The organism is Kitasatospora sp. NPDC098663 (genome assembly GCF_044760075.1).
Taxonomy (GTDB): Bacteria; Actinomycetota; Actinomycetes; order Streptomycetales; family Streptomycetaceae; genus Kitasatospora.
The window spans coordinates 114307-343603 of sequence record NZ_JBIWAP010000002.1; the positions used below are offsets into that span (position 1 = coordinate 114307).

At 72.5% G+C, this 229297-nt stretch carries 195 protein-coding genes, 6 tRNA genes, 2 pseudogenes and 1 riboswitch (2 of these 204 running past the window's edge); of the genes and pseudogenes, 118 read left to right on the top strand and 85 right to left on the bottom strand.

What is annotated here, in order from left to right; translation table 11 throughout:
• Together ACIQVZ_RS02590 and ACIQVZ_RS02595 are read right to left on the bottom strand one after the other, a co-directional pair.
• A protein-coding gene (locus tag ACIQVZ_RS02590; protein ID WP_402446554.1) for a DUF418 domain-containing protein crosses the window boundary here: on the bottom strand, positions 1 to 1008 show its 5' portion. Its footprint begins 255 nt before the window's first position; 1008 of the gene's 1263 nt are visible here — the first part of the coding sequence; the start codon lies at positions 1006 to 1008; the stop codon falls past the left edge of the window.
• A gap of 398 nt (positions 1009 to 1406) precedes the next feature.
• Positions 1407 to 1480: transfer RNA gene (locus ACIQVZ_RS02595), tRNA-Gly, on the bottom strand.
• A 274-nt stretch (positions 1481 to 1754) separates the two neighbouring features.
• On the opposite strand from ACIQVZ_RS02595, the gene ACIQVZ_RS02600 reads away from it, so the two are divergent.
• Together ACIQVZ_RS02600 and dcd are read left to right on the top strand one after the other, a co-directional pair.
• Entirely contained in the window at positions 1755 to 1976 is a 222-nt protein-coding gene (locus tag ACIQVZ_RS02600; RefSeq protein ID WP_079135746.1) for a hypothetical protein, read from the top strand.
• Positions 1977 to 2048: 72 nt separating this feature from the next.
• On the top strand, positions 2049 to 2624 hold the full coding sequence (gene dcd, locus ACIQVZ_RS02605) for a dCTP deaminase (RefSeq protein ID WP_063348548.1): 576 nt from the start codon (positions 2049 to 2051) through the stop codon (positions 2622 to 2624).
• A gap of 85 nt (positions 2625 to 2709) precedes the next feature.
• Here dcd and ACIQVZ_RS02610 read toward each other — a convergent pair whose 3' ends face one another.
• The 4 genes and pseudogenes from ACIQVZ_RS02610 to ACIQVZ_RS02625 form a co-directional block, all read right to left on the bottom strand.
• Positions 2710 to 3600 carry a metal-dependent hydrolase gene (locus ACIQVZ_RS02610; protein WP_402446558.1) on the bottom strand — a complete coding sequence of 297 codons (891 nt, stop codon included), beginning with the start codon at positions 3598 to 3600 and terminating at the stop codon, positions 2710 to 2712.
• 126 nt (positions 3601 to 3726) lie between these two features.
• Positions 3727 to 4764 carry a Yip1 family protein gene (locus tag ACIQVZ_RS02615; RefSeq protein WP_402446561.1) on the bottom strand — a complete coding sequence of 346 codons (1038 nt, stop codon included), beginning with the start codon at positions 4762 to 4764 and terminating at the stop codon, positions 3727 to 3729.
• A 255-nt stretch (positions 4765 to 5019) separates the two neighbouring features.
• Positions 5020 to 6093, bottom strand: a pseudogene (locus ACIQVZ_RS02620) (sugar phosphate nucleotidyltransferase); the annotation flags it as partial.
• Between the two features lie 317 nt (positions 6094 to 6410).
• The gene (locus ACIQVZ_RS02625; protein ID WP_402446564.1) at positions 6411 to 8633 is read right to left on the bottom strand and encodes a (Fe-S)-binding protein; all 2223 of its coding nucleotides are present in this window, start codon (positions 8631 to 8633) and stop codon (positions 6411 to 6413) included.
• A 350-nt stretch (positions 8634 to 8983) separates the two neighbouring features.
• Here ACIQVZ_RS02625 and dnaK point away from each other — a divergent pair, with 350 nt between their 5' ends.
• The 5 genes from dnaK to ACIQVZ_RS02650 all read left to right on the top strand — a co-directional run bounded on the left by dnaK (position 8984) and on the right by ACIQVZ_RS02650 (position 14585).
• Complete coding sequence (dnaK, locus tag ACIQVZ_RS02630) at positions 8984 to 10816, top strand: molecular chaperone DnaK (protein WP_350876573.1); 1833 nt, start codon at positions 8984 to 8986, stop codon at positions 10814 to 10816.
• Positions 10813 to 11448, top strand: coding sequence for a nucleotide exchange factor GrpE (grpE, locus tag ACIQVZ_RS02635; protein WP_350876575.1), 636 nt, complete (start codon positions 10813 to 10815; stop codon positions 11446 to 11448). The genes dnaK and grpE overlap by 4 nt, the downstream gene beginning before the upstream one ends.
• 238 nt (positions 11449 to 11686) lie before the next feature.
• Complete coding sequence (dnaJ, locus tag ACIQVZ_RS02640) at positions 11687 to 12844, top strand: molecular chaperone DnaJ (protein ID WP_402446566.1); 1158 nt, start codon at positions 11687 to 11689, stop codon at positions 12842 to 12844.
• Between the two features lie 7 nt (positions 12845 to 12851).
• Positions 12852 to 13376 carry a heat shock protein transcriptional repressor HspR gene (locus ACIQVZ_RS02645; RefSeq protein ID WP_350876580.1) on the top strand — a complete coding sequence of 175 codons (525 nt, stop codon included), beginning with the start codon at positions 12852 to 12854 and terminating at the stop codon, positions 13374 to 13376.
• 201 nt (positions 13377 to 13577) lie between these two features.
• The gene (locus ACIQVZ_RS02650) at positions 13578 to 14585 is read left to right on the top strand and encodes a hypothetical protein (protein ID WP_350876582.1); all 1008 of its coding nucleotides are present in this window, start codon (positions 13578 to 13580) and stop codon (positions 14583 to 14585) included.
• Between the two features lie 82 nt (positions 14586 to 14667).
• Here the strand turns inward: ACIQVZ_RS02650 and ACIQVZ_RS02655 are convergent, their stop codons facing one another.
• Entirely contained in the window at positions 14668 to 14841 is a 174-nt protein-coding gene (locus tag ACIQVZ_RS02655; protein ID WP_350876584.1) for a hypothetical protein, read from the bottom strand.
• 476 nt (positions 14842 to 15317) lie between these two features.
• On the opposite strand from ACIQVZ_RS02655, the gene ACIQVZ_RS02660 reads away from it, so the two are divergent.
• Positions 15318 to 15833, top strand: coding sequence for a hypothetical protein (locus ACIQVZ_RS02660; RefSeq protein WP_350876586.1), 516 nt, complete (start codon positions 15318 to 15320; stop codon positions 15831 to 15833).
• 7 nt (positions 15834 to 15840) lie between these two features.
• On the opposite strand, the gene ACIQVZ_RS02665 is transcribed toward ACIQVZ_RS02660, so the two are convergent.
• The 3 genes from ACIQVZ_RS02665 to ACIQVZ_RS02675 form a co-directional block, all read right to left on the bottom strand.
• A complete protein-coding gene (locus ACIQVZ_RS02665; RefSeq protein ID WP_350876588.1) occupies positions 15841 to 16830 on the bottom strand; it encodes a LuxR C-terminal-related transcriptional regulator in 990 nt (329 codons plus the stop codon).
• A complete protein-coding gene (locus ACIQVZ_RS02670; RefSeq protein ID WP_350876590.1) occupies positions 16820 to 17809 on the bottom strand; it encodes a LuxR C-terminal-related transcriptional regulator in 990 nt (329 codons plus the stop codon). Before ACIQVZ_RS02670 ends, ACIQVZ_RS02665 begins: the two co-directional genes overlap by 11 nt.
• 580 nt (positions 17810 to 18389) lie before the next feature.
• On the bottom strand, positions 18390 to 19511 hold the full coding sequence (locus tag ACIQVZ_RS02675) for a TDT family transporter (RefSeq protein ID WP_402446571.1): 1122 nt from the start codon (positions 19509 to 19511) through the stop codon (positions 18390 to 18392).
• Between the two features lie 70 nt (positions 19512 to 19581).
• On the opposite strand from ACIQVZ_RS02675, the gene ACIQVZ_RS02680 reads away from it, so the two are divergent.
• From ACIQVZ_RS02680 to ACIQVZ_RS02695, 4 genes are all read left to right on the top strand, one after another.
• Positions 19582 to 20541: a LysR family transcriptional regulator gene (locus tag ACIQVZ_RS02680; RefSeq protein ID WP_402446573.1), complete on the top strand. Its 960-nt coding sequence runs from the start codon at positions 19582 to 19584 to the stop codon at positions 20539 to 20541.
• Positions 20542 to 20621: 80 nt separating this feature from the next.
• Positions 20622 to 23228 carry an ATP-dependent chaperone ClpB gene (gene clpB, locus ACIQVZ_RS02685; protein WP_350876597.1) on the top strand — a complete coding sequence of 869 codons (2607 nt, stop codon included), beginning with the start codon at positions 20622 to 20624 and terminating at the stop codon, positions 23226 to 23228.
• 313 nt (positions 23229 to 23541) lie between these two features.
• Complete coding sequence (locus ACIQVZ_RS02690) at positions 23542 to 24099, top strand: YbjN domain-containing protein (RefSeq protein ID WP_350876599.1); 558 nt, start codon at positions 23542 to 23544, stop codon at positions 24097 to 24099.
• Positions 24100 to 24218: 119 nt separating this feature from the next.
• Positions 24219 to 25379, top strand: a complete 1161-nt coding sequence (locus tag ACIQVZ_RS02695) for a pyridoxal phosphate-dependent aminotransferase (RefSeq protein ID WP_402446576.1) — start codon at positions 24219 to 24221, stop codon at positions 25377 to 25379.
• On the opposite strand, the gene ACIQVZ_RS02700 is transcribed toward ACIQVZ_RS02695, so the two are convergent.
• Positions 25359 to 25973, bottom strand: coding sequence for a TetR/AcrR family transcriptional regulator (locus tag ACIQVZ_RS02700; RefSeq protein WP_402446578.1), 615 nt, complete (start codon positions 25971 to 25973; stop codon positions 25359 to 25361). The genes ACIQVZ_RS02695 and ACIQVZ_RS02700 overlap by 21 nt on opposite strands.
• A gap of 92 nt (positions 25974 to 26065) precedes the next feature.
• Here ACIQVZ_RS02700 and ACIQVZ_RS02705 point away from each other — a divergent pair, with 92 nt between their 5' ends.
• From ACIQVZ_RS02705 to pyrE, 5 genes are all read left to right on the top strand, one after another.
• Positions 26066 to 27481 carry an amidase gene (locus ACIQVZ_RS02705; RefSeq protein WP_402446581.1) on the top strand — a complete coding sequence of 472 codons (1416 nt, stop codon included), beginning with the start codon at positions 26066 to 26068 and terminating at the stop codon, positions 27479 to 27481.
• A gap of 492 nt (positions 27482 to 27973) precedes the next feature.
• Positions 27974 to 28504 (top strand): DUF2617 family protein, encoded by a 531-nt coding sequence (locus tag ACIQVZ_RS02710; protein ID WP_402446583.1) that lies wholly within the window; start codon positions 27974 to 27976, stop codon positions 28502 to 28504.
• A 154-nt stretch (positions 28505 to 28658) separates the two neighbouring features.
• A complete protein-coding gene (locus ACIQVZ_RS02715; RefSeq protein ID WP_402446585.1) occupies positions 28659 to 30296 on the top strand; it encodes a polyamine aminopropyltransferase in 1638 nt (545 codons plus the stop codon).
• Between the two features lie 92 nt (positions 30297 to 30388).
• Positions 30389 to 31360, top strand: a complete 972-nt coding sequence (locus ACIQVZ_RS02720) for an SRPBCC family protein (RefSeq protein ID WP_402446588.1) — start codon at positions 30389 to 30391, stop codon at positions 31358 to 31360.
• Between the two features lie 30 nt (positions 31361 to 31390).
• Positions 31391 to 31927 (top strand): orotate phosphoribosyltransferase, encoded by a 537-nt coding sequence (pyrE, locus tag ACIQVZ_RS02725; protein WP_280673778.1) that lies wholly within the window; start codon positions 31391 to 31393, stop codon positions 31925 to 31927.
• A 100-nt stretch (positions 31928 to 32027) separates the two neighbouring features.
• Here pyrE and ACIQVZ_RS02730 read toward each other — a convergent pair whose 3' ends face one another.
• A complete protein-coding gene (locus ACIQVZ_RS02730; protein ID WP_350876612.1) occupies positions 32028 to 32750 on the bottom strand; it encodes a VTT domain-containing protein in 723 nt (240 codons plus the stop codon).
• 342 nt (positions 32751 to 33092) lie between these two features.
• Between ACIQVZ_RS02730 and fbaA the strand changes: the two genes are divergently transcribed.
• The gene (gene fbaA, locus ACIQVZ_RS02735) at positions 33093 to 34115 is read left to right on the top strand and encodes a class II fructose-bisphosphate aldolase (protein WP_063348525.1); all 1023 of its coding nucleotides are present in this window, start codon (positions 33093 to 33095) and stop codon (positions 34113 to 34115) included.
• Positions 34116 to 34228: 113 nt separating this feature from the next.
• Here fbaA and ACIQVZ_RS02740 read toward each other — a convergent pair whose 3' ends face one another.
• A complete protein-coding gene (locus tag ACIQVZ_RS02740) occupies positions 34229 to 34648 on the bottom strand; it encodes a DUF3151 domain-containing protein (protein ID WP_350876615.1) in 420 nt (139 codons plus the stop codon).
• Between the two features lie 122 nt (positions 34649 to 34770).
• Here ACIQVZ_RS02740 and ACIQVZ_RS02745 point away from each other — a divergent pair, with 122 nt between their 5' ends.
• Complete coding sequence (locus ACIQVZ_RS02745) at positions 34771 to 35649, top strand: DUF3152 domain-containing protein (RefSeq protein WP_402446591.1); 879 nt, start codon at positions 34771 to 34773, stop codon at positions 35647 to 35649.
• A 17-nt stretch (positions 35650 to 35666) separates the two neighbouring features.
• Here ACIQVZ_RS02745 and ACIQVZ_RS02750 read toward each other — a convergent pair whose 3' ends face one another.
• The 4 genes from ACIQVZ_RS02750 to purS form a co-directional block, all read right to left on the bottom strand.
• Positions 35667 to 36494, bottom strand: a complete 828-nt coding sequence (locus ACIQVZ_RS02750) for a sterol carrier family protein (protein ID WP_402446594.1) — start codon at positions 36492 to 36494, stop codon at positions 35667 to 35669.
• A gap of 65 nt (positions 36495 to 36559) precedes the next feature.
• Positions 36560 to 38815, bottom strand: a complete 2256-nt coding sequence (gene purL, locus ACIQVZ_RS02755; protein ID WP_402446597.1) for a phosphoribosylformylglycinamidine synthase subunit PurL — start codon at positions 38813 to 38815, stop codon at positions 36560 to 36562.
• Complete coding sequence (purQ, locus tag ACIQVZ_RS02760; RefSeq protein WP_350876623.1) at positions 38815 to 39516, bottom strand: phosphoribosylformylglycinamidine synthase subunit PurQ; 702 nt, start codon at positions 39514 to 39516, stop codon at positions 38815 to 38817. Before purQ ends, purL begins: the two co-directional genes overlap by 1 nt.
• On the bottom strand, positions 39513 to 39767 hold the full coding sequence (gene purS / locus ACIQVZ_RS02765) for a phosphoribosylformylglycinamidine synthase subunit PurS (protein WP_045692676.1): 255 nt from the start codon (positions 39765 to 39767) through the stop codon (positions 39513 to 39515). Before purS ends, purQ begins: the two co-directional genes overlap by 4 nt.
• 467 nt (positions 39768 to 40234) lie before the next feature.
• Between purS and ACIQVZ_RS02770 the strand changes: the two genes are divergently transcribed.
• The 7 genes from ACIQVZ_RS02770 (at position 40235) to ACIQVZ_RS02800 (ending at position 44863) form a co-directional block, all read left to right on the top strand.
• A complete protein-coding gene (locus ACIQVZ_RS02770; RefSeq protein WP_063348519.1) occupies positions 40235 to 40552 on the top strand; it encodes an Lsr2 family protein in 318 nt (105 codons plus the stop codon).
• Positions 40553 to 40689: 137 nt separating this feature from the next.
• Positions 40690 to 40762: transfer RNA gene (locus ACIQVZ_RS02775), tRNA-Gly, on the top strand.
• A 39-nt stretch (positions 40763 to 40801) separates the two neighbouring features.
• A tRNA-Gly gene (locus ACIQVZ_RS02780) sits at positions 40802 to 40877 on the top strand.
• A gap of 157 nt (positions 40878 to 41034) precedes the next feature.
• Positions 41035 to 42048, top strand: a complete 1014-nt coding sequence (locus ACIQVZ_RS02785) for an ABC transporter ATP-binding protein (protein WP_350876625.1) — start codon at positions 41035 to 41037, stop codon at positions 42046 to 42048.
• A complete protein-coding gene (locus ACIQVZ_RS02790) occupies positions 42045 to 42878 on the top strand; it encodes an ABC transporter permease (RefSeq protein WP_350876627.1) in 834 nt (277 codons plus the stop codon). Before ACIQVZ_RS02785 ends, ACIQVZ_RS02790 begins: the two co-directional genes overlap by 4 nt.
• 103 nt (positions 42879 to 42981) lie before the next feature.
• On the top strand, positions 42982 to 44214 hold the full coding sequence (locus ACIQVZ_RS02795) for a sensor histidine kinase (protein ID WP_402446602.1): 1233 nt from the start codon (positions 42982 to 42984) through the stop codon (positions 44212 to 44214).
• A 28-nt stretch (positions 44215 to 44242) separates the two neighbouring features.
• On the top strand, positions 44243 to 44863 hold the full coding sequence (locus ACIQVZ_RS02800; protein WP_350876631.1) for a response regulator transcription factor: 621 nt from the start codon (positions 44243 to 44245) through the stop codon (positions 44861 to 44863).
• 55 nt (positions 44864 to 44918) lie between these two features.
• On the opposite strand, the gene ACIQVZ_RS02805 is transcribed toward ACIQVZ_RS02800, so the two are convergent.
• From ACIQVZ_RS02805 to purD, 4 genes are all read right to left on the bottom strand, one after another.
• Positions 44919 to 45818, bottom strand: a complete 900-nt coding sequence (locus ACIQVZ_RS02805) for a phosphoribosylaminoimidazolesuccinocarboxamide synthase (protein ID WP_350876633.1) — start codon at positions 45816 to 45818, stop codon at positions 44919 to 44921.
• 73 nt (positions 45819 to 45891) lie between these two features.
• Positions 45892 to 47505 (bottom strand): N,N-dimethylformamidase beta subunit family domain-containing protein, encoded by a 1614-nt coding sequence (locus tag ACIQVZ_RS02810; RefSeq protein WP_402446605.1) that lies wholly within the window; start codon positions 47503 to 47505, stop codon positions 45892 to 45894.
• Positions 47506 to 47740: 235 nt separating this feature from the next.
• Positions 47741 to 49324 carry a hypothetical protein gene (locus ACIQVZ_RS02815; protein WP_402446608.1) on the bottom strand — a complete coding sequence of 528 codons (1584 nt, stop codon included), beginning with the start codon at positions 49322 to 49324 and terminating at the stop codon, positions 47741 to 47743.
• Positions 49325 to 49856: 532 nt separating this feature from the next.
• Positions 49857 to 51104, bottom strand: coding sequence for a phosphoribosylamine--glycine ligase (gene purD / locus ACIQVZ_RS02820; protein WP_402446610.1), 1248 nt, complete (start codon positions 51102 to 51104; stop codon positions 49857 to 49859).
• A 367-nt stretch (positions 51105 to 51471) separates the two neighbouring features.
• Here purD and ACIQVZ_RS02825 point away from each other — a divergent pair, with 367 nt between their 5' ends.
• Positions 51472 to 52257 (top strand): SLATT domain-containing protein, encoded by a 786-nt coding sequence (locus ACIQVZ_RS02825; RefSeq protein WP_350876641.1) that lies wholly within the window; start codon positions 51472 to 51474, stop codon positions 52255 to 52257.
• 77 nt (positions 52258 to 52334) lie between these two features.
• Here ACIQVZ_RS02825 and ACIQVZ_RS02830 read toward each other — a convergent pair whose 3' ends face one another.
• From ACIQVZ_RS02830 to ACIQVZ_RS02840, 3 genes are all read right to left on the bottom strand, one after another.
• Entirely contained in the window at positions 52335 to 52982 is a 648-nt protein-coding gene (locus tag ACIQVZ_RS02830; protein ID WP_350876643.1) for a hypothetical protein, read from the bottom strand.
• A 115-nt stretch (positions 52983 to 53097) separates the two neighbouring features.
• On the bottom strand, positions 53098 to 54207 hold the full coding sequence (locus tag ACIQVZ_RS02835) for a GntR family transcriptional regulator (protein ID WP_402446614.1): 1110 nt from the start codon (positions 54205 to 54207) through the stop codon (positions 53098 to 53100).
• A gap of 185 nt (positions 54208 to 54392) precedes the next feature.
• Positions 54393 to 55190, bottom strand: coding sequence for a carbon-nitrogen family hydrolase (locus ACIQVZ_RS02840; protein ID WP_402446616.1), 798 nt, complete (start codon positions 55188 to 55190; stop codon positions 54393 to 54395).
• Positions 55191 to 55363: 173 nt separating this feature from the next.
• Here ACIQVZ_RS02840 and ACIQVZ_RS02845 point away from each other — a divergent pair, with 173 nt between their 5' ends.
• From ACIQVZ_RS02845 to ACIQVZ_RS02855, 3 genes are all read left to right on the top strand, one after another.
• Complete coding sequence (locus ACIQVZ_RS02845) at positions 55364 to 56185, top strand: maleylpyruvate isomerase family mycothiol-dependent enzyme (protein ID WP_350876647.1); 822 nt, start codon at positions 55364 to 55366, stop codon at positions 56183 to 56185.
• Between the two features lie 2 nt (positions 56186 to 56187).
• Positions 56188 to 56655, top strand: coding sequence for a Bro-N domain-containing protein (locus tag ACIQVZ_RS02850; RefSeq protein WP_402446881.1), 468 nt, complete (start codon positions 56188 to 56190; stop codon positions 56653 to 56655).
• A gap of 583 nt (positions 56656 to 57238) precedes the next feature.
• The gene (locus tag ACIQVZ_RS02855) at positions 57239 to 57379 is read left to right on the top strand and encodes a hypothetical protein (RefSeq protein ID WP_402446619.1); all 141 of its coding nucleotides are present in this window, start codon (positions 57239 to 57241) and stop codon (positions 57377 to 57379) included.
• Between the two features lie 63 nt (positions 57380 to 57442).
• On the opposite strand, the gene ACIQVZ_RS02860 is transcribed toward ACIQVZ_RS02855, so the two are convergent.
• From ACIQVZ_RS02860 to pdhA (ACIQVZ_RS02885), 6 genes are all read right to left on the bottom strand, one after another.
• A complete protein-coding gene (locus tag ACIQVZ_RS02860) occupies positions 57443 to 58804 on the bottom strand; it encodes a nitrate/nitrite transporter (protein ID WP_402446620.1) in 1362 nt (453 codons plus the stop codon).
• A 155-nt stretch (positions 58805 to 58959) separates the two neighbouring features.
• Complete coding sequence (locus ACIQVZ_RS02865) at positions 58960 to 60138, bottom strand: M64 family metallopeptidase (RefSeq protein WP_402446623.1); 1179 nt, start codon at positions 60136 to 60138, stop codon at positions 58960 to 58962.
• Positions 60139 to 60368: 230 nt separating this feature from the next.
• Positions 60369 to 61592, bottom strand: coding sequence for a benzoate/H(+) symporter BenE family transporter (locus tag ACIQVZ_RS02870; RefSeq protein ID WP_402446626.1), 1224 nt, complete (start codon positions 61590 to 61592; stop codon positions 60369 to 60371).
• 361 nt (positions 61593 to 61953) lie between these two features.
• Positions 61954 to 63420 (bottom strand): dihydrolipoamide acetyltransferase family protein, encoded by a 1467-nt coding sequence (locus tag ACIQVZ_RS02875; RefSeq protein WP_402446628.1) that lies wholly within the window; start codon positions 63418 to 63420, stop codon positions 61954 to 61956.
• A gap of 15 nt (positions 63421 to 63435) precedes the next feature.
• Positions 63436 to 64410: an alpha-ketoacid dehydrogenase subunit beta gene (locus tag ACIQVZ_RS02880; RefSeq protein ID WP_063348502.1), complete on the bottom strand. Its 975-nt coding sequence runs from the start codon at positions 64408 to 64410 to the stop codon at positions 63436 to 63438.
• Positions 64410 to 65564, bottom strand: a complete 1155-nt coding sequence (gene pdhA, locus ACIQVZ_RS02885; RefSeq protein ID WP_402446631.1) for a pyruvate dehydrogenase (acetyl-transferring) E1 component subunit alpha — start codon at positions 65562 to 65564, stop codon at positions 64410 to 64412. Before pdhA (ACIQVZ_RS02885) ends, ACIQVZ_RS02880 begins: the two co-directional genes overlap by 1 nt.
• Positions 65565 to 65990: 426 nt before the next feature.
• Between pdhA (ACIQVZ_RS02885) and ACIQVZ_RS02890 the strand changes: the two genes are divergently transcribed.
• Both ACIQVZ_RS02890 and ACIQVZ_RS02895 read left to right on the top strand, forming a co-directional pair.
• A complete protein-coding gene (locus ACIQVZ_RS02890; RefSeq protein ID WP_402446633.1) occupies positions 65991 to 66650 on the top strand; it encodes a response regulator in 660 nt (219 codons plus the stop codon).
• A 67-nt stretch (positions 66651 to 66717) separates the two neighbouring features.
• Positions 66718 to 67818: a phosphotransferase gene (locus ACIQVZ_RS02895; RefSeq protein WP_402446636.1), complete on the top strand. Its 1101-nt coding sequence runs from the start codon at positions 66718 to 66720 to the stop codon at positions 67816 to 67818.
• Between the two features lie 20 nt (positions 67819 to 67838).
• Here the strand turns inward: ACIQVZ_RS02895 and ACIQVZ_RS02900 are convergent, their stop codons facing one another.
• The 11 genes and pseudogenes from ACIQVZ_RS02900 to ACIQVZ_RS02950 all read right to left on the bottom strand — a co-directional run bounded on the left by ACIQVZ_RS02900 (position 67839) and on the right by ACIQVZ_RS02950 (position 79467).
• The gene (locus ACIQVZ_RS02900; RefSeq protein ID WP_402446639.1) at positions 67839 to 69563 is read right to left on the bottom strand and encodes a protein kinase; all 1725 of its coding nucleotides are present in this window, start codon (positions 69561 to 69563) and stop codon (positions 67839 to 67841) included.
• Between the two features lie 183 nt (positions 69564 to 69746).
• Entirely contained in the window at positions 69747 to 71210 is a 1464-nt protein-coding gene (locus ACIQVZ_RS02905; RefSeq protein WP_402446642.1) for a protein kinase, read from the bottom strand.
• 259 nt (positions 71211 to 71469) lie between these two features.
• Positions 71470 to 72081: a bacterial proteasome activator family protein gene (locus ACIQVZ_RS02910; RefSeq protein WP_350876669.1), complete on the bottom strand. Its 612-nt coding sequence runs from the start codon at positions 72079 to 72081 to the stop codon at positions 71470 to 71472.
• A 197-nt stretch (positions 72082 to 72278) separates the two neighbouring features.
• Positions 72279 to 72950, bottom strand: a complete 672-nt coding sequence (locus tag ACIQVZ_RS02915) for a hypothetical protein (protein ID WP_402446645.1) — start codon at positions 72948 to 72950, stop codon at positions 72279 to 72281.
• 134 nt (positions 72951 to 73084) lie between these two features.
• A complete protein-coding gene (locus tag ACIQVZ_RS02920) occupies positions 73085 to 74062 on the bottom strand; it encodes an NAD(P)H-quinone oxidoreductase (protein WP_350876673.1) in 978 nt (325 codons plus the stop codon).
• 47 nt (positions 74063 to 74109) lie between these two features.
• The gene (locus tag ACIQVZ_RS02925; RefSeq protein WP_350876675.1) at positions 74110 to 75156 is read right to left on the bottom strand and encodes a potassium channel family protein; all 1047 of its coding nucleotides are present in this window, start codon (positions 75154 to 75156) and stop codon (positions 74110 to 74112) included.
• 49 nt (positions 75157 to 75205) lie between these two features.
• Positions 75206 to 76471 (bottom strand): molybdopterin molybdotransferase MoeA, encoded by a 1266-nt coding sequence (locus ACIQVZ_RS02930; protein WP_402446649.1) that lies wholly within the window; start codon positions 76469 to 76471, stop codon positions 75206 to 75208.
• A pseudogene (locus ACIQVZ_RS02935) lies at positions 76468 to 76749 on the bottom strand (DUF6457 domain-containing protein); the annotation flags it as partial. The gene ACIQVZ_RS02930 and the pseudogene ACIQVZ_RS02935, both read right to left, overlap by 4 nt.
• A 94-nt stretch (positions 76750 to 76843) precedes the next feature.
• Complete coding sequence (locus ACIQVZ_RS02940; RefSeq protein ID WP_402446651.1) at positions 76844 to 77425, bottom strand: molybdenum cofactor guanylyltransferase; 582 nt, start codon at positions 77423 to 77425, stop codon at positions 76844 to 76846.
• Between the two features lie 16 nt (positions 77426 to 77441).
• On the bottom strand, positions 77442 to 78470 hold the full coding sequence (locus tag ACIQVZ_RS02945; protein ID WP_402446654.1) for an MBL fold metallo-hydrolase: 1029 nt from the start codon (positions 78468 to 78470) through the stop codon (positions 77442 to 77444).
• Between the two features lie 232 nt (positions 78471 to 78702).
• Entirely contained in the window at positions 78703 to 79467 is a 765-nt protein-coding gene (locus tag ACIQVZ_RS02950) for a polyprenol monophosphomannose synthase (RefSeq protein ID WP_350876681.1), read from the bottom strand.
• A 329-nt stretch (positions 79468 to 79796) separates the two neighbouring features.
• On the opposite strand from ACIQVZ_RS02950, the gene manA reads away from it, so the two are divergent.
• Positions 79797 to 80987, top strand: coding sequence for a mannose-6-phosphate isomerase, class I (gene manA, locus ACIQVZ_RS02955; RefSeq protein ID WP_402446656.1), 1191 nt, complete (start codon positions 79797 to 79799; stop codon positions 80985 to 80987).
• Between the two features lie 73 nt (positions 80988 to 81060).
• Here manA and ACIQVZ_RS02960 read toward each other — a convergent pair whose 3' ends face one another.
• Both ACIQVZ_RS02960 and dnaB read right to left on the bottom strand, forming a co-directional pair.
• Positions 81061 to 82539 (bottom strand): acyltransferase family protein, encoded by a 1479-nt coding sequence (locus tag ACIQVZ_RS02960; RefSeq protein ID WP_402446659.1) that lies wholly within the window; start codon positions 82537 to 82539, stop codon positions 81061 to 81063.
• A 96-nt stretch (positions 82540 to 82635) separates the two neighbouring features.
• A complete protein-coding gene (dnaB, locus tag ACIQVZ_RS02965; protein WP_402446662.1) occupies positions 82636 to 84261 on the bottom strand; it encodes a replicative DNA helicase in 1626 nt (541 codons plus the stop codon).
• 452 nt (positions 84262 to 84713) lie between these two features.
• Between dnaB and ACIQVZ_RS02970 the strand changes: the two genes are divergently transcribed.
• A complete protein-coding gene (locus ACIQVZ_RS02970; protein ID WP_402446664.1) occupies positions 84714 to 86054 on the top strand; it encodes an MATE family efflux transporter in 1341 nt (446 codons plus the stop codon).
• An 83-nt stretch (positions 86055 to 86137) separates the two neighbouring features.
• Here the strand turns inward: ACIQVZ_RS02970 and rplI are convergent, their stop codons facing one another.
• From rplI to rpsF, 4 genes are all read right to left on the bottom strand, one after another.
• Positions 86138 to 86584: a 50S ribosomal protein L9 gene (gene rplI, locus ACIQVZ_RS02975; protein ID WP_063348488.1), complete on the bottom strand. Its 447-nt coding sequence runs from the start codon at positions 86582 to 86584 to the stop codon at positions 86138 to 86140.
• A 17-nt stretch (positions 86585 to 86601) separates the two neighbouring features.
• The gene (gene rpsR / locus ACIQVZ_RS02980; RefSeq protein WP_030304537.1) at positions 86602 to 86838 is read right to left on the bottom strand and encodes a 30S ribosomal protein S18; all 237 of its coding nucleotides are present in this window, start codon (positions 86836 to 86838) and stop codon (positions 86602 to 86604) included.
• A gap of 80 nt (positions 86839 to 86918) precedes the next feature.
• Positions 86919 to 87536, bottom strand: a complete 618-nt coding sequence (locus tag ACIQVZ_RS02985) for a single-stranded DNA-binding protein (RefSeq protein WP_350876693.1) — start codon at positions 87534 to 87536, stop codon at positions 86919 to 86921.
• 96 nt (positions 87537 to 87632) lie between these two features.
• Positions 87633 to 87923 carry a 30S ribosomal protein S6 gene (rpsF, locus tag ACIQVZ_RS02990; RefSeq protein ID WP_063348486.1) on the bottom strand — a complete coding sequence of 97 codons (291 nt, stop codon included), beginning with the start codon at positions 87921 to 87923 and terminating at the stop codon, positions 87633 to 87635.
• Positions 87924 to 88238: 315 nt separating this feature from the next.
• Between rpsF and ACIQVZ_RS02995 the strand changes: the two genes are divergently transcribed.
• From ACIQVZ_RS02995 to ACIQVZ_RS03005, 3 genes are all read left to right on the top strand, one after another.
• Positions 88239 to 88538 carry a hypothetical protein gene (locus tag ACIQVZ_RS02995; RefSeq protein ID WP_063348485.1) on the top strand — a complete coding sequence of 100 codons (300 nt, stop codon included), beginning with the start codon at positions 88239 to 88241 and terminating at the stop codon, positions 88536 to 88538.
• A gap of 178 nt (positions 88539 to 88716) precedes the next feature.
• On the top strand, positions 88717 to 89835 hold the full coding sequence (locus ACIQVZ_RS03000; RefSeq protein WP_063348484.1) for a peptidoglycan bridge formation glycyltransferase FemA/FemB family protein: 1119 nt from the start codon (positions 88717 to 88719) through the stop codon (positions 89833 to 89835).
• A gap of 13 nt (positions 89836 to 89848) precedes the next feature.
• Complete coding sequence (locus ACIQVZ_RS03005; RefSeq protein ID WP_350876696.1) at positions 89849 to 90883, top strand: alanine racemase; 1035 nt, start codon at positions 89849 to 89851, stop codon at positions 90881 to 90883.
• A gap of 24 nt (positions 90884 to 90907) precedes the next feature.
• Here the strand turns inward: ACIQVZ_RS03005 and ACIQVZ_RS03010 are convergent, their stop codons facing one another.
• Together ACIQVZ_RS03010 and ACIQVZ_RS03015 are read right to left on the bottom strand one after the other, a co-directional pair.
• Positions 90908 to 92485, bottom strand: a complete 1578-nt coding sequence (locus ACIQVZ_RS03010; protein WP_350876698.1) for a glycosyltransferase 87 family protein — start codon at positions 92483 to 92485, stop codon at positions 90908 to 90910.
• Positions 92486 to 92647: 162 nt separating this feature from the next.
• A complete protein-coding gene (locus ACIQVZ_RS03015) occupies positions 92648 to 95308 on the bottom strand; it encodes a transglycosylase domain-containing protein (protein WP_402446670.1) in 2661 nt (886 codons plus the stop codon).
• A gap of 354 nt (positions 95309 to 95662) precedes the next feature.
• Here ACIQVZ_RS03015 and ACIQVZ_RS03020 point away from each other — a divergent pair, with 354 nt between their 5' ends.
• The 5 genes from ACIQVZ_RS03020 (at position 95663) to ACIQVZ_RS03040 (ending at position 100857) form a co-directional block, all read left to right on the top strand.
• Positions 95663 to 96364, top strand: a complete 702-nt coding sequence (locus ACIQVZ_RS03020; protein ID WP_350876702.1) for a PadR family transcriptional regulator — start codon at positions 95663 to 95665, stop codon at positions 96362 to 96364.
• Between the two features lie 126 nt (positions 96365 to 96490).
• Positions 96491 to 97573, top strand: a complete 1083-nt coding sequence (locus ACIQVZ_RS03025) for an inositol-3-phosphate synthase (RefSeq protein ID WP_350876704.1) — start codon at positions 96491 to 96493, stop codon at positions 97571 to 97573.
• Between the two features lie 140 nt (positions 97574 to 97713).
• Positions 97714 to 99051, top strand: coding sequence for an MFS transporter (locus ACIQVZ_RS03030; RefSeq protein ID WP_350876706.1), 1338 nt, complete (start codon positions 97714 to 97716; stop codon positions 99049 to 99051).
• A 96-nt stretch (positions 99052 to 99147) separates the two neighbouring features.
• The gene (locus ACIQVZ_RS03035) at positions 99148 to 99753 is read left to right on the top strand and encodes a hypothetical protein (protein WP_402446675.1); all 606 of its coding nucleotides are present in this window, start codon (positions 99148 to 99150) and stop codon (positions 99751 to 99753) included.
• Positions 99754 to 99786: 33 nt separating this feature from the next.
• Positions 99787 to 100857, top strand: a complete 1071-nt coding sequence (locus ACIQVZ_RS03040; RefSeq protein WP_402446677.1) for a hypothetical protein — start codon at positions 99787 to 99789, stop codon at positions 100855 to 100857.
• Between the two features lie 58 nt (positions 100858 to 100915).
• Here the strand turns inward: ACIQVZ_RS03040 and ACIQVZ_RS03045 are convergent, their stop codons facing one another.
• The gene (locus tag ACIQVZ_RS03045) at positions 100916 to 102316 is read right to left on the bottom strand and encodes a CCA tRNA nucleotidyltransferase (protein WP_402446883.1); all 1401 of its coding nucleotides are present in this window, start codon (positions 102314 to 102316) and stop codon (positions 100916 to 100918) included.
• Positions 102317 to 102671: 355 nt separating this feature from the next.
• Here ACIQVZ_RS03045 and ACIQVZ_RS03050 point away from each other — a divergent pair, with 355 nt between their 5' ends.
• From ACIQVZ_RS03050 to trxA, 7 genes are all read left to right on the top strand, one after another.
• The gene (locus ACIQVZ_RS03050; protein WP_402446679.1) at positions 102672 to 105239 is read left to right on the top strand and encodes a DUF6049 family protein; all 2568 of its coding nucleotides are present in this window, start codon (positions 102672 to 102674) and stop codon (positions 105237 to 105239) included.
• A gap of 57 nt (positions 105240 to 105296) precedes the next feature.
• On the top strand, positions 105297 to 107786 hold the full coding sequence (gene murJ, locus ACIQVZ_RS03055; protein ID WP_402446680.1) for a murein biosynthesis integral membrane protein MurJ: 2490 nt from the start codon (positions 105297 to 105299) through the stop codon (positions 107784 to 107786).
• 307 nt (positions 107787 to 108093) lie between these two features.
• The gene (locus ACIQVZ_RS03060; protein WP_402446682.1) at positions 108094 to 110070 is read left to right on the top strand and encodes a hypothetical protein; all 1977 of its coding nucleotides are present in this window, start codon (positions 108094 to 108096) and stop codon (positions 110068 to 110070) included.
• A gap of 48 nt (positions 110071 to 110118) precedes the next feature.
• Positions 110119 to 110847: an RNA polymerase sigma factor SigM gene (gene sigM, locus ACIQVZ_RS03065; RefSeq protein ID WP_402446685.1), complete on the top strand. Its 729-nt coding sequence runs from the start codon at positions 110119 to 110121 to the stop codon at positions 110845 to 110847.
• The gene (locus ACIQVZ_RS03070) at positions 110844 to 111818 is read left to right on the top strand and encodes a hypothetical protein (protein ID WP_402446688.1); all 975 of its coding nucleotides are present in this window, start codon (positions 110844 to 110846) and stop codon (positions 111816 to 111818) included. The genes sigM and ACIQVZ_RS03070 overlap by 4 nt, the downstream gene beginning before the upstream one ends.
• A gap of 202 nt (positions 111819 to 112020) precedes the next feature.
• Positions 112021 to 112989 (top strand): thioredoxin-disulfide reductase, encoded by a 969-nt coding sequence (gene trxB, locus ACIQVZ_RS03075; protein WP_402446691.1) that lies wholly within the window; start codon positions 112021 to 112023, stop codon positions 112987 to 112989.
• Between the two features lie 142 nt (positions 112990 to 113131).
• Positions 113132 to 113458, top strand: a complete 327-nt coding sequence (gene trxA, locus ACIQVZ_RS03080) for a thioredoxin (protein WP_350876725.1) — start codon at positions 113132 to 113134, stop codon at positions 113456 to 113458.
• Positions 113459 to 113533: 75 nt separating this feature from the next.
• On the opposite strand, the gene ACIQVZ_RS03085 is transcribed toward trxA, so the two are convergent.
• The 9 genes from ACIQVZ_RS03085 to rpmH form a co-directional block, all read right to left on the bottom strand.
• Positions 113534 to 114151: a GNAT family N-acetyltransferase gene (locus ACIQVZ_RS03085; RefSeq protein WP_350876727.1), complete on the bottom strand. Its 618-nt coding sequence runs from the start codon at positions 114149 to 114151 to the stop codon at positions 113534 to 113536.
• Between the two features lie 126 nt (positions 114152 to 114277).
• The gene (locus ACIQVZ_RS03090; RefSeq protein WP_350876729.1) at positions 114278 to 115330 is read right to left on the bottom strand and encodes a ParB/RepB/Spo0J family partition protein; all 1053 of its coding nucleotides are present in this window, start codon (positions 115328 to 115330) and stop codon (positions 114278 to 114280) included.
• A 14-nt stretch (positions 115331 to 115344) separates the two neighbouring features.
• Positions 115345 to 116295: a ParA family protein gene (locus ACIQVZ_RS03095; protein WP_350876943.1), complete on the bottom strand. Its 951-nt coding sequence runs from the start codon at positions 116293 to 116295 to the stop codon at positions 115345 to 115347.
• A 283-nt stretch (positions 116296 to 116578) separates the two neighbouring features.
• On the bottom strand, positions 116579 to 117418 hold the full coding sequence (gene rsmG, locus ACIQVZ_RS03100; RefSeq protein WP_350876731.1) for a 16S rRNA (guanine(527)-N(7))-methyltransferase RsmG: 840 nt from the start codon (positions 117416 to 117418) through the stop codon (positions 116579 to 116581).
• A gap of 178 nt (positions 117419 to 117596) precedes the next feature.
• Positions 117597 to 118127 carry a R3H domain-containing nucleic acid-binding protein gene (locus ACIQVZ_RS03105; protein ID WP_063348467.1) on the bottom strand — a complete coding sequence of 177 codons (531 nt, stop codon included), beginning with the start codon at positions 118125 to 118127 and terminating at the stop codon, positions 117597 to 117599.
• 82 nt (positions 118128 to 118209) lie between these two features.
• The gene (yidC, locus tag ACIQVZ_RS03110) at positions 118210 to 119373 is read right to left on the bottom strand and encodes a membrane protein insertase YidC (protein WP_350876733.1); all 1164 of its coding nucleotides are present in this window, start codon (positions 119371 to 119373) and stop codon (positions 118210 to 118212) included.
• Entirely contained in the window at positions 119370 to 119741 is a 372-nt protein-coding gene (gene yidD / locus ACIQVZ_RS03115) for a membrane protein insertion efficiency factor YidD (RefSeq protein ID WP_063348465.1), read from the bottom strand. Before yidD ends, yidC begins: the two co-directional genes overlap by 4 nt.
• A complete protein-coding gene (gene rnpA / locus ACIQVZ_RS03120; RefSeq protein ID WP_350876735.1) occupies positions 119738 to 120166 on the bottom strand; it encodes a ribonuclease P protein component in 429 nt (142 codons plus the stop codon). The genes yidD and rnpA overlap by 4 nt, the downstream gene beginning before the upstream one ends.
• 20 nt (positions 120167 to 120186) lie before the next feature.
• On the bottom strand, positions 120187 to 120324 hold the full coding sequence (gene rpmH / locus ACIQVZ_RS03125; protein ID WP_030392420.1) for a 50S ribosomal protein L34: 138 nt from the start codon (positions 120322 to 120324) through the stop codon (positions 120187 to 120189).
• Positions 120325 to 120794: 470 nt separating this feature from the next.
• Between rpmH and dnaA the strand changes: the two genes are divergently transcribed.
• From dnaA to ACIQVZ_RS03190, 13 genes are all read left to right on the top strand, one after another.
• Entirely contained in the window at positions 120795 to 122708 is a 1914-nt protein-coding gene (dnaA, locus tag ACIQVZ_RS03130; RefSeq protein WP_402446697.1) for a chromosomal replication initiator protein DnaA, read from the top strand.
• Between the two features lie 962 nt (positions 122709 to 123670).
• The gene (gene dnaN, locus ACIQVZ_RS03135) at positions 123671 to 124801 is read left to right on the top strand and encodes a DNA polymerase III subunit beta (protein ID WP_350876739.1); all 1131 of its coding nucleotides are present in this window, start codon (positions 123671 to 123673) and stop codon (positions 124799 to 124801) included.
• 182 nt (positions 124802 to 124983) lie between these two features.
• Positions 124984 to 125859: a phosphogluconate dehydrogenase (NAD(+)-dependent, decarboxylating) gene (gene gnd, locus ACIQVZ_RS03140; protein ID WP_350876741.1), complete on the top strand. Its 876-nt coding sequence runs from the start codon at positions 124984 to 124986 to the stop codon at positions 125857 to 125859.
• 37 nt (positions 125860 to 125896) lie between these two features.
• On the top strand, positions 125897 to 127030 hold the full coding sequence (gene recF, locus ACIQVZ_RS03145) for a DNA replication/repair protein RecF (protein ID WP_402446700.1): 1134 nt from the start codon (positions 125897 to 125899) through the stop codon (positions 127028 to 127030).
• 106 nt (positions 127031 to 127136) lie between these two features.
• Positions 127137 to 127676 (top strand): DciA family protein, encoded by a 540-nt coding sequence (locus tag ACIQVZ_RS03150; protein ID WP_350876745.1) that lies wholly within the window; start codon positions 127137 to 127139, stop codon positions 127674 to 127676.
• Positions 127677 to 127944: 268 nt separating this feature from the next.
• Complete coding sequence (gene gyrB / locus ACIQVZ_RS03155) at positions 127945 to 129960, top strand: DNA topoisomerase (ATP-hydrolyzing) subunit B (protein ID WP_350876747.1); 2016 nt, start codon at positions 127945 to 127947, stop codon at positions 129958 to 129960.
• Positions 129961 to 130018: 58 nt separating this feature from the next.
• Positions 130019 to 132631, top strand: coding sequence for a DNA gyrase subunit A (gene gyrA, locus ACIQVZ_RS03160; protein WP_350876749.1), 2613 nt, complete (start codon positions 130019 to 130021; stop codon positions 132629 to 132631).
• 150 nt (positions 132632 to 132781) lie between these two features.
• The gene (locus ACIQVZ_RS03165) at positions 132782 to 133522 is read left to right on the top strand and encodes a DUF3566 domain-containing protein (protein WP_350876751.1); all 741 of its coding nucleotides are present in this window, start codon (positions 132782 to 132784) and stop codon (positions 133520 to 133522) included.
• Between the two features lie 260 nt (positions 133523 to 133782).
• A complete protein-coding gene (locus tag ACIQVZ_RS03170; RefSeq protein WP_402446705.1) occupies positions 133783 to 135177 on the top strand; it encodes a class I SAM-dependent methyltransferase in 1395 nt (464 codons plus the stop codon).
• A 16-nt stretch (positions 135178 to 135193) separates the two neighbouring features.
• Positions 135194 to 135270: transfer RNA gene (locus ACIQVZ_RS03175), tRNA-Ile, on the top strand.
• Positions 135271 to 135390: 120 nt separating this feature from the next.
• Positions 135391 to 135756, top strand: a complete 366-nt coding sequence (locus tag ACIQVZ_RS03180; RefSeq protein ID WP_350876754.1) for a DUF6191 domain-containing protein — start codon at positions 135391 to 135393, stop codon at positions 135754 to 135756.
• Between the two features lie 246 nt (positions 135757 to 136002).
• Positions 136003 to 136131 carry a DLW-39 family protein gene (locus ACIQVZ_RS03185; RefSeq protein ID WP_014137031.1) on the top strand — a complete coding sequence of 43 codons (129 nt, stop codon included), beginning with the start codon at positions 136003 to 136005 and terminating at the stop codon, positions 136129 to 136131.
• A 210-nt stretch (positions 136132 to 136341) separates the two neighbouring features.
• A tRNA-Ala gene (locus ACIQVZ_RS03190) sits at positions 136342 to 136414 on the top strand.
• 116 nt (positions 136415 to 136530) lie between these two features.
• Here ACIQVZ_RS03190 and ACIQVZ_RS03195 read toward each other — a convergent pair.
• Positions 136531 to 137334: a DUF5324 family protein gene (locus tag ACIQVZ_RS03195; protein ID WP_350876756.1), complete on the bottom strand. Its 804-nt coding sequence runs from the start codon at positions 137332 to 137334 to the stop codon at positions 136531 to 136533.
• A gap of 193 nt (positions 137335 to 137527) precedes the next feature.
• On the opposite strand from ACIQVZ_RS03195, the gene ACIQVZ_RS03200 reads away from it, so the two are divergent.
• Entirely contained in the window at positions 137528 to 138373 is an 846-nt protein-coding gene (locus ACIQVZ_RS03200) for a rhomboid family intramembrane serine protease (protein ID WP_350876758.1), read from the top strand.
• A 334-nt stretch (positions 138374 to 138707) separates the two neighbouring features.
• Here ACIQVZ_RS03200 and crgA read toward each other — a convergent pair whose 3' ends face one another.
• On the bottom strand, positions 138708 to 138956 hold the full coding sequence (crgA, locus tag ACIQVZ_RS03205) for a cell division protein CrgA (protein ID WP_350876761.1): 249 nt from the start codon (positions 138954 to 138956) through the stop codon (positions 138708 to 138710).
• A gap of 175 nt (positions 138957 to 139131) precedes the next feature.
• Here crgA and ACIQVZ_RS03210 point away from each other — a divergent pair, with 175 nt between their 5' ends.
• The 5 genes from ACIQVZ_RS03210 (at position 139132) to ACIQVZ_RS03230 (ending at position 142842) form a co-directional block, all read left to right on the top strand.
• Entirely contained in the window at positions 139132 to 139890 is a 759-nt protein-coding gene (locus ACIQVZ_RS03210; protein ID WP_063351254.1) for a DUF881 domain-containing protein, read from the top strand.
• A 69-nt stretch (positions 139891 to 139959) separates the two neighbouring features.
• The gene (locus ACIQVZ_RS03215; RefSeq protein ID WP_350876763.1) at positions 139960 to 140139 is read left to right on the top strand and encodes a hypothetical protein; all 180 of its coding nucleotides are present in this window, start codon (positions 139960 to 139962) and stop codon (positions 140137 to 140139) included.
• A 63-nt stretch (positions 140140 to 140202) separates the two neighbouring features.
• Complete coding sequence (locus ACIQVZ_RS03220) at positions 140203 to 140874, top strand: aminodeoxychorismate/anthranilate synthase component II (protein ID WP_063348449.1); 672 nt, start codon at positions 140203 to 140205, stop codon at positions 140872 to 140874.
• Positions 140875 to 140879: 5 nt separating this feature from the next.
• Positions 140880 to 142001, top strand: coding sequence for a class E sortase (locus ACIQVZ_RS03225; protein WP_402446710.1), 1122 nt, complete (start codon positions 140880 to 140882; stop codon positions 141999 to 142001).
• A gap of 37 nt (positions 142002 to 142038) precedes the next feature.
• Positions 142039 to 142842, top strand: coding sequence for a class E sortase (locus tag ACIQVZ_RS03230; protein WP_402446713.1), 804 nt, complete (start codon positions 142039 to 142041; stop codon positions 142840 to 142842).
• A gap of 166 nt (positions 142843 to 143008) precedes the next feature.
• Here the strand turns inward: ACIQVZ_RS03230 and pknB are convergent, their stop codons facing one another.
• The 6 genes from pknB to ACIQVZ_RS03260 all read right to left on the bottom strand — a co-directional run bounded on the left by pknB (position 143009) and on the right by ACIQVZ_RS03260 (position 151527).
• Positions 143009 to 145147, bottom strand: a complete 2139-nt coding sequence (pknB, locus tag ACIQVZ_RS03235) for a Stk1 family PASTA domain-containing Ser/Thr kinase (protein ID WP_350876770.1) — start codon at positions 145145 to 145147, stop codon at positions 143009 to 143011.
• A gap of 260 nt (positions 145148 to 145407) precedes the next feature.
• Entirely contained in the window at positions 145408 to 146865 is a 1458-nt protein-coding gene (locus ACIQVZ_RS03240; RefSeq protein ID WP_402446717.1) for a peptidoglycan D,D-transpeptidase FtsI family protein, read from the bottom strand.
• The gene (locus ACIQVZ_RS03245; RefSeq protein WP_402446887.1) at positions 146862 to 148238 is read right to left on the bottom strand and encodes an FtsW/RodA/SpoVE family cell cycle protein; all 1377 of its coding nucleotides are present in this window, start codon (positions 148236 to 148238) and stop codon (positions 146862 to 146864) included. Before ACIQVZ_RS03245 ends, ACIQVZ_RS03240 begins: the two co-directional genes overlap by 4 nt.
• A gap of 160 nt (positions 148239 to 148398) precedes the next feature.
• Positions 148399 to 150024 (bottom strand): PP2C family protein-serine/threonine phosphatase, encoded by a 1626-nt coding sequence (locus ACIQVZ_RS03250; protein ID WP_402446719.1) that lies wholly within the window; start codon positions 150022 to 150024, stop codon positions 148399 to 148401.
• A gap of 53 nt (positions 150025 to 150077) precedes the next feature.
• Positions 150078 to 150620 (bottom strand): FHA domain-containing protein, encoded by a 543-nt coding sequence (locus ACIQVZ_RS03255; RefSeq protein WP_350876776.1) that lies wholly within the window; start codon positions 150618 to 150620, stop codon positions 150078 to 150080.
• Positions 150621 to 150666: 46 nt separating this feature from the next.
• Complete coding sequence (locus ACIQVZ_RS03260) at positions 150667 to 151527, bottom strand: DUF3662 and FHA domain-containing protein (RefSeq protein ID WP_350876778.1); 861 nt, start codon at positions 151525 to 151527, stop codon at positions 150667 to 150669.
• Positions 151528 to 151945: 418 nt separating this feature from the next.
• On the opposite strand from ACIQVZ_RS03260, the gene ACIQVZ_RS03265 reads away from it, so the two are divergent.
• Positions 151946 to 152029 (top strand) — tRNA-Leu (locus ACIQVZ_RS03265).
• 50 nt (positions 152030 to 152079) lie between these two features.
• On the opposite strand, the gene ACIQVZ_RS03270 is transcribed toward ACIQVZ_RS03265, so the two are convergent.
• Together ACIQVZ_RS03270 and ACIQVZ_RS03275 are read right to left on the bottom strand one after the other, a co-directional pair.
• A complete protein-coding gene (locus tag ACIQVZ_RS03270; protein ID WP_350876780.1) occupies positions 152080 to 153228 on the bottom strand; it encodes a histidine kinase in 1149 nt (382 codons plus the stop codon).
• Positions 153225 to 153896: a response regulator transcription factor gene (locus tag ACIQVZ_RS03275; protein ID WP_063351251.1), complete on the bottom strand. Its 672-nt coding sequence runs from the start codon at positions 153894 to 153896 to the stop codon at positions 153225 to 153227. The genes ACIQVZ_RS03270 and ACIQVZ_RS03275 overlap by 4 nt, the downstream gene beginning before the upstream one ends.
• A 321-nt stretch (positions 153897 to 154217) precedes the next feature.
• Here ACIQVZ_RS03275 and ACIQVZ_RS03280 point away from each other — a divergent pair, with 321 nt between their 5' ends.
• Together ACIQVZ_RS03280 and ACIQVZ_RS03285 are read left to right on the top strand one after the other, a co-directional pair.
• On the top strand, positions 154218 to 156047 hold the full coding sequence (locus tag ACIQVZ_RS03280; protein WP_402446723.1) for a phosphatidylglycerol lysyltransferase domain-containing protein: 1830 nt from the start codon (positions 154218 to 154220) through the stop codon (positions 156045 to 156047).
• 172 nt (positions 156048 to 156219) lie between these two features.
• Positions 156220 to 157017, top strand: coding sequence for a hypothetical protein (locus tag ACIQVZ_RS03285; protein ID WP_350876782.1), 798 nt, complete (start codon positions 156220 to 156222; stop codon positions 157015 to 157017).
• Between the two features lie 37 nt (positions 157018 to 157054).
• Here the strand turns inward: ACIQVZ_RS03285 and ACIQVZ_RS03290 are convergent, their stop codons facing one another.
• Positions 157055 to 159892, bottom strand: a complete 2838-nt coding sequence (locus tag ACIQVZ_RS03290; protein WP_402446726.1) for a SpoIIE family protein phosphatase — start codon at positions 159890 to 159892, stop codon at positions 157055 to 157057.
• Between the two features lie 356 nt (positions 159893 to 160248).
• Between ACIQVZ_RS03290 and ACIQVZ_RS03295 the strand changes: the two genes are divergently transcribed.
• The 4 genes from ACIQVZ_RS03295 to ACIQVZ_RS03310 all read left to right on the top strand — a co-directional run bounded on the left by ACIQVZ_RS03295 (position 160249) and on the right by ACIQVZ_RS03310 (position 165630).
• Positions 160249 to 161436: a rhodanese-like domain-containing protein gene (locus tag ACIQVZ_RS03295; protein WP_402446729.1), complete on the top strand. Its 1188-nt coding sequence runs from the start codon at positions 160249 to 160251 to the stop codon at positions 161434 to 161436.
• Positions 161437 to 161568: 132 nt separating this feature from the next.
• On the top strand, positions 161569 to 162228 hold the full coding sequence (locus tag ACIQVZ_RS03300; RefSeq protein ID WP_350876788.1) for a DUF5819 family protein: 660 nt from the start codon (positions 161569 to 161571) through the stop codon (positions 162226 to 162228).
• Positions 162225 to 163499, top strand: a complete 1275-nt coding sequence (locus tag ACIQVZ_RS03305) for an HTTM domain-containing protein (RefSeq protein ID WP_402446733.1) — start codon at positions 162225 to 162227, stop codon at positions 163497 to 163499. The genes ACIQVZ_RS03300 and ACIQVZ_RS03305 overlap by 4 nt, the downstream gene beginning before the upstream one ends.
• 10 nt (positions 163500 to 163509) lie before the next feature.
• Positions 163510 to 165630, top strand: coding sequence for an FUSC family protein (locus ACIQVZ_RS03310; protein ID WP_350876791.1), 2121 nt, complete (start codon positions 163510 to 163512; stop codon positions 165628 to 165630).
• Between the two features lie 73 nt (positions 165631 to 165703).
• Here ACIQVZ_RS03310 and ACIQVZ_RS03315 read toward each other — a convergent pair whose 3' ends face one another.
• Positions 165704 to 166372, bottom strand: coding sequence for a hypothetical protein (locus ACIQVZ_RS03315; protein ID WP_063348437.1), 669 nt, complete (start codon positions 166370 to 166372; stop codon positions 165704 to 165706).
• A 99-nt stretch (positions 166373 to 166471) separates the two neighbouring features.
• Here ACIQVZ_RS03315 and ACIQVZ_RS03320 point away from each other — a divergent pair, with 99 nt between their 5' ends.
• Positions 166472 to 167179 carry a helix-turn-helix domain-containing protein gene (locus tag ACIQVZ_RS03320; RefSeq protein ID WP_350876793.1) on the top strand — a complete coding sequence of 236 codons (708 nt, stop codon included), beginning with the start codon at positions 166472 to 166474 and terminating at the stop codon, positions 167177 to 167179.
• Positions 167180 to 167193: 14 nt separating this feature from the next.
• Complete coding sequence (locus ACIQVZ_RS03325) at positions 167194 to 167949, top strand: RNA methyltransferase (protein ID WP_350876952.1); 756 nt, start codon at positions 167194 to 167196, stop codon at positions 167947 to 167949.
• Between the two features lie 43 nt (positions 167950 to 167992).
• On the opposite strand, the gene ACIQVZ_RS03330 is transcribed toward ACIQVZ_RS03325, so the two are convergent.
• From ACIQVZ_RS03330 to ACIQVZ_RS03355, 6 genes are all read right to left on the bottom strand, one after another.
• The gene (locus ACIQVZ_RS03330) at positions 167993 to 169333 is read right to left on the bottom strand and encodes a peptidoglycan-binding protein (protein WP_402446736.1); all 1341 of its coding nucleotides are present in this window, start codon (positions 169331 to 169333) and stop codon (positions 167993 to 167995) included.
• A 313-nt stretch (positions 169334 to 169646) separates the two neighbouring features.
• Entirely contained in the window at positions 169647 to 170660 is a 1014-nt protein-coding gene (locus tag ACIQVZ_RS03335; protein ID WP_402446739.1) for an XRE family transcriptional regulator, read from the bottom strand.
• A gap of 323 nt (positions 170661 to 170983) precedes the next feature.
• Positions 170984 to 173134 (bottom strand): protease pro-enzyme activation domain-containing protein, encoded by a 2151-nt coding sequence (locus tag ACIQVZ_RS03340; RefSeq protein WP_402446742.1) that lies wholly within the window; start codon positions 173132 to 173134, stop codon positions 170984 to 170986.
• A 407-nt stretch (positions 173135 to 173541) separates the two neighbouring features.
• Entirely contained in the window at positions 173542 to 175029 is a 1488-nt protein-coding gene (locus tag ACIQVZ_RS03345) for an FAD-dependent monooxygenase (protein WP_402446745.1), read from the bottom strand.
• A gap of 145 nt (positions 175030 to 175174) precedes the next feature.
• Positions 175175 to 176875 carry a phenylacetic acid degradation protein PaaN gene (gene paaN / locus ACIQVZ_RS03350; RefSeq protein ID WP_402446747.1) on the bottom strand — a complete coding sequence of 567 codons (1701 nt, stop codon included), beginning with the start codon at positions 176873 to 176875 and terminating at the stop codon, positions 175175 to 175177.
• Between the two features lie 221 nt (positions 176876 to 177096).
• Entirely contained in the window at positions 177097 to 178365 is a 1269-nt protein-coding gene (locus ACIQVZ_RS03355) for a hypothetical protein (RefSeq protein WP_350876805.1), read from the bottom strand.
• A gap of 148 nt (positions 178366 to 178513) precedes the next feature.
• Between ACIQVZ_RS03355 and ACIQVZ_RS03360 the strand changes: the two genes are divergently transcribed.
• Positions 178514 to 179098: a TetR/AcrR family transcriptional regulator gene (locus ACIQVZ_RS03360; RefSeq protein ID WP_063348430.1), complete on the top strand. Its 585-nt coding sequence runs from the start codon at positions 178514 to 178516 to the stop codon at positions 179096 to 179098.
• 49 nt (positions 179099 to 179147) lie between these two features.
• Here ACIQVZ_RS03360 and ACIQVZ_RS03365 read toward each other — a convergent pair whose 3' ends face one another.
• Positions 179148 to 179609 (bottom strand): Lrp/AsnC family transcriptional regulator, encoded by a 462-nt coding sequence (locus tag ACIQVZ_RS03365; RefSeq protein WP_350876808.1) that lies wholly within the window; start codon positions 179607 to 179609, stop codon positions 179148 to 179150.
• Positions 179610 to 179758: 149 nt separating this feature from the next.
• Here ACIQVZ_RS03365 and pdhA (ACIQVZ_RS03370) point away from each other — a divergent pair, with 149 nt between their 5' ends.
• The 4 genes from pdhA (ACIQVZ_RS03370) to ACIQVZ_RS03385 all read left to right on the top strand — a co-directional run bounded on the left by pdhA (ACIQVZ_RS03370) (position 179759) and on the right by ACIQVZ_RS03385 (position 185100).
• On the top strand, positions 179759 to 180898 hold the full coding sequence (gene pdhA, locus ACIQVZ_RS03370) for a pyruvate dehydrogenase (acetyl-transferring) E1 component subunit alpha (protein ID WP_402446750.1): 1140 nt from the start codon (positions 179759 to 179761) through the stop codon (positions 180896 to 180898).
• Complete coding sequence (locus ACIQVZ_RS03375) at positions 180898 to 181902, top strand: alpha-ketoacid dehydrogenase subunit beta (protein ID WP_350876812.1); 1005 nt, start codon at positions 180898 to 180900, stop codon at positions 181900 to 181902. Before pdhA (ACIQVZ_RS03370) ends, ACIQVZ_RS03375 begins: the two co-directional genes overlap by 1 nt.
• On the top strand, positions 181902 to 183272 hold the full coding sequence (locus ACIQVZ_RS03380) for a dihydrolipoamide acetyltransferase family protein (RefSeq protein ID WP_402446891.1): 1371 nt from the start codon (positions 181902 to 181904) through the stop codon (positions 183270 to 183272). The genes ACIQVZ_RS03375 and ACIQVZ_RS03380 overlap by 1 nt, the downstream gene beginning before the upstream one ends.
• 223 nt (positions 183273 to 183495) lie before the next feature.
• Positions 183496 to 185100, top strand: a complete 1605-nt coding sequence (locus ACIQVZ_RS03385; protein WP_402446752.1) for a globin domain-containing protein — start codon at positions 183496 to 183498, stop codon at positions 185098 to 185100.
• 26 nt (positions 185101 to 185126) lie between these two features.
• Here ACIQVZ_RS03385 and ACIQVZ_RS03390 read toward each other — a convergent pair whose 3' ends face one another.
• The gene (locus ACIQVZ_RS03390) at positions 185127 to 185669 is read right to left on the bottom strand and encodes an NUDIX domain-containing protein (protein ID WP_063348425.1); all 543 of its coding nucleotides are present in this window, start codon (positions 185667 to 185669) and stop codon (positions 185127 to 185129) included.
• Positions 185670 to 185996: 327 nt separating this feature from the next.
• Here ACIQVZ_RS03390 and ACIQVZ_RS03395 point away from each other — a divergent pair, with 327 nt between their 5' ends.
• Positions 185997 to 186860: a helix-turn-helix domain-containing protein gene (locus ACIQVZ_RS03395; protein ID WP_350876820.1), complete on the top strand. Its 864-nt coding sequence runs from the start codon at positions 185997 to 185999 to the stop codon at positions 186858 to 186860.
• Between the two features lie 240 nt (positions 186861 to 187100).
• Entirely contained in the window at positions 187101 to 187526 is a 426-nt protein-coding gene (locus tag ACIQVZ_RS03400; RefSeq protein WP_350876822.1) for an SsgA family sporulation/cell division regulator, read from the top strand.
• A gap of 136 nt (positions 187527 to 187662) precedes the next feature.
• On the opposite strand, the gene ACIQVZ_RS03405 is transcribed toward ACIQVZ_RS03400, so the two are convergent.
• Complete coding sequence (locus tag ACIQVZ_RS03405; RefSeq protein WP_063351244.1) at positions 187663 to 188043, bottom strand: phage holin family protein; 381 nt, start codon at positions 188041 to 188043, stop codon at positions 187663 to 187665.
• A gap of 153 nt (positions 188044 to 188196) precedes the next feature.
• Between ACIQVZ_RS03405 and ACIQVZ_RS03410 the strand changes: the two genes are divergently transcribed.
• From ACIQVZ_RS03410 to ACIQVZ_RS03485, 16 genes are all read left to right on the top strand, one after another.
• Positions 188197 to 188514: a cupin domain-containing protein gene (locus tag ACIQVZ_RS03410; protein ID WP_350876824.1), complete on the top strand. Its 318-nt coding sequence runs from the start codon at positions 188197 to 188199 to the stop codon at positions 188512 to 188514.
• A gap of 98 nt (positions 188515 to 188612) precedes the next feature.
• Positions 188613 to 189281 (top strand): thiaminase II, encoded by a 669-nt coding sequence (gene tenA, locus ACIQVZ_RS03415; RefSeq protein WP_063348422.1) that lies wholly within the window; start codon positions 188613 to 188615, stop codon positions 189279 to 189281.
• A gap of 216 nt (positions 189282 to 189497) precedes the next feature.
• Positions 189498 to 189698, top strand: a complete 201-nt coding sequence (locus tag ACIQVZ_RS03420) for a DUF5326 family protein (protein WP_350876827.1) — start codon at positions 189498 to 189500, stop codon at positions 189696 to 189698.
• 139 nt (positions 189699 to 189837) lie between these two features.
• Positions 189838 to 189972: riboswitch (TPP riboswitch) on the top strand.
• Positions 189968 to 191839: a phosphomethylpyrimidine synthase ThiC gene (thiC, locus tag ACIQVZ_RS03425; protein WP_402446760.1), complete on the top strand. Its 1872-nt coding sequence runs from the start codon at positions 189968 to 189970 to the stop codon at positions 191837 to 191839. Its footprint overlaps the riboswitch before it by 5 nt.
• 304 nt (positions 191840 to 192143) lie before the next feature.
• Positions 192144 to 192662 (top strand): ferredoxin, encoded by a 519-nt coding sequence (locus ACIQVZ_RS03430; RefSeq protein WP_402446763.1) that lies wholly within the window; start codon positions 192144 to 192146, stop codon positions 192660 to 192662.
• 45 nt (positions 192663 to 192707) lie between these two features.
• Positions 192708 to 192854 carry a hypothetical protein gene (locus tag ACIQVZ_RS03435; RefSeq protein WP_402446766.1) on the top strand — a complete coding sequence of 49 codons (147 nt, stop codon included), beginning with the start codon at positions 192708 to 192710 and terminating at the stop codon, positions 192852 to 192854.
• A 289-nt stretch (positions 192855 to 193143) separates the two neighbouring features.
• On the top strand, positions 193144 to 193368 hold the full coding sequence (locus ACIQVZ_RS03440) for a helix-turn-helix transcriptional regulator (RefSeq protein WP_402446769.1): 225 nt from the start codon (positions 193144 to 193146) through the stop codon (positions 193366 to 193368).
• A 210-nt stretch (positions 193369 to 193578) separates the two neighbouring features.
• Positions 193579 to 193944: a hypothetical protein gene (locus tag ACIQVZ_RS03445; RefSeq protein WP_402446772.1), complete on the top strand. Its 366-nt coding sequence runs from the start codon at positions 193579 to 193581 to the stop codon at positions 193942 to 193944.
• A 97-nt stretch (positions 193945 to 194041) separates the two neighbouring features.
• Positions 194042 to 194794 (top strand): ATP-binding cassette domain-containing protein, encoded by a 753-nt coding sequence (locus tag ACIQVZ_RS03450; RefSeq protein ID WP_402446775.1) that lies wholly within the window; start codon positions 194042 to 194044, stop codon positions 194792 to 194794.
• On the top strand, positions 194794 to 196059 hold the full coding sequence (locus ACIQVZ_RS03455; RefSeq protein WP_402446778.1) for an ABC transporter permease: 1266 nt from the start codon (positions 194794 to 194796) through the stop codon (positions 196057 to 196059). The genes ACIQVZ_RS03450 and ACIQVZ_RS03455 overlap by 1 nt, the downstream gene beginning before the upstream one ends.
• Complete coding sequence (locus ACIQVZ_RS03460; RefSeq protein ID WP_402446780.1) at positions 196052 to 196702, top strand: hypothetical protein; 651 nt, start codon at positions 196052 to 196054, stop codon at positions 196700 to 196702. The genes ACIQVZ_RS03455 and ACIQVZ_RS03460 overlap by 8 nt, the downstream gene beginning before the upstream one ends.
• Before the next feature lie 29 nt (positions 196703 to 196731).
• The gene (locus tag ACIQVZ_RS03465) at positions 196732 to 197028 is read left to right on the top strand and encodes a hypothetical protein (RefSeq protein ID WP_402446782.1); all 297 of its coding nucleotides are present in this window, start codon (positions 196732 to 196734) and stop codon (positions 197026 to 197028) included.
• Between the two features lie 43 nt (positions 197029 to 197071).
• Positions 197072 to 197299: an AbrB/MazE/SpoVT family DNA-binding domain-containing protein gene (locus ACIQVZ_RS03470; protein WP_402446785.1), complete on the top strand. Its 228-nt coding sequence runs from the start codon at positions 197072 to 197074 to the stop codon at positions 197297 to 197299.
• Positions 197289 to 197735 (top strand): type II toxin-antitoxin system VapC family toxin, encoded by a 447-nt coding sequence (locus ACIQVZ_RS03475; RefSeq protein WP_402446787.1) that lies wholly within the window; start codon positions 197289 to 197291, stop codon positions 197733 to 197735. Before ACIQVZ_RS03470 ends, ACIQVZ_RS03475 begins: the two co-directional genes overlap by 11 nt.
• Before the next feature lie 132 nt (positions 197736 to 197867).
• Positions 197868 to 198098, top strand: a complete 231-nt coding sequence (locus ACIQVZ_RS03480; protein WP_402446789.1) for a FitA-like ribbon-helix-helix domain-containing protein — start codon at positions 197868 to 197870, stop codon at positions 198096 to 198098.
• Positions 198095 to 198502, top strand: a complete 408-nt coding sequence (locus ACIQVZ_RS03485; RefSeq protein ID WP_402446792.1) for a type II toxin-antitoxin system VapC family toxin — start codon at positions 198095 to 198097, stop codon at positions 198500 to 198502. Before ACIQVZ_RS03480 ends, ACIQVZ_RS03485 begins: the two co-directional genes overlap by 4 nt.
• A 207-nt stretch (positions 198503 to 198709) precedes the next feature.
• Here ACIQVZ_RS03485 and ACIQVZ_RS03490 read toward each other — a convergent pair whose 3' ends face one another.
• The 3 genes from ACIQVZ_RS03490 to ACIQVZ_RS03500 all read right to left on the bottom strand — a co-directional run bounded on the left by ACIQVZ_RS03490 (position 198710) and on the right by ACIQVZ_RS03500 (position 202321).
• On the bottom strand, positions 198710 to 199543 hold the full coding sequence (locus tag ACIQVZ_RS03490) for a hypothetical protein (RefSeq protein WP_350876847.1): 834 nt from the start codon (positions 199541 to 199543) through the stop codon (positions 198710 to 198712).
• A 240-nt stretch (positions 199544 to 199783) separates the two neighbouring features.
• Positions 199784 to 201049 carry a metallophosphoesterase gene (locus ACIQVZ_RS03495; protein WP_402446795.1) on the bottom strand — a complete coding sequence of 422 codons (1266 nt, stop codon included), beginning with the start codon at positions 201047 to 201049 and terminating at the stop codon, positions 199784 to 199786.
• A gap of 114 nt (positions 201050 to 201163) precedes the next feature.
• A complete protein-coding gene (locus ACIQVZ_RS03500; RefSeq protein ID WP_350876851.1) occupies positions 201164 to 202321 on the bottom strand; it encodes a LacI family DNA-binding transcriptional regulator in 1158 nt (385 codons plus the stop codon).
• Between the two features lie 372 nt (positions 202322 to 202693).
• On the opposite strand from ACIQVZ_RS03500, the gene hisC reads away from it, so the two are divergent.
• The 5 genes from hisC (at position 202694) to ACIQVZ_RS03525 (ending at position 208151) form a co-directional block, all read left to right on the top strand.
• The gene (gene hisC / locus ACIQVZ_RS03505) at positions 202694 to 203770 is read left to right on the top strand and encodes a histidinol-phosphate transaminase (protein ID WP_371517822.1); all 1077 of its coding nucleotides are present in this window, start codon (positions 202694 to 202696) and stop codon (positions 203768 to 203770) included.
• A gap of 281 nt (positions 203771 to 204051) precedes the next feature.
• A complete protein-coding gene (locus ACIQVZ_RS03510) occupies positions 204052 to 205461 on the top strand; it encodes a biotin/lipoyl-binding protein (RefSeq protein WP_350876855.1) in 1410 nt (469 codons plus the stop codon).
• 2 nt (positions 205462 to 205463) lie between these two features.
• Positions 205464 to 206267: an ABC transporter ATP-binding protein gene (locus ACIQVZ_RS03515; protein ID WP_350876857.1), complete on the top strand. Its 804-nt coding sequence runs from the start codon at positions 205464 to 205466 to the stop codon at positions 206265 to 206267.
• Positions 206264 to 207475: an ABC transporter permease gene (locus ACIQVZ_RS03520; RefSeq protein ID WP_350876859.1), complete on the top strand. Its 1212-nt coding sequence runs from the start codon at positions 206264 to 206266 to the stop codon at positions 207473 to 207475. The genes ACIQVZ_RS03515 and ACIQVZ_RS03520 overlap by 4 nt, the downstream gene beginning before the upstream one ends.
• A 7-nt stretch (positions 207476 to 207482) precedes the next feature.
• Positions 207483 to 208151: a DUF5666 domain-containing protein gene (locus tag ACIQVZ_RS03525; protein WP_402446801.1), complete on the top strand. Its 669-nt coding sequence runs from the start codon at positions 207483 to 207485 to the stop codon at positions 208149 to 208151.
• Between the two features lie 184 nt (positions 208152 to 208335).
• Here ACIQVZ_RS03525 and ACIQVZ_RS03530 read toward each other — a convergent pair whose 3' ends face one another.
• The gene (locus ACIQVZ_RS03530) at positions 208336 to 210537 is read right to left on the bottom strand and encodes a transglycosylase domain-containing protein (protein ID WP_402446803.1); all 2202 of its coding nucleotides are present in this window, start codon (positions 210535 to 210537) and stop codon (positions 208336 to 208338) included.
• A 459-nt stretch (positions 210538 to 210996) separates the two neighbouring features.
• The gene (locus tag ACIQVZ_RS03535; RefSeq protein WP_402446806.1) at positions 210997 to 211920 is read right to left on the bottom strand and encodes an RNA polymerase sigma-70 factor; all 924 of its coding nucleotides are present in this window, start codon (positions 211918 to 211920) and stop codon (positions 210997 to 210999) included.
• 142 nt (positions 211921 to 212062) lie between these two features.
• On the opposite strand from ACIQVZ_RS03535, the gene ACIQVZ_RS03540 reads away from it, so the two are divergent.
• From ACIQVZ_RS03540 to ACIQVZ_RS03600, 13 genes are all read left to right on the top strand, one after another.
• On the top strand, positions 212063 to 212536 hold the full coding sequence (locus ACIQVZ_RS03540; protein ID WP_402446809.1) for a carboxymuconolactone decarboxylase family protein: 474 nt from the start codon (positions 212063 to 212065) through the stop codon (positions 212534 to 212536).
• A gap of 235 nt (positions 212537 to 212771) precedes the next feature.
• Positions 212772 to 213560, top strand: coding sequence for a response regulator transcription factor (locus ACIQVZ_RS03545; RefSeq protein WP_402446811.1), 789 nt, complete (start codon positions 212772 to 212774; stop codon positions 213558 to 213560).
• Positions 213561 to 213572: 12 nt separating this feature from the next.
• Positions 213573 to 215156 carry a HAMP domain-containing sensor histidine kinase gene (locus tag ACIQVZ_RS03550; protein ID WP_350876884.1) on the top strand — a complete coding sequence of 528 codons (1584 nt, stop codon included), beginning with the start codon at positions 213573 to 213575 and terminating at the stop codon, positions 215154 to 215156.
• 174 nt (positions 215157 to 215330) lie between these two features.
• Positions 215331 to 216299: an LAETG motif-containing sortase-dependent surface protein gene (locus ACIQVZ_RS03555; protein WP_402446814.1), complete on the top strand. Its 969-nt coding sequence runs from the start codon at positions 215331 to 215333 to the stop codon at positions 216297 to 216299.
• 360 nt (positions 216300 to 216659) lie between these two features.
• A complete protein-coding gene (locus ACIQVZ_RS03560) occupies positions 216660 to 217607 on the top strand; it encodes an LAETG motif-containing sortase-dependent surface protein (RefSeq protein ID WP_402446817.1) in 948 nt (315 codons plus the stop codon).
• 238 nt (positions 217608 to 217845) lie between these two features.
• Positions 217846 to 218457, top strand: coding sequence for a Uma2 family endonuclease (locus tag ACIQVZ_RS03565; protein WP_402446820.1), 612 nt, complete (start codon positions 217846 to 217848; stop codon positions 218455 to 218457).
• A gap of 16 nt (positions 218458 to 218473) precedes the next feature.
• Positions 218474 to 219838 carry an oxygenase MpaB family protein gene (locus ACIQVZ_RS03570; protein ID WP_402446823.1) on the top strand — a complete coding sequence of 455 codons (1365 nt, stop codon included), beginning with the start codon at positions 218474 to 218476 and terminating at the stop codon, positions 219836 to 219838.
• Between the two features lie 449 nt (positions 219839 to 220287).
• Positions 220288 to 221832 carry a cytochrome ubiquinol oxidase subunit I gene (locus ACIQVZ_RS03575; RefSeq protein ID WP_350876892.1) on the top strand — a complete coding sequence of 515 codons (1545 nt, stop codon included), beginning with the start codon at positions 220288 to 220290 and terminating at the stop codon, positions 221830 to 221832.
• A gap of 19 nt (positions 221833 to 221851) precedes the next feature.
• Positions 221852 to 222877: a cytochrome d ubiquinol oxidase subunit II gene (cydB, locus tag ACIQVZ_RS03580; protein WP_402446826.1), complete on the top strand. Its 1026-nt coding sequence runs from the start codon at positions 221852 to 221854 to the stop codon at positions 222875 to 222877.
• Positions 222878 to 222881: 4 nt separating this feature from the next.
• Positions 222882 to 226397: a thiol reductant ABC exporter subunit CydD gene (gene cydD / locus ACIQVZ_RS03585; RefSeq protein WP_402446828.1), complete on the top strand. Its 3516-nt coding sequence runs from the start codon at positions 222882 to 222884 to the stop codon at positions 226395 to 226397.
• Positions 226398 to 226536: 139 nt separating this feature from the next.
• Entirely contained in the window at positions 226537 to 228345 is a 1809-nt protein-coding gene (locus ACIQVZ_RS03590; protein ID WP_402446831.1) for a GAF domain-containing protein, read from the top strand.
• A 159-nt stretch (positions 228346 to 228504) separates the two neighbouring features.
• Complete coding sequence (locus tag ACIQVZ_RS03595; RefSeq protein WP_402446834.1) at positions 228505 to 229041, top strand: hypothetical protein; 537 nt, start codon at positions 228505 to 228507, stop codon at positions 229039 to 229041.
• Positions 229031 to 229297, top strand: the 5' portion of a protein-coding gene (locus ACIQVZ_RS03600; RefSeq protein WP_350876902.1) for a hypothetical protein. Its footprint extends 138 nt past the window's final position; 267 of the gene's 405 nt are visible here — the first part of the coding sequence; its start codon is at positions 229031 to 229033; its stop codon lies beyond the right edge, outside the window. Before ACIQVZ_RS03595 ends, ACIQVZ_RS03600 begins: the two co-directional genes overlap by 11 nt.

Genomic DNA, 229297 nt, shown 5'->3' on the forward strand with positions numbered 1-229297 from the left:
CCGCTGCCAGGCACGCTTCTCCGTCAGCAGGAGCAGCCCGCCCAGCAGCGCCAGCGACACTCCCACCATCCAGACGACCTGCAGCACGCTGTACTCCGCGATGCCCGGGCCCGGCTTGGACATCGCCCACAGCTCCGCCCACGGCACCTTCGGCATCGGCGGCAGCTCCGGCGGCACCGGCGGCAGCTCCGGCAGCGAGCCGTCCGCTGGGAGCGGCGGCATCGGCGGCATCGGCGGAGGCGCCATCAGGGCCTCCTGGAAGCGGTCGATCGCCGCGCCCAGGCCCAGCGGGCCGAGCAGCAGCCACGACGCCAGCCAGCCGCCGACCGTGATCCCGGCGCCGGTGACGGCCATGCGTACCCGCACCGCGCGCTCGCGCAGGTCGAGGCGGCCGATCGCCAGACCGGCCAGCAACAGCGGCAGCGCGTAGCAGGTGTCCGTGTTGAACACGTACGACTGGAACACCGCGAGCCAGTCGCCCGGGTGCACCAGCACCGCCAGGCCCTGCGGCAGCTCCGGCGCGCCCGGACCCACCGGCGGCAGGAAGCCCCAGTCCTGGCCCCGGTTCGCCCGCGCGATCTGGAACACCGGCGCCGCCACCGCGAACACCCCTGCCGCCACGAACAGCAGGCGCGCCCGCACCCTCGTCCACGGCAGCAGGAACAGCAGCCAGCCGGTGTAGGCGGTGATGATGTTGGGCTTCCCGGACACCTGCTCAAGGCCCAGGCCCAGCAGCAACAACACCCCGGCCCGCACGGCGATCCGGCCGTGGGCCCGCCGCAACGCCGTCCCGGCGAACGGCCGCGCGCCGCCGGTCATCAGCGCCACCGAGACGCCCGCCAGCAGGAAGAAGACGCTGCGTGCACGGGTGTCCAGGAAGCCGTTCATCCACTCCAGAACACCGGGCCAGTCGTGCCCCCGAGGCGTCGGCTCCAGCCACCCCGTCGGCACAAAGTGCATCCACACCATCCCGAACACCGCCAGCGCCCGCAGCACGTCGACCGCCACCAGGCGCCCCGCCGACGCCGCCCCCGCGCGGTCCCGCCTTCTACGGACGGCCCTCGGCAACCGCCCCGTCAACGGCTCGGTGATCACGGCAACTCCTTCGAACGACAGCAAGGAGCCGCCACGCTAGGAAGCCGATATCAGCCCGCCCCTCCCGGAACATGAGCATTTCGTCACGGATCTCCGGGCCCGGAGCCCACGCGCTCAACCGGTTCTCCGGGGATGCCCACCGGATGCCTGGCCTGCGGACTCCCCCGGAGGTGCCCGGCCCGACCGGCAGACGGCGTTCACAAACCACGGCGGACGTCACGACGTCGGCCTTCTGGCCCGGCTGGCACGGCGGGGTCGGATTGGTCCAGACAATGCGAAAGGCCCAGGTCGTTGACCTGGGCCTTTACTGCTGGAGCGGGCGACGAGAATCGAACTCGCGCTATAAGCTTGGGAAGCTCATGTTCTACCATTAAACTACGCCCGCCTGATGAGCCGTCAGAGACCGCTCAATCCAGTGTCACTGTACCCCATTCGCGACTGTGGTTGCACGGCCCGCCCCGGGAGTGGCCGGGCGGGCGGGGGTGCGTGGGGGGCGTACTGTGTGGGCCGCGTACGAGTGCTCCGGCGGGTGGGTTCGGGGCGGCGAGCCACGGTGTGGAATGTCCGGAGCATCCCCTAATGTGACGCTGTCCCGGGGCGAGGTCCCGCGGGCGCGATGAGTACGGGTGAGTACTGGGTTAGGGATGGGAAGGGGATCGATGGAGCAGCGCGCCGTCGTTCGTTGTGCCGAGGGGCACCTGTTCAGCACCACCACGTTCCCGATGCAGAACCTCGGCCCGGGCCGGCTCGGGCCCGGGCGGCTGATCCGCTGTCCGCAGTGCGGGCGGCTGAGGAGTTCGGTGCTGGCCGACGTGCGGGAGCTGTCGGCGCCGCAGTTGGACCGGGCGCTGCGGCTGGAGGCCGCGGAGTTCCTGGCCTGACGGTCGACGCGAGGACGGAACGGGCCCCGGGCGGATTCGTCCGGGGCCCTGTCGTGCACGTAACCTCGAAGCGTGCTGCTCTCTGACAAGGACATCCGGACCGAAATCGACCTGGGCCGGGTCGTCGTCGACCCGTTCGACCCGGCGATGATCCAGCCGTCGAGCATCGACGTGCGCCTCGACCGCTTCTTCCGTGTGTTCGAGAACCACCGCTACCCGCACATCGACCCCTCCGAGGAGCAGCCGGACCTGACCCGGCTGGTGGAGCCCGAGGGCGACGACGCGTTCATCCTGCACCCGGGCGAGTTCGTGCTGGCCTCGACGTACGAGGTCATCTCGCTGCCCGACGACGTGGCGTCCCGGTTGGAGGGCAAGTCGAGCCTGGGCCGGCTGGGCCTGCTGACGCACTCGACGGCCGGCTTCATCGACCCCGGTTTCAACGGTCACGTGACGCTGGAGCTGTCGAACGTCGCGACGCTGCCGATCAAGCTGTACCCGGGGATGAAGATCGGGCAGCTGTGCCTGTTCCGGCTCTCCTCGCCGTCGGAGCACCCGTACGGCTCGGAGCGGTACGGCTCGCGCTACCAGGGCCAGCGCGGCCCGACGCCGTCCCGCTCGTTCATGAACTTCCACCGCACCGACGTCTGATCCGGGCGGAGCGCACGCAGTACGGGCGGCCGCCCCTCGCCGATGACGGACGAGGGGCGGCCGCCCGTCGCGTTTCCCCGGGGGCTCAGGCCCGCTTGGGGCGGGTGACGGCGACCAGTTCGGTGCCGTCCTCGGAGAGCCGCAGTTCGGTGCGGAGCTCGGCGAGCTCGCCGAGGTGGTGCAGGTGGGTGCCGCCGCAGAAGATCTGCGCGCCGCCCTCGGGCAGCTCGCAGTGCCACTGGCGGCGGGCGGTGAGCTCGGGGCCGGGGACCTCGATGCGGACCGGGGCGTCGGCGGCGACCCAGGCGGCGAGCCGGGCGTTGACGGCCTCGGTGAGGGCGGGCAGGGCGTCGGCGAGGGCGGGGAGCTCGTCGGTGGCGTCCGCCGTGAAGCCCTTCTTCTTCAGCGACTTGCCGAGCCGGTAGGTGTCGGTGCTGGCCTCGGTGTCCATCACCGAGGTGGCCATCGCGAGGCTGTCGAAGTCGGGGTGGCCGAGGGCGTCGGAGCGGCCCGGGTCCTTGCGCCAGCGCGGCGCGAGGGCCTCGTTGAGGGCGAGGGCGAGCAGGTGGCAGCCGCTGTGCGAGGCGCTGAGGGCGGCCCGGCGGTCGGCGTCGACGGTGAGGACGGCGGTGCGCCCGACGAGGTCGCCGGGGTCGGTGTCGACGACGTGCAGGACCAGCCAGGACCACTCCTCGTCGCCGCGCCGGACCGGGATGTCGGCGCCGGCCAGCGGCGTTCCGCCGTCCGGGCCGACGGCCCCGGTGAGGCAGTCGACGACGGCCAGCTCGGTGCCGTCGACGGTGAGGGTGCCGAGGTCGGCCGGCTGGTCGGGCCAGGTGTGGTCGAGCGGGTGGAACGGGGTGGCCCCGGTCACGACGGCGTGCCGGCCGTCCCCCAGCGGGTGCACCGCGATCACCGTCGACTCACCGGTCACCGCCCCGGTCGGGAAGCTGACGTGCGTGGTGGGGAGGGTCATTCCTGGCTCCGGTGACGTGTGACGTGGAACGGGTGAGGGAGTGGCGGAGTAAGGGGGTGAGGGGGTGAAGAGGGTGGACGGGCCCCTGGCTGACCGGGATCCGTCCACCATTGTGCCCTCCGGCCGTCAGCCCAGGGTCGGCAGCTTGATCAGCACCAGCAGCGCGAGCAGTTGCACCGCCGAGGCGGCGGCCGCCTTGCCCCAGGGCAGGTCGTGCACCCGCCGGACCATGCTGGTCAGCAGGTGCGCGCAGAACGCCCAGGTGGCCCAGCCGGCGACCTGGACGACCGCGCTGCCCGAGGGCAGCACCAGGTCGAGCAGCAGCCGGGGCGCGTCCGTCAGCCAGCCGATCAGCGCGGCCAGGCCGACCGTCGACTTCCACGGTCCGTCCCCGCCGAGCTGGCGGGCCAGCGCGTAGGTGACGCCGCCGAAGACCGCCCCGGCCACGGCGAAGCCGATCGCGGCGGCGGCGATGCCGGTCAGCGCGACGGTGAAGGTCGAGTCGACGATGTCGTCGTGGGTCAGGCCGATGCCGAGCACCGCGAGCGCGCCGTACAGCATCGAGACGGTGAGGGCGGGCAGCCAGACCTGGTGGTCGCGGGCGCGGTCGAAGGTCGCGGTGGGGGCGCGGAAGATGCCGATGAGCAGTTCGCGCCAGTGCGGGCGGGGCCCGGCGACGTGCGGGGCGGACTGGCCGCCGGCCCGGTAGACGGTGACGTTGTCCTGGCCGTACGGCGGCTGCTGCTGCGGCCCGTAGCCGTCCTGGCCGTAGCCGTCGCCCTGCGGGTGTCCGCCCTGGTCGTAGCCCTGGTCGTAGCCCTCGGCGCCGTACCCCGCCTGCGGGTACCCGGGGTGCCCGGGGTACTGGCCCTGGTCGTAGTACCCCTGGTGGGGCGGCTCCTGCGCGTACGGGTCGCCGGTCGGGAAGGCCCGGGTGCCGCCGGGCCGGTCGGCGGCGTACGGGTCGTAGCCGCCCTGCGGGCCCGGGGCGCCGGGGCCTCCGGGCCTGCCGTCGGGGCCGTCGGCCACACCCCGGTGCGAGGTCGTGAAGTACTCCGGCCCGTCCGTCTGCCCGTGCCCCCCGGGCCCCGCCGGCGGCGGAGGGGGCGCCCACCCGCCGTGGGGGTCGGCGCCCTGCCCGCTGTCGTATCGATTACCAGCCACGCTCTGACGGTACCCGTCCGGCCCAATCCGCGTGGGGCCTGGACGGAGCCGGGGCCGGTTTGCAGCGAGCCTGAGACGAACGCGGCCGAAATCCCGCCGCCGACGGCGCCACCGCCGGCCCGACGACTGCCGTAGGCCCGACGGCAGTGCCCCGGCGGCAGCGCCCGGCCCGGCGTCCTGCTACCGCTGCGCGCTGACCGAGGGCCCGTGCACCGCGGCGGCCGCAGCGGTGCCGGCCGGGCAGCCGCCCGGGCCGGCCGAGGTGCGGACCGCGCCGACCGGCAGCAGGGTGCCGCAGGCGATCCGGATGCCGTTCGGCAGCTCGTTGTCGGACTCGACGATCGCGCCGTCGCCGATCACCGCGCCGTCCAGCGCCGAGCGGGCGCCGACGGTGGCGAAGGCGCCCACGATGGAGTCCTTGACCAGGGTTTCCGGGCCGACCACCGCGCCCGGGAGGATCACGCTGCCCTCGACGATCGCGCCGGCCTCGACCACCGCGTTCGCGGAGACCACGGTGCCGCCGCTGAGCACCGCGCCGGGGTGGACGGTGGCGCCGGGCAGCAGCAGGGCGTCGCCGGTCGGGCCGGGGACGGCCGGGGAGTCGACCTTGCCGAGCACCAGGTCGGCCGAGCCGCGGACGAACGCGGCCGGGGTGCCGAGGTCGAGCCAGTACGAGGTGTCGACGACGCCGCGCAGCAGCGCGCCGGTGGCCAGCAGCTCGGGGAAGGTCTCGCGTTCGACGGACACCTCGCGGCCGGCCGGGATGCGGTCGATGACGGACCGGGTGAAGACGTAGCAGCCGGCGTTGATCTGGTCGGTGACGATCTGCTCGGGCGTCTCCGGCTTCTCCAGGAACTCCAGCACCCGCCCGTTCGCGTCGGTCGGGACGAGGCCGAAGGCGCGCGGGTCCTCGACCCGGGTGAGGTGCAGGGTGACGTCGGCCCCGGCGGCCACGTGGCCGTCGCGCAGGGCGGCGATGTCGACGCCGGAGAGGATGTCGCCGTTGAAGACCAGCACGGGCTCGTCGGGGCCGCAGGTCAGCCCGGACGCCGCGTTGCGGATCGCGCCGCCGGTGCCCAGCGGCTCGCGTTCGGTCAGGTAGACCAGCTCGATGCCGTACGGGGTGCCGTCCTGGAAGTGGTCCTCGAAGACCTCGGCCAGGTACGAGGTGGCCAGCACGACGCGGGTGACGCCGGCGGCGGCCGCGCGGGCCAGCTGGTGTGCGATGAAGGGGACGCCCGCCACCGGCAGCATGGGCTTGGGGGTGTGGGTGGTCAGCGGACGCAGTCGCGTGCCCTTACCACCGACCAGCATGATCGCCTCGGTCATGGTCTGCGCTGTTCCCCTTGTGCTCTGCGGCCCGGCCCGGCGGGCCGATACCTCCGTCGGTGGTCTGGACCCGTCCGGCCGTCCGGAACGGGTCGACCGGCGCGAGGCCGGTCTGGCGCCTACTGTATTTCCTTCCGACGGGCACGCACTCAGGCGGCCGTGCGATTGGCACCACTCCCCTACGGGTCCCACCCCGGATCCGCCCCGGTTTCCGGCCCGGTCCCGGCCCGCCACGGCCCCAACTGCCCGGCCCGGCGGGCGCTCTCGCGGCGACCACCGGGCCGGGTAGTTGTAGCAGAACTGTCGAACAGAGGACGCTACGCGTCCACCGTCGCAGGCTCCTCGGCGGCGGCCGGCGGGGTCGCCTTCACCGAGTCGAGCAGCAGCTGGGCGACGTCGACCACCTTCAGGTGCTCCTTGGCGGCGCCCTCGTTCTTCTTGCCGTTGACCGAGTCGGAGAGCATCACCAGGCAGAACGGGCAGGCGGTGGAGACGATGTCCGGGTTGAGGGACAGCGCCTCGTCCACGCGCTCGGTGTTGATCCGCTTGCCGATGCGCTCCTCCATCCACATCCGGGCACCGCCGGCGCCGCAGCAGAAGCCGCGCTCCTTGTGCCGGTGCATCTCCTGCTGGCGCAGACCGGGGACCTTGTCCATGATCTCGCGCGGCGGGCTGTAGACCTTGTTGTGGCGGCCCAGGTAGCAGGGGTCGTGGTAGGTGATCAGGCCCTCGACCGGGTTGACCGGGACGAGCTTGCCCTCGTCGATCAGGTGCTGCAGCAGCTGGGTGTGGTGGATGACCTCGAAGTGGCCGCCCAGCTGCGGGTACTCGTTGGCGATGGTGTTGAAGCAGTGCGGGCAGGTGGCGACGATCCGCTTGACCGGCGCGTCCTCCAGGGCCGCGTTCAGCGTCTCGACGTTCTGCGCGCCGAGCATCTGGAAGAGGAACTCGTTGCCCAGCCGGCGGGCGGAGTCACCGGTGCAGGACTCCTCCTTGCCGAGGATGGCGAACTTCACGCCCGCGGTGTGCAGCAGCTCGGCGAAGGCCTTGGTGGTCTTCTTGGCGCGGTCCTCCAGGGCACCGGCGCAGCCGACCCAGTAGAGGTACTCGACCTCGGCGGGGTCGATGTCCTCGCCGATCACCGGCACCTCGATGCCGGTCTCCTTCTTGAGCTCCTTGACCCAGTCCAGGCGGGCCTTGGTGGCCATGCCCCACGGGTTGCCCTTGTTCTCCAGGTTCTTGAGCATCGTCCCGGCCTCGGTCGGGAACGAGGACTCGATCATCACCTGGTAGCGGCGCATGTCGACGATGTGGTCGATGTGCTCGATGTCCACCGGGCACTGCTCGACGCAGGCGCCGCAGGTGGTGCAGGACCACAGGACGTCCGGGTCGATGACGCCGTTCTCTTCCGCGGTGCCGACCAGCGGGCGCTCGGCCTCGGCCAGGGCGGCCGCCGGGACGTCCTTGAGCTGCTCGGCGGTGGCCTTCTCCTCGCCCTCCATGTCCTTGCCGCCACCGGCCAGCAGGTAGGGCGCCTTGCCGAAGGCGTGCTCGCGCAGGCTCATGATCAGCAGCTTCGGCGAGAGCGGCTTGCCGGTGTTCCAGGCCGGGCACTGCGACTGGCAGCGGCCGCACTCGGTGCAGGTGGAGAAGTCGAGGATGCCCTTCCAGGAGAAGTGCTCGACCTGGGAGACCCCGAACACGGCGTCGTCGGCCGGGTCCTCGAAGTCGATCGGCTGACCGCCGCTGGTCATCGGGCGCAGGGCGCCGAGCGCGGTGCCGCCGTCCTCCTCGCGCTTGAAGTAGATGTTGAAGAAGCCGAGGAAGCGGTGCCAGGCCACGCCCATCGAGGGGTTGATGCCGATGGTGGTCGCCCACGCGAACGAGATGCAGATCTTCAGCATCGCGAAGAGGTAGATCAGGTTCTCCAGCGTGCCGTGCGACAGGCCGCTGAGGGCGGAGACCAGCGGGTACGAGACCAGGTGCTCGGGCCCGTACGAGTCGACGCCGTTGAGGGCGCCCTCCAGGGCGCGCAGCATCAGGATGCAGAGGCCGATGCCGAGGATCGTGTACTCGACGTAGAAGGCCTGCCAGGCGATCGAGCCGGCGAAGCGGGACTTGCGGCCGGACCGGGACGGCAGGCTGAGCAGCCGGATCACGATCAGCGTCGCGATGCCCAGCGTGGTGAGGGTGCCGACGAGCTCGACGAAGAGCTGCCAGAGCATCCAGTGGCCGATGATCGGCAGCGCGAACTCGGCGTCGAAGAGCTGGCCGAAGGCGTTGACGATGGTCAGCACCAGGCTGAAGAAGCCGACCGCGACGAACCAGTGGGCGATGCCCACGATCCCCCAGCGGTTCATCCGGGTGTGGCCGACGAACTCGACCGCGACGGTCTTCACCCGCTGGGCGGGCTGACCGAAGCGGGTGGGGTCCGGCTGGCCGGTCCGTACCACTTTGTAGATGTACAGCGCCGCACGGGCGGCGAGCGCGGTGCCGATCACGAACGTGACCAGCGAGATGACGATCGCTGCTAGCTGCATCGGCTCTCCGTCTCCTGCGGCTTGCTGTTGAGCGGTCTTTGAACGGTCCTGCGTGGAAGGGATTGTACTCGCCGGTAACTTTCCGGGCCGACGGCCCGGACATTACCGCCCGCCACCAGCCCTCCAGAAGGTTCCCAAGCTATGGCGGCAGTCACGTGGCGCCACACGCGCCACGGCCAGGGCCACGCCACGGCCGCGGCCAGGACCGGGGCTACGGGAAGTCACCGCGGCCGCGGGAAGGGGACCGCTCAGCAAAGTTGAGCGGCTACGACTCATCCCTGTTGACGACACCCACCCGGTCATGCATCCTTGAGCCTGTAAAGCTCAACTCTTCCGTGGAGGTATTTACGATGGCACGCGCGGTCGGCATCGACCTCGGTACGACGAACTCGGTCGTCAGCGTTCTGGAGGGTGGCGAGCCCACCGTCATCACGAACGCCGAGGGCGCGCGGACCACGCCGTCCGTCGTCGCTTTCGCGAAGAACGGCGAGGTCCTGGTCGGCGAGGTGGCCAAGCGACAGGCGGTCACCAACGTCGACCGCACCATTCGCTCGGTCAAGCGCCACATGGGCACCGGGTGGAAGATCAACCTGGACGGCAAGGACTTCAACCCGCAGCAGATCAGCGCCTTCGTGCTGCAGAAGCTGAAGCGGGACGCCGAGGCCTACCTGGGTGAGACCGTCACCGACGCCGTCATCACCGTCCCGGCGTACTTCTCCGACTCCGAGCGCCAGGCCACCAAGGAGGCCGGTGAGATCGCGGGCCTCAACGTCCTGCGCATCGTCAACGAGCCGACCGCGGCCGCCCTGGCCTACGGCCTCGACAAGGACGACCAGACCATTCTGGTCTTCGACCTCGGCGGCGGCACCTTCGACGTCTCCCTGCTGGAGATCGGCGACGGGGTCGTCGAGGTGAAGGCCACCAACGGTGACAACCACCTCGGTGGTGACGACTGGGACCAGAAGGTCGTCGACCACCTGGTCAAGGTCTTCCAGGCCGGCCACGGCGTCGACCTGTCCAAGGACAAGATGGCCCTGCAGCGTCTGCGCGAGGCCGCCGAGAAGGCCAAGATCGAGCTGTCCTCGTCCTCCGAGACCTCGATCAACCTGCCCTACATCACGGCCTCCGCCGAGGGCCCGCTGCACCTGGACGAGAAGCTCACCCGCGCCCAGTTCCAGCAGCTCACCTCCGACCTGCTGGAGCGCTGCAAGGTCCCGTTCCACAACGTGATCAAGGACGCCGGCATCTCGCTCTCCGAGATCGACCACGTCGTCCTGGTCGGCGGCTCGACCCGCATGCCCGCCGTCGCCGAGCTCGTCCGCGAGCTGACCGGCGGCAAGGACGCCAACAAGGGCGTCAACCCGGACGAGGTCGTCGCCATCGGCGCCGCGCTCCAGGCCGGTGTCCTCAAGGGCGAGGTCAAGGACGTCCTGCTGCTCGACGTCACCCCGCTGTCCCTCGGCATCGAGACCAAGGGCGGCATCATGACCAAGCTGATCGAGCGCAACACCACGATCCCGACCAAGCGCTCCGAGATCTTCACCACGGCCGAGGACAACCAGCCGTCCGTGCAGATCCAGGTCTACCAGGGCGAGCGCGAGATCGCGGCGTACAACAAGAAGCTGGGCATGTTCGAGCTGACCGGCCTGCCGCCGGCGCCGCGCGGCCTGCCGCAGATCGAGGTCACCTTCGACATCGACGCCAACGGCATCATGCACGTCGGCGCGAAGGACCTCGGCACCGGCAAGGAGCAGAAGATGACCGTCACCGGCGGCTCCGCGCTGCCGAAGGACGACATCGAGCGCATGATGCGCGAGGCCGAGCAGTACGCGGAGGAGGACCACAAGCGCCGCGAGTCCGTCGAGACCCGCAACTCCGCCGAGCAGCTCGTCTACTCGACCGAGAAGTTCATCGCGGACAACACCGACAAGCTCCCCGCCGACGTCAAGGCCGAGGTCGAGACCGCCATCGGCGAGCTCAAGGAGGCCCTGAAGGGCGAGGACATCGCGAAGATCCGCGAAGCCTCGGAGAAGGTCTCCACCACCGCGCAGAAGCTCGGCCAGGCGCTGTACGCCAACGCCGACGCCGCCGCCCCGGCCGGCGAGTCCACCCAGGCCAAGGACGACGACGTCGTCGACGCCGAGATCGTGGACGACGAGAAGCCCAAGGGCGGTGCGGCATGACGGACAAGCCGCAGGGCGGCAAGCCCGGCGACGACTCCGCCGCCGACGAGGCTGTGATCAAGGCCGCCGAGGAGGCCGCCGCAGCCGGCGCCGCCGACTCCGGCTCCGGTGCCGGCTCCGACGAACTCGCCGCTGCCAAGCGGGAGTCGGCCGAGCGCACCGCCGACCTGCAGCGCCTGCAGGCCGAGTACCAGAACTACCGCAAGCGGGTCGAGCGCGACCGGCTGACGGTCCGCGAGATCGCGGTCTCCAACATCCTGGAGTCCCTGATCCCGGTGCTCGACGACATCGGCCGTGCCCGCGAGCACGGCGAGGTCACCGGCGGCTTCAAGTCCGTCGCCGAGTCCCTGGAGACGGTCGTCGCCAAGCTGGGCCTCCAGCAGTTCGGCAAGGAGGGCGAGCCCTTCGACCCGACCATGCACGAGGCGCTGATGCACAGCTACTCCTCGGACGTCACCGAGGACACCTGCGTGCAGATCCTCCAGCCGGGCTACCGCATCGGCGAGCGGATCATCCGCCCCGCCATGGTCGCCGTCGCGGAGCCCCAGCCGGGCACCCAGACCACGGCCGCGCCCGACGGCGAGGCGAAGTCCGGGGACGCGGACAAGTCCGACGGTGGTTCGGACAGCTGACAACCTGTGACAGCTGACAACCAGTGCGCTGCGGAGTCGTACGCCGGCCAGTACGGCGGCCGGCTCCGCAGCGCGCTGTCAACAGCGCCCGGTGAAGCGGCTGTTGACAGCGCAGCGAGGATGGACATCGGGAGGTGGCGGCAGCTATGAGCAAGCGCAGCGAGCGAATCGTCGAGAAGCGAATCGTTGAAGGGCGCGTGTTGCGCGGAGCGGCTGCCGAGCGGAGCGAGGTGGACGCATGAGTGGCAAGGACTACGTGGAGAAGGACTACTACAAGGTCCTCGGCGTGCCCAAGGACGCCACCGCCGCCGAGATCAAGAAGACCTACCGCAAGCTCGCGCGCGAATTCCACCCGGACGCCAACAAGGGCGACGCCAAGGCCGAAGAACGCTTCAAGGACATCTCCGAGGCCTACGACGTCCTGTCCGACGAGAAGCGCCGCAAGGAGTACGACGAGGCCCGCAGCCTCTTCGCCAACGGCGGCTTCCGGGCCGGCGGCCCCGGCCAGGGCAACGGCAGCTACAACTTCGACTTCGGCGACCTCTTCAGCGGCAGCCAGAACACCGGCAGCGGCGGGCTCGGCGACGTCTTCGGCGGGCTCTTCAACCGCGGCGGCGGCCGGCAGGCCCAGCCCCGGCGCGGCGCCGACGTCGAGACCGAGGTGACCCTCGCCTTCGACGAGGCCGTCGACGGTGCGACCGTCCCGCTGCGGATGACCAGCCAGGCCACCTGCCGCACCTGCAACGGCACCGGCGCCAAGTCCGGCACCACCCCGCGGGTCTGCCCGACCTGCGTCGGCGCCGGCACCGTCAGCCGCGGCCAGGGCGCGTTCGCGCTCTCCGAGCCGTGCAAGGACTGCCGCGGGCGCGGCATGATCGTCGACGACCCGTGCGTCGACTGCCACGGCAGCGGCCGGGCCAGCTCCGCCCACACCATGCAGGTCCGCATCCCGGCCGGCGTCCAGGACGCCCAGCGCATCCGGCTCAAGGGCAAGGGCGCCCAGGGCGAACGCGGCGGCCAGCCCGGCGACCTCTACGTCACCGTGCACGTCGGCCAGCACCCCGTCTTCGGGCGCAAGGGGGACAACCTCACCGTCACCGTCCCCGTCACCTTCCCCGAAGCCACCCTCGGCGCCACCATCGAGGTGCCCACGCTGAACGGGCCGGCCGTGAAGCTGAAGCTGCCCCCCGGCAGCGCCAACGGCCTCACCATGCGCGCCCGCGGCAAGGGCGCCACCCGCAAGGACGGCACCCGCGGCGACCTCCTCGTCACCATCGAGGTCGTGGTGCCTCGGCACGTCGCCGGGGACGCGCTGAACGCCCTGGAGCAGTACCGCGAGGCCACCGCCTCCGACGACCCACGAGCCGCCCTGTTCCGGGCGGCGAAGGGAGCGTGACGACCAGATGATCCCCGACAGCCCCATCGGCCCCGGCATCGGTGAAGGCCTGCCCGGCATCGGCTCCGGCCTGCCGGGCGACGGCCGCCGCACCCGGCGGCCCACCGCCCCGCCGCAGTACGTCCTCACCGAGGACACCCCGGTGTACGTCATCTCCGTCGCCGCCGAACTGTCCGGCCTGCACCCGCAGACCCTGCGCCAGTACGACCGCCTCGGTCTGGTCAGCCCCGACCGCACCGCCGGCCGGGGCCGTCGCTACTCCGCGCGCGACATCCAGCAGCTGCGCGAGGTCCAGCGGCTCTCCCAGGACGAGGGCATCAACCTGGCCGGCATCAAGCGGATCATCGAGCTGGAGAACCAGGTCAGCGCGCTCCAGTCCCGCATCGGCGAACTGGTCGACTCCCTCGAAGGCGCCACCAGCGCCCTCCAGCAGCGCGAGGCCGCCGTCCACGCCTCCTACCGCCGCGACCTCGTCCCCTACCAGCCCCCCACCCAGTCCAGCGCCCTGGTCGTCTGGCGCCCCAAACGCTGAGACTTGGCTGAACACCTCCGGCCGCCGGCTCCCCTCCACCCGGGGGGTGCCGGCGGCTCGGTCTTGGTGAGAGGGTGCTGTCAGCAGACACACATCGAGGCTGCACGTCGACTCCGAACCGCGTGAAAGGCGCCTATGATCCCAGCCGGGACCGACCTGTCCAGCCCTCGTCCGGATCTGTACAACACCAAGGAGCCGCAAATGCCAGAGACGGCCGAGCCAGGGCTCACGTCAGGCGGGCTCGGTGTTCTCTCGGCCGATGCCCGGAATCTCTATCTCCACGTGGTCGGCAATCATGGCCGACTTACGCGCCAAGAGCGTGTAAAGGCCGAGACCAAGCATCTGCAAGAACTCCTCGATATCGGCCTGTTGGTGCCCGACACGGACGAGGACGATGTGCTCATCGCGGTCGACCCCCAGCAGCTTTCCGTCGGCCTCATCGCGTCGTGGCAACGCAAGGCGCTCGACCTCTTGTCCCGGGCCGAGGAACTGCCCACCGACTTGAAGGAGTTGGCAGAGGCCTTCAACACCCCGATGCAGTCCGGTGGAAGTATCGAGTACGTCCGGGGAAAGGCCCTCATCAACCAGCGGCTCAGCCAACTGGCGAACAGTTGCACCGAGGAGTTCCTCGCCGCACAGCCCGGGGGCCCCCGCCCGCCGGAAGCCCTCGCCGGAAGCCGTGACCGTGACCTCGCGCTGCTCCAACGGGGTGCGTTGGCCCGGACGATCTATCACCCGAGCACCCGCTACCACCCGGCCACCCGGGACTACGTCCTGGCGATCACCGAAGCGGGCGGACACGTCAGAACTCTTGACGAGCCGTACGCCAGACTCATCATCGTCGACCGGCGGACCGCGATCATCCCGGTCGCGGACGATCTGAATGTCGCGGCGTTCATACACGACCGCGCCATTATCAGCTTCCTCGTCTCCGAGATCTTCGAGCGGCACTGGAGCCACGCGCTGGAATTCGACGGCGCCCGCATCGTCCCGCAGCAGGTGATATCAAGCCTGCGACAGACGATCATCGACCTTTTGCTCAAAGGCACCAGCCACCGCGTGATAGCCCGCAGCCTCGGGATCAGCGAGCGTACTCTCGCACGCCACATAGCGGACATGAGAGAGGACTACCAGGTGGATTCGCTCTTTCAGCTGGGCTACGTCCTCGCTCGCGCCGCTCAGCACCGGGATCCGGACGTCCCCGCCTAGGTCGTCGAACCGGCCGGCCTGACCCCGCGTCGCGACGCGGGATCCCGGCCAGGCCCACCCCGAGAACCCAACTGGCCCCGTCTCAGGTCCAGTTGCTGTCGCTCTCCAGCGTCATGACGCCGGTCTTCGCCTGCTGGGTCACCGAGGCCCCTCGATCCGCCGAGCCGCCCCCAGAGGCCTGGAGCTGAGCGCCACCGGCCAGTACGGCGATAACCACAGCGACCGTGGCCGCCGCGATGCGAACGTGTCGGATCATGCGAGGCACGCGATCACACCTTCCAAATAGTCGCAGTGTCGAGACAAATTGAGGACGTGTCCTCCAACCGCCCACATAATGCCGCAGTATCGACGTAGACGCCACAGTCCCCCTTCGGGGGGAGTGCGTCATCTCCATGCCAGGCATGGAGATGCCACCGTGCGGGAGTGGACTCGGTCCCCGGCAACGATGGACGATCAGTTCGCTCCCGATGGTCCCGGCAAGCTCACCACACTTGCCGATGTACCTTCAATCCAGTCCTTTACCTACTCATGCCGAGTGCCCGCCGAGCGGCTCTCGACATGACCTGCCTGCTTACCCACCGGGCCCGGTGAACCCGGTCAGCCACTCCCCCGGAGTCGACAATGAGTGAGCCCTACCTGCGAGAGCACGCTGGACAGGCCCCCGAGGGCCGGCGTGCACGTGTGTTTCTGGCCGCGCCGCTGATGCGGTTGACCGGGCCGGCGGACAGTGTGGTGACGCTCGCCAGCCGGACGCGGCTGACGACCCTCCGCACCACCCTGCTCCGCAGCGGTGCCGCCGTGTACAGCGCGCACCACAGTGACGCCTGGACCGTCGCCGGGCAGGCGCCGGAGCCCCGGGTGCCGTCCGACTTCCGGGCCCTGCAGTCCGCGGACCTCGTGTTCGCCTACGTCGGGGCGCCGCTGTCGGCCGGCGTGAGCCTGGAGCTGGGGTGGGCGTCGGCGCTGCGGAAGCCGATCGTCCTCCTCGTCGACGAGGCCATCACGCACAACCCGCTGATCGCCACCATCGAGCAGGTCGCCCCCGTCCTGCCGCTGGTCTTCGACGACACCTGGTCGCAGGAGGCCCTCAACCACACCGTGGAGACCGCGCTCGACTGGGCCGGCATGGCGCTGTCCCTGCGCGAGGGCTTCTGGACCGCCCCCGGTGAGCAGTTCAACGTCCCCCGGCAGCAGCCCCCCGTCGTCGGCCGGGCCGGCTACTGGCCGACCAGCGCCGCCACCGGCTGAACAGCGCTCACCCACCGGACTCCCCGCCCCTCGTCCGGGCTCCCCGCATCTGCCAGCCCAGTTGGAACAGCGTCTCCGCGTCGTACAGCTCACGCAGCCGGGCGATGTGACCGGCGATCGTCCGCTCGCTCAGCCCCAGACGGCTGGCGATCGCCCGCTGCGTGAGCCCCTGCGCGAGCAGGCGGCCGACCTGCTCGTGGATGGTGGGCTCCGCCCCGCCGACGGCGAGCACGGCCCAGTTCACGCCCTCGGCCTGCCGCCAGTGCAGTTCGAAGTCCCGCACCAGGAAGTCGACCACGGCCGGATCCTCGACGAAGGCGGCGCTGCTGTGGTCCGAGGCGGCAGGGATCACGGCGACGGCCCGACCGAAGATCATCAGCCGGGTGAACGGGACCGGCAGGACCCTGATCGCGGCGCCGAGCTCGGTCGACCTGGCAGCGAAGGCCACCGTCACCGGATCGAGCCGGGCTGACACCTCGTAGATCGTCCGCAGCGTGCCGCCTCGTGCGAGGTGGCGTCGGCTCTGCTCCAGCCCGTCGTCCAAGTGCTCCGAAGGACGAGCACCCCCGGGCTGCATGGTGAGGGCCTCACTCGGGTGGTCGTACTGCACCTGGGCGATCCGGTGGCGGATCTGCAGCATTCCGGCGACGTACTCCACCCCGGGCGAACGCTCGGGGTGGCAGCGCGGCACCGCGTCGTAGGCCTGGGTCAGGTCGTCCAGCATCCTCGGCAGGAGTGCCGCCCGAGTGATCAGCCGGGCTCCCTCCTCCCGGAGTTCGGTGCCGATCCGCTCACTGACCGCGCGTGGGTTCATCGCCGAGTAGACGCCGTCCACGGCCCGCAGGACGAGCAGTCCCAGGTCGGTGAGCTGCTTCAACGCCGCCTCGTCCTCGGGTCGGGTCTCATCCACCCGGATCCGGCCGCCCTCGCCCAGGATCGCCCGGTAGAGATCACGGGCGGCGTCGTCGGGGAGGTCGAGTACGGGTTCAGCGGTCATCGCGGGCGCCTCTCATCAGCCAGCCGAGTTGGAAGAGGGTCTGGGCGCCGTGGCGGTCGCGGAGGCGGGAGATGTGGGCGGCGACGGTGCGTTCGCTGAGGCCGAGGCGGGTGGCGACGGCGCGCTGGGTGAGGCCTCGGGCGAGGAGCCGGCCGACCCGGTCGGGGACGGTGCGGGTGGGGCCGAGGGCGGCGGCGGTTTCGGCGGTTTCGGCGCGGGCCCAGTCGCGCTCGAAGGCGCCGACCAGGAAGGTGATGGCGGCCGGGTCGGTGATGAAGGCGGCGGTGCTGTTGTCGTCGTTGGCGGAGATCACGGCGACGGTGCGGTCGAAGACGAGCAGCCGCTGGAACGGTTCGTCGAGGACCCGGATGAGGGAGCCGTGCCGGGTGACCTCGTCGACGTAGGCGAGGGCGGGCGGGTCGGCGAGGGCGACGGGCTGGTAGATGGTGCGCAGGGAGCAGCCGCGCCGGAGCAGGTGGACGTCCTGGAGGAGGGCGACTTTCAGGGTGCCGGCGGGGCGGTGGCCGGGTTGGGCGGCGAGGACTTCGGACCGGCAGTCGGAGGCGAGCTGGGAGATCCGCTGGCGGATGTGGACGTGGCCCTCGACGTGGACGGCGCCGCCGGCCCGGCCGGAGGGCCTGGGCATCGCGTCGTAGGCGCGGGTGAGGCCGTCGAGGGCGCCCGGAAGGTTCTCCGCGCGGACCAGCAACCTGGTCGCCTCGCTGCGGAGTTCGGCGCCCAGGCGGTCGGTGACGGAGCGCGGGCTGACGGCGTTGTAGCAGTGGTCCATCGGGTTGGCGATGAGCAGGCCGAGGTCGACGAGCTGCTGGAGCGCGGCCTGGTCGGTGTCCTGGGCGTCGGTGAACGGGATGCGGCCGCTCCGGGCGAGGATCGCCAGGTACAGCTGCCGGGCGGCCTCGTCGGGCTCCTCGCCCGGTGGCTGTCCGTGCTGCGGCGCGACCGCCGGTTCCGCCGTCACGTCGCACACTCCCTGCCGGATGCTTCTCCCTCGCCGCCGCGCCCGCGCCGCCGGGCGCGGGGCCCGGCGGTCACGGTACCGGGCTCGACGGCGGCCTCCGGGGCCCGGGTGCCGTCGCACTCCGGGGTGTCCTGGGGCCGCCGCCGCCACGCCCGTACCTCGGGCGCTTCCGTCGAGGCGGAGCAGCAGCGCCTCGACGGCTCCGGTTCCGGGGGCCATCACCACACATGGCGCCCCGACCGGCGCTCTTCCCCCCCGTTCCACGCGTGCGGGACGTTGCACCCGTGGTCAGTTCCGAAGAGCAAGTCGCCACCATCGGGCTGCGGTGCCCGGACGGCCTGGCGTGACTCCACCCTCACAGCGTGACGGCCGGTGAACAAGTGTCGCCCGAGTGCAGGTTCGCGCAATTGCAGCTATCTGCACGACGGGTGCGGCGGGAGGGGTCGAGCGGCGGGCCGGGTTCCGGTAAAGGCCGAGGCCAGCGCGGTGACCGGGTGGTGACCGCCCGTACGGTCGGTCGGCCGTGCGCGGTCGGACCGCGGGTGCGGATTCCTGCAACGGCGGCGTGCCCCTGCAGGAGTCAGGCACGCCCCAGCAGGCGCCCCCGGGCGAGCCCGGCGGCGGTCCCGCCGGCGGCGAGCACCCAGGCCGTGGCCAGCAGCAGGTAGAGCCCGGTGGCGATCGCGGTGAAGCCGCCGAACCCGGTGTGTCGGGCGAGCGCGGAGGCGCCGGTGACGCAGGTGCCGATCGGGAAGGTGTACGCCCACCAGGTCATCGCGAACGGCATGCCGGCCCGACGGGCGCGCAGGTTGGCGGTGAGCGCGACGGCCAACCAGAGCATCGCGACGCCGAGCACCGCGACGCCGTACAGCTCGGCGAGGGGGAGCATGGCGGGGGCCAACGCGGGCAGCACCGGGCGGGCGGCGTCGGCCAGTTGGTGGACGGCGGTGACGGACTGGCCGAGCGGGCCGAGCACCAGGAACAGCGAAGGGGTGAGCACCAGGCTGGGCAGCTTGCTGTGGAACAGCCCGGTGAAGACCACCGGCAGCAGCACCAGGGTGGCCAGCAGGCCGATCCCGAAGAGCGCCCAGCAGGCGTACAGCATGGCCTGCTGCGGCAGCCCGGCCGGCAGGTGCGGGATGAGGGCCGGGCCGGTGGCGGAGGCGACCAGCGGGGCGACCACCGGGAGCAGCCAGGTCGGGTTGGCCTCCAGGGCGGAGACCGGGTGCCGGGTGATCATCAGGTACGGGATGCCGCCGGCGACGGCCAGCGCGTACAGGGTGCCGACGCCCCACAGCACGGCGTCGACGGCGACGGCGGGGCCGGTGCCGATCACCTGGGAGCCGAGCAGCAGGGTGCCGAGGCCGACCGAGAGCAGGGCCATCGGCGGGCAGCCGTAGAAGACGGCGGTGGCCGGGTTGTCCAGCAGCTGGGTGCGGGCGGCCTCTCGGTGCCGGGTGAGGTGGACCAGCCGGGCCGCGCCCAGCACCAGCAGGGCGGCGAGTCCGAGCGCCCACATCACCTCGCCGAAGCCGATCAGCCCGGGCGGCCGCAGCGGCAGGACGGCCGCGCCGTTGCCCAGGATCGCGGTGCCCATGACGGCGGCGTACCAGTTGGGGCCGAGTTGGGCGAGGTCGAGCCAGGCGCGCAGCGAGGAGCGGGAGGGGCGGGTGAGCGGGCGGGCATCGGCCAAGGTGGACATGGTTCCACGGTGCCGCCCCGGGCCGGGCTCCGGTAGCGCCGCGGGCTCTATGAGGACATAGCCTGGACCTATGGCCCTCTCCCCCCGTGTCCCCGAGCTCGGTGCCCTGGAACTGCTGCTCGCGGTGGCCCGGCTGGGCAGCGTCGGGCGGGCCGCGGCCGAACTGGGCGTGAGCCAGCCGACCGCCAGCGCGCGGATCAAGGGCATGGAGCGGCAGATCGGCGTCCCTCTGCTGGAGCGCTCGCCCCGGGGCAGCCGGCCGACCGAGGCGGGTCGGTTGGTGGTCGAGTGGGCCGGGCACGTCGTGGAGGCGGCGCAGGCGCTGGACGCCGGGATCGACGCGCTGCGCGAGCGGCGGGACGCCAAGCTGCGGGTGGTGGCCAGCCTGACCGTCGCCGAGTACCTGATGCCGGGATGGCTGCTGGCCCTGGCCGAGGCCAGTCCGGGCACGGCGGTGACGCTGCGGACGGCGAACTCGGCGGAGGTCGCCGGGCACGTGCTGGCCGGGGACGCCGACCTCGGCTTCGTCGAGGGCCCGTCCACCCCGCCCGGACTGGCCGGCGCGGTGGTGGCGGCGGACCGGCTGGTGGTCGTGGTGGCGCCCGGCCACCCGTGGGCGCGCCGCCGGGCACCGCTGACCGGGCCGGAGCTGGCCGCCACCCCGCTGGTGCTGCGCGAGTCGGGCTCGGGCACCCGGGAGGTGCTGGAGATGGCGCTGGCGCCGTACGGGGGCGCGGTGCGGCCCCGGCTGGAGCTGGCCTCGTCCACCGCGCTGAAGGCCGCGGCGATGACCGGGGCCGGGCCGGTCTGCCTGAGCGAGCTGGCGGTGATGGAGGAGCTGGCCGTGCGGCGGCTGGTGGCCGTGCCGCTGGCCGAGGGGCTGGACCTGCGGCGGCCGCTGCGCGCGGTGTGGCCGGCCGGGCAGCGGCCGAGCGGGCCGGCCCGGGAGCTGCTGGGGCTGACCCGCAGGATGCCCCGCGCGCAGCGGGTGGAACGCATGGAACGCGCGGAACGGGCGGAACGGGCGTGAAAACTTGAGCGGAATAGACTCAACTTAGTGCATGCTGTACGTAGCAGCATTGAAGGACGACGAGGGAGGACCCCCCAGCAGTGGACGCCAGCAAGTTCACCACCAAGACGCAGGACGCCCTGTCCGCCGCGATCCGGCAGGCGGGCGCGGCCGGGAACCCGGACGTCAAGCCGGTGCACATCCTGATCGCCCTGCTGGAGCAGCCCGAGGGCATCGCCCGGCCGCTGCTGGAGGCCGTCGGCGCGGACGTCACCCGGATCGACGCCGAGGCCCGCCGCCAGCTGACCGCCCTGCCCAGCGCGATGGGCTCGACGGTCGCCGCGCCGCAGCTCGCCCGGGACACCCTCGCGGTGCTCACCGAGGCCGGAAAGCGCGCCGACGACCTGGACGACCAGTACGTCTCCACCGAGCACCTGATGGTCGGCCTGGCCGCCGAGGGCGGGCCGGTCGCCGAACTGCTGGCGCAGCAGGGCGCGACGGCGAAGGCCCTGCTCGCCGCGTTCAAGGACGTGCGCGGCAGCGGCCGGGTGACGTCTCCGGATCCGGAGGGCACCTACAAGGCGCTGGAGAAGTACGGCACCGACCTGACCCAGGCCGCCCGGGACGGCAAGCTCGACCCGGTGATCGGCCGGGACCAGGAGATCCGCCGGGTCGTCCAGGTGCTCTCCCGCCGGACCAAGAACAACCCGGTGCTGATCGGCGAGCCGGGCGTCGGCAAGACCGCGGTGGTCGAGGGCCTGGCCCAGCGCATCGTCGCCGGCGACGTGCCGGAGTCCCTGCGCGGCAAGCGGCTGGTCTCGCTGGACCTCAGCGCGATGGTCGCGGGCGCCAAGTACCGCGGCGAGTTCGAGGAGCGGCTGAAGGCCGTCCTGAACGACATCAAGCAGAGCAACGGCCAGGTCGTCACCTTCATCGACGAGCTGCACACCATGGTCGGCGCGGGTGCCGGCGGCGACTCGGCGATGGACGCCGGCAACATGCTCAAGCCGATGCTGGCCCGCGGCGAGCTGCGGATGGTCGGCGCCACCACGCTGGACGAGTACCGCGAGCGGATCGAGAAGGACCCGGCCCTGGAGCGCCGCTTCCAGCAGGTGCTGGTCGGCGAGCCCAGCGTGGAGGACTCGATCGCCATCCTGCGCGGCCTCAAGGGCCGCTACGAGGCGCACCACAAGGTGCAGATCGCGGACGCCGCGCTGGTCGCCGCGGCCACCCTGTCCAACCGCTACATCACCTCCCGCTTCCTGCCCGACAAGGCGATCGACCTGGTCGACGAGGCGGCCTCCCGGCTGCGGATGGAGATCGACTCCTCTCCGGTCGAGATCGACGAACTCCAGCGCTCCGTCGACCGGTTGAGGATGGAGGAGCTGGCCCTGGAGAAGGAGTCGGACGCCGCCTCGATCGACCGGCTGGCCCGGCTTCGGCGCGATCTCGCCGACAAGAACGAGCAGTTGAGCGCGCTGACGGCGCGCTGGGAGCAGGAGAAGAAGAGCCTCAACCGGGTCGGCGAACTCAAGGAGCGGCTGGACGACCTGCACGGCGCGCTCGAACGCGCCCAGCGCGACGGGGACTTCGAGCGGGCGTCGAAGCTGATGTACGCGGAGATCCCGGCCGCCGAGACGGAGCTCACCGAAGCCCAGGAGCGGGCGGCCGACCAGGACGCCTCCGCCTCGATGGTGAAGGAGGAGGTCGGCCCGGACGACGTGGCCGACGTGGTCGCCTCCTGGACGGGCATCCCGGCCGGCCGCCTGCTGGAGGGCGAGAGCGCCAAACTCCTGCGCATGGAGGAGGAGTTGGGCCAGCGCCTGATCGGCCAGGCGGAGGCCGTGCGGGCGGTCTCGGACGCGGTGCGCCGCACCCGTTCCGGCATCGCCGACCCGGACCGCCCGACCGGCTCGTTCCTCTTCCTCGGCCCGACCGGCGTCGGCAAGACCGAACTCGCCAAGGCCCTGGCCGACTTCCTCTTCGACGACGAGCGGGCCATGGTCCGGATCGACATGAGCGAGTACGGCGAGAAGCACTCCGTCTCCCGCCTGGTCGGCGCCCCGCCCGGGTACATCGGCTACGAGGAGGGCGGCCAGCTCACCGAGGCGGTCCGCCGCCGCCCGTACAGCGTGGTGCTGCTGGACGAGGTGGAGAAGGCCCACCCGGAGGTCTTCGACGTCCTGCTCCAGGTGCTGGACGACGGCCGGCTCACCGACGGCCAGGGCCGCACGGTGGACTTCCGCAACGCGATCCTGATCCTCACCTCCAACCTGGGCTCCCAGTTCCTGGTCGACCCGGCCATCCCGGAGGACCGGAAGAAGGCCCTGGTGCTGGACTCCGTCCGGGCCGCGTTCAAGCCCGAGTTCCTCAACCGGCTGGACGACATCGTGGTCTTCGACCCGCTGGGCACCGCCGAGCTGAGCCGGATCGTCGACCTCCAGGTGGCCCGCCTCGGCGACCGGCTGCGCGAGCGGCGGCTCACCCTGGACGTCTCCGAGGCCGCCCGCGACTGGCTGGCCCTCACCGGCTACGACCCGGCGTACGGCGCCCGCCCGCTGCGCCGGCTGGTCCAGTCCGCGATCGGCGACCAGTTGGCCCGGGCCATCCTGTCCGGCCAGGTGCACGACGGGGACACCGTCCTGGTCGAGCGGGACGAGGAGGGCGACCGCCTCACCGTCCGCAGCCGCGGACTGTTGGAGAAGTAGCACCACCAGCCCTGGGCCGCCCGCACGACAGCGCGGGCGGCCCAGGCAACTCCCCTTCTGCGCCGCATAGTTGACGGCCTACTCGGCTACGGCCGCACCCCACCGGACCGCGCCGGAGCCCCGGCGGCGACAGCCCTCCAACCGGACACGCTCCGTCACCATCCCCGCTCGCGGCGGGCGTCGGAGCGCCCCGGACGAAGATCGACGCGTGGCCGGGTGCCCCTGTGAGGCAGGCCCCGGATGAGGCAGGATGGGAAGTGGAAAGGGCGGCCTCTCATTGCCGGCCACCACGTGCACTGAGGAAGAGGACCCCATGAGCATCGACCCGTCGTCCATCCCGTCGTTCGGCGCGCCCCAGGGCGGCGGCCAGCCCGGCGACCAGGGGCGGCCGGCCGGCCCGCCGCCGATCATCGTCCCGGACCAGGGCCTGGTGACCCAGCTGCTGGACCAGATGCAGCTCAAGCACGTCGTGGACGAGGAGGGCGACCTCACCGCTCCCTGGGAGGGCTTCCGCGTCTACTACATGTTCCGCGGCGAGCAGAAGGAGCTCTTCGCGGTGCGCGCCTTCTACGACCGCGCGTACCCGCTGGAGAAGAAGGGCGAGATCCTCGACCTGATCGACGAGTGGAACCGCGAGACCCTCTGGCCCAAGGTCTACACCCACACCCACGAGGACGGCGTGGTCCGCCTGATCGGCGAGGCCCAGATGATCGTCGGCACCGGCGTCAACCTGGACTACTTCGTCACCACCACCGCCAACTGGACCCAGGCCGCCGTCGGCTTCGAGCAGTGGATCGTCGAGCGCCTCGGCCTGCAGAACGAGATCGAGGGCGAGGACGGCGAGACCCCCGAGGACACCAACGAGGCGTGACCCTGCCCGCCCCGCGAGCGCACGGCCCGACCACTTGGCCCCAGGTGGTCGGGCCGTCCTTGTCCCCGGCCCCCGGCTGACCCAGGATGGGGCCGACGACGACGCGTGAGGAGCCACCGATGGGCAACAGGCCGCTGCTGAACCGCCGACTGGCCGGTATGGGGACGACGATCTTCGCCGAGATGTCCGCCCTGGCCACGGCCACCGGCTCGATCAACCTCGGCCAGGGCTTCCCCGACACCGACGGCCCGGCTTCGGTGGCCCGGGCCGCTGCCGACGCCGTGCTGAACGGGCGCGGCAACCAGTACCCGCCCGGCCCCGGCATCCCCGAGCTGCGGCAGGCCGTCGCCGAGCACCAGCGGCGCTTCCACGGCCTCGACTACGACCCGGACACCGAGGTGCTGGTCACCGCCGGCGCCACCGAGGCCATCGCCGCCACCCTGCTCGCCCTGCTGGAACCCGGTGACGAGGTGATCGCCCTCGAACCCTTCTACGACTCCTACGCCGCCTGCATCGCGATGGCCGGCGCCACCCGCCGCCCGCTCACCCTGCGCGCCCCGGACTTCCGCCCCGACCTGGACGAATTGCGCGCCCTGATCACCCCGCGCACCCGCCTGCTGCTGATCAACACCCCGCACAACCCGACCGGCACCGTGCTCACCGCCGACGAGCTGGCCGCCATCGCCGCCATCGCCGTCGAGCACGACCTGCTGGTCGTCACCGACGAGGTCTACGAACACCTCGTCTTCGGCGCCACCCACCACCCGATCGCCGCCCTGCCCGGCATGCGCGAGCGCACCGTCTCCATCTCCTCGGCCGGCAAGACCTTCTCCTTCACCGGCTGGAAGGTCGGCTGGGTCACCGCGAACCCGGCCCTGGTCACGGCCGTCCGCACGGCCAAGCAGTACCTCACCTACGTCAGCGCCGGCCCCTTCCAGTACGCCGTCGCCGAGGCGCTGCGGCTGCCCGACAGCTACTTCGACGGCTTCCGCGCCGACCTGCTCCGCAAGCGCGACCTGCTGGTCGACGGGCTCACCGCGGCCGGCTTCCGGGTGTTCACCCCCGAGGGCACGTACTTCATCACCACCGACATCACCCCGCTCGGCGAGAAGGACGGCATCGAGTTCTGCCGCGCCCTGCCGGAGCGCTGCGGCGTCGTCGCCATCCCGAACGCCGTCTTCTACGACAACACCGAGGCCGGCCGCAGCCTGGTCCGCTTCACCTTCTGCAAGCAGGACTCAGTGCTGGAGGAAGCGGTGTCACGGCTCCAGCTCCTCTGAGCCGTCGACCGGCCGCCGCCCGAGGCCGGACAGGTGGGCGTCCAGGATCGCCCGGGCCTCGGGTGCGGTGAGGCGGCCGACGAGGACGTGCGTGGTGAGCCCGTCGGCAAGGGCCAGCAGCGTCTTCGCCTCCCGGGCGGCGTCCGGCCCGGCCGCCGGCGACGCCTCGGCGATCAGCCGGGCGAACAGGCCCTCCAGGGCGGCGTAGTCGGCGTTCAGCGGGCCCGCCAGCCGCTCGTCGACGGCGGCCTGCGCGACGAAGGCCAGCCAGACCCGCGCCTGGGAGCGCTGTCCGTCGCCGAGCAGCGCCACCTCGGCGGCCGCGTGTGCCAGGAGGGCGGCGGGCGAGGGCGCCGGGTCGTCGGCGGGGTGCGCCCGGACCCGGGCGGTGATCCGCTCGCCGACGTAGCCGAGGGCGAAGCGGAGCATCTCGTCCTTGGTGCGGAAGCAGCGCTGGACGGCGCCGGTCGACACCTGCGCGCGGTCGGCCACGTCGCGCAGGGTCACTCCTTCCAGGCCGCGTTCGTCGGCGAGCCGGCAGACGGCCTCGGCGATCCGCCGGCGCCGGCCCTCGTGGTCCACCTGTCTGGGCACGGGCTCCCCCTCCGGTTTATTCGATGCACACGTATCGGTTCCCAGGCTACGGTACCGATACGAGCGCATCGGAACGAGGAGGGGAGTACGTCATGCGGGACGCCCTGTGGCGACTGACGGCCACCGCGCAGGCGGCGGCGGTACGCGGCAAAAAGGTCTCGGCCGTCGAACTGCTCGACACCCACCTGGAGCGGATCGGCGCGGTGAACCCGCAGGTCAACGCCGTCACCCAGGTCCTGGCGGAGCCCGCCCGGGCACAGGCCCGGGAACTCGACCGGCGCCTGGCCGCGGGCGAGGACCCCGGCCCGCTGGCGGGCGTGCCGTTCACCGTGAAGGAGACCACCGCCATCGAGGGCGTGGCCACCACCTTCGGGGTGCCGCGCTTCCGCGACCTGGTGGCGCGGGCCGACGCTCCCCCGGTCGCCCGGCTGCGCGCGGCCGGGGCCGTACCGATCGGGCACAGCAACATGCCCACCATGATCCTGGCCGGGATGCACACCCGCAGCGAGCTCTACGGCGACACCGCCAACCCGTGGGACCGCAGCCGCACCCCGGGCGGGAGCAGCGGCGGCGACGGCGCGGCCGTCGCGACCGGCCTGGCCGCGCTCGGGCTCGGCAACGACTCCGGCGCGTCCATCCGCGTCCCGGCCTCGTTCTGCGGGGTCGCCGGGCTGAACCCGTCCAGCGGCAGGTTCCCCGCCGACCACCGCGCGTTCGGGCCGCAGGACCCGGGGCCGGCCTCCCAGTGGCTGGTCTCCGACGGCCCGCTCGCCCGGAGCGTCGCCGACCTCCGGCTGGCCTACGAGGTGCTGGCCGGCCCCGATCCGCGTGACCCGCGCGCCCTGCCCGTGCCGCGCTACGGCGAGCCGCTGCCCGGGCCGGTGAAGGTCGCGGTGGTGGCCGATCCGGGCGGCCACGACGTCCACCCGACCGTCCGGGCCGCGATCGGGCGCGCGGCGGCCGCGCTGCGGGACGCCGGGTACGACGTGCGCGAGGTGGCGGACGTCCCGCGGCTCGACGAGTCCCTGGAGGTGTGCGACCGGATCACCATGACCGAGTTCGCACCCAAGTGGCCCGCCGTACGCTCCCTGCTCGGCCCGGGCGGCGACCGCTACATCGAGCTGACGATGGCCCGGACCCCGCCCGCGACGGCCGCCGAGCTCATGGAACTGATGGGGAGCTGGCTGGGCATCCGCCGCTCCTGGGCCGAGTTCCTGGACGAGTACCCGCTGCTGCTCGGACCGGTGTTCACCGAACCGCCGGTCGAACCGGGCATCGAGTCCCGGGACGCGCAGGGGTGGGAGCTGGTCCGCACGGCGATGCGGCTGTGCAAGGTGACCAGCTTCGCGGGGCTGCCCGCGGTGGCGGTGCCCACCGGCCTGGCCGACGGACTGCCGACCGGGGTGCAGCTCGTCGGGCGGGCGTTCCGGGAGGACCTCTGCCTGGAGGCGGCCCAGGCGGTCGAGGACCGGCTCGGGGTGCTCGCGCCGATCGACCCCCGGCCGTGACGGGGAGCAATGATGGCCCGGCGGGTGGGCCCAGTTCTTCTCAACTCACCTGACAGTCATGGTTGGTTGACGTCTGGTTGACGATTGAATGATGTCTGTGAGGCAATTCCTTCGGCCTCGGCGGAACGCTCCGACCGCCCTGCCCGCCCGGTGCGTGCAGGGCGGCGGTGCACGAGGCGTGCACCCGGCGCACTACCAGCGTGCACGGCGCACGACCCGGTCCCAGGGGCGCGCGCTGTGCACAGTCGCACACCGGGTCGATCAGAGCCGGGGAGCAGGTGTGCTCGAAACGGTGAATGCTTGACAAAGTTGGGTAAATCACCGGCGGACCCGGCGTATTCATGCTTCTCTGCTGCTGAATCTCCAGCCGGAATCCCTCCTTCCACGGTCGGCCGCGCCCAGGGCCGGACAGCCACGAACAGCCTCGCCATCGCCTAGGCCTACTCGGTGCTGCCCGGCGGGCGCGCACGGAGCTGAAACGCGGAGCCGAGCATGCTCACCACACTGCAGACCTCCTACACGGACACCCGCGCCGGTGACCTGGCCTGGTGCCTGGGCGGCGACCCGCTGCCCGCTCTCGCGGTCCGCGACCTGAGACTCGACGGAGGCGGCCAGCCCGCCGCGTCCGGCACCCTCCAGCTGCGGCTGCTCGGCGCTTCGCACCAGGTGGTGATCGCCGCCGGCCCCGGCGAGTGCCTGGAGACCGTCGCCTGCCTGCCCGGCCGCCGCACCCCGCTGCCGGCCCGGGTGGCCAAGCAGGTCGGCGGCTGGGAGTACGAGTTCGCGGCCCGGATCGAGGCGCTGCCCCCGCACGACTTCGCGGCCCGCGCGCAGGAACTGCTGGCCCTGGTCGAGGGCCACCCGCGCGGCCTGGCCGGAGTGTTCCCGGGCGACCCGAGCGCCTTCACCGCGCTGGTCACCCAGGGCGGCGCCGACCGGCTGCTCTGGCGGACCTGGCACGCCTACCCGCAGGAGGGCCGGCTGGTCTGCACCCGCTCCTCGCTGGTGGTGTCCGGGGCATGACCGCCCGGGGTACGACCGCCAGCCGTCCGAGCAGGGTCGCCGATCCCGCCATGGCCTATGAATCGCACGCAGGAACGATTCGTCAATCCGGCGCCCAGCACTGTCCGTCGAATGGGCGCAGCTATCCGTCCCGAACGTCCCCTAGCGTTTGTTCGTGATCAACCATCCGGCCGGTCCACCCGCCCGCTCGCGAGTGGACCTCGACGACGGCGCCCCACCCCGGCCCGGGCGGAGCCTCGCCCCCCTGCCCGCCCGCCGTCGGTCCCGGCTGCGCTCCCACCCCCGGCTGGCCCGCCTCACCGTCCTGCTGGCCGCGTTCGTCTGTGCGGCCTGCGGACTCGTCTACGAACTCGAACTCGTGGCGCTAGGCGACTACCTGCTCGGGGACTCGGTCACCCAGACCTCCGTCGTGCTCTCCGTCATGGTGTTCGCGATGGGCCTCGGCTCGCTCCTCGCCAAACGCCTCACCCGGCGGCCCGCCACCGCCTTCGCCCTGGTCGAATGCGCCCTCGCGCTCACCGGCGGCCTCTCCGTCCTCGCGCTCTACTCCTGCTGGGCCTGGATCGGCCGCTACCAGGCCGCCATGGTCGGCCTCACCTGCCTCATCGGCATCCTCATCGGCGCCGAGATCCCGCTCCTGATGACCCTCATCCAGCGGATCCGGCGCGAGGACGCCGGCCGCGCCGCCGCCGACCTCTTCGCCGCCGACTACGTGGGCGCGCTGATCGGCGGCCTCGCCTTCCCCTTCCTCATCCTCCCCGGCCTCGGGCCCGGCGACGGCGCCCTCGTCACCGGCGCCGTCAACGCCGTCGCCGGAGCCGCCGTCGTGCTCTGGCTCTTCCGCGAGGAACCCGCTCCCCGGATACGGCTCCTGCTCTGGGGCGGCTGCGCGCTCGTCCTCGCCCTGCTCGCCGCGGCCGCCGCCGGCTCCGGTGCCGTCGAACGCGCCGCCCGACACGCCCTCTACGGCGCCCAGGTCCGCTTCGCCGCCCGCAGCCGCTCCCAGGAGATCGTGCTCACCGGCCCCACCGAAGGCCCGCTCCGGCTCTACCTGAACGGCCGCCTCACGGTCTGCGGACCGGACGAGTACCGCGGCAACGAGGCCCTGGTCCACCCGGCGATGGCCGCCGGCCCGGACGCCCGCGTCCTGCTCCTCGGCGGCGGCGACGGCCTCGCCCTGCGCGAGGTGCTCCGGCACCGCGGCGTCCGCTCCGTCCGGCTCGTCGAGGCCGACCCCGCGCTCCCCCGGCTCGCCCGCACCGACCCGGGGCTCGCCGCCCTCACCGACCACTCCCTAGACGACCCCCGCGTCCACGCCACCGCCGCCGACCCGATGGCCTGGCTGCGCGGCGCCGCCGCGGCCGGCGGACCGTACGACGTGGTGCTCGCCGACCTGCCCGCGCCCTCCGACGGCGGACCGGTCACCTTCCACTCCCAGGAGTTCTACGGCCTCGCCACCCGGCTGCTCTCCCCCGGCGGCCGCGTCGCCGTCCGGGCCGGCGGCGACCCGGACGGCCTCTGGCCGATCGAGTCCGGCCTGCGGACGGCGGGGCTGCAGACCGTCCCGTACGCCGTCCAGGGCAGCGCCACCGCGAGCTGCCGCCCGGACCCGCCGGGCGTCGCCCAGACCTTCCTCCTGGCGGCCGCCGCCCGGCCCCCGCTCACCCTCGCCCCCGACGCCCCACCGCCCCGCGCCCTCACCCCCGACGCCCTCCGCGGCTCCGCCACCCGCCTCGCCGCCCTCCGCCCCGCCCACCCCCCGGCCGCCCTCACCCTGCTCGGCCCCCGCTGAGCCGGGAGCGCGGGGCCGGACACCGGTGGTCCGGGGAAGTCGGGTGGCGGTGGGTGGGGACCGGGCGGGGTTCGGTCGGTAGGCTCCCTGACATGGAGCATGAGGTTGTCGTCCCGATGCCCGCCGAGTTGGTGCGGCAGGCCTTGCAGGATCCGGCTCTGCTGGCCCGTAGCGTGCCGGGGCTGAGCACCGAACCGGCCGCGGTCGGCGGTGGGCCGGCGGAGGAGATCGGCGGCCGGCTGAAGCTGCGGATCGGCGGCTCCACCATCACGTACAAGGGCGTGCTGTCCCTGATCGAGGGGCGCGAGGGCGTGCTGACCGTGTTCGCCGAGGGCCAGGAGGCCCGCGGCAGCGGCGAGGCGACCGCCACCGTCCGGGTCAGCGTCGCGGACGGCGCCGAGGACGGTACCGCCGTGGTCCGCTTCACCGGCGACCTGAGCGCCACCGGCCGGCTCACCGAGTTCGACGGGGAGACCCTCGACGCCGCCGGCCGCCGTCTGCTGGACCGGTTCGCCACCGCGCTCGCCTCCCCGGACGCCGAGCCGGAGAGCGAGGGCGACGGTGAGGGTGAGGGCGACGGCGAGAGCGACACGGAGACCGACGCCGACGTGGTGTTCATCGAGGAGCACCAGGACCAGCCCGGCGACGACCTCGACGACGACCTGTCCGACCTGATCGCCTTCTCCGACGCCGACGCCGAGCGCTTCGGCCTGCCCACCGGCGGCGGCGACGAGGACGGGCCCGAGGAGGGCGTCGCCGAGGAGCTCCCCGCCGAGCCGCTCTTCGAGTACGAGGAGGAGCCGGCGGGCGGCGGCCCGGTGCGCCGCAGCATCGTCGGCCGCTCGGCCGAGGAGGTGGACCACGCGCCGCCGCGCGGACGGTACGCCCCGGCACTGCCGGCCCGTAGCGCCCGGGCCCGGGCGGCGTCCCGCTGGGGCGGCGAGGCCGGCGGGATCGTGGTGCCGGGTTCCGGCGGCCGCAGCGCGGTGCCGTGGATGATCGGCGGCGGGGTCGCGCTGCTGGGTGGCGCCGTGGTGCTGGTCAGGGCCTTGCGTCGCCGCTGACCGACGGGAGAGGGCCTAGACTGGACGCTCATGAGCAACGACCGCGACGCCCTGCTGGCACAGATCAAGGACAAGGCCGTCGTACACGGCAAGGTCACCCTTTCCTCCGGCAAGGAGGCCGACTACTACGTCGACCTGCGTCGGATCACGCTGGACGGCCAGGCCGCCCCGCTGGTCGGCCGGGTGATGCTGGACGCGACCTCCCACCTGGAGTACGACGCCGTCGGCGGTCTGACCCTGGGCGCCGACCCGGTGGCCGCCGCGATGCTGCACGCCGCCGCCGCGCGCGGGCGTGAGCTGGACGCCTTCGTGGTCCGCAAGGCGGGCAAGGCGCACGGCCTGCAGCGCCGGATCGAGGGCCCGGAGGTCAAGGGCCGCCGGGTGCTGGCGGTCGAGGACACCTCCACCACCGGCGGCTCGGTGCTGACCGCCGTCGAGGCGCTGCGCGAGGCGGGTGCCGAGGTGGTCGGCGTCGCGGTGATCGTGGAGCGCGGCGGCGCGGCCGCGGTCGAGGCGCAGGGCCTGCCGTACGTGACCGCCTACACCCTGGACGACCTGGGCCTCTGAGCCCGGCCGGACCTGACAGCAGAAGGGGCCGGGTCCTGTTTCACGTGAAACGTGAAACAGGACCCGGCCCCTTCGCGTGTCGTGCGCGAAGCCCCGGTGCTCAGCCGCGCCGGTGGCGGCCGCCGCCGCTCTGCACGGCGTCGGCCTCGGCGCTCTCCACGGCGCCACCGGCCTTGCGCTTCTTGCGCTCGCGCAGGACCTCGATCAGGATCGGCGAGACCGAGAGCAGGACGATCAGCAGCACCGCCGGGATCAGGTACTTGTCGATCACCGGGGCGAGCGCGTCGCCGAAGAAGTAGCCGATCAGCAGCATGGACTCGGTCCAGAGCACGCCGCCGATGACGTTCCACAGGAAGAACGTCCGGGCGGGCATCTCCAGGGTGCCCGCGACCGGGTTGAGGAAGGTCCGGACGATCGGCATGAAGCGGGCCAGCACCACGGCCTTGCCGGGCCCGAACTTGTTGAAGTACTCCTCCGCCTTCACCACGTACTCGCGGCGGAAGATCTTCGACTCGGGCTTGTCGAACATCTTCGGCCCGACCTTGACCCCGATCAGGTGCCCGAGCTGGGCCCCCGCGACCGCGGCCACCGGGGCGCCGACGAGCAGGACGGCGATCGGCAGCTTGGCGCCGTCGCCGAGCACCGACGAGGCGGCGTTCGACGCCGCGACGCCGGCGATGATCAGCAGTGAGTCACCCGGGAAGAAGAAGCCGACCAGCAGGCCGGTCTCCGCGAAGATGATCGCGATCAGCCCGATGGCGCCGAGGGACGAGATCAGGGATTTGGCGTCGAGGATGTTGACGGCCAGCTGGTTGTAGTCCACGGGCGCAGGATAGCGGGCCGTTCTGTACGGGGGCTTCGCCCAGCCGGTGTATCCGGTGTCCGCCGAAGGTCGCAGGAGCGGGCCGTCCGCGTCGGCGGCGGCGACGGTCCGACTGGCGGGCTCCTGCTGACCTGCGGGCACGAGTCTGGGAGGATGGCACGGGCGTCCGGTCCGCAGCGGCACACCACCCTCATTGCCGTACCGCGGAGGTCGCTCGAACCTTGGTGCCGGAGAGCCACACCGCAGCGCCGCGCGTCGGCGGCCGGCACGGAGTCGTACCGAAGGCGTACACAGCGTCGGACAGCACCGTCCGTACGCCGCAACCCGACAGGAGCGGATCGCATGCCCATCGCAACTCCCGAGGTCTACAACGAGATGCTGGACCGGGCCAAGGCGGGCAAGTTCGCCTACCCGGCCATCAACGTCACCTCGTCGCAGACCCTGCACGCCGCACTGCGTGGTTTCGCCGAGGCCGAGAGCGACGGCATCATCCAGATCTCGACCGGTGGCGCGGAGTTCCTGGGCGGCCAGCACAACAAGGACATGGTGACCGGCGCCGTGGCGCTGGCCGAGTTCGCGCACATCGTCGCCGCCAAGTACGACATCACCGTCGCGCTGCACACCGACCACTGCCCGAAGGACAAGCTGGACGGCTACGTCCGCCCGCTGCTGGCGGTCTCCGCCGAGCGCGTGGCCAAGGGCCAGAACCCGCTGTTCCAGTCGCACATGTGGGACGGCTCGGCCGAGACCCTCGCCGACAACCTGGCGATCGCCCAGGAGCTGCTGGCCCAGGCCGCCGCCGCCAAGATCATCCTCGAGGTCGAGATCACCCCGACCGGCGGCGAGGAGGACGGCGTCACCCACGAGATCAACGACGAGCTGTACACCACCGTCAACGACGCCGTGCGCACCGCCGAGGCGCTGGGCCTGGGCGAGAAGGGCCGCTACCTGCTGGCCGCCTCGTTCGGCAACGTGCACGGCGTCTACAAGCCGGGCAACGTCGTGCTGAAGCCGGAGCTGCTGCGCGAGCTGCAGGACGCGATCGGCAAGCAGTACGGCAAGACCGACCCGTTCGACTTCGTCTTCCACGGCGGTTCCGGCTCGACCGCGGCGGAGATCGCCACCGCGCTGGAGAACGGCGTCGTGAAGATGAACCTGGACACCGACACCCAGTACGCCTTCACCCGCCCGGTCGTGGACCACATGTTCCGCAACTACGACGGTGTGCTGAAGGTCGACGGCGAGGTCGGCAAGAAGAACACCTACGACCCGCGCACCTGGGGCAAGCTCGCCGAGGCGGGCATGGCCGCCCGCGTGCTGGAGGCCGCGCAGCAGCTGCGCTCGGCCGGCAACCGCCTGAAGTGAGCCCGGCGGCCGGGCCGAGCCCGGCCGCGGTGTGAACGCGGGTGCGCCCCCCGGTGGACTTCACCGGGGGGCGCACCTGTGGGTGGGTCTGCTGCCTCAGCAGCCGTGCGGGTCTACTGCTTCAGCTCCGCGTACGCCTCCGCGCTGCTGTCCTTCAGGAACTGCCAGCAGCGGGCCTCCTCCTCGGTCTCCTTGATCGCGCCGGCCGCCCGTGCGAGCCCGGCCAGGCAGCGCAGGAAGCCGCGGTTGCCGCGGTGCTCCCACGGCACGGGGCCGTGGCCCTTCCAGCCGTTGCGGCGCAGCGCGTCCAGGCCGCGGTGGTAGCCGGTGCGGGCGTAGGCGTAGGACTCGACGTAGCGGCCGGCCGCGTAGGCGTCGTCGGCGAGCATCGCCCAGGCGAGGCAGAAGGTCGGGAAGTCGGCGGCCACCTGGGTGGGTGAGGCCGATTCCTCCGCCAGCATGCGGTAGGGCTGCTCGTCCTCCGGGAGAAGGGTCGGGTCGGGGCCGTCGAGAAGATTCCGGTGAATCGCCATGCAGGCAGTCTGCCATCCGGGGCGCCAGGGTCAACCGCCGTCCCGGGATCGGCGGCGGCCGCCGGGCGCCTGCATACCCGGTATGTGGACATTCACCCGTTCGCCATGCCAGGGTGTCGATCATGCCCGCAGCCAGATCCGCCGCCAGGAGCGGCAGTGCCCGCGGCCGCCGGCGCCGCCGGCCGCCGCGCCGGCTCGGGCCCGGCATGCTCGCGGCGCTGGTGACGGCGGTGGCGGTGCTGGGCGGTACGGCGGTCGTGCTGGCCCGCTCCTCCGGCGCGCCCGACGGCGGGCCGACCGCCCAGGCGCGGATCGCCCCGCCGACCGATCAGGCCCCCTCGTCCGTCGGCCCGACGCCGACCCCGACGCCGACCGACACCCCGAGCGAACCCCCCGCTCCGTCCTCGACGCCCACGCCCACCACGCCCGACCCCGGCCCGGCCAAGGGCGCGGGCACCTTCAGCATCGCCGCCGCCACCGCCCAGCCGGTCGGACGCGGCACCGTGCGCCGCTACCGGGTGGAGGTCGAGGACGGCATAGGCATCGACGCCGGCGCCGCCGCCACCCAGATCCACGGCTTCCTCGGCGACAAGCGCGGCTGGACCAACGACCGCAGGAACGGCTTCCAGCTGGTCGCCGGCGGCGGGTACGACTTCACCGTGAAGATCGCCTCACCGGCCACCGTGGACCGGATCTGCGGCGCCTCCGGCCTGGACACCCACGGCGAGGTGAACTGCAACGTCGGCAACCAGGTGCTCGTCAACTCCAAGCGCTGGAACACCGGTTCACCGCAGTTCAGCGGCCCGCTCGACGAGTACCGGGCACTGATCATCAACCACGAGGTCGGCCACCGGATAGGCCACGGGCACGAGACCTGCCCCGGCCCGGGCAAGCCGGCGCCCGCGATGATGCAGCAGATCTACGGGCTCAAGGGCTGCGAGCCGAACGCCTGGCCGTACGCGGAGAACGGCACCTACCTCGGCGGGCCGTCGGTGCCGTAGGGCCCCCCGAAGCACGGCTACCCGAGCACCGGCAGGTACTCCCGCAGGTCGCTGCGCTCGCCGGAGGCGGAGACCGCCGCCGCGTCCACCGCGGCCGCCCAGTCGGCCCGGCCGGTGGCCAGCCGGATCCAGGTCAGCGGGTCGGTCTCGACCACGTTCGGCGGGGTGCCCCGGGTGTGCCGGGGGCCCTCGACGGCCTGCACGACGGCGTACGGCGGGATCCGCAGCTCGACCGCGCCGCCCGGCGCGCGGTCGGCGAAGGCGTCGGCCAGCAGCCGGGTGACGGCGGCGACGGCCTGGCGGTCGTGCGGGAAGCCGTCGAGACCGAGCGCGACGGCCAGGTCGTCGGCGTGCACGACGGTCTCCACCAGCCTGGTCACCAACATGTCGGCGAGCGTCATCGAGCCCAGCCGGATCTCGAACCGCCGTGCCGGGTCGGCGGCTTCGGGCCGGTCCAGCAGACCGGTCAGCGCGTCCGCCGCCCGGGTGAAGGCCCGCGCCACCGAGGCCGCGTCCCCGCCGAAGTCGCCCGCGGCCCTCGCCCGGGCCTGCTCGTCGAGCAGCGGCGCGACCGTGCCGACCGCGGCCACCCACCCCGACAGGCCCAACGGCGCCCGCCCCTCCAGCGGATCGTCGAGGTGCTCGGGGACGAAGTCGAGCTGGACGGCGAGGTGCGCGATCAGCTCGCGGACCGTCCACTCCCCCAGCCTGGTCGGCCGGGCCAACCACTGCTCGGCGTCCGGGCGTTCACAGAGCTGCCGGACGGCGTCGCGCAGCGCGCCGGTCTGCGCCGCGAGCGCGGCGCGCACCTTCTGCGGCTGGTAGGTACGGGGCTTGGGGGGCATGGCCCCCAACATACGCCGAGGGGCGGACGGCCCCGTCGGACCGTCCGCCCCTCGAACCGCGCGGGTCAGGCGAGCAGAGCCTCGATGACGCCGGTGTGGGCGTCCTTCAGCTCGGCCAGCGAGACGGTGAACTGGCCCTGGACGTCCAGGGATTCGCCGTCCACGACACCGATGCGGGTGGCCGGCAGGCCGCGCGCGGTGCACATGTCGTTGAACCGGAGCTCCTCGCTGCGCGGCACCGCCACGACAGCGCGGCCGGCCGACTCGGAGAACAGGAACACGAACGGGTCCGCGCCCTCGGGCACGATGATCCGCGCGCCCTGGCCGCCCTTGAGGCAGCTCTCCACGAGCGCCTGGCCGAGGCCGCCGTCGGAGAGGTCGTGCGCGGCGTCGATCATGCCGTCGCGCGAGGCGGCGATCAGGATGTCGCCGAGCAGCCGCTCGCGCTCCAGGTCGACCTTGGGCGGCAGACCGCCGAGGTGGTCGTGGACCACCTGCGACCAGGCCGAGCCGCCGAGCTCGTCCGCGGTGTCGCCGAGCAGGTAGAGCAGCTGCCCCTCCTCGGCGAAGGCGACCGGGGTGCGCCGGGTGACGTCGTCGATGACGCCGAGCACCGCGACCACCGGGGTCGGGTGGATGGCGACCTCGCCGGTCTGGTTGTACAGCGAGACGTTGCCGCCGGTGACCGGGGTGCCGAGCACCAGGCAGGCGTCGGCCAGACCGCGGGTGGCCTCGGCGAACTGCCACATCACGTCCGGGTCCTCGGGGGAGCCGAAGTTGAGGCAGTCGGAGATCGCGAGCGGCTTGGCGCCGCCGGCCGCGACGTTGCGGTAGGCCTCGGCGAGGGCCAGCTGGGCGCCGGTGTACGGGTCCAGCTTGGTGTAGCGGCCGTTGCCGTCGGTGGCGACCGAGACGCCGAGGTTGGTCTCCTCGTCGATCCGGATCATGCCCGAGTCCTCGCCGACCGAGAGCACGGTGTTGCCGAGCACGTAGCGGTCGTACTGGTCGGTGATCCAGGACTTGGAGGCCTGGTTCGGGGAGCCGGCGACCTTCAGCAGGTCGGCCTTGAGGCCCTCGCCGGTGGTCGGGCGGGCCAGCCGCTCGCCGGTGGGGGCGTCGGCCTGCAGCGCGTCCTGCCAGCTCGGGCGGGCGTACGGGCGCTGGTAGGTCGGGCCCTCGTGGGCGACGGTGCGCGGCGGCACGTCGACGACGAGTTCGCCGTGCCAGAAGATCTCCAGGCGCTCGCCGTCGGTCACCTCACCGATGACGGTGGCGATGACGTCCCACTTCTCGCAGATCTCCAGGAAGCGGTCGACCTTGCCGGGCTCGACGATGGCGCACATGCGCTCCTGCGACTCGCTCATGAGGATCTCCTCGGGCGAGAGCGTGTTGTCGCGCAGCGGCACGGTGTCCAGCTCGACCCGCATGCCGCCGGAGCCGGCGCTGGCCAGCTCCGAGGTCGCGCAGGACAGGCCCGCGCCGCCCAGGTCCTGGATGCCCTTGACGAGCTTCTCCCGGAAGATCTCCAGGGTGCACTCGATCAGGAGCTTCTCCTGGAACGGGTCGCCGACCTGGACCGCCGGACGCTTGGTCGGCTTGGTGTCGTCGAAGGTCTCGGAGGCGAGCACGGAGACGCCGCCGATGCCGTCGCCGCCGGTGCGGGCTCCGTACAGGATGACCTTGTTGCCGGCGCCGGAGGCCTGCGCGAGGTGGATGTCCTCGTGCTTCATGACGCCCACGCACAGCGCGTTGACCAGCGGGTTGCCCTGGTAGCAGGAGTCGAAGACGACCTCGCCGCCGATGTTCGGCAGGCCCAGGCAGTTGCCGTAGCCGCCGATGCCCGCGACGATCCCGGGCAGCACGCGCCGGGTGTCCGGGTGGTCGGCCGCGCCGAACCGCAGCGGGTCCATCACGGCGACCGGGCGGGCGCCCATCGCCAGGATGTCGCGCACGATGCCGCCGATGCCGGTGGCCGCGCCCTGGTAGGGCTCGATGTACGACGGGTGGTTGTGCGACTCGACCTTGAAGGTCACGGCGTAGCCCTGGCCGACGTCGACCACACCGGCGTTCTCGCCGATGCCGACGAGCATCGCGTCCGAGTCGGGCTTCTTGTCGCCGAACTGCTTCAGGTGGACCTTGCTGCTCTTGTACGAACAGTGCTCCGACCACATGACCGAGTACATCGCGAGTTCGGCGCCGGTCGGGCGGCGGCCGAGAATCTCGCGGATGCGCGCGTACTCGTCCTCCTTGAGCCCGAGTTCGGCCCAGGGCTGGGCGACGTCCGGGGTCTGCTCGGCGTTCTTGACGGTGTCGAGGCTCATCAGGCGTTCACCAGCTGCTTCAGGACGGAAGTGAAGAAGCCCAGGCCCTCGACGGTCGGACCGGTGAGCGGCTCCACGGCGTGCTCCGGGTGCGGCATCAGGCCGACGACATTGCCGGCGGCGTTGGTGATGCCGGCGATGTCGCGGTACGAACCGTTCGGGTTACCGTATCCGTCAGCGGCATCGCCGCGGGCCACGTAACGGGCCACCACCCGGCCCTCCGCCTCCAGTTGGTCCAGGACGCGCTCCTCGGCGACGAACCGGCCCTCGCCGTTCTTCAGCGGAACGACGATTTCCTGGCCCGCCGAGTAATCCCGGGTCCAGGCGGTACCGGTGTTCTCGATGCGCAGCTTCTGGTCGCGGCAGACGAAGTGCAGCGAGTCGTTGCGGGTGAGCGCACCGGGCAGCAGGTGCGATTCGCAGAGCACCTGGAAGCCGTTGCAGATACCGAGGACCGGCATTCCCAGCTTCGCCTGCTCGATGACGGTGTCCATCACGGGCGAGAAGCGGGAGATCGCGCCGCAGCGCAGATAGTCGCCGTAACTGAATCCGCCCGGCAGGACGACGGCGTCGACCTGGTGGAGATCCTTGTCACGGTGCCAGAGCGCGACCGGCTCGGCGCCGGCCAGGCGGACCGCGCGCTGGGCGTCACGGTCGTCGAGGGAGCCGGGGAAAGTGACGACGCCAACGCGGGTGGTCACTTCGCCGCCTCCTCGACGCGGACGGTGAAGTCCTCGATCACGGTGTTGGCGAGAAAGGTCTCGGCGGCTTCGCGGATACGGGCGAGCGCGGCGTCGTCGACCGGGCCCTCCACTTCCAGCTCGAAACGCTTGCCCTGGCGGACGTCGGCGATCCCGGTGAATCCGAGACGGGGCAGTGCACGCTGCACCGCCTGGCCCTGGGGGTCGAGGATCTCCGGCTTGAGCATGACGTCGACTACGACGCGTGCCACTGGCACTCCCGGTGGTGTCTTCGGTGAGGCGGGGGAACTCCAGACTACCGGGGGTTTCGGGCGGGATTGCTGGCCGGGGCAGGCGACGCGCGTAGACCCGAGACCCTTACGCGGCAAGGGATCCAAGCCCGTGAACCCCCGGCCGGGCCGCGCGGTTTCCACGGATTCGGCCCCCGGAACGAGAACACCCGAAGAACACCCGAATACGGCACTCCGGGACAGATCGACCCGTCCCGCACTCCGGTATCCGGCACTCCGGCGAAGACACGTGAATATCCGGAAAAGAATGCCGGACTCTTCGATTTCGACCCCCTTCGGGTGCAGAATAGGTCCACCTGTCGCGGCAAGTGCTGCGTATCCGGCGGGCCACCAGGCCTGCCCGTATGCGCTTGCGCGAGTGGTGCACATCAGGCCCCCGGACGCACCCCGCGAACCGGCGGCCGAATTGCCCGAGAGGATTGACACCCATGGCTCAGCGTGTAGTTGTCACGCTCTCCGACGACCTGGACGGCGGCGCCGCGGCGGAAACCGTCCACTTCGGCGTCGACGGGAAGTCGTACGAGATCGACCTGTCCGTGGACAACGCGGAAAAGCTGCGGGAGGCCCTCGCTCCGTTCGTCGCGGCCGGCCGCCGCCAGAGCCGCACCGGAAAGTCCTTCCGCCGCACCGCGCTCACCCCGGACCCGGCCGCGGTGCGCGCCTGGGCCCTGTCGCGCGGCATGGAGCTGCCGGCCCGCGGACGCATCCCCAAGCACGTGTACGAGCAGTTCGCCGAGGCGAACTGACCGCCCCGGGCACCCCGGTCGCCCCGCCCGCCCGGACCGAAAGGGTGGGGCGACCACCCCGGACGATGCTGTAGAGTAATCCTCGTCGCCGCAACGGAGAGATCCGAAGAGGCGGCGGGTGCCCCACCAGGCACCATGCGGACGTGGCTCAGTTGGTAGAGCATCACCTTGCCAAGGTGAGGGTCGCGAGTTCGAATCTCGTCGTCCGCTCGCAGTGTGCGAGCACAGCACAACTTCATAGTCAGACCTGCGGACGTGGCTCAGTTGGTAGAGCATCACCTTGCCAAGGTGAGGGTCGCGAGTTCGAATCTCGTCGTCCGCTCCAGAACGAAAGGCCCCCTCGATCGAGGGGGCCTTTCGGCATTCCCGCTCCACGCCGATCCCGGCCCATGACATTTGTCATCGCCGACCCGTGGATCTCCACCGCCGGTTCATGACGGCGCGCACTGCCCGCCCGGCCGGGGAGGCGGAAGGCTTGAGCCATGGAAACGAGCCAGCCCCTGCGCCCCGGCGACAGCGTGATCGAGGTCACCGACCTGCACCGCCACTACGGCAGCGGCACCACCGGGTACCACGCCGTCCGCGGCATCGACCTGACCGTCGGCCGCGGTGAGCTGTTCGCCCTGCTCGGCACCAACGGGGCGGGCAAGACCTCCGCCATGGAGCTCATCGAGGGCCTGGCCGCCCCCACCGGCGGCACCGTCCGGGTGCTCGGTCACGACCCCCACCGGGAGCGCGCCGCCGTCCGCCCGCGGATCGGCATCATGCTCCAGGAGGGCGGCTTCCCCGGCGACCTCACCATCGCCGAGACCGGCCGCAGCTGGGCCGGCATGACCAGCAACGCCCGCCCGGTCGACGAGGCCCTGGAACTGGTCGGCCTCGGCCACCGCCGCGACGTCCGGGTCAAGCAGCTGTCCGGCGGCGAGCGGCGCCGGCTCGACCTCGCGATGGCCCTGCTCGGCCGCCCCGAGGTGCTCTTCCTGGACGAGCCCAGCACCGGCCTCGACCCCGAGGCGCGCGCCGCCGTCTGGCGGCTGGTCCGCGAACTGCGCTCCCAGGGCACCACCGTGCTGCTCACCACGCACTACCTGGAGGAGGCCGAGGAGCTCGCCGACCGGCTGGCCATCATGCACGGCGGCCGGGTCGTCACCACCGGCACCGTCGCCGAGGTGATCGCCGGACGGCCCTCCCGGATCAGCTTCGAACTCCCCGAGTTCACCGGGACGGCGCTGCCGGTCCTCGCCGGGGCCGAGATCGCCGTCGACGGCCGCAAGGTCACCGTGCAGACCGGCGGCCTCCAGCACACCCTCTTCGAACTGCTCGGCTGGGCCCAGCAGCACGGGATCACGCTCGGCTCCCTGGACGCCCGCAGCGCCTCGTTGGAGGAGGCCTTCCTCGCCATCGCCTCCGAGGCCGCCCACCAGGCCCCGCCCCAGTCGCCCGCCGCCCCCACCGCCCGCACCGCCCGCCGCCGCCTGATCGGATCCGCCCGATGACCACCGCCACCGCCGCCAAGACCGCCGCCGGCCCGCAGAGCACCACCGCCCGCCGGCTGCTCTCCCTCGGCCGCGCCGAGGCCACCCTGCTGCTGCGCAACCGGGCCGCCCTGTTCACCGCGCTGCTGCTGCCGCTGCTGCTGATCGCCGGCCGGCGCAACATGCTCAAGCAGCAGGCCGAGTCCCACCCCGGACTGGACGTCGACACGCTGCTGATCACCGGGACCATCGGCGGCGTCCTCGCCTTCGTCGTCTACTACAACCTGACCGCCGCGTACGTCGCCCGCCGCAACGAGCTGGTGCTCAAGCGGCTGCGCACCGGCGAGGCCCGGGACATCGAGATCCTGGCCGGTACGGCGGTGCCCTCGGTGAGCCTCGCCCTGATGATGTGCGCCGTGGTCGGCATCGGCGCCGCCGCCCTCCTCAAGCTCAGCACGCCGGTGAACCCGCTGCTGCTGGCCGTCGGGCTGGTCCTGAGCATCGCCGTCTTCATCGCACTGGCCGCCATCTCCAGCGCCTTCACCAAGACCGTCGAGACCGCCGGCATCACCACCCTCCCGGTGCTGCTGGTCTCCCAGTTCGGCTCCGGCCTGCTCATCCCGCTGGAGATCATGCCCCCCGGGCTGGCCGACTTCTGCCGCCTGCTGCCCACCACCCCGGCCTTCCAGCTGATCCGGATCGGCTGGACCGGCAGCGACGGCTCGGCCGCCGCCACCGGCTTCGCCGGTACCTGGTCCACCGCCGCCCCGCACCTGGTGACCGGCACCGTCTGGCTCGGCCTGGCGGTCTGGGGCGCGGTGCGCTACTTCCGCTGGGAGTCGCGCCGCTGACGCCCCGGCGGGCACCCTCTCTGGAAGTGCGAAGGTCAGACCCCCGTTCCGCCTCTGATATGAAGGTAGCGACACGATCTTGATCGAAACGGGGAGCGATTCGATGGCCGTCCAGGGGCCGGTCCGCAGATGGAAGGGCTTCGGCAAGCCCCAACGCGCCGAGCTGTACTTCCGCTGGTCGCTCTACATGGTGGCCTGGTGCATCGTCCCGGTGAACCTGGTGTTCAGCGCCTCCTCCGTCACGAACATCGACCGGTCGGTCGACGCCGTCCGGGTCACCCTGGTCGTCTCGCTCGCCTCCACCCTGCTCTGCCTCCGGGCGTTCCGCACCTCGCTCGACCACTACCTGCACCGCCCCACCGAGCACCTGCGCTGGCTGATCGTCAACAGCGCGCTCTCGGTCGCCGGTTCCTGGGCCGTCCTGCTGCTGGGCCCGTCCGCAGCCGAAGCCGGGCGGCCCGGAGGGACGCCGTTCACCGCGTCGGTCGCCATCGCCATGCTGTGCGCCGCCATCGGCCCGATCGGCGTGGGCCTGCCCCTGCGCCAGGTCCTCGCCGCCGGACTCGGCCTGATCCTGCTGATCGCCCCGGCGATGCTGCTGGCCGGGATGAGCCCCGCCACCACGGCCGGGCTGGCGGTCGGGGCGGCGATCAGCCTGACCTTCCTCGTCGGCACCTGCCGCAGTTTCGCCTGGGTGACCGCGATCATCTGGGAACTGGAGACCGCCCGCGAGGCCCAGTCCCGGCTGGCCGTCGCCGAGGAGCGGCTGCGGTTCTCCCGCGACCTGCACGACGTGATGGGCCGCAACCTCACCACCATCGCGCTCAAGAGCGAACTCGCCGTCCAGTTCGCCCGCCGCGGGCGCCCGGAGGCCGCCGACCAGATGGCCGAGGTCCAGCGGATCGCCCAGGAGTCGCAGCGCGAGGTCCGGGACGTCATCCGCGGCTACCGCACCGCCGACCTGCACGCCGAGGCGATCGGAGCCCGCGCGGTGCTCCGCAGCGCCGACGTCACCTGCGAGATCGACCTCGGCGAGAACGCCGACCGACTGCCGCCGGCGATCCAGTCAGTGCTCGGCTGGGTGATCCGCGAGGCCACCACCAACGTGCTGCGGCACAGCGAGGCCGCCCACTGCCTGATCCGGCTGAACCTCCAGGACGGCCGCGCCGTCCTGGAGCTGGAGAATGACGGGGTGCCCGCCGTCCCGCTCCCCTCGCTGGGCGGCGGCACCGGACTGCGCGGCCTGCGCGAACGGCTGGCCGCCCACGACGGCGAGCTGACCATCCCCGAGGCCGCCCAGGGCACCTTCCGGATGCTCGCCGCCGTCCCGCTCTGACCCGCACCCACCGACGGAGGACCGCCCGATGACCGACCCCGCACCCGTGCGCGTCCTGCTCGCCGACGACGAGCACCTGATCCGGGGCGCGCTGGCCGCGCTGCTCTCCCTGGAGGAGGACATCACCGTGGTCGCCGAGGCCGGCTCCGGCCCGGAGGCGCTGGCGATGGCGCAGGCCCACCGCCCGGACGTCGCGGTGCTGGACCTCCAGATGCCCGGCAAGGACGGCATCGAGGTGGCCACCGAACTGCGCCGGCTGCTGCCGGACTGCCGCTGCATGATCGTCACCGGCCACGGCCGCCCCGGCTACCTCAAGCGCGCGCTGGAGGTCGGGGTGCGCGGCTTCCTGCCGAAGACCGTCTCGGCGGCCGACCTGGCCGGCATCATCCGGACCGTCCGGGCCGGCGGCCGGTACGTGGACCCGGAGCTGGCCGCGGACGCGATCAGCGCGGGCGAGACCCCGCTCACCCCGCGCGAGACGGACGTCCTGGAGCTGGCCGCCGACGGCACCTCGATCACCGAGATCGCCGAACGGGCGGCGCTGTCCCCCGGCACCGTCCGCAACTACCTGTCCTCGGCGGCCGGGAAGCTGGGCGCCGAGAACAGGCACGCGGCGGTGCGGATCGCCCGCGAGCACGGCTGGATCTAGGTCCGGATCCAGACCCGGATCCAGACCCGGCCTCGGGCTCGCGGGCGGCCGGGCGTCAGGCCCAGGCGGTACCGGTCAGCCGCTCGTACACCTCGATGTACTTGGCGCGGGTCCGCTCGACCAGCTCGGCGGGCAGCTCCGGCGGCGGCTGCTCGCTGTAGCGGTCCCAGCCGGAGGCCGGGGAGACCAGCCAGTCGCGGATCAGCTGCTTGTCGAAGGACGGCTGCGAGCGGCCGGGCTGCCACTCGTCGGCCGGCCAGTACCGGGAGGAGTCCGGGGTGAGCACCTCGTCGCCGATCAGCAGCTCGCCGTCCAGCAGGCCGAACTCGAACTTGGTGTCGGCCAGGATGATGCCGCGGTCGCGGGCGATGTCCCGGGCCCGGCCGTAGACGTCCAGGGTGGTGCGGCGCAGCTGGGCGGCCAGGTCGGCGCCGATCCGGCGGGCGGTCTCCTCGTAGGAGACGTTCTCGTCGTGCTCGCCGACCTCGGCCTTGAGCGCCGGGGTGTAGATCGGGGCGGGCAGCTCGGAGCTGTTCTCCAGGCCCTCCGGCAGGGCGATGCCGCAGACCGTGCGGTTCTCCTGGTACTCGGCCAGGCCGGAGCCGGCCAGGTAGCCGCGGGCGACCGCCTCGACCGGGACCATGTCCAGGCTGCGGCAGATCAGCGTGCGGCCCTTCCAGTCGGCGGGGGCGCCGGACGGGACCTCGGTGGAGATCACGTGGTTGGGGACGATGTCGGCGATCCGCTCGAACCACCACAGGGACAGCTGGGTGAGGACGCGCCCCTTGTCGGGGATCTCGTTCGGCAGCACCCAGTCGTGGGCGGACATCCGGTCGCTGGCGACCATGACCAGCTCGCCCGACTCGGTCCGGTAGAGGTCGCGCACCTTGCCGGTGTGCAGGTGGACGAGGCCGGGCACCTGGACCGGCTCGGGCTTGGTGACAAATCCGCTCAAGGTGTCTCAGTCCTCAGGGGTCGTTCGCGGGCGTGGGGCGCGCGAAAGGGGAGGTCACTGCCCCCGCAGTCTTTCACGAACCCCCGAGGCCCCGTTTCTGGCCGGGGGCGGCCCCGCTCCGGCCCAGGGAGGCACCGCCGAAGGAGGCCTCGTTCTTGCCGAGGCGGTCGAGCAGGTTGGCGGTGGCCCGCTGGATCCGCTCGTCGGTGAGGCCGGGGCGGCCCAGCGCGGGCGACCAGGCGAAGGTGCCGGCCGCGAACACGTACGCGCCGCTGGGCGCCCGGTACAGCGAGGTCTCCTGGTAGCGGGTGCGGCCGGCGAGGTCCTGGTACGGCGAGTGCGCGAGCAGCACCCGCTCGGTGTGCTCGGGCAGCGCCACCTTGGGGTAGTAGCGGTCGGCCTCGCCGGCGACCAGGCCGGGCAGTTCGTCGCCCTCCTGCAAGCCGGTGCCGTCCCAGAGCCAGTGCGCGGTGTGCCGGGCGATCAGCGGGACGGGCGCGGCGACCCGGCCCGAGTACTGCAGGCCGAGCACCTGCTGCTCGGGCTCGCCGGCGTCCCGCCACAGCGCGCTGGCCGAACCGGACACCCCGGCGGCCGGGCTGCCCGGCTGGACCTTCTGCCGCTTGCGGCAGTTGAGCAGCCGGTTGGGTTCGCCGGAGGCGGCGGCGGTCAGCTCGACCCGCCAGTACATGGTGTTGGCGGACAGGAACACCAGCGAGGTGCCGTCGTCCCTGGCCTGCTCGACGGCCCGGCGCATCGGCTCGGACCAGTACTCGTCGTGGCCCGGGAAGATCAGCGCCCGGTGCCGCCCCGGGTCGACCAGGCCCGCGTGCAGGTCGGTGGCGGTGGCGTAGGAGAGGTCGTAGCCGTAGCGCTCGGCCCAGCGGATGAAGTCGTACGCGTGGCCGACGTGCAGCGGCAGCCCGGCGGTGGCGTGCGGGCGGTCGAAGGAGACCGTGACGGCCGCCTCCGGCTCGCCGACCAGGCCGCCCCGGCCGTCCCAGGCGTGGTAGAGGCTGGCGCCGCTGCGGCCGTCCTCGGGGAACAGGTTGTAGGCCTGCCAGGTCACGTCCGGGACCACCAGGAGCAGTTCGGCGGCGTGCTCCCGGTCCTCGAAGTCCCGGACGGTGAACGGGATGTGGCTGCGGTGCAGCATGTCCGCGGTGGTCAGCACGGCGACGTACGCGCCGGGCTTCCAGTGCACCGGGATCTGCAGCCGCCAGGAGTGCCACCAGTGGTGGCAGGAGACCGTCCGCTCGACCACCAGCGGGGCGGGCTGGGCCAGCCCGGCGATCAACGGGCTGGACGTCATGTGGCGGGCGCCGTCGCCGCCGTAGTGGCCGATCCGCCAGACGTCCACGGTGAACTCGCGGGGCGGGTTGACCGTGACCCGGAAGTCCACCGAACCGCCGGGGCGGATCACCCCGGCCGAGGCGAAGCCCTTGATCTGCTGGTCCACGTCGTTGGCGCTCTGCGGGGTGCCGACCGGCGGCTTGGGCCGGGCGCCGACCGCCAGCGGCCGCTGGCCGGGCGCGTCCACCGAGACGTACCAGGGGACGGCGCCCTCGGCGCCGGCCAGGTACTGGTCCGGGCTGCGTAGCCAGGGCAGCGGGCCCTGGCCGAAGGGGTCGGAGACGCTGTAAGCGTGCGTTCCGGACTCCCAGCGGCGGTTGAGTTCCGTGCCCACGCGCCCCTCCCAGGTGCACTTCCGCCCGGTTGGCACGTGCCCCCCGGATGTGCGTGCGGTCTAATACACCACAGAGTGCTGGCGCTCCGTCACCCTGCGGTCGCAATTGGTGCCGGGAATCTCACGCCCTCCCCCGGCCGGGCCTCCGGCCTGCGGAGACGGCCGCCCGCCGGTCGGTTTGGGGGCGCGTGCCGGAGCGCCGAGCGCCGCCCGTCCGGCTCACGACCTGTCCGACTCACAACCGGACGGGTTTCTCCAGACGGACGTCGGCGGCGTCCAGCCAGGCCCGCAGCGGGCCGTCCTGGCCCTGCTCGACGGCCTGGGCGACCGGCCCGGCCAGGTCGGTGCGGCGGATCCCGCCCAGCAGCAGCACCGGACCGTCCAACCAGTCCAGCCCGGGCGCGCCGCCCGCGGTGTCGACGGCGGCGCAGCAGACCATCGCGGTGACGTGGTCGACCAGCAGGTCGCGGCCGCTGCGGGCGGTTTCGAGCAGCGGGGCCGGGGCGGTGGTGCGGGCCAGCTGGGCGGCCAGCGCGGCGGCCAACTGCTCCCCCTCACCCTCGGCGAGCCGGACCAGCAGCCGGGTGAGCGTCGGGGAGCCGGGGCGGGCCTGCGGGGCGAGCCGGTCCAGGGCGGTCTGCAGGGCGGCGGCGCGGGCCCGCCAGCCGGCGTCCACCACGTCGGCCGGGTAGTCGGTCCACTCCAGCTCGTGCCAGGCTCCGGCGGCCGGGCTGCCGAAGAACAGCTCGGCGGCGAGCCGGGAGACCGCCCGGTCGACGGTGCCGGGCTCCTCCAGCAGGTCGCAGGCGGGGCGGTCGCCGAGCCGGGTGCCGTAGCCGTCGGCCAGGCGGTCGCGCCGGGACAGCTCGGTGAGGGCGGAGACGACGCCGGCGTTGAGGTGGGCGGGGTGGCGGCCGAGCCGCCAGGCGGGCAGCGCGACCCGGGTGAGCAGCCGGTCCCAGCCCGCGTAGGCCAGGCCGACCTGCTCCTGGGCGGCGATCCGCAGGCCGTAGTCGACCGTCCTGGCCTGCTCGGAGGCCCAGCTCGCCACGGCACGCTCCAGCTCGGCGGCGTGTCCCCGGCAGGCGCCGAGCAGCCGGCGGGTGATCCCGCGGGTGATCCGCTCGGCGAGCGCGGCCGGACCGCGGCGGGGCGGCCGGGGCGGGACCGCCAGGGTGCCGCCGCCGAGGCCGGGGGCCGCGCCCTGGCCGGAGTCCAGGCTGGCGTCCAGGCTGCGCAGGAAGCGGCGGGCGGCGGCGATCTCCGGGTCGGCGGAGGCGGCGGTGCCGGCCACCACGGGGGCGAGCAGGGCGCGCAGTTCGCCGGCCCGCATCCACCACAGGAACGGTGAGCCGATCACCAGGACCGGGCCGGGCGGCTCGGGGTGCGTCCGGAACGGGCGGGCCCGCCGCACCGGCGGCACGTCCTCCAGCCAGCTGTCGCAGTCCGGGGTGAGGGCCACGGTGGAGGGCGCGGGCACGTCCAGCCGGTCGGCGAGTTCGTCGATCAGCCGGTACAGCTCGGGCGCCTCGGCGCGTTTCAGCGGGACGGCCGGGGTCCGGGGCGGGACGGCCCGGTGGTAGGCGCGGGCGGTCAGCCCGGCCACCAGGAGGGTCAGCGCGGCCACCGCGCAGACCGCCCAGCGGGCGGCGTCCCACCCGGCGGCGTCGGAGGAGCCGGGTGCACCGATCCGCCCGGTGAACCGGCCCGCGAGCAGGACCACCGCGACGGCGGCGGGCATGGCGGCGGCGGCCAGGGCGAGACCACGGACCCGCAGGACCGCCTGGGCGTGAGCGCGCGCGGTGTCGACTGCGGCCATACGGTGCGGCACCCCCTTCGGAGCCCTCGGGCACCCGGCGACGGGCCCTGAGCCGACTCGAAACGATCAGTTCCGACCGGGAAGCGGAGGCGTCCGATCCCCGGTAGTGCATGCTGTGTGGCGCTTCTGCCATGTTCGACGCACCGGCCCGGGTGGGTGTTCCGGATCGCCCCGGTTTCCACTCGTCCCGGTGACACCGCCCGGATTCCGGACGGTCACGACCGGTCCGGTGCGAAGCACCCGGGCACCCGCCCGGCCGGACGCCGTCCAGCATCCCCCCGTGGGAACACCGCTACCCGGCGGCGACCCCGGCGCACGGCCACGTCGCACTGCGATCCAGCGCACCATAAGGCCGGGCGCCCGGCTACGTCAGCCGGATGCGGGTGCTGTCACCCGATGGGCTGGAATCCGGCCGCCGAACGGTGCGCCGGCCCCCGGAGTCACTCCCGCCCCGGAAACGCCGCAGGGCGCTGCGTCCATGGGGGGAAATCCCACGGTGCGCGGCGCCCTGCGGGCGGAGGCGGGGCAGGCCCTACTCGGTGGCCGCCTTCAGGGCGATGTCGGTGCGGTGCTGGCCGCCCTTGAGGGCGATCCGGTCCACGGCGGCGTACGCCCGGTCGCGCGCCTCCACCAGGTCGGCGCCGGTCGCGGTGACCGACAGGACGCGGCCGCCGGCGCTCAGCACCCGGCCTTCCTCGTCGGCCCTGGTACCGGCGTGCAGGACGAACGCGGTGCCGTCGGCCTCGGCCTCGGCCAGGCCCTCGATCGGGTCACCGGTGCGCGGCGCGGCCGGGTAGCCCTCGGAGGCGACGACCACGGTGACGGCCGCGCCCTCGTCCCAGCGCAGCGGCTCCAGCTGGTCCAGGGTGCCGGTGGCGGCGGCCAGCAGGACGGCGGCCAGCGGGGTGCGCAGCCGGGCCAGCACGACCTGGGTCTCCGGGTCGCCGAAGCGGGCGTTGAACTCGATCACCCGGGTACCGCGCGAGGTGAGCGCGAGGCCCGCGTACAGCAGGCCGGAGAACTCGGTGCCCCGGCGGCGCAGCTCGTCGACGGTCGGCTGCAGGACGCTCTGCTGGACCTCCTCGACCAGCCCGGCGGGCGCCCACGGCAGCGGCGAGTAGGCGCCCATGCCACCGGTGTTGGGGCCCTCGTCGCCGTCCAGCGCGCGCTTGAAGTCCTGCGCGGGCTGGAGCGGGACGACGGTGGTGCCGTCGGTGATCGCGAACAGCGACACCTCGGGGCCGTCCAGGTACTCCTCGATGACCACGCGCTCGCAGGAGGCGGCGTGCGCCAGCGCGGCCGCGCGGTCGGAGGTGACCACCACGCCCTTGCCGGCGGCCAGGCCGTCGTCCTTGACCACGTACGGCGCGCCGAAGGCGTCCAGCGCCTCGGCGGCCTCGGCCGGGGTGGTGCAGACGTAGGAGCGGGCGGTGGGCACGCCGGCCCCGGCCATCACGTCCTTCGCGAAAGCCTTGGAGCCTTCCAGTCGGGCGGCTTCGGCGGACGGGCCGAACACCGGGATGCCGGCCGCGCGCACGGCGTCGGAGACGCCCGCGACCAGCGGGGCCTCCGGGCCGACGACGACCAGGGCGGCACCGAGCCGCACGGCCAGGTCGGCGACCTGCGCGCCGTTCAGCTGGTCGACCGGGTGGACCGTCGCCACCTGCGCGATCCCGGCGTTGCCCGGGGCACAGTGCAGCTCGGAGACAGCGGGATCTTGGGACAGAGAGCGGCACAGGGCATGTTCGCGGGCGCCGCCGCCGATGACGAGGACCTTCACGCTTGGCAAGGGTAGTCGGTGGCCAGTTCCGGCCGCTCTCCGGTCCCGTCCGATCCTCCAGTCGAGGAGGTCCGTACGCCGAGGATGTCGGAGAAACCTCCAACTCGGACCGGCTCGGTGCGCACCGGGTGCCCGAGTCAGGACGGCGGGTCACCGGACCCTCCCTCGGACGGGTGAAATCTCGCCGACCCCCGCATCCCTTCCACCTCGGGTTCCGGTGGCCGAATCCGGTAACGATCACCGGGGAAGCGGCCCCATGGTCAGCCATTTGGCGGTAAGAAGTGCTGTTGGACAACCAACGGCAGACGTTGAGTCAGTCGATGGACCGCCAGACCCAGCAGTCCGCCCGCCACAGGGAGCCCCACAGGTGAGCCAGCCGGAAATGCAGCCCGAGGAGAGTGCCTGGGGCAAGGAGATCGGCGAGGAGGACCCGCCCGCCGCGACCATCGCCCGCCAGGCGTCCACCCGCCGACGGGCCGATCTGAGCACTCGACAGTTCCCCCTCGGGGACTGGGGCGAGCCGGCCGAGCGCCTGGAGGAGCTGTACCGCTGGTCCGAGGAGCGGGCGGTCGAGGCGATCGAGTGGTACCGCAAGGACCGGATCTGGAAGCGCCGCTGGGCGCGCCTGCTGCGGTTCGGCACGGCCGGCTTCGCGGTGGGCGGGGTGACCGCGCCGCTGGTCGACCTGACCGGCGCGGTCTCGCACGGCACCAGCTGGGGCTACGTCGGCCTGGCGCTCGCCGCCGCCTGCCACGGCACCGACCGGGTGTTCGGCCTCACCTCCGGCTGGATGCGTGACGTCAGCACCGCGCAGGCGCTGCAACGCCGCCTGGAGGCCTTCCAGTTCGACTGGGCGTCGGAGTGCGTGCGCGAGGTGCTCGGCCCGACCGAGGGCACCGCGGGCGAAGCCGCCGAGCGCTGCCTCGGCGTGCTGCGCCGGTTCTGCGAGGACGTCTCGGACATGGTCCGCACCGAGACCTCGGAGTGGATGCTGGAGTTCCGCGCGTCCATGACCCAGCTGCCCACCCAGGCCCCGGGCACCTGGGGCGGGCGCAGCGAGAGCGGGGTGGGCGCGCAGGTGCGGGTGCTGCCGCCGCCGGGCACCCGGCCCACCATGCCGCGCCAGCGGCCGCCGGAGGGGCCGTTGCGGTAGTGGGCAGGCCATCTTGCCGTGGCGGTCGGGCCGGTGCGGCGGCCGGGCGCCTTGCCGTGGCGGTCGGGCGCCTCAGGTCAGGCGAAGACCACCATCGAGCCCTGGGCGAGGCTGCGGGTCGCCGCCGCGTACAGGCCTGCCCAGGCGTGCCGCTCGCGGGCGAAGGGGTGCAGGTCGTCCAGCGGCGGCCCGAACGGCTGCTCCAGGCCGGTCGGGCCGAGCGGCCGGGTCGGGTCCGGCGGGTTGAGCGGGTCGAGGCCCAGCGCCGGGGCGACGGCCTGCAGTTCGCGCAGCAGTCCGTGGCTGGAGCCGAGCGGACCGCCGGAGGCGAGCAGCGCGTCGTCCACCAGCGGCGCCGGGAACTCTATCGGCACGTAGGCGCCCGCGTGGTCGAAGTGCCAGACCAGGTGCGACTGTTCGGCGCTGCTCTCGAACATCTCCAGCAGCTGCTCGTAGTCGCCGCCGAGCGAGTCCACCGGCGTGATGTCCAGCCCGGTGAGGCCCAGCAGGTAGGCACGGCGCAGGAAGTGCAGCGAGTCGTAGTCGAAGGCGGCTATCGGCTCGACCGCCCCGCTCAGCCCCGGTACGTACTGGTAGACCGGCACCTCGGGTAGCCCGCGGGAGGCCAACACCGCGTTGTAGAGGGCGAGATCGTCCCTGAAGGGATTGTCGGGGCTGTGGCTCAGCACGTCCACGAGCGGGACGAGCCAGAGGTCGCAGGCCATGGCCGGCAGTTCCTCTCCGGGCGACGGGGTCGCCCGCGGAGCGGGACGACGACGGGGGCGGGGTCGGTACCCGGACGGCCGTTGTGCGGGACGCGCGGTTCGACGACCGCCCACCCTACCGGCCCGGGGCCGGGCGCGGGTCGGGCCGTCCCTGCGGTGCGTCCGGGGGCGGTTCGGGCAGCCGCCGGCCGAACCGGCCGTACGGCACCGAACGCGGCTGCGGCACCAGGCCGAGCCCCAGCCCGAGTTCACGCCCGTGCTCCCGGCCGACCTCCTCGCCCGGCCGGCGCCGACTCCTCCCGACCTGGTCGAACGCCTGGTCGGGAAGCGGTTCGGCCGCCACGGACGGGGCGTCGGAGGACGGCACGTCGGAGGACGGAGCCGGCGGCACGGGCCCGCCGTCCAGGAGCCCGCCGACACCAGGCCCGACGCCACCGGACTCGCCGTTCCGGGGTTCGCCGTTCCGGGGTTCGCCGTTCACGGGTCCGCCGCCCAGGGGTTCGGTGAGCAGCCCCAGCACCGTCACCGACTCCAGCGGCCGCCCGGCCAGCCCGGCCAGCAGCCGGGCGGTGTACAGGTTGTACTCGCAGATGATCCGGTGCGCGCCGACCAGGTCCCGCGCGCCGATGGCGTCGACCAGGTCGAGGTGGCGGTCCCAGCAGACCTCGGCCAGGACGGGCAGCTCCCGCAGGTAGGGCGCGGCGAACATCCACGACTGCACCCGCAGCCAGTCCAGGTAGTCGCCGATCCGGCGGTTGCCGATCAGCGCGGCGACCTCCTGCCAGAACCGGCGGTCGCAGCCCACCATCACGTCCAGGTTCCCGGCCCGGGCGGCCCGGACCGCCGCGTCGGCCCGGCGGCGCAGCGAGGGCAGCCTGGCGAGGTCCGGCAGCGCCCGGCGGGCGGAGAACTGGCGGTAGTAGCTGTCGGTGACCAGCACCCGGGACTCGAAGATCTCCAGGAAGTCGTCCCAACCCAGCTCGGGCACGGTGAACCCGCGGTGGTGCTCGGCCCGCAACAGCCCCTGCGCACCGAGGTCGACCAGCGCCTCGCGGGCCGGGGTCGCCGAGACGCCGTACAGCTCGGCGATCTCCTTGACGGTGAAGTTGCGGCCGGCCGCCAACCGGCCGGCCATCATCTCCTCGCGCAGCGCACCGGCGATCTGCTCGCGCAGGCTGTTGCGCTGGATGACGGGACGGGTGTCGCCTGCGCCGTTGCCGGGCATGCGCGCAACCTCCTGGGGCGGGCCGATCAGGCCGCCCCTCGGCGGACCGGCCAACGAGCGGCGGGGAACACGACGAGTGCTCATCTTCTCAAACCCGCCCCGAGAAGGTACAAACCAACCCCCCGGAGGCCCCGACACCCCCGGACTCCCCCGCCCGAGCCGAGCCGGGCCGGGGCGGGCCGGGGTCAGCGCTGGACCGGCGCCGGGATCCCCAGCAGGCGGTCCCGCAGCACCGGGAACTCCTCGCGGGCCTTGCCCACCTCGGCCGGATCGAACTCGACGGTCAGCACCTGCTCCTCCGTACCGGCCTCGGCCACCACCCGGCCCCACGGGTCCACCACGATGCTGTGCCCGGCCTGCTCGACCCCGGCGTGCGTCCCGGCGGTGTTGCAGGCCAGCACGAACGCCTGCTCCTCCACCGCGCGCGCCCGCGCCAGCAGCGTCCAGTGCTCGCGCCGCCGGGCCGGCCAGGCCGCCGGAACCACCAGCAGCTGCGCGCCGGCGTCCAGCAGCGCCCGGAACAGCTCCGGGAAGCGCAGGTCGTAGCAGGTGGCCAGGCCCAGGGTGGCGAAGTCGGTGGCCGCCGTGACGATCTCCTGCCCGGCACCCATCACCACCGCCTCACCGCTGTCGAAACCGAAGCGGTGGATCTTGCGGTAGGTGTGCACCAGCTCGCCGTCCGGGGCGAACAGCAGCGAGGTGTTGTAGATCGGCCCGTCCGGATCGCGCTCGACGATCGAACCGGCGTGCAGCCAGACCCCGGCCGCCCGCGCGGCCGCCGCCATAGCGTCCGACGTGGGCCCGTCCAGCGTCTCCGCGCCGTCCGACCACAGGTCGTAGGCGAAGCCGCCGAGCGGCCACAGCTCCGGCAGGACCACCAGGTCCGCACCCTGCTGCGCCCGGACCAGCGCGGCGGCCCGGGCCCGCCGTTCGGCGGGCGGCTCGGCGTCGGAGACCCCGAGTTGGATCAATGAAGCGCGCACAGTACCACCGTCCACGGCAAGAGACCTACGATCGTCACCCGAAAGCGCTGCCCAGCTGTCTCCCGGCAGCGTAACGTGCGGTTAGCGTGTGCGCCTGGAAGCCGGACCATCCCGGCCGACCGGGGAGGCCGGGCGCAGAGGGCAAGGAAGCTGACGGAGGGCCGGAGATTCCCGTGACGGACAACCAGACCGTGCAGGCTTACACGGAGGCGTGGGCTCAGAGCATCGAGTCCATATCGGAGCTGGTCGCCCCCCTCCCCGAGGGCTCCTGGAACCGGGCCACCGAATGCCCCGGCTGGTCGGTCCGGGACGTCGTCTCGCACATCATCGCGGTCGAGTCCGAACTCCTCGGCGACCCCCGGCCGATCCACTCCCTGCCGCGTGACCTTCGCCACGTCACCACCGACTTCGCCCGCTACATCGAACTGCCGGTCGACAAGCGCCGCTGCCACACCGCTCTGGAGATGACCAGCGAGCTGGAGTACACGATCATCCGCCGCTCCCGGGCCCTGCGGAACGCCAAGCAGATGCCCCTGGAGCCGGTGCGCTGGCCGGCCGGCCCGAACAGCCGCGACGTGCACTACCACGAGCTGCTGCGCCTGCGGGCCTTCGACGTCTGGGTGCACGAGCAGGACCTGCGCCGGGCCCTGGACACCCCCGGCAACCTCGACTCCCCGGCCGCCCTGATCGCCCGGGACGTCCTGCTGGGGCTGCTGCCCAAGGCCGTCGCCCACCAGGCCGGCGCCCCGGCCGGAACGGCCATGGTCCTGGACGTCACCGGCCGCGTGGAGTTCCTGCGCACCGTCCGGGTCGACTCGACCGGCCGCGGCACCGTCGACGAGTCGATCAGCCTGGCCCCCGACGTCCAGCTCACCATGGACTGGGAGACCTACCTCCGGCTCGCCTGCGGCCGCGGCCGCCCCGGCCCCGTCACCATCGACGGCGACAAGGAACTCGCCGACCGCGTCCTGTCCGCCTTCGCGGTCACCATCTGAATCTGACCCCAGCCACAGCGCACGCCACCCGGCGTACACGCACGAGTGCGCGCCGGGTCGACGGACAACCGTGGTTCGTCACGGCGGACGTGTGCCGAATCCTGGGCCGAGGAAACCCGGCCCACACCGTCAAGGGGCTGGAAACCCACCGGCACCGCACCGTCGACTTGCGCTCCGTAACCATCACCCGAGGTGATGGTTACGCCGTTTCCGCAGGTCAGAAAACCTACCAACGGGGAAATCCATCGCTCGGCGCGGTGAGTGAGGCAGGACTGTATGCCCTTCTCATGAGGTCGGACAAGGAGTCCGCCCGACCATTTCGCGCGTGGGTTACTGAAGACCTCCTCCCCTCCGTCCGCCGCGGGGACACCGACATTCCCACCCAGCGGCGGCGGATGGCGGAGACCCTGACCGAGGCGATCGGACAGCAGGTGAGGATCGTCGCCGAGATCCGCGAGTACCGGCGCTGACCTGGAGTGGCATGTGCACCGGGCTATGCCTGACCTCTAGTCAGGCATAGCCCGGCTTTCGGGAAGGCTGATCACGTTTCCGCAGGTCGTTCGCCCTACGTCTCGGCCGCCCACAGCGCACGCCACTCGGCGTACACGCACGAGTGCGCGCTGGGTCGGCACTACTCGTGCGTCCATCCGTCAATCCAGCACCAACACCTCACCCGTTCGGCCTCGTTGTTCCGGGCACTCCCGCCATCACCCGGAAGAAGGAGGGACGTCCCCATGGACGACGAACAGCAGCAGATGGTCCTGGTCCAGTCGAGCTTCCCGGTCACAGGCCAACCGATCAGAGTCGTGATGATCGACGGACAACCCTGGTTCGTCACGGCAGACGTGTGCACGATCCTCGATCGAGGCAGCGCGAGCCGCGCGAGCAGGACCGTGGATCCCCAGGACACTCGCACTGTCGACATGCGATCCGTATGCCTGACTAAAAGTCAGGCATACGGCGTTTCCGCAGGTGGGAAGCTATACAAGGGCGGAAATCCCTTTCGGAATCCGGGCCAGCCGAATCGTCCCCGGCTGCCCCAAACTGAAGCTGGTGGACCTGATCCGCATGCGAAACGCGGCACAGCAGGAGTCCCCACCCGATGACGGGCTCATGCACGCAGAGCTGCACGGTGCCCGGATCTATGGGACACCGCCGCAGATGGCCGAGATGTTGCGGGAGTACGGACGCTGATCCACCGGTGCCGCATACCCTCAGAAATTCTGAGGGTAATCGCGTTTCCACAGGTCAGAGACCTTACGCCCCCGCCGCGACCTTGCGGCGCAGGCGCAGGATCATCACGGTGCCGACCGCCAGCGGGACGTACTGCCAGCAGAACGCCCAGCGGAAGGCGTCGGCCGAGTAGGAGTCGGTGCCGGCCGGGGAGAGGCCGTCCAGGAGGACGCCGATGCCGAAGAGGGTGATCATCGTGCCGATGAAGCCGCCCATGTTGACGATCCCGGAGGCGGTGCCGAGGCGCTCCACCGGGTTGCGGGCGCGGGCGTAGTCGAGGCCGACCAGTGAGGCCGGGCCGTTGCTGCCCATCACCACGATGATGGCGGACAGCAGCCAGATCGGCGGGTGTCCGCCGGGCCAGGCCAGGACCAGCGCCCAGCCGAGGGCGGTGGCCGTGATGACGGTGAGGACGATCGGCATCCGGGCCCGCGCCGAGACGGAGAGCACCCGGCCGAACAGGAAACCGAAGGCCATGTTGCTGAGCACCAGCAGGGTCAGCAGTCCGCCGGCCGCGGCCCGGGAGAGGCCCTGCGCCTCCACCAGGTAGGGCAGGCCCCAGAGCAGGCCGAAGGCGTTGCCGGGGAACTGGGTGGTGAAGTGCACCCAGAGCCCGAGCCGGGTGCCCGGTTCGCGCCAGCACGCGCGGACCTGCCGGCCGACGTTCGGCCGCGGCGCGGGCGGGTGTTCGACCGGCCGTACGGCGGCCGCCGGGGCCTCCTTGAGGAAGAGCGCGACCAGCGCGAAGACCGCGACGCCGAGCAGGGCGATCGCGGTGAAGGTGGGCGTCCAGCCCTCGCGGTGCAGGGCCTGTGCGAGCACCACGGTGGTGATCAGGTTGCCGCCCATTCCGGCGAGGCCGGTCAGCTGGGCCACGAACGGGTTCCGGGCGGCGGGGAACCACCGGGCGGCGAGCCGCAGCACGCTGATGAAGGTCATCGCGTCGCCGCAGCCGAGCACCGCCCGGGAGGCCAGCGCCGGGGCGAAGGAGGAGCTGAACGCGAAGGCCAGCTGGCCGAGGCTCAGCAGGACGACGCCGAGCAGCAGCACCCGGCGCGGCCCGATCCGGTCGACGAGCAGGCCGACCGGTATCTGCATGGCCGCGTAGACCAGCACCTGGAGGATCGAGAAGGTGGAGAGCGCGGAGGCGCCGATGCCGAAGCGGTCGGCGGCGTCCAGCCCGGCCACGCCGAGGCTGGTGCGGTGGATCACCGCGAGGATGTAGACGCTGACGCCGATGGACCAGGCCAGCCAGGCCGCGCGTCCGCCGGGCGGGGACGGCGCGGGGGCGGCGGACGGCGTCGGGGCGGACGGCGGCGCCGGGTCGGCGGTTCGGGGAGCGGGGACGGACAGGGGTGCGGCTGAACGGGCGGGCTCCACGGTCATAGTGCGACCAGACTAGTCATCCCATGATGGGACGCCCAGTGCGGGGTGCGGTCGATCGTCCACGGACCACGGATTCCACAGACCGCGGATTCCGCGGAGCACGGATTGCGCGGAGCACGGCTTCCGCGGATTCCGCGGATTCCGCGGACCGGGCGTCAGCCGGTCACCGTCCAGGACACCGCCCGGGTCATGTAACGGTCCCGGAAGGCCTCGTCCCGCACCCAGTCGGTGGTGTCCCGGACGGTCGCCGTGACGGTGGCCGTCCGGCCCGGTGCCAGGTTCAGCTGGTCGGTGTCCAGCCAGGAGCCGTCGGCAGCCTGCGGCGTCACCGCGACGCCGTCCACCTTCCACTCGACCTTCAGCTGTCGCGGGCCGGTCAGCGGCACCGGCCGGACGTTCAGCCGGGGGCGCCCGCTCACCTCGCCGGGCGGCGGCGACGGGGTGTCGGTGGGCCGGATCCTGCGGTACAGCTCCTCCATGATCGCCTCACGCGACGGCAGGTTGTAGGCGCTGCCCAGGGTGCGCATCACCGAGTCGGGGGTGGGCCGGTAGAGGCCGTTGGCGCTGCGGTAGGCGCCGACCGTCCCGGCGCCGTCCGGGGACTCCGCACCCAGCCAGCGCCACCACTTGGTCTGCTTCTTGCGCATGTCGTCGGCGTCGAGGGTGGCGAGGTTCGGGTACTCGGAGTCGTCCGGGGCGCTGTCGTACTCGTCGCCGAGGTCCCCCACGGTGTGGCCGATCTCGTGCTGGATGATCCGCCCGGCGTCCGGGCTGCCGCCGGCCAGGGTGGTCACCCCGGTGCCGCCGGCGCCGCCGTACTCGGTGGAGTTGGCCAGGGCTATCAGGTACTGCGGCCCGGAGCTGTCGCCCGCGTACCGGGCGGTGGCGGACTCGTCGGCGCAGAGCAGCCGGGCGGTGCCCTCGCACCAGAAGTGCATGCCGAGCGGGGTGGCGGGGTTGCGGCCGCGGCTCTCGGTCTCGGCTATCCCGGAGACCGGGGAGACCACTTCGACCCGCCGTATGTTGAAGAACCCCTGGTAGGTGCGGAACGGCTCGATGGCCATCAGCGCGTGCCAGGCCCGGTCGACCTGCTGTCGGAACAGGTCCTGTTCGGCGGCCGTGTAGCCGTCGCCGAGCAGGACCAGGGTGATCCGGTTGGCCGGGTCCCCGGTGCGGCGTATGTCGACGGTGGGGGCGGCCGTGACGGTCCGGCGGTCGGCGCGCTGTGCGTCGTGCGGCGGGACGGCCCGGTCGGCGGGGGCGCCCGGCCCGATCACGCCGAACGGCGAGGGACCGACCAGTTCCAGGGCGGCGGGGAGTACGGCGGTGGACACCAGCACGAGCGCGGCCAGACTCCGAACGAGACGGCCAGGGTTGCCAGGTGGCATACGGGTGCGTCCTCGGGGTTCCGGTCACCCGGCGTAGCCCGGGTGGTGGAGCGAAGACGTACCCGGACGGGTGTGTCACCCCTACCGCGCGCCGAAAAAGTCACCGACCTGGCCGAATGACCCTCACCACACCAGTCATCCCAATGACTGGAATATGGCTGATGACAGGCCTCTCGTCAGCGCCTGCGGAGGTTCAGCACCAAGTGGGTGCCGAGGCCGAACAGCAGGCCCCAGAAGGCCGAGCCGATCCCGAACAGGCTCATCCCCGAGGCGCTGGCCAGGAAGGTCACCACCGCCGCGTCCCGCCCCCGTTCGTCCGCCACCGCCGCCGCCAGGCTGCCCTGCAGCGAGGCCAGCAGGGCGACCCCGGCGATCACCGCGATCAGCTCCTTCGGCAGGCCGGTGAACAGGCTCACCAGCACCCCGCCGAAGCTGCCCACCAGCACGTACAGCACGCCCGAGGACATCCCCGCGACGTAGCGGCGGCGCGGGTCGGGGTGGCTCTCCGGGCCGGAGCAGATCGCCGCCGTGATCGCCGCCAGGTTCACCCCCGGCGAGCCGAACGGCGCCAGCAGCAGCGACACCGCACCGGTCGACCCGATCAGCAGCCGGTCGTCCGCCCGGTAGCCGAAGGCCCGCATCACCCCGAGGCCCGGTGCGTTCTGCGAGGCCAGCACCACGATCGTGAGCGGCAGCGCCAGCCCCACCGCGGCCGCCCAGGAGAACGCCGGCGCGGTGAACACCGGCCGGGTCGGCCCGCCCGAGCCCAGGTGCAGCGAGAGTCCGACGGTCAGCGCCGCCAGCACCCCGCCCACCACCAGCGCCACCGGGACGGCGTACCGCGGGGCCAGCCGCTTGGCCAGCAGGAAGGCCGCGAGGCTGCCCACCACCAGCACCGGCGCACCGTGCACGGCGCCGAAGATCCCGGCACCGAAGGAGAACAGGATGCCCGCCAGCATCGCGTTGACGATCCCGGTCGGCACCGCCGCGATCAGCCGGCCGAACCAGCCGGTCACCCCGAAGAGCGTCACCACCACCGCGCTCACCAGGAACGCCCCCACCGCCTCCCGGTACGGGTACGCGCCCAGGCTGGTCACCAGCAGCGCGGCGCCCGGGGTGGACCAGGCGGTGATCACCGGGGTCCTGGTCCACCAGCTCAGCGCGAAGCCGCTCAGCCCGCTGCCGATGGCCACCGCCCAGATCCAGGACGCCGTGTGCGCCGCGTCCAGCCGCCCGGCGGCCGCGGCCGCGAGCACCACCACCAGCGGCCCCGAGAACGACACCGCGATGCAGACCAGCCCCGCCAACAGCGCCGGCCCCGAGACGTCCCGTCGCAGCGACCGGCGCTCCCCACCCCCGTCCGGCACCGTCTCCGGTCGGACCGTCAGCTCTTCAGTCATTCCGGAAGTATCCCCAACGCCGCAACCCGGGCTCCCGGAAAAGACTTTGAAACCACCTGCAACCCCCGGCGAGGATGCACGTCTGTACGGATGAAGGCACGGAGAGTGCGACCGGCGGGGCCGGGGCGCTTCCGCTCCACCCGGAGCGGGGCCCGTCGCCTTCACCCAGCCACGCCGTCGGACCCATGACCCCGGGGAGTCAGGTCATGCGCGCGTCCGTCATCGGCTGGTCCTGATCGCCGCCCGCCGCCTTCGCCCCCAGCGACGGCCGACGGGCGGGCAGAAGCGGAGAGGCCCTCCCCCACACGGCGGTGTGGGGGAAGGCCCCTTCGTGGCTTCCCGTTCGTGACGTCCCGGGCGGTCAGCCCCAGGTGATCAGGCGCTTCGGGCGCTCCAGCAGCGCGGCCACGTCGGCCAGCACCTTGGAGCCCAACTCCCCGTCCACCAGGCGGTGGTCGAAGGAGAGCGCCAGCGTGGTCACCTGCCGCGGGACGACCTTGCCCTTGTGCACCCACGGCATGTCCCGGATCGCGCCGACGGCGAGGATCGCGGCCTCGCCGGGGTTGAGGATCGGGGTGCCGGTGTCGACGCCGAAGACGCCGACGTTGGTGATGGTGATGGTCCCGCCCTGCATGTCGCCCGGCGAGGTCTTGCCCTGGCGGGCGGTGTCGATCAGCTCGCCCAGCGAGACGGCGAGGCCCGTGAGGGTCTTGCCGCCGGCGTCCTTGATGTTGGGGACGATCAGGCCGCGCGGGGTCGCCGCGGCGATGCCGAGGTTCACCTGGCCCTTGATGACGATCTCCTGGGCCGCCTCGTCCCACTGCGCGTTGATCTCGGGGTGCCGCTTGACCGCGGTGAGCAGCGCCTTGGCGACCAGCAGCAGCGGGCTGATCCGGACGTCCCGGCCCAACTCGCCGCTCTCCTTGAGCCGGCGGACGAACTTCATCGTGCGGGTCACGTCGACCTGGACGAACTCGGTAACGTGCGGGGCGGTGAAGGCCGAGGCCACCATCGCCTGCGCGGTCGCCTTGCGGACGCCCTTGATCGGCACCCGGACGTCGCCCGCCACGGTGACCGGCGCCGGCACCGCCGCCGCGACCGGACCGGCCTCGACCGGCGCCGCCGGGGCGGCCTGCGCGGCGGCCAGGGCCGACGCGTGGGCGTGCACGTCCTCGCGGGTGATCACGCCGTCCCGGCCGGTCGGGACGACCGCGCGCAGGTCGATGCCGAGGTCCTTGGCCAGCTTGCGCACCGGCGGCTTGGCCAACGGCCGCTCCCCGGCGGGCTGTTCGGCCAGGACGGGCGAGGCGGTCGCGACCGGCGCGGCCGGCGCCGGGGTGGCCCGCACGACGGGAGCGGCCGACACGACGGGAGCGGCCGGAGCCGGCGTCGCGGTGACGGTCGTCGTGGTCGTGCGCCGGGCCCGGCGCTGGGCGGTGCCGGTGCGCGGGCCGTAGCCGACCAGCACCTCGCGCCGCTCGGGCTCGGCCGGTTCGGCCGGCGCGGCGGCGGCGACGGGCGCAACAGCAGCGGCAGCGGCAGCGGCGACAGGAGCCGCGGCCCCGGCCTCCCCGGCGACCGCGACCGAGATGATCACGGTGCCGACGTCGACCGTCGCGCCCGCGGGGAAGAAGAGCTGCTCGACGACCCCGTTGAACGGGATCGGCAGCTCCACCGCCGCCTTGGCGGTCTCCACCTCGCACACGACCTGCCCGTCGGTGACGGTGTCACCGGGCTTGACGTACCAGCTGAGGATTTCGGCCTCGGTCAGGCCCTCGCCCACATCGGGCATCTTGAACTCGCGGAGCGAGCGAACTTCGGTGGTCATCTTCGCTCCCCCGGATCAGTACGCGAGTGCGCGGTCGACGGCGTCGAGCACGCGGTCCAGGTCGGGGAGGAAGGCCTCCTCGACGCGGGACGGCGGATACGGCGCGTGGTAGCCGCCGACCCGCAGGACGGGCGCCTCCAGGTGGTAGAAGCACCGTTCGGTGAGCCGGGCGGCCAGTTCGGCACCCATGCCCAGGAAGACCGGCGCCTCGTGCACCACGACGGCCCGTCCGGTGCGCTTGACCGACTCCTCCAGGGTGGTGAAGTCCACCGGGGAGAGCGAGCGCAGGTCGACGACCTCCAGCCGGCGGCCGTCCTCCTCGGCGGCCGCGGCGGCCTCCAGGCAGACCTTGACCATCGGGCCGTAGGCGAGCAGCGTGGCATCGGTGCCGGAGCGCACGATCCGGGCGTCGTGCAGTCCGAGGTCGGCGGCGTCGCCGACCTCGCCCTTGTCCCAGTACCGGCGCTTGGGCTCCAGGAAGACCACCGGGTCGTCCGAGGCGATGGCCTGCCGCAGCATCCAGTGCGCGTCGTGCGCGTTGGACGGGCTGACCACGCGCAGGCCCGCGGTGTGCGCGAAGTACGCCTCGTGCGACTCGCTGTGGTGCTCGACCGCGCCGATGCCGCCCGCGAAGGGGATGCGGATGGTGACCGGGAGCTTGATGTTCCCGAGCGCGCGGGCGTGCATCTTGGCCAGCTGGGAGACGATCTGGTCGAAGGCCGGGTAGACGAAGCCGTCGAACTGGATCTCCACCACCGGGCGGTAGCCGCGCAGCGCCAGGCCGATCGCGGTGCCGACGATGCCGGACTCGGCGAGCGGGGTGTCGATCACCCGTCCCTCGCCGAAGTCCTTCTGCAGGCCGTCGGTGATCCGGAAGACGCCGCCGAGCTTGCCGATGTCCTCGCCCATCAGGACGGTCTTCGGGTCGCTCTCCAGCGACTTGCGCAGCGCGCCGTTGAGCGCCTTGGCAATGCTGAGCTGACCGGCCATCAGAGGTTCTCCCCCGCCTCGAAGGAGGCCGCGTACTGGACGTACTCGGCCCGTTCCTCATCGACCAGCGCGTGCGGCTCGCTGTACACGTGGTCGAAGATCAGGGTCGGGTCCGGGTCGGGCATGCCGCGCACGCCCTCGCGCACCCGCAGCCCCAGCCGCTCGCTCTCGGCCTCGATCGCGGTGAAGAACTCCTCGTCGGCCAGGCCCTCCTTCTCCAGGAGGGCGCGGAGCCGGGCGATCGGGTCCTTGGCCTTCCAGGCCTCGGTCTCCTCGGTGGGCCGGTAGCGGGTGGGGTCGTCGGAGGTGGTGTGCGCGCCCATCCGGTAGGTGAACGCCTCGATCAGCACCGGGCCGTTGCCGCTGCGGGCGTGGTCGAGCGCCCAGCGGGTGACGGCCAGGCAGGCCAGCACGTCGTTGCCGTCGACCCGGACGCCGGGGAAGCCGAAGCCGGAGGCGCGGCGGTACAGCGGGATCTTGGTCTGGGTGGTGGTGGGCTCGGAGATCGCCCACTGGTTGTTCTGGCAGAAGAACACCACGGGCGCGTTGTAGACCGAGGCGAAGGTGAAGGCCTCGTTGACGTCGCCCTGGCTGGAGGCGCCGTCGCCGAAGTAGGCGATGACCGCGTCGTCGGCGCCGTCCTTGCTGATGCCCATCGCGTAGCCGGTGGCGTGCAGGGCCTGCGCGCCGATCACGATGGTGTACAGGTGGAAGTTCTTCTCGTTCGGGTCCCAGCCGCCGTGGTTCACGCCGCGGAACATGCCGAGCAGGTTGAGCGGGTCGACGTCGCGGCACCAGGCGACACCGTGCTCGCGGTAGGTGGGGAAGGCGTAGTCGCCGGTGCGCATGGCGCGGCCGGAGCCGACCTGGGCGGCCTCCTGGCCGAGCAGCGAGGCCCACAGGCCCAGCTCGCCCTGGCGCTGGAGTGCGGTGGCCTCGCCGTCGAACCGGCGGACCAGCACCAGGTCGCGGTAGAGGGCGCGCAGCTCCTCCGGGGTGGTGGTGAGCGGGTAGTCCGGGTGCTCGATCCGCTCGCCTTCCGGGGTGAGCAGCTGCACGAGCTCCGGCTGGGCGTCCTTCCCCGTGGCGCGGAGGGTGTCAGGGACGCCGGGGGCCGCCTTCTTGCGGGCCCTCGCCGTGCTTTTGACGGTCACGTTCACTCCTCGGTCTGTCCGGCCGCCCGGGGTCGCCGGTGACCGGTCCGGTCACCGCCTCGCGGGGCGCGCGTGGGTGTGCGCTCCTACTGCGGGGCAGGTGGTGATCCTGTTCCGACGGCGTCCCTCACGAGAACGTTACCCAGCGTCCGCCCTTGGCGCGCTTGCGCTAGGACGTCCTACTTGTTCAGGGCTTACAACCCCGAGGGTGCCGCGGGCAGCGCGCCGTCGGAAGGGTGGGGGTGACGGACCGCGTGACGCAGCTCTCAATTCGGGCGCCTTCAGGACACCAGCGCACGTTATCCGGGCGCGAGCCCGTACGTAAGGGGGTTCTCGGTATCGGTTTCGGACCGCCCCGGCCGGACCGCCTGGCTGCGGCACCAGGGACGATAGGTCTTCCGTACGGTGATATGGGAGGCTTTGGACGTGACTGATAACGGACAAATCAGGGTTTTCCTGCTCGACGATCACGAGGTTGTCCGGCGGGGCGTGCACGACCTGCTCTCGGTCGAGGACGACATCGAGGTGGTCGGCGAGGCCGGCACCGCCGCCGAGGCGCTCACCCGGATCCCGGCGGTCAACCCCGACGTCGCGGTGCTCGACGTCCGGCTGCCGGACGGCAACGGTGTCGAGGTCTGCCGGGAGATCCGGTCCCGGCTGCCGGAGATCAAGTGCCTGATGCTGACCTCGTTCTCGGACGACGAGGCGCTGTTCGACTCGATCATGGCGGGCGCGTCCGGCTACGTCCTGAAGGCGATCCGCGGCACCGACCTGATCACCGCCGTCCGGGACGTCGCGGCCGGCAAGTCGCTGCTCGACCAGGTCGCCACCAGCCGGGTGCTGGCCCGGCTGCGCGACGGCGGCGAGAAGGAGGACGAGCGGCTGGCGCAACTCACCAAGCAGGAGCGCCGGATCCTCGATCTGATCGGCGAGGGGATGACCAACCGTCAGATCGGCAACGAGTTGCACCTGGCCGAGAAGACGGTGAAGAACTACGTCTCCAGTCTGCTCGCCAAGATGGGAATGGAGCGACGCACCCAGGCGGCGGCCTTCGTGGCACGGCACCAGGCGGACCAGCAGCACTGATCAGAACAGCGATCACAGAACTGACGACTTGTCAAGGGCCCCCGCACGGGGGCCCTAACCTCTGGCTGTGACTTTCAGCCAGACCCTCTCCTGTTCCCCGGCCCGCCCCGACCTCTCCGCGCCGCCGATAGGGACCCTCAGTCCGCCCGTCCCGCGCGCCGCACTCGCCGAGGTCCTGGGCCGCTACCGGGTGGGGGGACTGCTGACCGCCGAACCGGTCGCCGAAGGCCTGCTGAACCGCGGGTACCGGGTCACCACCGAGACCGGCGCGTACTTCCTGAAGTGCTACGTCGACGCCGCCACCGCCAGCCGCCCGAAGATCGTCGCCCACCATCGGGCGATGGCCGGGCTCCAGGCCCTCGGACTGCCCGTCGCACCCCCGCTGACCTGCGCCGAACGATCCGGCACGGTGGCCGGCTACGGCGGCCGGCTGTTCGCGCTGTTCCCCTGGGTGGATGGCCGACACCGGCACGGTACCGACCTCTCCCCGCCGCAGTGCGACGCGCTCGGCGCGCTGCTCGGCCGACTGCACGGCGCGCTCGACGACGTGTGCGCCCCCCTCGAACAACCCCCGGGCTACCGCACCGCCGACCCCCTCGACAGCGCCGACCTCGCCCGCGACCTGCGGCGCCACGCCCGCGACCACCGCCCGTACGGCGACCTGGACGCGCTGGTCGAACGGAGGCTCGCCGAAAGGCTGGAACTGCTCGCCGAACACGCCCACCGCCGCCCCGCCCCGCAGACCGCCCCGCCCACCGGCTGGACCCACGGCGACTTCCACGGACTCAACCTGCTGTACGGCGACGGCCCCGACGGCGGCCCGGTCGCGGCCGTCCTGGACTGGGACAAGCTCGGTCCGCAGCCGCGCGCCGAGGAGGCCGTCCGCGCCGCCACGCTGCTCTTCAACGACCGGACGTCCGGCACCCTCGACCTGGTGCGGGTGCGCCACTACTCGCAGTCCTACCGGGCCACCGGAGCCGCCACCGCCGAACACCTGGCCGCCGCCGTCCACCGGGTCTGGTGGGAGCGGCTGAACGACTTCTGGATGCTCCAGTGGCGCTACCAGCGGGCCGACCACCGGGCCGACCCGCTCTACCCCGCCTCGGCCGGCCAGTTGACGTGGTGGTGCCAGGAGTACGAACAGGTCCTGGACGCCTTCGCCAACTGACCGGTGTCAGCCCGGCCCGATCAGGGCGTCGCCGGCGGCTGGGTCGCCGGCGGCTGGGTGGCCGGCGGGTTCGACTTGGTCGCCGGCGGCGGCGTGGCCGCCCCCGTGCTGCCGGCACCTCCCGTGCTCGGGGTGGTCGGCACCGTGCTGGGCGTGCCGGGCGCCGTGGTGGGGGGCTGCGTGTGGCTGGGGGTCTGGCTGGGCGACGCGGGCGTCGAGTGCTTGCCCGAACCCGGCGACGGCGACATGTTGTTGTTGCCGTTGTTGTTGCCGTTGCCGTTGCCGTTGTTGTTGCCGCCGTTGTTGTAGCTGCCGCCGTTGCCGCCGTTCTCGGTCGGCTGCGTCGGGCGCCGGCTGCCGGTGTTGGACGCGGGCGGGCTCTGCGAGCCGCTCTGGGGCGGCGTGCTGGGCTCGGTCGTGCTGACCGCCGGGAGCGGCGACGGCGGCACGACGTGCGAGTTCCCGGGTTCGTTGCCGCTGAACGCGAACGCCATGCCGACCCCGGCCGCGAGCAGCACGGCCGCGGTGCCGGCCACCCAGGCCCACGGCCCGCGCCGGCGGCCGGAGCCGCCGTCGTCGCCACCGTCGTAGGGGCCGCCGGCCCCCGGGTAGGGCGTCGACGGGGTGTGCGGGCCGCCCGGGCCCCCCATCCCCTGGTAGGGCAGCACCGAGGTCTGGTCGCCGGGGCCGACGGCGCCGAAGGCCGCGGTGGCCGCGGTCTGGTCGGGCCGGATCACCTGGGTGGCGTCGGTGTTCCCCTGCCCCGCGGCGGCCAGCCCGGCCGTGGTGCCGGCCCAGCCCGCGCCGCCCGCGCCGTGCATCTCGCGCAGCGCGTGCTGGACGTGCGCGCGGAACTCGTCGGCGTCCTGGAAGCGGTCGTCCGGGTTCTTGGCCAGCGAGCGCAGCACCAGCTGGTCCAGCCCGACCGGCACCCGACCGTTGGCCTGCGAGGGCGGCACCGGCATGTCCTGGACGTGCTGGTAGACCACCGAGAGCGGGGTGTCGCCGGTGAACGGCGGGCGCAGCGTCAGCAGTTCGTACAGCATGCAGCCGGCCGCGTACAGGTCGGAGCGGTGGTCGACGGGCTTGCCGAGGGCCTGCTCGGGCGAGAGGTACTGCGGGGTGCCCATGACCATGCCGGTCTGGGTCATGGTGCTGGCCGTGCCGGTCAGCGCCCGGGCGATGCCGAAGTCCATCACCTTGACGGCGCCCGCGGTCGTGATGATCACGTTGGCGGGCTTGATGTCCCGGTGGACGATGCCGTTGCGGTGGCTGTAGGCCAGCGCCTCCAGCACCCCGGCGATGATGATCAACGCCTGGTCGACCGGCGGCGCGTCCTCGTCCACCAGCAGCTCACGGACGGTCCGGCCCTCGACCAGCTCCATCACGATGTACGGCGTGGACTCGTCCCCGGCGTACTCCTCGCCGGTGTCGTAGACCGCGACGATCGAGTGGTGGTTGAGCCCCGCGACGGCGTGTGCCTCGCGGGTGAACCGCAGCCGGGCGATGTCGTCCTGGGCCAGCTCGCCGCGGAGCAGCTTGACCGCGACCGTCCGCCCCAGCCGTACGTCCTCGGCCGCGAACACCTCGGCCATGCCGCCGCGGCCGAGCCGGTAGGTCAGCCGGTAGCGGCCGTCGCCGACCGTGCCCAGCGGCGCGGCCGTACCGCGGCCGGGGGTCTGCGGACCGCCGGGCCCGACCGGGGGAAACGCGCTGGTCGCGGCGTCGCTGCCGGGTCCGGGCATCCTCGGCGTCCCGCCGGTCCGGCCGTCAGCTCCGGCACCCGTTCCGTCATCCGGCTGCTGCGTCTGTGCCATCGCTCCTCGCCCCGGGCGTTCGCTCGGATCGCGGTGCCCTGTCGCTTCGTATCCCCGAACGCTACCGCCTCCGGCGCGGGCCCGTGGCACGCCCGAACCGGCCGGAAAGCGTCAGAGCAGGCCATTCCGGTCGACCGGAAGGTCAACCACCAGCACCGCTGCGGGCCGCTCACCGGTGGTGTGCCCGGTCTTGGTCTTCGTCTTGTTGTCCTGTGCCTTGTTGACCACGATCGCGATGATGATGCCGGCCAGCACGAGCACGCCGACGATGATCACGATGACGACCGCGGCCGTCGAGCAGCCGCCGCCGCTGGGCGCCTTCGGCTGCTGGTACGGCGGCATCGGCTGCGGCGGCGGGGTGTGCGCCCGCTGCGGCGGGGCCTGCCGGAGGTACTGGGGGTGCGGGGTCTGCGGCCCCTGCGGACGCGGTGGCTGGAAGGCCGGCGGCGGGGTCCGGTACTGCGGCTGCTGCGGCGGCGGAGGCTGCTGGAGGTACTGGGGGTGCGGGGTCTGCGGCCCCTGCGGACGCGGTGGCTGGAAGGCCGGCGGCGGGGTCCGGTACTGCGGCTGCTGCGGCGGGGCCTGCTGCGGGTACTGGGGGTGCGGGGTCTGCGGCGCCGCGTGCACCGAGCGCGGGCCCTCGTTGATCACCAGCGGCGTGCTGGCCTGCAACGGGTGCCCGCTGCCGCCGCCCTTCGCGACCGCGATCAGCCGCTCCGCCTCGTCCCGCATCGCGGCCGCGCTCTGGAACCGGTGCGCCGGGTCCTTGCGCAGCGCCTGGGCGACGAAGGCGTCCACCGCCGGGGTGACCGACCGGTTGAGGGTGGACGGCGCCGGCGGCTCCTCCTGCACGTGCTTGTAGGCGATCGAGAACGCCGAGTCGCCGTCGAAGACGAGCTGCCCGGTGAGCATCTCGAAGAGCATCACGCCGACCGAGTAGAGGTCGGAGCGGGCGTCCACGGGCTTGCCGAGCGCCTGCTCGGGCGACAGGTACTGCGGGGTGCCGACCACCATGCCGGTCTGCGTCATCGACGTGGCGCCCGGTTCCAGCGCCCGGGCGATGCCGAAGTCCATGACCTTGACGTTGCCCTTGCGGTCGAACATGACGTTGCCGGGCTTGATGTCGCGGTGCACCAGGGACATGTCGTGCGAGGCCTCCAGCGCGTTCAGCACGCCGACGATGACCCGCAGGGCCTCCTCGGTCGGCATCGCGCCGTACTGGCCGACCGCCTCGTTGATCGCCTCGCGCAGGCCCTTGCCGTCGACCAGCTGCATGACGATGTACGGGATGCTGGAGCCGTCCGGCGCGACGTCCTCGCCGCTGTCGTACACCGTGACGATGTTCGGGTGCTCCAGCCGGGCCACCGCCTGCGCCTCGCGGCGGAACCGCTCCTTGAACGAGGCGTCCCGGCCCAGCTCGTTGTGCATGCTCTTCAGCGCGACCTGCCGGTCCAGCACGCTGTCGTACGCGAGGTGCACCGAGGCCATGCCGCCCTCGCCCAGCAGCCGCTGCAGCACATAGCGGCCGTTGCCCAGGGAGGAGCCCCCGACCGCCGCGTTGCCGTGCTCGCTCATGGTCCTCTGCTCCCCCTCGGCGCGGCCGTGGCGCCGCGACCGTGACGTTCGGTCTCGTCCGTGCGTGGTGGGCCGGGCCCGCGGGCCTGGCGGACCCCTGCCGCGGCGGTACGACCGGCCTGCGACAGGGGTCAGGGTATCGGCTGAAGCCGACGGTGATCGGTCCAGGGCCGGTCCTGTCCCCGGACCGCCGGGGCGTCTTCCGGCGGCGCCCCGGCCCGGGGCGGACCGTCGTGGTACGTCCGGTGTCGGCGACCCGTTACAGGTACGGGCCGGAACGGATGCCGCGGCCCTGGCCCGGCTCGTCCTCGTCCGGCTCGCCGCCGTGCAGACCGGGCGGCAGCGCCCGCCGCATCTGCTCCAGCTGGGCCCGCGCCGCCATCTGCTGGGCGAACAGCGCGGTCTGGATCCCGTGGAACAGGCCCTCCAGCCAGCCGACCAGTTGGGCCTGGGCGATCCGCAGCTCCGCCTCGGTCGGAATGCTGTCCTCGGTGAAGGGCAGCGACAGCCGTTCCAGCTCGGCGACCAGCTCGGGGGCCAGACCGAGCTCCAGCTCCTTGATCGAACTGGCGTGGATGTCCTTCAGCCGGGCCCGGCTGGCCTCGTCGAGGGGCGCCGCCCGGACCTCCTCCAGCAGCTGCTTGATCATGCTGCCGATGCGCATGACCTTCGCGGGCTGCTCCACCATCTCGGTCACCGGGAGCTCACGCGGCAGGTCGCCCTCGTCCTCGTCCCCCGCCGAGCCGGCGAACCCCTGGCCCACGGGCAGCCCGTCCGGTCCGACGATCAGCACCTTCTGGCCGTCCTGCGACTGCCCGCCCGCCGCCTGGAATGGCTGCTGAAACGAGCGCTCGTTCATCGGATTCGTCATGAACAACATTCTCTCTCACTGGGGTTGGTCGGGCGGAAGCCCCCGTACGACCGCCGTCCTGAGCCACCGCTGACGACGGTACGCCCCCGGGCGCCGCCCCGGAATCCGTACGGATACTCAGCTCCCGGCCCGCCCCGGCCCCCCTGGGGCGCGCACACACCCCTCACGGAACCTCCCCCGCCGCCCCGCCCCGCGGCTCACCCCCGGCGCAGCCGCAACCCGATCAACCCCAGGCCGCAGCCGATCAGCCCCAGCCCCGCGCCCAGCGGGAACTGGAGGGTCGAGGCGTCCCGCCAGCGGGCGGGCAGGACGGCGGGGACGGCGGCGGCGACGGCCTGGGAGGTCGCGGCCGCGGCGGCGGCGGCGTCGGGAGCCGCCGCGTCCGGTGCGCCCTGGTCGGCCTCGGGCCGGTCCCCCGCACCGGCCTGCCCGGTGCTCCGGTCAGGAACCTGGTCGGGGTTCTGCCCAGGAGCCTGCGCAGGAGCCTGCTCGGGGTTCTGCCCGGGCGCCCGGTCCGGCGCCCGCTCCGGTGCCCGCTCCGGTGCGGTGTCGGCGCGCTCGGGTGCCCACACCACCCAGCGCCGGTACACCCGGGCGTCACCCCGGCCAGGGCGCGGGTGCTGCGGCCCGACCGCCGGAACGGCCTCGGGCTCCGACCCGCCCACGGCGGCGGGCTCAGCGGTGAACGGGGACGGCAGCGACGACGCCGGCCCGACGGCGGCGGCCGCCGAAGCGGCGGCCAGCGGGAGCGTGAGCCCGAGCACGGCCGCCGCGATCAGTCGCTGGGCCCGGCCCGGGCCGGTACGGCGGGTACGACGGTGGTGCGGCGCGGCGGGCAGCGGCCCGAGGAGGTGCGTTGGTGCGGCCACGGTCGGAGGTCCTTCCGACGGCCGACCGCGCGCGGCGGGGTCGGCGGCGGGACAGCTCCGAACCAGCCTCACACAATCCGACGATCAGGGCATTTCGGATGCTCCGCCCCGGGCCGCGGACCCTCGCTCCCGGCTCAGGCCCGCAGAACGACCTTGCCGACCTGCTCCCCCGCCTCCAGCGCCCGGTGCCCGTCGGCGGCGCCGGTCAGCGGCAGCACCCGGTCGACCACCGGCTTCACCACCCCGGACTCCACCAGCGGCCACACGTGCTCGCGCACCGCCGCCACGATCGCCGCCTTCTCCGCCAGCGGGCGCCCGCGCAGATTGGTGGCGATCACCGCGGCGCGCTTGCGCAGCAGCGTGTTGAGGTCGAGCTCGCCCTTCACGCCGCCCTGCAGCCCGATGATCACCAGCCGCCCGCTGACGGCCAGCGCGTCCACGTTCCGCTGCAGGTACTTGGCGCCGATGATGTCCAGGATCACGTCCGCCCCGGCCCCGCCGGTGGCCTCCTTGACCGCCTCGACGAAGTCCCGCTCGTGGTAGTCGATCGCGATGTCGGCACCGAGTTCGACGCACCGGGCCAGCTTGCCGGCGCTGCCCGCGGTCACCGCGACCCGCGCGCCCACCGCCTTGGCCAGCTGGATCGCCATGGTCCCGATGCCGCTCGCGCCGCCGTGCAGCAGCACCGTCTCGCCGGGCCGCAGGTGGGCGGTGAGGAACACGTTGGACCACACCGTGCAGGCGACCTCGGGCAGCGCGGCGGCCTCCTCGAAGCCCAGGCCCTTGGGCAGCGGCAGCAACTGCCCGGTCGGCACCGCGACGAGCTGCGCGTACCCGCCGCCGGACAGCAGCGCGCACACCTCGTCGCCGACCGCCCAGCCGGACACGCCCGGGCCGAGGGCGACGATCCGCCCGGCGCACTCCAGCCCGGGGTAGGGCGAGGCGCCGGGCGGCGGGTTGTAGTTGCCCTGCCGCTGGAGCAGGTCGGCGCGGTTGACGGCGGTGGCCGCCACCTCGACCAGGACCTCGCCCTCGCCGGGCACCGGGTCGGGCACCTCCGCCCACACGAGTGCCTCGGGACCGCCGGGTACGGGAATCGTCATCGCATGCATGACCCGAACCTACTGCGCGTCATGGCGAGGAGCGGGCAAGGCCCGCGTCAGCCGGTCGACTTGATCACGATCACCCGGTCGGTGAGCTGGAGCACGGCGGCCTCGGGCTCGGTGTAGTTGAGCACCCGCCGGCCGCGGACCACCGCGACCACCAGGTCCTCGCAGGCGCGCGGGCTGTGCCCGGCCTCGGCCCGGGTGACGGGGCGCTCGACCACGTCCAGGCCGTTGCCGTAGGTGAGCAGGTCCTCCATCACCGCGCCGGCGTGTGGGCTGAGCATCGACAGGCCGAGCAGCCGCCCGGCCGAACTGGAGCTGGTGACGACGACGTCGGCGCCGCTCTGCCGCAGCAGCGGGGCGTTCTCGTCCTCCCGGACGGCCGCGACCACGGTGGCGCCCTTGTTCAGCTGGCGCGCCGTCAGCGTGACCAGGACGGCGGTGTCGTCCCGTTCCGGCGCGACCACGACCCGGGCGGCGGTGGGCACCTCGGCCCGCAGCAGCGTGTCGGTGCGGGTGGCGTCGCCGACCACGCCGACCAGCCCGTGCCGGGCGGCCTGGTCGATCACCTTGCGCTGCGGGTCGACGACGACGATCTCGTCCTTCTTCACGCCCTGCCCGAGCAGGGTGTCGACGGCGCTGCGGCCCTTGGTGCCGTACCCGATGACGACGGTGTGCTCGCGCACGGTGGACCTCCAGCGGTTCAACCGCCACTGCTGGCGGGTTCGTTCGGTGAGCACCTCCAGCGTGGTCCCGACCAGGATGATCAGGAACACCACGCGCAGCGGGGTGATCACGAAGATGTTGGTGAGCCGGGCGCCGTCGCTGTACGGGGTGATGTCGCCGTACCCGGTGGTGGACAGCGTCACGGTCGCGTAGTACGCCGCGTCCAGGAAGCTGACCCCGTCGCCCGCGTTGTCGTTGTAGCCGTCCCGGTCGACGTAGACGATCAGCGTCGTGGCGACCAGGACGGCGAGCGCCAGCAGCAGCCGGGAGCCGACCTGCCGGAGGGCCGGCGCGCTCCGCCGGGCGGGCAGCACGATCCCGGCGTCCGACAACGGCTCGGTCCCCGGGGCGGGCGCACCCCGCAGCCTGCTCATACGGCCACCTCCCCGCCGTCGTGGGACGCGCACGCCCCGGTGGGCCCGTTCACGGTGCCTCCAGCAGTTCGACGGGTTCGCCGGCCGCCGCGCCGCCGGGCGGGACCACGGCCAGCGCCTCGGCCCTGGCGAGGCCGCGCAGCATCGCGGGCCCGTCGAAGGCGAGCGGGACGACGCCGTCGGCGGTGTGCCGGACGGGCAGCAGCCGGGTGTCCGCCGGGTGCCCGGGCAGGCCGACGGCGGTGGGGGCGAGGGCCGGGGTGACGGCGGACCGCCCGCTGCGGGCGTGCAGCAGCGGCAGGGCGAGGGTGACCGTCCCGGCGACGGCGGCCAGCGGGTTGCCGGGCAGGCCCACCAGGTGCCGCCCGCCCGGAAGCCCACCCGGACCCCCGCCAAGGGCGGGGCCGGCCGACGGGGATGCGGCCGACGGGAGTTCGGCCAGCAGCATCGGGTGCCCGGGGCGAACGGCCACGCCGTCCACCAACAGCCGGGCCCCGGCCTCGGCGAGGGCCCGGTGCAGGAAGTCGACCGGGCCGGCCGCCGTTCCGCCGGTGGTGACCACGATGTCGGCGGTGGAGTGCCGCAGCGCGTCCCGGAGCAGCCCGAAGTCGTCCCGGACGGACCGCACTTCGGCCACCTCGGCACCGGCCGCCCGCAGCCAGGGCGGCAGCAGCGGCCCGAGCGCGTCCCGGACCAGGCCCGGACCGGGAACGCCCGAGGCGAGCAACTCATCGCCGAGGACGAGCAGTTCGACCACCGGGCGGCGACGCACCGCGAGCCGGTCGTGACCGCAGGCGGCGGCCAGGCCGAGCACGGCCGGGCCGACCGGGACGCCACCGGGCAGCAACGCCTCGCCGCGGCGGCACTCCTGGCCGCGCGGGCGGACGTCCTGACCGGTGGTCAGCGACTGGTGACCGCAGTCGTGCAGCAGCGTGCCGTCCGTGCGGCCGTGCTCACGGCGCAGGACGGCGGTGGCGCCGGGCGGCAGTTGGGCGCCGGTGGCGATCTCGACGGCGGCGCCGTCGGCCAGCGGCGCGGACGCGGCCCGACCGGCCAGCACCCGCCCGGCGACCCGCCAGGGGCCCGGCCCGGAGACCGCCCAACCGTCCATCGCGGAGGTGTCGAAGGCGGGCAGGTCGGTCAGCGCGGTGAGCGGCTCGGCGAGGGTGCGGCCGAGCGCCTCGGCGAGCGGCAGCCCGACCGCCGGCAGCGGGCGCAGCCCGGCCCGGCGGGCGGCCTCGCGGGCCTGCGCCCAGCTCAGTACGCCGGGACCGGTCGACGGGGCGGCCACGGTGGTCTGCCCGACGGCGCTCACGGCTCGCCCGGCCCGGCGGCGGCGCTCCAGCGCTCGGCGAGCGCGGCGGTCCGCCGGGCGGCCTCGGCCACGGCCTCCGGCCCGCCGCCCTGCTGGGCGGCCGCGTAGCCGATCAGAAAGGCGGTCAGCGGCGCGGCCGGGCGGGCCACCCCGTGCGCGACCACCCGGGCGAGGTCGAGCAGTCCCCGGACGTCGACGTCCAGGTCGATGCCCAGGTCGGCCCTGACCTCGGCGATCCAGTCTTCCAGCGTGCGCTCCATGCGCCCATGCTGCCTGATCGGCGGTTTCCCCGGAGCGTTCGCCCCGTGTGCGGCGCGCGTCGTTCCCGCGCCGACACCCGCGCGGGCCGTGAGCACGGACCACGGGGTGTCCCTACGACCGGTCGCGTTCCCGGGCCTGTTCGAGGTCCTCCCAGGTGTCGCAGTCGTAGGCGACGTTGTCGGTGTCGGCCACCAACTGCCGGGCCAGAGCGCCGGTGAGGCGGCGCAGCGGGAGGCCGGCCGGATCGCCGAGGGCGGTCAGCGCGGTGCGCAGCGGGGCGGTCCGGTAGGCGGCGGCGAGCGGCTGGTCGCGCCCGCCGGCGTCGACCAGGACGGCGGCGTCGACGGCCGGGCCCGCCTCGGCGAGGGCGGTGACCAGCCGGTCGACGGTCCGCCGGTCCAGGAACGGCAGGTCGGCGGCGAGCAGCAGCACGGTCGGCGCGGTGACCAGGTCGAGTCCGGCGGCGACGGCGGCGACCGGCCCGCCGCCCGGCGGCTGCTCCCTGGTCCAGCGGACGCCGGTGCGCGCGGTCGGCCGGCCGGGGCCGACCACGACGGTGGTGCGGGCGCCCGCGCAGGCGGCGAGCACCCGGTCGAGCAGGGTGGTCTCACCCACGGTCAGCCCGGGTTTGTCGGCCCCGCCGAGGCGACGGGCGGCCCCGCCGGCCGGGACGATCACGTCGTAGGGCGTCATGCGGCCAGTATCCGCCCTACCCGGCTCCGCCCGTCCCGCGCTCCGGGGACTTCCCGGGCTCCTCGGGCTCCTCGGGCTCCTCGACGGGCTCGTCCTCGACGATCTCCGCCTCGATGATGTCGTCCTCGACGATCTCCGCCTCGACGATCTCGCCCCCGCGCGCCGCCCGGGCGGTGTTGGCGGCGGCGCCCAGTTCCAGGATGGCCGGCAGCGTCAGCTCCCCGTACCGCTCGTTCATCGCGGTGACCAGTGCCTCCGGGTCGTGCGGGTGCTCGGCCAGCAGCCGGTCGAAGTCCTGGAGGTACTCGCCGGTGAAGGCGAGCACCCGGGCGGCGTCGTCGCCCTGGTCGGGTGCGCGGTGGCCGGCGATGACCCGGTCCACGCCGAGGTCGGCGATCCGGCCGAGGTTGTGGCCCCAGGTGGTGCGCTGGGCCGGGGTGGTGTCGGCGGTCCAGACGTGGGTGCCGTTGTAGGCGAAGTCCCCGGCGATCACCGTCCGGATGCTCGGCACGTGGACGACCGTCGAGTCGCCGCAGTCGCCCTGGCCGAGCAGCAGCACGGGGATGACCTGGCGGTCGAGCATGAGGGGCTGCGGCAGCAGCGGGGCGGGGATCAGCGGGTGGTCCGGGATGTCGTCGCCGTAGACCGGCTTCCACTGGGCGACCTTGGCGGCGGCGGTGCGCCGGATGCCGTCGACCACGGCGGGCGCGGCCAGCAGCCGGGCGTCGGGGAAGAGCCTCAGCACCTCCTCGGCGCCGAAGTAGTGGTCGGGGTGGTGGTGGGTGACGACGATGGCGAGCAGTCGGCGGCCCTTGCCGGCGACCCATTCGGCGAGTTCGCGACCGGCGCTGCGGGTGAGCTGGGCGTCGACCAGGATCGCGGTCCGCTCGCCGAGGATCAGGGTGGAGGTGGCGAAGAAGGCCGATTCGGGGCCGGTGAAGACGGCGACCTCCAGCGGGCGGGCGGGCCGCTCGGGGTCCGGGGCGGCGGCCTCGGCGGCCGTGCGCTCCGCGCCGGCGCCCTCCTCGGGCGGGGACGACGTCACTGGCTGCTCCCTCTGGTCGGCGGTCGGACTTCCTGCGCCCTACAGCATGGGAGTACCGGTGTCGGATTGCGCGGGAGGCGCGCCCGGCGGGGCGGGGCTTCCGGCTCAGGTCACATCGCGGTTCGAACGGCCGGCGCCCCGGCGTCGTGGGCGGCCCGCCCCAGGGCACGAACGCGCCCGGGGCCCGTCCGTTGTGACAACGGACGGGCCCCGGGCGGTCACGTCGTGGAGGTCAGCGCTTGGCCGCGCCGCGCAGGCGGGCCAGCCGGTCGGCGACGCCCCAGGCGGTCACCCGCCACAGCGCCTCGACCACGATGTTGCGGCTCATCTTGGACGCGCCCAGCTCGCGCTCGACGAAGGTGATCGGCACCTCGGCCACCTTGAACCCGGCCTTCACCGTGCGCCAGGCCAGGTCGACCTGGAAGCAGTACCCGGCCGAGGCCACCTCGTCCATGCCCAGGCCCAGCAGGGTCTCCTTGCGGAACGCCCGGTAGCCGCCGGTGACGTCCCGGATCGGCACGCCCAGCGCCAGCCGCGAGTAGGTCGAGCCGCCGCGGGAGAGCAGCAGGCGCGACTTCGGCCAGTTCACCACCCGGCCGCCCGGCACCCAGCGCGAGCCCAGCACCAGGTCGGCGCCGCGCAGCGCGCTCAGCAGCCGGTCCAGTTCCTCGGGCTGGTGCGAGCCGTCCGCGTCCATCTCGACCAGGACGTCGTAGCCGTTGTCGATGCCCCAGCGGAAGCCCGCGAGGTAGGCGGCGCCCAGGCCCTCCTTGCCCTTGCGGTGCATGACGTGCACGTTCGGGTCCTCGGCGGACAGCTTGTCGGCCAGTTCGCCGGTGCCGTCGGGGCTGTTGTCGTCGGCGACCAGCACGTGGGCCTCGGGGACCGCCGCCCGCACCCGGCCGACGATCCGCTCGACGTTCTCCGCCTCGTTGTAGGTCGGAATGATCACCAGGACCCTGCCGAGATCAGCAAAACTCTGCTGGTTCACGGTCACGTACAAACCTCTCGGCCGATGGCGGGGAGTGTCAGAACACCATCGCCCGCACTCTGGAACGCGGCTCCGCCGGCAGCCCGCCGACGGGGTGAACCACGGTGGAAACTGCTGTGCAGGGCGGAGACTACTGCGTCCTGGCATCCTACTACCGCGCCCGGGAACCACCGGTCCGGCCAGGGCACTCCCCTCCGGTACCCGCCGTTTCCTCGCGGGCGACACCGGTCGGCTAGGGTCGATGACCTTGCCCGTGCCCGGCCCCCGCACCGTCGGGCCCGTTGCCCCGACGATCCGGCACACCCGCCACCCAGCGAAGGAGTAGGACCGCGCGCATGGACAGGCTCATCAACACCGTCCGCCCGTACGCCTGGGGGTCGCTGACCGCCCTGCCCGAACTGCTCGGGCAGGAGCCGACCGGCGAACCGCAGGCCGAGCTGTGGATGGGCGCCCACCCCGGCGACCCGTCCCGGGCCGACCGGGGCGAGGGGCCCCGCCGGCTGGACGAGCTGATCGCGGCCGACCCCGAGGGCGAACTCGGCGCCGCGACCGTCGCCCGGTTCGGTCCGACCCTGCCGTTCCTGTTCAAGATCCTGACCGCGGGCATCCCGCTGTCCATCCAGGCCCACCCCACGATCGCCCAGGCCCGCGCCGGGTTCGCCGCCGAGAACGCCCTCGGCATCCCGCTGGACGCCCCCGAGCGGAGCTACCGCGACGCCAACCACAAGCCCGAGATGGTCTGCGCGCTGGGCGCCTTCGAGGGGCTCTGCGGCTTCCGGCGGCCCGCCGAGGCGGCCGGGCTGATGGCCGGACTCGCGGTGCCCGGGCTCGGCCCGCTGATCGACCTGCTGGCCGTCCAGGACGAGGCCGAGGCGCTGCGCGGCACGCTGGCCGCCGTCCTCACCATGGAGGGGAAGGCCGCCGAGGAGACCGTCCGGGAGACGGCCGAGGCCCTGGCCCGCACCGACCCGGCCGGCGACTACGGGCCGTACGCCCGGATCGCCGAGGACTTCCCGGAGGACCGCGGCCTGATCGCCGCCCTGCTGCTCAACCACTTCCGGCTCCGGGCCGGCGAGGCGCTCTACCTGGACGCCGGCGTGCCGCACGCCTACCTGGCGGGTGCCTGCGTCGAGCTCCAGGCCAACTCCGACAACGTGCTGCGGGCCGGCCTCACCCCCAAGCACATCGACGTGCCCGAGCTGCTGAAGGTCCTGGTCTTCGAGGCCGGCGCCCCCGAGGTGCTGCACCCCCGCCCGGTCGACGGCACCGCCGGCGAGGAGCTCTACCCCGTCCCGATCGACGAGTTCCGGCTCTCCCGCTTCGTCCTGGACGGCCGGGACCGCGAGATCGACGGCCGCGCCCCGCAGATCCTGCTCTGCACCGAGGGCACCGCCCGGCTCACCGCCGCCGACGGCGCCACCCTGGACCTCGCCCGCGGCCGGTCGGCCTTCCTCCCCGCCACCGGCGCCCCCACCCGGCTGTCCGGCACCGCCACGACCCTCTTCCGCGCCACCGTCACCGTCTGACGGCGCCCGGGGACCACGCACCGAGGGCTCGCCTCCCGGGTGGGAGGCGAGCCCTCGGTGGGTCCGTGCGGCGTCAGCCGACCCGTTGCCCCGGGCCGCCGGCGCCGACCTCGACCGGCACCTGTTCCTGGTCCTGGCCCCCGCCCTGGCCCTCGCCTTCGCCCTGGCCCTTCGCGCCGGGCTGAGCCGGAACAGCTCCGGCGGCCTCGCCGGTCGCGGGCGCCCCGATCGGCGCGGCGGCCGCCGGCTGCGGGACGCTGCCCGGCCAGCGGCGCTCGACCGCCTTGGCCACCTTGCGGCCCAGCTTCTGCACGGGCAGCTCCACCAGCCGGTACATCACCCAGCTCGCCAGCATGATCACGACGAGGTACTCGGCCGTCCAGATCAGCTTGCCGCCGGTCGTCGGCGGCACCTTGGGCACGTGCAGCAGCGGCTGGATGGTGTGCACCAGCGGGACGTGCAGCAGGTAGAGCGAGAAGCTGATCCCGCCGAGCCAGGTGAGCGGCTTCGGGAAGCGGCGCTTGCGCAGCGCCATGCCGATGCCGAACGTGATCCAGGCCCCGAGGTACGAGCCGGCCCAGGCCATCCAGCCGGACGTCCAGGTGTTCTGCTCCATGCCGTCGCGGTTGTACATCCAGGCGACGGCCACCCCCGCGACGAGCACGAAGCCGCAGCACAGGATCGCCTGGAGGCGGTCGATCTGGCGGTTCTCGGCCCGGTAGATCGCGGTGCCCGCGAACATCGTCGCGAAGATCATCAGGGTCTCGAACATCGGGGCCCGGCTGTTGTTGTACATCAGCACGAAGCCCAGCAGCCCGAGCGTGATCGCCCCGACCCGGGTCAGGTTCGGCCGACCGCTCAGCACGCAGGCGAAGCCGAACAGCACGATCAGGACGGAGCCCCAGACCAGGTTGCGGGTCGAGGTGATGTCGCTGGTCAGCGTGTGGGAGGCGATGGAGGTGCCGAAGAGCAGCGCCACGCCGGCGAAGCCGACCGCGATCGGGCCGCTGCGGCGGTGCTGGCCGACCGTGAAGAGCGCGGTGACCATGTAGTAGAAGACCATCTCGTAGCTGAGGGTCCACATGACGCCCAGGCCGTTCCAGACGCCCATGAAGTCCTGCAGCATGGTCGAGTTGGCGGCCACGTAGATCAGGTCGTGATCGGTGGCGAAGAGCGCGACCGAGCCGTCGCCCTTCGGGATGATGGCGAGCGCCACCGTGATACCGATGATCACCGGCGGCCAGAGCCGGAAGATCCGTCCGATCCAGAACGCCCGCACGTCCCCGCGGCGCTCCAGCGAGGCCGGGATGATGTAACCGCTGACCAGGAAGAACAGCATGACGCCGTAGAGGCCCAGGTCGGCGTGCCACCAGATGAAGGACGCCACCCCGTCCGGCAGCATCTTCAGGACGTCGAAGTGGTGGAGCGCCACCACCAGGGCGGCCACGCCGCGAAGTGCGTCGAGCCAGCCCAGCCGACTGGCCGATCCGCCCGCCCGAGCCTGCTTGCTTCCCCCGGCCCGGCGGGCGGACAGCTGTCGTATCGTTTTCACCGCACGGACAGTAGCTCATCGCACCGATGCGTTCGCCTCGGTGACGGTCGGACGAGGCCTCCCGATGCCCCCGGCCGCTCCCAGGTCCTGTCCGGCCTAGTCCCGGGTCATGTCGACGAAGCGCGAGTAGTGGCCCTGGAAGGCCACCGTGATGGTGGCGGTGGGGCCGTTACGGTGCTTGGCGACGATCAGGTCGGCCTCGCCGGCGCGCGGGGACTCCTTCTCGTAGGCGTCCTCGCGGTGGAGCAGGATGACCATGTCGGCGTCCTGCTCGATCGAGCCGGACTCGCGCAGGTCGGAGACCATCGGCCGCTTGTCGGTGCGCTGCTCGGGGCCACGGTTCAGCTGGGAGAGCGCGATGACCGGGACTTCCAGCTCCTTGGCCAGCAGCTTCAGGTTTCGCGACATGTCGGAGACCTCCTGCTGGCGGTTCTCCGCCCGGCGGGAGCCGCCGGACTGCATCAGCTGGAGGTAGTCGATGACGACCAGCTTGATGTCGTTGCGCTGCTTGAGCCGGCGGCACTTGGCCCGGATCTCCATCATCGACAGGTTCGGGGAGTCGTCGATGAACAGCGGCGCCTCGCTGACGTCGGGCATCCGGCGGGCGACGCGGGTCCAGTCGTCGTCCGTCATGTTCCCGGAGCGCATGTGGTGCAGCGCGACCCGGGCCTCGGCGGACAGCAGGCGCATGGCGATCTCGTTGCGGCCCATTTCGAGCGAGAAGATCACGCTCGGCAGCTTGTTCTGGATCGAGCAGGCGCGGGCGAAGTCCAGCGCCAGGGTCGACTTGCCCATCGCGGGGCGGGCCGCGATGACGATCATCTGGCCGGGGTGGAGGCCGTTGGTGAGCGCGTCGAAGTCGGCGAAGCCGGTCGGGACGCCGGACATCTGGCCGTTGCGGGAGCCGATCGCCTCGATCTCGTCGAGGGCGCCCTCCATGATGTCGGCGAGCGGCGCGTAGTCCTCGTTGGTGCGCTGCTCGGTGACGGCGTAGATCTCCGCCTGGGCGGCGTTGACGATCTCGTCGACGTCGCCCTCGGCCGCGTAGCCCATGCCGGCGATCCGGGTGCCGGCCTCGACCAGGCGGCGCAGGACGGCGCGCTCGTGGACGATCTGGGCGTAGTACTCGGCGTTGGCGGCGGTCGGGACGGAGTTGACCAGGGTGTGCAGGTAGGAGGCGCCGCCGACGCGCTGCAGCTCGCCGCGCTTGGTGAGCTCGCCGGCCACGGTGATCGGGTCGGCCGGCTCGCCGCGGGCGTACAGGTCGAGGATCGCGCCGTGGACCATCTCGTGCGCGGGCCGGTAGTAGTCGGCCGGCTTGAGCACCTCGACCACGTCGGCGATGGCGTCCTTGGAGAGCAGCATGCCGCCGAGGACGGACTGCTCGGCGGCGAGGTCCTGCGGGGGGACGCGCTCGAAGCCGTCCACGCCGCCCTGGCCCTCGTCGTCGCGGCGCTGCCAGCCGCCGCCACCGTTCTGCGAACCGTCGCGCTGGGAGCCGCTCCGGCCGCCCTTGCCGCCCTTCTGGAAGCCGCCCTCGCGACCGCCGCCGTCCCGGCCGCCGCCCTGGGCGGAGCGGCTGCGGGAGACCGGGAGCCGGTCGCCGGGCCCGTCGGGGAAGGACGCGTCGTCGAAGGCGCCGGCGGGGAAGGGGTCCTCGGCGGGCTGCCAGTCCTCCTCCGGCGGCGGGGCGTCGTGGTCGTCGTACTGGGGGCCGGTCACGCGTGTTCCCCGATCAGCGAGTGGTGCGAGTTGGAGCGGGCCTTGCCGGTGGCTGGGTGGAGCGGAGCCGCTCCTCTTTGTACGCCACGGCACCGACAAATCGGACGCCGGGGCGGGCGGGAGTGTCGGGCGGAGGGCCCACGCTAAGGCGCCGGGAGCCGTTCAGCCAAGGCGGTTATCCACAGGGGGTGTGGACGAGCGGCCCTGGGCTGTGGAGAAGTGCCGCAAAGCTGTGGACGCCCCTGTGGAAGGCCCTGTGGATAACCAGACCATCTGTCCACCGTCAACCTGTTGACCAGGTATTACCTCTTACCGGGCCTGTGCATGAGAAATTCTTCACACACAGCCGGACGCCCTCGGGCGCGGAGCGGGCCGGGCGCCTCGCTCAAGAATTCGAGTAATAGCCAACTGGCACTAGCAGTCATTACCTGTGGATGAGTAGCCTGGAGCCCATGACCGCGCCTCCCGCAGCCCCGACCCCCTCCAGACGCCGGCACGACCGGGAGATCCTCGCACTGGCCGTCCCGGCCTTCGGCGCGCTGGTCGCCGAGCCGCTGTTCCTGATGGCCGACTCGGCGATCGTCGGCCACCTCGGCACCCCGCAGCTGGCCGGGGTCGGCGTCGCCGCCGCCGCGCTGTCCACCGCGACCGGCGTGTTCGTCTTCCTCGCCTACGCCACCACCGCGGCGGTGGCCCGCCGGATCGGTGCCGGGGACCGCCGCGGCGCCGTCCAGCAGGGCGTCGACGGCATCTGGCTCGCCCTCGGCCTGGCCGTCCCGGTGGTGCTGCTCACCGTGCTGCTGGCCCCCTGGGCGGCCGACGTCCTGGGGGCCTCGGAGACCGCCGCCCCCTACGCCGTGACGTACCTGCGGATCAGCGCCCTGGGCATCCCCGCGATGCTCATGGTGATGGCCGCCACCGGCGTGCTGCGCGGCCTCCAGGACACCCGCACGCCGCTGCTGGTGGCGATCGCGGGCTTCGCCGCCAACATCGGCCTGAACGCCGGCCTGGTGTACGGCGCCGGGCTCGGGGTGGCCGGCTCGGCCTGGGGCACCGTGCTCGCGCAGACCGGGATGGCCGCCGTCTACCTGGTCGTGGTGGTGCGCGGGGCGCGGCGCGAGCACGCCTCGCTGCGGCCGGACGCGACCGGCATCCGGGCCAGTGCGAGGGCGGGCGGTCCGCTGCTGGTCCGGACGGTCAGCCTGCGCGCGGTGCTGATGATCGCCACCGCGGTGGCCGCCCGGCTGGGCGACGACCAGGTGGCCGCGCACCAGATCACCATGACGCTGTTCAGCTTCCTGGCCTTCGCCCTGGACGCCATCGCGATCGCCGGCCAGGCGATCATCGGCCGCTACCTGGGCGCCGAGGACGTCCCGGGCGCCAGGGCCGCCACCCGCCGGATGGTCGAGTGGGGCATCGGCTCGGGCGTGCTGCTGGGGCTGCTGGTGGTGGCCGCCCGCCCGCTGTACGTCCCGCTGTTCACGCCCGACCCGGCGGTGCAGGGGCAGTTGGACACCGCCCTGCTGCTGCTCGCGCTCAGCCAGCCGGTCGCCGGCCTGGTCTTCGTGCTGGACGGGGTGCTGATGGGAGCCGGGGACGGCCCCTACCTGGCCTGGGCGGCGATCGCGACCCTGGCGGTGTTCACCCCGGCGGCGATCGCGGTGCCGGCCACCGGCACCGGGCTGGCCGGGCTGTGGTGGGCGATGAATCTGTTCATGCTGGTCCGCGCGGCCTTCCTGGTGGGGCGGGCGCGCGGCGGCCGCTGGCTGGTCACCGGGGCCGTCCGGGGCTGACGGCGCCGGGGCCGGACGCACCGGAACACGACCGAGGGCCGGACTCCCGGAGGAGTCCGGCCCTCAGGCCACTGCTACGGAACTCAGGCAGCGACGACGGCGACGTCGAGGTTGGCCTGGACGTCGGCGTGCAGCTTGACCGAGACCTTGTGGGTGCCCACGGTCTTGATCGGCGAGGCGATCGCGACGGCGCGCTTGTCCACGGCCGGGCCGCCGGCGGCCTTGATGGCCTCCACGACGTCGGCCTGGGTCACCGAACCGAACAGACGGCCGGCGTCGCCCGAGCGAACGGCCAGCTTGACCTGGACGCCCTCGAGCTTGCCCTTGACCTCGTTGGCGGCCTCAAGGGTCTGGATCTCGTGGATCTTGCGGGCGCGACGGATCGCGTCGACGTCCTTCTGGCCGCCCTTGGTCCAGCGGATGGCGTAGCCACGCGGAACCAGGTAGTTGCGGGCGTAGCCGTCCTTGACCTCGACGACCTCGCCGGCGGAGCCGAGACCCGGCACCTCGTGCGTGAGGATGATCTTCATTACTTGGTCACCCTCTCTTAGCGCGCGGTGCTGGTGTAGGGCAGCAGCGCCATCTCACGGCTGTTCTTCACGGCCGTGGCGACGTCGCGCTGGTGCTGGGTGCAGTTGCCGGTGACCCGGCGGGCACGGATCTTGCCGCGGTCGGAGATGAACTTCCGCAGCAGGTTCGTGTCCTTGTAGTCAACGTAGTTGACCTTGTCCTTGCAGAAGACGCAAACCTTCTTCTTCGGCTTGCGAGCAGGCGGCTTCGCCATTGTGTGCTCCATTTGGGGTTCACGGCCCGGCCCGCGTCCTCAGGACGCCGGCGGCCGGGCCGCACGAAATCTGTCAGCTCTTAGAACGGGGGCTCTTCCGAGAAGCCGCCACCGGACGGGGCGCCCCAGCTGCCGCCGCCCTGCTGGCCGCCGGACGGAGTGCTGGACGCCCACGGGTCGTCGGAGGGGCCGGACTGGCCGCCGCCGCCGGAGTTTCCACCCCAGCTGCCGCCGCCCTGCTGGCCGCCACCGCCGCCCCAACCGCCCTGCTGGCCACCGCCGCCGCCCTGCTGGCCGCCGAAGCCGCCACCAGAACCGCCGGGGCCACCGGACCGGTTGGCCCGGGTGACCTTCGCGGTCGCCGAGCGCAGGCTCGGGCCGACCTCGTCGACCTCGACCTCGAAGACCGTCCGCTTCTCGCCTTCCTTGGTCTCGTAAGACCGCTGGCGCAGTCGGCCCTGCACGATGACGCGCATGCCGCGCTGCAGCGACTCGGCCACGTTCTCCGCCGGCTGCCGCCAGACGTTGCACGTGAGGAAGAGGCTCTCGCCGTCCTTCCACTCGTTCGTCTGACGGTCGAAGGTGCGGGGGGTGGACGCGATACGGAACTTCGCGACCGCCGCACCCGACGGGGTGAAGCGCAGCTCGGGGTCGTCGACGAGATTGCCGACGAGGGTGATGACGGTCTCGCCTGCCATGGTGGTGATGACCTCTCGGGAAGATGTCCGTTCACCGCTGTTTCACGTGAAACAGCGGACGCGAGCTACCCGAGACCCGAAGGCCTCAGAGGTGGCTCAGTGGGTGTCCGGGCGCAGGACCTTGGTCCGCAGAACCGACTCGCTCAGGCCCATCTGGCGGTCGAGCTCCTTGACGACCTCAGGCGTGGCCTTCAGGTCGATGACCGAGTAGATGCCCTCGGACTGCTTGTTGATCTCGTAAGCCAGACGGCGACGACCCCAGGTGTCGACCTTCTCCACCTTGCCGCCGGCGTTCCGGACGACGGTGAGGAAGTTCTCGATCAGGGGGGAGACAGCGCGCTCCTCGACCGAGGGGTCGAGGATGACCATCACCTCGTAGTGACGCATGGGTAACCCACCTCCTTTGGACTCAACGGCCACGGTCTCTCCGTGGCAGGAGGGTTGTGCAGCGTCGGCACCGGAGCAGTGACGACACCGGCCACCGTAGCGGCCGGGTCCGACAATCGGGCCCCGCTCACCCGACGGGGTGGTCGCCCGGAAGAGGGCGCAAGGGGGCACAACTACACCAGTGCAGACGGCACAGCCTACCCGCACCCGGACGGCCGAACAAAACGCATAGGGGTTGTGAGACCGACCCAACCGCCGCAATCTGGACGGAACGGGATTCCTGCCCGTTCGTCTCCACGCCAGGAGGTGGGACTCATGGCCCAGTCCGTCCACCGCATGCCCGCGCTCACACTGAACACCGACGGCCACCCGCACCCCCGCGAGAACGCCCTGGTGGGCCTCACCGCCGTGCTGGGCGTGATCGCCTTCACCACCTCGTTCTTCCACAACCTGCACCTGCTGACCTCGTGGACCGGTCTGTTCGGGATCATCACGGGGCTGCTCGGCATGTTCGTCTCGGTCACCACGGCCGAGCGCTTCGTGCTGATGATCACGCTCGGCGCCTCCGCCATCGGCTTCTACCTCGGCATCGCCCGGGGCGGCCTCTGGGGCTGAGCCGCCCCGGTCGCACCCGTTCCGGAACCCTCGGCGCCCCCGTGGCGTATCTGCAAGGAGACAGGTACGCGACGGGGGCGCCGTCGCGCCCGCAGCGGCGGGCGCCCGGGCCCCGGACGATAGGGTCAGCCCGAGAACCTGGGCCCACCGCAGCCCGACCGACGAGGAGCACCGAGCAATGAGCCTGCGCCTGAGGACGATCACCCGCGAGGAGCACCTCGCCTTCATCAGGAGCCGCGCCTCGGCCAGCCACATGCAGGTGCCGTCGTGGGGTGACGTGAAGGCCGAGTGGCGCTCGGAGTCGATCGGCTGGTTCGACGAGGCCAACCAGCTCGTCGGCGCCGGCCTGGTGCTCTACCGGCAGCTGCCCAAGCTCAAGCGCTACCTCGCCTACCTGCCCGAGGGCCCGGTCATCGACTGGTTCGACCGGGACCTCGACCGCTGGCTCTCCCCGATGCTCGCCCACCTCAAGTCCCAGGGCGCGTTCTCGGTCAAGATGGGCCCGCCGATCGTCATCCGCCGCTGGAACGCCCCCACCATCAAGGAGGCCATCGCCGGCAAGCAGGCCAAGCGCCTGCGCGACGTCGAGGCCGACTGGTACGAGGCGCGCGCCTTCGAGGTGGCCGACCGGCTGCGCAAGGCCGGCTGGCTGCAGGGCGAGGACGGCGGCGCCGGCTTCGGCGACGTCCAGCCCCGCTACGTCTTCCAGGTGCCGCTGGCCAACCGCTCGCTGGACGACATCCACAAGAACTTCAACCAGCTCTGGCGCCGTAACATCAAGAAGGCCGAGAAGAGCGGCGTCGAGGTGTACCAGGGCGGCTACGACGAGCTGCCGATCTTCCACCAGCTCTACCTGGTGACCGCCGAGCGCGACAAGTTCACCCCGCGCCCGCTGTCCTACTTCCAGCGGATGTGGAAGGCCCTCACCGCCGAGGACCAGAACCGGATGCGGCTCTACATCGCCTACCACGACGGCGAGCCGCTGGCCGCGACCACGATGCTGGTGGTCGGCGAGCACGTCTGGTACTCCTACGGCGCCTCGGCCAACCACAAGCGCGAGGTCAAGCCGTCCAACGCGATCCAGTGGCGGATGATGCGCGACTCCTACGCGCTCGGCGGCGGCGTCTACGACCTGCGCGGCATCAGCGACACCCTGGACGAGAACGACCACCTGTTCGGCCTGATCCAGTTCAAGGTCGGCACCGGCGGCCAGGCCGCCGAGTACCTCGGCGAGTGGGACTTCCCGCTCAACAAGCTGCTGCACAAGGCCCTCGACCTCTACATGTCCCGCCGCTGAGGAGGCTGACCCGATGACGCTGTCGCTCTACCTCGACACCGAACGCTGGCGCACCCACCAGCGCTCCGTCCTCGCCGAGTTCCCCGGCCTGGTGCCGGTCGCCAAGGGGAACGGCTACGGCCTGGGCAACCACCGGCTGGCCGAGGAGGCGACGCTGCTGGGCACCGGTGTGCTGGCCGTCGGCACCGCGTACGAGGCGGCCGACGCCGCCGAGTGGTACGGCGGCGAGCTGCTGGTGCTCACCCCGTACCGGGTCGGCGAGGAGGCCCTGCCGCTGCCGCACGCCCGGGTGATCCGGACGGTGGCGAACCTGGACGCGCTGCGGGCGCTGCACGGCACCCGGGTGGTGGTCGAGTGCATGACCTCCATGCGCCGCCACGGGGTGAGCGCCGCCGACCTCACGGCCGTCGCCGCCGAGCTGGACGGCGTCGCCTTCGAGGGCCTGGCGCTGCACCTGCCGATGGACCGGCCGGACGGCTCCAGCCCGACCGAGGAGGTCGTCCACTGGGTGGACACCGCCCGGGCGGCCGGGGTGCCGGTGCACACCGTGTACGTCAGCCACCTCGGCGCGGCCGGCATGGAGCAGCTGGCCCAGCGCTACCCGGACATCGTCTTCCGGGCCCGGATCGGCACCCGGCTCTGGCTGGGCGACCACGGCGCGCTGGAGGTCCGGGCCACGGTGCTGGACGTCACCCCGGTGAAGAAGGGCGACCGCTACGGCTACCGCCAGCACCCCGCGCCGGCCGACGGCCACATCGTGGTGGTGGCCGGCGGCACCGCGCACGGCATCGGCCTGGAGGCGCCGAAGTACGTGCAGACCATGGCCTCCCGGGCCAAGGGCATCGCCCGGGCCGGCCTGGCGACCGTCAACAAGACCAAATCGCCGTTCCACTGGGCCGGCAAGCAGCTCTGGTTCGCCGAGCCGCCGCACATGCAGGTCTCGCTGCTGTTCCTGGACGGCGAGACCAAGCCCCCCGCGATCGGCGAGGAGCTCGGCCTCCAGGTCCGGCACACCACCACGCACTTCGACCGCGTGGTGGACCGCTAGGGCGTGCGAAGCGCCTGAGAGCGGCTACGCCTTCTCGGCCGGCTCCGGCAGTCCTGGCTCGTCCAGCCACTGCTCGGAGCCGGCCGGCGCGTATCCGGCGTAGCTCTCCTCCTCGCGCAGCGTCCGGGCGGTGCCGAGCACGAACACGTCCGGGGCCCGGTCGAGCACCCCGCCCGACGGGTCGTCGCTGCCGTCCCAGCGCACCGGGTCGCGGTCCGGCTGCAGGGCGTCGCGGACCACCATGACCACCAGGTAGAGCGTGCCCAGCAGGTGCAGCACGACCGCGAAGTGGTACCAGGCCTCGCCGATCCCGTGCTGCTTGGGCCCGGTGACGAAGCCCAGGTGGGACCAGATGCCCAGGGTGTACAGCACCTCGCAGGCCTGCCAGATCAGGAAGTCCCGCCAGCGCGGCCGGGCCAGCACCGCGAGCGGCAGCAGCCAGAGCGCGTACTGCGGCGAGTACACCTTGTTGACCAGCACGAACAGGGCGACCACCAGGAATGCCAGCTGCGCGAAGCGCGGGCGGCGGGGCGCCGAGAAGCCGAGCCACGCTATGGCCAGGCAGCCGAGGACCATCAGCACACCGATGTAGACGTCGAGGTCGGCCAGCCCCGTACCCCGGCTCTGCATCAGGATCAGCCAGAACGAGCCGTAGTCCTCGGCGCGGTGCTTGCTGAACACGTAGAAGGTCGACCAGCCCTGCCAGTTGGCCGCCATGATCGGCAGGTTGACCAGCAGCCAGGAGCCGGCCGCGCCGGCCAGCATCACCCGGAACTCGCGCCACTTCCCGGCTCGCCAGCAGAGCACCAGCAGGGGGCCGATCAGCAGCACCGGGTAGAGCTTGGCCGCAGTGGCCAGGCCGATGAAGACACCCGCCCAGCCGGGCCGGGAGCCGGACCACCAGGCCATCGCCACGGCGGCCAGCGCGACCGCGAGGAGGTCCCAGTTGACCGTGCCGTTCAGCAGCAGGACGGGCGCGAGCGCGAACAGCAGGGCGTCCCAGGGGCGGCGGCGGTGGGTGCGCGAGAGCGCCACCACGGCGACCACCGCGCAGGCCATCAGCAGCCCCGCGTTGATCGCCCAGAACCACCGCTCCTGGTCCTGCGCGGTGCCGGCGCCGGGCGTCAGCCAGGCCGCGACCTGCATGAACAGGCCGGTCAGCACCGGGTATTCGAGGTACTGCAGATCCCCCGAGGTGCCCGGGATGCGGTCCACGTACGGGTGCAGCCCGGCCGAGAAGCCGCGGCCGGAGAACAGGTGCGGGATGTCGCTGTAGCAGGCGTGGATGTACTGCGGCGAACCCGGCTGGAACCAGGCCTGGTTGTAGCAGGGCGCCTTCTGCACCATGCCGAGCACCGAGATCACGATCACCGCCAGCGCCAGGAAGCGCGCCGGGATCCACCAGGAGACGCCCAGCAGCGCCCGGCGGCCCGGCGGGCCGCCGATCACCTCGCTGCCGGCCGCCGCCACCGGGTCCTCGTCGGCCGGGACGACCACGGTGTTGACCGGCGGCGCGGCCGTGGCGACGGCCGGCCCGACCGGTCCTGCGGCGTCGCCGGGCCCGACCGGCCCTGCGGATTCGTCACGATCGCTCGACGTCATGCCGGACATCCTGCCGCACCGGCCCCACCAGGACGAGGAGGACCCCGCAACGGGCCCGGCCTCCGTCGCCCGGCGGCACGGCGAATCATGACGAAACGGCGGTGGCGGCCCTCCGGAGAGGGCCGCCACCGCCGTTCGGTTCATCCGCTCAGCGGGTGGTGGTCAGGGCAGCAGCGCGTTCTGCCCACCGCCACCGCCGGTCGAGGACGGGGTCGGCGGCTTGCCGGTCGGCTTGCTGCTCGTCGGCGGGGGGTCCGTCGGCGGCGCCGTGGGCGGGGGCGTGGTGCAGACGAGGAGGCCGCAGCTGCTCGTCGGACCGGGGTTGGTCTTGGTGTGCGACGGCGTCTGGCTCGGCTGCGTGCCCGGGCAGTCCACGCCCGGGACACAGCCCGGGCCCTGGCTGGACACGGGCGGCTGCGGCTGGTTGTTGGTCGGCGGCGGCTGGTTGTTGGCCGGCTGGGTCGCGGGCGGGGCCGACGGGGTTTCGCTCGTCGTCGGCGTGGGCGTCATGCTCGGCGAGACCGGGGCGCCGGAGGAGTCCACTTCGGTGCCGACCGGCTGCGGGGCCGGGAAGTCCACCTTCTTCTCGTTGGCCAGCGCGGCCTTCATGTACCGGGTGAAGACGTCGGTCGGGATGTCACCACCGTGGATGGACTCCTTGCCGCCGGTGCCGTTGAGCGACAGCCGCTCGTGCTTGCTCGGGTCCTCGCGCCACATCGCGACGCTGGTCACCAGCTGCGGGGTGTAGCCGACCCACCAGGCCGACTTGTTCTGGTCGGTGGTACCGGTCTTGCCGGCCACCGGGCGGCCCAGCTCCTTGGCCTTGAAACCGGTACCGTTCTTCACCACGTTCACCAGCACGTCGGTGACGTTGTCCGCGACGGCCGGCTCCAGGGCGACCTTGGAGTCCTTCTTGCCGAAGCCGGGGCGCTCGGTGCCGTTCACCTCGACCTTGGTGACCGAGTAGGGCTCGGCCTCCTTGCCGCTGGCGGCCAGGGTGCCGTAGGCGGTGGCCATCCGGATCGGGCTGATGGTGGAGGTGCCGAGGGCGAAGGTCGGGGTCTTCGGGTCGGCGAAGCTCTCCTTCCGGACGCCCATCTGCTCGGCGATGTTGGCCACGTTCTGACCGCCGACGTCCTGGTTGAGCTGGACGAAGGGCACGTTGTAGGAGTTCTGCATGGCCGCCCGCAGCGAGACGTAGCCGCGCTTGCCGGAGTCCTCGTTCTTCTGCCGGTAGGGCTTGCCGTCGTCGCCGATCACCAACGAGCCGTCCGGCTTGCGGATCTCGGACATGTCGTCGGACAGGTAGCGGCTGTCGGCGTTGATCCGCTTCGGCTTGCCCTTGTCGTCGGTGGCCGTCTGGACGCCGATCTGCATGGCGGTCGCCAGCACGAAGGGCTTGAAGGTCGAGCCGACCTGGACGCCGATGGCGTCGGCGTTGTTGTCGAAGTGGCCGTTCTCCACGCCGTCGCCGCCGTAGAGGGCGACGATCGCGCCGTCGCCGGGGCGGATGCTGGCGGAGCCGAACTGGATGAAGGTGTCGTTGTTGGGGCGCTTCTGGGCGTTGAGGTTCTCGCCCTTGACGTCGTCGACGGCCTTCTTCAGGGCGTCGACCTTGTCCTTCTCGAAGGTGGTGTAGACCTTCAGGCCGCCCTTGTCGATCACCTGCTGGGTGATCGTCTTGTCGGTGGCCATCAGGTACTTGTTGGCGGTGTCGACCAGGTAGCTGACCTCACCGTTCATGCTGGAGTTGGGCTTCACCGGAATCGGGTCGGGGAACGTGGCGCACTTGGCGCGCTCCTCCGGGGTGATGGCCTTGGTCTTCACCATGTTCTCGAGGATCCAGGCCCACCGCCCCTGCGCCCGCTCCTTGTTCTCCGGCTTCGTCGGGTCGTAGTACGACGCGCCCTTCAACAGGCCGGCCAGCATGGCGCTCTGGCAGAGGTCGAGGTCCTTGGCGTCGACCCCGTAGTAGGCCTGTGCGGCGGCCTGGGCGCCGTTCGAGCCGCGGCCGAACCAGCTGGTGTTCAGGTACCCCTTGAGGATGTCCGGCTTCTGCATCTTCTGATTGATCTTCAGCGTGATGAAGAACTCCTTCAGCTTGCGGCTGAGGGTCTGCTCCTGGCTGAGGTACGCGTTCTTGACGTACTGCTGGGTGATCGTCGAGGCGCCCTGGGTCTCGCCGCCCTTGGCCATGTTGTAGACGGCGCGGAGCATGCCCTTGGGGTCGATGCCGCTGTCCTCGCGGAAGGTCTGGTTCTCCGCCGCGATCACGGCGTTCTGCAGGTTGGGGCTGATGTCGGAGAGCTCGACGATCTGACGGTTCGTCTCGCCCTTGCGGGTCATCTCCGAGCCGTCGGCCCAGTAGTAGATCGTGTTCTGGTCCTTCATCAGCTCTTTGAGCGTCGGGATCTCGGTGGTCTGGTAGAGGTAGAACACCCCGCCCACGCAGGTGGCGAAGAAGATCAGGAAGCCGCTCAGCCACTGCCGCCAGGACGGCAGCCAGCGCCGGACGCCGGTCTTGCCGAAGCGCGGGTAGTCGATGAACCGCTTCTTGCCGGGGCCTGCGGCGGCGGCCGCGGACGCGGTGGCGGCGGCAGCACCGCGCCGGCCGCCCTTGCCGCCCTTCTGGGCGGCCTTGCGCATCTCGGCGCGGCCCATCCGGGGTTGCTGAGCGGTCTCCCGTTCGCCCGGGGGGCGCCGGCGGCCGATGCCGTCCGAGCTCACCTCGTCCCGGCCGGGTCCGCCCTGACGGCCACCACCACCCGGGGGCTGCTGCCCGTCACCGCCCGGGCTGGGCGTCCTTCGCCGTCGTTCACTCATGTTGCAGCCACTCCTCGCCAGGCGGTTCCAGCCTGAAGGCAGGGTTCACGTCCGATGCCCGCCAACCGCCCTAACCCCGGAGGTGGTCCTCGTGCACACGCGACAGCGTACGCAGCCGGGAATCCCAACTAATCGGGCATCAGTCCCCAATGACCGCAAAACGGCAGCAGATCATTACACGCCCGTTGCCAATCACTCCTGCGCGTCGGCTTGTGATCACCTTCACGCGTGCCCCCCTTGCCCGTTCCGAGGACCCGGTTTAGTGTTCTCGATATATCGAGCCGATACATCGACGCGGCATACCGCCCGATGCAGCGGCCGGATCAACGGCCGAGAGGAAGGAGGACGACGGCAATGGGCAGGCGCTCAGGAGTGCTGGAGTTCGCCGTTCTCGGTCTGCTCCACGACGCCCCGATGCACGGCTACGAGCTGCGCAAGCGGCTCAACGTCCTGCTCGGAACGTTGCGGGCGTTCTCGTACGGAACGCTCTACCCGTGCCTGAAGAGCCTGGTCGCCCAGGGTTTCCTGGTCGAGGACAACCCGGACGTCGAGTACGTCCCGGCCACCGCGCTCAACGGCAAGCGGTCCAAGACCGTCTACCGGCTCTCCCCCGAAGGCAAGCAGCGCTTCGAGGAGCTGCTCGCCGACTCCGGGCCCGACGCCTGGGAGGACGAGCACTTCGGCGTCCACTTCGCGTTCTTCGGCCAGACCGACCGGGCCGTACGGATGCGCGTCCTGGAAGGGCGCCGCAGCCGGCTGGAGGAGCGACTGGAGAAGATGCGCAACTCGCTGGCCCGGGCCCGCGAGCGGTTCGACGACTACACCGTCGAGCTGCAGCGGCACGGACTGGAGTCGGTGGAGCGCGAGGTCCGGTGGCTCAACGAGCTGATCGAGACCGAGCGGGCCAACCGCACCGGCCGGACCGGGCCCGCGACCGGCGGCAACACCACCGCCGTACCCCACAAGACTTCGGACGGCCGTGACCAGGAGGAAGGGTCCCAGGACCCGCCCGGGCCACCGTACGACCGCCCGGGGCGCTCCGCCCAGGAGCGCTGACACCGCGTCAGCCCTGTGCCGCGCGGCAGGAGTGGGCGCCTCGCGCCCGTACAAGCAGTCATCGAAGAAGCAGGACGAGTGCCGTCGACCCCGGCGGCCCTCATGAGATCACAGGGAGCAACCGGAATGGGTTCGGTTCGCGTAGCCATCGTGGGCGTGGGCAACTGCGCCGCGTCGCTGGTGCAGGGTGTCGAGTACTACAAGGACGCCGACCCGGCCGGCAAGGTCCCCGGGCTGATGCACGTCCAGTTCGGTGAGTACCACGTCCGCGACGTGGAGTTCGTCGCCGCGTTCGACGTCGACGCCAAGAAGGTCGGCTTCGACCTGGCCGACGCCATCGGCAGCAGCGAGAACAACACCATCAAGATCTGCGACGTGCCGCCGACCGGCGTCACCGTCCAGCGCGGCCACACCCTCGACGGCCTGGGCAAGTACTACCGGGAGACCATCGAGGAGTCCGACGAGACCCCGGTCGACGTCGTCCAGGTCCTCAAGGACCAGCAGGTCGACGTCCTGGTCTGCTACCTGCCCGTCGGTTCCGAGGCCGCCGCCAAGTTCTACGCCCAGTGCGCCATCGACGCCAAGGTCGCCTTCGTGAACGCCCTGCCGGTGTTCATCGCGGGCACCAAGGAGTGGGCGGACAAGTTCACCGAGGCCGGCGTGCCGATCGTCGGTGACGACATCAAGTCCCAGGTCGGCGCCACCATCACGCACCGCGTGATGGCCAAGCTGTTCGAGGACCGCGGTGTCATCCTCGAGCGCACCATGCAGCTGAACGTCGGCGGCAACATGGACTTCAAGAACATGCTCGAGCGCGAGCGCCTGGAGTCCAAGAAGATCTCCAAGACCCAGGCCGTCACCTCGCAGATCCGCGACCGCGAGCTGGGCGCCGACAACGTCCACATCGGCCCGTCGGACTACGTGGCCTGGCTGGACGACCGCAAGTGGGCGTACGTCCGCCTCGAGGGTCGCGCGTTCGGCAACGTCCCGCTGAACCTGGAGTACAAGCTCGAGGTCTGGGACTCCCCGAACTCCGCCGGTGTCATCATCGACGCCGTGCGCGCCGCGAAGATCGCCAAGGACCGCGGCATCGGCGGCCCGATCCTGTCGGCCTCCTCGTACTTCATGAAGTCCCCGCCGGTGCAGTACTTCGACGACGAGGCCAAGGAGAACGTCGAGAAGTTCATCCGCGGCGAGGTCGAACGCTGAGGTAGCGCGCCGGAGCCGGCGGCGGGTGACCGCCGCCGGCCGCGCCGGAGGGCCCACGATCATCGGATCGTGGGCCCTCCACCGTTTCTCGACGAATGTTTCACGTGAAACAGCGGCCGGTTCCATGGCACTCTGGGCGGGTGGCGATCACCGAGAACGGCAGCACCCACCAGTCCGCACACCGTGCCACGCTTCTCGGTCTGCTCCGCGGCCGGGACTTCCGGCGGCTGCTGACCGCCCGGGTGCTCTCCCAGCTCTCGGACGGCGTCTTCCAGGTCTCGCTCGCCGCCTACGTCGTGTTCTCCCCGGAGAAGCAGTCCTCCCCCGCCGACATCGCCTCGGTGCTGGCCGTGATGCTGCTGCCGTTCTCCGTGATCGGCCCGTTCGCCGGGGTGCTGCTGGACCGCTGGCGCCGCCGCCAGGTGCTCTACTACGGCAACCTGGCCCGCTTCGGGCTCGGCCTCGTCACCGGCGCCCTGCTCCTGGCGGAGGCGCCGACCTGGCTGTTCTTCGCCTCGGCGCTGCTGGTCACCGCGCTCAACCGGTTCATCCTGGCCGGCCTGTCCGCCGCCCTGCCCCGGGTGGTCGAGCAGGACCAGCTGGTCACCGCCAACGCGCTCTCGCCCACGCTGGGCACCGTCGCCGCCGCCTCCGGCGGAGGGGTCGGCTTCCTGCTGCACCAGGTGATGACCCCCGGGCCGAAGGCCGACGCCGCGCTGGTCACGGTGGCCGCCCTGCTCTACCTGTCGGCCGCGCTGGCCGCCCGCCGGATGGACCGCGACCTGCTCGGCCCGGAGAAGCACGGCGACCGCCCGGCACTCGGCCAGGCGCTGGTCCGGGCCGCCGTCGAACTCGGCGCCGCCGTACGCCACTTGGTGCGGGACTGCCGGCCCGCCGTGCACGCGCTGGCCGCCGTCACCGCGGCCCGGTTCTGCTACGGCGTGCTGATCGTGGTCGTGGTGATGCTCGCCCGGTACACCTTCAACGACCCGGCCGACAGCGCGGCCGGACTGGTCACGCTCGGCCAGGCGGTCGGCCTGTCCGCCGCCGGGTTCTTCGTCGCCGCGGTGATCAGCCCCTGGTGCACCCGGCGGCTCGGCCTGGCCGGCTGGATGACGGTCTGCCTGGCGGCCCCGGTGCTCTTCGTCCCGGCGCTCGGCCTGAGCTTCACCCTGCTGCCCTGCCTGATCGCGGCGCTGCTGCTCGGGGTGGTCACCCAGGGCACCAAGATCTGCGCCGACACCGTCGTCCAGGAGTCGGTCGAGGACGAGTACCGCGGCCGGGTCTTCGCGATCTACGACGTGTTGTTCAACGTCGCCTTCGTGACCGCCGCCCTGGTCACGGCGCTGGTGCTGCCGCTCTCCGGCCGCTCGGTCGTGGTGGTCGTCGGGGTCGCCGCGGTGTACGGGCTCGCCGCGCTCCTCTACCTGCGCTCCGCCCGGCGGTACGGGCCGCTCCCCGGCGACCAGGCCTCCTGAAGGCCCTCGGCCCCTCGGAACGGGGGCGTCCGACCGAGTCGCTAAGGTACGTCAGACCTGTCGGAGCGACAGCACTCGGCCTCGGGGGACGAACTGATGAGCACACCGCCCGGCCCGTACGGGCCACCTCCGCCGTACGGGCCGCCCCCGCAGCCGGCCCCGCCGTACGGGCAGGTGCCGTACATCCCGTCGCAGCCCCAGCCCGGGCCCCCGGGCTTCGGACCGCCGCAACCCGGGCCGCCCCAGCCCGCACCGCCCGGCTTCGGACCGCCCCCGGCCTACGGCCAGCAGCCGCCCGCCGGCCCGTACGGCTACCCGCCGGTCGCCCCGGCCGCCGAGGCACCCCCCGCGAAGCGCGGCGTCAAGGCGAAGCTGCGGATCGTCGGCGTGGTCGGCGGCTGCCTCGCGCTGGCCGTCGGCTACTTCGTCAGCGGGCCGAGCGTCAGCAGCGCCAAGCCCGGCGACTGCGTCCGGGTGAGCGGCACGCGCGATGTCGAGATCGTCAAGTGCACTGACGCCAAAGCGAATTACCGGGTCCTGTCGACGTTCGGCGACACCACCGACGTGAACCGCTGCCGGCAGACTCCGCAGACCACCAGCGCCGTCTCGGGCAAGAGTGGACGCCGCTGGAACAAGAAGCGGTACGTGCTCTGCCTCGGCCCGATGACCCCGGCCGGAGCCCCGCTGCCGGGGAAGGCCTGACCTCTCCACCACCACCGCATCCCGGGGGATCTCTTGTCCGTTCCGCCGCCCCAACTGCCGTACGGCGCCCCGCCGCCCGACGACGGCAACCCGTACGCCACCGACAACCCCTACGCCCGGCCGACCCCGCCCCCGCCGCCGGGCCCGCCGCCCGGCTACGGCTACCCGGCCGCCCCGCCGCCGCCCGACCAGCCGTACGGCCACCCCCCGCAGCCCGCGCCCGGCTACGGGTACGGGTACGGGTACGGGTACCCGCCGCCGGCGCCGCAGGGCGGTCCCGCCTGCCGCTTCTGCGGCGGCTTCCCGGCCGTGGACGCCACCGTCCGCGGCCACCAGGGCCTGGTCCTGGCCTACCGGATGCTGCGGATGCCGGGCCCGTTCTGCCGCACCTGCGGGACGGCGACGGTGCGCGACCTGTCCGCCCGCACCCTGGTCCAGGGCTGGTGGAGCCCGGCGTCGGTGCTGCTGGCGCCGATCACCCTGCTGCTGAACCTCGCCGCCAACGGCAAGGTCAAGCGGCTGCCGCCGCCCGTCCCGGGCAGCCACGGCCCCCAGCTCGACCCCGGCGTCCCGCTGGGCCGGCGGCCGCACGCGCTGATGCTGCTGCTGCCGCTCTCGGTGGTCGTCACGCTCGTCCTGGCCGCCACCGGGGTGCTCGGCCCGAAGGACGACGGCCCGGCCGCGCCGATCGCGGTACCGACGGTGGCGGTGCCCCCGGTGACCACCTTCTCGGCGCCGCCGCTGCCGACCCACGCGCCGCGGCCGTTCCCCTCGCCGACGTTCAGCCTGCCGCCGGTGCCCACCATCACGCTGCCGCCGCCGACCGCCCCCAGCACCGCGGCCGACAGCATCGACCGGGCCAACCCCGGCGACTGCCTGCGCAACGAGAACGGCACCGGCGCGACCCACGACGCCAACCCGAAGATCACCATGCTGCCCTGCGGCGACTCCCGCGCCCAGTACAAGGTGGTCTTCAAGTACCTGGCCACGTCCGACGAGAAGGTCTGCGAGAAGCAGCCGAAGTCGGACAGCACCTACACCCGCACCTACTCCAACCTGCCGGCCCTCGACTACGTGCTCTGCCTGCAGAGCCTGCACGGCTGACCCGGCACGCCCGAGGGGTGGTCCCGGCCGACGCCGGGACCACCCCTCGCGGCGTCGCTCAGCCCTGCTGCTCGGCCCACCAGGCCCGCAGCGCGGCCACCGCCTCGTCGTGCTCCAGCGGGCCGTGCTCCAGCCGGAGTTCGAGCATGTGCTTGTACGCCTTGCCGACCTGCGGGCCGGGCTTGAGCCCGAGCAGCTCCATGATCTGGTTGCCGTCCAGCGCCGGGCGGACGGCGTCCAGCTCCTCCTGGGCCTTCAGCTCGGTGATCCGCTGCTCCAGGCCGTCGTAGGTGCGCGACAGCGCCGCCGCCTTCTTGCGGTTGCGGGTGGTGCAGTCGGAGCGGGTGAGCTTGTGCAGGCGCTCCAGCAGCGGTCCGGCGTCGGTGACGTAGCGGCGCACCGCGGAGTCCGTCCACTCGCCGCCGCCGTAGCCGTGGAAGCGCAGGTGCAGCTCGACCAGCTGCGAGACGTCCTCGGTGAGCTCCTTGGAGTACTTGAGCTCGCGCATCCGCTTGCGGGTCATCTTGGCGCCGACCACCTCGTGGTGGTGGAAGGAGACCCGGCCGTCGGACTCGAAGCGGCGGGTGCGCGGCTTGCCGATGTCGTGCAGCAGCGCGGCCAGCCGCAGGGTGAGGTCCGGGCCGTCCTGCTCCAGGTCGACGGCCTGTTCCAGGACGGTCAGCGAGTGCTCGTAGACGTCCTTGTGCCGGTGGTGCTCGTCGCGCTCCAGCCGGAGTGCGGGCAGTTCGGGCAGCACGTGGTCGGCGAGGCCGGTGTCGACCAGCAGCCGCAGGCCCTTCACCGGGTGCTTGGCCAGCAGCAGCTTGTTCAGCTCGGCCTGGACGCGCTCGGCGGACACGATGGTGATCCGCTCGGCCATCGCGGTCATCGCGGCGACGACCTCGGGGGCCGGCTCGAAGTCGAGCTGGGCGGCGAAGCGGGCGGCGCGCATCATCCGCAGCGGGTCGTCGGAGAAGGACTCCTCGGGGGTCGCGGGGGTGCGCAGCACCCGGGCCTCCAGGTCCTCCAGGCCGTGGTGCGGGTCGACGAAGCCGCGGCCGGGCAGGTCGACGGCCATCGCGTTGACGGTGAAGTCCCGGCGGACCAGGTCCTGCTCGATGGTGTCGCCGTAGGTGACCTCGGGCTTGCGGGAGGTCCGGTCGTACGCCTCGGAGCGGTAGGTGGTGATCTCGATCAGGAAGGAGCCCTCGGGGGTGTCCTTGCGGGCGCCGACCGTGCCGAAGGCGATGCCGACGTCCCAGACCGCGTCCGCCCAGCCCTTGACCAGCCTGAGCACCTGCTGCGGGCGGGCGTCGGTGGTGAAGTCCAGGTCGTTGCCGAGCCGGCCGAGCAGGGCGTCCCGCACCGAACCGCCGACCAGGGCCAGCCGGTGGCCGGCCGCCTCGAACCGACGGGCGATCTCGTCGGCCACCGGCGACACCCGCAGCAGCTCTTGCAGCCCCAGGGTCTGGGCCTCGCTCAGGCCTGGGACGGCCTGGACGGCGGTGCTGGAACGGTCGAGGTGCGCGGTGGACTCATTGGCAGTGGACACGGCTCACAAGAGTACGTGGCCCGACAGGTCAACCGCCCGCGCGTTTTGGGCGTCTCACCCCGAGGCCCGCAACACTGCACCACGGGCTGCATCGTTACCATGCCGGTGGACGAGTCTCGGGCACCGGACAGGGGATGCGGTGTCGCGTGCCGCCGTGGTCGGCGGAGCTCCCGCGGCACCAGCGCGGCGAACAGCGTCAAGCGAAGAACGTCAAGCGAACAGCATCAGCAGCGAGCGATCGAGAACGGCGAGGGCGGAACGAGTGAGTGAGCCGGCACGGCACTCGGGCCTGGGGGCGGAACCACGGCCCGGAAGGACCGAACGCCCCGTCGAAGGGCACCGTACGGGGCGGCGCGCGGAACGGGCGGCACGCCGCCTCGCCGCCGCCTGCGGGGCCGCCCTGGCCCTGTTCTCGGCGGTCGCCCCGGCCGCGGCGCTACCCGCCGGGGGCGGCATCCGGCCGACCGCCGACAACGGCGTCTCGGCCGAGTACCCGGTGGAGATGACCATCGAGACGGTGGCACCCCAGGTGGCCAGCCCGAACGGCATCGTGAAGATCACCGGGCACGTCACCAACACCGGCAAGGCCGCGGTCAAGAACGCCCACGCGGCCGTCCGCAAGCCGCTGTCCAGCAAGCCGCTGCAGCGGCGCAGCGACCTGTCCCTGGTGGCCACCCGCAGCGGCCCGAGCAGCTACGACGGCGTGGAGCTGGACAGCCCGCAGTACGCCCTGCCCGAGCTGGGACCGGGCCAGAACCAGCCCTACACCCTGAGCGTCTCGGTGAGCGACCTCGGGCTGTCCGACAGCGGCGTCTACGAGCTCGCGGTGGACGCCTGGGGCTCGACCGCCGACAACCAGCGCGACCGGCCGCTGGGCATCGCCCGGACCTTCCTGCCGTACAACCCGGGCGGCGCCGAGGCGCAGCCCGGCAAGGTCACCACGCTCTGGCCGCTGGTGCACGCGCCGGTGCTGGCCGCGCAGACCTACTCCGACAACGACCAGCCCGTCCCCGTCCTGCGCGACGACAGCCTGACCGCCGAGTTCTCCCCGGGCGGCCGGCTGTACGAGCTGGTGGACACCGGGGCCAAGATGACCGGGCTGACCTGGGTGGTCGACCCGGACCTGCTGGACACCGCGTTCGCGATGACCAGGCCGTACCGGGTGCAGAAGCCGGGCCAGGACGTCGGCAAGCCGGCCAAGGACGACAACACCGTCCCCGGCACCGGCCAGGCCGCCGCCACGGCCTGGCTGGACAAGCTGCGGGCCGCCGTCGCCAAGCCGGGCGGCCAGGTGGTGTCACTGCCCTACGCCGACCCGGACCTCGCCTCGATCGCGCACAACGGCGCCGACCTGACCGGGATGGCCACCGCCCTGGGCAAGGCGGCCACCGCCGGCCGGCTCACCGTCGAGGGGCGGCTGTCCGTCGACACCCGCTCGGACGTGGCCTGGCCGTACCAGGGCTACCTGGACCAGCAGATCGCGGGCATCGCCCAGCAGGCCGGGGACGGCCTGGTCCTGGTCAACGGCGCGAGCATGCCGGAGCCGGACGCGATGAACTACACCCCGACCGCGGTGCGCCCGATCGGCAACGGGCAGAACGCGGTGGTCGCCGACGAGACCGTCTCCTCCCTGTTCCAGACCGACCTCGCCTCCCCGCAGGCGCAGACCAGGGCGAACCAGCGCTTCCTCGCCGAGACCTACACGATCACCCACGAGCAGCCGCAGAACCAGCGCGGCCTGCTGGTGATGCCGCCGCGCGACCTGACTGCGAGCACCGCCAAGGTGCTGGCGGACGCCCTGCAGACGGCCTCCGACAACAAGTGGCTCACCCCGGTCAAGCTGGACACCCTGGCCCAGGCCTCGCCCGACCCGAAGGCCAACACCGCCGTCCCGGCGGCCGCCGACTACCCGGCCCAGGTCCGCGCCTCGGAGCTGTCCGCGGCCGAGCTGAGCAGCACCGACGAGATCCAGCAGAACCTGGACACGCTGATGCGGGTGCTCACCCTGCCCCAGCGGGTGCGCGGCCCGTTCAGCGCCGCGATGGTCCGCTCGCTGTCCACCGAGTGGCGCACCAACGCGGCGGCCGGCAGCACCTACCGCGCGGACGTCGCCAAGTACCTGGACGAGCTGACCGGGGCCGTCCGGGTGCCGAAGAAGAACGTCGTCACCTTCGCCGGCAACACCGGTCTGCTCCAGGTCAGCGTCCGCAACGACCTCACCCAGACCGTCACCAACCTCAAGCTGGTGCTCACCTCGACCCAGCCGAACCGGCTGCGGGTGGGCAAGGAGGAGGAACTGGTCATCCCCGCCTCCCAGAGCGTCACCCTCCGGTTCAACGCCGAGGCGCACAACAACGGCCCGGTCAACATGACCGCCCAGCTCTGGACCACCGGCCCCAACCCGCAGAAGTACGGCGAACCGCAGCAGTTCAGGGTGGACGTCACCTCGGTGACCAACGGCGTGCTGTACGTCTTCGCGGCCGCCGCCGCCCTGCTGCTGCTGGCCGCGCTGCGCTTCGTGCGCCAGCGCAAGCGGCGGGCCGGGCAGCCGCACGCCGACGGCGACCAGCCGGTCGACGGCCCGGCGGCGAGCGGGGCTCAGGACCCGGCGGCGGACGAGGCCCGGGACGGGGCTCAGGGCGCGGGCGGGGACGCGAGCGGCGAGAAGCCCGACGGCGAGACCGGGGGCGGCGTCGGCGGACCTGCCGGGAAGGGCCCCGAGGATGGCTCCGGCGGCGGATCCACCGGGGCCGGCCCCACGCAGACACCGCGCGGCAGCAACGCGGATGGCCGGGATCGGACCGCCAGTGATGAGAAGGTTGGTCCTTGATACCGCCGAGACCCCGCGACGCCGGGCCGGCCTCCCCCACGACAGCGAAGAGGTGACATGACCGGGCGCAGCGAGGAGCGGCCGCCGGGCCGCGGTGAGAACCGGCCGGGCGCCGAGTCGCCGTCCGGCGACTGGTACGTGGCCGACACCTACGCCCAGGACCCGTACGCGGCCGACGCGTACGGGAACCCGCAGGCCGGCCAGGACCCGTACGGTCTGCGGGCCGACCGGCCCGCGGCACCTCAGCCGCCGGCCACCGCGTACGACGTGCCGCCGCAGCTGCCGCCGCAGGGCGGCGGCTACCCGACGCCGGTGCCGCCGGCACAGTACTCGGCGCCGACGCCGTTCGCGGCCCCGGTGCCGCCCGTGCAGCCCGGCTGGGACACCCCGGTGCAGGCCGCCTGGCAGGAGGCCCCGGCTCCGGCCGGCGGCGGCCAGTGGGGCGGCCCGGAGCAGCCCCGGCCGCAGTGGGAGCCCGGCCCGGCGCACTCGACCTGGGACAGCGAGACCACCGAGTACGTCGGGGTGGACGCGCTGTTCGGCGGCCACCAGGCGCAGGCCGCGGCCCAACCGCCGGTGCCCCCGCCCGCCCCGGCGCACCCGACGGCACCGCCGGTCGCGCCCCCGCCCCCCGCCGCCGTGCCGCCGGTCGCCCCCGCGCCGTACCCGCCGACGGGCGGCTACCCGGGGCAGCAGCAGTACGCCGGCCCGGACGGGCACCGCCCCTTCGTCCCCCCGATCGAGTTCGACCCGCCGCTCTCCGAGGACGAGGCCACCATGCAGGTGGCCGCCGTGGCGGTGCCGCCGGCGGTGGAGCCGCTGGCGGACCTCGTCGCCGAGGAGCGCGCCGCGCAGTACGCGCCCGCGCCCGCGGCCGAGCCCGCCCCGGCGGCCGGCGGCGGCGGCAAGGTCGCGAGCCTGCTGAACTCCAGCGCGATCATGGCGGCCGGCACGCTGGTCTCCCGCGGCACCGGCTTCGTCCGGACCATGGTGATCACCGCGGCCATCGGCGTCGCCGTCATGGGCGACTCGTACAACGCCGCGTACACCCTGCCGACCCTGCTGTACATCCTGATCGGCGGCGGCGCGCTGAACGCCGTCTTCGTGCCGCAGCTGGTGCGCAGCATGAAGAACGACGAGGACGGCGGCACCGCGTACGCCAGCCGGCTGCTCACCCTGGTGATGGTCGGGCTCGGCGGCGTGGTGTTCCTCGCGGTGCTCGGGGCACCGCTGCTGGTGCAGCTGATCTCGCACCCGATGATGGAGAACGCGGAGCGCGCCGAGACCACGGTCGCGCTGGCCCGGTACTGCCTGCCGACCATCTTCTTCATGGGCGTCCACGTGGTGATGGGGCAGATCCTCAACGCCCGCGGCCGGTTCGGCGCGATGATGTGGACCCCGGTCCTCAACAACATCGTGGTGATCTTCACCTTCGGCGCCTACATCTGGGTGTACGGCGGCTACAGCGGCACGCACGTGACTCCCGAGGGCATCTCGCCCGAGGGCGTCCGGCTGCTCGGCCTCGGCACCCTGCTCGGCCTGGTCGTCCAGTCGCTGGCGATGATCCCGTACCTGCGGTCGGCCGGCTTCCGCTACCGGCCGCGCTTCGACTGGCGCGGCCACGGCCTGGGCAAGGCCGCCCGGCTGGCCAAGTGGACCTTCCTCTTCGTGCTCGCCAACCAGGCCGGCTTCCTGGTCATCACCCAGCTGGCCACCGCCGCCGGCAGCGCCGCCGAGAAGGGCGGCCACGAGGGCGTCGGCCTCGCGGCGTTCTCCAACGCCCTGCTGATCTGGCAGCTCCCGCAGGCCGTGATCACCGTCTCGATCATGAGCGCGGTGCTCCCCCGGCTCTCCCGGGCGGCGGCCGACGAGGACGCCGGCGCCGTCCGCGACGACCTGTCGTACGGGCTGCGCACCAGCGCGGTGGCGGTCGTCCCGGGCGCCTTCCTGTTCCTGTCGCTCGGCCCGGCGATCGCCCGCTCGATCTACGGGATCGGCGGCGGTGACCGGGCCCTGGACAACGCCACCAACGTCGGTCTGATGCTCTCGGCCTTCGCGCTCGGGCTGATCCCGTACTCGGCCCAGTACGTGATGCTGCGCGGCTTCTACGCCTACGAGGACACCCGGACGCCGTTCTCCAACACCGTCTGGGTCGCGGTCTGCCAGGCCGGGTTCTCGGTGCTCTGCTGGTTCGTGCTGCCCGCCCAGTGGACCGTGATCGGGATGGCCTTCGGCTATGGTCTGGCCTACGCCGTCGGGGTGGCGGTCGCACTGCCGAAGCTGAAGAAGAAGATCGGCGGGCTGGACAGCAAGCGGATCGGCAAGACCTACAGCCGACTGGCCACCGCCGGTGTGCCGTCCGCGCTGGTCGGCCTCGGCGTCAGCCTGGCGGTCCAGCAGGTGCTCGACGGCTGGATGGGCAGCGTGCTGTCCCTCGTCGCGGGCGGCGGCCTCCAGCTGGCCGTGTTCGTGCTCATCGCGAAGCGCCTGCGGATCGAGGAGCTCAACGCCATGCTCGGCATGGTGCGCGGCCGGCTGGGCCGCTGATCCACCACACCGACCGACCGGACGAGCGGGCGCCCTGACCGGGTGTCAACGGGAGCCACCGGCTCCCCCGCCCGTCCGGCCGGGTGCCGGGCCGCCGCCCGCGCCCGGCTCCGCCCGGGCCGCGAGATGGCGGCCCGGTGTCGGATCTGCACCACATCTCTCCACCAGCACGCAACCGAGCGCGCCCCTCAGCGGTCGTACTCGGTGGAGAAGAGTGGGCACAATTGTCCTGGAGCACGTGGCCGCCAACCCGCGGGCTCCAGCGACTCTCTCAAGCCGGGGCGACACAAGGGGAGGCAGGACCACGGTGGCTGATGGCACCAAGGCGGTCGTCGACACGTCAGCAGCTGACGCGGCGGCGGACGAGGCCGCACTGGCCGCGGCGATCGACGAGCTCACGGCGGGGAAGGCCGCCAAGGCCGGCGCCGCCGACACCTCCTCCAAGAACCCGTCCGAGGACGCACCCGAGGACCGGGCCGCCGCCCCGGACACCCCGGTGGCCGCCGACGCGGACACCGACGCCTCCGACGCCGGCCAGGACACCCCCCGCGGCGAGGAGACCTCGGAGATCACCGCTCCGCTCTCGGTCCACGAGATCGCCGCCGAGCTGGCCGCCGGCGGCACCGCCCGGCGCAAGCCCGCCGCCCCGGAACCCGCGGCCGCCAAGCGCCGCCCCACCGACCCGCAGCCCACCGTCGACCCGCGCGACACCGCCACCCTGCCCCGCACCCTCCCCGCCCCGATGCGGCACAGCGGCGACACGATCGGCCACCGGTACCGGCTGGAGGAGTGCATCTCCCAGACCGAGACCTTCAGCAGCTGGCGCGCGGTCGACGAGAAGCTTCGCCGGGCCGTCGGCGTCCACCTGATGGCCTCCGGCCACCAGCGCGCCCGCAAGGTGCTCGCCGCCGCGAAGTCCGCCGCCCTGCTCGGCGACCCGCGCTTCGTCCAGGTCCTGGACGCCGTCCAGGAGGGCGAGCTGGTCTACGTCGTGCGGGAGTGGCTGCCGCACGCCTCCGACCTCGCCAAGCTGCTCGCCGACGGCCCGATGGAGCCGCACGAGGCGTACCAGATGGTCCGCCAGGTGACCGACGCGGTCGCCGCCGCCCACCGGCGCGGCCAGGCCCACCTGCGGCTCACCCCGCGCTGCGTGCTGCGCACCGACAGCGGCCAGTACCGGATCAACGGCATCGCGGTGGACGCCGCCCTGCGCGGGCTGCCCGACGAGGACGGCACCGACAGCGCCGAGCGCACCGACACCCGCGCGATCGGCGCCCTGCTGTTCGCCGCGCTCACCCACCGCTGGCCCTACCCGGAGGACCGCTACGACCTCCAGGGCCTGCCCAAGGGCCTCCAGAACGCCGCGCCGGACCAGGTCCGCGCGGGCGTCCACAAGGGCCTGTCCGAGCTGGCCGCGCGGGCCCTGTTCGACCATCCGCCGCACCACGCCGAGCCGATCACCACCCCGGAGGAGCTGACCCGGGCGATCGCGCAGATGCCCCGGATCCGCCAGCCCGAACCGGAACTGCCCGCCTTCCCGGCCCCGCCCCGGCACAACACCCACGCGCTGCCGACCGCGCCCAACCCGACCCGGGTGGCCGACCCGGCCGTCGCCCCGCTGCCCGCCTCGTCCCGGCCGACCTCGAACCGGCGCACCCGGCGGCGGCTGCGCCGGGTCGTCAAGGCGACGGCCTGGACGGTCGCCCTGGGCGCCATCGGCGTCGCCTCCTGGCAGTTCGTGGACAACCTGCGCAACACCGGACCGGTCACCACTCCGCGGGCCACGGCCACCAGCGACGCACCGACCCCGCAGGCCAGCACCCACAACCCGACGCCGATCGCGCCCAAGGCCGCCCTCTCGTACAACCCGAAGGGCGACTCGGCGGAATCCGCCTGGGCCCTCCCCAAGGCCATCGACGGCGACCCCAACACGAGCTGGCCGACCTTCGGCTACGACGACCAGTTCGTCCCGGGCGGCTACAAGGAGGGCACCGGTCTGCTGATCGACCTCGGCTCGCCGCACGCCGTCAGCTCGGTGAACGTCCAGTTCGTCGGCACCACCACGGCCGAGCTGCGGATCCCGAATGCCCAGGCGGCGGACAACCCGCAGAAGGCGCCGCTGACCTCCTTCACGACCGTGGGAAAGAAGAGCGGCAGCAGCGTCGACTTCACCCTCAACGCCCCGACGAACACCCGCTACCTCTTGATCTGGCTGACCAGCCTGCCGAAGGATACGGATGGCAAGTTCCGCGGACAGGTCGCCGAGGTCAAGGTCTCCGGCTGACCGGAGGTCCGGCCCGCGGAACGACGGCGAGGGGGGCGAGGGGTGACGGTGGCGGAGGACGACGCGGCGCTGCTCGCCCGGCACGTCGCCGGCGACCCGGACGCCTTCGGCCTCCTGGTGAACCGCCACCGCGACCGGCTCTGGGCGGTCGCCCTGCGCACCCTGGGCGACCGCGAGGAGGCCGCCGACGCCCTCCAGGATGCCCTGGTCTCCGCCTTCCGCGCCGCCCCCGGCTTCCAGGGCCGCTCGGCGGTCACCACCTGGCTGCACCGGATCGTGGTCAACGCCTGTCTGGACCGCGCCCGGCGCAGCGCCACCCGCCGCACCACCCCGCTCGACGAGGACCCGCGGCGCCTGGACACCCTGGTCGGCGCCGCGGAACCGGCCGACTCCCCGGTGGTCCGGGCCGAGGTGCAGCGCGAGCTGGCCGCCGCGCTCGCCGAGCTGCCCGCCGAGCAGCGGGCCGCACTGGTCCTGGTCGACATGCAGGGCTACCCCGTCGCCGAGGCCGCCGAGCTGCTGGGCGTCCCGGTGGGCACGGTGAAGAGCCGCTGCGCCCGGGGCCGGGCCCGGCTGCTCCCGCTGGTCCGCCACCTGCGCGAGAGCGGCGGCGCTCCGGATGTTTCACGTGAAACACCGAGAACACCGAACGCCCCCGGCGCGGCCCCGCCACCCCGGCGGAACGCGCCGGGGAACCCGACGGGCGCCGGCACCGTCACAGGGACAGGCCCGAACACCGGTCGGACGGTTCTGGAAGGAGACGCGAGCACGCGATGACGGCCCACCTCTCCTCCCCCGGCCCCGCCGGCCCCGCCGAGGACCACCCCTCCGTCGACGAGCTCGCCGACCTCGCCGAGGGGCTCGTCGAGTCCGCCGACGCCGCCTGGACGCTGCGCCGGCACCTGGACGGCTGCGCCGAGTGCCGCGGGACCGCCGACGCGCTCGACGAGGTCCAGGCACTGCTCAGCGCCGTCGAGGCCCCGCCGATGCCCGCCGACGTCGCCGCCCGGCTGGACGCCGCCCTCGCCGCGGCCGCCGTCTCCGCGGCGGCGGAGGAGGCCCAGAACGCCCCCGTCGCGGCCTCCCGGGCCGCCGCCCCCGCCCCGGCCACCCGAACCGCCGCGGCGCCCGCCGCGCCCCCTTCCCGGCCCGCCGCACCCACCGGCCCGGGCCGCCCCCGCCCCCGGCGGCGGCGCGCCGGCCTGCTGCTCGGCGCGACCGCCGCCCTGGCCGCGATCGCCCTCGGCGCGACCCTGCTGCTGCACCCGGCCGGCCAGGACGACCAGCACCCGGCACTGTCCGCCGGCGCCCCCGCCTCCGCCTCCCTCGGCACCGGCGCGAGCCCCGGCACCGTGCAGAGCTCCCGCGCCGACCACGCCGCGGGAGCCGGCCCGACCTACCGGGACGACCAGCTCGCCACCCAGATCCAGCAGCTGCTGGCCCGGTCGGGCACCGCCCCCGGGCTGCGCCCGACCGGGCCCGCCAAGCCCTCCGCCGCGATGCCCGCCGACGGCCGCCAGGAGCTCACCACCCAGGCCTCCCCGCCGTCTTCCCCGCCGTCCTCCCCGCCGGCCTGCCCGGCCCCCGCCGAGGGCGTGCCGCTGGCCACCGACCACGGCAGCTACGCGGGCGCCCCGGTCGAGGTCCTGGTCTACCCGACGCCCGGCCGGCCCGGGTTCGCGGACGTGTACCTGCGCTCCCCCGGCTGCGGCCCGGTCGTGCTGGAGCGCACCGTGCCCACCCGCTGACGTCCCGGGGCGGGCGTCCCAGGGGCCGGGGCTCCGTTCCCATGCGATCGACGAACAGGGCGCCGCGCCGCTCCCACAGTGCGGCCGCCTGGTACTGATCCGCCTGGGAATGCGAGACACTGGTCAGTCGTTGTCCCGGGCGGCGGAGCAGGACCGCCCTCCCCGCACCTAGCGCGGGTCGCGATGCGAACCAGGAGATGCAGTGAGCGACGTCCGTAACGTGATCATCATCGGTTCCGGCCCGGCCGGCTACACGGCCGCGCTCTACACGGCGCGGGCCTCCCTCAAGCCGCTGGTGTTCGAGGGGGCCGTCACCGCCGGCGGCGCCCTGATGAACACCACCGAGGTCGAGAACTTCCCGGGCTTCCGGGACGGCATCATGGGCCCCGAGCTGATGGACAACATGCGGGCGCAGGCCGAGCGCTTCGGCGCCGAGCTGATCCCGGACGACATCGTCTCGGTCGACCTCACCGGTGACATCAAGACCGTCACCGACTCCGAGGGCAACGTGCACCGGGCGCGCGCCGTGATCGTCACCACCGGCTCCCAGCACCGCAAGCTGGGCCTGCCGAACGAGGACAAGCTCTCCGGTCGCGGTGTCTCCTGGTGCGCCACCTGCGACGGCTTCTTCTTCCGCGACCAGGACATCGCGGTGGTCGGCGGCGGCGACACCGCCCTGGAGGAGGCGACCTTCCTCTCCCGCTTCGCCAAGAGCGTCACGATCATCCACCGCCGGGACAGCCTGCGCGCCTCCAAGGCGATGCAGGAGCGCGCCTTCGCCGACGAGAAGATCCGCTTCGAGTGGGACAGCGCGGTCGAGGCCATCCACGGCGACCCGAAGCTGACCGGCGTCACCCTGCGCGACACCACCACCGGCGAGACCCGCGAGCTGGCCGTCACCGGCCTGTTCATCGCGATCGGCCACGACCCGCGCACCGACCTGTTCAAGGGCCAGCTGGACCTCGACGCGGAGGGCTACCTCAAGGTCGAGGCGCCCTCGACCCGGACCAACGTCCCGGGTGTGTTCGGCGCCGGCGACGTCGTGGACCACACCTACCGCCAGGCCATCACGGCCTCCGGCACCGGCTGCTCCGCCGCGCTGGACGCCGAGCGCCACCTCGCCGCCCTGGACGACCTGGAGGCCAAGGCCGCCGCCGCCGTGGCGGTCTGACCTCCTCGCCACCGACCGACCCCCGCGGGGGTGTGCACCCGTTTCACGTGAAACACCCCCGCCCCGGCCAGGGCGAAACAGAACGGGCCCGCCCGTTGTTCACCTGGCAGCAGCCCCCTCCGTCCGAACCCGAGGAGTTCCCGTGGCCGGCGCCACCACCACCGTCACCGACGCGACGTTCAAGGCCGACGTCCTGGACAGCGACAAGCCCGTGCTGGTCGACTTCTGGGCCACCTGGTGCGGCCCGTGCCGCCAGGTCGCCCCGATCCTGGACGAGATCGCGGCCGAGCACGGCGACAAGCTGACCATCGCCAAGCTGGACGTGGACGCCAACCAGGCGACCGCGGCCGAGTACAACGTGATCTCGATCCCGACCCTGATCCTCTACAAGGGCGGCGAGCCGGTGAAGTCCATCACCGGTGCCCGTCCGAAGGCCGCGCTGCTGCGCGAGCTGGACGGCTTCATCTAGGTCGACCGGTCGTCGACCGCACGGCGGCGGGGCTCCCCACACCGGGGAGCCCCGCCGCCGTCGTTTCCACCCACCTCAGAACGGCCGCAGCGCCGGCTCCTTGCGCGCCCCGCCGAGCAGCCGCTCCAGCGCCACCTCCACATCGCCCCGCCAGGAGAGCGTGGTGCGCGCCTCCAGCCGCAGCCGCGGGTAGCGGTGGTGCGAGCGGACGGTCTTGAAGCCGACCGCGAGCAGGTGGTCGGCCGGCAGCACGCAGCTGACCGGCTCAGGACCGGCCGAGCCGAAGGCCTCGATCGCCCGCACCCCGCGCCCGAGCAGGTCCTTGGCCACGGTCTGCACCAGCACCCGGCCGAGCCCCTGTCGCTGGTAGCCCGGAACCACCCGGCTGACCATCAGCTGAACGGCGTCCGGTGAGACCGGACTGGTCGGGAAGGACTGCGACCGGGGGACGTAGGCGGGCGGCGCGTACAGCACGAAGCCGGCCGGCTGGTCGTCCACGTAGACGATCCGGCCGCAGGACCCCCACTCCAGCAGCACCGCGGAGATCCACCCCTCCTTCTCCAGCTCCGGCTTCCCGGACTCCACCGCCGCCTTCCCGCTGACCGGGTCCAGCTCCCAGAACACGCAGGAGCGGCAGGTCGTCGGCAGATCGGCGAGGTTGTCCAGGGTCAGCGGAGCGATCCGGCGTCCCATGCCCCGCATCTCCTCCTCCACTTCACGGTCGAGCATGCCCCCACAGACGCCGATGGGTGCATGTTTCACGTGAAACAGTGCTCACGCGGAACATGCACCCCTCGGGTGTCGTCCCCGGCCCGGCTCTCAGCCCTGAGACAGCCGCAGACCGTCCTCGCCCGGGGCCAGGCTGTCCAGGATCCGGTTCAGGTCCTCCACCGAACCGAACTCCAGCACCACCTTGCCCTTGCCCAGCTTGCCGCCGCGCTGCGACACCTCGACCTTGACCCGGGTGTCGAAGCGGTCCGACAGCCGGCTCGCCAGATCGTTGAAGGCCGGGGAGATCAGCTTGCCCGCCTTCGGCGCCTGGCGCTTCGGTTTCCGGTCCTCCTCCTCGGCCATCAGCGCGACGATCTCCTCGGTGGTCCGCACCGAGAGGCCCTCCGCGACGATTCGCTTGGCCAGCAGCTCCCGCCGCTCGTCGTCCGGCACCCCGAGCAGCGCCCGGGCGTGGCCGGCGGTCAGCACCCCGGCGGCGACCCGGCTCTGCACGGTGGGCGAGAGCTTCAGCAGCCGCAGCGTGTTGGAGACGTGCGAACGCGAGCGGCCGATCCGGTCGGCCAGCTCGTCGTGGGTGCAGGAGAAGTCCCGCAGCAGCTGGTCGTAGGCGGCCGCCTCCTCCAGCGGGTTCAGCTCGGCCCGGTGCAGGTTCTCCAGCAGGGCGTCCAGCAGCAGCTTGTCGTCCTCGGTGGCACGGACGATCGCCGGGATCTCCTTCAGCCCGGCTTCCTTGGAGGCGCGCCAGCGGCGCTCGCCCATGATCAGCTCGAAGCGATCGGGCGCGACCTGGCGCACCACGATCGGCTGGAGCAGACCGACCTCCTTGATCGAGACGACCAGTTCGGCCAGCTTGTCGTCGTCGAAGTTCTCACGCGGCTGACGCGGGTTGGACGTGATCGCGTCCAGCGGCAGCTCCGCGAAGAAGGCACCGGCCACCGGCGCCGGCTGCGCCTGCTTCTCCGCGGCCGCCCGGGCCGCCACCGTGCCGCGGCCGGTCGGCAGCGTCGGTACCGAGGTCGGCGACGTCGCGCCGGTCGCCCCCACCGGGGCCGGTGTGGGCACGGCCGTCGCGGGCTGTGCCGCCGCCCCGCCGTCCACCGGCACGGCGGGGCCGATCAGCGCCCCGAGCCCTCGTCCCAAACCCCTGCGACCACTCACCGATGACCCTCCGTCGTACCGTGCTGTGCCACCGGGGCTCCGTGCCCCGTACCGCTGCCGTGCCGCTGCTGCCCCAGGAGCGGGCCGCCGCCCGTCCCCGCCGCGCGCAGCCCGAGCTCGCGGGCGGCTTCCAGGTAGGAGAGCGCCCCGGTCGAGCCCGGGTCGTAGGTGAGGACCGTCTGACCGTAGCTGGGCGCCTCCGAGATGCGCACCGAGCGCGGGATCGCGGTGCTCAGCACCTCCTGCGGGAAGTGCGTCCGGACCTCCTCGGCGACCTGGGCGGCCAGCCTGGTCCGGGCGTCGTACATGGTGAGCAGGATGGTCGAGACGTGCAGCGCGGGGTTGAGGTGCGCGCGCACCAGCTCGACGTTGCGCAGCAGCTGGCCCAGGCCCTCCAGCGCGTAGTACTCGCACTGGATCGGGATCAGCACCTCCCGCCCGGCCACCAGGGCGTTGACCGTCAGCAGGCCCAGCGAGGGCGGACAGTCGATCAGGACGTAGTCCAGCGGCTGCTCGTAGGCGGCGATGGCGCGCTGGAGCCGGCTCTCCCGGGCCACCAGCGACACCAGTTCGATCTCGGCGCCGGCCAGGTCGATGGTCGCGGGGACGCAGAACAGCCCCTCGACGTCCACCACCGGCTGCACCACGTCGGCGAGCGGCTTGCCCTCGACCAGGACGTCGTAGACGGAGGGCACCTCGGCGTGGTGGTCGATGCCGAGGGCGGTGGAGGCGTTGCCCTGCGGGTCGAGGTCGACGACCAGGACGCGCAGTCCGTGCATGGCGAGCGAGGCGGCCAGGTTGACGGTGGTGGTGGTCTTGCCGACCCCGCCCTTCTGGTTGGCGACCACGATCACCCGGGTGGCGCCGGGGCGGGGCAGGCCCTCACCCGCTCGGCCGATCGCCTGAACCGCAGCCTGGGCAGCCCTCGCGATGGGCGTGTCATCGATCTGGTCGATGGTCTCCGAGTCCTGCATGGGGGTCAGTGTTTCACGTGAAACCGGAGCGGCAACAGTCGCCGCCCGGCTGCGGCCGAGGATTCCCGAGAGCAAGGAGCGACGTTTCACGTGAAACACCATGCCCGCTATGTCGGAAATCTGACGTTGCGACACTCCGGTGTCCTCCCGTCGACCGGCCGTCACCCCGACGGTCACCGGAACGCCGACGGGCGGGCGGCTCCCCCCTCAGGAGGAACCACCCGCCCGTCGTCGAGCGTGTCCGGCGTCACCCGCCTCAGCGGCTGCGGCGCCGCCCGCCCCGGCTGCGCTCGCCGGTCCGGACGCCGGCGTTGCGTCCGGCCCGGGCCGCCTTCGCCCGCCGGGTCGCGGCCTTCACCCCGCCGGGGCTCTCCCCCGCCTTGACCTGGACCACCCGGGTCGAGGTCTCCAGAGTGCCCTCGCCGACCGAGATCACGCTCCACTCGACCGCGCCCAGCTTGGTCAGCCCGGCCCGCGAGTCGGCCAGCTCCTGCTCGGCACTGTCGCCCTTGAGCGCCAGCATCTGCCCGTGCGGACGGAGCAGCGGCATCCCCCAGCCGGCCAGCCGGTCCAGCGGCGCCACCGCCCGGGCGGTCACCACGTCCACCGCGAGCTTGCCGACCATCTCCTCGGCGCGGCCGCGCAGCACCGTGACGTTCTCCAGCCCCAGCTCCCGGACGACCTCCTCCAGGAAGGTGGTCCGCCGCAGCAGCGGCTCCAGCAGCGTCACCGAGACGTCCGGACGGGCCAGCGCCACCGGGATGCCCGGCAGGCCGGCGCCGGAGCCGACGTCGCACAGGGTGGAGCCGGCCGGCAGCAGCTCCGCGAGCACCGCGCAGTTGAGGACGTGCCGGTCCCAGAGCCGGGGCACCTCACGCGGCCCGATCAGCCCGCGCCGCACGCCCGCGGTGGCCAGCAGCTCGGTGTAGCGGACCGCGGCGTCGAAACGATCACCGAAGACCTCCCGGGCGACGGCCGGGGCCTCGGCCAGCTCGGGCACCTCGGTCGCCTCGACCGCCTCGGCGGCCGGCCCCGCAGCGGCCGGATTCACGTCGTCCGCCCCCGGCCGGCCAGCGGCCGCGTTCTCCGTGTCCATCTCGACCTCTCCGATCCCCGGATCCACCGACCCGCTCTCCGCACAGTTTCACGTGAAACATCTCGCGCCGGGCCCACGCCCCGCGAAGGGACGACGACCCCGCCCGCACGAGGCGGACGGGGTCGCGTCCGGTGAAGCCCACCGGCCGCCGAGGCGGCCGGTCGTCGTACCGCCGGCCTCAGACCGGCAGCACGACCACGCACCGCTCGGGCTCCTCGCCCTCCGACTCGCTGCGCAGACCGGCGGCCGCGACCGCGTCGTGGACGACCTTGCGCTCGAAGGGCGTCATCGGCCGCAGCTTGACCTGCTCGCCGCTGCTCTTCGCCTGCTCGGCGGCCTCGGCACCGAGCGCGGCCAGCTCGGAGCGCTTGCGGGCCCGGAAGCCGGCAATGTCCAGCATGAGGCGGCTGCGCTCCCCGGTCTCCCGGTGGACAGCCAACCGGGTCAGCTCCTGCAGCGCCTCCAGCACCTCGCCGTCCTGGCCGACCAGGCGCTGCAGCGCGCGGTCGTTGCCCTCACCGACGATGGAGACCAGGGCGCGGTCGCCCTCGACGTCCATGTCGATGTCACCGTCGAGGTCGGCGATGTCGAGCAGACCCTCCAGGTAGTCCGCCGCGATGTCGCCCTCCTGCTCCAGTCGGGCGATGACGTTCTCGTCGGTGCTGGCGGCGGCCTCGGCCTCGACGGCGGAGGTGGTGCCTTCCGTCACTGATGGACTCCTTCGGAGATGGGCCCAGATTGGTGGGCCGGGAACGAAGCTCTGCGCGCTGTCACAACGGGTCCAGGGCCGGTCAGGACTTCTTCTTCGGCCGCTGGCCGCCACGCTTGGGCTGCTGCCGAGCGGTGCCCGGCTTGGCCGCGCCGGGCTTGGCCGGGCCCTGCTGGGCGGCCGCCGGCTTGGTACCTGAGTCGGCCGGGACGGTGTCGGCGGGCTCCTCGGCCGGGGCCTCGGTGTCCTTGGTCAGGTCGGCGGTGTGCTGACCGGCACCGCTCTGCTGGCGCTGCGCCTTGGTCTGCTTGCGGGGCTGCTGGCGGCGCGCCTGCGCCGACTCCTCGACCACGGCGGCCGCCGCCGAGGCGGCGTCGAGGGTCGACTTGGACGGGGGCAGCAGGCCCCAGAGCGCGCCCTTGATCTCCGAACCGTCCGGGTTCAGCCGGCCGGCCTTCTTCAGACGGACCTGCCGCTCGTCCCACGCCTTGCTGCCCGGGGTCGGGTTGTTGTGGATGACGATCAGCTGCTGGCCCATCGACCAGACGTTGGTGGTCAGCCAGTAGACCAGGACACCGACGGGGAAGTTGATGCCCATCACGGCGAACATCACCGGGAAGACGTACATCAGCATCTTCTGCTGCTGCATGAACGGCGTCTTGACCGTGAGGTCGACGTTCTTGGTCATCAGCTGGCGCTGGGTGATGAACTGCGACAGCGACATCATGATGATCATCACCGCGGTGACGATCTTGACGCTGGTCTCGTGGCTGCTGACGAAGGTCGCGGAGAGCGGGGCACCGAAGATGTGCGCCTTGCCGGCGCTCAGCAGCAGGTCGCCGTGGATGACGCCGATCGGCTCGCTCTTGGCGACCTTGGCGAGCACGCCGTAGAGGGCGGTGAAGAACGGCGCCTGCACGATGATGGGAAGGCAGCTGGAGAACGGGTTGGTACCCGCCTCCTTGTACAGCTTCATCATCTCTTCGGACTGGCGCTGCTTGTCGTTCTTGTAGCGCTCCTGGATGGCCTTCATCTTCGGCTGGATCGCCTGCATGGCCCGGGTCGCCTTGATCTGCTTCACGAAGAGCGGGATCAGGCAGATCCGGATGACGACCACCATCGAGGCGATGGCCAGACCCCAGGCCCAGCCACCGTCCGGGTCGAAGATGTTGCTGTACAGCGAGTGGAACTGGACGATGATCCAGGACACCGCTGTGTACAGGGGATTCAGGAAGGAGAAGGTCACCGGTCAGGCTCCTTGGACATGTGGATTGGCCCCTCGGGACCAATGGTCGCCGGGCCCTCGGGGTCCGGACCGGCGGGGGTCGTGGTCACCGGCTGTCCGGTGGCGGACCGGCTGCTCAGCCAGTCTCGCAGCCGCCGGTGCCACACCGGATGCTTACGCGGCGGAACGTGATCGACCCCGCCGGGCGTCCACGGATTGCAGCGCAGGATGCGCCACACGGTCAGTCCGCCGCCCTTGACCGCCCCGTGCACCTTCACGGCCTCGTAGCCGTAGTGCGAACAGGAGGGGTAGTAACGGCAGACCGGACCGAGCAGTGGGCTGATGGTCCACTGGTAGACCCTGATCAGACCCATCAGCAGGAACTTCATCGTCCTGCTCCCGTCGGCGCCGTCGTGGCGGACTCCACCTTCAGCAACCGTTTCAGCGCCGCGTCCAGGTCACGTTCGAGGTCCTGGTACGAGGCGGTCGCGGCCTGGGGCAGCGCACGCACCACTATCAGGCTACCGGCGGGCAGCCTGGACAGACGATCACGAACGAGGTGCCGCAACCGGCGCTTGACCAGGTTGCGGACGACCGCCGGGCCGACGGCCTTGCTCACGACGAAACCCGCACGCGCCGAAGGAGTCCCCTCGGCGACGTGCGGGCGGGAGTCGCTGGTCCGGTCGGTCTGCCCCTTGGGGTCGCCTTCTCTGCTGAGATGGACGACCAGAAGGGGTCGGCCGGCCCGGCGACCGCGTTTCACCGCGGTCGCGAAGTCCTGGCGCCGCCGCAGCCGATTCTCGGAGGGCAGCACAACAGACTCTCTGTCGTGGATCAGGCGGACAGGCTGGTGCGGCCCTTGCCACGGCGGGCAGCCAGGATGGCGCGGCCGGCGCGGGTACGCATACGCAGCCGGAAGCCGTGGGTCTTCGCGCGACGACGGTTGTTCGGCTGGAAGGTGCGCTTGCTCACTCGGGGGCTCCTGAGGTGAATCGTAGGATGACGGGGGATCGCTTGGCCGTCACCGTGCGTCCGCGTGATCTCCCCTGATTCGGAAATCCGACCCATCGCCCCAGTTCGGCTGGGGTTCAGGGCAATCCACGGCGCCCGTGCTGCGCGCCTTATGGAGCGGGTGGACCCGCGGACATGCGGCAGCGGCCATCGACAACTCGACCTGGTTACGGTACGCGGGACGGGGCACGAGGGTCAAACCAGCTTTTTCGAGCGGCCCCCCGAGGGCGTCCGGAGCCCGCTTCGCCCACAGCCTGTGGACAACGACTTGATCCGGCCCTGTTCGCTGACTACCGTTGCAGGACTTGTCTGGTTTGTTCTTCGTGTTCTTCCTCGTGGGGTCGGTCCGCCGGAGACGGACCCGCCGATCCACAGTCTCCTGATCCACCACCCCCTGCTGGAGCCGCGGGGAACCGAGAAAGCGTGCACCAGTGGCTGATGTCAACAGCGACCTCGTCCCGGTCTGGGCGAGAGTCGTCGAGCGGCTGGTCAGCGACCCGGACGTCGGGGAGATGGACAAGCAGTGGGTGCAGCGCACCCAGCCGATGTGGATGATGCACGACACCGCCCTGCTGGCGACCCCCAACGAGCGGGCCAAGCAGGTGCTGGAGGGCCGGCTGCTGCCGCAGCTCACCGAGGCCCTCAGCCGCGAGCTCAGCCGTCCGGTGCGGATCGCCGTGATGGTCGACGCCAACGCCGTCCCGACCACCCCCGCACCCGCCGCCCAGGCCCCGGCCGAGCCGTACCCCGGCCCGACCGGGGAGGATGCCGGCGGCTACGGCGGCCAGGACTACCAGCAGCCGTACGAGCAGGACTACGACCGGCCCCGCTACGACACCGGCGGCTACGAGCAGCGCCCCGCGCCGTACGGCGGCCCGGCGGCCGGACCGGCCTGGCCGGGCTACCCCGAGCAGGGCGGGTACCAGGAACAAAGTGGCTACCCGGAGCAGGGCGGCGGCTACCCCGACCAGAACGGGTACCAGGAGCAGGGCGGCTACCCCGAGCAGGGCGGCGGCTACCAGGAGCAGCCCCCCGGCTACCGCGAGGCCGACGAGCCCTCCCGGCCGGCGCCGCGCCCGATGCCCGGCCCGTCCGCGACCACCCAGGGCGACCTGTTCGGCGGCGCCTACGGCCCCGGCCCGAACGAGCAGCCCCGCGCCGGCGCCGGCCGCCGCGCCCCCGGCTCACGCCCGGCCGGCGGGCGTCCCGCGGACAAGAACGCGCCGGAACGCGCCACCGAACGCCCGGCCGTCCCCGGCGTGCCCGCCCCGCCCGGCGCCCCGCCGGCCGGCGGCTCCCGCAAGGACGAGCCGGCCGCCCGGCTGAACCCCAAGTACCTCTTCGACACCTTCGTCATCGGCGCCAGCAACCGCTTCGCGCACGCGGCGGCGGTGGCGGTCGCCGAGGCCCCGGCCAAGGCGTACAACCCGCTCTTCATCTACGGCGAGTCCGGGCTGGGCAAGACCCACCTGCTGCACGCCATCGGGCACTACTCGCGCAGTCTCTTCCCGGGCACCCGGGTGCGCTACGTGTCCTCGGAGGAGTTCACCAACGAGTTCATCAACTCGATCCGGGACGGCAAGGCGGACACCTTCCGCCGGCGCTACCGGGACATGGACATCCTGCTCGTGGACGACATCCAGTTCCTCGCGAGCAAGGAGTCCACGCAGGAGGAGTTCTTCCACACCTTCAACACCCTGCACAACGCGAACAAGCAGATCGTCCTCTCCTCGGACCGGCCGCCCAAGCTGCTGACCACGCTGGAGGACCGGCTGCGCAACCGCTTCGAGTGGGGCCTGATCACCGACGTCACCCCGCCGGAGCTGGAGACCCGGATCGCGATCCTGCGCAAGAAGGCGATCCAGGAGCAACTCAACGCCCCGGCCGACGTGTTGGAGTTCATCGCGTCCCGGATCACCCGCAACATCCGGGAGTTGGAGGGCGCCCTGATCCGGGTCACCGCCTTCGCCAACCTCAACCGGGCGCCGGTGGACCTGGAGTTGGCCGGGATCGTCCTCAAGGACCTGATCCCGGGCGGGGACGAGGACGCCGGGCCGGAGATCACCGCGCAGGTCATCATGCAGCAGACCGCCGCGTACTTCGGGCTGGGCGTGGACGACCTCTGCGGATCCTCGCGCAGCCGCGTCCTGGTGACGGCCCGTCAGATCGCCATGTACCTCTGCCGGGAGCTGACCGACCTCTCACTGCCGAAGATCGGCGCGCAGTTCGGCGGCCGCGACCACACCACGGTGATGCACGCGGACCGCAAGATCCGCTCGCTGATGGCCGAGCGCCGGTCGATCTACAACCAGGTCACCGAGCTGACCAACCGCATCAAGAGCTAGCCGCAGGGCCGGAGTCGGGCCGGCGTCGGGGCCGGGGCCCGAGATGGCCGGAAGGGCGTCAGGAGCGATCCTGACGCCCTTTTCTCATGTCCGCAGGTGTGCCCCGGGCGCCGGCTGGGCAGAGATGCCGTCGACGGACGTCGCGCCAGTCCACAGCCCGCGCCGAACATCTGACCGGTGATTCGAAAACCGGGGCCGCGCAGGGCAGTTGTCCACAGGACGGGCACCCTCCCCGTAGTCCACAGGCCGGGGCGTCCGAAGTTATCCAGAATTCGTCCACAGGCGTGTCGCCGCTACGCTCTTCCGCGCAGGTCAGGTGCCTGTGGACTTGTGCACAACCGTTATCCACAGGGTGTGGACAATTGACGGGCCGCCAATGGGCCGTCCGGGTTGTCCACCGGTTGTCCCCAGGGGAGGGGCGGTTATCCCCAGGTTGTCCACAGCATGATCCACAGTTCGACAAGCGTGGGGCGGCGTTCATGCCCTGGTGTGAAAGGCGTCACGTAAAGTTGACCGGCGCCCGTGGATAACCGGGCCCGGATCTGGGGACAGCCCTGGGGATAACCTGTGGATACCCAGCGTGCCCTGTGGGTAACGCTCCGCTGTCCACAGCACCGCGTGTTCGTCCACAGCCGCCGTCCACACCCGCTGTGGACAAAAAAGTGGGCCTGACCTGCGGAAACGAGGTTATCCACGGTTTCCACAGGCCCTACTACTACCACTACACATTTAGACCCATCGACTCGCTTGAAAGTGGGTGGGCCCCGAATCTGTGGACAACCGCGCCCCGACATCTGTTCGGCTTGCTTCCGCCCGTCTGCCCCGTCTGTCGGCGGAGTACGTCAGACTGTCCTCGGCGACCGGAAGCGGAGTGGCACAGCTCGGTGGACAGTCCGACCGACGATCAAGATCAGACGAACCAGAGTGCGAGCGGGAGCGCTCGATCCAGGAGGCGGTTACCGGTGAAGTTCCGGGTGGAGCGTGACGTCCTCGCGGAGGCGGTGGCCTGGGCTGCCCGCAGCCTCCCGGCACGGCCGCCGGTGCCGGTGCTGGCCGGCCTGCTGCTGACGGCACAGGACGGCAGCCTGGCGCTGTCCGGCTTCGACTACGAGGTCTCGGCCCGGGTCGAGCTGGAAGCCGACATCGAGGAGGCCGGCACCGTCCTGGTCTCCGGTCGGCTGCTGAACGACATCTCGCGCAACCTGCCGAACCGGCCGGTGGAGATCTCCACCGACGGCCAGCGGGTCAGCGTGGTCTGCGGCAGTTCCCGCTTCACCCTCCCCACCCTCCCGGTGGACGAGTACCCGGCGCTGCCCCAGATGCCGACCGCCACGGGCACCGTCTCGGGCGACGTGTTCGCCTCCGCGGTCAGCCAGGCCGCGGTGGCCGCCGGCCGCGACGACACCCTCCCGGTGCTCACCGGTGTCCGGGTCGAGATCGAGGGCGACCGGATCACCCTGGCCGCCACCGACCGCTACCGCTTCGCGGTCCGCGACCTGCTGTGGAAGCCCGAGCAGTCGGACATCTCGGCCGTCGCCCTGGTGCCCGCCAAGACGCTGCAGGACATCGCCAAGTCCCTGGGCAGCGGCGACAACGTCTCGATCGCGCTCTCCTCGGGCGGCGCGGGCGAGGGCCTGATCGGCTTCGAGGGCGCCGGCCGCCGGACGACCACGCGGCTGCTGGAGGGCGAGTTCCCCAAGTTCCGCAGCCTGTTCCCGACGGAGTTCAGCGCCGTCGCCGCGATCCAGACCCAGCCCTTCCTGGAGGCGCTCAAGCGCGTCTCGCTGGTCGCCGAGCGCAACACCCCGGTCCGGCTCAGCTTCGAGCAGGGCGTGCTGACCCTGGAGGCGGGCTCGGGCGACGACGCCCAGGCCACCGAGCGGGTCGACGCCGACCTGGAGGGCGACGACATCTCGATCGCCTTCAACCCGGGCTACCTGGAGGAGGGCCTCAAGGCCATCGACTCCGCCTACGCCCAGCTGAGCTTCACCACGCCGACCAAGCCCGCGCTGCTCAGCGGCAAGGCCTCGGTGGACGCCGAGGAGGACAAGGCGTACCAGTACCTGATCATGCCGGTCCGCCTCTCCGGCTGACCTCGCGGCCGCTGCCCGCAGGCCGTCACCCACAGGCTGTGCACAGCAGATGTGCACAGCCTGTGGGCGTCCTCCCCCGGTCGGCCCGACCACAGGGAGCCGCCACCGCCGCAGCGCGTAGGCTCGGGGCGTGCGGCAACGGCGCCGCCGGCAGGCACGTCACCACAGGTAAGGACTTGGTCATGGAGCTCGGCCTCATCGGTCTCGGCAAGATGGGCGGCAACATGCGCGAGCGGATCCGCCGCGCCGGCCACACCGTCATCGGCTACGACCGCAACCCGGACATCTCCGACGTCGAGAGCCTCCAGGAGCTCGTCTCCAAGCTGCAGGGCCCCCGGGTGATCTGGGTGATGGTCCCGGCCGGCGCCGCCACCCAGGCGACCGTCGACGAGCTCGCCGAGCTGCTCTCCCCCGGCGACGTGGTGGTCGACGGCGGCAACTCGCGCTGGACCGACGACATCAAGCACGCCGAGGCGCTGGCCACCAAGGGCATCGGCTTCGTCGACTGCGGCGTCTCCGGTGGCGTCTGGGGCCTGGAGAACGGCTACGCCCTGATGTACGGCGGCGACGCCGAGCACGTGGCCCGCGTCCAGCCGGTGTTCGACTCGCTCAAGCCCGAGGGCGACTTCGGCTCGGTGCACGCGGGTGCCGTGGGCGCCGGCCACTTCGCCAAGATGGTCCACAACGGCATCGAGTACGCGATGATGCAGGCCTTCGCCGAGGGCTGGGAGCTGCTGGAGGCCGCCCCCGAGGTCACCGACGTGCGCGAGGTCTTCCGCAGCTGGCAGGAGGGCACCGTCATCCGCTCCTGGCTGCTGGACCTGGCCGTCCGCGCGCTGGACGACGACGAGCACCTGGCGAAGCTGCGCGGCTGGGCCGCCGACTCCGGTGAGGGCCGCTGGACCGTCGAGGCCGCGATCGACCACGCGGTGCCGCTGCCGGCGATCACGGCCTCGCTGTTCGCCCGCTTCGCCTCCCGCCAGGACGACTCGCCGCAGATGAAGATGATCGCCGCGCTGCGCAACCAGTTCGGCGGCCACGCGGTCGAGTCCAAGTAACCCGCACCTCCCCAGAAGGCGAGCGCAGTCCACAGCCATGCACGTCGCGCATCTGTCGCTCGCCGACTTCCGGTCGTACGCCCGGGTCGAGGTTCCCCTCGACCCGGGCGTGACGGCCTTCGTCGGGCCCAACGGCCAGGGCAAGACCAACCTGGTCGAGGCGATCGGCTACGTCGCCACGCTGGGCAGCCACCGGGTCGCCACCGACGCCCCGCTGATCCGGCTGGGCGCCGAGCGGGCGGTGGTGCGCACCTCGGTGGTGGACCGCGGCCGCACCACCCTGGTCGAGCTGGAGCTGACCCCGGGCAAGGCCAACCGGGCCCGGATCAACCGCTCCGACAACGTCCGCCCGCGCGACGTGCTGGGCCTGCTGCGGACCGTCCTGTTCGCCCCCGAGGACCTCAGCCTGGTCAAGGGCGACCCGGGTGAGCGCCGCCGTTTCCTGGACGAGCTGCTGACCGCCCGGGCCCCCCGGCTGGCCGGGGTCCGGCAGGACTACGAGCGGGTCCTCAAGCAGCGCAACGCCCTGCTGAAGACCGCCGCGATGGCCCGCCGGGCCGGTGGCGGCAAGGGCGCCGACCTCTCCACCCTGGAGGTCTGGGACGGCCATCTGGCCCGGGCCGGAGCCGAGTTGACGGCCTTCCGGATCCAGCTGGTGGCTTCCCTCCAGCCGCTGGTGGCGGCCGCGTACGGGCAGCTGGCCCCGGGCGGCGGCGACACCGTCCTGGAGTACCGCAGCTCCTTCGAGGGCGAGCTGCCGACCAGCCGCGAGCAGGCCGAGGAGCAGCTGCTGAACGCGCTGCAGGCGGTCCGCAAGCAGGAGGTGGACCGCGGCATCACCCTGGTCGGCCCGCACCGCGACGAGCTGGTGCTCGGCCTCGGCCCGCTGCCCGCCAAGGGCTACGCGAGCCACGGCGAGTCCTGGTCGTTCGCGCTGGCGCTGCGGCTGGCCTCGTACGAGCTGCTGCGCGCCGACGGCGGCGAGCCGGTGCTGATCCTGGACGACGTGTTCGCCGAGCTGGACGCGGCCCGCCGGGACCGGTTGGCCGAACTGGTGGCCGACGGCGAGCAGGTGCTGGTCACCGCGGCGGTCGCCGAGGACGTGCCGAAGGCGCTGGCCGGCGCCCGGTTCGCGGTCGCCGACGGCGCCGTCCGCCGGATCGACGCCTGACTCCCCCCGCACCTGCGCAATCACCGTCCGGGCACTCCCGTAGGCTGGACGGCTCACCGGCGCGCGTCCGCGACCGTTGTCCACAGCCCGGGGAAAGGAGATCGCCGTGAGCGAGCCGGCGGAGAACTCCCCCCAGCCGGGCGACGCGACGCCGACCGGCGCCGACCTCGCCCGCTCCGCGCTGCGGGCGGCCCGGGCCCAGGCGCGGCAGCGCGGCGAGCAGGTCCGGGAGAAGCGCGAGGCGAAGCGGCACGGCCTGCGCAGCGGAGCCCGGTCGGACGGCCGTGACCCGGTCCCGCTGGGGGCGGCGCTGAACCGGCTGCTGACCGAACGGGGCTGGGAGTCCTCGGCCGCGGTCGGCGGGGTGATGGGCCGTTGGCCGCAGATCGTCGGCCCGGACATCGCCGCGCACTGCCACCCCTCCTCCTACGACGACGCCGCGGCAGTGCTCACCGTGCAGTGCGACTCCACCGCATGGGCCACCCAACTGCGATGGCTGGCAAGGCAGTTGGTGGCCCGTCTGAACCACGAACTGGGCCACGGAACGGTCCGCACCATCAAGGTGCTGGGCCCGGCGGCGCCCGCCCGCGGCTACGGCCGGCTGCGCGCTCCGGGGAGCAAGGGGCCGGGCGACACCTGGGGCTGACCGGGTTGCCGGCCCGCCGCCGAGGGCGTGGAGCGGACCACGATCTTCCGGAACCCCTGACAGCCCTTCCAGGCGCTCTGGGCCCCCCGGGCGAGTATCGGGACATGTCCAGAGGGGATTCAGGGCGGCATATCTGCCTTCAAGGGCTGCCAAACGCCCATCTCTGTCAGTCGTACCGGTAGACTGAGAGCCAAACACTGTTGCTAGTGGCAACCGAGTCTAAACGCCGTGGTCGCACGCCCGCCCACACGGGGCGGGAATGCGGCCCGTGCTGTGCCAGAGAGGGCGCTTCGTGGCCGATTCCGGCAACCCCAGCCAGACCCCAGACCAGACCGACCAGGCTTCCTACACCGGTAGCAACATCCAGGTGCTGGAAGGCCTCGACGCCGTCCGCAAGCGCCCCGGCATGTACATCGGCTCCACCGGGGAGCGCGGCCTGCACCACCTGGTGCAGGAAGTGGTGGACAACTCCGTCGACGAGGCGATGGCCGGGTACGCCGACACCATCGACGTCACGCTCCTCGCCGACGGCGGGGTCCGGGTGGTGGACAACGGCCGTGGCATCCCGGTCGACATCGTCCCCGGCCAGGAGAAGCCGGCCGTCGAGGTCGTGCTCACCGTCCTGCACGCCGGCGGCAAGTTCGGCGGCGGCGGCTACGCCGTCTCCGGCGGTCTGCACGGTGTCGGCGTCTCGGTCGTGAACGCGCTGTCCACCCGCCTGTCGGTGGAGATCCACCGCGACGGCTCGCGCTTCACCCAGGACTACAAGGCCGGTGCGCCGACCGCTCCGCTGGCCACGCACGAGGGCTCCGAGCAGACCGGCACGACCGTCACCTTCTGGGCCGACCCGGAGATCTTCGAGACCACGGTCTACTCCTTCGAGACGCTGTCCCGGCGCTTCCAGGAGATGGCCTTCCTCAACAAGGGCCTCTCCATCTCGCTCACCGACGAGCGCCCCGAGCACGTCGACGAGGAGGGCAAGCCGCTCACCGTCACGTACAAGTACGACGGCGGCATCGCCGACTTCGTCGCCCACCTCAACTCCCGCAAGGGCGAGGTGATCCACCCCTCGGTGATCGACTTCGAGGCGGAGGACAAGGACCGGGCGATCTCGGTGGAGATCGCGATGCAGTGGAACTCCTCCTACACCGAGGGGGTCTACAGCTTCGCCAACACCATCCACACGCACGGCGGCGGTACCCACGAGGAGGGCTTCCGCGCGGCGCTGACCGGCCTGGTCAACCGCTACGCGCGGGACAAGAAGCTGCTCCGGGAGAAGGACGACAACCTCTCCGGCGAGGACATCCGCGAGGGCCTGACCGCGATCATCTCGGTCAAGCTCGGCGAGCCGCAGTTCGAGGGCCAGACCAAGGACAAGCTCGGCAACACCGAGGCGAAGACCTTCGTCCAGAAGGTCGTCCACGAGCACCTCAACGACTGGTTGGACCGCAACCCCAACGAGGCCTCGGACATCATCCGCAAGTCCATCCAGGCCGCCACCGCGCGCGTCGCCGCCCGCAAGGCCCGTGACCTCACCCGCCGCAAGGGCCTGCTGGAGTCCGCCTCGCTGCCGGGCAAGCTCTCCGACTGCCAGTCCAAGGACCCGGCCGAGTGCGAGATCTTCATCGTCGAGGGTGACTCCGCCGGCGGCTCGGCCAAGCAGGGCCGCGACCCGCGCACCCAGGCCATCCTGCCGATCCGCGGCAAGATCCTGAACGTCGAGAAGGCCCGGATCGACAAGGTGCTGCAGAACACCGAGGTCCAGGCGCTGATCTCGGCCTTCGGCTGCGGCATCCAGGAGGACTACGACGACTCCAAGCTCCGCTATCACAAGATCGTCCTGATGGCGGACGCCGACGTCGACGGTCAGCACATCCGCACCCTGCTGCTCACCCTGCTGTTCCGCTTCATGCGGCCGCTGGTCGAGTCCGGGTACGTCTACCTCGCCATGCCTCCGCTGTACAAGATCAAGTGGGGCAAGGACGACTTCGAGTACGCCTACTCGGACCGCGAGCGCGACGCGCTCATCGCGGCCGGGGTCGAGGCCGGGCGCCGGCTCCCCAAGGACGACGCGATCCAGCGCTTCAAGGGTCTCGGCGAGATGAACGCCGAGGAGCTCCGGGTCACCACCATGGACGCCGAGCACCGGCTGCTGCTCCAGGTCACCCTGGAGGACGCCGCCCGCGCCGACGAGCTGTTCTCCGTGCTGATGGGCGAGGACGTCGAGGCACGCCGCTCCTTCATCCAGCGCAACGCCAAGGACGTCCGCTTCCTGGACGTGTGACGCCGCCCGACCGGCAGCGAAGCACGTACCAGTCCGCGTGAAAGGAAACTGACCACCAGTGGTCGACGACAACCGTCCCGAAGGCGAACAGCCCGAGACCCCCACAGCCGCCGAGGCCACCGCCCAGGTGACCATGCGGATCGAGCCGGTCGAGCTCGAGACCGAGATGCAGCGCTCGTACCTCGACTACGCGATGAGCGTGATCGTCAGCCGGGCGCTCCCCGAGGTCCGCGACGGCCTCAAGCCGGTGCACCGGCGCGTGCTCTACGCGATGTACGACGGCGGGTACCGCCCCGAGAAGGGCTACTACAAGTGCGCCCGCGTCGTCGGCGACGTCATGGGCAACTACCACCCGCACGGTGACACCTCCATCTACGACACCGTCGTCCGCCTGGCCCAGCCGTGGTCCCTGCGGATGCCGCTGGTGGACGGCAACGGCAACTTCGGCTCCCCGGGCAACGACCCGGCCGCGGCCATGCGCTACACCGAGTGCAAGATGATGCCGCTCGCCATGGAGATGATGCGCGACATCGACGAGGGCACCGTCGACTTCGCGTCCAACTACGACGGCCGCTCGCAGGAGCCGACCGTCCTGCCGGCGCGCATCCCCAACCTGCTGGTCAACGGTGCCACCGGCATCGCGGTCGGCATGGCCACCAACATCCCGCCGCACAACCTGCGCGAGGTCGCCTCCGGCGCGCTCTGGGCGCTGGAGCACCCGGACGCCTCCAACGAGGAACTGCTCGAAGCCCTGATCGAGCGGATCAAGGGCCCGGACTTCCCCACCGGCGCGCTGATCGTCGGCCACCGCGGCATCGACGACGCCTACCGCACCGGCCGCGGCTCGATCACCATGCGCGCCGTGGTCGAGGTCGAGGAGATCCAGGGCCGCCAGTGCCTGGTGATCACCGAGCTGCCGTACCAGGTCAACCCGGACAACCTCGCGCTGAAGATCGCCGACCTGGTCAAGGACGGCAGGGTCGCCGGCATCGCCGACGTCCGCGACGAGTCCTCGTCCCGCACCGGCACCCGCCTGGTGGTCGTGCTCAAGCGCGACGCCGTCGCCAAGGTCGTGCTGAACAACCTCTACAAGCACACCGAGCTGCAGACCAACTTCGGCGCCAACATGCTGGCCCTGGTCGACGGCGTGCCGCGCACGCTGTCGCTGGACGCCTTCATCCGGCACTGGGTCAACCACCAGGTCGAGGTCATCGTCCGGCGCACCACCTTCCGGCTGCGCAAGGCCGAGGAGCGCGCCCACATCCTGCGCGCCCTGCTGCGCGCCCTGGACGTGATCGACGAGGTCATCGCGCTGATCCGGGCCTCGGCGAGCGCCGACGCGGCCCGCACCGGCCTGATGGGGCTGCTCTCCATCGACGAGCTCCAGGCCAACGCCATCCTGGAGATGCAGCTGCGCCGCCTGGCCGCCCTGGAGCGCCAGCGGATCATGGACGAGCACGACGAGCTGCAGCGCAAGATCGACGAGTACAACGCGATCCTGGCCTCGCCGGCCCGCCAGCGGGAGATCATCTCCGAGGAGCTCACCGCGATCGTCGAGAAGTACGGCGACGAGCGGCGCTCCACCCTCATCCCGTCCGACGGCGACCTCTCGATCGAGGACCTCATCGCCGAGGAGGACATCGTCGTCACGATCACCCGTGGCGGCTACGTCAAGCGGACCCGCTCCGACCTCTACCGCTCGCAGAAGCGCGGCGGCAAGGGCGTGCGCGGAGCGCAGCTCAAGCAGGACGACATCGTCGACCACTTCTTCGTGACGACGACGCACAACTGGATCCTGTTCTTCACCAACAAGGGCCGGGTCTACCGCGCCAAGGGATACGAGCTCCCGGACGCCGGGCGCGACGCCCGCGGCCAGCACGTGGCCAACCTGCTGGCCTTCCAGCCGGAGGAGCACATCGCCCAGGTGATGGCCGTGCGCACCTACGAGGACAAGCCCTACCTGGTCCTCGCCACCCGGGCCGGCCTGGTGAAGAAGTCCGCGCTGAAGGACTACGACTCCCCGCGCTCCGGCGGCCTGATCGCGATCAACCTGCGCCAGGACGAGGAGGGCCAGGACGACGAGCTGATCGGCGCCGAGCTGGTCTCCGCCGAGGACGACCTGCTGCTGGTCTCCAAGAAGGCCCAGTCGATCCGCTTCACCGCGACCGACGACGCGCTGCGGCCCACCGGCCGCGCCACCTCCGGCGTCAAGGGCATGGCCTTCCGCGAGGACGACGAAATGCTCTCGATGAACGTCGTCCGCCCGGGAACGTACGTGTTCACCGCCACCGACGGCGGGTACGCCAAGCGCACGGCCGTGGACGAGTACCGTGTCCAGGGGCGTGGCGGCTACGGCACCAAGGCGGCGAAGATCGTCGAGGGCCGGGGCTCTCTGGTCGGCGCGCTCGTGGTCGACGACACCGACGAGATCATGGCGATCACCCTGTCGGGTGGGGTGATCCGCACAAGGGTTTCCGAAGTTCGTGAAACCGGACGTGACACCATGGGCGTCCAACTGATCAACCTCGGTAAGCGCGACGCGGTCGTGGGCATGGCCCGCAACGCGGAAGCCGAGGACGAGGAGACGGTGGAGGACGAGGTCGCGGACACCGCTTCCACCGAAACGGCTGAGGGTGCGGAGACGGCGGCCGGCGGCGACGCCGAGGTCTGAACCGAACCACGGGCCGGTGCCGTCGCGTTCTCATGGAGGGCGTGGCGGCACCGGCCGCCCACCAGTTCCGGGCAATCCCGCCGGGCGCTGGATGACGAGTGACGAAGCAGGACGGTGCCGCCGTCCTGGTGGGAAGTGCGGGAGGACCAGGTGAGTGGAGCCACGGGTGCTGCGGGAGGACCCTCCGGCGGCCGTCCGGGCGCGCAGGGCGGGGGTGGGTACGGCGGGCCGCAGCCGCCGGCCGAGCACTCGGCCGCGTCCACCTCGCTGATGCCACCGGTCGGCGGAGCGGGACAGGGCGGCGCGACCTACGGCGGACAGACGCCCCCGCCGCCGGGGGCCCCGGCGCCGGGCGCGAGCGGATTCTCGCAGCCGACCACCTATGCCAAGGGGCAGCCGACCCCGGCCCGGGGGACCCGGACCAGCGGCAACACGCCGCCCGGCGGCACGCCCGTCCCGGGCGCGGCGCGCCGGCCGGCCCCGGCCGCCCCCGCGGCGGCCGCCGGTGTCGGCCTCGGCCGGACCCGCAAGGCCCGGCTGCGGGTGACCAAGGTCGACCCGTGGTCGGTGATGAAGGTCAGCTTCCTGCTGTCGCTGGCCGTCGGGATCATCATCATCGTGGCCGCGGCGGTGCTGTGGATGACGCTGGACTCGCTCGGCGTCTTCGACTCGCTGACCAAGACCCTCAAGGACGTCACCGGCTCGGACAGCGCCGGCGGCCTCAACCTGATGGACTACGTGGGCTTCGGCAAGGTGATGACCTTCACCTCGCTGATCGCCGTGGTCGACGTCGTCCTGCTGACGGCGCTGTCCACGCTCTCGGCGTTCATCTACAACGCGGCGGCCGGCTTCACCGGCGGCGTCGAGCTGACCCTGGCCGAGGAGGACTGACCCCGGTCGGATCCTGACCCCAGGTCAGTTCGCCGTCCACGGACGGAATGGACGGGCCCCGCAGGTTGTTGCAGCCTGCGGGGCCCGTCGGCATTTCGGGTGACAGCCGGCCGCCCGCGGCGTGCCGCCCGGGAGCGGGCCGGCTGCGGTGGGATTAGCTGGGTGGCGCCCGGTCCACGCCTGGGAGTGCCGCAGGCCGCCCCCGGTCCGCCCGACCGGGTCAGGAGACGTTCCGCAGGACGGCTGGACGGAGGCGCGCGGTGGCGAAGCTCGCAGGTCAACTGGTCGAGGCCCTGGACGGGCTGTTGGGGGTTCCGGTACCGCTGCGGGTCCAGGCCTGGGACGGCAGCGTCGCCGGGCCGCCGGGAGCCCCCACGGTCGTCCTGCGCAACCGCCGGGCGCTACGCCGGCTGCTCTGGCAGCCGGGCGAACTGGGCCTGGCCCGGGCGTACGTCGCGGGGGACCTGGAGATCGCCCCCGGCACCGACCTCTACGAGGTGCTCTCGGCCGTCGCCCGGTTCGTCGAGCGGCCGGAGATCCGCCGTCTCGACCTCGGCCCGCGGGACGTGCTCGGCGCCAACGGGCGTCGCGTCCTCGCGGCCGCGCTGCGGGCCGGGGCGCTCGGCCCCGAGCCCACGCCGCCCCGGGAGGAGGTCCGCAAGGCCCGCGGGCGGCTGCACAGCCGCAGCCGGGACCGCGCGGCCATCAGCTACCACTACGACGTCGGAAACGACTTCTACGGGCTCGTCCTGGGCTCCTCCATGGTCTACTCGTGCGCCTACTGGACCCCGGAGGCCAAGAGCCTGGAGGCCGCCCAGGAGGCCAAGCTCGACCTGATCTGCCGCAAGCTCGGCCTCCGGCCCGGGATGCGCCTGCTGGACGTCGGCTGCGGCTGGGGCTCGCTGCTGCTGCACGCGGCCGAGCACTACGGCGTCACCGCGGTCGGCGTCTCCATCTCGCGGGAGCAGGTCGCGCTGGCCCGCCGGCGGGTCGAGGAGGCCGGCCTGGCCGGGCGGGTGGAGGTCCGGCTCCAGGACTACCGGGAGACCGCCGACGGCCCGTTCGACGCGATCTCCAGCGTCGGGATGGCCGAGCACGTCGGCTCCGAGCAGTACCGGGTCTACGCCGAGGGCCTGCACCGGCTGCTGGTGCCCGGCGGCCGGCTGCTCAACCACCAGATCGCCCGCCGCCCCGACCGCCCCGGTGAGCCGCACCGCACCAGCCCCTTCATCGACCGCTACGTCTTCCCCGACGGCGAGCTCTCCCCCGTCGGTTCCACCGTGGCCCGGCTGGAGGAGGCCGGCTTCGAGGTCCGGGACGTCGAGTCGCTGCGCGAGCACTACGGGCTGACCCTGCGCGAATGGGTGGCCAACCTGGAGGCGCACTGGAGCGAGGCGGTCCGGCTGGTCGGCCGCGGCCGGGCCCGGGTCTGGCGGCTGTACATGGCCGCCAGCGCGCTCGCCTTCGAGGAGAACCGGATCGGGATCAACCAGATCCTCGCCGTCCGCAGCACCGAGGAGGGCGCGGCCGGCCTCCCGGCGACCCGCGAGGAATGGCTGCTGCGCCCGGCCGCCGGAGCGCCGCCGCTGGTCGGCGGGGTGCCCGCCGGGAACCCCTCCGGCCCGGATTTGGGAGATCGGCCATCGGTCCGCTAATCTTTCAGTGCGGCAAGGGCCTATAGCTCAGACGGTTAGAGCGCTTCCCTGATAAGGAAGAGGCCACAGGTTCAAGTCCTGTTAGGCCCACCACCGCGAAGGGCCCGGAGTGATCCACTCCGGGCCCTTCGGCGTTTCCCCCGCCGTTGCGGGAACCGCGCGCCCCGCCGGGCTGTTCTCCGGGGAGGGAACGTGTGGAGGGATGGTGACGACATGGCGGTCTTCTGGGCGATGAGTATCCCCGGACTGATCTGCGCCCTGGTGGTGCTCGCGGCGGTCGACCAGCTCGCGCTGCGGGCGCGCCGCTCACGCTGGGTGCCGTGGCGGGGGACCGGCCGGGAGGGGCAGATCTCGGCCACCGGCTTCGAGCAGCTGCACGCGCAGTTCGCCGCAGGCAAGCAGCACGAGCTGGACGAACGCGGCACGACCCTGATGCTGCGCGACGAGGAGGGCGAGGGGGCGCCGCCCCGGACCAGGGTCGACCTGGCGGGCGGGAAGGCCGTGGTGGTGACGCCGTCGAACCGGCGGCCCGACCGCCCGTCGGACCATCCGTCCAGCGCCCCGCCGGGCACGCCGTAGGGCCCGGGCGGGGAGGGTCGGCCGTGCGGCAGGAGGTGCGGCGTCAATCCTCCGCCCGGACCGCCGGGTTGGCCGCAGCGGTGGCTGGTCACGATTGGGACACCGGTGTGTATCATCGGCCGCAAGGGCAGTCTGGCACCCGGCAGCCCGTTCGCGATCGAAACACATCTGGACTCGTCGGCCCGGTCAGTCCGGCCGGAGCACCGGCTCTTGAGTCCGCCAACGCAAGAAGGACGAGGTCCCGCGGTGAAGAAGCTTCTCCTGGTCGCCCTGGTCGCCCTCGGCGGCTTCTTTGTCTACCGTCAGGTCCAGGCGGACCGCGCCGAGCAGGACCTGTGGACCGAGGCCACCGACCCGGTTCCGGCCGGTCGCTGAGCCCGGACGATCCGACGATCAACGATCTTCGGAGGCGCTTCACCGCGCCTCCAGGGCCGGCCGGCCCGGTCACCCGACCGGATCGGCCGGATCCCAGGCACCGCCCGGACGCCGCCTCGGCGGCAGGTCCGGTCGGCCCGGGGGTAGGGCGCCGGGAACGGCGCCGGAACCCGGTACGCTAGTGCCCGTCGGCACCTGCGGTGCCGTCGAGGGGCATTAGCTCAGTTGGTAGAGCGCTGCCTTTGCAAGGCAGATGTCAGGAGTTCGAGTCTCCTATGCTCCACAGCACATCGCAGTCGTGACGCCGATCGGCCGCTGACCTGAACCCAGGTCAGCGGCCGATCGGCGTTTGCGCGTCCTCAGGGCGTGACCGACACGCCCTGAGGACCGGGCTACGGGTCAGTGCGGCTTGCGCGGGTCGTGCGGCTTGGGGTGGTCGCCGTCACCGTCGTCGTCGGGCCGGCCGGGTGGCGGAGCGGGCTCGGTGGCCGCGTCCCCGGCCCGGGGCCCGGCGGGAGCGGCCGGGGCGCTCTGCGGGGCGCCGGCGGCGTTGACCGGCCCGGGGCCCGTCGCCCCGGCGGCGTGCGCCCCGGCGGGTTGGTCGGCCCGGTCGGTCGGGGGCTCGACCAGCCACTCCGGGTTGCTCTGCCGGCGCCACCACTGCCAGGCCACGATCCCGCCGCCGATCGCCAGCGCACCGGCCACGGCGAGGCCGGTGGCCAGGCCGTTGCACCGCTTCCTCCGGGCGTTGCGGGCGGCGAGGTGGCTGATCTCGGCCGAGGTGACGTTGCCGTGCAGCGCGGTCAGCGCGGCGGCGCCCCGGGTCTGGGCCTCCTGGGCGACCGGGGTGACGGCGGCGCGGGCCTCCTCGACGGCCTGGGCGACCCTGGGGCCGACCGTGGAGCGGGCCTGGTCGGCTGCGCGGCCTGCGGAGAGCCTGGCCGCCAGAGCGGCCTCCTGGGCGCGGTGGAAGGCCTTCAGGGCGTGCTGCTGGGTTTCGGGCGGCAGACTGGCGAAGGCGTGACCGAACTGCGGGGCGATGTGCCGGTCGTACTGGACGCGGAGGCTCTGGGCGGCCTGGGCGGCTTTCGGCCCGAAGGTGTCCAGGGCCGGGCCGAGGCGCTGCCTGGCGCCGTCCGCGAGGTGCGCGGCGGTGTCCCGGGTCTTGGTGGCCGTCTCACGAGCCGAGTCCGAAAAGGTCACGAGTCTCTCCTCCTGGGTGGCGTCCTTTATGCACATATCCACCTGAATGCTGATCATGCATGCTGATTTGTCCACCGGCATGTCGGAGTGGGCCGTACGCGGGGTGCGGAAGGGGCCGGGGAGCGGGCCCGATGTCGGATCCGCCGCAGTAGGCTGGCGATTTCGGCGTCCCGTACGGGAGGGGAAGAACCTCATGCTGACCGGCTGCTACCGGCACCCGCAGACGGCCACCGGCGTCTCCTGCACCCGCTGTGAGCGGGCGATCTGCCCGCAGTGCATGGTGACCGCCTCGGTGGGCTTCCAGTGCCCGGAGTGCGTCGGCGGCGGGCACGCCGGGACGCGGCGGGCGACCACCCGGTTCGGCGGGGCGATCGCCCAGGACGGCGGGCTGGTCACCAGGGTGCTGATCGGCATCAACGTGGTCGTCTTCGTGCTGGCCGCCTACGTGCTCACGCCGCGGCTGGGCCAGGTCTGGGAGCTGTACAGCGCCGGGCGGGCCATCCTGGGCGGTCCGGACGGTGTCGCCGACGGGCCCTCCCAGTGGTACCGGCTGCTGACCTCGGTGTTCCTGCACCTGCAGTGGTGGCACATCGGGATGAACATGGTGGTCCTGTACTGGCTCGGCCCCGCACTGGAGACGGCGCTCGGCCGGCTGCGCTTCCTGGCCCTCTACCTGCTCTCCGGCCTGGGAGGCAGCACCCTGGCCTTCCTGATCGACGGCAACGCGCTGCGGTCGGTGGGGGCCTCGGGCGCGATCTTCGGGCTGATCGGCGCCACGGTGGTGATGCAGCTGCGGAACCGGGGCCCGCTCGCCCCGGTGATGGCGTTCCTGGTCTTCAACCTGGTCGTCACCTTCTCGCGGACGGACATCGACTGGCGGGCGCACATCGGCGGCCTGGTGGTGGGCGCGCTGACGGCGGCCGGTCTGATGTACGCCCCGCGAGAGCGCCGCGGCCTGGTCCAGGGGCTGGCGCTGGCGGGGTCGCTGGCCGTGGTGGCGGCGATGCTGATGATCGGGATGGCCCGCTACGGCGCGTGACGCCGAGGGCGTTTGTCCACAGCAGGTGCGGGGTTGTGCACAGGCTGTGTGGCGCCCGGGGTGCGGACTGCTGTTCTACGCGTGTCCTGCTGTGCGGTTTTCCCATTCCCGGGAAGTTGTGCACAGCTGTGGAAAGCTCGCGGTCGAAAAGTTATCCACAGGCTGGGGGGACTTTTCCCCAGTGTGGATAACCATGTGGATAAGCGGGACCATCCGATGATGGGGATAACCGACCGGTTTCCCGCCCGTGTCCGGGCACGCCTGACCGCCGCCCGGCACCAGTGGTCCGAAGCGGCGGAGGTGGCTCGACCGGAGCCTCAGGAGGAGCGGGAGGCTACTTCCACTGGGTGGAGACGCCGAACCCCGCGGCGATGAACCCGAAACCGACCAGGATGTTCCAGTTCCGCCAGCTCTCGACCGGGTAGCTGCCGCTGGTCACGTAATAGGTGACGATCCAGACCAGGCCGATCAGGAACAGTGCCAGCATCAGCGGTGCGACCCAACTGCGGCCCGAACTGATCTTCACCGCGGCCGTGGTCGGCGGGGTGTAGTCGGACTTCTTGCGGAGTCGAGACTTCGGCACGAGGAGCTCTCCTGTCGATGCGCTGTGAGACCGCGCAGAGGTGCAGCGGGGGTCGGTCGGCCGGTGACGGGCGGTGCGGAACGCACGGGACCGTTCCCGCACGCGCCACCGGCGTCCGTTAGCGTAGTGGCTCGGTGGGTCTTAAGGAGATAAGGGTACGGTGCCTAATTTGTCGATTCCCCCTCGGCCGACCACTACCCGCCGCTCCGGCACCCGAATTGTCGGGCGTGCCCTGACCTGTGCGGTCTTCGCGCTCGCCGGGCTGCTCTTCTACATCAGCGCGCAGACCGCCCGCGGCACCGACCTGCGGACCGACAACTCGCTGCTGAGCCTCGGCGACGTGATACGCCAGCGCAGCTCGCAGAACCAGCAGGCCCAGGCCCAGCTGGCCGACCTCCAGGCCCGCGCCCAGGAGCTCACCGGGCAGCAGGGCGGCAACCCCGCCGACGCCGCCCGGCTGGACGACCTGCGGCTCGGCGCGGCCCTGGAGCCACTGCAGGGCGGCGGCCTGACCGTCACCCTCAACGACGCCCCGCCGAACGCCACCGCCCGCATCCCGGGCGTCCCCGAGCCCGGCGTCAACGACCTGGTCATCCACCAGCAGGACATCCAGGCCGTGGTCAACGCGCTGTGGCGGGGCGGCGCCGAAGGGGTGCAGGTGATGGACCAGCGGCTGATCTCCACCAGCGCCGTCCGCTGCGTCGGCAACACCCTGCTCCTCCAGGGCCGGGTCTACTCGCCGCCGTACGTGGTCCGGGCGGTCGGCCGCACCGATGCGCTGAAGGCCGCCGTGGACGGCGACCCGACGATCCGCAACTACCTCCAGTACGTCCAGGCGTACGGGCTCGGCTGGAAGGTCCAGGAGAGCGGCGACCTGACCCTCCCCGGATACTCCGGGACCACCGAGCTGCGGTCGGCGGGCGGGCAGCAGTAGCGGACCGGCCCCGCGGTCGTTGATCCCGGGTCTACTCTTGACCCCAGTCCGCTACGTCGAGGGAGCACCATGTACGGCTGGATCTGGCGTCACCTCCCGGGAAACACCCTGGTCCGCGCCGTCATCTCGCTGCTCCTCGTCGTGGGGATCGTCTATCTCCTCTTCACCTACGTCTTCCCGTGGGCGGAACCGTTGCTCCCCTTCGGTGACGTCACAGTGGACGGCGGCGAAGGTGCCGCGGCCGGCTGAACCGGCGGCCCCGCACCTCCACCCTGCCGACCCCGCCCCGCATCCCACGGAGACCACGCGAGAATGACCACCCAGCCGACCGCGCCCCGCATCCTGGTCGTGGACAACTACGACAGCTTCGTCTTCAACCTGGTCCAGTACCTGTACCAGCTCGGTGCCACCTGCGAGGTGGTGCGCAACGACGAGGTGACCGTCGAGCACGCCGTCCGCCGGTCCGGCGGCGAGGACGACCAGGGCTTCGACGGGGTACTGCTCTCCCCCGGGCCCGGGGCGCCGGAGGAGGCCGGGGTCTGCATCGGGATGGTGCACCACTGCGCGGGGATCGGGCTGCCGGTCTTCGGCGTCTGCCTGGGCCTGCAGTCGATCGCGGTCGCCTACGGCGCGGTGGTCGACCGGGCACCGGAACTGCTGCACGGCAAGACCTCGCCGGTCGAGCACGAGGACGGCGGGGTGTTCGAGGGGCTGCCCTCGCCGCTGACCGCCACCCGGTACCACTCGCTGGCGGTCGAGCCGGCCACCGTGCCGGACGAGCTGGTGGTCACCGCGCGCACCGACAGCGGCGTGATCATGGGTCTGCGGCACCGCGAACTGCCTGTCGAGGGCGTGCAGTTCCACCCCGAGTCGGTGCTCACCGAGGGCGGCCACCGGATGCTCGCCAACTGGCTGGCGGAGTGCGGCTACCCGCAGGCCGTGGACCGGTCGGCCGGGCTCGCCCCGGTGATCGGCCGGGGCTGAGCGGCGTGACCGCGCTGCGTCCGGAGGGGCGTTACCAGCCGGAGGCGGGCCCGGGTGACGGACAGCCGTACGGCGGCGCGCAGTACGGCGGCGGCCCGTACGGGGACGGGCAGCACCACGGTGGCGCGGCGGCGTACCCGCAGCAATATCCGGCGCAGCCCGGGCAGGGCGCCGCCGAGGACGCCTGGGGCGTGTACGAGCAGGCCGAGCAGCCCGCCGCGTCCGGACCCGAGTACCCGTGGCTGCCCGACCAGACGCTCCAGCTGCGCCTGCCCCTCGACATCGGCGGGCCGGCCGCGGAACCGGCCCCGCCTACCGGCGGCCGGGCCGAGCGCCGCAGGGCCGCCCAGGGCCGGACCTCCGTGCGCGCGGGCGTCGGCCGGCGCCGGGCGCGCGGCCGGGGCGCCGGGGCGCAGGCGCGGCCCAAGGAGTCCGCGGTCGTGGTGGCCGCGCGGCTCGTCGGGGAGCTGTGCATCACGCTCGGCGTGGTGATGCTGCTCTTCGTCTCGTACCAGCTCTGGTGGACCAACGTGCAGGCCGACGCGGCCGCCGACGGTGCCCGCAACCGGCTGGAGAAGCAGTTCGACGCCGCCCTGGCGCCGCCGCAGCCCGGGCAGCCGGCTCCGGACCCGGCCAAGCCGGAGTCGTTCGAGCCCGGCAAGGGCTTCGCCATCATCTACCTGCCCAAGCTGGGGCTGAAGTTCCCGATCGCCGAGGGCACCTCCAAGCCGGCGGTGCTCGACAAGGGCCTGGTCGGCCACTACACCGGCACCGGGATGCCGGCCGACAAGGCGGGCAACTTCGCGCTGGCCGCGCACCGCAACACCCACGGCGAGCCGTTCCGGTACATCAACCAGCTCGGCAAGGGCGACAAGATCGTGGTGGAGACCGCCACCTCGTACTACACCTACGAGGTCACCAGCAGCATCCCGGAGACCTCCCCCAACAACGTGAGCGTGATCAAGCCCGTCCCCAACGGCGCCGGTTACGCGGGCGCCGGCCGGTACATCACGCTGACCACCTGCACCCCGGAGTTCACCTCCAAGTTCCGCCTCATCGTCTTTGGCAAGATGACCGAGGAACGGCCGCGTAGCCAAGGCAAGCCGGCCGCGATCACGGGCGGGTGACCGCCCGGGCACCCGGCACGAAGGGGGAGCACCGGAGATGACGGACGAGACCGCGCAGTCGGCCGAGCCGCGGGAGGAGGCCTTCCCGCCGCCCGAGGCCGGCCCCGCGCCCGCCCGGCGCGGCCGCAGTCGGGCGCTGGCCGCGCTCGGCGTCTTCGGCGAGCTGCTGATCACCCTGGGACTGGTGCTCGGCCTGTTCGTGGCCTACTCGCTGTGGTGGACCAACGTCGAGGCGGACCGCTCGGCGGCCGCGGCCTCCGACCGGCTGCGCGACACCTGGGCCGCGAGCCCGACCGGCACCCCCTCGGCCGCCCCCGGCGGGACGCCCGCCCCCGCCGCGCCGTTCGCGGCCGGGGACGCGGTCGGCTTCCTGCACGTCCCGGCGATGGGCCGGGACTACCAGGTGCTGATCCGGATGGGCACCGACAGCGACACCCTGGCCGAGGGCGTGGCGGGGGTGTACGAGCAGCCCTACCGTGCCGCGATGCCCTGGGATCAGGCCGGCAACTTCGCGCTGGCCGCCCACCGGGACGGCCACGGCGCCAAGTTCCACGACCTGGACGCGGTGCACAAGGGCGCCGCGGTCGTCGTCGAGACCAAGGACAAGTGGTACGTCTACCGGATCGACAGCACCCTGCCGGAGACGTCCAAGTACGACACCGGCATCGTCGCGCCCGTCCCGGTCGGCTCCGGCTACACCGGCCCCGGCCGGTACATCACGCTGACCACCTGCACGCCGGTGTACACCTCGCGCTACCGGATGGCGGTCTGGGGGAGCCTGGTGCGGGTGGACGACGTGGACGCCAAGCGCACCCCGCCGCCGGAGCTGCGTCAGCCCTGAGCCCGCCGGCCGCGGCCCGGAACCCGCGGCCCGGAGCCGAGAACGCCCGGAACCGAGAACGCCCGGAACCGGGAACGCCCGAGGGCCCGTCGCAACCGCTGCGACGGGCCCTCGGGCGTACGGCCGGACAACTCCCACCAAGCCTCAGATCCAGGGGAACCAGGGCTTAGTTGTTGTTCCCCCCTTTGGTGTTGGAGGGTGAGGGGGAGCCGGGGTCACCCCCTTTGGGCGGATCGGCCGGCTTCGTGATGAGCATCACCTGGGTGTTCGGGTCCAGCTGGGTGCCGGCGATCGGGTTGGTGCTCACGACGATGGCGTTCGGGTCCGACGGACCGGACACCACCGTGTAGAGCAGCCCGACCTTGCCCAGCTGCGAGATGGCCTCCGACAGCTTGACGTTCTGCAGCGGCGGGACCTGGGGCTTGTCCTGCATCTTGAAGATCGTCAGCGTGATCTTCGTGTTGGCCGGGGCCTTGGTGTTGGCCGGGACCGACTGCGCGGCGACGGTGTTCGCCTTGCTCTGGTCGGTGGTCTGCACCGTCTTCGAGGCGTCGACCTGGAAGCCGAGGCCCTCCAGCTGGGCCTGCGCCACCTCCTTCTGCGCGCCGACCACGTTCGGCACGGACACCTTCGACTTGCCCTGCGAGACGGTCAGCTTGACCGGCGCGGTCGGGTCACCGGCGGTGCCCGCCGCCGGGTCCTGGGCGGTGACGTTCTCCTGCGGAGCGGTGTCGTCGTCCTTGTACTCGGTGGTGACGTTGGTGAAGCCGGCGTCGCCGAGCGCCTTGGTCGCCTGGTCCTTGGTCTTGCCGACCACGTTCGGCAGCGGGGCCTTGGCCGGGCCGGAGGAGAGCTGCACGGTGATGGTGCTGTTCTCCGCGACCTGGCCGCCGACGGCCGGGTTCTGGGTGCAGACCTGGTCCTTCTTGATGTTGGCGTCCGGGCAGGCGAGCTTGTCGCCCTCGGCCACCACGAGCTTGGGACCGGCCGCGGCCGCGGCCGTCTTGGCGTCCGCCAGGCTCTTGCCGACCAGGTTCGGCACGGAGACCTTCGGGGTCTCCGTGGTGCCGCCGCCGTTGCCGTTGAACATGGCCTGGGCCACGAAGAAGGTGCCGACCAGGACCAGCACGGCGGCGACCGCCAGCACGATCCAGGAGGTGTTGCTCTTCTTCGGCGGCTGCTCGCCGCGCCGGCCGCCGTCCCGGCCGTAGCCGTCGTCGTGGCCGCCGCCCGCCGGGCCGTCGGCGTAGGCCTGGCCGTAGCCGTCGTCCTGGTAGCCGCCCTGCGGGCCGTAGCCGGGCTGCGCGCCGGCCTGCGGCAGCATGGTGGTCGGGCCGCCGCCGGGCTGCTGCGGCAGCACGTTGGTCTGGCCGTACGGGTCGTGCTGCTGCGGGTAGCCGTTCTGGTCGTAGCCGTACCCGGCGCCCATGCCGTACGCGGCGGCCTGTTGGGCGGCGGCCACCGGCAGGCCGTCGAGGAAGCGCTCGATGTCGTCGCGCATCTCGTCGGCGCTCTGGTAGCGGTAGTCGCGCTCCTTGGCGAGCGCCTTCAGCACGATCGCGTCGATCTCGGGGCGGACCTCGGGATCGAAGACGGACGGCGGCTGCGCCTCCTCCCGGACGTGCTGGTAGGCCACCGCGACCGGGGAGTCGCCGACGAACGGCGGGCGGACGGTCAGCAGTTCGTAGAGCAGGCAGCCGGTGGAGTAGAGGTCGGAGCGGGCGTCGACCTGCTCGCCCTTGGCCTGCTCGGGGGAGAGGTACTGGGCGGTGCCGATGACGGCCGAGGTCTGGGTCATGGTCATCCCGGCGTCGCCCATCGCGCGGGCGATGCCGAAGTCCATGACCTTGACGTTGCCCTGCCGGGTCAGCATCACGTTGGCCGGCTTGATGTCGCGGTGCACGATGCCGGCGCGGTGCGAGTACTCCAGCGCCTGCAGGATGCCGATGGTCATCTCCAGCGCGCGCTCGGGCAGCAGCCGTCGGCCGGAGTGCAGCAGCTCGCGCAGGGTGGACCCCTCGACGTACTCCATCACGATGTACGGGATGGAGATGTTGTCGATGTAGTCCTCGCCGGTGTCGTACACGGCGACGATCGCGGGGTGGTTCAGGGACGCCGCGGACTGCGCCTCGCGGCGGAAGCGGGCCTGGAACGACGGATCCCGGGCCATGTCGGCCCGGAGCGTCTTCACTGCGACGGAACGGCCGAGCCGGGTGTCATGGGCGAGGTACACCTCGGCCATGCCGCCGCGTCCGAGGACGCCGCCGAGCTCGTACCTGCCGCCTAGGCGACGAGGCTCTTCCATAGTTCCGACCCTCTCCCTCACCTGCCGGCGAGGTTGTGACGTAGGTGTCCCCGCACGCTCTGGGTGACGCCGAGCGGGTCTCGACCGGTTCTCCGGCCGGGCCGTGCGCCGTCTCGCGGGCGGCAACGGGCACACCCGCTGCTGGCGGATACGCTACCGGTCGCACCGCATCGGACCGGAGTCGGCCGTCGGCCGATATCAGACCGGTATCCGGACGGGGGTGTCGATCGTGACTTTCCACTCACGGTCGGGCCTCCTCCTCACTTGCCGAGGACGGCCTGCATCACCGCCTTGGCGATCGGGGCGGCCAGCCGGCCGCCGCTGATGCCGTCGCGGTTGTTGGAGCCGTCCTCGACCACGACCGCGACCGCGACGGACTGGCCGTCGGTGGTCTTGGCCCAGGAGGTGAACCAGGCGAACGGCAGCCCGGCGTTGTCCTCACCGTGCTGGGCGGTACCGGTCTTGCCGCCGACCTGGAGGCCGGGGATCTTGGCGGTCTTGCCGGTGCCGTTCTCCACCACCGAGACCATCAGGTCCTGCATCTTCTGCGCGGTGGCCGGGCTCATCGGCTGGGAGAACTGCTTCTCGGTGTGCTTGGAGATGGTGGTCAGCGAGGCCGAGCGCTCCTGGTCGACCAGGTACGGCTGCATCAGGCTGCCGTTGTTGGCGATCGCGGCGGACACCATGGCCATCTGCAGCGGGGTGGCCCGGGTGTCGTGCTGGCCGATCGAGTCCTGCGCGGTGCCGTCCAGGCTCGCGCTGCTCGGGAAGATGCTCTTCTCGGAACGGACCGGGGTGTCGATGGTGCTGTTGAAGCCGAACTTCTCGGCCTGCGCCCGCATCTTGTCCTTGCCGAGGTCCGCGCCCATCTTGGCGTAGACCGTGTTGCAGGACTGGTCCATCCCCGACTTGACCGTGGCGTTCCCGCACTTCTCGAGCGGCGACTCGTTGTTCAGCACCGTCTCGGTGCCCGGCAGGGTGTACGGGTCCGGCGTCGCGGTCTGGTCGTCGATGTTCCGGTACAGGCCGTTCTCGAACGCGGCGGTCGCGGTCACCAGCTTGAACGTGGAGCCGGGCGGATAGGTCTCCTTCAGCGCCCGGTTGAGCATCGGCTTGTTGGGGTCGGCGTTGAGGTCCGTCCAGGCCTTGGAGTCGCCGCTCTCGCTGCCGGCGATGGTGCCCGGGTCGTAGGACGGGGTGGAGACCAGCGCCAGGATCGCGCCGGTCTTCGGGTCGATCGCGACGGCGGCGCCCTTCTTGTCCCCGAGGCCGTCCCAGGCGGCCTTCTGGGCCTTGGCGTTGATCGTGGTGACGACGTCGCCGCCGCGCTGCTGCTCGCCGGTCAGCATGTCCAGGGTGTTGCGGAAGAAGAGCCGGTCGTCGGTGCCGGAGAGGATGCCGTCCTCCAGGTTCTCCAGCTGGCTGGAGCCGAAGACCTGCGAGGAGTAGCCGGTGACCGGGGCGTACATCGGGCCGTCGACCCAGGAGCGCTTGTACTTGTAGCGCAGGCCGTTGACGAAGTCGGACTTCGTGACCGGCTGGCCGCCGACGATGATGTTGCCGCGCGGGTGGGCGTACCGGTCGTACTGCTGGCGCTTGTTGTTCTTGTTGGTGGCCCAGGCGTCGGCCTGGACGCCCTGCACCCAGTTGGTGCGCACCATCAGGGCCAGGATCAGGACGAGACAGAAGATCGAGACCCGGCGGATCGGCTTGTTCATCGGGCGGGTCCTCCCTGGCCCTCGGTGGCCGGGGTCGCTTCGACCCCGGGTCGGCGGGCGCTGTCGCTGATCTTCAGCAGGATCGCGACCAGCGCCCAGTTGGCGACCACGGACGAACCGCCCTGGGCGAGGAACGGCATGGTCATACCGGTGAGCGGGATCAGTCCGGTGACCCCGCCGGCCACGACGAAGACCTGCAGTGCCATCGCCGACGAGAGCCCGACGGCGAACAGCTTGCCGAACGGGTCGCGGGCGGCGAGGGCGGTGCGCAGGCCGCGCTGCACCAGCAGGGCGTACAGCAGGAAGATCGCCATCAGGCCGGTCAGCCCGAGCTCCTCGCCGAACGAGCCCAGGATGAAGTCGCTCTTCGCGGCGAAGTTGATCAGCCAGGAGCGGCCCTGGCCGAGGCCCGAGCCGGTCACCCCGCCGGAGCCGAGCGCCATCAGCGACTGGCCGATCTGCTCGGTGGCGCCCTTCGGCGGGTGTGCTCCGAAGGCGGCCATCGGGTCGAGCCAGGCGTCGATGCGGACCTTGACGTGGCTGGTGGTCATGGCGACCGCGACCGCGCCGCCGATCGACATCAGCAGGCCGAACAGGATCCAGCTGGTCCGCTCGGTGGCGACGTAGAGCATCACCACGAACAGGCCGAAGAACAGGAAGGACGTGCCGAGGTCGTTCTCGAAGACCAGGATCAGCAGGCTGAGCAGCCAGATCACCACGATCGGGCCGAGGTCGCGCCCGCGCGGCAGGTACAGGCCCATGAAGCGGCGGCTGGCCAGGGCGAGGGCGTCGCGCTTGACCATCAGGTAGCCGGCGAAGAACACCGTCAGGATGATCTTGGCGAACTCGCCGGGCTGGATCGAGAAGCCGCCCATCCGGATCCAGATCTTGGCGCCGAAGTCCTCCGCCCGGGCCGGGAAGAAGGCCGGCGCGGCGAGCAGGACCAGCGCCGCCACCATCGAGATGTAGGTGTAGCGCTGGAGCACCCGGTGGTCCTTCAGGAACACCATCACGGCGATGAACAGCCCGATCCCGAGGGCCGACCACATCAGCTGGTTCCGGGCCGCCGGGAAGTTGGCGCTCAGCAGCTTGCCGGCCTTGTCGAGCCGCCAGATCATCACCACGCCGAGACCGTTCAGCAGGGTGGCGATCGGCAGCATCAGCGGGTCCGCGTACGGCGCGAAGCGGCGCACCAGCAGGTGCGCGACCAGCGCCAGCGTGCCCATGCCGAGTCCGTAGCCGACCATGCCGCTCGGCAGCGAGGAGTCCATCGCGAGCCCCACGTTGGCGTACGCGAGGATCGGCAGCACGACGGCGAAGGCCAGCAGGGCCAGCTCGGTGTTGCGCCGGTTCGGCGCGCCCTGGAGGGAGATGGTGGTGTTGGCACGGCGCCGGGTGGCGGCGCGGTCGGTGGCCGTCCGGCGCCTGCCGGCCCGGCCGGTGTCGTCGCTCAGGTCGTAGGTGCTCACGTGGTGACCGCTCCCTGACGGCCGGCTGCCCCGCTCGGGGCGGGCCTATGTCGGATCACGGAGGTCACTGCTTCGGGCAGGAGTCGGCCCGGCTGCGCTCCTCCTCGGTCAGCCCGGACAGGTCGCCCGACGGGCCGGTGTTCGGCGCGGCGGCGTTCGGCGCCGGGGTGGTCGGGCTCGGGGCGGTCGGCGTCGGGGTGGCCGGGGCCGGGGTGGTGGGGGCCACCGGGGGGCGGGTCTTCTCGCCCGGGGTGGGCGTGACGGCCAGGAACGCGGCGTGGGTGGCCTGCGCCGCCTGGGTGCCCTGGGCGGCCGGGACGGTCCGGGCGTCGGCGACCTTCTTGCAGAGCTTGACCCAGCCGTCGAGCTCCTGGACGGTCGCGGTGGCGGCACCCAGGCTGTCGGCCGAGATGGTCTTGTTGAGGTGCTCGGCCTGGTCCTGCGGCAGGTACTTGAGCTCGACGTCCTTGTACGCGGTGTGCACCGAGGACAGGCTCAGGCCGGCCAGGTTCTGGTTGATGCCCTGGTAGACCGCGACGTGATCGCCCTGCTTGCCGACGTAGTACTGGTCCTGGGTCCACTGGTAGCCCAGGAACCCGGCGCCGCCGAGCAGGCCGAGGGTGACCAGGACGGCCACCGAGACGGTGAGGCCCTTGCGCTTGCGCTTCGCGGGGGGCTCCTCGTCGAACTCCTCGGCGCCGTACACCGAGGGCTCGCCGGAGCCGTAGCCGTACTCGCCCTCGTAGCCCTCGGCGGGGCCGAAGCCGCCCTGGGCGGCACCGTAGCCGGCGTCGTAGCCCTCGGCCGGGCCGAAGGCGCCCTGCGGGGCGCGGCCGAGGCCGGCGGCGCGGCCGGCCGGGGTGTCGGCGATCGAGCGGTCCGCGGCGGCCGAGGACGGCGGGGTGTCGGCGACCGCGCCGACCACCACCGGGACGTCGTTGTACTGGCCGCTGGCGGTGTCCGTGGCACCGACGTCGATGACGTCCGCCACGATGCAGGTGATGTTGTCCGGACCGCCGCCGCGCAGCGCGAGCTGGATCAGCTCCTGCACGGTCTGCTCGGGCGAGTAGTAGCTGCCGAGGGTGTCCTGGAGGGTCTGGTGGCTGACCGGGCCGGAGAGGCCGTCGGAGCAGATCAGGTAGCGGTCGCCGGCGCGGACCTCGCGGATCGACAGGTCGGGCTCGACCTGGCCGCGGCCGTCGAGCGCCCGCATCAGCAGCGAGCGCTGCGGGTGGGTCTCGGCCTCCTCCGGCGTGATCCGGCCCTCGTCGACCAGGCGCTGCACCCAGGTGTGGTCCTGGGTGATCTGCACCAGCGAGCCGTCGCGCAGCAGGTAGGCGCGGGAGTCGCCGACGTGCACCATGCCCATCCGCTGGCCGGTCCAGAGCATGGCGGTCAGCGTGCAGCCCATGCCCTCCAGCTGCGGGTCCTCCTCGACCATCTGCCGGAGCCGGTCGTTGGCGCCCTGGACGGCGTCGCCCAGCAGGGTCAGCAGGTCGGCGCCCGGCACGTCCTCGTCCAGCCGGACGATCGAGCCGAGCACCTCGGAGGACGCGACCTCGCCGGCCGCGGCGCCGCCCATGCCGTCGGCCACGGCCAGCAGCCGCGGCCCGGCGTAGCCGGAGTCCTCGTTCCCCTCCCGGATCAGTCCCTTGTGGGAGCCGGCGGCGAAGCGCAGCACCAGGGTCATGCGACCTGTGCCCCCCTCTGGGTCATGGACGGGATGCTGTCCCTCATGCGCTACTACTTCCGCAGTTCGATGACGGTCCTGCCGATACGGATCGGCATGCCCGGCTGGAGCGGAGTGGGCGCGGTCAGGCGCTGCCGGTCCAGATAGGTGCCGTTGGTGGAGCCTAGATCCTCGACTGTCCACTGCCCAGTCTGATCCGGATAGATCCTGGCATGCCGGGAGGACGCGTAGTCGTCGTCCAGCACGATGGTGGAGTCGTGCGCGCGGCCCAGGGTGATGGTCTGGCCCTGGAGCGCGACGGTGGTGCCGGCCAGCGAGCCCTGCACCACCACGAGCTGGGTCGGGGCGCCGCGACGGCGGCCGCCGCCCTGGGTCTGGCCCGCCGCGGGGGCGGCGGCCGGGGCCTGCGCGGCGCGTCCGGCGGCGGGAGCGGCGGCGGCGCCGCCCGGGGCGGCGCCCGCGCCGCGACGGGAGGAGCGGGGGTTCACCTTGGTCCCGAACAGGTCGCTGCGGATCACCTGGATCGCGACGATGACGAACAGCCACAGCACGGCCAGGAAGCCCAGCCGCATGACCGTGAGGGTCAGTTCTGACATGGCCGGCCCGCCTGTCGGTGAGCGAGGCGCGCGAACAACTCGGACACTACCCTTCGACCTGTCGGTAGACGATGGTGGTGGAGCCCACGACGATGCGGGAGCCGTCGCGGAGCGTAGCGCGCTGGGTGTGCTGTCCGTCCACCACGATGCCGTTGGTGGATCCCAGGTCGAGAACCATCGAAGGGGTGCCGGGGCGGATCTCGGCGTGCTTGCGGGAGACCCCGGGGTCGTCGATCCGCACGTCCGCCTCGGTCGAGCGGCCGAGCACGCAGGCCGCGCCGGTGATCTGGTGGCGGGCGCCGTTCACCTCGATCCAGCGGCGGAGCGAGGCGCCGTGACCGGCGCCGGGGAAGGCGCGGACGTTGCCGCCGGAGGTCGCGGGCGGGCCCGCGGGCATCGCCGGGGGCGCGGCGGGCGGCGGGGGCGCGCCGTACTGGCCGGCGCCGGTCTGCTGCCACGGTGCGCCGGGGGCCGGCGCGGCCGGCTGGCGGTCGTAGCCGGGCTGCTGCTGCGGGGCGTACTGCTGGGGCTCCTCGGCCGCCAGGGTGCGGCTGCGCACCCGGTACAGGCCGGTGTCGAGGTCGTCGGCCTTCTCCAGGTTCACCTGGAGCGGGCCCATGAAGCTGTACCGCTGGGCCTCCGCGTACTCGCGGACCATGCCGGCCAGCTCGGCGCCCAGCTGCCCGGAGTAGGGGCTGAGCCGCTCGTGGTCGTGCGGGCTCAGCTCGACGATGAAGTCGTTCGGCACGACGGTGCGGTCGCGGTTCCAGATGCTCGCGTTGTTGTCGCACTCGCGCTGCAGCGCACCGGCGATCTCCACGGGCTGGACCTCGGACTTGAACACCTTGGCGAAGGTGCCGTTGACGAGACCCTCAAGCCGCTGTTCGAACTTCTTCAGCACTCCCATGGGACACCCCCTTCCAGGGTTCGTTCGCCTGCCTGCCGACCGGATCCCGCCGGGAGTCGGTCGTGCCTACTTGCGGTACTTCCGTACTGATCGTATCCACGCCGGGCCCTTCCGTACGGTTCCCGGACAGCGTGGTGCCCGGGGGTGGGCTCGGACACACAGGGTGACGCATACCGGGTACGGCACGCCAGGTGTGCCCGTCCGGATGGGTTCCCGTCACTCGCTCGCCCGTTCGTCGTGCATCCGTTCGGATGCGCTTCGTCCCGCCGGAGAACGGATTCGGAGCGGCCCCCCGGGTCGTGCTACTGTTTTCCACGTCGGAAGGGCCGCCCACCAGGGAGGCCGGTCCAAGGAAACGCGAAGACCACATGGTACCGAGCGGTTCGGAAGATCGGTCGGCAACGAAGACGACACCCATGCGCGGGTGGCGGAATAGGCAGACGCGCTGGATTCAGGTTCCAGTGCCCGAAAGGGCGTGGGGGTTCAACTCCCCCCTCGCGCACAGCGAAGCCCCGCAGATCTACGGATCTGCGGGGCTTTCTCGTTGCCCGGTCAGGAACGGGTGGCGGGCAGCTCGGCGCGGACCTCGAAGCCGCCGTCCTGGGTGGGGCCGGCGGTGAGCGAGCCGCCCAGCAGCTGCGCGCGCTCGCGCAGGCCGACCAGGCCGTGGCCGCCGCCCGGCAGGATCTCGTCCGGGTGGACCGGGGGCGCGTCGTTGCGCACCTCGACCCGCAGCCGGCGCCCCTTCGCCCGGACCTTCACGTGCACCGCCGCCTCCGGGGCGTACTTGGTGATGTTGGTGAGCGCCTCCTGGACGGTGCGGTAGGCGGCCCGCTCGACCGCCTCCGGCCACGGGCGGTCACCGGGGTTCAGTTCGGTGTCGGCGGCCAGCCCGCTCTCCGCGATCAGCCGGGGCAGGTCGGCCAGCCGGGGCTGCGGGGCGAGCGGGGCGTCCGGGCGCGGGCCGGCGGTGCTGCGCAGCACCCCGACCATCTGGCGCAGCTCGTCGAGGGTGCGGACGGCCAGTTCGCGGATGGTGCGGGCGGTGGTCGCGGCGGCCGGGTCGCCGGTGCTCACCTGGAGCGCGCCGGCCTGGATGCTGATCAGGCTGACCTGGTGCGAGACCACGTCGTGCATCTCCCGGGCGAGCCGGCCGCGCTCGCTGATCAGCACCCGTTCGGCGAGCAGCCGGCTCTCCCGCTCCTGGCCGCGGGTCAGCTCGTCGAGCCGGGCGGCCAGCTCCCGCCGGGTGCGGGCGAGCAGCCCGGTGGCGGCCGGGCCGGCGGCCAGCATCACCGACTGGATGGCGTAGAGCGCGGTGTCCCGGCTGAGTTCGAGGGTCTGCTCGGACAGCGGCCAGTGGAAGAACTCGACCAGCGTGAACAGGGTCGCGCAGGGGATGACGATCCGCGGGCGGGGGCGTTCGGCGGCCACCGTGTAGACGGCGGTGATCGGGGCCAGCCAGATGTCGTCGACGTAGCTGCCGGGCATGGTCAGCAGCAGCACCGCCACCGGGAAGCGGCGGCGCCAGAGCAGGGCGACGGCGGCCAGCGTGGAGAGCGCGATCTGCCACCACGGGGAGTTCCGGGCCACCAGGGCGGCGTCCAGGAGGGAGTAGAGGGCGGGCAGCAGGAGCATCAGCCAGGGGGCGGTGCACCAGGCCGGGAGCCGTCTGGACGGCAGCTGTTCGGTGGCCGTCATGCCCCGTCGCCGGGTTTCGGCCGGACCAGCCCGGCCCGATGGGCGAGCACCGCCGCCTGGACCCGGTTGGCCGCGCCGAGCTTGCCGAGGATCGCGCTGATGTGGTCCTTGACGGTGCCGGTGCCGAGGAAGAGCCGGTCGGCGATCTCGGCGTTGGACAGTCCCTCGCCGAGCAGGGCCAGCACGTCGAGCTCCCGGCCGGTGAGGGTGCGGGCGAGCGAGGTGGCCTCGGCGTCCGGGCCGCCGCCGTCCACGTAGCCGCCGATCACGGTGCGGGTCACGGTCGGGGACAGGATGTTCCCGCCGGCCGCGAGCACCCGGACGGCGTGGACCAGCTGCTCGGGTGCGGTGTCCTTGAGCAGGAAGCCGGAGGCGCCGGCCCGCAGCGCGGTGCCGATGTACTCGTCGCTGTCGAAGGTGGTGAGCATCGCCACGGCGGGCGGGTCCGGCAGGGCGCGCAGCCGGCGCAGCACCGAGATGCCGTCGAGGTCCGGCATCCGGATGTCGAGGAGCACCACGTGCGGGCGCAGGCGCTGGACGTGCTCCTCGGCCTGGCCGCCGGAGCAGTCGCCGACGACCTCCAGGTCGGGGGCGGAGCCGACGATGAGGCCCAGGCCGGAGCGGACCAGGATCTCGTCGTCCACGATCAGCACGCGGGTGTCGGTGATGGTGCCTCCTCGGTTCTGGCGGCCGGGGTCGGGCGGTCCGCGCGGGTCGTTTCGAGGGTAGGGGTAGCCGGGGTGGGGCGCCGAACGGATGGCGGTCCTCACCCCCGCCACATGGCGGGGGTCGGAATCCGCTACCCGGTTCACGCAATTCTCAGGCAGGGTGGGGAACCATGGAGTTGGCTGCCCTTTGTCGGCCTGCTCCATTCAGTGGGCGCCCGGTCGAGGTGAGGGCCGCCGGTCAGTCCGTCGGGCCCCCTGCGGGCACCCGTCGCCGGGCCGTGTGCGGATGCGCCCCACCATCTGATCGTTTGGAATTGAGCTGTGTCGTCCACTGTGAAGTCGGAGCCTTCCGCCACGTCCACCGGGCCCCGGCCCGTCGGCGTGCTCGACCGCTGGCGCCCGCGGGCCGCCGCCGTCTCCGTGTGGTACCTCCGGCTGCTGGCGCTGCTGAACGTGGCGACGGTGCTGCTGGTGCCGTGGGGGAACCAGGTCAACGAGCACAACGAGGGTGAGTACTTCACCCCGTACCTGATGACCTCGGGCCTGGCCAGCGCGGTGCTGGCGGTCTTCCTGGCCATCGCGATGCGGCGGCGCAAGCGGGCCGCCTGGATCTTCAACGCGGCCTTGGCCAGCCTGTTCGCGCTGCTGTACCTGCTGGCCATGGTGACGCCCGGCGAGCGGTTCAGGGACCACCCGCTCAACTACATCTCCACCGTGCTGACCTGCCTGTTCGTCCTGGCGCTGGCCATCGGGCGGAAGGACTTCACGTCCAAGGGCGACCGCTCCAACCCGAAGACCGCGGCGGCCACCTTCGTCGGCGGGCTGCTGTTCGGCGGGGTCGTCGGCGCGCTCCTGGTCTGGGCGACCAACGGGCTCGGCGGCGCGGGCTTCTGGGACCTCTTCCGCTACTCCGTCGGCCGGATGATCACGATCAACCCCTCGGAGCACCTGCGCTCGGTGATCTCCTCGCCGACCTGGGTCAACGCGGCGATCAACGCGATGGGCGCGGTGCTCTTCCTGCTGGTGTTCTACGTGGCCTTCCGCAGCCCGCGCGGCAAGGAACTGCTGAACCCCGAGGACGAGGCGAAGCTGCGCTCGCTGCTGGACAAGCAGGGCGAGCGGGACTCGCTCGGCTACTTCGCGCTGCGCCGGGACAAGGCGGTGATCTTCTCCCCCAGCGGCAAGGCGGCGGTGACCTACCGGGTGATCGGCGGGGTCTCGCTGGCCTCGGGCGACCCGATCGGCGACCCGGAGGCCTGGCCGGGCGCGATCGACTCCTGGCTGGCCGAGGCCCGCGAGCACGCCTGGGCGCCGGCCGTGATGGGCGCCTCCGAGGAGGCGGGCGTGATCTACGCCCGGCACGGGCTGGACGCGCTGGAGCTGGGCGACGAGGCGATCGTCGAGCTGGACGAGTTCTCGTTGGACGGCCGGGCGATGCGGGTGGTCCGCCAGGCGTACAACCGGGTCAAGCGGGCCGGGTACACGGTGCGGATCCGCCGGCACGAGGACATCCCCGAGTGCGAGATGGCCGAGCTGGTGGCCAAGGCCGACCAGTGGCGCGACGGGGCGACCGAGCGCGGCTTCTCGATGGCGCTCGGCCGGCTCGGCGACCCGGGCGACGGCCGCTGCGTGATGCTGGAGTGCCACGACGGCGACGGCGAGCTCAAGGCGCTGCTGAGCTTCGTCCCGTGGGGCTCGGACGGGCTCTCGCTGGACCTGATGCGCCGGGCCCGGGACACCGAGAACGGCCTGATGGAGTTCATGGTCATCGAGCTGCTGCAGCGTGCCGAGGAGGTCGGGCTGAAGCGGGTGTCGCTGAACTTCGCGATGTTCCGCTCGGTCTTCGAGCGCGGGTCGCGGCTCGGCGCCGGACCGGTGCTGCGGTTGTGGCGTTCCGTCCTGGGCTTCTTCTCGCGCTGGTGGCAGATCGAGTCGCTGTACCGCGCGAACGCCAAGTACCGGCCGATCTGGGAGCCCCGCTACCTGCTGTTCGAGAAGAGCAGCGAGATCCCGCGGATCGGCATCGCCAGCGCGCGGGCCGAGGGCTTCATCGTCGCGCCGAGCCTGCCCGCCCTGTTCCACCGCCGGCACTCCGGGGCCGCCGTGGTGGCGCCCCGGCTCCCGGTCGCGGCGCGGGACGGGAAGGGGTAGCCCTCCGCCGGGGGGCGGAGGGGACCGGGAGGTCGGATAGGGGGTGAGGTCAGGGATATCCCTCCCCCCAGAGGATGACCCTGATCCGCATCTATGCCGATGTGGATTTGTTAAGAGGCTTCTAATGTGGGAGTGGCTCAGAAAGTTCGGGGATTCGGGAGTAACGGTTGTGATGGACAGGACCCACGCGGGGGGCGTGCGGGAGGGGTCGCTGGCACTGGTCAGATCGGCCGCTGTCGCCGAGTGGGGGACGTTGTACGCGACGGTGCGGGACGCGGTGGCGCGCAAGAAGTTCGCCGCCGTTCCGATGGCCACGGCGGCGACGTTTCTGATCCTCCTGTTCAGCATCACCCAGCACCTTCCGGGCGGTGAGCACTTCGTCAACCGCATCGGGGTGGTGAAGGCGGCGCTGCCGCTGGACGTCTCGCTGCTGCGGACCCCGCTCTCGCTGTACGTGCCGGCGCTGGACCTGCCGGTCTGGGGCGCGCTGGCCCAGGTGTTCGTGGTCTTCGGCGTCGCCGAGATCGTGCTCGGCCGGCGGATGACCCTGGTGGTGGCCTACACCTGCACCCTGGCGGGCACGCTGTTCGCCCGGATCGGCGTGGCGCTCGGCCCGGGCCACCTGTTCGGCTTCCCGAAGTGGGTCGCCTACGTGCGGGACACCGGGCCGTCGGCCGCGGTGGTGGCGCTGGCGATCTGCATCGCGTTCCGCTGCCGGGCCTGGTTCACCGCCGGCCTGGTGGTGGTCATGATGGTCGGCGAGGCGGTCGTGCTGCCGAACCTCGCCGGGCTGGAGCACGTGGTCGCGGTGATCACCGCGCTGCTGCTCGCCGTCTCGGTCGAGGTGTTCGGGGACTTCTGGCCGCGGGTGCTGGCCGGGGTCGGGGCCGCCACCTCGGTGGCCGCGGCCGCGTCGCTGGAGGTCGCGGTGGAGGCCCGGCGGCGCCCGGCGGGCGCGCTCGTCCCCTGATCCACGCACCGTCTGACGGCCGTCGGGCAGCCGGCCGTCAGGCGTGCGGCAGGGGGAGTTCGAACCAGACCACCTTGCCGACCGCCTTGCGGGCGGTGCCCCAGCGTTCGGCGAGCTTGGTCACCAGGGTGAGGCCGCGGCCGGTCTCGCCCAACTGCTCGGCCGGCTCCAGCGACGGCAGGTTGTGGTTGTCGTCGCTGACCTCCACCAGCAGCTTGTCCACCCGGATCAGCTGGAGCCGGACGCGGTCCCGGGCCACCCGGACGGCGTTCGTGACCAGCTCGCTGACCAGCAGCTCGGTGATGTCGCTCAGCGCCTCCAGGTGCCAGCCGGCCAGCTGCTCGCGGACCAGCGAACGGGCCCGGCGCACCTCTCGGTGGTCCACCCTGAGGTCCCAGGTCGCCACCTCGGACGGGGCGACCCCGTCGAAGCGGGCCACCAGCAGGGCGACGTCGTCCTTCCGGTCGTCCGAGTGCAGCCGCTTGAGCACCACGTCGCAGGCCTGCTCGGGGCTCTGCAGCGGGTCGATCAGATTGCCGCAGAGCGCGGCCAGGCCCGCTCCTATGTCGCCGCCCCGGACCTCGACCAGGCCGTCGGTGCACAGCACCAGCATCGAGCCGTCCGAGACGTCGATGGTCTTGGCGACGAACGGCACCCCGCCGACCCCGATCGGCGCGCCGGCCGGGATCTCCAGCAGTTCGCCGGAGCCGTCCGGGTGCACCAGCACCGGCGGGACGTGGCCGGCGCTGGCCAGCTCGCAGGTCCGGTTGATCGGGTCGTAGACCGCGTACAGGCAGGTGGCGAGGTGGTCGTCGCCGAGCTTGTGGGCCAGGTTGTCCAGGTGCCGCAGCAGCTGGCCGGGCGGCAGGTCGAGCGCGGCGAGGGTCTGCATGGCCGTCCGGAAGCGGCCCATCGCGGCCGCCGAGTGCAGGCCGTGGCCCATCACGTCGCCGACCACCAGGGCGACCCGGCTCCCGGGCAGCTGGATCGCGTCGAACCAGTCGCCGCCGACCTCGGCCTTGGGGTCGCCCGGCAGGTAGCGGTGGGCGATCTGGACGCCGGGGATCTGCGGCGGGCGGGTCGGGATCATCGAGCGCTGGAGGGTGGTGGCCACCCTGGCCTCGGCGCGGTGCAGCCGGGCGTTGTCCAGGGAGAGCGCGGCGCGGACGGCCAGCTCCTTGAGCGTGGCGGCGTCGCTCTCGTCGAAGGGGGCGCGGTCCGGCAGCCGGAGCAGCTTGAGGATGCCCAGCACGGTGCCCCGGGCGGACAGCGGCACCACCAGCATCGAGCGGCCGGAGACCACCGGGGCCAGCCGGGCCCCGCCGAGCGCGATCGCGTAGTCGACCGCGACGTCCGCGCTGATCACCGGGACCAGGACCGGCTGGTTCAGCTGCAGGGCCATCCCCGGCGGGGTGCGGCGCGGCATGCTGACCAGCGAGCCCTCGGACAGCACGTGGTCCCAGGCGCCGCCGGTCTCGTTGTAGACCAGGGCGACCCGGCGGAGCATGGTGTCGTCGTCCGGGCGGGCGGCCGGCAGCTCGGATTCGGAGATCAGCCCGTCCACCAGGTCCACGCAGGCGAAGTCGGCGACCCGGGGGACCAGCACCTGGCAGAGCTCGTGCGCGGTGAAGCCGAGGTCCAGGGTGGTGCCGACCTTGCCGCCGACCTCGTTCAGCAGCGCCAGCTGCTCGCCGGCCTGCCCGTTGGTCAGGAACGGGCTCAGCCGCCCGGACTGGGCGCCCTCGGCGCCGGTGGGGGCGGCAGGGGTCCGGTCGGTGCGGCGGGGCGGACGGCCGCCGGCGGACGGTTCGGCGGCGGCCGGCTCGATGGCGGCTCCTCCTCCGGTCGGGGACGGGGCGGTCGGGGGCGGGACCGCAGGGGCCGGGGCGGTCAGGGCCGGGCTGGTCGGTGGGACGCCTGCCGGGGCGCCTGCGGCGCCGGACGGCTGGGCGGCCGCGGACCGCTCGGCGGTCTCGCGCTGGGCCGGCAGCGGGCCGGGCGGCCGACCCCGGACCGTCCGGGCCGGGGGCGCGGACTGCTCGGGCTGCGGTGGCGGGCCGACCCGGGCGGCGCGCTGCTGGGCGGTCGGGTAGCGGCGGCCGAGTCCGGCGGCGGCGTGCGCGGCGGCGGCCTGCGGGTCGGCGGGCAGGACCGGCAGCACGGTGGCCGGGTCCAGCCGCAGGGCGGGCAGACCGGCCTGGTCCAGCACGTCGAGCAGCAGCGCCCGGCGCGCGGCCGAACCCGCCGGCAGCAGCCCGGCCAGCCGGTCGGCCGACAGCGGACCGGCGCCCAGTCGGCCGGGCGGGGTCAGGGCCGCGCCCAGCCGGTGGAAGCCGCCCCGGGCGGGCGGGGCGGCGGCGAACGGCAGCAGCCGCTCGCCGAGGGCGAGCCGGGGGCCGGCGGTGCGCAGCGGCCGGGCGTCGGCGGCGAGGGCGAGCAGGCCGCCGAACGGGTCGGGCAGCGGCCAGGCCCACCAGAGCACGTCGCGCAGGTGCTCCTCACGGTCGATGACGGCCAGCTGGCCGGCCCAGGGGCGCCCGTCGGCGGTCAGCGCGGCCAGGGTGTCCAGGGCGTCGCGGCGGCGGCGCACGACGGACCCGGCGGCCTGGCCGGGGGCGGCGAGCGGTTCCACTGCGGGCAGCAGTCCGCTGGCCGGCCGGTCGTGGGCGACTTCGGCGCGGTGCCCGAACAGTTCCTCGGCGGCCCGGCTCCACTGGGCGATCCGTCCGGCCCGGTCGACCAGGACGAGGGCGAGCCGGACCATGGCGGCCACGCCGGTCGGGTGGTCACCCGGTACGGCCTCGGCGTCCGCCGGACGCGGTGTGGAGTTGGACTCGGCCACCATGGATTCGGTCTGCTCCCGCCTGGCCGCCACGCCTGGAGGCGGCCGTCTCTCCGGAGGAAGGCACGCTGTGCGGAAACCCGGGGCGCGTCTTGTGGATCGTGCCGGGCTTGAGGGCGTGTCTGAACGAGTCCGCCGGGCGCCCGACGCCGCGTGCTGATCCGACGCGAATCATCAGACACGCCCTAGCGAAGCACGGACCGGCCCGGGCGTGATAGCGAAACGGGGAGATTCCTCAGGATCGGTTGCGTGCCGTGCGGCGCGCGCCGGTTCGCACTCCCCGTTGCCCCGGACGGGGCTTTCGCGCGCGAGGGTAGGGTGGCAGGCCGGGCCACCCCGCGAGGCGGCTCCGCAGGGACGCAGCCGGCCGGACGAGACAGAGGCGAGAAGTGACCGCGCAGAGCCCCGTCCGCTGGACGGACCCGCAGCAGCAGGAGCTGGAGGAGCGGGTCGCCGCCGCCGAACTCGCCTGGCTCAGCATGGACGTCGACGTGCAGACGCTGCGGGTCGAGATCGACAACTTCGCGCTGATCCACCATCAGCTGCTGGGCCCGCTCTACGCCCGGCTGGACGAGCTGGAGGCGCTGGTCGCCGAGGCGGTCGCGGCCAGGACCGGGCACCCCGAGGACCTCCGCCGGGCCGCCGAGGCCCGCCGACAGGTCGACGAACTGCCCGACCTGGACGCGCTGTTCGACTCCGTCCGGGAGCAGGAGGCGGCCCCGCCGCCCGCCGCGCCGGCCCGGGTGCGCCCCGGGCGGGACGCCCAGCGGATCTACCGCGAGCTGGTCCGCCGGGCCCACCCCGACCTCAGCACCGACCCGGCCGAGCAGCAGCGCCGGGCCGCGTTCCTGGCCCGGGTGAACGAGGCCTACGCGGTCGGCGACGCCGCCGCGCTGGAGGGCCTGTCCGCCGAGTGGTCCACCGCGCCCGAGGCCGCGCCCGGCACCGACTCCCCCGACCGGCTGGAGTGGCTGCGCCGCCGGCTGGAGTGGCTGACCGGCAAGATCACCGAGACCGCCACCGAGCAGGTCCGGCTGGAACAGACCCCGATGGGCCAGCTGCTCGCGCTGGCCCCGCAGGACCCGGACCGGCTGCTGGAGCAGCTCGCCGAGGAACTGCTCGCCAAGGCCGCCGCCCAGCAGGCCGAGCTGGCGCGGCTGCTCGGCGCCCCGGCCGCGGCGGGCGACGGCCACCGGCAGCCGGTGGGCGACAATGGCACCGACCCGACCCAGCCCCAGGAGAGCCACACGATGTTCGCGCAGATCCCCTCCACCACCGCCGCCGCAGTGCCCGCCGACGCCGCCCTGCTGGACGTGCGCGAGCAGGACGAGTGGGACGCCGGCCACGTGGACGGCGCGCTGCACATCCCGCTCGGCGAGGTGATCGCCCGGATCGGCGAACTGCCGGACGGGAAGCTGTACGTGCTCTGCCGGGTCGGCGGCCGCTCCGCGCAGGTCGTCCAGTACCTGGTGCAGCAGGGCCGGGACGCGGTGAACGTGGACGGCGGCATGTACGCCTGGGAGGGCGCGGGCCGTCCGATGGTGAGCAGCACCGACCAGGACGCCTTCGTCCTGTAGGCCGGTGGGCCTGTTGGCTTCGTAGCCCCGTGGCCCCGTCCGGCACCGTCGTGTTCGCCCGGTAGGGCAGGATGGGCGCGCGACCGCGCCGGGACGGGACCCGGGCGGCGCGCCGACCGGGCCGGGGAGGCCATGACGGAGACGACGGACCGCCCGGCCGCCGGACGGGTCTGGTCGACGCCCGCGCAGCTCGTGCTCGGCCTGACCGCGGCGGTGCTGGTGGTCGGCACCGGGCTCTTCCTCGCGGCGGTGTTCCTGCACGTCGCGCCGGCCAACTCGCTGTCCCGGCAGTACCGGAACGAGGTCGACGGCCTGGTGTACCCGGAGTTCGAACAGAACTGGCGGCTGTTCGCGCCGAATCCGCTGCAGCAGAACGTCAACCTGGACGCCCGGGTGCGCACCGCCGCCGCCGACGGCACCACCCGCACCCGCGACTGGACCGGGCTGACCGCGCAGGACCTCGCCGCGATCCGGCACAACCCCGCCCCCAGCCACGTCGACCAGAACCTGCTGCGCCGGGCCTGGGACTTCTACGACGGCTCGCACAACCCGCAGGACGAGGCTCTGACCAACACCCGTGGCAGGCTCGCCGAGCAGTACCTCAAGCGGATCGCCCTGCAGCGGATCGGCCGGGAGGTGGACGGCGAGCGGGTCCTGGAGATCGAGTTCCGGGCCACCGCGGTGACCGTCCCGCCGCCGTCCTGGAGCGGTGAGACCGCGCCACCGGCGCCGAAGGTGCGGGAGCTGCCCTGGTGGCCGGTGGACGACGAGGACTACCGGGAGCTCGGGTGAGCGAGGTGTCGCCGGAGGCCTCGCCCGAGCTCTCGCCGCCGCCTGAGCCGCGGTGGTCGGAGGGCATCCCGCGCCAGGCCGGGCAACCGCCCGTCGCCGCCCGGCCCGATCCGGCGCCGCGCGGGCCCGGCCCGGCCGACCTGGCCGCCCGGGCGATGGCGGCCTTCACCGGGCGCGCGCTGGGCCGCCACCAGGCCGCCGTGGTACGGATCGGCTTCGGGCTGGTCTGGCTCGCCTACCTGCTGCGCGAGTGGCCCAACCGGCGGGTGCTGTACGGGGACCGGTCGCCCTGGTCGATGGACCTGGCCGAGCGGCTGCTGACCGACAACGGGGCGTTCACCGTGCTGCCGTGGTTCGGCGGGCGGCCCTGGTTCGAGCTGGTCTACCACCTGGCGGTGCTGGCCGCCGTCGCGGTGGTGCTGGGCTGGCGGACCAGGGCGAGCGCGGTGCTGTTCCTGGTCACCGTGCTGTCGCTGCAGAACCGCGACGTCTTCCTCGGCGACGGCGGCGACAACGTCGTCCACCTGATGGCGGTCTACCTGGTCTTCACCCGCTGCGCCGAGGTGTGGTCGCTGGACGCCCGGCGGGCCCGGCCGGGGCGGGCCGGGGTGGTGCTCTGGGTGCTGCTCGGCGCCGCCCTGGCGGCCTGCCAGTTCGGCGGCTTCTCCGGTGAGAGCCTGACCTGGACGGCCCGGACCTTCCCGTACGCCGGCTGGGCGCCGCTGTTCTGGGGGCTCTGGGCGGTGGCCGGGCTCTGGTGGGCGCTCGGGCGGCTGCGGCCGGACGGCGAACCGCGCGCGGTGCTCGACGCGCTGGCGAACATGGTGCACAACTGCGCGATGCTGGTGATCGCCGTCGAGGTGGTGCTGATCTACGCGACGGCCGGCTGGTACAAGGTGCAGGGCTCGCGCTGGCAGGACGGCACCGCGCTGTACTACCCGTTGCACCTGGACTACTTCACGCCCTGGCCGTGGCTGTCGGGGCTGGTCGGCTCGGCGCTGCTGCCGGTCTTCCTGATCTCGTACGGCACGGTGGTCGTGCAGGTCGCGTTCCCGTTCACGCTGCTCAACCGGCGGGTCAAGAACGTGCTGCTGGCCGTGCTGCTGGCCGAACACTTGGGGATCGCGCTGCTGCTCGGGCTGCCGGTGTTCTCGCTCGCGATGATCGCGGCGGACGCGGTGTTCCTGCCGACCGGCGCGCTGCTCTGGGCGGCGGCGCGGCTGCGGCGGATCCGGCGGTCACGAGCGCCGGTCGCGGAAGGCGTGCCCTAGGCTGACCCGTATGTCCTGGTTCGCCGCCCTTCGCGACACCGCGCGGACCGGACTCACCCTCGACCGGGCGCTCACCGACCCCAAGCGGGCCCTGCGCGGGGCCGTCGCGGTGGCGTTGGTGCTCTTCCCCACCCTCGCGCTCGGCGGGGTCGCGCTCGCCACCTCGGCCGCGATGGGCGCCTTCATCGCCGGCACGGCCACCTTCCAGCGCAGCTTCCGGCCCCGGGCCAGCCTCGCCGTCGCGGCCGGGGCCGGGCTCGGGATCAGCACCTTCCTCGGCTATCTGGCGGCCGGGGTGCCCGGGTTGTTCCCGGTGCTGCTCGCGGTGTGGGCCTTCGGCGCCGGGCTCGCCTGGGCGGTCGGGCCGACCGCCGGGGTGGTCGCGACCAACACCGTCTCGGTGATGCTGATCGTCGTCCAGCTCCCGGTCAGCGCGACCGCCGCGCTCGGACACGGGCTGGTCGCCGCTCTCGGCGGGGTCGTCCAAGCCGTCGTCATCACCCTGTGGCCGATCGGGAGCTGGAGTGCCCAGCGGGACGCCCTCGCCGACACCTACGCGGAACTCGCCGACTACGCGCGCAGGTTGAGACAGGATCCGACCGCGCACGTCGACCCGGAGCCGTTCATGACGGCCCGGCACGCCGCCGCCCTGACCCCCTGGCAGGACCGCCACCGGCCGGCCGAACTGCGCGGCCTGCGCGGCCTCGCCGAGCGCATCCGGCCCACCCTGGCCGCGCTCGCCGATCCCAAGGTGGGTGCCCCGGAGGAGGGGCCCGAACGCGACCGGGCCCGTGAGGTGCTGGCGGCCGCCGCCGAGGTCATGGACGCCCTGGCCCGGGCCGTCCGCACCGGCGACCCCGTCCGGCTGCCCCGCTCGGCGCCCACGCTCACCCTGGTCCCGCCGGACGAGGGGCCGCGGTTGCAGGGGGCGGCCCGGCGGTCGGCCCGCCGGCTGGGCGGGCTGCTGCGCAAGGCCGCGGACACGCTGGAGCGGGGCGACGCGGACACCATCACCACGCCCGTGATCGGCGCGGGCGGGGCGCTGCACAGGCCGTCGATCCTCCGGATGCTGCCGGTCGCGCTGCGGACGGTGCGCCGGCAGCTGAGGCCGCGCTCGGCGATCTTCCAGCACGCCGTCCGGCTCGCCGGAGTGGTCACCGTCGCCTACCTGCTGGCCCGGCTGATCGGCTTCCACCACGGCTACTGGGCGCCGATGACCGCCGCGATGGTGATGCGGCCGGACTTCGCCCAGACCTACAGCCGGGGTGTCGCCCGGCTGGCCGGGACGGTCGTCGGGGTCGCCGTCTCGACGCTGGTGGTGCAGCTCACGCACCCCGGGGAGTGGGTGCTGGCCGCGCTGGCCGTGCTGTGCATCGGCGGGTCGTACCTCGCGTTCCGGACGGGGTACGCGCTGACGACGGTCGGGATCTCGACGTACGTGGTGTTCCTGCTCGGGCTCCAGGCCGGGAACCCGCTCACGACGGCCTTCGAGCGGGTCGGGCTCACCCTGCTCGGCGGGTCGGTGGCGCTGGTGACGTACGCGCTCTTCCCGACCTGGCAGACCGCCCGGCTCGGGGAGCGGCTGGCCGAGTGGCTCGCCGCCGCCGGGCGGTACGCGGCCGCGGTGGTCGCCTGTTACGAGGACCCGGCCGCGCCGCGCGGGCGGGCGGTGCGGACCGCGCTGCTGGACTCCCGGGAGGCCCGCTCGGAACTGCTCCAGGCCATGCAGCGCGCCGACGCCGAACCGGGCCGGCACGCCTCCGGGCTGCCCGGGGTGTCCCGGCGCCAGGTCGACCGGGCCCGGGCGGCCGTCGGGCACCTCGGACGGGTCGCCGTCCTGCTGGAGGCGCACCTGCCGGCCGCCGACGCCGACCCGGTGCCGGGGACGGCGGAGTACGCGGAGGAGCTGCGGCTGGCCACCGCGCTCGCGGGGGCGGCGCTGCTCACCGGGCAGCCGGTGGAGTTCGGCGCCGTGCGGGAGGCGCAGGCGCGGCTGGAGGAACGGCTGGCGCAGGCGCCGGCGGGGGTGCAGCGGGACGTGGTGCGGGCGGGGACGCGGCTGCTGGGGCAGGCGTTGAAGGACCTGGAGCGGGCGCTGCGGGGGCGGGAGGACGTGCGGGGGCCGCAGTAGGCGACGTTCGCCCCTCCTGGAAGGGCGAACGTCGGGGGGCGAACGTCCGGGGGGGGCGAACGGCGCCGGGGCGTCAGGCGGCGCGGGCCGCGGCCTCCAGCCAGTTGGCGAACTCGCAGGCGAAGTGCCACTGGTGACCGGTACCCAGGAGGGCGGGGGCGGCCTCGGGGAACTGGACGGTGAGACGGATCCGCAGGCCGTCCGGGGTGTCGGCGAACTCGTGCATCACCCGCAGCACCTCGGTGCCGTCGGCGAGGGTCCCGGTGCCGCCGATGCGGACCGGGAAGGCCTGGTGGCCGGGCCCGGCGATCGGGACGTCGTCGTGGAAGCGCAGGAAGAAGCGGGCCGGGCCGGTGCCGAGGGTCTCGATGATCTCGACCCGTTCGCCGGTGGAGTCGGCCAGGTAGTGCTCGGGGTTGGCGGCGAGCAGGGCGTCCCGGTCGGGGGCGTGCAGGCGGCCCTGCCACCAGGTGAGGAAGCGGTCGGCGTCGATGCCGGTGGCGGTGAGCTCGGTGACGGCGGTGCTCCACCGGCCGCCGGAGGCGTGGGCCCAGGCGGCCAGGGCGGTGTCGGCGGCGGTGGTGTCGGGGGTGAGCAGTTCGCGCGTCCGGTCGTCGCCGAGGCGCTGCTTGAGCAGGCGCAGGGCGGTGCGGGCGCGGTCGAGCTCCCAGGCGAGGACGGCCTCGCGCGGGTGGCTGGTGCCGTCGATGTCGGTGTGGACGGTGAGCGCGGTGGTGGTCACGGCGTCACTCCTCGGCTCCTCAACGATGCGGAGAGATTTTCTCCGCTTCAATGGACGCTAGCATAGAGGGAGAGAATTTCTCCGGTTAGGGAGTTGCCGATGAGGGCCGACGCGGAACGCAGCCGGCGCAGGATCCTGGACGCCGCCTGCGAGGTGTTCCTGGAACGGGGCCCGGACGCCCCGCTGGACGCCGTGGTCCGGCGGGCCGGGGTCGGCCCGGCCACCCTCTACCGGCGCTTCCCCGACCGGGAGGCACTGGTCCGCGCCCTGGTCACCGACCTGCTGGCCCGGCTCGCCGAGGCCGCTGCGCAGGCCCGCCGCGACGAGACCGACCCGTACCGGGCGCTGCGCCGCTTCGTGCACGCCGCCGCCGACCTGCGGATGGGCGCGGCGATCGTGGTGCTGCTGGAGCGGCTGGTGGTGGACGAGGACCTGGTCGCCGTCCGCCGCGACGCCGTCACCGCCGTCGAGGCACTGCTGCGCGCCGCCCAGGACGCCGGGCGGCTGCGGGCCGACGTGGGGATGGGCGACCTGGTGCTGCTCTGCGTCCGGGTGTCCCGCCCGCTGCCGGGCGCGCTGGCCGCGCTCGACGCGGACGGCTCGCTGGTCCACCGGCACCTCGACCTCGCGCTCGCCGGGCTCGCCGCCGATCCGGACGGCCCGACCGGGCGGCCGCTCGGCTTCGACGAGGTGATCGCCGCCGCCGGCCGCCCCGGTGAGCCCGGTCCGGGCGGGGCGGCCTCAGGTGGGGTGGCCCTGGATCAGGTGGCCCTGGATCGGACGGCTTCGGACGAGGTGGCAGAGTGAACGCCATGAACGCCATGGACGACGAGGTGCTGCGGGCGTGGCGGGCGGCGGAGCGGGAGCCGGGGGCCGTCCTGCTGGACGGGTTCCACCCGCTGAAGCACGCGCTGCGCTTCGGCGGGGACGTCCGGCGGGTGCTGACCGCCGACCGGGCGGCGCTGCTGGCCCTGGCCGGGGAGCTGGCGCCGGACGTCGCGCCGGCGCTGGACGCGCTGGCGGTGGAACTGCCCGAGGAACGGCTGCGGACGCTGGCACCCCGGCTGCACCCGACCGGGGTGGTCGCGCTGGCCGCGCGGCCGTCCGTCGGGGCGAACCTGACGGCCCTGGCCCGGCGCCCGCGCCCGGCCCCGGTGGTGCTGCTGGAGAACCCGCGCAACCTGGGCAACGTCGGGGCGGTGATCCGGCTGGCGGCCGGCTTCGGCGCCACCGGCGTGGTGACCACCGGCGATCTGGACCCCTGGCACCCGACCGTGCTGCGCGGTAGCGCGGGCCTGCACTTCGCCACCGCGGTGGAGCGGCTGGCCCTGCCGGAGCTGCCCGCCGGGCCGCTGTACGTGCTGGACCCGGAGGGCGCGGACATCCGGACGCTGCCGTTCCCGGACGACGCGCTGCTCGCCTTCGGCACCGAGCGGCACGGCGTCTCGGCGGAGCTCAAGGCGCGGGCGGACCACCTGGTCTCGGTGCCGATGCAGCCGGGGGTGTCCAGCTTCAACCTGGCCACCAGCGTGGCGATGGGCCTCTTCCACTGGATGTCGTCGAAGCCTCAGGGGTGAGGCGTGGTGCCCGCCGGGGCGGGCACCACGCCGTCGGCGCGCGTCAGGCGAAGAGCCGGCGCCAGGTGTCCGGGCCGGGGTAGCCGTCGGCCTCGGCGCCGCGCCAGCCCTGGGCCTGCTGGAAGGCCTGGACGGCCCGCCGGTCGCTCTCGCTCCAGCGCGGGCCGGGGCCGACGCTGTACGAGCCGCCGAAGCCCTTGCGCACCAGTTGCTCGCCCAGCAGGCGGACCTGGTCGTTGTTCTGACCCGGGCCGAAGTACTGCCGGCCGGGGAAGGCGGGTGCCCCGGTGCCGGGCCGGACCGGCGGCGGTAGCGGGGTGGTGCCGGCGTCGATGGCGCGGCCCTTGCCGTTGACCAGGTAGTCCCAGGTGTCCTTGCCGGGGATGCCGTCGGCCTCGGCGCCGCGCCAGCCCTGGGCCTCCTGGAATGCCTGGGTGGCCCGCCGGTCGGCCTCGCCCCAGCGCGGGTCGGGCCCCTCGGAGTAGAACCGGGCGCCGCCGCGCTGCACCAGCAGCCGGCCGAGCTCCGTGACGTACGCGTTGTTCGCGCCGGGGCCGAACTTGTCCGCGCCCGGGAAGGCGGTGGCCGGGGCGCCGTCGTTGCTGCCGCCGGACAGGCCGGTGTAGCGGTACGGGACGTAGGCGCCGGAGTTGTTCCAGTAGGCGTACGGGGTGTCGCGCTTCTTGGTGCTGGGGGAGGTCTGCTCGTAGGCGAGGTAACGGGTGCGGGAGGAGTCCGTCCAGCCGCCGAAGATCGTCACGTGCGACCCGGACTGCGGGCTGGCCGGGTTGTTGTAGATCAGCACGTCGCCGGGCTGGAGGTCGTCCTTGCCGATCCGCTCGGCGAAGTTCGGCAGGGTCCAGGTGGTCTGGCTGCTGCCGAGTCCCCAGGCCATCGAGACGAAGCCGGAGCAGTCCTGGCGGTAGCCGTCCGACCAGTAGCTGCCCATGCCGTACGGCACCTGCTGGTCGACCCAGCCCTGGGCGCGCTGGATGACCTGCGCCCGGGTGGGCGGTTGGGCGGCGGCGCGCGGGGCGGCGAAGGCGCGGGCGCCGGGTGCCTGTCCGTAGAGGCCGCTGACCTCGCCCTGCGGGGTCTGCGGGGGCTGGGCGGTGCTGCTGCCGCCCGGGGTGGGGCCGGGGGTGGGGGCGGCGGTGGCGTGTCCGGCGGCGGCCGTCCCGCCGCCCACCGCGGTGCCGACGGCGGCCATCAGCACGGCGGCCCGGCGGCGGATGCTGCGGGCCGCGGCGTGCCCGCCCTCGTGCACCGGTGCGGCGTGCCGCCGGGCGCGGCGGCGGGCGCTGCAGCCCCCGCATATGCAGTCCTCGTCCGGTTCGACCTCGTCGAACTCCAGCAGCGGGGACAGGTGGTCGGTAAGGGTCATGCTCCGCCTCTTTCCTGCGGTCTTCCTGGTCGACGCCTGACGGCGTGACAGGACTGGCCTTCCCGGGCCGGCCCCGCGTGTTATCGGGACCAAAGTCCCAAAGCGGGCGGAAGGTGGCACGGCGGATTGCGCCGGACGGGTGACAACCGTTCGGCGGTCCGGGCATGGCGGGGTCGAGGAGGAGGCGGTAGTGCCGGGAAGGGGCCTGGCGGTCGGTCAGGCGTGGCGGGGGTGCGCGGGCCGGTTCGAGGACGGCGGGGGCGGTTGGACGCCGGGGCGGCCGGATGCCGGGGACGACTGGACGCCGGGGCGGCTACTGCCACTCCCAGCGGATGCCGATGTGCCCGGGCTGCTGGTCCGGGGCGAGCACGTGGGCACTCGCGGAGGCGCCGATCCAGAGCTGCTCGCGGCGGTGGTCGATGTCCGCGCCCGGCTCGCGGTCGTAGCGCTCGCAGTGCGCCGGGACGGCCGCCGGGTCGAAGTGCACCTGGAGCACGTACTCGCGCACCGGGGTGGCGAAGCGGCGGCTGTACTCCAGCGTCGGGCCGCCCGGCGGGATCTCCACCTCGTACTCGAAGACCGTGCTGTCGCCGAGCGCCAGCGGGCGGTCCAGCATCAGCTCGCCGACGGTCAGGCCGGCCTCCGGACGGCGCCGGACCCGGCCCAGCCGGCCGTGCCGCACCGAGGTGATCTCCGGGCAGCCGGTCGCCTCCTCGTCGGCCTTGTGCACGACCAGGCAGCGGCCCACGCCGCCGACGGTGGCGCGCACCACCTGGCGCATCCGCAGCAGGTTGCCGCGCCGCTCGGCGTCCACGTAGTACGAGTCGTGGATGCTCAGCCGCTCCAGTTCGCCCTGCGGCGGGGCGTCCAGCTCGGCGAAGATGTCAGCGATCTGCCGTTCGCCCGGCCAGACGTCCTCCAGGCCGAGGTGGCAGGTGTTCGCGACGGCGGCCCAGCGGCCGCGCGGACGGGGTGGGCCGAGCAGCGAGGTGAGCGCGCTGTGCGGCAGCCCGAGCAGTTCCTCCAGCAGGTGGACGGCCCGCAGCGAGCTGGCCCGTTCGGGCTGGCTGCGCCCACGCCGCCAGTAACTCAGCGTCGTGACGCTGACTCTGACGCCACGTTGGGTGAGGGCGGCTCTGATCCGGTCCAGGCTGAGGCCGCTGGCCTCGATGGCCAGGTGCAGGGTGTCCGCGAAGCCGCCCGGGGCGGTGGCCCGCCCGGCGTGCGCCGGTGCCGGGGGCGGTGCGGGTACGGACGGGCCGGGGCGCTCCGGGCGCAGTCCGACCAGCCGGAGTCGCGCGGAGTCCTGAGGCTGCTGTGCGGCCATGCGGTGACCCTCCCCGCCAGGTGAGTTCGGAGGGGCCTGGCCGGCGCCGAGGCTCGCCGCCGACGGCTTCACCGAGCTTTGGGGAACCCTATGCACGGTCGAGAGGCTACGTCATCAGTCGTGCGTACGACAGGGGTCACGGCAGGTGAACCGAAGGGTTAGTGATCTTGAAACAGTTCGGAAACACACGTCCTCGCCGCCCGCCCGCCCCTGCCGCCCGCCGCGCCGGGCGGACGCACACCGCGCCGGGCGGACGCACACCGCCGGGGCGGGCCCTGTCGGCGCCGCCCCGGCGGGGGTCAGGTGGTGCTACCCGCTGGTGGTCAGTTGACGTTCAGCGCGACGTCGTCGATCACGAAGCTGGTCTGGTTGGAGCCGTCCTCGGTGCCGGTGAACTTGATGGTCACGCTCTTGCCGGCGAAGGAGGAGAGGTCCAGGGTGCGCTTCACGTAGCCGGCGGCGGCGTTGACGTTGGAGTACGTCGCCAGCGTGGTGCCGTTGGCCTGGACGGTCAGCTTGTCGTACGCGGTGGTGCCGGTCTCCGCGGTGTCGATGTGCAGCCAGAAGGTGAGGCTGGCGGACTTGCAGCCGGCCGGCACCGAGACGGTCTGCGACAGGGTGTCGGTGTGGGCGCTGCCGTAGCCGTCCAGCCAGGCCTTCCAGCTGCCCGAGTGGGCCGCCTGCGAGGAGCTGTTGTCGATCACGCCGCTGGAGGTGGTCCACGGGGCGGCGGTGCCGGTCTCGAAGCCGCCGTTGCCGATCAGCTGGGCCGCGGTGCAGCCGCCGGTGGGCGGGGTGGTGGAGCCGCCGCCGAGCAGGGCGGTGGTCAGGCCGTCGGCGATCGGGGTGCCCCAGCCGGTGACCTGGTCGTAGCCCGTCCCGGCCGGGTAGTCCTGGTTGGAGCCGCTGGTCACGTCGTGGAAGGCGCCGGAGTAGTTGCTGCTGTTCGCGACCGCGTACAGCTTCGGGCTCGCCTCGCCCAGGACCGGCTGGCCGGCGGCCTTGGCCTTCTGGTTGAACTGGGCCGCGTAGCCGGCCCACAGCGGCGCGGCCGCGCTGGTGCCGCCGTAGACCTGCCAGGAGCCGGCCGTGTAGATGGCGAAGCCGCTCGCCGGGTCGGCGTTGGAGGAGACGTCCGGGACGGTGCGCATGGTGCCGGTTCCGGTGCCGGTGCCGGTCTGCCAGGTCGGCTTGCCGAACACGGTGGAGACGCCGCCGCCGGCGCCGCTCCAGGCGCTCTCCGAGGAGTACGAGGTGCCGGACACCTGGAGGTTGGTGCCGCCGACGCCGGTCTGGTGCGGGCTGGACGCCGGGAAGTCGACCGCCTTGACCGACGAGCCGCTGGTGGAGCGGGTGCAGTCGCGGGAGCCGTCGTCACCGGAGGCGGAGAAGATCGAGATGCCCTGGGCGGCGGCCTGCTTGAAGGCGTTGTCCACGGCCGTCATCGAGGCGGCGGTGGTGTCCGGCTCGCAGGAGCCCCACGAGATCGAGATGACCGAGACCTGGTTGTCGGCCACGATCTTGTTGGCCATGTCGATCTCGCCCTGGTCGCTGTTGGGCGCCTCGTAGACCAGCTGGGTCGCCTTCGGCGCCGCGCCGCGGACGATCTCGCTGTCCAGCTCGACCTCGCCCTGGCCCCCGCCGGGGGCGGAGTCGTAGTTGGCGCCGTCCACCGAGACCGTGGAGACGGCCGGGCCGGACAGGCCGTACTGCGAGTCGTAGGTGGTCAGGTTGGAGGACGAGTAGCCGTCGAACTCCCAGAGGGCGACCGTGGTGCCGGTGCCGTCGGCGCCGGTCTTGTTGAGGTTGTAGGCGCCGTCGTACTGCGACGGGCCGAAGCCGCTCGGGGTCGAGGAGGCCGTGTGCGGGGTGACGGAGTTCGGCTTGGCCAGGCGGTTCTTGCGGACCGCGTGGTTGTCCAGGCCGCTCACGCCCTGGACCACGTCGGCCAGGTCGGCCGGGACGGAGGCGGCGGCGTCGTTGGCGAAGAAGGCGCGCTGCAGCTGCGGGTCGACGTAGGAGCTCTCGTGGGTGCCGAAGGCCTGCGAGATCTGCGCGTTGGTGCCGTGGGCGCTGACCACCTGGCGGTTGGCGCTCACCTCGGTGACGGTCAGGCCCTGGGCGGCCAGGTAGGTCTTGACCTGGTCGACGGCGGCCTGGGTCGGCCCGAACCGGGCGGTGAACTGCTCCGGCGTCAGGTACTTGCCGAACTCGGGGGTGCCGGGGGTGGCGACCGCGGTGAGGAAGCGGTCCAGGGCGGCGGTGTCACGCAGCTTCAGGCTGACGGCCACCGAGATCTGCTGCTCGGCCGGGACGTCGCCCTTCTTCTCCGAGTGGGCCACCGCCGGGTTGACGGTGTTCGGGAGGGCGACACGGGGAGCGGGGGCGGCCTGCGCGGTGGAGACACCGAGCGAGACGGCGGTCAGCGGCAGCACGGCTATCGCCGCGGCGAGGGCAAGGGAGCGGGGGCGCAACGGATCCTCCTCTGGCCGGCTGTGGGGGCCGGCAAGGGGCCAGAGCGTTCCGGAGTCGAAAACGCTGGCTAGAACATGACAGAACCAGTGGGCAAAGTGGCTCATGGTCAAGCAATTCGTTGCTAAAAAACAGTCAACTGTGGACACCCGGAATGCGGGGATTCCATACAGTGAATGGTCCGGATTCCGGAACCGGCCCCTACCGGTGCGGGGCGGAAGGGACGGACGTGGAACCGGGTGGGGCCGCGCGGGAAGCATGACCGGCGTGGGCCGAAAGGCGACGCGCGGGAATCGGGCTCAGGCGGCGCGGAACTGTGTGAAAGGCCGGGCCCGAAAACCGGTCTGACAGCCGGTCCGGCGGCGGGCCCGGCGGGTGCGCGGGGAGGCCGCGCACCCGCCGGCGGGGGTCAGGGGGTGCCGAGCCAGGCGGTGAGGGCGGTGCGGAGCTCGCCCTGGCCGGGGTCGACGGCGCCCCAGGCGGCGTAGCCGTCCGGGCGGATCAGCAGGACGGTGTCGCGCAGCTTGCCGTGCGGGTCGGCCGGGGCGGCGGCGACCATGCGGTCCGCCCAGGGCTCGGCGGCGGCCAGCTCGTCGTTGCTGACCAGGACGAACTTCCCCTCGCGCAGCGCCTCGTAGAGCCGCTCGGGGGCGGCCGGGGCGCCCTCGACGGGCTTGCGCAGCGCCGTCAGCCGCAGGTCCGGGACGCGCTTGCCGACCTGCGGGTGGGCGTCCTTCGGGGCCGGGTAGGAGATGTCGATGCCGGAGACCATCCGGGCGCCGCGCTCGGTGACCAGGTCGAGGTGGCCGCCGAGCGTGGTGAGCGCCCCGCGCAGTGCGCGGGTGGGGGCGGACTCGGCGAGGGCGAGCCGGATCAGCGCGCCGGAGGTGCGCAGCACCGTCCGGCCGACCGGGTGCCGTTCGCTCTGGTAGGTGTCGAGCAGGGCGTCGGTGGCGCGGCCCTGAAGGGTGGCGGCGAGCTTCCAGGACAGGTTGGCGGCGTCCTGGAGGCCGGTGTTCATGCCCTGGCCGCCGGCCGGGGAGTGGCAGTGCGCCGCGTCGCCGGCCAGGAAGACCCGGCCGGAGCGGTAGTTGGGGGCCTGGCGCTCGTCGCTGTGGAAGGTGGAGCTCCAGCGGACGTCGTGCAGGCCGTAGTCCTCGCCGAGGGTGGTCCGGGCGATGGCGGCCAGGCGCTCCGGCGAGGGGGTGGTGCCGTCCGGCTGCCGCTCCTTGCGGTCCCAGGCGATCAGCCGGTACCAGCCGTCGCCGAAGGGGGCGAGGAAGGAGAAGCCGGTCTCGTTGGCGCCGACGGTGATGGTGTCGGCGGGCTCGCGCTCCAGCCGGACGTCGGCGAGCATCACCGAGTCGACCACGGACTCGCCGGGGAACGGGATGCCGAGCAGGTCGCGCACGGTGGAGCGGACGCCGTCGGTGCCGACCGCGTACCGGGCGGTGAAGGTGTTCCCGTCGCGGGTCTCCAGGGTGACGCCCTCGGCGTCCTGGCGCAGGGCGGTGACCTCGGCGCCGCGCAGGACGGTCGCGCCGGCCCGCTCGGCGCGGTCCTGGAGCAGCCGTTCGACGTGGTACTGCGGCGTGATCAGGACGAACGGGAAGCGGGTGGGCAGCGAACTCAGGTCGATGCCGAAACGGTCGAACATCCTCAGGCCGGTGACCGGGCGGCCGGTGGCGATGAGGTCGTCGGCGAGGCCGCGGGCGTCCAGGAGCTCCAGCGTGCGGGCGTGCACGGCGAAGGCCCGGGTCAGGTTGGACTCGGCGCCGCGCTTCTCCAGGACGGTGACGCCGACCCCGGCCGCGGCGAGGTCGCCGGCCAGTAGCAGCCCGGTCGGTCCGGCACCGACGATCAGGATGTCGGTGGCGGTCGTCGGCTTCGCGGTCATGTGTCAGCTCCCGGTGTTCGGAGGGCGGTTGGACGCCGTGTCCGGCGTTCTCCCAGACTCCATCATCCCGGGCCCGCGGGGAGCTGTGAACCGCCGGGCCCCGGCGGTGGGTGACCGCCGGGGCCCGGAGCGGATCGGACGGCGCTCAGCCGTGCCGGCGGACCTCCACGGTGCGGAACCGGTTGGCGACGAACGCGCCGTCGCAGTAGGCGGAGTTGGCGGCCGGGTTGGCGCCGGTGCCGTGCAGGTCGGAGAAGGCGGCGGTCTGGTTGGGGTAGACGCCGCCGGTCAGGTTGAGCGAGAGCGAGACGCCGGCGTCGAGCGCGGCCGCCACCAGCAGGCCCTCCACCTCGGGCGAGGTGGTGTAGGCGGAGGCCGTCATGGCGCCCTTGTCGCGGACGGTGGTGCGCAGCAGCTCGACGGCGGCGGGGGTGGACTCGACGGCGACGGCGAAGGAGACCGGGCCGAAGCACTCGGTGCGGAAGACCGCGCGGTCGTCCGGCTTGTCGGCGTCCAGCTTGACCAGCGCGGGGGTGCGGACGGTCGCGCCGGGGAAGTCCGGCGAGGTCACCGCGCGCGGGGCGAGGGCGAGCTCGCCGTACTCGCCGCCGGCCGCGGCGGCCGAGCGCTGCAGCACGCCCGGGTTGACCACGGCGCCGAGGATGGCGGCGGCGCGGGCGTCGTCGGAGAGCAGGCCGTCGATGGCGGCGGCGAGGTCGGCGACGACCTGGTCGTAGGACTTGTCGCCCTGGTCGGTGGCGATGCCGCCGCGCGGGATCAGCAGGTTCTGCGGGGTGGTGCACATCTGGCCGCTGTAGAGCGAGAGGGCGAAGGCCAGGTTGCCGAGCATGCCCTTGTAGTCGTCGGTGGAGTCGATGACGACCGCGTTGACGCCGGCCTTCTCGGTGTACACCTCGGCCTGCTTGGCGTGCTCCTCCAGCCAGTCGCCGAAGGCGGTGGAGCCGGTGTAGTCGATCAGCCGGATCTCGGGGCGGACGGCGAGGGTCTGGGCGACGGTACCGCCCTCGTGCTCGACGGCCAGGCAGACCAGGTTGGGGTCGTAGCCGGCCTCGGCGAGCACCTCGCGGGCGGTCCGGACGGTCAGCGCGAGCGGCAGCACGGCGCGCGGGTGCGGTTTGACCAGCACCGGGTTGCCGGTGGCCAGCGAGGCGAACAGGCCGGGGTAGCCGTTCCAGGTGGGGAAGGTGTTGCAGCCGACCAGCAGCGCGAGGCCGCGCGGGACGACGGTGAACTCCTTGGTCATCACCAGCGGTTCGCGCTTGCCCTGGGGCTTGGTCCAGTCGGCCCGGCGGGGCAGCCGGGTCTGCTCGGCGTAGGCGTAGGCGACCGCCTCCAGGCCGCGGTCCTGGGCGTGCGGGCCGCCGGCCTGGAAGGCCATGCCGTAGGCCTGGCCGGTGGTGTGCATGACGGCCTGGCCGAACTCGTGGGAGCGGGCGTTGATCCGGTGCAGGATCTCCAGGCAGACGGCGGCGCGCTCCAGCGGGGTGGCGGCGGCCCAGCCGGGCCGGGCGGCGCTCAGCGCGGCGATCAGCGCGTCCGGCTCGGCGTGCGGGTAGCCGATGCCCAGCTCGATGCCGTACGGGGAGGCCTCGCCGCCGACCAGGTCGCCGTCGGCGGGGTGGCCGTCGAGGGTGAACGGCTGGCCGAGCAGGGCGTCGAAGGCGGCCTTGCCGTCCGCCGGGCCGCTCTCGCCGTACGCCTTCGGGAACTCGGGGTAGGGCGACCAGTAGTCGCGCTTGGCGGCGGCGTCGAGGGCGGCGTCCAGGGTGGCCTGGTGGCGCTCGACCAGTTCGCCGACGAGGGGGTGGGTGACCGCTGCGGACATCTGTGCGCTCCTCAGGAGGGAGGACGGGACACGTCACAGGGTAACCGAACGATCGGTCGGCTCAAGAGGGTGCAGGGGACGGAATCCGGGAGGACGCGCGGGGGTGGTGTCCGGAAACGCGCGGGGGTGGTGTCCGGAAACGCGCGGGGGCGGTGGCCGGAAGACGCGCGGGGGCGCGTCCGTCGTGGACGCGCCCCCTGGGGGTCGGTGCGGGGCAGGGCCTACGGCACGCCCAGCTCGAAGATGACGTACCCCGCGTACCAGCCGGAGGCGACCGCGCCGAAACCCAGCACCGCGGCCAGCACCGGCCAGCTGAGCTTGCGCATCGCCACCGCGAGCGCGATCAGCAGCGGGAACGCCGGCAGCAGGTAGCGCGAGACGTTGCCGAAGATGCCGAGGCTCCCCAGCACCGAGACGATCGTGGCCAGCGTGTAGGCGGTCAGCACCAGCGGCGGGCGCAGCCGGATCAGCAGCACGATCAGCACCGGCAGGGTGAGCACGATCAGGGTGGCGAAGAGGTCCGGCACCGGGAACGCGAACGGGTAGTCGTTGCGGCCCAGCAGCACGCCGCGGATCGCGTGCCAGGTGCCCTGGCCCCAGTCGAAGTAGTGCAGCCAGGCGTCGTGCTGGAGCCGGAAGTAGCCGCCCCACTCGCCCATCCGCCAGCCCACCCAGGCCACGTAGCCGAGCAGGCCGACCGGGGCCAGCAGCATCGCGGTCAGCGGGCGCAGGACGCCGCTCTCCCGCCGGTACAGCTCCACCAGCGCGGCCAGGCCGACCGCGCCTATCAGCGCCGCGGCGGTCGGCCGGTTGAGCCCGGTGACCAGGGTGATCACCCCGGCGGCGACCCACTGCTTGGTCATCACGCAGTAGCAGGCCCAGGCGGCCAGCGCGACGAAGGTGGAGTCCGAGTAGACCGCCCACTCGGCGCCCGAGCCCGGGGCGATCGCCCAGATCCCGGCCGCGATCACGCCCGCCCTGGGGCCGGCCATCCGGTCCACCACGGCGTAGATCCCGGCTGCGGCGAACAGCGAGGCCACCACCGACACCAGCATCCCGGCGCCGTACAGGCCGAGGCCGGTGACGTCCGAGGTCATCCGCATCAGGCCCGGGTAGAGCGGGAAGAACGCGGCGGAGTTCTGCTCGACGGAGAAGCCGACCGGGCCGTTGGGGATCGTGACCAGCGCCGGGTGGTAGCCGAACTGGGCCACCTGCTGGTACCACCAGCCGTCCCAGGTCGCCAGCACGTCCCAGGGGTTGGCGCCGCCGCCGAACCGGGCCGGCTTCTTGAGGTAGTCGCCGGAGAAGGAGAGCAGCTTCATGAAGACGGTGAAGCCGATCAGCTTCAGCACCGCGTAGCACCACACCGCCGGCCCGAACCGGACCACCAGGGCGCGGGCGCCTTCCCGCCAGCCGCCGCCGGGCACGCCCCCCGGATCATCGCTGCGCTGCTCGGGCACGTCGGAGGCGACGGCCGGTATTGCGTTCATTCGGACTGGACCCCACCCTGCTGGACGTGGACGATCGTCCGCCGAGTCTAGGGCCTGCGCCTCGGGGCCTGGTGTGGACCAGAGCGCTGCCGCGGACCCGACCGGACCCGATCGCGTACGGTGCGGGGCGGCCGGGGATACTCGGAGGATGGCCGATCACAGCACGCGTACCGCCTACACCGTGGAGTCACTGCTCGCGGTGACCGTCGACGTGTTCAACGAGCGCGGCTACGACGGCACCTCGATGGAGGACCTGTCCCGGGCGGCCGGGATCTCCAAGTCGTCCATCTACCACCACGTCCGCGGCAAGGAGGAGCTGCTGCGGCTGGCCGTCGGGCGGGCGCTGGACGGGCTGTTCGCGATCCTGGCCGAGCCCGCGGCGGTGCGGGGCCCGGCGGTGGAGCGGCTGGAGCACGTGGTGCGCCGCACCGCCGAGGTGCTGCTCGCGGAACTGCCGTACGTGACGCTGCTGCTGCGGGTGCGCGGGAACACGGTGACCGAGCAGTGGGCGCTGGAGCGGCGCCGGGAGTTCGACCACCAGGTCGCCGAGCTGCTGCGGGCGGCGGTCGCGGACGGTGCGCTGCGCGCGGACGTCGAGCCGCGGCTGGCCACCCGGCTGCTGTTCGGGATGATCAACTCGATCGTGGAGTGGTACCGGCCGGGCCTCAAGGGCACCGACGGGGTCGCGGACGCGGTCGTCCACCTGGCCTTCGACGGGCTGCGCGCGCGGTAGCCGCCGCCGGCCGGTGGCCGGGGCCTGCCGGTCGGTCCGGGGGGCTTGGTCAGTCCGGGGGGACCTGGTCGGTCTCCTCGAAGATCAGCATGGTCCGGGTGCCGAGCACCTGGGGGATGGACTGGATGCTGCCCAGCACCAGCTCCCGCAGCGCGTGGTTGTCCGCGGTGTGCACCAGCAGCAGGACGTCGAAGTCTCCGCCGACCAGGGCGATGTGGGCGACCCCGGGGAGCTCCAGCAGCTGCTCCCGGACCGTGCGCCAGGAGTTCTGGACGATCTTCAGGGTGATGTACGCGGACGCGCCCTGACCTGCCCGTTCGTGGTCGACGCGGGCGGTGAAGCCGCGAATGATGCCGTCCTCGACCATCCTGGATATCCGGGCGTAGGCGTTCGCCCGGGACACGTGCACCCGCTCGGCCACCGAGCGGATCGAGGCGCGGCCGTCCTGCTGCAGCAGCCGCAGGATCGAACGGTCGACCCGGTCGAGTCTGGACATCTGTTCAGCCGACATGACCCCCCACCCTCGCCGATTGGACGCACTGCCACCAGTCGACCGCCGCTCAGGCCGAATGTCCACCACCTTGTCACGCTTCTGGTCAAGATGAACAGACGACCGAACAATCGGTAGGGAGCCCCCGCCACCCCAGGAGGTGCCCCGAGATGACCGTTCTCGACCACAGACACCACACGGCGGTGCCCGGCTGGACCCCCGGAGCCACCGCCCCGCGGACCGACCCGGCCCCCCTGCTCCCGGACGCCTCACCGGTCCGGGTGCTCGGCACCCCCGCGCTGGAGAAGTACGACCCCGCACTGCTGCGCGAGCTGTACCGCCGCCTGGTGGTCGGCCGCCGCTTCAACCAGCAGGCCACCACCCTGACCAAGCAGGGCCGGCTGGCCGTCTACCCGGCGTCCACCGGCCAGGAGGCCTGCCAGGTCGCCGCCGCGCTGGCGCTCGGCGAGGCCGACTGGCTGTTCCCCAGCTACCGCGACACCCTCGCGGTGGTCTCCCGGGGCGTCGACCCGCTGGAGGCGCTGACCCTGCTGCGCGGCACCGCCCACACCGGCTACGACCCGCGAGCCACCCGCACCGCCCCGCTCTGCACCCCGCTCGCCACCCAGGCCCCGCACGCCGTCGGGCTGGCGCACGCCGCCCGGCTGGCCGGCGAGCCGGTGGTCGCGCTGGCCCTGCTCGGCGACGGCGGCACCAGCGAGGGCGACTTCCACGAGGCGCTGAACTTCGCCGCGGTGCTCCAGGCACCGGTGGTCTTCCTGGTGCAGAACAACGGCTACGCGATATCCGTCCCGCTCAGCGCGCAGTCCGCCGCGCCCACCCTCGCCCACAAGGCCGTCGGCTACGGCATGCCGGGCCGGCTGGTGGACGGCAACGACGCGCCCGCCGTGCACGGCGTCCTGACCGAGGCGGTCGAGCGGGCCCGGACCGGCGGCGGCCCGACCCTGGTCGAGGCGCTCACCTACCGGGTCGAGGCGCACACCAACGCCGACGACGCCACCCGGTACCGCACCGACCCGGAGGTCGCCGCCTGGCGGGAGTACGACCCGATCCTGCTGATGGACCGCTCGCTGCGCGAACTCGGCGTCCTGGACGACGCGCTGGTGCAGTCGGCGGCCGACGAGGCGGAGGCGCTGGCGGCCCGGATGCGGGCCGAGTTCCACGCCGACCCCGAGCTGGACCCGATGGCCCTGTTCACCCATGTCTTCGCCGAGCCGACCCCGCAACTGCGGGAACAGGCCGCCCAGTTGTCCGCCGAGCTGGCCGCCGAGGCCGAGGTGCAGCACTGATGAACCAGACGGCCACACCGACCCGTACGGCGAGCATGGCGCAGGCGCTCAACGCGGCGCTGCGCGACGCCCTGCGCGAGGACCCGGCGGTGCACGTGCTCGGCGAGGACGTCGGCGCGCTCGGCGGCGTCTTCCGGATCACCGACGGGCTGACCGCCGAGTTCGGCCCCGACCGCTGCCTGGACACCCCGCTGGCCGAGGCCGGTATCCTCGGCACCGCGATCGGCATGGCGATGTACGGGCTGCGCCCGGTCGTCGAGATGCAGTTCGACGCCTTCGCCTACCCGGCGCTGGAGCAGCTGTTCTCGCACGTCGCCAAGATGCGCAACCGCACGGCCGGCCGGCTCCCGCTGCCGATCACCGTCCGCATCCCGTACGGCGGCGGCATCGGCGGGGTCGAGCACCACAGCGACGCCTCCGAGGCGTACTACGCGGCCACCCCCGGCCTGCACGTGGTCACCCCGGCGACGGTCGCCGACGCGTACGGGCTGCTGCGGGCCTCGATCGCCTCCGACGACCCGGTGGTCTTCCTGGAGCCCAAGCGGCTCTACTGGGGCAAGGACGGGTTCGACCCGGCCGCGCCGGTCGAGCCGATCGGCCGGGCCGTGCTGCGGCGGCCCGGCACCTCCGCCGTCCTGATCACCTACGGGCCCTCGCTGCCGGTCTGCCTGGAGGCGGCCGAGACGGCGAAGGCCGAGGGCTGGGACCTCGCGGTGCTGGACCTGCGCACCCTGGTGCCGTTCGACGACGAGACGGTCTGCCGGGTGGTGCGCTCGCTCGGCCGGGCCGTGGTGGTGCACGAGGCGAGCGGCTTCGGCGGCACCGGCGCGGAGATCGCCGCCCGGGTCACCGAGCGCTGCTTCCACCACCTGGCCGCGCCCGTGCTGCGGGTGACCGGCTTCGACATCCCTTACCCGCCGCCGATGCTGGAGCACCACCACCTGCCCGGGGTGGACCGGATCCTGGACGCGGTCGCCCGGCTGCAGTGGGAGGACCGAGGATGATGCCCGTCGTGCGCGAGTTCCGGCTGCCCGACCTCGGTGAGGGACTCACCGGGGCCGAGGTGGTGCGGTGGCTGGTCGAGGTCGGCGAGGTGATCGCGGTCGACCAGCCGGTGGTGGAGGTGGAGACCGCCAAGGCCGTGGTGGAGGTGCCCTGCCCGTACGGCGGGGTGGTCACCGCCCGGTACGGCGAGGAGGGCGAGGAGATCGCCGTGGGCGCGCCGCTGGTGACGGTCGCGGTGGCTCCGGCGGATGGGGCTTCGCTGCTGGTCGAGGCGGCGGCCGGGATGCTGGCCGAGGCGGCGGCGGAGGTGGAGCGGCCGCTGGTCGGGTACGGGGTCGCCGAGCCGGGGAAGGGCGGGCGGCGGCGCCGGGTGGGGGGTGCGGTTCCTGGTCCTGTCTCCGCTGCTGTTCCGGCTGTCGTCCCGGTCGTCGTTCCGGCTCCCGCGCCGGTGGTGCGGACCGTTCCGGGCGTGGTGCCGGTGATCTCGCCGCTGGTGCGGCGGCTGGCCCGGGAACAGGGGGTCGACCTGGCCGCGCTCTCCGGCAGCGGCCCGGACGGGCTGATCATGCGCGCGGACGTCGAACGGGCGGTCGCGGTGAAGGCGGTGGCCCTGACGGCTCCGACGGCTCCGACGGCTCCGGCGGCTCCGACGGCTCCGACGGCTCCGGGGCCGGTCGCGCGGGAGGGCGTCGTCCCGCTGCGCGGGCTGCGCAAGGCGGTGGCCGAGAAGCTCGGCCGCAGCCACCGGGAGATCCCCGCGGTGACCTGCTGGGTGGACACCGATGCCACCGAACTGATGCTGCTGCGGCGGCAGTTGAATGCCGCCCCGGGCCCGAAGGTGAGCGTGCTGGCGCTGCTCGCCCGGATCTGCACGGTCGCGCTGGCCCGCTTCCCGGAGCTCAACTCCAGTGTGACGGAGGACGGTTCGGGCATCATCCGGCACCCGGCGGTGCACCTGGGCTTCGCCGCGCAGGGCCGGAGGGGTCTGGTCGTCCCGGTGGTGCGGGACGCCCACGCCCGCACCACCGAGCAACTCGGCGAGGAACTGGGTCGGTTGACCGAGGCGGCACGCGACGGCTCGCTCACCCCGGCCGAACTGACCGGTGGCACCTTCACGTTGAACAACTACGGGGTGTTCGGCGTGGACGGCTCCACCCCGATCCTGAACCACCCCGAGGCGGCGATGCTCGGGGTCGGCCGGATCGTCGCCAAACCCTGGGTGCACGAGGGGGAGTTGGCTGTGCGCGAGGTCGTGCAGCTGTCGTTCACCTTCGACCACCGGGTCTGCGACGGCGGGACGGCGGGCGGTTTCCTGCGGTTCGTCGCGGACTGCGTGGAGCGGCCGGGGACGCTGCTGCGGCAGCTCTGAGGACGGCTCGGTCGCCCTGGGTGGCGTGCTCCGCACCCAGGGCGACGGGGCGCGAATCGAGGGAGAGTAGCGCGTCCCGGGCCCGGGCGTCCGGGCTTCGCGTGATTTGTCGGATGAGCAGTTCGGGCGTGCCACGCTGCCTAGGCGCCAGCAGAGACAAGCCAGGTGGTGGCGCAGGGCGGCCGGAGGCGAAACGATTCTCTTGGGTACTCGAAACGTTGCGGTGAAGTCCCGCAGAACACTTCTGGTCCGCACCGGGCACGGATCGGCGGGCGCCGCCTCCGTCCCGGGCCTGCCGGAGCTCCCGGCGGACGCGGGCCCGGACGCGGCGGGGCCCGAGCGGCCGCCGATGCCGCTGGACCCGCCGGACCTCCCGCCGTGGATCCCGGCCGAGGCGCCGACGACCGTCCTTCCGACGGTGCCCGCCCCGCCGGTGCAGCCACCCGTCGTCCCCGCGCCCGACTACCCGGAGCCGCCCGCCGAACCGCCTGCCGCCCCCGCGTTCCGGCCGCTTTTCACCGACGCTCCCGGCCTCAACTGGGCTGGCCCCGGTGACAGTTGGACCAGGGCCTGGGCCGCGCAGGAGCCCGCCGAGGGCCGCCCGGCCCAGCTGTCGGCCCAGCTGCCCGTCCCCGGCCTCGGCGTCCCCGGCCTCGGCGCCCCCGGCCTCGGCGCCTCCGCCGTCGACCAGCCGCTCACCGTACGGGACGTCGAGCTGATCCGGGCCAGCCTGGCGGTCGTCGAGCCGGTCGCCGACCGCGCCACCGCGCACTTCTACGCGCTGATCTTCCTGCACCACCCCGAGGTCCGGGCGCTCTTCCCGGCCGCCATGGACGTCCAGCGGGACCGCCTGTTCCGCGCGCTGCTGGCCGCCGCCCGCAGCGCCGACGACCCGGCCGGCCTGCGCGTCCACCTCGGCGCGCTCGGCCGCGGCCACCGCCGGTACGGCACGCTGACCGGCCACTACGGCCCGGTCGGCGAGTGCCTGGTACAGGCGCTGGCCAGGTACGCGGGCAGCCGGTGGGACGCCGAGACCGAGCTGGCCTGGCGTCGGGTCTACCGGCTGGTCTCCTCGATCATGATCGAGGCCGCCGAGGACGCCGCCCGCACCTCGCCGCCCTGGTGGCAGGGCGAGGTGGTCCGGCACGAGCGCCGCACCCGGGACGTCGCGGTGATCACCGTCCGGCCGGACCAGGCGTACCCGTACCGGGCCGGGCAGTACACCAGTCTGGAGACGCCCTGGTGGCCGCGGGTCTGGCGGCACTTCTCGTTCGCCTCGGCCCCCCGGCCGGACGGGCTGCTGACCTTCCACGTGAAGGCCGTCCAGGCGGGCTGGGTGAGCAACGCGCTCGTCCACCGGGCCGCGCCCGGGGACGTCCTGCGGCTGGGCCCGGCGGTCGGCACGATGACCGCCGACCACGCCGCCGGCGCGGACCTGCTCTGCCTCGGCGGCGGCACCGGCATCGCGCCGATCCGCGCGCTGGTCGAGGAGGTGGCCGAGCGCGGCACGCCGGTCGGCGCCGTCGACGTGTTCTACGGGGCCCGCCGCGTCGCCGACCTGTACGAGCTGGACGGGCTGGACGAGTTGGCCCGGCGGCTGCCGTGGCTCACGGTGCGGCCGGTGCTCTCCGGCACCGGGCCGGCCGAGGGTGCGCTGACCGGCGAACTCCCCGAGGTGGTGGGCCGGTTCGGGCCGTGGGCCGGGCGGGAGGCGTTCCTCAGCGGGCCGCCCGCGATGGTCCGCCGGGGCGTCGGGGTGCTGCTGCGCTCGGGCGTGGCGGCCGAGCGGATCCGGCACGACCTGGTGGGCGACCTCGCGGCGGGGTGATCGGGAGTGGCCGGCGGGTCAGCCGGTCAGCCGAGGTCCGGGGCGAGCAGCGCGCGGACGCCCTCGATGTTGGCCGCCAGGTACGCCCGCAGCCGGGGCGGGACGACGTTGACGGAGGTCACCCCCTCGCGGGTGAACGGCAGCCGGACCACCTGGTACTCGCCGTTGGGCTCGTCCACCTCGGGGCCGTGCCGCCGGCTGAGGTCCATCGAGGCGAGCCGGCAGGCGAAGAAGTGCTGCACCTTGACCCCGTGCGGGTGGAGCAGGGTGCCGTCGTCATGGTGCGTGTGGCTGATGGTGTCGACGAAGGCGGGCACCACGTCGACGATCTTGCCGCCGAGTTCCTCGTCCACCTCGCGGTGCAGCGCCTCGACCACGGTGCGGTCGCCGCGTTCGACCCCGCCGCCGGGAGTGATCCAGTACGGCTGGGGCGAGCCGGGCCGGACCCGCCGGATCAGCACGATCGAGGCCGGGCCGTACGGGTCGTCCGGGTCGAGCTCCAGCAGGATCGCCCGCGCGGTGCGCTTCACCACCGGGCGGGGCGGCGGGGTTCGGTTGTCGGGGCCCATGGCGACCTCCGGGGCTGGAGCGTTGTGCGGGAGTCTCCCGCGGGACGGTCCGGCCGAAACCCGCCCGAACCGGTGCGTCCGTTCGGGGGCGGGGAGTAACTGCGGATAGATCTTGGATAGCGAAGGTGAATCTTGAACTGATCTTCCAAATGCCGAATGATCCTGATTTTTACCTTCGAATCGAAGGATTTTGCCGAGTGATCGCTGTAAGAGTGATTGCAGGGAGGTCATCCCTGTGCTGCAATGAGCCACTATCGGGCAGATCGGAGGGCTTCGCTCCGGATGCCCTTTCTGTGCATTGACTCGGGCTGGGGGATGGACGTGGCCATGGATCAGATCGCAGAGCCGTCCAGGACGGTCCGCACCGGGCGCGTCACCAGGTCGCCGACGCCCACCGCGCCGCCCGGCAGCCCGCCGCCGTCCAGCTCTCCGTCCACCTCGCCGGGCAAGGGCCGCGGCCCCACCCTGATCGGTTCCGTCCAGCGGGCACTGCGGCTGCTGGAGGCCGTCGGGGGATTCCGGCAGGGCGCCACCGCCAAACAACTGGCCCGCGCCGCCGGACTGCCGCTCGGCACCGCCTACCACCTGCTGCGCACCCTCACCCACGAGGGCTACCTCCGGCGCTCCGACGGCCGGTTCTTCTACGGGGAGTCGGTCAACGGCATAGGCCGGGCCGACGACCGGCAGTCCGACCGGCGCGACCTGCGCGCGCGGATGCGGCGGTTACGGGACGAACTCGGGGCCCCCGTCTACTTCGCGCTCTACCGGGACGGCGAGATCCACGTCGTGGACGTCGCCGACGACCCCGGCCACCCCGCCGTCCAGCCCTGGGCCGACCTCCGCGCCACCGGCCACGCGCACGCCATCGGCCAGTGCCTGCTCGGCCAACTGTCCGAGGAGGAGCGCCGTGACCACCTCGCCCGCCACCCGCCGGTCGGGCTCACCCCGTCCACCGTCATCGGAGAGGCCGCCGTCCTGCGCCGGCTCGCCTCCCTGCGACCGACCATGCCCGTCCTGGAACGTCAGGAGTACGCGCTCGGCACCGTCTGCGCGGCCGTCCCCATCACCGTCGGGCCGATGGTCGCCACCATGGCCCTCTCGCTGCCCGTCGAACAGGCCGACCGGCTGACCGTCGTCGCCGGCCAACTGCGGCGCAGCGTGGGCGCGATGGGCCCGTCGTTCGTCCTCTGACGCTCCCCGCGCCGTCCCGGATCCCGTTCGTTCACCATTTGAAAAAGCACACCTTGTCCACTACGTCCCCAAACATGGACGATGGGGATCTAACAGGGATCGGTTGCACAAAACCGTCAGAAAACGTCCCACACGCAGCAATTGACGATCCAACCCAGTCCCCGCACCCGAAGCCCCCGGCCCTGCCCAGCCCCCTACCCCACGGCCCACCCGGCCGCCCCCACGAGAGGTACTGGCGCCATGCAGCACAGCACAGTCCAGGGACACCTGGTGATGAACCTCGTGGTCTCGCACGAGCTCTCCTTCCGCATCGTGGTGGACCTGGAGTACGAGCCCGACGACCCCTACGCCGTCCGGTTCACCTTCCACCTGCCCGGCGACGAACCCGTCACCTGGGTGTTCGCGCGCGAGCTGCTGCTCGACGGCATCAGCCGGCCCTCCGGCGAGGGCGACGTGCACATCCACCCGGTCGGCGAGGAGCTCACCGAGGTCTGCATCGTGCTGCACTCCCCCGAGGGGGACGCCCTGCTGCGGGCCTCGGCGCCGCCGCTGGTCGCCTTCCTGGCGCGCACCGACCGGCTGGTGCCGATGGGCCAGGAGATCACCGGGCGGGAACTCGACGCCGAGCTCGCGGACATCCTCCGGGGATGTGAGAACGCGGGGTGAGCGGTGGCCGCACCGCCGCCACCGACGAAGGGGCCCGCGCCGGGTGAACCACCCGGGCGCGGGCCCCTCTCGTGTTCGGCCGGCCGGTGCCCGGCCAGGTCGTGTTCGGCCAGTCGGTGCCCGGCCACGGCCGAGGTCAGTCGTCGTCCAGGGCCAGGTGCAGCCCCCACGAGACCAGGCTGATGATCAGCGATCCGAGCAGCGCCGGCACGAAGCCCGTGACGTTGAAGTCCAGGTGCAGCTTCCCCGCGGCCCAGGAGGTCAGCCACAGCATCAGGGCGTTGATCACGAAGGTGATCAGTCCCAGGGTGAGGATGAACAGCGGGAACGAGAACAGCTTGACCAGCGGCTTGATCAGGAAGTTGACCAAGCCGAAGACCACGGCGACGGCGACCACCGTCAGGGCCTTGTGTCCCAGGTCGGCTTTGCCGCTGGCGAGTTGGATACCGTTGACGATCCAGGCGGCGACCCAGATGGCCACCGCGTTGATCACTGTCTTGATGAGGAAACCCTTCATGACGCCCAAGCCTGGCAGGCCTCGCCGCCCCGGGGGAAGCTCTCCTCGGACATGTTGGCGCTCCCGCCGGACATCTTGGCGCCCCCGGTCCGGTGCCCGTGGTGTTGAATGCCCGTGGCCCGCACGGAGGATGGACGAAGGAGGGGAGCAGCGGTGAAGCTGTTCCGGTTGGACGAACTGGACGTCGAACGCGCGGCGAACGACGGCGCCTACCTGCGCTTCCTGCGCGAACCGCGGATGTCCGCCGGGCTCTACGCGCTCTCCCCCGGCGACACCGACCCGCAGACCGCGCACGACCAGGACGAGATCTACCAGGTGATCAGCGGCCGCGCCGAACTGACCGTCGGCGCCGAGACCGCCACAGTCGGGCGCGGCACCGTCGCCTACGTCCCGGCCGGCACCCCGCACCGCTTCCACCACGTCACCGAGGAGCTCCGGGTCCTGGTGGTGTTCTCCCCGCCCGAGGGCTGACCGCCCGCGGATCGATCGGGAACCGACCGGGGACTGGCCGGGAACTGGCAGGGGACCGACCGGGCCCGACCGGGGACGGACGGTCTAGGGTCCTGGGCATGAGCAAGAGCCTGACGGAAGAACTCTGGGCGGCCATCGAGCCGGTGTACGCCGAGATCCTCGCCCACCCCTTCATCGGCGGCCTCACCGACGGCACCCTGCCGCGTGCGGCCTTCCGCCACTTCGTCGTCCAGGACTCGCACTACCTGCGCGACTACGCCCGCGCGCTCGCCGTCTGCGCCGCCAAGGCGCCCGGCGAGGAGGACGTGCGGGCCTTCGCCGACGACGCGGTCGGCGCGCTGGCCGCGGAACAGGGCATGCATGCCGAGTTCCTGACCGCCTTCGGCGGCAGCGCCGAGCAGGCCGCCGCCGAACCGGTGCTGCCCACCACCCGGGCCTACACCAGCTACCTGCTGGCCACCGTCTACGGCGGCTCCTTCGCCGAGGCCGTCGGCGCGGTGCTGCCCTGCTACTGGATCTACGCCCGGGTCGGCGAGGCGCTGCTCGCCCAGGGCTCCCCCGACCCGCTGTACGCCAAGTGGATCGCCACCTACGGCGACGAGGCGTTCCAGTCCGTCGTCCGCCGGGTGCTGGCGCTCACCGACCGCCTCGGCGAGGAGATCTCCCCGGCCGAACGGCGCCGGGTCGTCGAGCACTTCACGACCACCTCGCGCTACGAGTGGATGTTCTGGGACGCCGCCTGGCGCGGCGAGCGCTGGCCGGTCTGACCGCTGGCCGCAGGGGGTGCGGGGCCCTTCCCGGGGGTCGTCCCCGAGGCCGGCACCCGGGTCTCCCCGGGGCCCCGGGTCGGGGTGATCTAGGGGTTCTCTCCGGGCCGACAGGCCTCGTTCCGGCACTCGTGTCCCCGTACGATCGAAGTACCGAAAGCAAGCGGGATGCGGCACCGGACGGCAGCCGACCCCACGGGGAGAGAAGGAACGGTCATGGCTGAGCTCTGGAAGTCGCTGCCCTCCTGGGTGCGGAACATCGTCATCCCGGTGCTGGTCCTGGTGCTGCTCTGGAACATCCTGGGATTCGTCTTCGGCGTCGTCGGCGCCCTGCTGAGCATCATGATCAAGGTGCTGGTCGTCGCCGGCATCGCCGCCGCCGTGGTGGTCCTGGTGAAGAAGGCCGCCAAGGGCTGAGCAACCGCCCGAGGCCCGGCCCCCCTGGACGGGGGGCCGGGCCTTCGGCGTTCCCGGCGCGACGTCCGGCCTGCTGGGGCGTGCTGGACCTGCGGCGATCGGCTCGCTACGGTGTTGGGCGTCATGTGCAGGCAACACCGCCTGCCGACGCGGGAGCTCGGAGCACCGGGCTGAGAGGGCGCTGACCGGGACGTCGACGGACGGACCGACGGCTGCGTCGACCGCAGGAACCTGACCGGGTAATGCCGGCGTAGGGAGTATGAGGTCAGATGACCACGTTCGAAGCACAGCCGCAGCCTGCCCGCAGCACCGGGAACAGTGGCACCGGGAACAGCGGCACCGAGGCCGGCGAGGCCGCCACCGCCACCGTCACCAGCGCCGGCACCGGCTACCCCACCCCGGCCTGGCGCAAGGCCTACCGCGAAGGGTCCCGGCCCGACCTGCGGGTCCCGTACCGCGAGGTGCAGCTCACCAACGGCAGGACCGTCCCGCTGTACGACACCTCCGGCCCGTACACCGACCAGGCCTACGAACCCGACGTGCGGCGCGGCCTGCCCGCCCTGCGCGACGCCTGGATCCGCCAGCGCGGCGACGTCGAGGAGTACGACGGCCGCGAGGCGCGCCCCGAGGACGACGGGATCAAGCACACCTCGCCGCGCGGCGGGAACCTGCGCAACCTGGACGCCGTCTTCCCGGGCCGCCCGCGCCGCCCGCTGCGCGGCCGCGGCGGTGCCGCCGTCACCCAACTCGCCTACGCCAAGCGGGGCGTGGTCACCCCCGAGATGGAGTTCGTGGCGCTGCGCGAGGGCCTCGCCCCCGAGTACGTGCGGGCCGAGGTGGCCCGCGGCCGGGCCGTCATCCCGGTCAACGTGAACCACCCCGAGGTGGAGCCGGCGATCATCGGCACCAACTTCCTGGTGAAGATCAACGCCAACATCGGCAACTCCGCCGTCACCTCCTCGATCGAGGAGGAGGTGGAGAAGATGACCTGGGCCACCCGGTGGGGCGCCGACACCGTCATGGACCTCTCCACCGGCCGCAACATCCACACCACCCGCGAGTGGATCCTGCGCAACTCCCCCGTGCCGATCGGCACCGTGCCGCTCTACCAGGCCCTGGAGAAGGTCGACGGCAAGGCCGAGGACCTGAGCTGGGAGGTGTACCGGGACACCGTCATCGAGCAGTGCGAGCAGGGCGTCGACTACATGACCGTCCACGCCGGCGTGCTGCTCCGGTACGTCCCGCTGACCGCCCGCCGCAAGACCGGCATCGTCTCGCGCGGCGGCTCGATCATGGCCGCCTGGTGCCTGGCGCACCACCAGGAGAACTTCCTCTACAGCAACTTCGAGGAGCTCTGCGACATCCTCGCGCGCTACGACGTCACCTTCTCGCTCGGCGACGGCCTGCGCCCCGGCTCCATCGCGGACGCCAACGACGAGGCGCAGTTCGCCGAACTGCAGACCCTCGGCGAACTCGGCCGGATCGCCCGCGAGCGCGACGTCCAGGTGATGATCGAGGGCCCGGGCCACGTCCCGATGCACAAGATCAAGGAGAACATGGATCTCCAGCAGGAGATCTGCGACGAGGCGCCGTTCTACACCCTCGGCCCGCTCACCACCGACGTCGCCCCCGGCTACGACCACATCACCTCGGGCATCGGCGCCGCGATGATCGCCTGGTGGGGCACCGCGATGCTCTGCTACGTCACGCCCAAGGAGCACCTGGGCCTGCCCAACCGCGACGACGTCAAGACCGGCGTGATCACCTACAAGATCGCCGCCCACGCCGCCGACCTCGCCAAGGGCCACCCTGGCGCCCAGGACTGGGACGACGCCCTGTCCGACGCCCGCTTCGAGTTCCGCTGGGAGGACCAGTTCAACCTGGCCCTCGACCCGGAGACCGCCCGCGCCTTCCACGACGAGACCCTCCCCGCCGAACCCGCCAAGACGGCCCACTTCTGCTCCATGTGCGGCCCGAAGTTCTGCTCGATGAAGATCTCCCAGAAGATCCGCGACGAGCACGGTGACGGTTCGACGGCTGTCTCCACCGAGTACGACGCGGAGGCCGTCGAGGGCATGAAGGCCATGTCCGAGGAGTTCGCGGCACAGGGGAACAGGGTGTACCTCCCGCTGGCCGACTGACACCGGATGGCAGACGTCGGTGCCCGCGAGCCCTCGCCATTGTTCGGGGAGGGCTCGCGGCATGCTCCCGGCGGTCCGGCCGATGACCCTGTTGCACATACGCGGTCGCGGTCGACTACCGACTCCAGGTACAGGCGGACTGAGGGCCGAGTCAGCAGGGTGCGCGGCCCGAGGCCGGCAGGATGCACCTCCCGCCGGCCGGCTGACGCACCACACCTGATCGCCGTCCCGATCGGTTCGGGAACGGCGCTCCATCACTCGGAACTCCTGCGGCCGGTCGGAAGACTCGCTCTATCCTCGGGCTGTGACGCTCTACTTCGATCCCGAGGAAGCACTCGGCGAGGACCGCGACGCGTTCCGAGGCCGTTGGGAGGATCGCCTCTGGCTCAACGTTCCCGGGGCCTTCTACGGAGGCGAGACCGACACCTGTCGGACGGGCCGGATCTCCGCTCCTCAGCACGTTCTCTATGGGGGCGAGTATCTGACCGAGTACGTCTACCGCCAGCCCCGGAACCCGGCAGAGGCCGCCCGGCTGGTCGAAGCGGCCGACTGCGACCCGTTCCTCGGCTACGGCTGCGATGGTGATGTGCGATGGACGCCGGAGGCCGTGCGGGAGTGGTGGCGTGACCGCGACCGGATCACGTACTACCTCTCCGGCCAGGACTGGGACGGCATCGACTGGGCAGAGCAGGGAGTGGCCGCCGCAGTCCGTGACTACACGTCCTACATTGCCGGAGACCTCGCAGCGGACCTGCGGATCTATCTCTACTGGCTGGAGGAAGGCAGGTCTCCCACGCCGGACGACCGACTGCCCGGGCTGTAGACGGCAGTGCTCCAATGTTCGGGCTTCGGGCTGAAGTTGTCATCGATGAAGATCAGCAAAAGCATCAATGAGAAGTTCGGCAACGGGGCGGCCTCGCCCGAGTACGACGCGGAGGCCGTCGAGGGCATGAAGGCCATGTCCGAGGAGTTCGCGGCCCAGGGCAACAAGGTCTACCTCCCGCTGGCCGACTGACTACGGGAACCGAGCGGGCCGCATCACTCGGGGGTCGGGCCGGTTCCCGGGTGAAGCGGCCCGGCGTTGTCCATGTTCCAACGATGGTGTGTGCGCGGCCCGACCGCGCAGCGGTGCCGTGGCAGTCGATCCCGCGTTGTTCTTCGTGATTTGTCCGGCGGAGGCTGAAACAGGTGAGTTGGAATCTGATCCAGCTTTCGGTTTGAGTGCGTAGCGACCCTGCCGTGGCAGCGTCCGCCCGATCGCCCTGGGCGCGATCGATGACTGAAAAGTCTCATGGGGGGACAACGTGGGATCTGTTCAGACCGAGACCGAGTGTCTCGACTTCCAGCCAAGTGACAAACAGATCGAGATCGTCAAGATGGTGCGGCTCGGCATGAGCTACCAGGAGATAGCCGAGGCACTGTTCGTCAGCTCGCGCACGGTCCGACGGGAGATCAAGAGACTCAAGGGCGAGGTCGGTGTGACGACGCTTCCTGCGCTCCTGGCTGACGTCACCAGGCGAGGTTGGTGAGTAGGGTGTGGGATCCAACTACCGTAGAGCGCGGGGCACTTGTGGCTTGTGGTGAGTGCGTGACCAGATAGGCCGCGGGCGGCCACTTTTCCGCAATCACATGGTGATGGCCGGTCGACGCAACGTAACATGACGCACCGAGGAGCTGGGGCCCCAACGCTGGCACGTCAGGGCCCCGTTCGCCACCGCATCGACGTTGAGGAGGAAACAGTGGCGAAGATTTCCAGCCGGATCCGGCTGATTGGCGCCATCGTACCGAAGGCGACCGCGATAGGCGGCCTCACGGTCGCGGCAATCACGGTGCTCGCGCCGGCGGCAAGCGCAGGTGGGACGAGCGGCACCACGAATGGTTGCTACGCCACTTGGGGTGACACCGGAGCCAACGGGCACTGCACCAGCCCGTCCGCCACCCAGACCGGCCTGTACAGCGTGTACGAGTCGTGTGCGGCGGAGCCGGACTCGGTCTCGACGCAGATCATCATCTCCAAGGGGCAGGTCGTCAACAACTTCGGCCAGGTCTACTGCACCTTCTCGGCGAACTGGGCCGCCATTCACTTCACCACCCAGGGAAGCTGACCAATCGACAAGTGAACAGCAGTCTGAGATAGGCCTGTAAGGGTCTGCTGCCTCCGGCCACGCTGGAGGCAGCAGACCGGCTAGGGAGAGGTGCTGGGTGGAGCCGATCGTGGTGGTCCGCGGGTTGGGGCAGGGATACGGCAGCAAGAGGGTGATCTCAGATCTCGATCTGGAGGTCGGCCCAGGTGTCACCGGCCTGCTCGGCCCCAACGGAGCAGGTAAGACAACACTGTTGAGAACCCTTGCGACCGTCGTTCCGCCTCAAGAGGGTGAGATCGAGATCTGCGGGATCAGGGTCGTCTCCGAGGGCGCGGCTCGGCGCGCTCGTCGAACTGTCGGATATCTTCCCCAGGACTTCGGTTACTACCCCTCCTTCTCGGTATACGACTTCGTCCGGTACTGCGCGTGGCTCAGGGAAGTGCCGACGTCGGTAGCGGACCGTGAGACGCGACGCGTGATCGAGGCCGTGGGACTCTCCGACCGCGTCTCAGCCAAGATGAAGTCGTTGTCTGGCGGGATGCTCCGCCGGGCGGGGATCGCGACCGCGATGGTCGGCTCCCCCCGGCTGCTCCTTCTCGATGAGCCGACTGTCGGCCTGGACCCGGCGCAGCGGCTGGAGTTCCGCGAACTCATCCGGTCGCTCAGTGACAGTGCGGTGATCCTCAGCACCCACTTGGTGGAAGACGTCTCTGCTGTCTGCAGCAGTGTCGCGGTTCTGAGTGAGGGGAGATTCGTCTTCCGGGGAACTCCGGCCGAGTTGGCCGAGTCCGCGGCTGCGGACGCTGTCGGTGACAGTCCGCTGGAGCGCGGATACATGACCACCTTGGGCGCCCAGGGGGTGCACCGCTGATGCGGATCTACTGGATGGAGATCAGGCGCTCACCCCTACGCTGGTGGCTGCCCGTTCTGCTGGCGCTCGACTTCGCGGCGATCTTCGGACGAAGCCAGTGGTGGATCGGTGTCTGGCCACAGGCCAGCGTGGCTGCGCAGTTACCCTCGCTCTATTTCGGACCAGCCCTCGCCGCCTCGGCGACCTGGACGGCCGGACGTGCTCGGCGGGCGGGGATCACCGAGCAACTCGGCGCCTCGGCTCGACCCGCCTGGCAACTGGAACTGGCGCAACTTGCCGCGACGCTCAGCTACGGAACGTTGGTCTATCTCGTTGGCGCCGTCTCAGCCGCCGTTGTGAGCATCTCGGATGCCGGGTCGGGCTTCCTGTGGCCCGGATACCTCCTCCTGGGCTTCGGCGTCATGGTCGGCTGCGCCGGTCTGGGACATCTGGTCGGTCGATGGTCGGCGTCTCCCTACGCGGCATCGGCGGTTTGCGGCCTCGGCTGCTTCCTCTTCCTGGCCTGGATCGGAAAGCCGTCCGCGTTGGACCTCCTCATGCTCTCCGGCGATCCGTTCGTCAAGGTTGCCGTATCACCGCTCTTGGTTCGGCTGGCACTTGGCTGCGGCTTGGCGGCCATCGCGGTCCTGGTGGCCCGGCCCGGTGCCCGTCTGCGTGGTCGGGTCGGGTGGCGGGCAACGGCCACACGGCGGTTCGCCTCGCTGGGAGCGGTAGCCGTCTTCGTGCTGGCCGCGGTGGCCGTCGGGCCCGCCGGCCCGATCCGGATCCAGCGAGCGGCGGCCGAGCCGCTGTGCTCCGAAACCGCCCCCCGGGTCTGCCTCTGGCCTGAAGACCGCAAGTACCTTCCCGAGGTGACGGCGATGGCGGGCCGTATGTCCAAGCTCCCGACGGGCATGTTCACCGTGCCGGGCGACTATTACGAGCAGGGTCTCCGGAGTGGCCAGGTGAACGACTTCTACATCCTGGAAGGCTCTCTCTGGGATCCTGCGATCAGCATGGGCAGCGCGATCGTTCAGCACGAAGTCCCGCCACTCTGCCCCAAGGTGGACACGAAACTGGTGGAGCAAATCGGCCTGGCGTCAGGTGAGTTGTCTATGTGGTTGGCCGTGCGAATCTACGGGGGAGGCCGGCCCGCGAGTATGCACGGTGGGCCGCCCAACGTGGACATGGAGGCTGTTGCGCGCCTGGCCACGCAGCCCGAGGAGACGCAGATCGCCTGGGTGCAGCAACGCCTGCAGACACTCCACTCGGTGCCCTGTGTCTGATCGAATCGCCACCGTCTGGAGATATGCGCGGGCCCACCATGCCTACGGTCTGGCTGTTGGCCTGGCGCTTGTGACAGCCTGCGATGCCCTGTTCGGCTCCATCAATATCTCGCTTCCCGCAGGCAACGCGGTCGGTGTGGCAGTTGTTCCTTTCCGGCGAGAGCTTCCCATCGCGTTCGCGGCGCTTGCGGCGGGAAGCCTGCACAGCGTCATGGCGGACATGGAGCGCGCTGCCTCAAAGACCTTTCGTACGTTCGAGGTGACGCACGTCGTCGTCGTCAGTGCCGTGACGGTGGCGCTGCTCGGATCGGCGGAGGCGATCTTCACCACGTCGGAGCTAGCGGTCGTGATGATGCGGGCATTGCTGATCTGGATCGGCCTCGCCCTGCTTTCCGGCCGGATCTTCGGCTGGATGCTTTCTTGGATCCTGCCGGTACTCACCATCTTCCCGTTGACGTACTACGGAGCCGGAGACCTCGGACGGCATCGTTGGTGGGACTGGACCAGTCAACCATCAACCTCCATACCTTGCTGGGTCTTGGCAGTAGTCAGCATTTCTATCGGTGCAGTCGCCCTGGGACTGACGCCGTGGAGGCTACGTGGCCGCCGAAGCAGGCGGCCTGGGATCCCTTCCAACCAGTGAATCCTGGTTCCGGGCTGAAGTTGTCGTCGATGAAGATCAGTCAGAAGATCCGCGCCGAGCACGGTGGCGGTTCCAGCGCGGTGGAGGCCGAGTTCGAGGCCGAGGCCCTGGCCGGGACGGCGGAGAAGTCCGCCGAGTTCGCCGCCCAGGGCAACCGGGTCTGCCTCCCCCTCGCCGACTTACGTCGCCCCGCCGGCCGTGCTGCTCCGGGAGGCCGGGAGGCTTTCCCGGAGCAGTGCTTTTCGGGGGGCGAGCTGTCCGTGATCCGCGTGTTCAGGCGATCGGCGCCGCACTCGGGCCACCGGGGGAGCCGGTCGCCGAGCTAGTATTACGTGGTAGTGGTAATACGTGCTACTTCGGAGGTGGGAGATGCGGCTCAACAGCAAGGGGCAGGTCACGATCCCCGCGGAGCTTCGCGAGAAGTGCGGCCTGCGTCCCGGAGACGAGGTGGACGTCATCGAGGAAGGCGGCGTCCTGCGGATAGTGCGCCGGGCAGGCGACAGCACCAGGGGGCAGCGGGTGGCCCGTCGGATGAGGGGAAGCGCCGCGGGCGGCATGTCCACTGACGAGATCATGGAGCTGTTGCGTGGCGAGTAGCCGGTTGAGGCTGGTCGAACCGGGCCGGGCGCGGCCGGTGACGCTGGTGGACTCCTGCGTGCTGCTGGATCTGATGACGAACGACGAGACCTGGGCCGATTGGTCGGAGGCCGCGCTGTCCAAGGCCCAGGACGAGGGCGAAGTGGTGATCAACCCGATCGTCTACGCGGAGGTCTCGGTGGCGTACGCCGCGATCGAGGACCTTGACGCCGTCCTCCCGGCCGAGGACTTCGCGCGGGAGCCGCTCCCTTACGAGGCGGGGTTCCTGGCCGGCAAGGCATTTCTGCTGTACCGCAAGCGCGGCGGGCAGAAGACCGCACCGTTGCCGGACTTCTACGTCGGTGCGCATGCGGCGGTGCGCGGCTACCGGTTGTTGACCCGTGATGCCACGCGCTACCGCACGTACTTCCCGACCATCGAGTTGATCTGCCCCTAGTCGGGCTGCCGCTGGTCGGCTGAGGCCGCAGCGCATGGGCGAGCCCTCCCCCGGATGCGGGGAAGGGCTCGCCGCGCGATCACCCGGACTTGGCTATCTGCATTGTGCAGGTATCAGCGCTATAATGCAGATATGACAGCGCTCACCATCCGGGACGTCCCGGAGGACCAGATCCAGACCCTGAAGGTCCGCGCGGCCCAGGCCGGCCAGTCGCTGCAGGCGTTCATGCAGGACCTGATCGCCAGGGAGGCGTCCAGGCCCACGATGGCGGAGATGATGGCGCGGCTGGACCGCGAGACCACCGCCCGCGTCAGTGCCGCCGACGTCGTCGCGGCCATCGACGAGGGGCGAGCCGGGCGTTGATCGTCATCGACTGTTCCGCCCTGGTCCTGGTCCTCACGGCGCACGGCCCGGACGGGGAACTCGTCCGGGGCCGGGTGGCCGCGGCGGGGGACGTCTACGCCCCCACCCTCCTGGACTACGAGATCCAGTCGGCCCTCCTCGGCATGCAGCGGGGCGGCACGCTGACCGAGCGGGAAGTGGAACGAGCGGTCGCCGCCTACCGGATGCTTCCCATCGCCAAGCGGGAGACGCTGGCGTTCTGGGACCGGGTGAGGAAGTTGCACGCCAACCTCAGCGCCTACGACGCCCAGTACGTCGCCCTGGCGGAAGCCCTCGGCGTACCGCTGATCACCAGTGACGCGAGGATCAGGCGCAGCGGCGCGGCGAAGTGCGGCATCGAGGTCTTCGCCTCGGTCGGCCCCTAGCCGGAGCAGTGCGCCGGGTTCGCCGCCCAGGGCAACCGGGTCTGCCTTCCCCTCGCGGACTGACGGCCTGCGGCCGGTGACGCCGATTCGGGAGCCGGAGACGGCCTCCACGGCGATGGCGGCGGCGGCGTCGGCGACCGGCAACCGCGCTCCGGCAGCCGCACTCCGGCGGCCGAACTCCTGCTGGACTGGCCGGGGTTCGGGTGCTCAGGTGACGTCGTCGGGGCTGGTGAAGGCGGGGCTGGTGTAGCCGGGGGTGGTGAAGTCGGGGGCCGGGGTGGGGACGGTGCCGGGGCTGGTGAAGTCGGGCGAGGTGTAGTCGGCGGTGGGGACGGGGCCCGGGCTGGAGAAGTCGGGTGAGGTGTACCCCGGGCTGGTGAAGTCGGGGGCGCCGGCGGGGACGGCGGGCAGGTGGGTGTGCAGGTAGGGGAGCAGGCCGCGGTCGCGCAGCGCGGTGCGCCATTCGCGGCGGGCGTCGGCGAGCTCGGCGGCGAGTTCGGGGTCGGTGCCGGCCGGGGTGGCGGAGCCGCCGTCGCGTATGGCGGTGAGGACGAGTCCGATGATGCCGATGGCCATCGCGGCGACTCCGGCGGCGAGGGCGACCCAGCCGGCGGTGACGAGGCTGCGGGCGAGGGTGAGGTCGGGGTTGGCGGCGCGCAGCAGGTAGCCGATGAGCAGCAGGGCGAGGGCGGCGGTCCAGGCGAGGACCGGGGTGAGCACGGTGAGGACGGGGAAGAGTCCGGCGCCGCCGTTGGCGGAGCGCAGTTGGGTGAGCAGTCCGGGGGCGATGGGTTCGGCGCCCGGGGGTGGCGGGGGTGTGGTGCGCAGGGTCTCGCGCAGCCGGGTGTAGTGCGTGTACTCGGTGGCGGCCGCGGCGGCGATGGCGTCGGCGTCGCGCAGGGCGCGGATGCGCAGCTGGTCGGTGGTGAGCGCGCCGGGGGCGCGCAGGGCGGTGAGGACGGTGTGGTCGCGCAGGGCTTCGGCGAGGAGGCGCTCGTATTCCGGGCGGTCCTCGGCGAGCAGCGGCGGGGGGTTGGTCATGGGGACCCCGTTCATGCGGACCCCGGTTCGCTCCGCCCCAGGGGCCGCGGGACCCTCAGGGGCGCCGAAACGGGCGCGGAGGCGAGCCGCCGGACGGGCGGCCGGGTGTGGTGTGCCTCATGTTAGGGGCGGGCGCGGCCGTGCTGACAGTCGGTTTCCGGAATTTCGCGCCCCGGCCCGCGCGCGTGCGGTGGCCCGGGCGCCGGGAACGTCCGTTCGACCGGGCCCGGTCCGCGGGCCTCAGTTGACGGGGAGTCGGGCGACGAGCAGGCGCCCTTCCATGGTGACGCCGCCGTCCATGGCCACCGCGAGGTCGTCGGCGTAGACGTAGGGGCCGGGGATGTGCGGCGGCTGGCCGTCGTCGGCGTGCACCGCGCCGGTGAGGTACGGGATGGGGCTGTGCCCGTGCACGATGCGGGTGCCGCCGTAGGTGTCGAGGAGTTCGTGGACGGCCGTCGGGCCGGCGTCGCCGCGGAAGGCGAAGCGCTTGGTGAAGCGGCGGAAGCAGTCCCACCACTCGTCGACGCCCTCGTCGGCGAGCAGGCTGTGGACGGCGTCGTTGACGTCGGGGATGGACTCGCCGTACTCCAGGTACGCGGTGGTGTCGGAGTGCAGCAGCAGGTGGCCGTCCTCCAGCGCGATGGCGGGCAGCCGGGAGAGCCAGCTGATGTGGTGGCCCTCCAGCCGGTCCAGGTCGTGCTGCTGGCCGCCGTTGAGCCGCCAGGCGGCGAGGAAGGAGGCGGTGCCGGCGGTGGACTGGACGGGTTCGTCGCCGTACCGGGCGGCGCCGAGGAAGAGCAGTTCGTGATTGCCCATCAGGGCGCGGCAGTAGCCGCCGGCGGCGGCGGCTTCGGCGGCGAGCTGCATCACGAGATCGATGACGCCGATGCCGTCGGGGCCGCGGTCGGTGAAGTCGCCGAGGAACCAGATCCGGGAGCGGCCGGCGGACCAGTGGCCTTCGGCGTCGATCAGGCCCTGGTGGCGCAGCTCGGCGCGGAGCTCCTCCAGGTAGCCGTGCACGTCGCCGACGACGTAGAGCGGGCCGGGGGGCTCGCCGGGGCCGGGGGCGGGGTACGGGTAGCTGGGCGCGGAGGGGTCGGGCAGCGGCGGGCCGAGTTCGATGGTCGGCGGGTCGTCGCGGCCGGGGGCCTGGTGGGCGTGGTCCTGGTGGGCGTGGTCCTGGTGGGCGGGGGACTGCTGGTCGGGCAGGGTCGGCTCGTAGCCGGGGTGGTCCTGGTGGGAACCGGCGTGGTCCTGGTGGGAGAAGAGCGGGGCATTCTCCGGGGCGTGCACGGTGTGGTCCTGCCCGTCGGCGGGCCAGTGCTGCTCCAGGTAGCGGGCTCCGCCGTAGCCGCTGTAGGTCTCCGCTTCGTACGGCGTGCCGGGGTAGCCGGTGGCGGGCTCCGGTTCGTAGTAGGTGCCGTACGGCAGCACGTCGAGGTCCGGCTGGTGGCGGGGGCCTGAGTCGGGGTGTTCAGGCCCGGGGAAGCGGTCCTCGGGTGTCATTCGCCCATCATAGGAAGACCACTCTCCCGGCGTCGTCACCTGGTGGGTATCCAATCCTCCGGAGCGTCAGCCGGGCCGTCCCGCAAGGTCCGTTTTGTCCCGGCTCGGTATGGTCTAGACCTCGCCCGGGAGTCGGGGAGGGCTGACGGTGGTGCGCGGGCTCCGGCGCAGGGAGGACGCGCGGACGATCAGCTCGGTCGGCATCAGGGTGCCCGGTGGCGGGCCGGTGCCGGCGGTGCGGAAGCGCGGCGGGAAGAGCCGGGCGATGTCGACGCCCGTCCCGGAGTCGACTCCCTCGATGGCGTCGATGAGCAGGTTGACCACGGTGGTGCCGATCCGGCGGGGCTTGAGGGAGAGCGTGGTGATCGGCGGTTCGGTGGTGGCGTAGACGTCGCTCTCGCTGCAGCAGACCAGCAGCAGGTCGTCGGGGACCCGCAGGCCGTAGCGGCGGGCGGCGGCGAGCAGGTCGGTGCCGTTGGGGTCGAACAGGCCGTAGACGGCGTCGGGCCGGTCGGGGCGGGCGAGCAGCCGGTCGGCGGCGACGGCGCCGGCGGCCGGGTCGTGCGCGGGGTAGGCCTCGTAGACCGGTTCCTGGCCGACCTTGGCGCACCAGCCGAGGTAGGCCTCGGTGGAGAGCCGGGTGTAGGTGTCGGTGCTGGTGCCGGTGAGCAGGCCGATGCGGCGGGCACCGGCCTCGGAGAGGTGGTCGAGGATGCCGAGCACGGCGGCCTCGTGGTCGTTGTCGACCCAGGCGGTGACCGGGCAGTTGCCGGGTTTGCCGTCGCTGACGACCGGGACGCCGGACCGGTACAGCTCGCTGACCAGGGGGTCCTGGTCGGGCGGGTCGATCACCACGGTGCCGTCCAGGGCGATGTTGCCCCAGACGTCGTGGCGGGAGGAGGCGGGCAGCACCACCAGCGCGTAGCCGCGGCCGAGGGCGGCGCTGGTGGCGGCCCGGGCCATCTCGGCGAAGTACGCGAACTCCGTGAAGGTGAACGGCTCTTCGCCGTAGGTCGTGACGGTCAGCCCGATCAGGCCGGACCGTCCGGTGCGCAGGGTGCGGGCGGCGGCGGAGGGCCGGTAGCCGAGGCGTTCGGCGACCTCGCGCACCCGGCTGCGGGTCTCGTCGGGCAGGCGGCCCTTTCCGTTCAGCGCGTCGGAGACGGTGGTGATCGACACTCCGGCGGCTGCTGCCACATCCCGGATGCCGGCCCGCTCCAGACGCCGTGAGGTGGTGGGACGCCGACCGCTCTGGTTGGCTGCTGCTGTCATGGCGGACCGATCGTATGGCTCCTGACAAGGGTCTGTGACCGGCGCATCGGGAGCCCTCGGAGATACGTTTCTCCAAGAGTGAGCCGGGGTGCGCTCCTTCGATACCCGCACGAAACCAGCCGTCTTACCTCTGACATGTGCCAAAGGAACCCGGCAGAATGGCTGATCTGCGCCTGTCACCCGACCGGGCATCTCACCCCTACGGGTGAGCGCGGTCGGTATCGTTCAAGGCACCCGACCGGGGTGCCCCGGACGCGTTCCGAGATCCCGGGCACGGTGGCGATCCCACAGGTGGCGGGGGCGACCGCACCGGAGAACACGCGCCGAACACGCGCCGAACGCGCGCGGACAGCATCGAGAAGGAGTAGGACCGTGACGAGTACGTCAGCGCAGGGCCCGCGGCTGCGGCCGACCCTGGACGGCATCCCCACCTACAAGCCCGGCAAGCCGGCCGGCGCCGACGCGTACAAGCTGTCCTCCAACGAGAACCCGTACGACCCGCTGCCCGGCGTGCTGGAGGCGGCGGTCGCGGCGGCCGGCTCGCTCAACCGCTACCCCGACATGGCCGTCGGCGAGCTCAGCGAGGTGCTGGCCGAGCGCTTCGGCGTGCCCGTCGAGCACATCGCCACCGGCACCGGCTCGGTCGGCGTCGCCCAGTCGCTGATCCTCGCCACCGCGGGCCCCGGCGACGAGGTGGTCTTCGCCTGGCGCTCCTTCGAGGCGTACCCGATCATCACCCAGGTCGCCGGCGCGACCCCCGTCCCGGTGCCGATCACCGAGGCCGGCGACCACGACCTGGACGCGATGCTCGCCGCGATCACCCCGAAGACCCGGCTGGTGTTCGTCTGCAACCCCAACAACCCCACCGGCAACGTGATCCACCGCGCCGAGCTGGAGCGCTTCCTGGACGCCGTCCCGTCCGACGTCCTGGTGGTCGTCGACGAGGCGTACATCGAGTTCATCCGCGACCCCGAGGTGCCCAACGGCATCGACCTCTACCGGGACCGCCCCAACGTCTGCGTGCTGCGCACCTTCTCCAAGGCGTACGGCCTCGCGGGCATGCGGGTCGGCTTCGCGATCGCGCACGAGCCGGTGGCCAACGCGCTGCGCAAGACCGCCGTCCCGTTCGGCGTCAGCCAGCTCGCCCAGAACGCCGCCGTCGCCTCGGTGCGCGCCGAGCAGGCGCTGCTGGAGCGGGTGGACGCGCTGGTCGAGGAGCGCACCCGGGTGGTGGCCGGGCTGCGCGCCCAGGGCTGGGAGATCCCGGACTCGCAGGCCAACTTCGTCTGGCTGGGCCTCGGCGAGCGCTCGCAGGAGTTCGCCGTCGCGTGCGCCGAGGCCGGGGTGATCGTCCGGCCGTTCCCGGAGGGCGTCCGGATCTCGATCGGCGAGACCGAGGGCAACTCGATCTTCCTCTCGGTGGCCGAGGCGTTCCGCAAGACGCTCTGATCCCTCCCTTCTCCGTGGGGGCGCGCCGTTCGCGGTGCGCCCCTACGGCGTTCCCGGGGGTCTGGGGCGGTCGGCGGTGGGACCCGGGGCGCTGCCGGATGGCTGGAGATCACCGGAACTCACTGGGAGCCCGCTGGGAGTTCGGCCAACGACGGCCCACGGCACGGCCAAGGCGCCCGCGCGAACCGGGCGGTGTGACCGGAATGCCCGGATCCGCCCGGTCAGTCTTCTCCCAGCCCGCGCCCAGGGCTCCGCAAGAGCGCCCAGGAAAGCTGTCCGGCATGAAGGTGCTCCCGCGACGGCGAGGCGTCGTCCTCGTCAACTCCGCGCTCGGCGTGGCGCTCCTGGGCGGTGCCGCCCTGGTGTACGCCACAGTGAACGGCGGCACCAGTGCCGCCGCCGGCAAGACCCAGATCCGTACGGCGACCGTGGCCAAGGGAACGGTCCTGGCCACCGTGTCCGGAACCGGCACCCTGGTCTCACCGACCGACGCGGCCCAGGACTTCGCCACCGGCGGCCGGCTCACCTCGGTCAAGGTCGCGGTCGGGGACGCCGTCAAGAAGGGCCAGGTGCTCGCCACCGTCGACACCACGGCCGCCCAGCAGCAGGTGGACGCCGCCCAGGCGTCCCTCACCACGGCCAACGCCAACCTCACCAAGGCGCAGGCCGGGGTGACCACCACGACCACCCAGCCGCTGCCGGGTGCGACCTCCGGCGCCGGCGGCAACGGCGGCGGTGGTGGGGACCGCGGAGCGGGCGCGAACAGCACGCCCGCTCCGCAGACCACCACCATCACCACCACCAAGGTCGACGACGCGGCCGTCGCCCAGGCCCAGCAGCAGGTCGCCACCGCGCAGACCACCCTCGCCAACGCCCAGGCGGCGCTGACCGGCACCACCCTGACCGCCTCGGTGGACGGGACGGTCGCGTCCGTCTCGGCGAAGGTCGGCGACACCGTGGGCGGCGCGAGTTCCGGCGGCTCGTCCGGTTCGTCGGGCGCCACCGGGTCGTCCGGGTCGACCGGCAAGTCGTCCACCGGCAGCACCGCCTCGGGCGGCGCGCCGAGCGGCTTCATCGTGCTGACCAACCCGACCGGGATGCAGGTCACCGCCAACTTCTCCGAACTGGACTCGCTCAAGCTGAAGAAGGGCGAGGCGGCCACCGTCACCCTGAACGCGCAGTCCGACACCAAGCTCAACGCCAGTGTCCTGTCCGTCAGTTCGCTGCCCAGCAGCAGCGGCGGCAGCGCCGGCTCGACGGCCGTCCAGTACGCCGCCACGCTCCAGCTCAGCGGTGACACCAGCGCGCTGCGCACCGGCCTCAGCGCCACCGTCCAGGTGATCACCGGCGAGGCGGACAGCGCGCTGTCACTGCCCACCTCCGCGCTCTCCGGCACCGGCGCCAGCCGCACCGCGACCGTGGTGCACCCGGACGGCTCCAGCGAGCGGGTCAGCGTCGGGGTCGGCGTCGAGGGCGACAGCACGGTGCAGGTGGTCTCCGGGCTGAAGGAGGGCGACAAGGTCGAACTCCCCACCACCAGCGGCGGCAACGGCTTCCCGAACGCCTCCTTCCCGGGAGTCGGCGGCGGCCAGGGTCGCGGCGGCCAGGGCGGCGGCGCCGGGCTGGCGGGCGTCGGCGGGGGCGGCGGTGCCGCCGGCGGCGGCGGAGCCGGCCGGGGCGGTAAGGGCTGAGCATGCGTCACGTCATCGACAAGCGCGTCCCGGCGGCGCCCCCGCCCGTCATCCAGCTGCGCCGGATCACCAAGGCGTACGGGCACGGCGACGCCGTCGTGCACGCGCTGCACGGCCCGGAGGACCCGGACACCGGCGGCCCGCTCGGCGTCAGCCTGAACATCCACCAGGGCGACTACGTCGCGGTGATGGGCAGCTCCGGCTCCGGCAAGTCCACCATGATGAACATCCTCGGCTGCCTGGACGTCCCGACCGCCGGCCGCTACCTGCTGGACGGCATCGACGTCGGCCACCTCGACGAGGGGCAGCTCGCGCTGGTCCGCAACCGCAAGATCGGCTTCGTCTTCCAGTCCTTCAACCTGATCCCGCGCACCACCGCGCTCGCCCAGGTCGAGCTGCCGCTCGCCTACGCGGGCGTCCGGGCCTCGGAGCGGCGCCGCCGGGCCCTGGCCGCGCTCTCCCTGGTCGGCCTCGCCGAGCGCGCCGGGCACCGGCCCAACCAGCTCTCCGGCGGCCAGCAGCAGCGCGTCGCGGTCGCCCGGGCACTGGTCACCGCACCGGCGATGCTGCTCGCCGACGAGCCCACCGGCAACCTGGACAGCCGCTCCACCGAGGAGGTCCTCGACCTCGTCGACGCGCTCAACGCCACCGGCCGCACCGTCGTCCTGATCACCCACGAGGACGAAGTCGCTCGGCACGCCAAGCGGGTGCTCCGGCTGGTCGACGGCCGGATCGTCAGCGACGTCCGGCAGGCCCCGGTGGACGGGCCGCCGCCACTGCTGCGCGAGCTGGGGGTGTCGGCGTGATCCTCTGGCAGATGCTCCGCTTCGCGGTCGGCGGCCTGGCCGCCAACAAGGTGCGCTCGGCGCTCACCATGCTCGGGGTGCTGATCGGCGTCGCCTCGGTGATCCTGCTGCTGGCCGTCGGCAACGGCTCGTCGGTCGCGGTGAAGGAGTCGATCACCTCGCTCGGCACCAACTCGCTCACGGTCAGCTCCGGTTCGGCGAGCGGCGGCGCCCGCGCCACCTCCTCGGTGAAGAAGCTGACGGTCGCCGACGCCAAGGCGCTGGCCGCCGACACCGACTCGACCGCGATCAGGTCGGTCGCCCCGGTGGTCACCACCAGCGGGACGGCGCTGTACGGGGACATCTCGTACAGCCCCGGCTCGATCGTCGGCACCTACCCGGCGTACTTCGAGACCGCCAACCAGAAGGTCGCGCACGGCGAGTACTTCACCGACGACGACGTGCTCGGCTCGCGCAAGGTCGCGGTGCTCGGCGCCACGACCGCCAAGCAGCTGTTCGACACCGTGGACCCGGTCGGCAAGAAGATCGTCCTCGGCGGCACCCCGTTCACCGTGGTCGGCGTGCTCCAGGCCAAGGGCGGCAGCGGCTTCACCGACCCGGACGACGTGGTGATCGCCCCGCTGCCGACCGTGCAGAACGCCTTCACCGGCTTCGGGTCGGTCAACCAGATCCTGGTGCAGGCCAGTTCGGCCGACAGCACCACCGCGGCCCAGGCCGAGATCACCCGGGTGCTGCTCGGCACCCACGCGATCGCCGACCCGACCAAGGCCGACTTCCGGATCACCAGCCAGTCCTCGCTGCTCACGGCGAGGGAGAGCACCACGAAGACCTTCACCGTGCTGCTCGGCGCGGTGGCGGCGATCTCGCTGCTCGTCGGCGGGATCGGGATCACCAACATCATGCTGGTGACGGTCACCGAGCGGACCAGGGAGATCGGCATCCGCAAGGCGCTCGGTGCCCCGCGCGCGGTGATCCTCGGGCAGTTCCTGACCGAGTCGACCCTGCTCTCCGTGCTCGGCGCCGGGCTCGGGGTGGCCGCCGGGATCGCCGGCTCGCACTTCAGCATCGTCGGCATCAAACCGGTGGTGATCCCCGAATCCGTGATCGGCGCGTTCGGCATCGCCGTCGCCATCGGGCTGTTCTTCGGCAGCTACCCCGCCAACCGGGCCGCCTCGCTGCGGCCGATCGACGCCCTCCGGCACGAGTAGGACTCCCATGAGCAACGAGATCGCCACGGTCAGCAGCAGCACGCCGGCCGAGCAGGTCGCCCTGCTCGCGACCCCGCCGGACGCCCGCGACGTCACCGCCGAGCTCGCCGCCCCGCCGCGGCGCAGGCTGCCCTGGCTCAGCCTGGTGCTGGCGGGCGGGGTGATCGCCAGCGGGGCCTTCGCGGGCGGGGTCTGGTACCAGCAGAACCACGGCGGGACGAGTGGGAAGTCGTCCCGGCCCGCTGCTGCGGCCGCCGGGGCTGCGGGTGCCGCTGCGGGCCAGCGGCCGGCGGCGGGCGGCGGGTACGGGCAGAACGGGTCCCGCCGGGGTGGGCAGGGTGCCGCTCAGGGCGCGGGTCAGGGTCAGGGTGGGCAGGCCGGGCTCACTCGGGGCACGGTCAAGGCCGTCGACGGCACCACCGTCTACCTGACCGATGCCAACGGCAACACCGTCAAGGTCACCACCGGCGACGCGACGAAGGTCCAGCTCAACAAGGAGGGCAAGGTCGCCGACCTCCAGCCCGGCCAGAGCGTGACCGTCGTCGGCACCCCCGACGCCGACGGCGGCTACACGGCCAGCCAGCTCGTCGAGGGCGCCGCGGCCGGTGCGGGTGGCGCGGGCTTCGGTGGCGGCTTCGGCGGTGGCGGTGCTCCCAAGAACCCGTCCGGGGGCTGACCCCGTAGCTCCCGGACGCCGCGAGGCCCTCGCCCATCCCTGGGGCGAGGGCCTTCGCAGGTGGTTCGCCCGCGTTCCTCCGGGGCGCGAAGGCCGGGGAGTTCGACCACTGCACCGGCGGCGCCTGAGCGAAACGATCCGGCGGCCCCTTGCTGCTCGCGAGGGGCCGCCGGTGTGACTGCCGTCAGTGCTGCGGGCCGGGCGGGGTGGTGGCCGGGGCGCCCGTGCCGGTGCCGGTGTTGTTCGGGTCGGTCTTGGGCGCCGGGTCGGGGATGTCGGCCATCGGCAGGGACTTCTTGGGCGTGCCGCGCAGGGCCTGGTTCATGGCGTCCTGCCAGATCGGGCCGGGGCCGTCGGCGCCGAACACCTCGATGCGGTGCTTCCCGTTGATGGTGATGTTGCGCATCTCGACGCCGCCGTTGGGGCCGCCGAGCCAGACGGCGGTGGCGAGCTGCGGGGTGTAGCCGTTGAACCAGGCGGCCCGCTTGCGGTCGGAGGTGCCGGTCTTGCCGGCGATCTGGCGGTTGTCGTCCAGGCTGAGCGCCGCGGCGGTGCCCTTGTTCTCGGTCACGCCGTTCAGGACGGTGTTCATCGCCCGCGCCGTGTCGTCGGAGAACGCCTTCTCGCACTGGCCGGCCGGGACGGGGACGTCCTTGCCGTCCACGGTGGTGATCTTGTTGATGGCGATCGGGGCGCAGTGCGTGCCCTGGGCGGCGAAGGTCGCGTAGATGTTGGCCATGGTCAGTGGGCTCATCTCCTCCACTCCCAGGGCCATCGCGGGGACCTCCTCCAGCGGCTTGCCGCTGGCCTTGCCGGTGACGCCCAGCTTGTTGGCCATCTGCTTGACCGCGCAGAGGCCGATCTCCTGCTCCATCTGCACGAAGTAGGTGTTGACCGAGAGGGCCATGGCCTGCTTCAGCTGGTAGGGGCCCTTCTCGTTCTCGCTTTCGTTGGGCACCACCGTCTTGGGCCGGCCCTGGTTCTTCCAGGTGCCCTCGCAGGTCTTCATGGTCGGGTATTCGAGCTTGTTCGGGGCCGAGTACTCCTGGGTCGCCGGCAGGCCCGCCTCCAGGGCCGCCGCCGCGACGACCGGCTTGAACGTGGAGCCGGGCTGGAAGCCGTTGCCGCCGCCCATCGCCGCGTCCACGTTGAGGTTGACGACGGTCTGGTTCTTGTTGGCGTCCAGGCCGTACGGGCGGGTCTGGGCCATGGCGAGGATCTTGCCGGTGCCCGGCTCGACCATGGTGGCGGCGGCCGAGACGCTGTCGGTGATCTTCACGTTGGTGGTCACGGCGTTCTGGGCGGCGGCCTGCTTGTCCGGGTCCAGCGTGGTGTAGATGTTCAGGCCGCCGGTGTCCCAGAACTTCTTGCGGTCGGCGGCGTTCTGGCCGAACGCCGGGTCCTGCTTGACCACGTGCCGGACGTAGTCGCAGAAGAAGCCCATGCCGCCCTGGGCGGTGGCGGTGATGCAACCGTTCTGCGGGTCCTTGAAGTTGAGACCCAGCGGGGCGGCCTTCGCCTCCTTGGCCTGGTCCGCGGTGATGTGCTTGTTCTCCAGCATCTTGTCGATGACCGTGTCCCGGCGCTTCTGCGCGGCCACCGGGTGCAGCTTCGGGTCGTACTGGGACGGGTTCTGCACCAGCCCGGCCAGCATGGCGGCCTCGGCGATGGTCAGGTCCTTGTTGCTCTTGCTGAAGTAGCGCTGGGAGGCGGCCTCCACGCCGTAGGCGCCGTTCCCGTAGTACGTGATGTTGAGGTAGTTGGTGAGGATCTGGTCCTTCGACAGGTCCTCCTCCAGCTTGATCGCGACCTTGAGCTCCTGGATCTTGCGACCCAGGGTCTTGCGCTGCGCCTCCAGCACCGCGGCCTGGTCCTCGCCGGCCTTCTCGACGTTGACGTTCTTCACGTACTGCTGGGTCAGCGTCGAGGCGCCCTGCGAGGCGGTGCCGCTCTCGGCGTTCTTGCTGATCGCCCGGAGCACGCCCTTGAGGTCGACGGCGCCGTGCTCGTAGAACCGGGCGTCCTCGATGTCGACCTGGGCCTGTCGCATGAACGGTGACATCTGCTCAGGAGCGATGACCGTGCGGTCGCGCTCGTACACCTTGGCGATCAGGCCGCCCTTGGCGTCGAAGATCTGCGTCGCCTGGGTGAGCGGCGGGGTCTTGAAGTCACCGGGGATGTCCTCGAAGCCCTCCGCCGTGCCCTTGGCGGTCAGCCCGAAACCGCCGGCGGCGGGCAGGGCGAGGCCCGCCAGCAGCACACCGGACACCACGCTCGCCGCCAGGAAGATCGCACCGAAGCGGGCCAGCCGGAGCGGCGCCCTGCGGGGCGGGGGGAGAGCCGCGCTGTCGGAGGAATTCCATATCGGAGGGAGATTCGATTCCATCCCGGAATGCTAGTCCTCGGAGCCAGCCGGTCGAACGGTTTTTCGTGCGCCGCCGTCACGGCTGTGCAACAGATTCCGGGAGTCGACTTCGTCACGTCAAATCGCATACGCACCAAATTGGCGCAATAGAAATGACGGCCGCCTGTAACTAATTCAGCCCCCCCTCGGCATGGCCGCGGACCGCGCCTGCGCACCCGTGGCTCCGCCCGCCGCGTCCTCCCCCTCTCACGGCCCTGACACCCCTTAGATGCCGCGGGCGGGCCGAAAGGTTGCCTACGTCCGGGAGCGCGCCTGCACCCACTCCGCACCCACTCCGCACGCCCGCCGCTCGCTCCCGGGCGAGCGGATCGCCGTCGCCGAATCGCCGTCGCCGAATCGGTGCCGTTCGAGGAGTGGAGGAGCGTATGAAGGGCATCGGTGCTTGATCCGAAGAAACCGGGCCTCATGAGGGACGGCAGGTCACTTCGTCCTCGCCGGGGCGATGTCGGAGACCGGGCCGAGGTGGGTGAGTTTGTCGGGGTTGGAGACGGCGTGGACGGCCCGGATCGCGCCGTCGGCGATGTCGAGTTCGAGGACGCCGGCGACGCGGCCGTCGGCGTCGTGGAGGACGGCGCCCGGGCGGCCGTTGACGGTGGCGGGCTTCCGCGTGATGCCGAGTTTGCGGTTGCGGCGCAGGCCGCCTATGAGGAGCTGGGCGACGCGGCGCAGGCCGGTGAGGGCCTTGCCGAGGGCGCGGGCCTTGCCGCCGCCGTCGCCGTGGAAGACGACGTCGGGGGAGAGGAGCCGGAGCAGGGCGTCCAGGTCGCCGCCTTCGGTGGCTTCGAAGAACCTGCGGGCGAGTTCGTCGGCCTCCGCCTTGCGCGCCCGGGTGTCGACGGCTTGGGCGGAGGGGGCGAGGCGCTTGCGGGCGCGGGTGAGGATCTGGCGGCAGTTGGCCTCGGACTTGCCGACGGCGTCGGCGATCTCCGGGTAGCCGTACCCGAAGGCCTCGCGGAGCATGAACACCGCCCGCTCGGTCGGGGAGAGGGCCTCCAGCAGGACGAGGAACGCCATCGACAAGGCGTCGGCCAGCTCGGCGTGTTCGGCCGGCCCCGGGCGGTCGGCGGTCACCACGACGGGCTCGGGCAGCCACTCGCCCACGTACGTCTCCCGGCGGACCCGGGCCGACGTCAGGTGGTTGATGCCCAGCCTGGTCACCGAGGTGGTCAGGTACGCCTTGAGGTTGGTGATCGTGGTCCCGGCCTGGTCGGCCCGGGTCAGGCCGAGGAGAGCGTCCTGGACGATGTCCTCGGCGTCGCCCACGGAGCCCGTCATCCCGTAGGCGATGGAGAACAGCAGCGGCCGGTATCCGGTCGCGTCCGTGGTGATGGCTGATTCCGGCACTGGAACCCCTCCCTCGGTTCGCCGAGCAGGGTATCCGACGTCGCCCAGGCGGTGGTGACGCAGCTCACATGCGCATCTGTCACGGCCCACCGGGGTGCCCTGTCTCAGAGGGCACCAGCGGACGACGACAAGGGAGCACACGATGGAAGCCCGCCTGAACCCCTTCGCCAGCCAGACCATGTCCACGTTCCTCAAGCACCTCATCGCGGCCAACAAGGTGATCGTGGAATCGACTCTGCCGTTCGCGACGCAGGAGTTGGTGAAGCTGCGCGCCAGCCAGATCAACGGCTGCGGCTTCTGCGTCGACATGCACTTCAAGGACGCCGTGCACGGCGGGGAGGAGGCGACCCGCCTCAACCTGGTCGCGGCCTGGCGGGAGGCGACGGTGTTCACCGACGCCGAGCGCGCCGCCCTGGAGCTGGCGGAGCAGGGCACCCGCCTGGCCGACGCGGCCGGCGGGGTCACGGACGAGGCCTGGGCGGACGCCGCGAAGCACTACGACGAGGAGCAGCTCGCGGCCCTGGTGTCCCTCATCGCGATCATCAACGCCTTCAACCGCGGCAACGTCATCGCCCGGATGCCCGCCGGCGGCTACCGGCCCGGCCAGCACGCCTGACCGGAGCGCCTTCCGCGGCCGGGGAGCGGTCTCCCCGGCCGCGGGCGTCGGCTTCCCGGCCGTCGGCGCTTCCGGGGCGTTACCGTCCGTGCGCATACCATCCAGCCTGCACTGGGGGCCTTGTGCTTAAAAAACCGACCGATAAGGTGTTAATCCAACATTCATCGATGCCGCATAGCCTCCGGGGGCTAGCCTCATGCCGAATGCCATCGTCCGACCAGGAGGCGAAAGCCCCGTGCAAGGCACAGTCACCACACCAGGCGGGTCCGCGGTGGCCGGCGGCCCTGGCGAGGCCTTCCTCCTCGTCGTCGACGACGAACCCAACATCCGCGAGCTGCTCGCCGCCTCGCTGCGCTTCTCCGGTTTCCGGGTCGCCTCCGCCGCCAGCGGCACCGAGGCCCTCGACCTGATAGCCGTCGAACGCCCCGACCTCGTCGTCCTCGACGTGATGCTCCCGGACCTCGACGGCTTCACCGTCGTCGAGAAGCTGCGCGAGCGGACCAACCGCGGCCAGATCGCCGGGCCCGTGCACGGCCACCCCGGCGACCACCTCCCGGTGCTCTTCCTCACCGCCAAGGACGGCGTCGGCGACAAGGTCCAGGGTCTCGCCGCGGGCGCCGACGACTACGTCACCAAGCCGTTCAGCCTGGAGGAGCTGATCGCCCGGATCCGCGCCATCCTGCGCCGCTCCGGCGGGCCCGCCGAGGACGGCCGGCTCATCGTCGCCGACCTCAGCCTCGACCCGATCGCCCACGAGGTCACCCGGGCCGGCACCCCCGTCGCGCTCTCCCCGACCGAGTTCAAGCTGCTGCACTACCTGATGGCCAACGTCGGCCGGGTGGTCTCCAAGGCGCAGATCCTCGACCACGTCTGGGCCTACGACTTCGGCGGCGACCTCTCCATCGTCGAGTCGTACATCTCCTACCTGCGCCGCAAGCTCGACTCCGGCCCGGCCCACGGCCCCAAGCTGATCCACACCGTGCGCGGCATCGGCTACGCGCTGCGCCGCCCCCTGCAGGGCTGACCGGTCCGCTCCGTGTCCGCCCGCTTCTCCACCCGGCTGTCGGTGTTCCGGCGGTCGCTCTCCCGGCTGCCGTTCTCCCGACTGTCAAGGCTGTCCGGGCTGTCCCGGCTTTCCCTGCGCGCCCGGCTACTGGTGCTCGCGCTGGTGCTGGTCACCACCGGGCTGGTGGTCAGCGACGCCGTCGTGCTCGGCACCGTCCGGGTGCAGCTGGTCGACCAACTCGACGAGCAGCTCCAGCGGTACGGGCTGCCGCTGTCCCACAAGGGCCCGGTCCGGGTCGGCGCCCCGGAGGCCGGGCGCCCCGCCGTCACCGGCAAACGCAGCACCCTGCCCAGCCAGTACCTGGTCCAGTACCTCTCCTCGGACGGCAAGGTGCAGGCCGTCATGCGCCAGCCCGTCTCCGACAGCGACCCGGCGCCCCAACTCGGCGGCCTCGACCCGACCCGCACCGAACCCGACGTCCCCTTCGACCTGCCCGACCAGCGCGGCCACTACAACTGGCGGGTCCTCGTGCTGCCGATCCAGACCCCCCGGGCCCCGGCCGCCGCCAGCCCCAGCGACTACGCCTCGCCCGCCGTCACCGCGACCTACGTCATGGTGGCCGTCTCCCGCGCGGACATCGACGCCACCGTCGGCAAGCTGCGCAGCTCCTTCCTCGCGATCGGCGGCGCCGTCCTCCTGCTGATCGCCGGGCTCGGCTTCTTCGCCGTCCGGGCCGGACTGCGGCCACTGCGCCGGATCGAGGCCGGCGCCGCCCGGATCGCCGACGGCGAACTCTCCCACCGGATGCCGGAACTCTCCCCCGGCACCGAGGTCGGGCGGCTCTCCGTCGCGCTCAACGGCATGCTCACCCAGATCGAGGCCGCCTTCGCCGCCCGCGCCGAATCCGAGGCCCGGATGCGGCGGTTCGTCGCCGACGCCTCGCACGAGCTGCGCACCCCGCTCGCCGGGATCCGCGGTTTCACCGAGCTCTACCGGATGGGCGCGCTGCCCACCGACGGGGACGTCAAGCGGACCATGACCCGGATCGAGAGCGAGGCCGTCCGGATGGGCGCCCTGGTCGAGGACCTGCTGGTGCTCGCCCGGCTCGACGAGGAACGCCCGCTCGACCTCGCCCCGATGGACCTGCGCACCCTCGCCGCGGACGCGCTGCACGACCTCACCGCCCTCGACCCGACCCGGCCCGTCTCCCTCACCGGCCCGTCCGGCACCGGGGCCCCCGGCGCGGCCCCCGTCCTCGGCGACGAGGCCCGGCTGCGGCAGGTGGTCACCAACCTGGTCGGCAACGCGGTCAAGCACACCCCGCCCGGCACCCCGGTGCGGATCGGGGTCGGCGGCGCGGGCGGTGTCTGCCTGCTGGAGGTCGCCGACGCCGGGCCGGGGCTCACCGACGGCCAGGCCCAGCGGGTCTTCGACCGCTTCTACCGGGTCGACGCCTCCCGCAGCCGGCACGGCGGCGGCGGCGCCGGACTCGGCCTCGCCATCGCGACCGCGCTCACCCGCGCGCACGGCGGCACCCTCACCCTGGACACCGCCCCCGGCGCCGGCGCCACGTTCCGGGTCGAACTGCCCACCAACGGTGACCGGACTTCCTGACGGCATTGTCGACACGTCAATTCCCTTGCTGACCAGGCAATGGCGGGCCGTTTTCGTTGCCGGAACGCGGCATGGAGCGTAAAGAATCCGTGTGCCTATGATCAACGCCGTCGGGCCGCCAAGAACGGCCCGGCACACGGCTTTTGCTTTCTTTCCGACCCGAAAGGGGTCATTGTGAAACTCCGCCGTACGCTGGTCTCGGCCGCCCTCGTCGCCGCCGTGATCTCGCCCGCAGCCATGCTCTCCGCGGCACCCGCCTTCGCGGAGTCGGCTTCGACGGCGCAGACCCGGAACGACACCGGCTCGATCGCGGAGCTGGAGAAGGCCGCCGCCGCCGCGGCCAAGGCCCACCAGGCCGCCGTCGCCGCCGAGGCCGCGGGGCAGACCGAGGTCACGGCCTTCATGAACAACCCGCAGCCCTACCTCGGCAAGCTCCAGGAGGCCCGGGCCGCCGCCAAGACGGCCGCCGCGGCCCACGAGAAGACCTACAACGAAGCCGTCGAGGCCTCGGCCGCGTACGGCTCCGCGAAGCCGGAGGAGCTGGAGGCGGCCAGGGTGCGGATGCTGGCGGCGTTCGACGCCGCCAACGCCGCCACCGACGCGGACACCAAGGCCAAGGCCACCGTGACCGCCGCCGGCACGGCGCTGGACGACGCCAAGGTCGACGCGATGCGCAAGCTCCACGGGCTTCAGGAGGCCACCAAGACCGCGGCAGCCGCCAAGGCCACCGCGGACAAGGCCCTCGCCGACGCCAAGGCCGCCGCTGAGAAGCCGACCGACAAGCCGGCCGACAAGCCGAGCGAGAAGCCGGTCGAGCAGCCCGCTCCGGCCCCGGCGGAGCAGCCGGCCCAGCAGCCCGCCGCCGTCACCCCGGTCTCGGACACCACCGCGACCACCACCACCAACACCAACACCAACAGCACCGGCACCGGCACCGGCACCAAGGCGACCACCGCGAGCAGCCAGGCCAAGGCGACGACCGCCGCCTCGGCCAAGGCGACGACCGGTTCGACCACCGAGCTCGCCGAGACCGGTTCCACCCCGGCCACCCCGTACCTGGCGCTGGGTTCCGGCCTGGCCCTCAGCCTGGGTGCCGCGGCCCTCTACGTCTCCCGCCGCAAGCCGGCCCGCTCCTCCTCCTGATCCACCCGGTTCGCGCCCGCTCGGGAGGAGGGCGCGAACCCCACGGCACCCCGAACCGCAGGGCAGGACCGCTCCCGGCCCGCCCTGCGGTTTCGCGTTTCCGGGCCCGAAACGCCCCGATCGGAGGCTCCGGCTACGGGCGGTGCGGGAAGGCAAGGTGATCGCAGGACTCAGGGTTTGGGCCGGAGCTCACCGGGGACCGGCGCGACCAGGTCTCATTTGTCGATTCATCAATTCCCTTACCGTGCTCGAAAACGAAATGGAATGTGAAGAATCCGTACGCCTATGATCGGCTCTCGTTGGGCGGTCAAGGACCGCTCGGTGAACGGACTTTGCCTTCCATTCATCCCGAAAGGGGTCATGTTGAACCTCCGCCGTACGCTGGTCTCGGCCGCCCTCGTCGCTGCAGTGATCTCGCCCGCAGCCATGCTCTCCGCGGCACCCGCCTTCGCGGAGTCGGCTCCGACGGCGCAGACCCAGAACGACACCGCCTCGATCGCCGCCCTGGAGAAGGCCCAGGCCGACGCGTCCGCGGCCGTTGAGGCGGCCCGCATGCGGGCAGTCTCCGGGAGGGCCAACTTCGAGACCTTCAAGGCCAACCCGCAGCCCTACCTGATGTGGGTGCAGCGAGCCGAGGACGCGGCCGAGAAGACCGCCGCGGTGGTAGCCGCCACCAACAAGGAGGCCGAGGCGGCCTCGCTGGCGTTCGGATCGGCCAAGCCGGAGGAACTGGACAAGGCCCGGGAGCGGATGCAGGCGGCGAGCAAGGCCGCCAACGAGGCGGCCGACGCCGACCGCAAGGCCAAGGAGGCCGTGACCGCCGCCGAGAAGAAGCTGAACGACGTACTGGCCGCCGAGAACGCCAAGGTCGTCGAGGCTGAGGCGGCCGTTCCGGTGGCGATCAAGGCCTACCAGGCCGCCAACAAGGCGTACGCCGAGGCGAAGGCGGTCGACTACGCTCGGCAGGAGGCTGAGCAGCGGAACGAGAAGCCGGTGGACAAGCCGGCCGACAAGCCCGCCGAGCAGCCGGCCACCGTTACCGAGGCAGCGGACACCACCGCGTCGACCACCTCGACCACCTCGACCAAGTCGACCACCTCGACGACCAAGGCGACCACCGCGAGCAGCCAGGCCAAGGCGACGACCGCCGCCTCGGCCAAGGCGACGACCGGTTCGACCACCGAGCTCGCCGAGACCGGTTCCACCCCGGCCACCCCGTACCTGGCGCTGGGTTCCGGCCTGGCCCTCAGCCTGGGTGCCGCGGCCCTCTACGTCTCCCGCCGCAAGCCGGCCCGCTCCTCCTCCTGATCCACCCGGTTCGCGCCCGCTCGGGAGGAGGGCGCGAACCCCACGGCACCCCGAACCGCAGGGCAGGCCCCCTCCCGGCCCGCCCTGCGGTTTCGCGTTTCCGGGCCCGAAACGCCCCGATCGGGTGAACCCCCGCCGTTCACCCGACCGGCCCCCCGGTCGTGTGCGACCGTGCTGCCGTTGCTTGTGCGGGCTCGCGCGGGCTGATCACACTGGACGGGAAAGAGGTGTCCCATATATGAGCGTGCTCGTCGTCGAGGAGACCGTCGTGAACCTGGACCAGCAGCTGTGGCAGGCGTGGAAGTCCATGGATGTGCCCGAGGGCTTCCGAGCGGAGATCATCGAGGGGACGATCACGTTGTCACCCACTGGCGGAACCCGGCATTTCACCGTCAACAAACGGCTCAGCCGGGCTCTGTACGAGTTTTTCAGGGGCACCGGGTACGGGCCGGGGCAGGACGGCAACGTGATCGCAGGACTCAAGGTGCTGATCCCGGATGTCTTCGTGGTGCCTGACGACACTGACGAGATCGAGCATCCCGAGGGTCTGGGGCTGCTGGCGTCCGGCGTTCCGATGGTCGTCGAGACCGTCTCTCCCGGTGCCGAGGCCCGCAAGCGTGACCACGTCCTCAAGCATCGCGCCTATGCCGCCGCCGGCATCCCCGTATACGTGATCATCGACGACTACGACGACGGCGGTGCCGTGACCATCCTCACCGGCCCCGACCCCGAACGCCGTGCGTACGCCTCCTCGACCCGGATCCCGTACGGCGAGGAGGCCGTGATCCCCGAGGGTCCCGCCGAGGGGTTCGTGATCGGGCCGGAGGTCACCGGTGAGCGCCGTGGCTGATCCCGTGGTTGATCCGGTGGCTGATCCCGGAGTGTCGTTCCGGCGGGACCTGTCCGAGTGGCGGATCGCGCTGGTCGCGTGGCGGCTGTTGGTGTTGCAGGCGGCGGATCCGGTGGTGGGGGCCGGGATGGCCGAGCACTCGACGTACCAGGCGCATCCGTGGCGGCGGGTGGAGCACACGCTGGGGAGCGGGCGGCGGCTGTTCTACCAGGACGGGGAGGCGCTGCGGCGGGAGGTCGCGCGGCTGGACCGGGCGCACAAGCGGATCCGCGGGACGGCGCCGGACGGGCGGGCGTACGACGCCGAGGACGCGGCGACCCGGGCGTGGGTGCTGCTGACGCTGTTCGAATGCGTGGTCGCGATGCGGCGCCTCGGCGGGGATCCGTACGATGACGGTCAACTGGAGGCGGCCTACCAGGAGTTCACCGGGTCGGTGGCGGCCTTCGGGCTGCCTGAGGGTGAACTCCCCGCCAGTGCCGCCGAGTTGCCCGCGTACTTCGCCCGGGCGGCGCGCGAGCGGCTGGAGCTCACCGAGGCGGCCCGCTACCTGCTGGAGGACATGCTGCGCGGGGCGCCGCGGCCGCGCCGGCTGTGGTTCCTCGGCGACGCCGGGTGGCGGGTGCTGCGGGTGGTGGTGGCGCGGGCGATCACGGCGCTGACGGTGGCGGATCTGCCGCCGGTGGTGCGGGAGCGGTTCGGGCTGGTGCGGACGCGGCGGGCCGCGCTGCTGTCCTGGCTGCTGCACCGGGGCGCCGGCGCGGTCGTCCCACGGCTGCCGGACCGGCTGCGCTACCGCTCCCCGGAGCAGGGCGGTGCCCCGGCCCGGTGGCGTCCGCCGCGCCGGGACGCGCGCGGGTCCCGGGTGGACCGGTTCTTCCGCGAGGTGCTGGACCAGACCGGCGACGGCTTCCTCACCGTCCACGACCTGCGGGCGATGGCGCACAACGTGTGCTGGCAGCTGGAGTTGGACGAGGCCGCCGAGGCGCGGGTGTACCAGGCCTTCGACGGCTGGTGGGAGCAGCTGCGCGCGGCGATGGACGCGAACGGCGACGGCAAGGTGAGCCGGGAGGAGTTCGTGGCGGCCACCGTCGCGGGCTGCGACCGGGATCCGGCCTATCTGGAGCAGGGGCTGCTGCCCGCGCTGCGGGCCGTGTTCACCGCCGCCGACACCGACGGCAGCGGGTTCCTGGAGGCGGACGAGTACCGGGCGGTGTTCGGCGGCCCGCGCGTCCATCCGGCCGAACTGTCGGACGGGTTCCGCCAGTTGGACGTGGACGGGGACGGCCGGATCACCGTGGAGGAGTTCCTGCACGGTTTCACCGAGTTCTTCACCGCCCGCGCCGACTCCACTCCCGGCACCCAGCTCCTCGGCCGGGCGTAGCGGAGAGACGAGGACAGTGCCAGGGGCCGCTGGTCCCTTCAGGCGCCCACGCCGTCCGCGACGGCGTGGGCGCCGTCGTGTCAAGCGACGGATCGGCCAAGATCGCTCCGCCGACTGCCCGGTCGTTCGTTGTCAGGGCCGTCGACGGCTCCGCAGACTGTCCCCACCGCCACTGCATTCACCACTGCACCGCCGCCGCACGGCCACACGCGGCCACACACGGCCACACACGGCCACGCCCAGCTACGTGCGGCTACACACCGTTCCGAAGGTGTCAACCCCACCCCGCCTGCGATTCCTTCGTAAGGATGATGGATACTGCTCCTTGTGAACGTGTTCACGTTCACAAGCGGACAAGCTTGTGTGGTTGGGCAGCGGTCTACAGCTATAGATGAAGTTTGTCCGAAACATGCCCTTCAACGGGGCCGGTCGGTTGGAGAGAGGGCGACGTGGAACTGGCAATCGCTCACGAGACCATCGCGCGATGGCAATTCGGCATCACCACCGTTTACCACTTCCTCTTCGTCCCGCTCACCATCAGCCTCGCCGCCATCGTGGCCGGGCTGGAGACCGCCTGGGTGAGGACGAACAAGGAGAAGTACTTCCACGCCACCAAGTTCTGGGGCAAGCTCTTCCTGATCAACATCGCGATGGGCGTCGTCACCGGCATCGTCCAGGAATTCCAGTTCGGCATGAACTGGTCCGACTACTCCCGTTTCGTCGGCGACGTCTTCGGCGCCCCGCTCGCGATGGAGGCGCTGATCGCCTTCTTCTTCGAGTCCACCTTCATCGGCCTGTGGATCTTCGGCTGGGACAAGCTGCCGAAGAAGATCCACTGCGCCTGCATGTGGATGGTCGCCCTGGGCACCGTGCTCTCCGCCTACTTCATCCTGGCGGCCAACTCCTGGATGCAGCACCCGGTCGGCTACTCGATCGACCCGGTCACCGGCAAGGCCCAGCTCACCGACATCGCCAAGGTGCTGTTCCAGAACACCACCCTCACCGTGGTGGCGCACACCCTGACCGCCGCCTTCCTCACCGGCGCGGCCTTCATGGTCGGCATCGCCTCCTTCCACCTCTGGAAGGCCAAGCGCAAGCCGGAGAGCGCCGACCCCAAGAAGACCGCCGTGATGCGGACTTCGCTGCGGCTCGGCCTGGTCCTCGCCGTGGTCTTCGGCGCCGGCACCGCGCTCAGCGGCGACTCGCTCGCCAAGGTCATGTTCGAGCAGCAGCCGATGAAGATGGCCGCCGCCGAGGCCCTGTGGGACACCCAGTCGCCCGCGCCGTTCTCGATCTTCGCGGTCGGCGACGTCAGCAAGGGCCACAACTCGGTCGAGCTGGAGATCCCCGGGATACTCTCCTTCCTCGCCCACAGCGACTTCAACTCCTCCGTCCCCGGCATCAACGACACCGCGGCCGCCGAGGCGGCCAAGTACGGCGGCGACCCCAAGGACTACATCCCGAGCATCTTCGTCACCTACTGGGGCTTCCGCCTCATGATCGGTTTCGGGATGACCTCCTTCGTGGCCGGCCTGATCGGACTCTGGACCACCCGGCGCAAGAAGTTCCTGCGCCCCGAGTTCCGCACCGGCGAGACCGAGGTGCCCCGGCTGATGCTCACCCCCGGACGGGAGATGGGTCCGTTCCTCACCAAGTGGAGCTGGCGGATCGGCATCCTGACCATGGGCTTCCCGCTGATCGCCAACAGCTTCGGCTGGATCTTCACCGAGATGGGCCGCCAGCCCTGGGCCGTCTTCGGCCTGATGACCACGGCGAACGCGGTCTCCCCCAACGTGAGCGTCGGCACCCAGATCGGCGCCCTCACCACCTTCACCCTGCTGTACGCGATCCTCGCCGTCGTCGAGGTCCGGCTGCTGGTGAAGTACGCCAAGGCCGGCCCGGTGGTGACCGAGCAGCCCCCCGCCAAGGACCCGACCCTGCGCGGACCGTCCTCGGACGACGACGCCGACAAGCCTCTCGCCTTCGCCTACTGAGGACCACAGGGGATCTGACATGCAACTCCACGACGTCTGGTTCGTACTGATCGCGGTCCTGTGGATCGGCTACTTCTTCCTGGAGGGCTTCGACTTCGGGATCGGCATCCTCACCAAGCCGCTCGCCCGCAACACCGCCGAACGGCGCGTCCTGATCAACACCATCGGCCCGGTCTGGGACGGCAACGAGGTCTGGCTGCTGACCGCCGGCGGCGCCACCTTCGCGGCCTTCCCGGACTGGTACGCGACCCTGTTCAGCGGCTTCTACATCCCGCTGCTGATCATCCTGGTCTGCCTCATCGTGCGCGGCGTGGCCTTCGAGTACCGGGCCAAGCGCGACGACGCGCGCTGGCAGCGCAACTGGGAGGAGGCCATCTTCTGGACCTCGCTGCTCCCGGCCTTCCTGTGGGGCGTGGCCTTCGCCAACATCGTGCGCGGCGTCGACATCGACGCGCAGAAGAACTACGTCGGCACCTTCTGGGACCTGCTCAACCCGTACGCCCTCCTCGGCGGACTGGTGACGCTCAGCCTGTTCACCTTCCACGGCGCGGTGTTCGCGGCGCTCAAGACGGTCGGCGAGATCCGCGACCGGGCGCGGGCCACCGCCCTGCGGGTGGGCGTGGCGGCGGCGGTGCTGGCGCTGGCCTTCCTGCTCTGGACGCAGGCCGACAACGGCAACGGCCGCAGCCTGGCCGCCCTGGTCATCGCCGTGCTGGCCCTGGTCGGCGCCTTGGTGGCCAACCGACTCGGCCGCGAGGGCTGGGCGTTCATCCTCTCCGGGGCGACCATCGTGGCGGCCGTCGCGATGCTCTTCCTGGCGCTCTTCCCGAACGTCATGCCCTCCACCCTCAACGACGGCTGGAGCCTGACCGTCAGCAACGCGGCCTCCTCGCCGTACACGCTGAAGCTGATGACCATCGTGGCCGCGGTGTTCACCCCGCTCGTGCTGCTCTACCAGGGCTGGACGTACTGGGTGTTCCGCAAGCGCATCGGCGTCCAGCACATCCCCGGGCATGCCCCGGCCGCCGCGCTCGACCAGGACTGACGCCGTGAAGCCGGTCGACCCCCGACTCCTCGGGTACGCCCGCACCACCCGTGCCTTCCTCGCCGGATCCGTGCTCCTCGGCGGGGCGGGCGCGGCCCTGGTGGTCGCCCAGGCGAGTCTGATCGCCGAGATCGTCGTCCGCGCCTTCCAGCGCCAGGCGACCCTCGGCGAACTGACCACGCCGCTGCTGCTGCTCGCCCTGACGGCCGTCGGGCGCGGGCTGGTCGGCTGGCTCACCGAACTCACCGCGCACCGGTCCGTCGCCCGGGTGAAGTCCACCCTGCGGCGCCGGCTGCTCGACCACGCCACCGCGCTCGGCCCGGCCTACCTGGCGGGCCGGCGCACCGGCGAACTCACCACCCTCGCCACCCGCGGCGTCGACGCGCTGGACGACTACTTCGCCCGCTACCTGCCGCAGTTGGCGCTCGCTGTCGTCGTCCCGGTGATCGTGCTGCTGCGGATCGTCGGCGCCGACTTCACCTCGGCCGCGATCATCGCCGGGACGCTCCCGCTGATCCCGCTGTTCATGGTGCTGATCGGGATGGCCACCCAGAGCCGGATGGACCGGCAGTGGGGCACCCTGGCCCGGCTCTCGCACCACTTCCTCGACGTGGTGGCCGGACTGCCCACCCTCAAGGTGTTCAACCGGGCCCGCGCCCAGGCCGCCACCATCGCCCGGATCACCGCCGACTACCGCCGCGCCACCCTGCGCACCCTGCGGATCGCCTTCGTCTCCTCCTTCGCGCTGGAACTGCTCTCCACCCTGTCGGTCGCGCTGGTCGCGGTCACCGTCGGCTTCCGGCTGGTGGACGGCACGCTCGACCTGGAGACCGGGCTGCTGATCCTGATCCTCGCCCCCGAGGTGTACTTCCCGATCCGCCAGGTCGGCGCGCTCTACCACTCCAGCGTGGAGGGCCTGACCGCCGCCGACGAGATCTTCCAGGTGCTGGAGACCCCGCTGCCCGTCACCGGCACGGTGCCCGCACCCGCCCTCACCGGGGCCGCCGTCGCCGTCTCCGACCTGGTCGTGCGCCACCCGGGCCGGACCGAGCCCGCGCTGGACGGCGCCGCGCTGACCCTGCGCCCGGGCACCACCACCGCCCTCACCGGCCCGAGCGGGGCCGGCAAGTCCACCCTGCTCGCCGTCCTGCTCGGCCTCGTCGCCCCGGACGCCGGCACCGTCCGGATCACCGCCGCCGACGGGCGGACCCACGACCTGGCCGCACTGGAACCGGCGAGCTGGCGGCGGCAGATCGCCTGGGTGCCGCAGCACCCGCACCTGTTCGCCGGGACGGTCGCCGACAACCTGCGGCTCTACCGCCCGGAGGCCACCGACGAGCAGCTGTGGACGGCGCTGCGGGCCGCGCACGCGCTCGACTTCGTGACCGGGCTGGACGCCCCGCTCGGCGAGGACGGCGCCGGGCTCTCCGCCGGGCAGCGCCAGCGGCTCGCGCTCGCCCGCGTCCTGCTCGCCGACGACCGGCCGCTGGTCCTCCTCGACGAGCCGACCGCCAACCTGGACGGCGCCTCCGAGGCCGCCGTCGTGGACGCCGTCCGGACGCTCGCCGAGGACCCGGCGCGCACCGTGCTGATCGTCGCCCACCGGCCGGCGCTGCTGGCCGTCGCCGACCGGCGGGTCCGGCTGGCGGGGGCGCCCGCCCCGGCCGCCGGCCCGGCCACGGCCACGTCCTCCGCTGCGGTCGAGCGGCCCGCGCACAGCGGGCGGCCGACGCCCGCCCCCGCCACGTCGGAGGACGAGCCCGAGGCCGCCGCCACCACCCCGAGGCTGGCGCTGTCCGTCCTGCTCGGCGCGCTCGCCCTCGGCTGCGCCGTCGCGCTGATGGCCACCTCCGGCTACCTGATCTCCCGGGCCTCCGAGATGCCGCCGGTGCTCTACCTGATGATGGCCGTCACCTCGGTACGGGCCTTCGGCATCGGCCGCAGCGTCTTCCGCTACGCCGAACGGCTGGTCTCGCACGACGCCGTGCTGCGCACCCTCGGCACCCTGCGGGCCGCCGTCTACCGGCGGCTCACCGCGCTCGCCCCGGCCGGACTGCCCGCCTTCCGGCGCGGCGACCTGCTCTCCCGGCTGGTCGCCGACGTCGACGCGATCCAGGACCACCACCTGCGCTGGCGGCTGCCGGCCGCCGTGGCGGGCGTGGTCTCGCTGGCCGCGGCGGCGGCGATGGGCGCCTTCCTGCCCGCCGCCGGGGTCGTGCTCGGGGTCGGGCTGCTGCTCGCGGGCGCGGTGGTGCCCGCCCTGGCCGCCCGCTGGTCGGCCGGTGCCGAACGGCGGCAGGCCCCCGAGCGCGGGCGGCTCGCCACCACCGTCGTCGACGCCTTCACCGGCACCGCCGAACTCACCGTGGCCGGCGCGCTGCCCGGCCGGCTCGCCGCCGTCCGCGGCGCCGACGCCGCGCTCACCCGGCTGGCCGCCCGCTCGGCGGCCACCACCGCGCTCGGCACCGGGCTGATCGCGCTGCTCACCGGGCTGACCGTGACCGCCGCGGCGGCCGTCGGCGTCCAGGGGGTGCACGGCGGCGCGCTGGCGCCGGTCTGCCTGGCCGTGGTCGTGCTCACCCCGCTGGCCGCGTTCGAGGCCGTCACCGGGATGCCGCTGGCCGTCCAGGCGCGCCAGCGCAGCCGGGCCGCGCGGGCCCGGCTGGACGAGGTGCTGGAGGCCGAGGCCGTCGTCGCGGAGCCGGCCGCGCCCGCCGCGCTGCCCGAACAGCCGCTGCCGGTCGCCGTGCGCGGACTGACCGTGCGGCACCCGGGGCAGGCCGTGGACGCGCTCGCCGGCGTCGACCTCGACCTCGCGGCCGGCCGCCGGATCGCCGTGGTCGGCGCGTCCGGCTCCGGCAAGACCACGCTGGCCCAGGCGCTGCTGCGGTTCCTGGAGCCGAGCGCGGGCACCGTCACCTTCGCCGACGGCCGTCCACAGGCTGTGGACAGCCGCGCGCTCGCGGGCGAGGACGTCCGCCGGGTGATCGGACTGTGCGCCCAGGACGCCCACGTCTTCGACAGCTCGCTGCGGGAGAACCTGCGGCTGGCCCGGCCGGACGCCACCGAGGACGACCTGCGCGCCGCGCTCGCCGCCGCCCGGCTGCTGGACTGGACGCTGACCCTGCCCGACGGCCTGGACACCATGGTCGGCGAGCATGGCGCCCGGCTCTCCGGCGGCCAGCGGCAGCGCCTCGCACTGGCCCGGGCCCTGCTCGCCGACTTCCCGGTGCTCGTCCTGGACGAGCCCGCCGAACACCTCGACCTGCCCACCGCCGACGCGCTCACCGCCGACCTGCTGGCCGCCACCGAGGGCCGCACCACCGTGCTGATCACCCACCGGCTGGCCGGACTGGACGACACCACGGTCGACGAGGTGCTGGTGCTGGACGGGGGCCGGGTCGCCGAGCGCGGCCGCTGGTCGGAGCTGGTCGCGGACCGGGACGGGCGGCTGCACGCCCTGTGGCGGCGGGAGCGGGAGGCGGACGGGCTGCTGGAGCCGGTCGGGGCCGCCTGTTAGGCCCGGCCGGGGCCGCCCGCCCAGCCTGGGCGGGGCCGCCCGCCCAGCCTGCTCAGGGCCGCTCGTCGGGCCCGGTCGGGGCGCGTTTCCCACGTCGCGCCGTCCTTCGGATGAAAAGCGTACAAACTAGGCTTTCTGCATGGACCCCACGCCAGAGCCCTCCGCCGCCGCGCCCGAGCCGACACCCCATCGGGTGCCGGAGATCGCCTCGCTCGGGCTGGACACCCTGGTCACCGAGGTCGCGGAACGCCTGCAGTCGGCCGCCGCGGTCACCGACCGGATGCAGCGGCTGCTGGAGGCGGTGGTCTCGATCGGCGCCGGGCTCGACCTGCACGCCACCCTGCACCGGATCGCCACCGGCGCCGCCGAACTCGTCGACGCCCGGTACGCGGCCCTCGGTGTGATCGCCCCCGGCCGCACCGGCCTGGCCGACTTCATCCACGTCGGCGTCGACGACGAGACCGCCGCCGAGATCGGCGACCTGCCCGCCGGACGCGGCATCCTCGGCGCGCTGATCGACCGCCCCGAGCCGCTGCGGCTCGCCGACCTCGGCGCCGACCCGCGCTCCTCCGGATTCCCGCCGCAGCACCCGGAGATGAAGACCTTCCTCGGCGAGCCGATCCGGGTCCGCGCCGAGGTCTTCGGCAACCTCTACCTCACCGAGAAGAAGGGCGGCGGCGCCTTCACCCCCGAGGACGAACAGGTGGTGCACGCGCTCGCCGCGGCGGCCGGCGTCGCCATCGAGAACTCCCGGCTGTACGAGGAGGGGCGGCGCCGGGAACGCTGGATCGCCGGCGCCTCCGCCGTCACCACGGCGCTGCTCTCCACCGACCAGGCCGAGAGCGCGCTCACCGTCGCGGCCGAGCAGGTCCGGGAGCTGGCGGACGCCGCGCTCGGCATGATCCTGCTCCCGACCGAACCGACGGAGGACGGCGACGGGCAGATGCGGGTCGCCCACGCCTCCGGCGAGGCCGCCGAGTTCGTCCGGGGCGAGCTGCTGCCCAGGGAGAACTTCGCGGCCCGGCTGCTCGCCGGGGAGAGCGTCTACCTGGACGACATGTCCAGCGACCCGACCGTGGAGATCCGGCTCGCCCGCGCCTTCGGCCCGTCGATGGCCGTCCCGATGGTCGCCGCCGGGCGGGTGCTCGGCGGGCTCTGCGTCTGGCGCCCGCGCGGCGCCCTGCCGTTCACCGACACCGAGAAGCAGCTCGCCGAGACCTTCGCCTCGCAGGCCGCGCTGGCCCTGCGGCTCGCCGAGGGCCAGCGCGACCAGCAGCGCCTGGCCGTCTTCCAGGACCGCGACCGGATCGCCCGCGACCTGCACGACCTGGTGATCCAGCGGCTGTTCGCCACCGGGATGATGCTGGAGAGCGCGGCCCGGCGGTCCGTGGTGCCCGAGGTGAGGGTCGGCATCGGCAAGGCGGTGGACGAGCTGGACGCCACCATCCAGGAGGTCCGCACCACCATCTACGCCCTCCAGCACGACAACCACGGCGACGCGCCCGACACCCTGCGCACCCGGGTGCTGCGCGAGGCCAGCCAGGCCGCGGCCGCGCTCGGCTTCAAGCCCTCGGTGAGCTTCGTCGGGCCGGTGGAGAGCCTGGTCGAGGAGAAGAACGGCCGTCAACTGCTCGCCGCGCTCAGGGAGATGCTCTCCAACACGGCCCGGCACGCGCGGGCCTCCCGGGTCGGCGTGGAGATCGACGCGACCGCCCACCTGGACGACACCGGCCGACCGGTGAGCGGCGACCCGGAGTCGCTGGACCGGGGCGGGCGCCCGGGCGTGCTGCTGACGGTGACCGACGACGGCGTCGGCATCCCGGCGGGCGGCCGCCGCAGCGGCCTGCTCAACCTGACCCGGCGGGCCGAGGCGCTCGGCGGCGCCGCCTGGCACGAGGCCGGGCCGTACGGGAAGGGAACCATGGTCCGCTGGACGGCCCGGCTCTGAACCCGGCCCGATCCTCCTCGGCGGTTGGCCGGTGAAAGTTAAACGAGGGAGAACTTCCCGACCAACACCGCAAGTTGTGAACGTTCTGGGCTTTCCGTGGGTCCGTGTGCACACATAGCTTTGCACCGGTCTCGGAGGGGTAACCGGACGGGGGGAGCAGTGGACGCGTCTGGCCGCGGGAACACCGCAGCAGGGGCAAGTCGAGGCGGGTTCAGGACGGAGCGCGCCCCGGACGGGCGGTACCGCTGGCAGCTGAAGGCGCCGAACGGCCGGGTGGTGGCCATCACCGCCGCCATGTTCGAGACGCCCGGCGAGGCCGAGCGCGGCTTCGACGGATTACGCGTCGGGGCCGCCGAACTCACCGCGCGGATCACCCACGTCCGGGACGGCATCGGCTGGGTCTGGGTCGTCCCCGGGTCGCGCAGCCTGCCCGAGGTGCGTTCCAGCCGCGCGTACGAGCGGTACGCGACCTGCCAGAACGCCTTCCGGCGCTTCGTCGTGCTGCTGGCCAAACAGCCCGCGCGGGACCTGCCCGTCCGGGAGCTGCCCGCGCGTGACCGGCCCGTTCGCGACCAGTCCGTTCGTGAGCGGCCCGTTCGTGAGCAATCCGTTCGTGAGCGGCCGACGGCTCGCGACCTGCCGGGCCGTGAACTTCCCCGCAACACCGTCTCGTTGAGACGCCCCGATGGCCGCTGAGGGGCGCGGCCCCCGTCTGCTGATCGTCCCCGCACCCGAACGCTGCCTGGGCTGGGCGCTGCGCGCCGCCAACGGGCGGCCGCTCGGCGTGGGCGTGCGCACCTACCGCAGCGAGGAGGAACTCGCCGAGGCGGTACGGGTGTTGCTGATCGAGCGGGCGGCCCTGCGATGTTCGGTGGCCCAGTCCGAGGGCCGGCAGTGGGTGTGGTCCGCCTACCTGCCGGCGCGCAGCACCCGGCGGTCGGCGGTCGAGCCC

Coding starts and splice junctions, on each gene's coding strand:
- ACIQVZ_RS02920 (WP_350876673.1), bottom strand. CDS start 74,062: ATGCATGCGATGACGATTCCCGTACCCGGCGGTCCCGAGGCACTCGTG.
- ACIQVZ_RS03490 (WP_350876847.1), bottom strand. CDS start 199,543: ATGACCAACCCCCCGCCGCTGCTCGCCGAGGACCGCCCGGAATACGAG.
- ACIQVZ_RS03240 (WP_402446717.1), bottom strand. CDS start 146,865: ATGAACAAGCCGATCCGCCGGGTCTCGATCTTCTGTCTCGTCCTGATC.
- ACIQVZ_RS03470 (WP_402446785.1), top strand. CDS start 197,072: ATGCGGCTCAACAGCAAGGGGCAGGTCACGATCCCCGCGGAGCTTCGC.
- ACIQVZ_RS03540 (WP_402446809.1), top strand. CDS start 212,063: ATGGAAGCCCGCCTGAACCCCTTCGCCAGCCAGACCATGTCCACGTTC.
- ACIQVZ_RS03180 (WP_350876754.1), top strand. CDS start 135,391: ATGGCGGTCTTCTGGGCGATGAGTATCCCCGGACTGATCTGCGCCCTG.
- ACIQVZ_RS03435 (WP_402446766.1), top strand. CDS start 192,708: ATGAAGATCAGCAAAAGCATCAATGAGAAGTTCGGCAACGGGGCGGCC.
- ACIQVZ_RS03525 (WP_402446801.1), top strand. CDS start 207,483: ATGAGCAACGAGATCGCCACGGTCAGCAGCAGCACGCCGGCCGAGCAG.
- ACIQVZ_RS03335 (WP_402446739.1), bottom strand. CDS start 170,660: ATGGCCGCACAGCAGCCTCAGGACTCCGCGCGACTCCGGCTGGTCGGA.
- ACIQVZ_RS03255 (WP_350876776.1), bottom strand. CDS start 150,620: ATGTCAGAACTGACCCTCACGGTCATGCGGCTGGGCTTCCTGGCCGTG.
- ACIQVZ_RS02790 (WP_350876627.1), top strand. CDS start 42,045: ATGACCACCGCCACCGCCGCCAAGACCGCCGCCGGCCCGCAGAGCACC.
- ACIQVZ_RS03380 (WP_402446891.1), top strand. CDS start 181,902: ATGCCCGTCGTGCGCGAGTTCCGGCTGCCCGACCTCGGTGAGGGACTC.
- ACIQVZ_RS02835 (WP_402446614.1), bottom strand. CDS start 54,207: ATGCCCGGCAACGGCGCAGGCGACACCCGTCCCGTCATCCAGCGCAAC.
- ACIQVZ_RS03495 (WP_402446795.1), bottom strand. CDS start 201,049: ATGACACCCGAGGACCGCTTCCCCGGGCCTGAACACCCCGACTCAGGC.
- pdhA (WP_402446750.1), top strand. CDS start 179,759: ATGACCGTTCTCGACCACAGACACCACACGGCGGTGCCCGGCTGGACC.
- ACIQVZ_RS03465 (WP_402446782.1), top strand. CDS start 196,732: ATGAAGATCAGTCAGAAGATCCGCGCCGAGCACGGTGGCGGTTCCAGC.
- rsmG (WP_350876731.1), bottom strand. CDS start 117,418: ATGGACACGGAGAACGCGGCCGCTGGCCGGCCGGGGGCGGACGACGTG.
- ACIQVZ_RS02905 (WP_402446642.1), bottom strand. CDS start 71,210: ATGAGCGAGCACGGCAACGCGGCGGTCGGGGGCTCCTCCCTGGGCAAC.
- ACIQVZ_RS02800 (WP_350876631.1), top strand. CDS start 44,243: ATGACCGACCCCGCACCCGTGCGCGTCCTGCTCGCCGACGACGAGCAC.
- ACIQVZ_RS03325 (WP_350876952.1), top strand. CDS start 167,194: ATGGACGACGAGGTGCTGCGGGCGTGGCGGGCGGCGGAGCGGGAGCCG.
- ACIQVZ_RS02695 (WP_402446576.1), top strand. CDS start 24,219: ATGGGCAACAGGCCGCTGCTGAACCGCCGACTGGCCGGTATGGGGACG.
- rplI (WP_063348488.1), bottom strand. CDS start 86,584: ATGAAGATCATCCTCACGCACGAGGTGCCGGGTCTCGGCTCCGCCGGC.
- rpsF (WP_063348486.1), bottom strand. CDS start 87,923: ATGCGTCACTACGAGGTGATGGTCATCCTCGACCCCTCGGTCGAGGAG.
- dnaJ (WP_402446566.1), top strand. CDS start 11,687: ATGAGTGGCAAGGACTACGTGGAGAAGGACTACTACAAGGTCCTCGGC.
- ACIQVZ_RS02770 (WP_063348519.1), top strand. CDS start 40,235: ATGGCTCAGCGTGTAGTTGTCACGCTCTCCGACGACCTGGACGGCGGC.
- ACIQVZ_RS02995 (WP_063348485.1), top strand. CDS start 88,239: ATGGCCCAGTCCGTCCACCGCATGCCCGCGCTCACACTGAACACCGAC.
- ACIQVZ_RS02910 (WP_350876669.1), bottom strand. CDS start 72,081: ATGACGAATCCGATGAACGAGCGCTCGTTTCAGCAGCCATTCCAGGCG.
- ACIQVZ_RS02740 (WP_350876615.1), bottom strand. CDS start 34,648: ATGGCGATTCACCGGAATCTTCTCGACGGCCCCGACCCGACCCTTCTC.
- ACIQVZ_RS03355 (WP_350876805.1), bottom strand. CDS start 178,365: ATGAACGCAATACCGGCCGTCGCCTCCGACGTGCCCGAGCAGCGCAGC.
- ACIQVZ_RS03020 (WP_350876702.1), top strand. CDS start 95,663: ATGGGCAGGCGCTCAGGAGTGCTGGAGTTCGCCGTTCTCGGTCTGCTC.
- ACIQVZ_RS03400 (WP_350876822.1), top strand. CDS start 187,101: ATGCAGCACAGCACAGTCCAGGGACACCTGGTGATGAACCTCGTGGTC.
- ACIQVZ_RS02795 (WP_402446602.1), top strand. CDS start 42,982: ATGGCCGTCCAGGGGCCGGTCCGCAGATGGAAGGGCTTCGGCAAGCCC.
- cydB (WP_402446826.1), top strand. CDS start 221,852: ATGCAACTCCACGACGTCTGGTTCGTACTGATCGCGGTCCTGTGGATC.
- ACIQVZ_RS03250 (WP_402446719.1), bottom strand. CDS start 150,024: ATGACCCTGGTGCTGCGCTTCGCCGCCGGCTCCCACAAGGGACTGATC.
- ACIQVZ_RS03565 (WP_402446820.1), top strand. CDS start 217,846: ATGAGCGTGCTCGTCGTCGAGGAGACCGTCGTGAACCTGGACCAGCAG.
- fbaA (WP_063348525.1), top strand. CDS start 33,093: ATGCCCATCGCAACTCCCGAGGTCTACAACGAGATGCTGGACCGGGCC.
- ACIQVZ_RS02655 (WP_350876584.1), bottom strand. CDS start 14,841: ATGATCCGACACGTTCGCATCGCGGCGGCCACGGTCGCTGTGGTTATC.
- ACIQVZ_RS02680 (WP_402446573.1), top strand. CDS start 19,582: ATGGCCCTCTCCCCCCGTGTCCCCGAGCTCGGTGCCCTGGAACTGCTG.
- ACIQVZ_RS02900 (WP_402446639.1), bottom strand. CDS start 69,563: ATGCCCGGACCCGGCAGCGACGCCGCGACCAGCGCGTTTCCCCCGGTC.
- ACIQVZ_RS02665 (WP_350876588.1), bottom strand. CDS start 16,830: ATGACCGCTGAACCCGTACTCGACCTCCCCGACGACGCCGCCCGTGAT.
- ACIQVZ_RS03420 (WP_350876827.1), top strand. CDS start 189,498: ATGGCTGAGCTCTGGAAGTCGCTGCCCTCCTGGGTGCGGAACATCGTC.
- ACIQVZ_RS03005 (WP_350876696.1), top strand. CDS start 89,849: ATGACGCTGTCGCTCTACCTCGACACCGAACGCTGGCGCACCCACCAG.
- tenA (WP_063348422.1), top strand. CDS start 188,613: ATGAGCAAGAGCCTGACGGAAGAACTCTGGGCGGCCATCGAGCCGGTG.
- ACIQVZ_RS02940 (WP_402446651.1), bottom strand. CDS start 77,425: ATGACGCCCTACGACGTGATCGTCCCGGCCGGCGGGGCCGCCCGTCGC.
- ACIQVZ_RS03320 (WP_350876793.1), top strand. CDS start 166,472: ATGAGGGCCGACGCGGAACGCAGCCGGCGCAGGATCCTGGACGCCGCC.
- ACIQVZ_RS03085 (WP_350876727.1), bottom strand. CDS start 114,151: ATGGGACGCCGGATCGCTCCGCTGACCCTGGACAACCTCGCCGATCTG.
- ACIQVZ_RS03345 (WP_402446745.1), bottom strand. CDS start 175,029: ATGACCGCGAAGCCGACGACCGCCACCGACATCCTGATCGTCGGTGCC.
- ACIQVZ_RS02675 (WP_402446571.1), bottom strand. CDS start 19,511: ATGTCCACCTTGGCCGATGCCCGCCCGCTCACCCGCCCCTCCCGCTCC.
- murJ (WP_402446680.1), top strand. CDS start 105,297: ATGACCGGGCGCAGCGAGGAGCGGCCGCCGGGCCGCGGTGAGAACCGG.
- ACIQVZ_RS02785 (WP_350876625.1), top strand. CDS start 41,035: ATGGAAACGAGCCAGCCCCTGCGCCCCGGCGACAGCGTGATCGAGGTC.
- ACIQVZ_RS03025 (WP_350876704.1), top strand. CDS start 96,491: ATGGGTTCGGTTCGCGTAGCCATCGTGGGCGTGGGCAACTGCGCCGCG.
- pyrE (WP_280673778.1), top strand. CDS start 31,391: ATGAGCAACGACCGCGACGCCCTGCTGGCACAGATCAAGGACAAGGCC.
- ACIQVZ_RS03360 (WP_063348430.1), top strand. CDS start 178,514: ATGGCCGATCACAGCACGCGTACCGCCTACACCGTGGAGTCACTGCTC.
- ACIQVZ_RS02600 (WP_079135746.1), top strand. CDS start 1,755: ATGGAGCAGCGCGCCGTCGTTCGTTGTGCCGAGGGGCACCTGTTCAGC.
- ACIQVZ_RS03405 (WP_063351244.1), bottom strand. CDS start 188,043: ATGAAGGGTTTCCTCATCAAGACAGTGATCAACGCGGTGGCCATCTGG.
- ACIQVZ_RS03590 (WP_402446831.1), top strand. CDS start 226,537: ATGGACCCCACGCCAGAGCCCTCCGCCGCCGCGCCCGAGCCGACACCC.
- manA (WP_402446656.1), top strand. CDS start 79,797: ATGGACAGGCTCATCAACACCGTCCGCCCGTACGCCTGGGGGTCGCTG.
- ACIQVZ_RS03230 (WP_402446713.1), top strand. CDS start 142,039: ATGACGGACGAGACCGCGCAGTCGGCCGAGCCGCGGGAGGAGGCCTTC.
- rpsR (WP_030304537.1), bottom strand. CDS start 86,838: ATGGCGAAGCCGCCTGCTCGCAAGCCGAAGAAGAAGGTTTGCGTCTTC.
- ACIQVZ_RS02830 (WP_350876643.1), bottom strand. CDS start 52,982: ATGGCCTGCGACCTCTGGCTCGTCCCGCTCGTGGACGTGCTGAGCCAC.
- ACIQVZ_RS03510 (WP_350876855.1), top strand. CDS start 204,052: ATGAAGGTGCTCCCGCGACGGCGAGGCGTCGTCCTCGTCAACTCCGCG.
- dnaK (WP_350876573.1), top strand. CDS start 8,984: ATGGCACGCGCGGTCGGCATCGACCTCGGTACGACGAACTCGGTCGTC.
- ACIQVZ_RS03010 (WP_350876698.1), bottom strand. CDS start 92,485: ATGACGTCGAGCGATCGTGACGAATCCGCAGGGCCGGTCGGGCCCGGC.
- ACIQVZ_RS03330 (WP_402446736.1), bottom strand. CDS start 169,333: ATGACCCTTACCGACCACCTGTCCCCGCTGCTGGAGTTCGACGAGGTC.
- ACIQVZ_RS03390 (WP_063348425.1), bottom strand. CDS start 185,669: ATGGGCCCCGACAACCGAACCCCGCCGCCCCGCCCGGTGGTGAAGCGC.
- ACIQVZ_RS03015 (WP_402446670.1), bottom strand. CDS start 95,308: ATGAGTGAACGACGGCGAAGGACGCCCAGCCCGGGCGGTGACGGGCAG.
- ACIQVZ_RS03285 (WP_350876782.1), top strand. CDS start 156,220: ATGGACAGGACCCACGCGGGGGGCGTGCGGGAGGGGTCGCTGGCACTG.
- grpE (WP_350876575.1), top strand. CDS start 10,813: ATGACGGACAAGCCGCAGGGCGGCAAGCCCGGCGACGACTCCGCCGCC.
- thiC (WP_402446760.1), top strand. CDS start 189,968: ATGACCACGTTCGAAGCACAGCCGCAGCCTGCCCGCAGCACCGGGAAC.
- ACIQVZ_RS02610 (WP_402446558.1), bottom strand. CDS start 3,600: ATGACCCTCCCCACCACGCACGTCAGCTTCCCGACCGGGGCGGTGACC.
- ACIQVZ_RS03365 (WP_350876808.1), bottom strand. CDS start 179,609: ATGTCGGCTGAACAGATGTCCAGACTCGACCGGGTCGACCGTTCGATC.
- ACIQVZ_RS02880 (WP_063348502.1), bottom strand. CDS start 64,410: ATGGCCGGTCAGCTCAGCATTGCCAAGGCGCTCAACGGCGCGCTGCGC.
- ACIQVZ_RS03035 (WP_402446675.1), top strand. CDS start 99,148: ATGAGCACACCGCCCGGCCCGTACGGGCCACCTCCGCCGTACGGGCCG.
- yidD (WP_063348465.1), bottom strand. CDS start 119,741: ATGAAGTTCCTGCTGATGGGTCTGATCAGGGTCTACCAGTGGACCATC.
- ACIQVZ_RS03300 (WP_350876788.1), top strand. CDS start 161,569: ATGACGGAGACGACGGACCGCCCGGCCGCCGGACGGGTCTGGTCGACG.
- ACIQVZ_RS02710 (WP_402446583.1), top strand. CDS start 27,974: ATGCTCACCACACTGCAGACCTCCTACACGGACACCCGCGCCGGTGAC.
- ACIQVZ_RS02870 (WP_402446626.1), bottom strand. CDS start 61,592: ATGACTGAAGAGCTGACGGTCCGACCGGAGACGGTGCCGGACGGGGGT.
- ACIQVZ_RS03220 (WP_063348449.1), top strand. CDS start 140,203: ATGACCACCCAGCCGACCGCGCCCCGCATCCTGGTCGTGGACAACTAC.
- ACIQVZ_RS02745 (WP_402446591.1), top strand. CDS start 34,771: ATGCCCGCAGCCAGATCCGCCGCCAGGAGCGGCAGTGCCCGCGGCCGC.
- ACIQVZ_RS02860 (WP_402446620.1), bottom strand. CDS start 58,804: ATGACCGTGGAGCCCGCCCGTTCAGCCGCACCCCTGTCCGTCCCCGCT.
- ACIQVZ_RS02650 (WP_350876582.1), top strand. CDS start 13,578: ATGCCAGAGACGGCCGAGCCAGGGCTCACGTCAGGCGGGCTCGGTGTT.
- recF (WP_402446700.1), top strand. CDS start 125,897: ATGCACGTCGCGCATCTGTCGCTCGCCGACTTCCGGTCGTACGCCCGG.
- ACIQVZ_RS03215 (WP_350876763.1), top strand. CDS start 139,960: ATGTACGGCTGGATCTGGCGTCACCTCCCGGGAAACACCCTGGTCCGC.
- ACIQVZ_RS02690 (WP_350876599.1), top strand. CDS start 23,542: ATGAGCATCGACCCGTCGTCCATCCCGTCGTTCGGCGCGCCCCAGGGC.
- ACIQVZ_RS03560 (WP_402446817.1), top strand. CDS start 216,660: ATGTTGAACCTCCGCCGTACGCTGGTCTCGGCCGCCCTCGTCGCTGCA.
- ACIQVZ_RS02750 (WP_402446594.1), bottom strand. CDS start 36,494: ATGCCCCCCAAGCCCCGTACCTACCAGCCGCAGAAGGTGCGCGCCGCG.
- purL (WP_402446597.1), bottom strand. CDS start 38,815: ATGAGCCTCGACACCGTCAAGAACGCCGAGCAGACCCCGGACGTCGCC.
- ACIQVZ_RS03375 (WP_350876812.1), top strand. CDS start 180,898: ATGAACCAGACGGCCACACCGACCCGTACGGCGAGCATGGCGCAGGCG.
- ACIQVZ_RS02925 (WP_350876675.1), bottom strand. CDS start 75,156: ATGAGCAGGCTGCGGGGTGCGCCCGCCCCGGGGACCGAGCCGTTGTCG.
- ACIQVZ_RS03260 (WP_350876778.1), bottom strand. CDS start 151,527: ATGGGAGTGCTGAAGAAGTTCGAACAGCGGCTTGAGGGTCTCGTCAAC.
- gnd (WP_350876741.1), top strand. CDS start 124,984: ATGGAGCTCGGCCTCATCGGTCTCGGCAAGATGGGCGGCAACATGCGC.
- ACIQVZ_RS03070 (WP_402446688.1), top strand. CDS start 110,844: ATGACGGCCCACCTCTCCTCCCCCGGCCCCGCCGGCCCCGCCGAGGAC.
- ACIQVZ_RS03200 (WP_350876758.1), top strand. CDS start 137,528: ATGCTGACCGGCTGCTACCGGCACCCGCAGACGGCCACCGGCGTCTCC.
- ACIQVZ_RS02720 (WP_402446588.1), top strand. CDS start 30,389: ATGGAGCATGAGGTTGTCGTCCCGATGCCCGCCGAGTTGGTGCGGCAG.
- ACIQVZ_RS03310 (WP_350876791.1), top strand. CDS start 163,510: ATGTCCTGGTTCGCCGCCCTTCGCGACACCGCGCGGACCGGACTCACC.
- ACIQVZ_RS02705 (WP_402446581.1), top strand. CDS start 26,066: ATGCGGGACGCCCTGTGGCGACTGACGGCCACCGCGCAGGCGGCGGCG.
- ACIQVZ_RS03395 (WP_350876820.1), top strand. CDS start 185,997: ATGGATCAGATCGCAGAGCCGTCCAGGACGGTCCGCACCGGGCGCGTC.
- ACIQVZ_RS02645 (WP_350876580.1), top strand. CDS start 12,852: ATGATCCCCGACAGCCCCATCGGCCCCGGCATCGGTGAAGGCCTGCCC.
- ACIQVZ_RS03270 (WP_350876780.1), bottom strand. CDS start 153,228: ATGACGGCCACCGAACAGCTGCCGTCCAGACGGCTCCCGGCCTGGTGC.
- ACIQVZ_RS03000 (WP_063348484.1), top strand. CDS start 88,717: ATGAGCCTGCGCCTGAGGACGATCACCCGCGAGGAGCACCTCGCCTTC.
- ACIQVZ_RS03455 (WP_402446778.1), top strand. CDS start 194,794: ATGCGGATCTACTGGATGGAGATCAGGCGCTCACCCCTACGCTGGTGG.
- ACIQVZ_RS03515 (WP_350876857.1), top strand. CDS start 205,464: ATGCGTCACGTCATCGACAAGCGCGTCCCGGCGGCGCCCCCGCCCGTC.
- paaN (WP_402446747.1), bottom strand. CDS start 176,875: ATGTCCGCAGCGGTCACCCACCCCCTCGTCGGCGAACTGGTCGAGCGC.
- ACIQVZ_RS02875 (WP_402446628.1), bottom strand. CDS start 63,420: ATGACCACCGAAGTTCGCTCGCTCCGCGAGTTCAAGATGCCCGATGTG.
- ACIQVZ_RS03500 (WP_350876851.1), bottom strand. CDS start 202,321: ATGACAGCAGCAGCCAACCAGAGCGGTCGGCGTCCCACCACCTCACGG.
- ACIQVZ_RS02625 (WP_402446564.1), bottom strand. CDS start 8,633: ATGCAGCTAGCAGCGATCGTCATCTCGCTGGTCACGTTCGTGATCGGC.
- ACIQVZ_RS03530 (WP_402446803.1), bottom strand. CDS start 210,537: ATGGAATCGAATCTCCCTCCGATATGGAATTCCTCCGACAGCGCGGCT.
- ACIQVZ_RS02815 (WP_402446608.1), bottom strand. CDS start 49,324: ATGGCCGCAGTCGACACCGCGCGCGCTCACGCCCAGGCGGTCCTGCGG.
- pknB (WP_350876770.1), bottom strand. CDS start 145,147: ATGGAAGAGCCTCGTCGCCTAGGCGGCAGGTACGAGCTCGGCGGCGTC.
- ACIQVZ_RS02985 (WP_350876693.1), bottom strand. CDS start 87,536: ATGGCAGGCGAGACCGTCATCACCCTCGTCGGCAATCTCGTCGACGAC.
- ACIQVZ_RS03480 (WP_402446789.1), top strand. CDS start 197,868: ATGACAGCGCTCACCATCCGGGACGTCCCGGAGGACCAGATCCAGACC.
- ACIQVZ_RS02970 (WP_402446664.1), top strand. CDS start 84,714: ATGACCGCGCCTCCCGCAGCCCCGACCCCCTCCAGACGCCGGCACGAC.